Source organism: Mycolicibacterium chlorophenolicum (assembly GCF_001044235.1).
GTDB lineage: Bacteria > Actinomycetota > Actinomycetes > Mycobacteriales > Mycobacteriaceae > Mycobacterium > Mycobacterium chlorophenolicum.
Window position 1 is genome coordinate 1 of sequence record NZ_JYNL01000020.1, and the last position, 227271, is coordinate 227271.

General features: G+C 70.1%; 207 protein-coding genes and 6 pseudogenes (1 of these 213 only partly in view). 73 read left to right on the forward strand and 140 right to left on the reverse strand.

Annotation, left to right across the window (positions count from 1 at the left end):
- Nucleotides 1-2495: 2495 nt before the first annotated feature.
- The 6 genes and pseudogenes from lgt to MCHLDSM_RS08060 all read right to left on the reverse strand — a co-directional run.
- Nucleotides 2496-3350: pseudogene (lgt, locus tag MCHLDSM_RS40345) on the reverse strand (prolipoprotein diacylglyceryl transferase); the annotation flags it as partial.
- A complete protein-coding gene (gene trpA, locus MCHLDSM_RS08040) occupies nucleotides 3347-4135 on the reverse strand; it encodes a tryptophan synthase subunit alpha (RefSeq protein WP_048469618.1) in 789 nt (262 codons plus the stop codon). The pseudogene lgt and the gene trpA, both read right to left, overlap by 4 nt.
- A complete protein-coding gene (gene trpB, locus MCHLDSM_RS08045; protein ID WP_048469619.1) occupies nucleotides 4132-5394 on the reverse strand; it encodes a tryptophan synthase subunit beta in 1263 nt (420 codons plus the stop codon). The genes trpA and trpB overlap by 4 nt, the downstream gene beginning before the upstream one ends.
- Nucleotides 5395-6213, reverse strand: a complete 819-nt coding sequence (gene trpC, locus MCHLDSM_RS08050; RefSeq protein ID WP_048469620.1) for an indole-3-glycerol phosphate synthase TrpC — start codon at nucleotides 6211-6213, stop codon at nucleotides 5395-5397. It abuts the gene before it with no gap.
- 72 nt (nucleotides 6214-6285) lie between these two features.
- On the reverse strand, nucleotides 6286-6864 hold the full coding sequence (locus MCHLDSM_RS08055) for a TIGR02234 family membrane protein (protein WP_048469621.1): 579 nt from the start codon (nucleotides 6862-6864) through the stop codon (nucleotides 6286-6288).
- Entirely contained in the window at nucleotides 6861-8384 is a 1524-nt protein-coding gene (locus tag MCHLDSM_RS08060) for an anthranilate synthase component I (protein WP_048469622.1), read from the reverse strand. Before MCHLDSM_RS08060 ends, MCHLDSM_RS08055 begins: the two co-directional genes overlap by 4 nt.
- Nucleotides 8385-8416: 32 nt before the next feature.
- Between MCHLDSM_RS08060 and MCHLDSM_RS08065 the strand changes: the two genes are divergently transcribed.
- Nucleotides 8417-8881 carry a peroxiredoxin gene (locus MCHLDSM_RS08065; RefSeq protein ID WP_048469623.1) on the forward strand — a complete coding sequence of 155 codons (465 nt, stop codon included), beginning with the start codon at nucleotides 8417-8419 and terminating at the stop codon, nucleotides 8879-8881.
- Here MCHLDSM_RS08065 and hisI read toward each other — a convergent pair.
- From hisI to hisD, 8 genes are read right to left on the reverse strand one after another with little or no spacing between them, the layout of a single operon-like run.
- Complete coding sequence (gene hisI, locus MCHLDSM_RS08070; RefSeq protein ID WP_048469624.1) at nucleotides 8869-9216, reverse strand: phosphoribosyl-AMP cyclohydrolase; 348 nt, start codon at nucleotides 9214-9216, stop codon at nucleotides 8869-8871. The genes MCHLDSM_RS08065 and hisI overlap by 13 nt on opposite strands.
- Nucleotides 9213-9998, reverse strand: a complete 786-nt coding sequence (hisF, locus tag MCHLDSM_RS08075; protein WP_048469625.1) for an imidazole glycerol phosphate synthase subunit HisF — start codon at nucleotides 9996-9998, stop codon at nucleotides 9213-9215. The genes hisI and hisF overlap by 4 nt, the downstream gene beginning before the upstream one ends.
- A complete protein-coding gene (locus tag MCHLDSM_RS08080) occupies nucleotides 9995-10813 on the reverse strand; it encodes an inositol monophosphatase family protein (RefSeq protein WP_048469626.1) in 819 nt (272 codons plus the stop codon). Before MCHLDSM_RS08080 ends, hisF begins: the two co-directional genes overlap by 4 nt.
- A complete protein-coding gene (gene priA / locus MCHLDSM_RS08085) occupies nucleotides 10810-11562 on the reverse strand; it encodes a bifunctional 1-(5-phosphoribosyl)-5-((5-phosphoribosylamino)methylideneamino)imidazole-4-carboxamide isomerase/phosphoribosylanthranilate isomerase PriA (protein ID WP_109788772.1) in 753 nt (250 codons plus the stop codon). Before priA ends, MCHLDSM_RS08080 begins: the two co-directional genes overlap by 4 nt.
- Nucleotides 11559-12179, reverse strand: a complete 621-nt coding sequence (gene hisH / locus MCHLDSM_RS08090; protein ID WP_048469628.1) for an imidazole glycerol phosphate synthase subunit HisH — start codon at nucleotides 12177-12179, stop codon at nucleotides 11559-11561. Before hisH ends, priA begins: the two co-directional genes overlap by 4 nt.
- Nucleotides 12176-12793 carry an imidazoleglycerol-phosphate dehydratase HisB gene (hisB, locus tag MCHLDSM_RS08095; RefSeq protein WP_048469629.1) on the reverse strand — a complete coding sequence of 206 codons (618 nt, stop codon included), beginning with the start codon at nucleotides 12791-12793 and terminating at the stop codon, nucleotides 12176-12178. The genes hisH and hisB overlap by 4 nt, the downstream gene beginning before the upstream one ends.
- Entirely contained in the window at nucleotides 12790-13896 is a 1107-nt protein-coding gene (locus MCHLDSM_RS08100) for a histidinol-phosphate transaminase (protein WP_048469630.1), read from the reverse strand. Before MCHLDSM_RS08100 ends, hisB begins: the two co-directional genes overlap by 4 nt.
- Nucleotides 13893-15248, reverse strand: coding sequence for a histidinol dehydrogenase (hisD, locus tag MCHLDSM_RS08105; protein WP_048469631.1), 1356 nt, complete (start codon nucleotides 15246-15248; stop codon nucleotides 13893-13895). The genes MCHLDSM_RS08100 and hisD overlap by 4 nt, the downstream gene beginning before the upstream one ends.
- 90 nt (nucleotides 15249-15338) lie before the next feature.
- Between hisD and MCHLDSM_RS08110 the strand changes: the two genes are divergently transcribed.
- Both MCHLDSM_RS08110 and MCHLDSM_RS08115 read left to right on the forward strand, forming a co-directional pair.
- Entirely contained in the window at nucleotides 15339-15710 is a 372-nt protein-coding gene (locus MCHLDSM_RS08110; protein WP_048418010.1) for a nitroreductase family deazaflavin-dependent oxidoreductase, read from the forward strand.
- Nucleotides 15707-16345 carry a LysE family transporter gene (locus MCHLDSM_RS08115; protein ID WP_048469632.1) on the forward strand — a complete coding sequence of 213 codons (639 nt, stop codon included), beginning with the start codon at nucleotides 15707-15709 and terminating at the stop codon, nucleotides 16343-16345. Before MCHLDSM_RS08110 ends, MCHLDSM_RS08115 begins: the two co-directional genes overlap by 4 nt.
- A gap of 3 nt (nucleotides 16346-16348) precedes the next feature.
- On the opposite strand, the gene MCHLDSM_RS08120 is transcribed toward MCHLDSM_RS08115, so the two are convergent.
- Genes MCHLDSM_RS08120 through nadA form a run of 4 tightly spaced genes read right to left on the reverse strand, consistent with a single transcriptional unit; the run spans nucleotide 16349 to nucleotide 20267 of the window.
- A complete protein-coding gene (locus MCHLDSM_RS08120) occupies nucleotides 16349-16798 on the reverse strand; it encodes a hypothetical protein (RefSeq protein WP_048469633.1) in 450 nt (149 codons plus the stop codon).
- Between the two features lie 3 nt (nucleotides 16799-16801).
- Nucleotides 16802-17668, reverse strand: a complete 867-nt coding sequence (gene nadC / locus MCHLDSM_RS08125) for a carboxylating nicotinate-nucleotide diphosphorylase (RefSeq protein WP_048470223.1) — start codon at nucleotides 17666-17668, stop codon at nucleotides 16802-16804.
- Nucleotides 17665-19227: an L-aspartate oxidase gene (locus MCHLDSM_RS08130; RefSeq protein ID WP_048469634.1), complete on the reverse strand. Its 1563-nt coding sequence runs from the start codon at nucleotides 19225-19227 to the stop codon at nucleotides 17665-17667. Before MCHLDSM_RS08130 ends, nadC begins: the two co-directional genes overlap by 4 nt.
- Entirely contained in the window at nucleotides 19224-20267 is a 1044-nt protein-coding gene (gene nadA / locus MCHLDSM_RS08135; RefSeq protein WP_048470224.1) for a quinolinate synthase NadA, read from the reverse strand. Before nadA ends, MCHLDSM_RS08130 begins: the two co-directional genes overlap by 4 nt.
- 46 nt (nucleotides 20268-20313) lie before the next feature.
- Here nadA and MCHLDSM_RS08140 point away from each other — a divergent pair, with 46 nt between their 5' ends.
- The gene (locus tag MCHLDSM_RS08140; protein ID WP_048469635.1) at nucleotides 20314-21018 is read left to right on the forward strand and encodes an NUDIX hydrolase; all 705 of its coding nucleotides are present in this window, start codon (nucleotides 20314-20316) and stop codon (nucleotides 21016-21018) included.
- A gap of 42 nt (nucleotides 21019-21060) precedes the next feature.
- The gene (locus MCHLDSM_RS08145; protein WP_048469636.1) at nucleotides 21061-22413 is read left to right on the forward strand and encodes a lipase family protein; all 1353 of its coding nucleotides are present in this window, start codon (nucleotides 21061-21063) and stop codon (nucleotides 22411-22413) included.
- Here the strand turns inward: MCHLDSM_RS08145 and MCHLDSM_RS08150 are convergent.
- From MCHLDSM_RS08150 to bioB, 3 genes are read right to left on the reverse strand one after another with little or no spacing between them, the layout of a single operon-like run.
- Entirely contained in the window at nucleotides 22349-22978 is a 630-nt protein-coding gene (locus MCHLDSM_RS08150) for a DUF2567 domain-containing protein (RefSeq protein WP_048469637.1), read from the reverse strand. The two genes, MCHLDSM_RS08145 and MCHLDSM_RS08150, sit on opposite strands and share 65 nt — an antisense overlap.
- Nucleotides 22975-23202 carry a biotin synthase auxiliary protein BsaP gene (gene bsaP / locus MCHLDSM_RS08155; RefSeq protein ID WP_048469638.1) on the reverse strand — a complete coding sequence of 76 codons (228 nt, stop codon included), beginning with the start codon at nucleotides 23200-23202 and terminating at the stop codon, nucleotides 22975-22977. The genes MCHLDSM_RS08150 and bsaP overlap by 4 nt, the downstream gene beginning before the upstream one ends.
- Nucleotides 23202-24197: a biotin synthase BioB gene (bioB, locus tag MCHLDSM_RS08160; RefSeq protein ID WP_048469639.1), complete on the reverse strand. Its 996-nt coding sequence runs from the start codon at nucleotides 24195-24197 to the stop codon at nucleotides 23202-23204. The genes bsaP and bioB overlap by 1 nt, the downstream gene beginning before the upstream one ends.
- 59 nt (nucleotides 24198-24256) lie before the next feature.
- On the opposite strand from bioB, the gene MCHLDSM_RS08165 reads away from it, so the two are divergent.
- Nucleotides 24257-24835 carry a TetR family transcriptional regulator gene (locus MCHLDSM_RS08165; RefSeq protein WP_048469640.1) on the forward strand — a complete coding sequence of 193 codons (579 nt, stop codon included), beginning with the start codon at nucleotides 24257-24259 and terminating at the stop codon, nucleotides 24833-24835.
- On the opposite strand, the gene MCHLDSM_RS08170 is transcribed toward MCHLDSM_RS08165, so the two are convergent.
- From MCHLDSM_RS08170 to MCHLDSM_RS08190, 5 genes are read right to left on the reverse strand one after another with little or no spacing between them, the layout of a single operon-like run.
- Nucleotides 24832-25608, reverse strand: coding sequence for a hypothetical protein (locus tag MCHLDSM_RS08170; protein ID WP_048469641.1), 777 nt, complete (start codon nucleotides 25606-25608; stop codon nucleotides 24832-24834). The genes MCHLDSM_RS08165 and MCHLDSM_RS08170 overlap by 4 nt on opposite strands.
- A 21-nt stretch (nucleotides 25609-25629) precedes the next feature.
- A complete protein-coding gene (locus MCHLDSM_RS08175; RefSeq protein WP_048469642.1) occupies nucleotides 25630-26154 on the reverse strand; it encodes a 2'-5' RNA ligase family protein in 525 nt (174 codons plus the stop codon).
- Complete coding sequence (gene bioD, locus MCHLDSM_RS08180) at nucleotides 26154-26831, reverse strand: dethiobiotin synthase (protein ID WP_048469643.1); 678 nt, start codon at nucleotides 26829-26831, stop codon at nucleotides 26154-26156. The genes MCHLDSM_RS08175 and bioD overlap by 1 nt, the downstream gene beginning before the upstream one ends.
- Nucleotides 26828-27970 carry an 8-amino-7-oxononanoate synthase gene (locus MCHLDSM_RS08185; RefSeq protein ID WP_048470225.1) on the reverse strand — a complete coding sequence of 381 codons (1143 nt, stop codon included), beginning with the start codon at nucleotides 27968-27970 and terminating at the stop codon, nucleotides 26828-26830. The genes bioD and MCHLDSM_RS08185 overlap by 4 nt, the downstream gene beginning before the upstream one ends.
- 36 nt (nucleotides 27971-28006) lie before the next feature.
- On the reverse strand, nucleotides 28007-29308 hold the full coding sequence (locus tag MCHLDSM_RS08190; protein ID WP_048469644.1) for an adenosylmethionine--8-amino-7-oxononanoate transaminase: 1302 nt from the start codon (nucleotides 29306-29308) through the stop codon (nucleotides 28007-28009).
- A gap of 23 nt (nucleotides 29309-29331) precedes the next feature.
- On the opposite strand from MCHLDSM_RS08190, the gene MCHLDSM_RS08195 reads away from it, so the two are divergent.
- Genes MCHLDSM_RS08195 through MCHLDSM_RS08215 form a run of 5 tightly spaced genes read left to right on the forward strand, consistent with a single transcriptional unit; the run spans nucleotide 29332 to nucleotide 37935 of the window.
- Nucleotides 29332-31512, forward strand: coding sequence for an acetyltransferase SucT (locus MCHLDSM_RS08195; protein ID WP_048469645.1), 2181 nt, complete (start codon nucleotides 29332-29334; stop codon nucleotides 31510-31512).
- Nucleotides 31512-33638, forward strand: a complete 2127-nt coding sequence (glgX, locus tag MCHLDSM_RS08200) for a glycogen debranching protein GlgX (RefSeq protein WP_048470226.1) — start codon at nucleotides 31512-31514, stop codon at nucleotides 33636-33638. The genes MCHLDSM_RS08195 and glgX overlap by 1 nt, the downstream gene beginning before the upstream one ends.
- A complete protein-coding gene (gene treY / locus MCHLDSM_RS08205) occupies nucleotides 33638-35938 on the forward strand; it encodes a malto-oligosyltrehalose synthase (protein ID WP_048469646.1) in 2301 nt (766 codons plus the stop codon). Before glgX ends, treY begins: the two co-directional genes overlap by 1 nt.
- A complete protein-coding gene (gene treZ, locus MCHLDSM_RS08210; RefSeq protein ID WP_048470227.1) occupies nucleotides 35931-37655 on the forward strand; it encodes a malto-oligosyltrehalose trehalohydrolase in 1725 nt (574 codons plus the stop codon). Before treY ends, treZ begins: the two co-directional genes overlap by 8 nt.
- Before the next feature lie 31 nt (nucleotides 37656-37686).
- Nucleotides 37687-37935 (forward strand): hypothetical protein, encoded by a 249-nt coding sequence (locus tag MCHLDSM_RS08215; protein WP_053082941.1) that lies wholly within the window; start codon nucleotides 37687-37689, stop codon nucleotides 37933-37935.
- Nucleotides 37936-37953: 18 nt separating this feature from the next.
- On the opposite strand, the gene ilvA is transcribed toward MCHLDSM_RS08215, so the two are convergent.
- Nucleotides 37954-39243 carry a threonine ammonia-lyase IlvA gene (gene ilvA / locus MCHLDSM_RS08220; protein WP_048470229.1) on the reverse strand — a complete coding sequence of 430 codons (1290 nt, stop codon included), beginning with the start codon at nucleotides 39241-39243 and terminating at the stop codon, nucleotides 37954-37956.
- Nucleotides 39244-39332: 89 nt separating this feature from the next.
- Between ilvA and MCHLDSM_RS08225 the strand changes: the two genes are divergently transcribed.
- A complete protein-coding gene (locus MCHLDSM_RS08225) occupies nucleotides 39333-39563 on the forward strand; it encodes a hypothetical protein (RefSeq protein WP_048469647.1) in 231 nt (76 codons plus the stop codon).
- 11 nt (nucleotides 39564-39574) lie between these two features.
- On the opposite strand, the gene dnaE is transcribed toward MCHLDSM_RS08225, so the two are convergent.
- The 5 genes from dnaE to lspA all read right to left on the reverse strand — a co-directional run bounded on the left by dnaE (nucleotide 39575) and on the right by lspA (nucleotide 46293).
- Nucleotides 39575-43114, reverse strand: a complete 3540-nt coding sequence (gene dnaE, locus MCHLDSM_RS08230; RefSeq protein ID WP_048469648.1) for a DNA polymerase III subunit alpha — start codon at nucleotides 43112-43114, stop codon at nucleotides 39575-39577.
- A gap of 71 nt (nucleotides 43115-43185) precedes the next feature.
- Nucleotides 43186-43845, reverse strand: a complete 660-nt coding sequence (locus MCHLDSM_RS08235) for a TetR/AcrR family transcriptional regulator (RefSeq protein ID WP_048469649.1) — start codon at nucleotides 43843-43845, stop codon at nucleotides 43186-43188.
- A 53-nt stretch (nucleotides 43846-43898) separates the two neighbouring features.
- The gene (rarD, locus tag MCHLDSM_RS08240) at nucleotides 43899-44789 is read right to left on the reverse strand and encodes an EamA family transporter RarD (RefSeq protein WP_048469650.1); all 891 of its coding nucleotides are present in this window, start codon (nucleotides 44787-44789) and stop codon (nucleotides 43899-43901) included.
- Entirely contained in the window at nucleotides 44786-45715 is a 930-nt protein-coding gene (locus MCHLDSM_RS08245; RefSeq protein WP_048469651.1) for an RluA family pseudouridine synthase, read from the reverse strand. Before MCHLDSM_RS08245 ends, rarD begins: the two co-directional genes overlap by 4 nt.
- The gene (gene lspA, locus MCHLDSM_RS08250) at nucleotides 45712-46293 is read right to left on the reverse strand and encodes a signal peptidase II (RefSeq protein ID WP_048418003.1); all 582 of its coding nucleotides are present in this window, start codon (nucleotides 46291-46293) and stop codon (nucleotides 45712-45714) included. The genes MCHLDSM_RS08245 and lspA overlap by 4 nt, the downstream gene beginning before the upstream one ends.
- 41 nt (nucleotides 46294-46334) lie before the next feature.
- On the opposite strand from lspA, the gene MCHLDSM_RS08255 reads away from it, so the two are divergent.
- On the forward strand, nucleotides 46335-47237 hold the full coding sequence (locus MCHLDSM_RS08255; protein WP_048469652.1) for an asparaginase: 903 nt from the start codon (nucleotides 46335-46337) through the stop codon (nucleotides 47235-47237).
- Here MCHLDSM_RS08255 and MCHLDSM_RS08260 read toward each other — a convergent pair.
- Entirely contained in the window at nucleotides 47202-48590 is a 1389-nt protein-coding gene (locus tag MCHLDSM_RS08260; protein ID WP_082168798.1) for a DNA polymerase IV, read from the reverse strand. The two genes, MCHLDSM_RS08255 and MCHLDSM_RS08260, sit on opposite strands and share 36 nt — an antisense overlap.
- A 32-nt stretch (nucleotides 48591-48622) precedes the next feature.
- Here MCHLDSM_RS08260 and MCHLDSM_RS08265 point away from each other — a divergent pair, with 32 nt between their 5' ends.
- Nucleotides 48623-48829: an RNA-binding S4 domain-containing protein gene (locus MCHLDSM_RS08265; RefSeq protein WP_407661851.1), complete on the forward strand. Its 207-nt coding sequence runs from the start codon at nucleotides 48623-48625 to the stop codon at nucleotides 48827-48829.
- Nucleotides 48830-48832: 3 nt separating this feature from the next.
- Here the strand turns inward: MCHLDSM_RS08265 and ileS are convergent, their stop codons facing one another.
- Nucleotides 48833-51949, reverse strand: coding sequence for an isoleucine--tRNA ligase (gene ileS / locus MCHLDSM_RS08270; protein ID WP_048469653.1), 3117 nt, complete (start codon nucleotides 51947-51949; stop codon nucleotides 48833-48835).
- 230 nt (nucleotides 51950-52179) lie between these two features.
- Entirely contained in the window at nucleotides 52180-52788 is a 609-nt protein-coding gene (locus MCHLDSM_RS08275) for a hypothetical protein (RefSeq protein WP_048469654.1), read from the reverse strand.
- A gap of 135 nt (nucleotides 52789-52923) precedes the next feature.
- On the opposite strand from MCHLDSM_RS08275, the gene MCHLDSM_RS08280 reads away from it, so the two are divergent.
- Genes MCHLDSM_RS08280 through MCHLDSM_RS08290 form a run of 3 tightly spaced genes read left to right on the forward strand, consistent with a single transcriptional unit; the run spans nucleotide 52924 to nucleotide 55598 of the window.
- Entirely contained in the window at nucleotides 52924-53286 is a 363-nt protein-coding gene (locus MCHLDSM_RS08280; RefSeq protein WP_048417902.1) for a hypothetical protein, read from the forward strand.
- Nucleotides 53287-53298: 12 nt separating this feature from the next.
- On the forward strand, nucleotides 53299-54033 hold the full coding sequence (locus MCHLDSM_RS08285) for a hypothetical protein (protein ID WP_048469655.1): 735 nt from the start codon (nucleotides 53299-53301) through the stop codon (nucleotides 54031-54033).
- A complete protein-coding gene (locus MCHLDSM_RS08290; protein ID WP_234713930.1) occupies nucleotides 54009-55598 on the forward strand; it encodes a class I adenylate-forming enzyme family protein in 1590 nt (529 codons plus the stop codon). The genes MCHLDSM_RS08285 and MCHLDSM_RS08290 overlap by 25 nt, the downstream gene beginning before the upstream one ends.
- A 192-nt stretch (nucleotides 55599-55790) precedes the next feature.
- Here MCHLDSM_RS08290 and lipL read toward each other — a convergent pair whose 3' ends face one another.
- The 4 genes from lipL to mutA are packed head-to-tail and all read right to left on the reverse strand — an operon-like array spanning nucleotide 55791 to nucleotide 62244.
- Nucleotides 55791-57062, reverse strand: coding sequence for an esterase/beta-lactamase LipL (gene lipL / locus MCHLDSM_RS08295; RefSeq protein WP_048469656.1), 1272 nt, complete (start codon nucleotides 57060-57062; stop codon nucleotides 55791-55793).
- Between the two features lie 54 nt (nucleotides 57063-57116).
- Nucleotides 57117-58109, reverse strand: coding sequence for a methylmalonyl Co-A mutase-associated GTPase MeaB (gene meaB, locus MCHLDSM_RS08300; RefSeq protein ID WP_048469657.1), 993 nt, complete (start codon nucleotides 58107-58109; stop codon nucleotides 57117-57119).
- On the reverse strand, nucleotides 58110-60398 hold the full coding sequence (gene scpA, locus MCHLDSM_RS08305; RefSeq protein WP_048469658.1) for a methylmalonyl-CoA mutase: 2289 nt from the start codon (nucleotides 60396-60398) through the stop codon (nucleotides 58110-58112).
- A 1-nt stretch (nucleotide 60399) separates the two neighbouring features.
- Nucleotides 60400-62244 (reverse strand): methylmalonyl-CoA mutase small subunit, encoded by a 1845-nt coding sequence (mutA, locus tag MCHLDSM_RS08310; protein ID WP_048469659.1) that lies wholly within the window; start codon nucleotides 62242-62244, stop codon nucleotides 60400-60402.
- 68 nt (nucleotides 62245-62312) lie between these two features.
- Here mutA and MCHLDSM_RS08315 point away from each other — a divergent pair, with 68 nt between their 5' ends.
- A complete protein-coding gene (locus tag MCHLDSM_RS08315) occupies nucleotides 62313-63089 on the forward strand; it encodes a TVP38/TMEM64 family protein (protein WP_048470232.1) in 777 nt (258 codons plus the stop codon).
- On the opposite strand, the gene MCHLDSM_RS35930 is transcribed toward MCHLDSM_RS08315, so the two are convergent.
- The 3 genes from MCHLDSM_RS35930 to MCHLDSM_RS08330 are packed head-to-tail and all read right to left on the reverse strand — an operon-like array spanning nucleotide 62971 to nucleotide 65027.
- Complete coding sequence (locus tag MCHLDSM_RS35930) at nucleotides 62971-63306, reverse strand: DoxX family protein (protein ID WP_109788789.1); 336 nt, start codon at nucleotides 63304-63306, stop codon at nucleotides 62971-62973. The genes MCHLDSM_RS08315 and MCHLDSM_RS35930 overlap by 119 nt on opposite strands.
- A gap of 57 nt (nucleotides 63307-63363) precedes the next feature.
- Nucleotides 63364-64578 carry an SPFH domain-containing protein gene (locus MCHLDSM_RS08325; RefSeq protein ID WP_048469661.1) on the reverse strand — a complete coding sequence of 405 codons (1215 nt, stop codon included), beginning with the start codon at nucleotides 64576-64578 and terminating at the stop codon, nucleotides 63364-63366.
- A gap of 14 nt (nucleotides 64579-64592) precedes the next feature.
- A complete protein-coding gene (locus MCHLDSM_RS08330; RefSeq protein ID WP_048469662.1) occupies nucleotides 64593-65027 on the reverse strand; it encodes an NfeD family protein in 435 nt (144 codons plus the stop codon).
- Between the two features lie 59 nt (nucleotides 65028-65086).
- On the opposite strand from MCHLDSM_RS08330, the gene MCHLDSM_RS08335 reads away from it, so the two are divergent.
- Nucleotides 65087-65953: an Rv1486c family protein gene (locus MCHLDSM_RS08335; protein WP_048469663.1), complete on the forward strand. Its 867-nt coding sequence runs from the start codon at nucleotides 65087-65089 to the stop codon at nucleotides 65951-65953.
- Here MCHLDSM_RS08335 and MCHLDSM_RS08340 read toward each other — a convergent pair.
- The 9 genes from MCHLDSM_RS08340 to MCHLDSM_RS08380 all read right to left on the reverse strand — a co-directional run bounded on the left by MCHLDSM_RS08340 (nucleotide 65950) and on the right by MCHLDSM_RS08380 (nucleotide 74700).
- Complete coding sequence (locus MCHLDSM_RS08340) at nucleotides 65950-66915, reverse strand: ferrochelatase (protein ID WP_048470233.1); 966 nt, start codon at nucleotides 66913-66915, stop codon at nucleotides 65950-65952. The genes MCHLDSM_RS08335 and MCHLDSM_RS08340 overlap by 4 nt on opposite strands.
- 62 nt (nucleotides 66916-66977) lie before the next feature.
- The gene (inhA, locus tag MCHLDSM_RS08345) at nucleotides 66978-67784 is read right to left on the reverse strand and encodes an NADH-dependent enoyl-ACP reductase InhA (protein WP_048469664.1); all 807 of its coding nucleotides are present in this window, start codon (nucleotides 67782-67784) and stop codon (nucleotides 66978-66980) included.
- A 24-nt stretch (nucleotides 67785-67808) separates the two neighbouring features.
- On the reverse strand, nucleotides 67809-68537 hold the full coding sequence (fabG1, locus tag MCHLDSM_RS08350; protein WP_048469665.1) for a 3-oxoacyl-ACP reductase FabG1: 729 nt from the start codon (nucleotides 68535-68537) through the stop codon (nucleotides 67809-67811).
- Between the two features lie 48 nt (nucleotides 68538-68585).
- Nucleotides 68586-69593, reverse strand: coding sequence for a VWA domain-containing protein (locus tag MCHLDSM_RS08355; RefSeq protein ID WP_048469666.1), 1008 nt, complete (start codon nucleotides 69591-69593; stop codon nucleotides 68586-68588).
- Nucleotides 69594-69624: 31 nt separating this feature from the next.
- Nucleotides 69625-70533 (reverse strand): DUF58 domain-containing protein, encoded by a 909-nt coding sequence (locus MCHLDSM_RS08360; RefSeq protein WP_048417999.1) that lies wholly within the window; start codon nucleotides 70531-70533, stop codon nucleotides 69625-69627.
- Between the two features lie 49 nt (nucleotides 70534-70582).
- Nucleotides 70583-71740, reverse strand: a complete 1158-nt coding sequence (moxR1, locus tag MCHLDSM_RS08365) for a chaperone MoxR1 (RefSeq protein WP_048469667.1) — start codon at nucleotides 71738-71740, stop codon at nucleotides 70583-70585.
- Between the two features lie 131 nt (nucleotides 71741-71871).
- On the reverse strand, nucleotides 71872-72558 hold the full coding sequence (gene ripB / locus MCHLDSM_RS08370; RefSeq protein ID WP_048470234.1) for an NlpC/P60 family peptidoglycan endopeptidase RipB: 687 nt from the start codon (nucleotides 72556-72558) through the stop codon (nucleotides 71872-71874).
- A complete protein-coding gene (gene ripA / locus MCHLDSM_RS08375) occupies nucleotides 72558-73985 on the reverse strand; it encodes an NlpC/P60 family peptidoglycan endopeptidase RipA (RefSeq protein ID WP_407661858.1) in 1428 nt (475 codons plus the stop codon). Before ripA ends, ripB begins: the two co-directional genes overlap by 1 nt.
- Before the next feature lie 175 nt (nucleotides 73986-74160).
- Nucleotides 74161-74700 (reverse strand): Rv1476 family membrane protein, encoded by a 540-nt coding sequence (locus tag MCHLDSM_RS08380; RefSeq protein WP_048470235.1) that lies wholly within the window; start codon nucleotides 74698-74700, stop codon nucleotides 74161-74163.
- 156 nt (nucleotides 74701-74856) lie between these two features.
- Between MCHLDSM_RS08380 and acnA the strand changes: the two genes are divergently transcribed.
- Both acnA and MCHLDSM_RS08390 read left to right on the forward strand, forming a co-directional pair.
- A complete protein-coding gene (gene acnA / locus MCHLDSM_RS08385; RefSeq protein ID WP_048469669.1) occupies nucleotides 74857-77670 on the forward strand; it encodes an aconitate hydratase AcnA in 2814 nt (937 codons plus the stop codon).
- A 3-nt stretch (nucleotides 77671-77673) separates the two neighbouring features.
- Nucleotides 77674-78237 (forward strand): TetR/AcrR family transcriptional regulator, encoded by a 564-nt coding sequence (locus tag MCHLDSM_RS08390; protein ID WP_048469670.1) that lies wholly within the window; start codon nucleotides 77674-77676, stop codon nucleotides 78235-78237.
- Between the two features lies 1 nt (nucleotide 78238).
- On the opposite strand, the gene MCHLDSM_RS08395 is transcribed toward MCHLDSM_RS08390, so the two are convergent.
- The 6 genes from MCHLDSM_RS08395 to MCHLDSM_RS08420 form a co-directional block, all read right to left on the reverse strand.
- Nucleotides 78239-78427 carry a helix-turn-helix domain-containing protein gene (locus MCHLDSM_RS08395; RefSeq protein WP_048417885.1) on the reverse strand — a complete coding sequence of 63 codons (189 nt, stop codon included), beginning with the start codon at nucleotides 78425-78427 and terminating at the stop codon, nucleotides 78239-78241.
- Nucleotides 78428-78486: 59 nt separating this feature from the next.
- Nucleotides 78487-80115, reverse strand: a complete 1629-nt coding sequence (locus tag MCHLDSM_RS08400) for an ABC-F family ATP-binding cassette domain-containing protein (RefSeq protein ID WP_048417884.1) — start codon at nucleotides 80113-80115, stop codon at nucleotides 78487-78489.
- Nucleotides 80116-80209: 94 nt separating this feature from the next.
- On the reverse strand, nucleotides 80210-81031 hold the full coding sequence (locus MCHLDSM_RS08405; RefSeq protein ID WP_048469671.1) for an enoyl-CoA hydratase: 822 nt from the start codon (nucleotides 81029-81031) through the stop codon (nucleotides 80210-80212).
- Between the two features lie 31 nt (nucleotides 81032-81062).
- Nucleotides 81063-81425, reverse strand: a complete 363-nt coding sequence (gene trxA / locus MCHLDSM_RS08410) for a thioredoxin (RefSeq protein ID WP_048417882.1) — start codon at nucleotides 81423-81425, stop codon at nucleotides 81063-81065.
- A gap of 41 nt (nucleotides 81426-81466) precedes the next feature.
- Complete coding sequence (locus MCHLDSM_RS39165; RefSeq protein WP_234713931.1) at nucleotides 81467-83005, reverse strand: glycoside hydrolase family 16 protein; 1539 nt, start codon at nucleotides 83003-83005, stop codon at nucleotides 81467-81469.
- A gap of 359 nt (nucleotides 83006-83364) precedes the next feature.
- The gene (locus tag MCHLDSM_RS08420; RefSeq protein WP_048469672.1) at nucleotides 83365-84081 is read right to left on the reverse strand and encodes a flavodoxin family protein; all 717 of its coding nucleotides are present in this window, start codon (nucleotides 84079-84081) and stop codon (nucleotides 83365-83367) included.
- Between the two features lie 101 nt (nucleotides 84082-84182).
- On the opposite strand from MCHLDSM_RS08420, the gene MCHLDSM_RS08425 reads away from it, so the two are divergent.
- A complete protein-coding gene (locus MCHLDSM_RS08425) occupies nucleotides 84183-84875 on the forward strand; it encodes a haloacid dehalogenase type II (RefSeq protein WP_048469673.1) in 693 nt (230 codons plus the stop codon).
- On the opposite strand, the gene MCHLDSM_RS08430 is transcribed toward MCHLDSM_RS08425, so the two are convergent.
- Genes MCHLDSM_RS08430 through MCHLDSM_RS08460 form a run of 7 tightly spaced genes read right to left on the reverse strand, consistent with a single transcriptional unit; the run spans nucleotide 84865 to nucleotide 91195 of the window.
- Nucleotides 84865-85212: a metal-sulfur cluster assembly factor gene (locus MCHLDSM_RS08430; RefSeq protein WP_048469674.1), complete on the reverse strand. Its 348-nt coding sequence runs from the start codon at nucleotides 85210-85212 to the stop codon at nucleotides 84865-84867. The two genes, MCHLDSM_RS08425 and MCHLDSM_RS08430, sit on opposite strands and share 11 nt — an antisense overlap.
- Nucleotides 85212-85679, reverse strand: coding sequence for a Fe-S cluster assembly sulfur transfer protein SufU (gene sufU / locus MCHLDSM_RS08435; RefSeq protein ID WP_048469675.1), 468 nt, complete (start codon nucleotides 85677-85679; stop codon nucleotides 85212-85214). The genes MCHLDSM_RS08430 and sufU overlap by 1 nt, the downstream gene beginning before the upstream one ends.
- Entirely contained in the window at nucleotides 85676-86932 is a 1257-nt protein-coding gene (locus MCHLDSM_RS08440) for a cysteine desulfurase (protein WP_048469676.1), read from the reverse strand. The genes sufU and MCHLDSM_RS08440 overlap by 4 nt, the downstream gene beginning before the upstream one ends.
- Nucleotide 86933: 1 nt before the next feature.
- A complete protein-coding gene (gene sufC / locus MCHLDSM_RS08445; protein WP_048469677.1) occupies nucleotides 86934-87704 on the reverse strand; it encodes a Fe-S cluster assembly ATPase SufC in 771 nt (256 codons plus the stop codon).
- 2 nt (nucleotides 87705-87706) lie between these two features.
- Nucleotides 87707-88897, reverse strand: coding sequence for a Fe-S cluster assembly protein SufD (gene sufD / locus MCHLDSM_RS08450; RefSeq protein WP_048469678.1), 1191 nt, complete (start codon nucleotides 88895-88897; stop codon nucleotides 87707-87709).
- Nucleotides 88897-90336: a Fe-S cluster assembly protein SufB gene (gene sufB / locus MCHLDSM_RS08455; RefSeq protein WP_048469679.1), complete on the reverse strand. Its 1440-nt coding sequence runs from the start codon at nucleotides 90334-90336 to the stop codon at nucleotides 88897-88899. The genes sufD and sufB overlap by 1 nt, the downstream gene beginning before the upstream one ends.
- A gap of 58 nt (nucleotides 90337-90394) precedes the next feature.
- Nucleotides 90395-91195 carry a helix-turn-helix transcriptional regulator gene (locus tag MCHLDSM_RS08460; RefSeq protein WP_048470237.1) on the reverse strand — a complete coding sequence of 267 codons (801 nt, stop codon included), beginning with the start codon at nucleotides 91193-91195 and terminating at the stop codon, nucleotides 90395-90397.
- A gap of 51 nt (nucleotides 91196-91246) precedes the next feature.
- On the opposite strand from MCHLDSM_RS08460, the gene mptB reads away from it, so the two are divergent.
- The 5 genes from mptB to MCHLDSM_RS08485 all read left to right on the forward strand — a co-directional run bounded on the left by mptB (nucleotide 91247) and on the right by MCHLDSM_RS08485 (nucleotide 97520).
- Nucleotides 91247-92905: a polyprenol phosphomannose-dependent alpha 1,6 mannosyltransferase MptB gene (mptB, locus tag MCHLDSM_RS08465; protein WP_048469680.1), complete on the forward strand. Its 1659-nt coding sequence runs from the start codon at nucleotides 91247-91249 to the stop codon at nucleotides 92903-92905.
- Nucleotides 92902-93840 carry an ABC transporter ATP-binding protein gene (locus tag MCHLDSM_RS08470; protein WP_197044850.1) on the forward strand — a complete coding sequence of 313 codons (939 nt, stop codon included), beginning with the start codon at nucleotides 92902-92904 and terminating at the stop codon, nucleotides 93838-93840. The genes mptB and MCHLDSM_RS08470 overlap by 4 nt, the downstream gene beginning before the upstream one ends.
- Entirely contained in the window at nucleotides 93837-94616 is a 780-nt protein-coding gene (locus tag MCHLDSM_RS08475) for an ABC transporter permease (protein ID WP_048469682.1), read from the forward strand. The genes MCHLDSM_RS08470 and MCHLDSM_RS08475 overlap by 4 nt, the downstream gene beginning before the upstream one ends.
- A gap of 44 nt (nucleotides 94617-94660) precedes the next feature.
- Entirely contained in the window at nucleotides 94661-95689 is a 1029-nt protein-coding gene (locus MCHLDSM_RS08480) for a COX15/CtaA family protein (RefSeq protein ID WP_048469683.1), read from the forward strand.
- A gap of 856 nt (nucleotides 95690-96545) precedes the next feature.
- Complete coding sequence (locus MCHLDSM_RS08485; RefSeq protein WP_048469684.1) at nucleotides 96546-97520, forward strand: quinone oxidoreductase family protein; 975 nt, start codon at nucleotides 96546-96548, stop codon at nucleotides 97518-97520.
- Here MCHLDSM_RS08485 and MCHLDSM_RS08490 read toward each other — a convergent pair.
- Together MCHLDSM_RS08490 and MCHLDSM_RS08495 are read right to left on the reverse strand one after the other, a co-directional pair.
- Nucleotides 97517-98464, reverse strand: a complete 948-nt coding sequence (locus tag MCHLDSM_RS08490) for a DUF1254 domain-containing protein (protein ID WP_048469685.1) — start codon at nucleotides 98462-98464, stop codon at nucleotides 97517-97519. The genes MCHLDSM_RS08485 and MCHLDSM_RS08490 overlap by 4 nt on opposite strands.
- 3 nt (nucleotides 98465-98467) lie before the next feature.
- On the reverse strand, nucleotides 98468-99412 hold the full coding sequence (locus MCHLDSM_RS08495) for a heme o synthase (protein ID WP_048469686.1): 945 nt from the start codon (nucleotides 99410-99412) through the stop codon (nucleotides 98468-98470).
- 194 nt (nucleotides 99413-99606) lie between these two features.
- Here MCHLDSM_RS08495 and tkt point away from each other — a divergent pair, with 194 nt between their 5' ends.
- The 5 genes from tkt to pgl are packed head-to-tail and all read left to right on the forward strand — an operon-like array spanning nucleotide 99607 to nucleotide 106013.
- Nucleotides 99607-101700, forward strand: coding sequence for a transketolase (tkt, locus tag MCHLDSM_RS08500; protein WP_048470238.1), 2094 nt, complete (start codon nucleotides 99607-99609; stop codon nucleotides 101698-101700).
- 21 nt (nucleotides 101701-101721) lie between these two features.
- Nucleotides 101722-102837: a transaldolase gene (gene tal, locus MCHLDSM_RS08505; RefSeq protein ID WP_048469687.1), complete on the forward strand. Its 1116-nt coding sequence runs from the start codon at nucleotides 101722-101724 to the stop codon at nucleotides 102835-102837.
- A gap of 10 nt (nucleotides 102838-102847) precedes the next feature.
- Nucleotides 102848-104377, forward strand: coding sequence for a glucose-6-phosphate dehydrogenase (gene zwf / locus MCHLDSM_RS08510; RefSeq protein WP_048417866.1), 1530 nt, complete (start codon nucleotides 102848-102850; stop codon nucleotides 104375-104377).
- Nucleotides 104374-105285 carry a glucose-6-phosphate dehydrogenase assembly protein OpcA gene (gene opcA / locus MCHLDSM_RS08515; protein WP_048470239.1) on the forward strand — a complete coding sequence of 304 codons (912 nt, stop codon included), beginning with the start codon at nucleotides 104374-104376 and terminating at the stop codon, nucleotides 105283-105285. Before zwf ends, opcA begins: the two co-directional genes overlap by 4 nt.
- On the forward strand, nucleotides 105282-106013 hold the full coding sequence (gene pgl, locus MCHLDSM_RS08520; protein ID WP_048469688.1) for a 6-phosphogluconolactonase: 732 nt from the start codon (nucleotides 105282-105284) through the stop codon (nucleotides 106011-106013). Before opcA ends, pgl begins: the two co-directional genes overlap by 4 nt.
- 2 nt (nucleotides 106014-106015) lie before the next feature.
- Here the strand turns inward: pgl and MCHLDSM_RS08525 are convergent, their stop codons facing one another.
- Complete coding sequence (locus tag MCHLDSM_RS08525) at nucleotides 106016-106399, reverse strand: DUF6632 domain-containing protein (protein WP_048469689.1); 384 nt, start codon at nucleotides 106397-106399, stop codon at nucleotides 106016-106018.
- A gap of 200 nt (nucleotides 106400-106599) precedes the next feature.
- Here MCHLDSM_RS08525 and MCHLDSM_RS08530 point away from each other — a divergent pair, with 200 nt between their 5' ends.
- Entirely contained in the window at nucleotides 106600-108168 is a 1569-nt protein-coding gene (locus MCHLDSM_RS08530) for a phytoene desaturase family protein (RefSeq protein ID WP_053082942.1), read from the forward strand.
- Here MCHLDSM_RS08530 and MCHLDSM_RS08535 read toward each other — a convergent pair.
- The 3 genes from MCHLDSM_RS08535 to MCHLDSM_RS08545 are packed head-to-tail and all read right to left on the reverse strand — an operon-like array spanning nucleotide 108165 to nucleotide 111008.
- Complete coding sequence (locus MCHLDSM_RS08535) at nucleotides 108165-108785, reverse strand: LutC/YkgG family protein (protein WP_048469690.1); 621 nt, start codon at nucleotides 108783-108785, stop codon at nucleotides 108165-108167. The genes MCHLDSM_RS08530 and MCHLDSM_RS08535 overlap by 4 nt on opposite strands.
- Complete coding sequence (locus MCHLDSM_RS08540; RefSeq protein WP_048469691.1) at nucleotides 108778-110265, reverse strand: LutB/LldF family L-lactate oxidation iron-sulfur protein; 1488 nt, start codon at nucleotides 110263-110265, stop codon at nucleotides 108778-108780. Before MCHLDSM_RS08540 ends, MCHLDSM_RS08535 begins: the two co-directional genes overlap by 8 nt.
- Complete coding sequence (locus tag MCHLDSM_RS08545; protein WP_048469692.1) at nucleotides 110262-111008, reverse strand: (Fe-S)-binding protein; 747 nt, start codon at nucleotides 111006-111008, stop codon at nucleotides 110262-110264. Before MCHLDSM_RS08545 ends, MCHLDSM_RS08540 begins: the two co-directional genes overlap by 4 nt.
- A 55-nt stretch (nucleotides 111009-111063) precedes the next feature.
- On the opposite strand from MCHLDSM_RS08545, the gene MCHLDSM_RS08550 reads away from it, so the two are divergent.
- Both MCHLDSM_RS08550 and MCHLDSM_RS08555 read left to right on the forward strand, forming a co-directional pair.
- Nucleotides 111064-111438, forward strand: coding sequence for an ATPase (locus tag MCHLDSM_RS08550; RefSeq protein ID WP_048469693.1), 375 nt, complete (start codon nucleotides 111064-111066; stop codon nucleotides 111436-111438).
- Nucleotides 111438-112745: a DUF2252 domain-containing protein gene (locus tag MCHLDSM_RS08555; RefSeq protein WP_048469694.1), complete on the forward strand. Its 1308-nt coding sequence runs from the start codon at nucleotides 111438-111440 to the stop codon at nucleotides 112743-112745. Before MCHLDSM_RS08550 ends, MCHLDSM_RS08555 begins: the two co-directional genes overlap by 1 nt.
- Here the strand turns inward: MCHLDSM_RS08555 and ppc are convergent, their stop codons facing one another.
- On the reverse strand, nucleotides 112746-115541 hold the full coding sequence (gene ppc, locus MCHLDSM_RS08560; RefSeq protein WP_109788775.1) for a phosphoenolpyruvate carboxylase: 2796 nt from the start codon (nucleotides 115539-115541) through the stop codon (nucleotides 112746-112748).
- Between the two features lie 59 nt (nucleotides 115542-115600).
- Between ppc and MCHLDSM_RS08565 the strand changes: the two genes are divergently transcribed.
- Complete coding sequence (locus MCHLDSM_RS08565) at nucleotides 115601-116851, forward strand: NAD(P)/FAD-dependent oxidoreductase (RefSeq protein WP_048469696.1); 1251 nt, start codon at nucleotides 115601-115603, stop codon at nucleotides 116849-116851.
- Here MCHLDSM_RS08565 and secG read toward each other — a convergent pair.
- From secG to MCHLDSM_RS08590, 5 genes are all read right to left on the reverse strand, one after another.
- Entirely contained in the window at nucleotides 116848-117081 is a 234-nt protein-coding gene (gene secG / locus MCHLDSM_RS08570) for a preprotein translocase subunit SecG (protein ID WP_048417856.1), read from the reverse strand. The two genes, MCHLDSM_RS08565 and secG, sit on opposite strands and share 4 nt — an antisense overlap.
- Before the next feature lie 19 nt (nucleotides 117082-117100).
- Nucleotides 117101-117886 carry a triose-phosphate isomerase gene (gene tpiA / locus MCHLDSM_RS08575; RefSeq protein WP_048469697.1) on the reverse strand — a complete coding sequence of 262 codons (786 nt, stop codon included), beginning with the start codon at nucleotides 117884-117886 and terminating at the stop codon, nucleotides 117101-117103.
- Between the two features lie 7 nt (nucleotides 117887-117893).
- The gene (locus tag MCHLDSM_RS08580; RefSeq protein ID WP_048469698.1) at nucleotides 117894-119102 is read right to left on the reverse strand and encodes a phosphoglycerate kinase; all 1209 of its coding nucleotides are present in this window, start codon (nucleotides 119100-119102) and stop codon (nucleotides 117894-117896) included.
- A 6-nt stretch (nucleotides 119103-119108) separates the two neighbouring features.
- A complete protein-coding gene (gene gap, locus MCHLDSM_RS08585) occupies nucleotides 119109-120131 on the reverse strand; it encodes a type I glyceraldehyde-3-phosphate dehydrogenase (protein ID WP_048469699.1) in 1023 nt (340 codons plus the stop codon).
- Between the two features lie 86 nt (nucleotides 120132-120217).
- Nucleotides 120218-120931 (reverse strand): ABC transporter substrate-binding protein, encoded by a 714-nt coding sequence (locus tag MCHLDSM_RS08590; RefSeq protein WP_048469700.1) that lies wholly within the window; start codon nucleotides 120929-120931, stop codon nucleotides 120218-120220.
- 31 nt (nucleotides 120932-120962) lie between these two features.
- On the opposite strand from MCHLDSM_RS08590, the gene MCHLDSM_RS08595 reads away from it, so the two are divergent.
- Entirely contained in the window at nucleotides 120963-122231 is a 1269-nt protein-coding gene (locus tag MCHLDSM_RS08595; RefSeq protein WP_234713932.1) for a threonine/serine exporter family protein, read from the forward strand.
- The gene (locus tag MCHLDSM_RS08600; protein ID WP_048469701.1) at nucleotides 122228-122872 is read left to right on the forward strand and encodes a hypothetical protein; all 645 of its coding nucleotides are present in this window, start codon (nucleotides 122228-122230) and stop codon (nucleotides 122870-122872) included. Before MCHLDSM_RS08595 ends, MCHLDSM_RS08600 begins: the two co-directional genes overlap by 4 nt.
- On the opposite strand, the gene whiA is transcribed toward MCHLDSM_RS08600, so the two are convergent.
- The 4 genes from whiA to uvrC are packed head-to-tail and all read right to left on the reverse strand — an operon-like array spanning nucleotide 122869 to nucleotide 127764.
- Complete coding sequence (gene whiA / locus MCHLDSM_RS08605) at nucleotides 122869-123846, reverse strand: DNA-binding protein WhiA (RefSeq protein WP_109788791.1); 978 nt, start codon at nucleotides 123844-123846, stop codon at nucleotides 122869-122871. The two genes, MCHLDSM_RS08600 and whiA, sit on opposite strands and share 4 nt — an antisense overlap.
- A complete protein-coding gene (gene yvcK / locus MCHLDSM_RS08610) occupies nucleotides 123843-124862 on the reverse strand; it encodes a uridine diphosphate-N-acetylglucosamine-binding protein YvcK (protein WP_048469703.1) in 1020 nt (339 codons plus the stop codon). The genes whiA and yvcK overlap by 4 nt, the downstream gene beginning before the upstream one ends.
- Entirely contained in the window at nucleotides 124859-125749 is an 891-nt protein-coding gene (rapZ, locus tag MCHLDSM_RS08615; protein WP_048417849.1) for an RNase adapter RapZ, read from the reverse strand. Before rapZ ends, yvcK begins: the two co-directional genes overlap by 4 nt.
- Nucleotides 125746-127764, reverse strand: coding sequence for an excinuclease ABC subunit UvrC (gene uvrC, locus MCHLDSM_RS08620; RefSeq protein WP_048469704.1), 2019 nt, complete (start codon nucleotides 127762-127764; stop codon nucleotides 125746-125748). Before uvrC ends, rapZ begins: the two co-directional genes overlap by 4 nt.
- A gap of 58 nt (nucleotides 127765-127822) precedes the next feature.
- On the opposite strand from uvrC, the gene MCHLDSM_RS08625 reads away from it, so the two are divergent.
- A complete protein-coding gene (locus MCHLDSM_RS08625; protein WP_407661850.1) occupies nucleotides 127823-129736 on the forward strand; it encodes a gamma-glutamyltransferase family protein in 1914 nt (637 codons plus the stop codon).
- On the opposite strand, the gene MCHLDSM_RS08630 is transcribed toward MCHLDSM_RS08625, so the two are convergent.
- Genes MCHLDSM_RS08630 through MCHLDSM_RS08640 form a run of 3 tightly spaced genes read right to left on the reverse strand, consistent with a single transcriptional unit; the run spans nucleotide 129717 to nucleotide 131928 of the window.
- Entirely contained in the window at nucleotides 129717-130181 is a 465-nt protein-coding gene (locus MCHLDSM_RS08630) for a PH domain-containing protein (protein WP_048469705.1), read from the reverse strand. The genes MCHLDSM_RS08625 and MCHLDSM_RS08630 overlap by 20 nt on opposite strands.
- Nucleotides 130178-130660 carry a 6,7-dimethyl-8-ribityllumazine synthase gene (ribH, locus tag MCHLDSM_RS08635; protein WP_048469706.1) on the reverse strand — a complete coding sequence of 161 codons (483 nt, stop codon included), beginning with the start codon at nucleotides 130658-130660 and terminating at the stop codon, nucleotides 130178-130180. Before ribH ends, MCHLDSM_RS08630 begins: the two co-directional genes overlap by 4 nt.
- Nucleotides 130657-131928 carry a bifunctional 3,4-dihydroxy-2-butanone-4-phosphate synthase/GTP cyclohydrolase II gene (locus MCHLDSM_RS08640; RefSeq protein WP_048417990.1) on the reverse strand — a complete coding sequence of 424 codons (1272 nt, stop codon included), beginning with the start codon at nucleotides 131926-131928 and terminating at the stop codon, nucleotides 130657-130659. The genes ribH and MCHLDSM_RS08640 overlap by 4 nt, the downstream gene beginning before the upstream one ends.
- Nucleotides 131929-132348: 420 nt before the next feature.
- Here MCHLDSM_RS08640 and MCHLDSM_RS08645 point away from each other — a divergent pair, with 420 nt between their 5' ends.
- On the forward strand, nucleotides 132349-132645 hold the full coding sequence (locus MCHLDSM_RS08645; protein WP_048469707.1) for a hypothetical protein: 297 nt from the start codon (nucleotides 132349-132351) through the stop codon (nucleotides 132643-132645).
- A gap of 129 nt (nucleotides 132646-132774) precedes the next feature.
- Here the strand turns inward: MCHLDSM_RS08645 and MCHLDSM_RS08650 are convergent, their stop codons facing one another.
- Nucleotides 132775-133386 (reverse strand): riboflavin synthase, encoded by a 612-nt coding sequence (locus tag MCHLDSM_RS08650; protein WP_174545659.1) that lies wholly within the window; start codon nucleotides 133384-133386, stop codon nucleotides 132775-132777.
- 85 nt (nucleotides 133387-133471) lie between these two features.
- Here MCHLDSM_RS08650 and MCHLDSM_RS08655 point away from each other — a divergent pair, with 85 nt between their 5' ends.
- Nucleotides 133472-134176: an LppX_LprAFG lipoprotein gene (locus MCHLDSM_RS08655; protein ID WP_048417844.1), complete on the forward strand. Its 705-nt coding sequence runs from the start codon at nucleotides 133472-133474 to the stop codon at nucleotides 134174-134176.
- Entirely contained in the window at nucleotides 134176-135744 is a 1569-nt protein-coding gene (locus MCHLDSM_RS08660) for an MFS transporter (protein ID WP_048470244.1), read from the forward strand. The genes MCHLDSM_RS08655 and MCHLDSM_RS08660 overlap by 1 nt, the downstream gene beginning before the upstream one ends.
- On the opposite strand, the gene MCHLDSM_RS38445 is transcribed toward MCHLDSM_RS08660, so the two are convergent.
- The 9 genes and pseudogenes from MCHLDSM_RS38445 to MCHLDSM_RS08700 all read right to left on the reverse strand — a co-directional run bounded on the left by MCHLDSM_RS38445 (nucleotide 135711) and on the right by MCHLDSM_RS08700 (nucleotide 145200).
- Nucleotides 135711-135875, reverse strand: a complete 165-nt coding sequence (locus MCHLDSM_RS38445; RefSeq protein ID WP_168439927.1) for a hypothetical protein — start codon at nucleotides 135873-135875, stop codon at nucleotides 135711-135713. The two genes, MCHLDSM_RS08660 and MCHLDSM_RS38445, sit on opposite strands and share 34 nt — an antisense overlap.
- A gap of 183 nt (nucleotides 135876-136058) precedes the next feature.
- Complete coding sequence (gene ribD / locus MCHLDSM_RS08665) at nucleotides 136059-137060, reverse strand: bifunctional diaminohydroxyphosphoribosylaminopyrimidine deaminase/5-amino-6-(5-phosphoribosylamino)uracil reductase RibD (RefSeq protein WP_060937533.1); 1002 nt, start codon at nucleotides 137058-137060, stop codon at nucleotides 136059-136061.
- On the reverse strand, nucleotides 137057-137749 hold the full coding sequence (gene rpe, locus MCHLDSM_RS08670; protein WP_048469709.1) for a ribulose-phosphate 3-epimerase: 693 nt from the start codon (nucleotides 137747-137749) through the stop codon (nucleotides 137057-137059). The genes ribD and rpe overlap by 4 nt, the downstream gene beginning before the upstream one ends.
- Before the next feature lie 5 nt (nucleotides 137750-137754).
- Nucleotides 137755-139149, reverse strand: coding sequence for an RsmB/NOP family class I SAM-dependent RNA methyltransferase (locus tag MCHLDSM_RS08675; protein ID WP_048469710.1), 1395 nt, complete (start codon nucleotides 139147-139149; stop codon nucleotides 137755-137757).
- Nucleotides 139146-140072 (reverse strand): methionyl-tRNA formyltransferase, encoded by a 927-nt coding sequence (gene fmt / locus MCHLDSM_RS08680; RefSeq protein ID WP_048469711.1) that lies wholly within the window; start codon nucleotides 140070-140072, stop codon nucleotides 139146-139148. The genes MCHLDSM_RS08675 and fmt overlap by 4 nt, the downstream gene beginning before the upstream one ends.
- Nucleotides 140073-140095: 23 nt before the next feature.
- On the reverse strand, nucleotides 140096-140632 hold the full coding sequence (locus tag MCHLDSM_RS08685) for a LemA family protein (protein WP_048417839.1): 537 nt from the start codon (nucleotides 140630-140632) through the stop codon (nucleotides 140096-140098).
- Nucleotides 140626-142457, reverse strand: a pseudogene (locus tag MCHLDSM_RS08690) (DUF2207 domain-containing protein). The gene MCHLDSM_RS08685 and the pseudogene MCHLDSM_RS08690 overlap by 7 nt, the downstream one beginning before the upstream one ends.
- Nucleotides 142458-142462: 5 nt before the next feature.
- Nucleotides 142463-144409, reverse strand: a complete 1947-nt coding sequence (locus MCHLDSM_RS08695) for a primosomal protein N' (protein WP_082168829.1) — start codon at nucleotides 144407-144409, stop codon at nucleotides 142463-142465.
- A 50-nt stretch (nucleotides 144410-144459) separates the two neighbouring features.
- Nucleotides 144460-145200, reverse strand: a complete 741-nt coding sequence (locus MCHLDSM_RS08700) for a lysoplasmalogenase (protein ID WP_048469713.1) — start codon at nucleotides 145198-145200, stop codon at nucleotides 144460-144462.
- Nucleotides 145201-145242: 42 nt separating this feature from the next.
- On the opposite strand from MCHLDSM_RS08700, the gene MCHLDSM_RS08705 reads away from it, so the two are divergent.
- Genes MCHLDSM_RS08705 through MCHLDSM_RS08715 form a run of 3 tightly spaced genes read left to right on the forward strand, consistent with a single transcriptional unit; the run spans nucleotide 145243 to nucleotide 146878 of the window.
- Entirely contained in the window at nucleotides 145243-146160 is a 918-nt protein-coding gene (locus MCHLDSM_RS08705) for an alpha/beta hydrolase (RefSeq protein ID WP_048469714.1), read from the forward strand.
- Nucleotides 146161-146205: 45 nt separating this feature from the next.
- Complete coding sequence (locus tag MCHLDSM_RS37135; protein WP_053082943.1) at nucleotides 146206-146619, forward strand: hypothetical protein; 414 nt, start codon at nucleotides 146206-146208, stop codon at nucleotides 146617-146619.
- 4 nt (nucleotides 146620-146623) lie between these two features.
- Nucleotides 146624-146878: a hypothetical protein gene (locus MCHLDSM_RS08715; protein WP_048469715.1), complete on the forward strand. Its 255-nt coding sequence runs from the start codon at nucleotides 146624-146626 to the stop codon at nucleotides 146876-146878.
- Between the two features lie 68 nt (nucleotides 146879-146946).
- Here the strand turns inward: MCHLDSM_RS08715 and metK are convergent, their stop codons facing one another.
- The 12 genes from metK to pyrR all read right to left on the reverse strand — a co-directional run bounded on the left by metK (nucleotide 146947) and on the right by pyrR (nucleotide 159767).
- Nucleotides 146947-148155: a methionine adenosyltransferase gene (gene metK, locus MCHLDSM_RS08720; protein ID WP_048469716.1), complete on the reverse strand. Its 1209-nt coding sequence runs from the start codon at nucleotides 148153-148155 to the stop codon at nucleotides 146947-146949.
- A gap of 126 nt (nucleotides 148156-148281) precedes the next feature.
- Entirely contained in the window at nucleotides 148282-149526 is a 1245-nt protein-coding gene (gene coaBC, locus MCHLDSM_RS08725) for a bifunctional phosphopantothenoylcysteine decarboxylase/phosphopantothenate--cysteine ligase CoaBC (RefSeq protein WP_048417832.1), read from the reverse strand.
- 17 nt (nucleotides 149527-149543) lie between these two features.
- A complete protein-coding gene (rpoZ, locus tag MCHLDSM_RS08730) occupies nucleotides 149544-149858 on the reverse strand; it encodes a DNA-directed RNA polymerase subunit omega (protein WP_043408498.1) in 315 nt (104 codons plus the stop codon).
- Between the two features lie 33 nt (nucleotides 149859-149891).
- Nucleotides 149892-150458: a guanylate kinase gene (gene gmk / locus MCHLDSM_RS08735; RefSeq protein ID WP_060937532.1), complete on the reverse strand. Its 567-nt coding sequence runs from the start codon at nucleotides 150456-150458 to the stop codon at nucleotides 149892-149894.
- Between the two features lie 54 nt (nucleotides 150459-150512).
- The gene (gene mihF, locus MCHLDSM_RS08740; RefSeq protein WP_003932123.1) at nucleotides 150513-150830 is read right to left on the reverse strand and encodes an integration host factor, actinobacterial type; all 318 of its coding nucleotides are present in this window, start codon (nucleotides 150828-150830) and stop codon (nucleotides 150513-150515) included.
- Between the two features lie 365 nt (nucleotides 150831-151195).
- A complete protein-coding gene (gene pyrF / locus MCHLDSM_RS08745) occupies nucleotides 151196-152011 on the reverse strand; it encodes an orotidine-5'-phosphate decarboxylase (protein ID WP_048470245.1) in 816 nt (271 codons plus the stop codon).
- 2 nt (nucleotides 152012-152013) lie between these two features.
- Nucleotides 152014-155352 carry a carbamoyl-phosphate synthase large subunit gene (carB, locus tag MCHLDSM_RS08750; protein ID WP_048469718.1) on the reverse strand — a complete coding sequence of 1113 codons (3339 nt, stop codon included), beginning with the start codon at nucleotides 155350-155352 and terminating at the stop codon, nucleotides 152014-152016.
- A complete protein-coding gene (gene carA, locus MCHLDSM_RS08755; RefSeq protein ID WP_048469719.1) occupies nucleotides 155353-156477 on the reverse strand; it encodes a glutamine-hydrolyzing carbamoyl-phosphate synthase small subunit in 1125 nt (374 codons plus the stop codon).
- The gene (locus MCHLDSM_RS08760) at nucleotides 156474-156977 is read right to left on the reverse strand and encodes a PH-like domain-containing protein (RefSeq protein WP_048469720.1); all 504 of its coding nucleotides are present in this window, start codon (nucleotides 156975-156977) and stop codon (nucleotides 156474-156476) included. The genes carA and MCHLDSM_RS08760 overlap by 4 nt, the downstream gene beginning before the upstream one ends.
- Nucleotides 156974-158257 carry a dihydroorotase gene (locus MCHLDSM_RS08765; protein WP_048469721.1) on the reverse strand — a complete coding sequence of 428 codons (1284 nt, stop codon included), beginning with the start codon at nucleotides 158255-158257 and terminating at the stop codon, nucleotides 156974-156976. The genes MCHLDSM_RS08760 and MCHLDSM_RS08765 overlap by 4 nt, the downstream gene beginning before the upstream one ends.
- Nucleotides 158254-159201 carry an aspartate carbamoyltransferase catalytic subunit gene (locus tag MCHLDSM_RS08770; RefSeq protein WP_048469722.1) on the reverse strand — a complete coding sequence of 316 codons (948 nt, stop codon included), beginning with the start codon at nucleotides 159199-159201 and terminating at the stop codon, nucleotides 158254-158256. Before MCHLDSM_RS08770 ends, MCHLDSM_RS08765 begins: the two co-directional genes overlap by 4 nt.
- Nucleotides 159198-159767, reverse strand: coding sequence for a bifunctional pyr operon transcriptional regulator/uracil phosphoribosyltransferase PyrR (gene pyrR / locus MCHLDSM_RS08775; RefSeq protein WP_109788776.1), 570 nt, complete (start codon nucleotides 159765-159767; stop codon nucleotides 159198-159200). Before pyrR ends, MCHLDSM_RS08770 begins: the two co-directional genes overlap by 4 nt.
- 143 nt (nucleotides 159768-159910) lie before the next feature.
- Here pyrR and MCHLDSM_RS08780 point away from each other — a divergent pair, with 143 nt between their 5' ends.
- A complete protein-coding gene (locus tag MCHLDSM_RS08780) occupies nucleotides 159911-161116 on the forward strand; it encodes a serine hydrolase domain-containing protein (RefSeq protein WP_048469723.1) in 1206 nt (401 codons plus the stop codon).
- Nucleotides 161117-161309: 193 nt separating this feature from the next.
- Here the strand turns inward: MCHLDSM_RS08780 and MCHLDSM_RS40350 are convergent.
- Nucleotides 161310-161516, reverse strand: a pseudogene (locus MCHLDSM_RS40350) (putative immunity protein); the annotation flags it as partial.
- On the opposite strand from MCHLDSM_RS40350, the pseudogene MCHLDSM_RS39175 reads away from it, so the two are divergent.
- The 3 genes and pseudogenes from MCHLDSM_RS39175 to MCHLDSM_RS08790 form a co-directional block, all read left to right on the forward strand.
- Nucleotides 161515-162094: pseudogene (locus tag MCHLDSM_RS39175) on the forward strand (HNH endonuclease); the annotation flags it as partial. The pseudogenes MCHLDSM_RS40350 and MCHLDSM_RS39175 sit on opposite strands and share 2 nt — an antisense overlap.
- A gap of 1 nt (nucleotide 162095) precedes the next feature.
- Nucleotides 162096-162893 (forward strand): annotated as a pseudogene (locus MCHLDSM_RS39180) (HNH endonuclease); the annotation flags it as partial.
- 44 nt (nucleotides 162894-162937) lie between these two features.
- On the forward strand, nucleotides 162938-164143 hold the full coding sequence (locus tag MCHLDSM_RS08790) for an FAD-dependent monooxygenase (RefSeq protein ID WP_048469724.1): 1206 nt from the start codon (nucleotides 162938-162940) through the stop codon (nucleotides 164141-164143).
- 5 nt (nucleotides 164144-164148) lie between these two features.
- Here the strand turns inward: MCHLDSM_RS08790 and MCHLDSM_RS08795 are convergent, their stop codons facing one another.
- From MCHLDSM_RS08795 to MCHLDSM_RS08815, 5 genes are read right to left on the reverse strand one after another with little or no spacing between them, the layout of a single operon-like run.
- Entirely contained in the window at nucleotides 164149-164979 is an 831-nt protein-coding gene (locus MCHLDSM_RS08795; protein ID WP_234713933.1) for an HpcH/HpaI aldolase/citrate lyase family protein, read from the reverse strand.
- 53 nt (nucleotides 164980-165032) lie between these two features.
- The gene (locus MCHLDSM_RS08800; protein WP_048417817.1) at nucleotides 165033-165578 is read right to left on the reverse strand and encodes a hypothetical protein; all 546 of its coding nucleotides are present in this window, start codon (nucleotides 165576-165578) and stop codon (nucleotides 165033-165035) included.
- Entirely contained in the window at nucleotides 165578-166069 is a 492-nt protein-coding gene (nusB, locus tag MCHLDSM_RS08805; protein WP_048469726.1) for a transcription antitermination factor NusB, read from the reverse strand. Before nusB ends, MCHLDSM_RS08800 begins: the two co-directional genes overlap by 1 nt.
- A gap of 32 nt (nucleotides 166070-166101) precedes the next feature.
- Nucleotides 166102-166665 carry an elongation factor P gene (gene efp / locus MCHLDSM_RS08810; RefSeq protein WP_043408450.1) on the reverse strand — a complete coding sequence of 188 codons (564 nt, stop codon included), beginning with the start codon at nucleotides 166663-166665 and terminating at the stop codon, nucleotides 166102-166104.
- 21 nt (nucleotides 166666-166686) lie between these two features.
- Entirely contained in the window at nucleotides 166687-167772 is a 1086-nt protein-coding gene (locus MCHLDSM_RS08815) for a M24 family metallopeptidase (RefSeq protein WP_048469727.1), read from the reverse strand.
- Nucleotides 167773-167805: 33 nt separating this feature from the next.
- Between MCHLDSM_RS08815 and MCHLDSM_RS08820 the strand changes: the two genes are divergently transcribed.
- On the forward strand, nucleotides 167806-168408 hold the full coding sequence (locus tag MCHLDSM_RS08820) for a B-4DMT family transporter (protein WP_048469728.1): 603 nt from the start codon (nucleotides 167806-167808) through the stop codon (nucleotides 168406-168408).
- On the opposite strand, the gene aroB is transcribed toward MCHLDSM_RS08820, so the two are convergent.
- From aroB to MCHLDSM_RS08870, 10 genes are all read right to left on the reverse strand, one after another.
- The gene (gene aroB / locus MCHLDSM_RS08825) at nucleotides 168405-169490 is read right to left on the reverse strand and encodes a 3-dehydroquinate synthase (RefSeq protein ID WP_048469729.1); all 1086 of its coding nucleotides are present in this window, start codon (nucleotides 169488-169490) and stop codon (nucleotides 168405-168407) included. The genes MCHLDSM_RS08820 and aroB overlap by 4 nt on opposite strands.
- A complete protein-coding gene (locus tag MCHLDSM_RS08830) occupies nucleotides 169487-170146 on the reverse strand; it encodes a shikimate kinase (RefSeq protein ID WP_048469730.1) in 660 nt (219 codons plus the stop codon). Before MCHLDSM_RS08830 ends, aroB begins: the two co-directional genes overlap by 4 nt.
- Complete coding sequence (gene aroC / locus MCHLDSM_RS08835; protein WP_048469731.1) at nucleotides 170146-171360, reverse strand: chorismate synthase; 1215 nt, start codon at nucleotides 171358-171360, stop codon at nucleotides 170146-170148. The genes MCHLDSM_RS08830 and aroC overlap by 1 nt, the downstream gene beginning before the upstream one ends.
- A gap of 50 nt (nucleotides 171361-171410) precedes the next feature.
- The gene (locus MCHLDSM_RS08840) at nucleotides 171411-172151 is read right to left on the reverse strand and encodes an alpha/beta hydrolase (RefSeq protein ID WP_048469732.1); all 741 of its coding nucleotides are present in this window, start codon (nucleotides 172149-172151) and stop codon (nucleotides 171411-171413) included.
- A 38-nt stretch (nucleotides 172152-172189) separates the two neighbouring features.
- Nucleotides 172190-172624 carry a prepilin peptidase gene (locus MCHLDSM_RS08845; RefSeq protein WP_048469733.1) on the reverse strand — a complete coding sequence of 145 codons (435 nt, stop codon included), beginning with the start codon at nucleotides 172622-172624 and terminating at the stop codon, nucleotides 172190-172192.
- A 9-nt stretch (nucleotides 172625-172633) separates the two neighbouring features.
- Entirely contained in the window at nucleotides 172634-173437 is an 804-nt protein-coding gene (locus MCHLDSM_RS08850) for a shikimate dehydrogenase (protein ID WP_048469734.1), read from the reverse strand.
- Entirely contained in the window at nucleotides 173434-174681 is a 1248-nt protein-coding gene (locus tag MCHLDSM_RS08855; protein ID WP_048469735.1) for an endolytic transglycosylase MltG, read from the reverse strand. Before MCHLDSM_RS08855 ends, MCHLDSM_RS08850 begins: the two co-directional genes overlap by 4 nt.
- Nucleotides 174674-175213: a Holliday junction resolvase RuvX gene (ruvX, locus tag MCHLDSM_RS08860; RefSeq protein WP_048469736.1), complete on the reverse strand. Its 540-nt coding sequence runs from the start codon at nucleotides 175211-175213 to the stop codon at nucleotides 174674-174676. The genes MCHLDSM_RS08855 and ruvX overlap by 8 nt, the downstream gene beginning before the upstream one ends.
- 5 nt (nucleotides 175214-175218) lie before the next feature.
- Nucleotides 175219-177915 carry an alanine--tRNA ligase gene (alaS, locus tag MCHLDSM_RS08865; protein WP_048469737.1) on the reverse strand — a complete coding sequence of 899 codons (2697 nt, stop codon included), beginning with the start codon at nucleotides 177913-177915 and terminating at the stop codon, nucleotides 175219-175221.
- Nucleotides 177916-178003: 88 nt separating this feature from the next.
- Complete coding sequence (locus MCHLDSM_RS08870; protein ID WP_048469738.1) at nucleotides 178004-178405, reverse strand: secondary thiamine-phosphate synthase enzyme YjbQ; 402 nt, start codon at nucleotides 178403-178405, stop codon at nucleotides 178004-178006.
- A 97-nt stretch (nucleotides 178406-178502) separates the two neighbouring features.
- On the opposite strand from MCHLDSM_RS08870, the gene MCHLDSM_RS08875 reads away from it, so the two are divergent.
- Entirely contained in the window at nucleotides 178503-178817 is a 315-nt protein-coding gene (locus MCHLDSM_RS08875) for a GlsB/YeaQ/YmgE family stress response membrane protein (protein WP_048469739.1), read from the forward strand.
- A gap of 72 nt (nucleotides 178818-178889) precedes the next feature.
- Here MCHLDSM_RS08875 and MCHLDSM_RS08880 read toward each other — a convergent pair whose 3' ends face one another.
- From MCHLDSM_RS08880 to MCHLDSM_RS08895, 4 genes are all read right to left on the reverse strand, one after another.
- Nucleotides 178890-179363: an SRPBCC family protein gene (locus MCHLDSM_RS08880; protein ID WP_048469740.1), complete on the reverse strand. Its 474-nt coding sequence runs from the start codon at nucleotides 179361-179363 to the stop codon at nucleotides 178890-178892.
- Nucleotides 179360-179683, reverse strand: a complete 324-nt coding sequence (locus tag MCHLDSM_RS08885; RefSeq protein WP_048470247.1) for an ArsR/SmtB family transcription factor — start codon at nucleotides 179681-179683, stop codon at nucleotides 179360-179362. Before MCHLDSM_RS08885 ends, MCHLDSM_RS08880 begins: the two co-directional genes overlap by 4 nt.
- A 242-nt stretch (nucleotides 179684-179925) precedes the next feature.
- A complete protein-coding gene (locus tag MCHLDSM_RS08890) occupies nucleotides 179926-181254 on the reverse strand; it encodes a replication-associated recombination protein A (RefSeq protein WP_048469741.1) in 1329 nt (442 codons plus the stop codon).
- 9 nt (nucleotides 181255-181263) lie between these two features.
- Nucleotides 181264-182097, reverse strand: coding sequence for a DUF3097 domain-containing protein (locus MCHLDSM_RS08895; RefSeq protein WP_048469742.1), 834 nt, complete (start codon nucleotides 182095-182097; stop codon nucleotides 181264-181266).
- Nucleotides 182098-182189: 92 nt separating this feature from the next.
- On the opposite strand from MCHLDSM_RS08895, the gene MCHLDSM_RS08900 reads away from it, so the two are divergent.
- Nucleotides 182190-182993 (forward strand): SDR family NAD(P)-dependent oxidoreductase, encoded by an 804-nt coding sequence (locus MCHLDSM_RS08900; RefSeq protein WP_048469743.1) that lies wholly within the window; start codon nucleotides 182190-182192, stop codon nucleotides 182991-182993.
- On the opposite strand, the gene MCHLDSM_RS08905 is transcribed toward MCHLDSM_RS08900, so the two are convergent.
- Genes MCHLDSM_RS08905 through MCHLDSM_RS08925 form a run of 5 tightly spaced genes read right to left on the reverse strand, consistent with a single transcriptional unit; the run spans nucleotide 182965 to nucleotide 191859 of the window.
- Entirely contained in the window at nucleotides 182965-184050 is a 1086-nt protein-coding gene (locus MCHLDSM_RS08905; protein WP_048469744.1) for a zinc-binding metallopeptidase family protein, read from the reverse strand. The two genes, MCHLDSM_RS08900 and MCHLDSM_RS08905, sit on opposite strands and share 29 nt — an antisense overlap.
- Nucleotides 184043-184939, reverse strand: coding sequence for a transglutaminase family protein (locus MCHLDSM_RS08910; RefSeq protein WP_234713934.1), 897 nt, complete (start codon nucleotides 184937-184939; stop codon nucleotides 184043-184045). Before MCHLDSM_RS08910 ends, MCHLDSM_RS08905 begins: the two co-directional genes overlap by 8 nt.
- Nucleotides 184936-187575 carry a circularly permuted type 2 ATP-grasp protein gene (locus MCHLDSM_RS08915; protein WP_048469746.1) on the reverse strand — a complete coding sequence of 880 codons (2640 nt, stop codon included), beginning with the start codon at nucleotides 187573-187575 and terminating at the stop codon, nucleotides 184936-184938. The genes MCHLDSM_RS08910 and MCHLDSM_RS08915 overlap by 4 nt, the downstream gene beginning before the upstream one ends.
- On the reverse strand, nucleotides 187575-190886 hold the full coding sequence (locus tag MCHLDSM_RS08920; protein ID WP_048469747.1) for a transglutaminase family protein: 3312 nt from the start codon (nucleotides 190884-190886) through the stop codon (nucleotides 187575-187577). Before MCHLDSM_RS08920 ends, MCHLDSM_RS08915 begins: the two co-directional genes overlap by 1 nt.
- Nucleotides 190887-190929: 43 nt before the next feature.
- Nucleotides 190930-191859, reverse strand: a complete 930-nt coding sequence (locus MCHLDSM_RS08925) for a DUF389 domain-containing protein (RefSeq protein WP_048469748.1) — start codon at nucleotides 191857-191859, stop codon at nucleotides 190930-190932.
- A 175-nt stretch (nucleotides 191860-192034) separates the two neighbouring features.
- On the opposite strand from MCHLDSM_RS08925, the gene MCHLDSM_RS08930 reads away from it, so the two are divergent.
- Genes MCHLDSM_RS08930 through MCHLDSM_RS08965 form a run of 8 tightly spaced genes read left to right on the forward strand, consistent with a single transcriptional unit; the run spans nucleotide 192035 to nucleotide 200126 of the window.
- The gene (locus tag MCHLDSM_RS08930; RefSeq protein ID WP_082168830.1) at nucleotides 192035-192835 is read left to right on the forward strand and encodes a DeoR/GlpR family DNA-binding transcription regulator; all 801 of its coding nucleotides are present in this window, start codon (nucleotides 192035-192037) and stop codon (nucleotides 192833-192835) included.
- A complete protein-coding gene (locus MCHLDSM_RS08935) occupies nucleotides 192832-194313 on the forward strand; it encodes an FGGY-family carbohydrate kinase (protein WP_048469749.1) in 1482 nt (493 codons plus the stop codon). The genes MCHLDSM_RS08930 and MCHLDSM_RS08935 overlap by 4 nt, the downstream gene beginning before the upstream one ends.
- Before the next feature lie 16 nt (nucleotides 194314-194329).
- Nucleotides 194330-195655: an ABC transporter substrate-binding protein gene (locus tag MCHLDSM_RS08940; RefSeq protein WP_048469750.1), complete on the forward strand. Its 1326-nt coding sequence runs from the start codon at nucleotides 194330-194332 to the stop codon at nucleotides 195653-195655.
- Between the two features lie 55 nt (nucleotides 195656-195710).
- Nucleotides 195711-196574, forward strand: coding sequence for a carbohydrate ABC transporter permease (locus MCHLDSM_RS08945; RefSeq protein WP_048469751.1), 864 nt, complete (start codon nucleotides 195711-195713; stop codon nucleotides 196572-196574).
- The gene (locus tag MCHLDSM_RS08950; protein WP_048469752.1) at nucleotides 196571-197386 is read left to right on the forward strand and encodes a carbohydrate ABC transporter permease; all 816 of its coding nucleotides are present in this window, start codon (nucleotides 196571-196573) and stop codon (nucleotides 197384-197386) included. Before MCHLDSM_RS08945 ends, MCHLDSM_RS08950 begins: the two co-directional genes overlap by 4 nt.
- Nucleotides 197387-197395: 9 nt before the next feature.
- Nucleotides 197396-198487, forward strand: coding sequence for an ABC transporter ATP-binding protein (locus tag MCHLDSM_RS08955; RefSeq protein ID WP_048469753.1), 1092 nt, complete (start codon nucleotides 197396-197398; stop codon nucleotides 198485-198487).
- Nucleotides 198484-199254, forward strand: a complete 771-nt coding sequence (locus MCHLDSM_RS08960) for an SDR family NAD(P)-dependent oxidoreductase (RefSeq protein WP_048469754.1) — start codon at nucleotides 198484-198486, stop codon at nucleotides 199252-199254. The genes MCHLDSM_RS08955 and MCHLDSM_RS08960 overlap by 4 nt, the downstream gene beginning before the upstream one ends.
- A 50-nt stretch (nucleotides 199255-199304) precedes the next feature.
- The gene (locus MCHLDSM_RS08965) at nucleotides 199305-200126 is read left to right on the forward strand and encodes a BtpA/SgcQ family protein (protein WP_082168801.1); all 822 of its coding nucleotides are present in this window, start codon (nucleotides 199305-199307) and stop codon (nucleotides 200124-200126) included.
- Here MCHLDSM_RS08965 and MCHLDSM_RS08970 read toward each other — a convergent pair.
- Nucleotides 200086-200583, reverse strand: a complete 498-nt coding sequence (locus MCHLDSM_RS08970) for a winged helix-turn-helix transcriptional regulator (protein ID WP_048470250.1) — start codon at nucleotides 200581-200583, stop codon at nucleotides 200086-200088. The two genes, MCHLDSM_RS08965 and MCHLDSM_RS08970, sit on opposite strands and share 41 nt — an antisense overlap.
- A 97-nt stretch (nucleotides 200584-200680) precedes the next feature.
- Here MCHLDSM_RS08970 and MCHLDSM_RS08975 point away from each other — a divergent pair, with 97 nt between their 5' ends.
- Complete coding sequence (locus MCHLDSM_RS08975; protein WP_048469755.1) at nucleotides 200681-201865, forward strand: thiolase family protein; 1185 nt, start codon at nucleotides 200681-200683, stop codon at nucleotides 201863-201865.
- A 1-nt stretch (nucleotide 201866) separates the two neighbouring features.
- On the opposite strand, the gene MCHLDSM_RS08980 is transcribed toward MCHLDSM_RS08975, so the two are convergent.
- A complete protein-coding gene (locus MCHLDSM_RS08980; RefSeq protein ID WP_407661856.1) occupies nucleotides 201867-202262 on the reverse strand; it encodes a nitroreductase family deazaflavin-dependent oxidoreductase in 396 nt (131 codons plus the stop codon).
- Nucleotides 202263-202429: 167 nt separating this feature from the next.
- Here MCHLDSM_RS08980 and MCHLDSM_RS08985 point away from each other — a divergent pair, with 167 nt between their 5' ends.
- On the forward strand, nucleotides 202430-204994 hold the full coding sequence (locus tag MCHLDSM_RS08985) for a flavin-containing monooxygenase (RefSeq protein ID WP_048469757.1): 2565 nt from the start codon (nucleotides 202430-202432) through the stop codon (nucleotides 204992-204994).
- On the opposite strand, the gene MCHLDSM_RS08990 is transcribed toward MCHLDSM_RS08985, so the two are convergent.
- Nucleotides 204991-205440: a nitroreductase family deazaflavin-dependent oxidoreductase gene (locus MCHLDSM_RS08990; RefSeq protein ID WP_048469758.1), complete on the reverse strand. Its 450-nt coding sequence runs from the start codon at nucleotides 205438-205440 to the stop codon at nucleotides 204991-204993. The two genes, MCHLDSM_RS08985 and MCHLDSM_RS08990, sit on opposite strands and share 4 nt — an antisense overlap.
- 92 nt (nucleotides 205441-205532) lie before the next feature.
- On the opposite strand from MCHLDSM_RS08990, the gene MCHLDSM_RS08995 reads away from it, so the two are divergent.
- The 8 genes and pseudogenes from MCHLDSM_RS08995 to MCHLDSM_RS09030 all read left to right on the forward strand — a co-directional run bounded on the left by MCHLDSM_RS08995 (nucleotide 205533) and on the right by MCHLDSM_RS09030 (nucleotide 216812).
- Nucleotides 205533-209816 (forward strand): AAA family ATPase, encoded by a 4284-nt coding sequence (locus MCHLDSM_RS08995; protein ID WP_053082959.1) that lies wholly within the window; start codon nucleotides 205533-205535, stop codon nucleotides 209814-209816.
- Nucleotides 209817-209896: 80 nt separating this feature from the next.
- Nucleotides 209897-210649, forward strand: coding sequence for a hypothetical protein (locus MCHLDSM_RS09000; RefSeq protein ID WP_234713935.1), 753 nt, complete (start codon nucleotides 209897-209899; stop codon nucleotides 210647-210649).
- The gene (locus MCHLDSM_RS09005) at nucleotides 210646-211824 is read left to right on the forward strand and encodes a polyprenyl synthetase family protein (RefSeq protein WP_048469761.1); all 1179 of its coding nucleotides are present in this window, start codon (nucleotides 210646-210648) and stop codon (nucleotides 211822-211824) included. Before MCHLDSM_RS09000 ends, MCHLDSM_RS09005 begins: the two co-directional genes overlap by 4 nt.
- Nucleotides 211821-212276, forward strand: a complete 456-nt coding sequence (locus MCHLDSM_RS09010; protein WP_048469762.1) for a hypothetical protein — start codon at nucleotides 211821-211823, stop codon at nucleotides 212274-212276. The genes MCHLDSM_RS09005 and MCHLDSM_RS09010 overlap by 4 nt, the downstream gene beginning before the upstream one ends.
- Nucleotides 212273-212533, forward strand: a complete 261-nt coding sequence (locus tag MCHLDSM_RS09015) for a hypothetical protein (protein WP_048469763.1) — start codon at nucleotides 212273-212275, stop codon at nucleotides 212531-212533. The genes MCHLDSM_RS09010 and MCHLDSM_RS09015 overlap by 4 nt, the downstream gene beginning before the upstream one ends.
- Nucleotides 212530-213528 (forward strand): hypothetical protein, encoded by a 999-nt coding sequence (locus tag MCHLDSM_RS09020; protein ID WP_048469764.1) that lies wholly within the window; start codon nucleotides 212530-212532, stop codon nucleotides 213526-213528. Before MCHLDSM_RS09015 ends, MCHLDSM_RS09020 begins: the two co-directional genes overlap by 4 nt.
- A complete protein-coding gene (locus tag MCHLDSM_RS09025; protein ID WP_048469765.1) occupies nucleotides 213521-213925 on the forward strand; it encodes a hypothetical protein in 405 nt (134 codons plus the stop codon). Before MCHLDSM_RS09020 ends, MCHLDSM_RS09025 begins: the two co-directional genes overlap by 8 nt.
- Nucleotides 213922-216812 (forward strand): annotated as a pseudogene (locus MCHLDSM_RS09030) (FAD-dependent oxidoreductase). Before MCHLDSM_RS09025 ends, MCHLDSM_RS09030 begins: the two are co-directional and overlap by 4 nt.
- A 3-nt stretch (nucleotides 216813-216815) precedes the next feature.
- Here the strand turns inward: MCHLDSM_RS09030 and aspS are convergent.
- The 6 genes from aspS to MCHLDSM_RS09060 form a co-directional block, all read right to left on the reverse strand.
- Entirely contained in the window at nucleotides 216816-218582 is a 1767-nt protein-coding gene (gene aspS / locus MCHLDSM_RS09035; protein ID WP_048469766.1) for an aspartate--tRNA ligase, read from the reverse strand.
- A 60-nt stretch (nucleotides 218583-218642) separates the two neighbouring features.
- Nucleotides 218643-219017, reverse strand: coding sequence for a cupin domain-containing protein (locus MCHLDSM_RS09040; RefSeq protein WP_048469767.1), 375 nt, complete (start codon nucleotides 219015-219017; stop codon nucleotides 218643-218645).
- Between the two features lie 64 nt (nucleotides 219018-219081).
- Complete coding sequence (locus MCHLDSM_RS09045; protein ID WP_048470251.1) at nucleotides 219082-219789, reverse strand: SDR family NAD(P)-dependent oxidoreductase; 708 nt, start codon at nucleotides 219787-219789, stop codon at nucleotides 219082-219084.
- 29 nt (nucleotides 219790-219818) lie between these two features.
- Nucleotides 219819-220430, reverse strand: coding sequence for a sigma-70 family RNA polymerase sigma factor (locus tag MCHLDSM_RS09050; protein ID WP_048469768.1), 612 nt, complete (start codon nucleotides 220428-220430; stop codon nucleotides 219819-219821).
- Nucleotides 220431-220551: 121 nt separating this feature from the next.
- The gene (locus tag MCHLDSM_RS09055; protein ID WP_048469769.1) at nucleotides 220552-223341 is read right to left on the reverse strand and encodes an ATP-binding protein; all 2790 of its coding nucleotides are present in this window, start codon (nucleotides 223339-223341) and stop codon (nucleotides 220552-220554) included.
- Nucleotides 223342-223404: 63 nt separating this feature from the next.
- Complete coding sequence (locus tag MCHLDSM_RS09060; protein WP_048469770.1) at nucleotides 223405-224160, reverse strand: SDR family oxidoreductase; 756 nt, start codon at nucleotides 224158-224160, stop codon at nucleotides 223405-223407.
- A 108-nt stretch (nucleotides 224161-224268) separates the two neighbouring features.
- Between MCHLDSM_RS09060 and MCHLDSM_RS09065 the strand changes: the two genes are divergently transcribed.
- Entirely contained in the window at nucleotides 224269-224772 is a 504-nt protein-coding gene (locus tag MCHLDSM_RS09065) for an SRPBCC family protein (RefSeq protein ID WP_048469771.1), read from the forward strand.
- A 4-nt stretch (nucleotides 224773-224776) separates the two neighbouring features.
- Here the strand turns inward: MCHLDSM_RS09065 and MCHLDSM_RS09070 are convergent, their stop codons facing one another.
- On the reverse strand, nucleotides 224777-226264 hold the full coding sequence (locus MCHLDSM_RS09070) for a carboxylesterase/lipase family protein (protein WP_048469772.1): 1488 nt from the start codon (nucleotides 226262-226264) through the stop codon (nucleotides 224777-224779).
- A gap of 70 nt (nucleotides 226265-226334) precedes the next feature.
- On the opposite strand from MCHLDSM_RS09070, the gene ypfJ reads away from it, so the two are divergent.
- Complete coding sequence (gene ypfJ / locus MCHLDSM_RS09075; RefSeq protein ID WP_048469773.1) at nucleotides 226335-227225, forward strand: KPN_02809 family neutral zinc metallopeptidase; 891 nt, start codon at nucleotides 226335-226337, stop codon at nucleotides 227223-227225.
- Nucleotides 227218-227271, forward strand: partial view of a DUF885 domain-containing protein gene (locus tag MCHLDSM_RS09080; RefSeq protein WP_048469774.1) — the start only. 1578 nt of this gene lie beyond the right edge of the window; 54 of the gene's 1632 nt are visible here — the first part of the coding sequence; the start codon lies at nucleotides 227218-227220; its stop codon lies off the right edge, out of view. Before ypfJ ends, MCHLDSM_RS09080 begins: the two co-directional genes overlap by 8 nt.

Below are 227271 nucleotides of genomic sequence, written 5' to 3' on the forward strand. Positions count from 1 at the left end.
CCCGCCACCGCCTCCAGACGCGCAGCGATCGCCGCCGACTCCGCCCGCGACGCCGCAGCCATCGCGTCAATCAGCGCCGCAGGATCACGGGAATCGAACATACATTCGATTCTAATTGCGACGGCCGACACCGGCCGGCACCAATTTCCAGCCTGTGGATAACTTTCAGCGGTTCGTGCGCCGACGGATCCACTGCCGGACCCGCTGGCCGACCTCCGTGGGAATGGTTGTCGGAGTGCGGGATTCGCGATAGGCCACGGGCGGTGGCGAGGTCGGCGCGGATGGCTCTGCGTCGGCGGTGAGGGCTTCAGCCGCGTCCGTGCCCTCGACGGCGGCGGTGTCGGAGGCAGATGCCTCGTCATCGGCCGCCGTGGCCTCATCGCTGTCGTCGGCAGCCGGCTCGTCTGACGTCTCCACGGCGTCGGTGCCGCCGCTGGCGACCTCGTGCGCCACGGCAGCATCGTCCACAGGCTCGGCGACGTCGTCACCTTCGGCGGACCCCAGACCCGCCTCGGGCTCGGCAGTCTCGGGCTCGGCCTCATCGGCCAGCGCCTCAGCGGCATCCTCGCCCTCCACGGCGACCGCGTGCGCCACCGCAGCATCGTCANCCCCAGCCCCGCCTCGGGCTCGGCAGTCTCGGGCTCGGCCTCATCGGCCAGCGCCTCAGCGGCATCCTCGCCCTCCACGGCGACCGCGTGCGCCACCGCAGCATCGTCAACAGCCTCGGCGACCTCGCCACCGTCGACCGACCCCAGACCCGCCTCCGGCTCGGCAGTCCCGGGCTCATCGGCCAGGACTTCAGACTCGCTCTCGCCCTCAGCCTCGGGCTCGGCAGTCTCGAGCTCGGCGTCGGGCTGATCAGTCAGCGCCTCAGCGGCGTCCTCGCCCTCCACGGCGACCGCGTGCGCCACCGCAGCATCGTCCACAGCCTCGGCGACCTCGTCACCGTCGACCGACCCCAGACCCGCCTCGGGCTCGGCAGTCTCGGGTTGATCGGTCGGCGCTCCAGACGCGCTCTCGGTCTCCGTCTCGGGCTCGGCAGTCTCGAGCTCGGCGTCGGGCTGATCAGTCAGCGCCTCAGCGGCGTCCTCGCCCTCCACGGCGACCGCGTGCGCCACCGCAGCATCGTCCACAGCCTCGGCGACCTCGTCACCGTCGACCGACCCCAGACCCGCCTCGGGCTCGGCAGTCTCGGGTTGATCGGTCGGCGCTCCAGACGCGCTCTCGGTCTCCGTCTCGGGCTCGGCAGTCTCGAGCTCGGCGTCGGGCTGATCAGTCAGCGCCTCAGCGGCGTCCTCGCCCTCCACGGCGACCGCGTGCGCCACCGCAGCATCGTCAACAGCCTCGGCGACCTCGCCACCGTCGACCGACCCCAGACCCGCCTCCGGCTCGGCAGTCCCGGGCTCATCGGCCAGGACTTCAGACTCGCTCTCGCCCTCAGCCTCGGGCTCGGCAGTCTCGAGCTCGGCGTCGGGCTGATCAGTCAGCGCCTCAGCGGCGTCCTCGCCCTCCACGGCGACCGCGTGCGCCACCGCAGCATCGTCAACAGCCTCAGCGACCTCGTCACCGTCGACCGACCCCAGACCCGCCTCGGACTCGGCAGTCTCGGACTCGGCCTCGGGCTCGGCCTCGGGCTGATCGGCCAGCGCCTCACCGGCAGCCTCACCCTCAGCCACCGGCTGATCATTCAGCGCTTCAGCGGCGTCCTCGCCCTCGACCGCGACCGCGTGCGCCACCGCAGCATCGTCAACAGCCTCAGCGACCTCATCACCGTCGACCGACCCCAAAGCCGCCTCGGGCTCGGCAGTCTCGGGTTGATCGGTCGGCGCGTCTGACTCGCTCTCGGGCTCATCGGTCAACGCCTCCGCGGCATCCTCGCCCTCCACGGCGACCTGGTGCGCCACCGCAGCATCGTCAACAGCCTCGGCGACCTCATCACCGTCGACCGACCCCAGACCCGCGTCCGGCCCGGCAGTCTCGGGCTCAGCAGACTCGACCTCGGACTCGTCGGTCAACGTCTCAGCGACACCCTCACCCTCAACTGCCACCTCGGGAGCCTCGTCCGCCAGATCAACAGCGTCCGCGACCTCGTCTGCTTCCAGTGACTGCGGTTCACCCTCAGGCTCGACGAGCGCCTCGGCCGCTTCCTCACCGTCGACCGCGACCGCGTGCACTTCGGCCGCACCGTCTACCGCTTCAGCGACCTCGTCACCCTCGACGGACCCCAGGCCCGCTTCGGGCTCCACGCTGTCGTCGCGAGGAACGACCAACTCCTCATCGACAGCGACCTCGTCGCCCTCGACGGTTTCCAGGTCCGCTTCCCGCCCGACCAGGACATCGGTCTCGTCGGCGTCGTCCTCGGCCGCCTGCGCCACCGACTTCTCGTCGTCCTCGGCCGCGACGGTCGCCGCGGCGACCACACCTGCCGTCGAGGCGCCGACCGCCAGATCCTTGACCAATTCCTCGGCGCGCGACTCGTCGCCCTCCTGCTTGCCGCGCAGCAGCGCCGGATCCTCGCGGCCCTTCGGCGCGACCATGACGTACACCACCGCGCCGATGAACACGAACGTCGAGGTGAAGGAGTTCACCCGGATGCCCGCCAGGTGCGTCGCCGCGTCGCTGCGCATCAGCTCGATCCAGAACCGACCCACGCAGTACCCGGCCACGTACATTGCGAACAGCCGGCCGTGCCCGATGCGGAACCGGCGATCGATGATCAGCAGCGCCGCGAACACCAGCAGATTCCACAGCAATTCGTACAGGAACGTCGGGTGGACGACCTGGATGAGCTCGCCGGTCGACACCCCGTTCAGCGAGTCCGGCACCCCGGCGGAATTCACCCGCTCGTAGATCTCCAGGCCCCACGGCAGTGTCGTCTCGCGCCCGTACAGCTCCTGGTTGAAGTAGTTGCCGATCCGCCCGATCGCCTGGGCCAGAATGATTCCCGGCGCGATCGCGTCACCGAACGCGGGCAGCGGTATCTCCCGCCGCCGGCAGGCGATCCACGCCCCGATACCGCCCAGCGCCACCGCGCCCCAGATGCCGAGCCCGCCGTCCCAGATCCGCAGCGCGGCCGCGAATCCCGCTCCGTCGGCCCCGAAGTAGGTCCGCCAGTCGGTGATGACGTGGTAGAGCCGGCCACCGATCAGACCGAACGGCACCGCCCACAGCGCGATGTCATAGATGACGCCGGGCTCGCCGCCGCGTGCCACCCAGCGCCGGTCACCCAGGACCAGCGCAGCCACGATGCCGGCGATGATGAACAGCGCATAGGCCCGCAGCGGGAACGGGCCGAGGTGCCACACACCCTGCGAAGGACTCGGGATGTACGCCAAGACCGTCGATGTCACGCAGTGATCCTCTGCCGTACCCCGTCAGCCAGTTCTTCTGTCAATGCCCGCATCGCGGGGACACCGTCGGTCAGCGCCGACACCAGCGCCGACCCGACGATCACCCCGTCGGCGTAGGAGCCGATCTGCGCCGCCTGCTCACGCGACCGCACGCCCAGACCGACACCGACCGGGATGTCGGAGAGTTCCTTGATCCGCTGCACGAGTTCCGGCGCCGCGTTCGAGACCGCGTCGCGAGCACCGGTCACACCCATCGTCGATGCCGCGTACACGAATCCCCGGGACGCATCGACCGTCGCGCTCAGCCGCTCCGGCGTCGAGGACGGCGCGACCACGAAGATCCGGTCCAGGTCGTGCGCCTCCGAGGCGGCCAGCCACTCGTCGGCCTCGTCCGGAATCAGGTCCGGCGTGATCATCCCGAGCCCGCCGGCCGAGGCCAGGTCGCGGGAGAACGCGTCAACACCCTTGCGCAGCACGGGATTCCAATAGGTCATCACCACGGCGTGGCCGCCGGCGTTGCTGATCGCCTCGACAGCCCGGAACGTGTCGTGCACCCGCACCCCGCCCCGCAGCGCGACCTCCGTCGCCGCGGCGATGGTGGGGCCGTCCATGCCCGGGTCCGAGTACGCGATACCGACCTCGATCACGTCGCAGCCCGCCTCGACGAGGGCGACCATCGCGGCGATCGAGGTCTCGACATCCGGGAATCCGGTCGGCAGGTAGCCGATCAGCGCCGCCCGGTCCTCATCGCGGCACGACGCGAAAACGCTTGCCAACCGGCTCATCTGGCGCCGTCCTCGAGCAGCCCGAACCAGCGCGCCGCGGTTTCGACATCCTTGTCGCCGCGACCGGACAAGTTGATCAGGATGATCGCGCCGGGGCCCAGTTCGGCACCCAGCTTCATCGCCCCCGCCACCGCGTGGGCCGACTCGATCGCCGGGATGATGCCCTCGGTGCGGCTGAGCAAGGACAGCGCGTCCATGGCCTCGGTGTCGGTGATCGGCTTGTACTGCGCCCGGCCGATGTCTTTGAGTAGCGCGTGCTCCGGCCCGACGCCCGGATAGTCCAGACCCGCCGAGATCGAATGCGATTCGATGGTCTGGCCGTCCTCGTCCTGCAGCAGGTACGAATACGAGCCCTGGAAGGCGCCCGGCGATCCGCCGGTGAACGTGGCCGCGTGCCGTCCGGTCTCGACGCCGTCACCGGCGGCCTCATAGCCGACCAGGCGCACGTCGGGATCGTCGATGAACGCGTGGAAGATGCCGATCGCGTTCGACCCACCGCCGACGCAGGCGACCACGGCATCGGGCAGCCGGCCGGCCTGGTCGAGCATCTGCGCGCGGGCCTCGAGACCGATGACCCGCTGGAAATCCCGCACCATCATCGGGAACGGGTGCGGTCCTGCCGCGGTGCCGAAGCAGTAGTACGTGCTGTCGGCGTTGGTGACCCAGTCGCGGAACGTCTCGTTGATCGCGTCCTTGAGCGTCTTGGAGCCCGACTCGACCGGCACCACCGACGCGCCGAGCAGGCGCATTCTCGCCACGTTCAGCGCCTGGCGCGCGGTGTCCACCGCGCCCATGTAGATCACGCACTCCAGGCCCAGCAGCGCGCAGGCGGTCGCCGTCGCCACGCCGTGCTGGCCGGCGCCGGTCTCGGCGATGACGCGGGTCTTGCCCATCTGGCGTGCCAGCAGCGCCTGCCCGAGCACGTTGTTGATCTTGTGAGAACCGGTGTGGTTCAGGTCTTCCCGCTTCAGGAAGATCCGCGCGCCACCGGCGTGCTCGCTCATCCGCTCCGCCTCGTACAGCGGGGACGGGCGACCGGTGTAATGCCGCTGCAGCCGGTCCAGCTCGTCGAGGAAGGTCTGGTCGCCGCGCGCCTTCTCGTACGCGGCGGTCACCTCCTCGATGACGGCCATCAGCGCTTCGGGCACATACCGGCCGCCGTAGACGCCGAAATGGCCGCGGGCATCGGGGTCGTGCGACGTGGGTTCGGCCACCGCCGCGCTGGCGCGCGGCAGTTCCGGTCCGAGATGCGCGGTCACTTAGCGCGCAGGTTTCGGGCACGACGGATGCGTGCCGGCGGTGACGAGGTCAGCGACGGCGCTGCGGGGATCCCCACTGGTGACCAGGCCTTCGCCGACGAGCACGGCGTCCGCGCCCGCACCGGCGTAGGCCAGCAGGTCGGCGGTCCCCCGCACACCCGACTCGGCGACCCGGATGACGTTGCTGGGCAGCCCCGGCGCGATGCGGGCGAAGCAGTCCCGGTCGACCTCGAGAGTCTTCAGGTCGCGGGCGTTCACACCGATCAGCTTGGCTCCGGCCTGCAGCGCCCGGTCGGCCTCTTCCTCGGTGTGCACCTCGACCAGGGCGGTCATGCCCAGCGATTCGGTGCGTTCGAGCAGGGACTCCAGAGCAGGCTGTTCGAGGGCCGCGACGATCAGCAGCAGCAGGTCGGCGCCGTGGGCGCGGGCCTCGTGGATCTGGTACGGCCGCACGATGAAGTCCTTGCGCAGCACCGGAATCGACACCGCCGCGCGCACCGCGTCCAGATCGTCGAGCGAGCCGTGGAAGCGGCGCTGCTCGGTCAGCACGCTGATGACCCGCGCGCCGCCGTCCTGGTAGGCGCGGGCCAGCTCGGCGGGGTCGGCGATGGACGCCAGCGCCCCGCGCGACGGGCTCGCGCGCTTCACCTCGGCGATGACCGCGATGCCCGGCGCACGCAGCGCGGCCATCACGTCCAGCGGCGCGGGTGCGCGCTTGGCCTGTTCTTTGACCTCGGCCAGGCTGACGACGGCTTCGCGAGCGGCAACGTCAGCACGGACCCCGTCGAGAATGGAGTCGAGGACGGTTGCCGAACCCATAGCTGTCGTTTCCCTTCCCCTGACGGCCGTTTGATTCTTTACGAAGGGTAGTCGCCACCACACCACAGCCCGTCACCGCCCCTTGTTGTCCGGGGTGGTCGGGTCCTGCCCGGCGTCGAGCGCGTCCCAGATCATCCGCTCCGACATCGCGGCGCCGCGCTCCTCGGCCTCGGTGCGACGCCGGGTGTACCGCGCCGCGTCGGCGCCGCCCCGCGTCGCCGATCTGAGCAGCAGCACCGCGCCGACCAGTGACAGCGCCGCCGCGACCAGCGTCAGCACCGCGCCCGTCGAGTACCGCTCGGTGCCCACCAGGTCGGTGATCGGCACCTCGGCCAGACGCGCCGCCCGGGCCGCGACGTCGGGCACCACCCACAGGCTGATCGCCAGGTAGCCCATCGCCGCGCTCGCCGCCGCCACCAACACCGCCAGGATCCGCAGCACCCAGCCCCGCACCGCCAGGCCCGCCACCGCAGCCGCCAGCACCACCAGCGCCAGCGGGATCAGCGCGGTGGACCAGGTGGCACCGGTGAGCTCGTCGGTCTTGGGATGGGTGAGGCCGTCGAACGAGGTGACCTCCACCCACGTCAGGCGCGACGCGCCCCACAGCCCGGCCGCGGCCACCACCAGCAGGAGCTGCCCGAGGCGGGTCACGGTTCGCTCAACGTCTCGGCCGCCGCTATCGCGCTCAGCACCGCCCGGGCCTTGTTGGCCGCCTCGTTGTACTCGTACGGGCCGTTGGAGTCGGCGACGACGCCGCCGCCCGCCTGCACGTAGGCGGTGCCGCCACGCATCAGCGCGGTGCGGATCGCGATCGCGAAGTCCGCATTGCCGGCGAAGTCCAGGTAGCCCAGCACACCGCCGTACAGGCCGCGACGGGTCTTCTCGACCTCCTCGATCAGTTCCATCGCCCGCACCTTCGGCGCCCCGGACAGCGTGCCGGCCGGGAAGCAGGCCGTCACCGCATCGAGCGCGGTCCTGCCCTCGGCGAGCATGCCCGTCACCGTCGACACCAGGTGCATGACGTGGCTGTAGCGCTCGATGTGGCTGTAGTCCTCGACCTTCACGGTGCCCGGTGTGCACACCCGGCCCAGGTCGTTGCGGCCGAGGTCGACGAGCATCAGGTGCTCGGCCCGTTCCTTCTCGTCGGCGAGCAGTTCCTTCTCGAGCAGGACGTCCTCCTCCTCGGTGTCCCCGCGCCAGCGGGTGCCCGCGATCGGATGCGTGGTGGCCCGCCCGTCCTTGACGGTGACCAGCGCCTCCGGGCTGGACCCGACAATCGAGAAGTCCAGTGCGCCTTCGGTGTTCGGCACATTGAGCAGGTACATGTACGGGCTGGGGTTGGTGACGCGCAGCATCCGGTAGACATCGAGGGGATCGGCGTCGGTGTCCATCTCGAAGCGCTGCGACGGCACCACCTGGAAGGCCTCGCCGGCCTCGATGTCGCCGACGAGCTTGTCGACGATCGCGGTGTACTCCTCGACGGTGCGCTGCGACCGGTGCACCGGCGCCGGCCTGCTGAACGTCGCGACCGTCGAGGCCAGCGGTTCGCCCAGCGCCGCGGTCATCACGTCGAGCCGCGCGACCGCGTCGTCGTACGCCTCGTCGACGCGCTCATCGGTGCCGTTCCAGTTCACCGCGTTGGCGATCAGCGTGATGGTGCCCTCGTGGTGGTCCAGCGCCGCGATGTCGGTGGCGAGCAGCAGCACCATGTCCGGCAGCCCGAGGTCGTCGACCGCGAGCTGGGGCAGCCGCTCGAGCCGGCGCACGAAGTCGTAGGCGAAGTAGCCGACCAGCCCGGACGACAGCGGCGGCAGACCGGGCAACGCCGCGGTCTCCAGCAGCGTGAGTGTGGCGCGCAGCGCCTCGAGCGGATCACCGCCGACGGGGGCGTCCTGCGGGGTGACGCCCAGCCAGGCGGCGTGGCCGTCGCGCACGGTCAGCGCAGACGGGGCGCCGGCGCCGACGAACGACCACCGCGACCAGGACCGCCCGTTCTCCGCGGACTCCAGGAGGAACGTTCCGGGCCGGTTCGCGGCGAGCTTGCGGTACGCCGAGAGTGGCGTCTCGCTGTCGGCGAGCACCTTGCGGGTCACCGGCACCACACGGTGCTCGGCGGCCAGCGCCCGGAAGTCCTCACGCGACGTTAGAGCGAGGCTGGCGGTGGACTGCACACCGGCATTGTCCCAGAAGTACGGTGAGAACCATGAATCGTGGCGACACCGTGGCCGAGTTCGAACTGCCGGACCAGACGGGGACGACGAGGAGCCTGACCGGGCTGCTCGCCGAGGGGCCGATCGTGCTGTTCTTCTACCCGGCGGCGATGACGCCCGGGTGCACGAAGGAGGCGTGCCACTTCCGCGACCTGGCCGCCGAGTTCGCCGCGGTCGGCGCCACCCGGGTGGGCATCAGCGCTGACCCGGTCGACAAACAGGCCAAGTTCGCCGATCAGCAGAAGTTCGACTACCCGCTGCTGTCGGACACCGACGGCGTGGTGGCGACGCAGTTCGGCGTCAAGCGCGGCCTGCTGGGCAAGTTCATGCCCGTGAAGCGCACGACGTTCGTGATCGACACCGACCGCACCGTGCTCGATGTCATCGCCAGCGAGTTCAGCATGGACACCCACGCCGACAAGGCGCTCGAGGCGCTGCGCAAGCGTCAGTCGGCCTGACCCAGCAGCAGGTCGGCGTCGAAGCAGGTGTGGTCGCCGGTGTGGCAGGCGCCGCCGACCTGGTCGACTTCGAGCAGCACGGTGTCACCGTCGCAGTCCAGCCGCACCGAATGCACCCGCTGGGTGTGGCCGGAGGTCGCACCCTTGATCCACTGCTCCCCGCGCGAGCGCGAAAAGTAGGTCGCCTCACGGGTTTCCAGCGTGCGGGCCAAGGCGTCGTCGTCCATCCACGCGACCATCAGCACCTGGCCGGTGCCGCGCTCCTGCACGACGGCGGCCACCAGGCCGTTGGCGTCGCGCTTGAGCCGCGACGCGATCGCCGGGTCGAGAGTCACCTCACCACAATCCCTTCAGCCGCCATTGCGGCCTTCACCTGACCGATGGTCAGCTCCCGGAAGTGGAACACGCTGGCCGCGAGCACCGCATCGGCTCCTGCAACAACCGCGGGCGCGAAATGTTCCACCGCGCCGGCACCGCCGCTCGCGATCACCGGTACCGACACCGCGCGGCGCACCGCACGCAGCATGGCGAGGTCGAACCCTGCCTTGGTGCCGTCGTAGTCCATCGAGTTCAGCAGGATCTCTCCGACGCCGAGTTCGGCGCCGCGGGTGGCCCATTCCACCGCGTCGATGCCGGTCCCCCGCCGACCGCCGTGCGTGGTGACCTCCCAGCCCGACGACGTGGGTTCGGCACCCGCGGGCACGGTGCGCGCGTCGACCGACAGCACGATGCACTGTGATCCGAACTGCCGGGAGAGCTCGGAGAGCAGTTCCGGGCGAGCGATCGCGGCGGTGTTCACCGACACCTTGTCCGCCCCGGCACGCAGCAGCATGTCGACATCGGCCACCGAACGCACCCCACCGCCGACGGTCAACGGGATGAACACCTGTTCGGCGGTGCGCCGCACCACCTCGAGCATCGTCGAGCGGCCCGACGACGACGCCGTCACGTCCAGGAACGTCAACTCGTCGGCGCCCTCGGCGTCGTAGACGGCGGCCAACTCGACGGGATCCCCGGCGTCGCGCAGGTTCTCGAAGTTGACCCCCTTGACGACGCGGCCGGCGTCGACGTCCAGGCAGGGGATCACCCGGGTCGCGACATCACCCCCGGTGCTCACAGGTAGTCCTTCGGATTCCCCGCCGCGGCGACGATCTCGAGCATCTGCTCGTGCACTCCTGGCGCGGCCACCAGCGCCGAGGGCGCCGTCACCGTCCACGGCTCCCCGGCGAGGTCGGTGACGATGCCACCGGCCGCCTGCACCAGCGCGACGCCCGCAGCGTGGTCCCAGATGTGATGGCCGAAACTGATTGCGCCGCCGAGGATTCCAGCAGACACGTAGGCGAGGTCGATGCCGGTGGCCCCGTGCATGCGCATCCGCGAACACTGCCTGCTGAGGTTGGCCAGCACCGTCGCGCGGTACCGGCCGGGGTAACGCCCCCGGGAATCGATGTTGAAGGTGCCGGTGCCGACGATCGCGTCGCCCACGTCACCGCGCTCCAGACGCGCCAGCTCGTCGCCGTTGCAACGCACCGGGCCACCGACGATCGCGGTGTAGCGCTGCGCCATGAACGGCAACCACGTCAGGCCGAGCACCGGCTCGCCGTCGACCAGCAGCCCCAGCAGGATCGCCGCCATCGGCGACCCCGCGGCGTAGTTGAACGTCCCGTCGATCGGGTCGAGGATCCACACCATCTCCGAATCGACCGACTCGCCGCCGAACTCCTCGCCGTGCACACCGATACCGGTCAGCCGTTGCAGCTCGGCGACCACCCGGCGTTCGATCGCGAGGTCGACCTCGGTGGCGAAGTCGTCGCCCTTCTTGGCGACCGCGGAGTCGGCGCGATGCCCGGCGACGAACTGCGTCGAGGCACCGTCGAGGATGCCCGCAGCCGTGTCGAGCAGCTCCGAGAGCTGCCGGTCGTCGAGGGTCACGCGTCGACCGCGGCCAGCGCCTGCGGCAGCGTGAATCGACCGGCGTACAAGGCTTTCCCGACGATCGCACCCTCGACGCCGACGCCGGTCAGGGTCGCGATCGCCCGCAGGTCGTCCAGGCTCGACACCCCGCCGGAGGCGATGACCGGGGCGTCGGTGCGCTCGCACACCGCCGACAGCAGGTCGAGGTTGGGCCCGTTCAGCGTGCCGTCCTTGGTGACGTCGGTGACGACGAAACGCGAGCAGCCTTCCGCGTCGAGGCGGTCGAGCACCGTCCACAGGTCGCCGCCGTCGGTCTCCCAGCCACGGCCGCGCAACCGATGCGCACCATCGGTGATCAACACGTCGAGCCCGACCGCGACCTTGTCACCGTGCTCGGCGACCACGCGGGCGCACCACTGCGGGTTCTCCAGTGCCGCCGTGCCCAGGTTGACCCGGGCGCACCCGGTGGCCAGCGCCGCGGCGAGGGACTCGTCGTCGCGGATACCGCCGGAGAGCTCCACGGCCACATCGAGCGTGCCGACCACCTCGGCGAGCAGTTCCCGGTTGGAGCCGCGACCGAACGCCGCGTCGAGATCCACCAGGTGGATCCACTCGGCGCCGTCGCGCTGCCACGTCATCGCCGCATCCAGGGCCGAGCCGTACTCGGTCTCGCTGCCCGCCTGTCCCTGCACCAGGCGCACGGCGCGCCCCTCGACCACGTCGACGGCGGGCAACAGGACCAGCTTCGGTGCGTTCACGCCGGTCAACTTAGCGCCCCGATCCAGTTGGACAGCAACTCGGCGCCGGCGTCCCCGCTCTTCTCGGGATGGAACTGGGTGGCCGACAGCGGACCGGCCTCGACGGCGGCCAGGAACGGGACGTGGTGGGTCGCCCACGTCAGCACTGCACCGGGGTCGCCCTCCCACTGCTGGGCGGCGTAGGAGTGCACGAAGTAGAACCGGGTGGCCGGATCCATGCCCGCGAACAGCACGCTGTCCGCGGGCGCGTCGACGACGTTCCACCCCATGTGCGGGATCACCGGCGCGTCGAGCCGGACCACCGAGCCCGGCCACTGCCCGCAGCCCGTCGTCTCGACGCCGAACTCCACGCCGCGGGCGAACAGGATCTGCATGCCCACGCACACGCCGAGCACCGGTCGGCCGGCCGCGACACGGTCGGCGATGATCCTGTCGCCCCCGACCTTGCGCAGCCCGGTCATGCACGCCTCGAATGCGCCGACGCCCGGAACCACCAGGCCGTCCGCGGCCATCGCGGCATCCCGGTCGGCGCTCACCTCGACCTCGGCGCCGACGCGCTCGAGCGCCCGCTGGGCCGACCGGAGATTCCCCGAGCCGTAATCCAGCACCACGAGTTTGGCTGTCACAGCGTCCCTTTGGTCGACGGAACCCCGCTGACCCGCTCGTCGTACTCCACGGCCTGGCGCAGAGCACGCGCCACGGCCTTGTACTGCGCCTCGGTGATGTGGTGCGGATCGCGGCCGTACAGCGTTCGCACGTGCAGCGCGATGCGCGCGTTGAACGCCAGGGATTCGAAGACGTGCTTGTTGACCACGGTGTGGTACGGCGCCCGCGATCCCGCGATGGTGAAGCTGACCATGAACTCCGGTTCCCCGGTGTGCACGAAGTACGGCCGACCCGACACGTCGACCGCGGCATGCGCCAGCGACTCGTCCATCGGGATGAACGCGTCGCCGAAGCGGCGGATGCCCGACTTGTCGCCCAGCGCCTGTCCGAGCGCCTGGCCGAGCACGATCGCGGTGTCCTCGATGGTGTGGTGGCCCTCGATCTCGATGTCGCCCAAGGCTTTCACCGTCAGGTCGAAGCGGGCGTGGGTGCCCAGCGAGGTGAGCATGTGGTCGAAGAACGGCACGCCGGTCTCGACACTCACCTGTCCGGTGCCGTCGAGGTCCAACTCGACGACGATGTCGGATTCCTTGGTCTTGCGTTCGACCTTCGCGTACCTGTGGGGACGGGTCACTTCACTCCTTGTCGGGCGCTGGCGTTCAGCAGCGCGTCGTTCTCCTCGGCGAGGCCGATGGTGGTGCGCAGGTAACCGGGGATGCCGACGTCGCGGATCAGCACCCCGTCGTCGAGGTAGCCCCGCCACGTGGCGGCGGCGTCGGCGAAGTCGCCGAACAGCAGGAAGTTCGCGTCGCTGGGGATCACGCGGAAACCCATGCCGGTCAGGGCCGCCGACACCCGCTCGCGTTCGCTGATCAGCGTCGCGACACTGCCGAGGGTGTCGTCGGCGTGGCGCAGGGCGGCCCGCGCGGCGGCCTGGGTGAGCGAGGACAGGTGGTACGGCAGGCGCACCAGAAGCATCGCCTCCACGACGGCCGGCGCGGCGACCAGATAACCCAGCCGGCCCCCGGCGAACGCGAACGCCTTGCTCATCGTGCGCGACACCACCAGGCGGGTCGGGTACTCGTCGATGAGCCCGATCGCGCTGGGCTGCGACGAGAACTCGCCGTAGGCCTCGTCGACGATCATCACGCCCCCGGTCATGGCGTCCAGCAACTGCCGCAGGTCGTCGAGCGAAACACTCTGTCCCGACGGATTGTTGGGGCTGGTGACGAACACGACGTCGGGAGTGTGCTCCTTGATCGCGGTGGCCGCCACGGCCGCGTCGAGGCCGAAATCGTCCGCGCGGTGCGCGGCCAGCCAGGACGTCTGCGTGCCGTCGGCGATGATCGGATGCATCGAGTAGGACGGCACGAACCCGATCGCGCTACGACCCGGGCCACCGAAGGCCTGCAGCAGCTGCTGCAGGATCTCGTTGGAACCGTTTGCGGCCCAGACGTTTTCGACACCCACCTGGACACCGGTCTGCGCGCTCAGGTAACCGGCCAGGTCGGTGCGCAGCGCCACGGCGTCGCGGTCGGGGTAGCGGTGCAGTTCGGCGGCAGCCTCGCGCACCGACGCGGCGACGTCGTCGATCAGCGCCTGCGTCGGCGGGTGCGGGTTCTCGTTGGTGTTGAGCCGCACGGGCACGACGAGCTGCGGGGCGCCGTAGGGGGATTTCCCGCGCAGGTCCTCGCGCAGCGGCAGCGCGTCGAGGGTCACGGTCTCGCCGGGGGTCACCTCTCGAACCTCCGACGCACGGCTTCGCCGTGGCTGGGCAGGTTCTCGGCCTGCGCCAGCGTGATCACGTGACCGGCCACGTCCTTGAGTGCCGCCTCGGTGTAGTCGACGACGTGGATGCCGCGCAGGAACGTCTGCACCGACAGGCCGCTCGAGTGGCGCGCGCAGCCAGCCGTGGGCAGCACATGGTTCGACCCGGCGCAGTAGTCGCCGAGGCTGACGGGCGCCCACGGTCCGACGAAGATCGCGCCGGCGGACCGGACCCGGCCCGCCACGTCGGCGGCGTCGACGGTCTGGATCTCGAGATGTTCGGCGGCATAAGCGTTCACGACGCGCAGGCCGGCGTCGACGTCGTCGACGAGCACGATCGCCGACTGCTCGCCGCTCAGCGCGGCGGTCACCCGCTCGCGGTGCACCGTCGTCTCCAGCTGTACAGCCAGCTCGGCGTCCGTCGCATCGGCCAGCGCGGTGCTGTCGGTGACCAGCACGCTGGCGGCCATCTCGTCGTGCTCGGCCTGGCTGATCAGGTCGGCGGCGACGTGCACCGGGTCGGCGGTGTGGTCGGCCAGGATCGCGATCTCGGTCGGACCGGCCTCGGAGTCGATGCCGACCTCCGAGCGGCAGATCCGCTTGGCCGCGGTGACGTAGATGTTGCCGGGCCCGGTGATCATGTCGACCGGGGCGAGTTCGGCGCCGTCGGTGTCGGTGCCGCCGTAGGCGAGCAGCGCGACCGCCTGGGCGCCGCCGACCGCCCACACCTCGTCGACGCCGAGGAGCGCGGCGGCGGCCAGGATCGTCGGGTGTGGCAGGCCCTCGAAAGGTTCGGGGTTGGAGGCCTGCGGCGGGCTGGCGATCACCAGCGAGTCGACGCCGGCGGTCTGTGCCGGGACGACGTTCATCACCACGCTGGACGGATACACGGCGTTGCCGCCCGGCACGTAGAGGCCCACCCGTTCCACGGGGACCCAGCGTTCGGTGACGGTCGCGCCCGGGCCGAGCGTGGTGGTGGTGTCGGTGCGGCGCTGGTCGGCGTGCACGGCGCGGGCCCGGTCGATGGCGACCTCGAGGGCGGCGCGGACGCCGGGATCGAGCTCGGCCAACGCGGCCGCCAGCCGGTCGGCGGGCACCCGCACCTGGTCGGGCCGCACGCCGTCGAAGGAGGCGCCGTACTCGAGGGCCGCGTCGGCGCCGCGGTCCGCGACCGCCTCGACGATCGGCCGGACCGTGGGCAGCACCGCGTCGACGTCGACGCCGCCACGGGGCAGCGCGGTGCGCAGACGGGCCGTCGACAGCGTCGCACCACGCAGGTCGATGCGCCGCAGGAGCCGTGGCGATACATTCACGCTGACCATTGTCCCAGAGCAGCACAAATCAGTATCGGAGGCGTCGTGTCCGATCGACCGAGCAGAAGCAGCCACCCCAACAACGCGCCCGGCGTGCCGATGATCTTCCCGCCGTGGTTCGAGCGGCTGCAGATCAAGTACATCAACCCTCTGCTGCGTCCGCTGTCGAAGCGGATGCCGGGCCTGGGCGTGATCAAGCACCGCGGCCGCACGTCCGGCAAGGATTACGAGACGATCGTCACGCCCTACCGCAAGGGCTCGGTGCTGGCGATCGGGCTCGCGCACGGCAAGACGAACTGGGTGAAGAACGTGCTCGCCGCCGGTGAGGCCGACATCCGGATCGGGGCCAAGGAACTGCACCTGGTGCGGCCGCGGGTGCTGCCCGCCGGCACCACGGACCCGTCGCTGCCGCGGATGGCGCAGGTGGTGGCGAAGCGCTCCGGGGTGTTCGTCGCCGACATCGCCTCATGAGCACGCAGATGTGGCTGGCGTTCTTCGGCGCGGCCATCCTGATCGCGGTCTCCCCCGGCGCCGGCGCCATCCAGTCGATGGCCACCGGCCTGACGCACGGGGTGCGCCGCGGCTACTGGAGCATCATCGGCCTCGAGATCGGCCTGATGCTGCAGCTGACACTCGTCGCGGTCGGCCTCGGCGCCGCGGTGTCCAATTCGATCCTCGCGTTCACGATCATCAAGTGGGTGGGCGTGGCCTACCTGGCCTACCTGGCGGTCCGGCAGTGGCGCACCGCCGCGGTGGACCTGCGCACCCAGGTCGACCGGGTGGTCGCCGGCGGGCGTGCGTCGCTGGTGGCGCGGGGCTTCCTGGTCAACGCGACCAACCCGAAGGGTCTGCTGTTCTTCCTCGCGGTGATGCCGCAGTTCGTGGTGCCGACGGCGCCGCTGCTGCCGCAGTACGTCGCGATCGGGGTCACGATGGTCGCCGTGGACCTGGTGGTGATGGGTCTCTACACGGGGCTGGCGGTCCGGCTGCTGACCTGGCTTCGGACCCCGCGCCAGCAGACCGTGCTCAACCGCGTGTTCTCCGGGCTGTTCGCCACCGCGGCGGTCGTGCTCTCGCTGCTGCGCCGGGGCCCCGCCACCATCTGAGGGCTAGCGGCAGCGATTGCTCACGGCGGCACTGGCGGCCTCCGCGGCCTCCAGCCGCTTGGCCTGCGCGGGATCGGTGTTGGGCACTCCCGCGGTGGCCGCCGCGCCGATGTCCATCAGCGCATCGGCGAACCTCGTCACCTCGGCGGCCAGATCGCCCGGCGTGGCGGGGTCCAGGCGCGCGAGCAGGTATTGCCCGCCGTCCGACAGCGCCAGCCGGGCGTTGGCGGCGGCCGCGAGCGCCCCGCCGACGTCGCCGGGCGGCGTCACATTGGTGTTCGTCGCGACCCCGGTCCGGACGGTCGCGAAGGCGGTGCAGATCGTGGCCGTCGCCTCAGCGCGCTGGGCGTCGGTGTAGTCGGCGCCGTGGTCGAAGGACCGGACCAGCGCGGCCGCCGAGACTCCCAGCGAGAGCAGTGCCACGGCCAGCGCCGCGGACGGGGGTACGCGCATCGGCTACAGATCCAGCCCCAGGTCGAGCACCCGCACCGAATGGGTGAGCGCGCCGACGGCGAGGTAGTCCACGCCGGTGCCCGCGTACTCGGCGGCGGTCTCCAGCGACAGCCCGCCGGAGGACTCCAGCTTCGTCTCCGGTGATCGGGCGGCGCGCCGCTGGACGGCGATCTGCGTCTGCCACACCGGGAAGTTGTCCAGCAGCACCAGTTCGACCCCTTCGGTCAGCACGTCGTCGAGCTGCTCGAGCGAGTCGACCTCGACCTCGCACGGCAGATCCGGGGCGACCGCCCGCACCTGGCGCAGCGCGGCCACCACCGAGCCGGCGGCGGCGACGTGGTTGTCCTTGATCAGCGCCGCGTCGCCGAGTCCCAGCCGGTGGTTCACACCCCCGCCGACCCGCACGGCGTACTTCTGCAGCGAGCGCAGGCCCGGCAGCGTCTTGCGGGTGTCCCGGATCTGCGCCGACGTCCCGGCCACCGCGTCGACCCAGGCCGCCGTGGCGGTGGCGATACCCGACAGGTGGCAGAGCAGGTTGAGCATGGTCCGCTCGGCGGTCAGCAGGCCACGCGTCGGACCCTCCACGGTCAGCGCCGCACCGCCCGCCTCGAGCCGGGTGCCGTCGGGCACCTGATGCGTCACCCGGTAGCCGTCGGGGCCGAGCACCTCTTCGAACACGATGAGCGCGAGCTCCCCGCCCGCGATCACCCCCGGTTCGCGGGCCACCACCGACGCCGTCGTGGCGGCGTCGGCCGCCACGGTGGCCAGCGTGGTGACGTCGGGCCCGTACCGCAGGTCCTCCTCCAGCGCGCGGCCGATCAGCACACGGGCGTCGGTGAGCTCGTCGGCCGACAACGTCGTGGCCCTCATCGGCACCCCGCTGCCACCGGAGCGCAGACGATGCTGGCCGCCTGCGCCGGGTCGGTGTCGGGGAAGTCGCGCCGGTGGTGGCTGCCGCGGGTCTCGGTGCGGGCCCGCGCGGCGGTGGCGACGGCGCCGGCCACCGTGGTCAGCGCGGCGTCCTCGAAGGTGCTGCGCGAGTTGATGATTCGCGAAGCCGCCGAGTCGAGTCGATCGATCAGCAGACCGAGCCCGGCGTCGTCGCGGACGACGGAGGCGTGCCGGCTCATCGCCTGCTGCAGCTCGGGGCGGGCGAGCACGGGCCGGGGCGACGGTGCCGGCGCGACCAGCCGGGCCGAACCGGCGTCGACGGCGTGCTCCGCAGCTGCGACTCCCGCACGGCCGCCCACCACCAGACCTTCCAGCAGGCTGTTGGAGGCCAACCGGTTTGCGCCGTGCATCCCGGTGCGGGCCACCTCGCCGGCGGCGAACAGACCGGGGATCGCGGTGCGGCCGTGGACATCGGTGACCACGCCCCCACAGCTGTAGTGCGCACCGGGAACGACCGGGATCGGCTGTGTTGTCGGGTCGATGCCTGCCGCCCGGCAGGCAGCCGTCACGGTCGGGAAGCGACGTGCCACCTCGACCACCCCCCGCGCGTCGAGATAGACGCAGGCATCGCCGGATTCGGCCAGCCGCGCCTCGATAGCGGCGGCGACGACGTCGCGCGGGGCCAGATCACCCATCGGATGCACCCCGGAGGTCACCGAGTTGCCCTGTGCGTCGATCAGTCTGGCGCCCTCGCCGCGCAGTGCCTCGGTGACCAGCGGTCGCCGCCCGCCGGCCGGGCCGGTGTAGAGCATGGTCGGGTGGAACTGGACGAACTCGACGTCGGAGACCGGTACACCGGCCCACATCGCCAGCGCCACCCCGTCGCCCGTCGACCCCTCGGGGTTCGTGGTGGCCTGATAGAGGTGCCCCGCCCCGCCGGTCGCCAGGATCACCGAGGGCGCGTACACGGCGCCCGGGCCGTCCTCGCTGAGCACCGAGACGCCGGCCACCGCGCCGTCGTCGATCAGCAGATCGAGCGCGACGTGATTGCGGCGGATGTCCAGGTGGGCGGCGGCGTGGTCGAGGGCGCGCTGCACCTCCGCGCCGGTCGCGTCGCCACCGGAGTGGATGATGCGTCGCCGGGAATGCCCACCCTCGCGGGTCAGCGCCCACTGGCCCGGCGCGGACTCGTCGAAATGGGCTCCGGCGCCCACCAATTCGGCGACGGCCCGGGAGCCGTCGGCGACGATGGACCGCACCGCCGCGGGATCGCACAGCCCGGCGCCCGCGGCGAGCGTGTCGGCCACGTGGGCGTCGATGGAGTCACCGTCGGCGTGCACGCCGGCCAGGACGACGGCGATGCCGCCCTGGGCGTAGAACGTGGCGGTCTCCCCCGCCTTGCTCAGCAGGACGACCGTGCGGCCCCGGCGGTGTGCGGCCAGCGCGGCGGCCAGCCCGGCCACCCCGGTGCCGATCACGACGACGTCGGCGCGGCGGCGCCAGATGCCGGCGCCGCCGCAGCCGGTGGCGGCGGTCATTCCCCGCCGCCGGGCTGCCCGATCTCGATCATCCGGGTCACGCTGCGACGGGCCGCAGCCGCGACATCGCGGTCGACGTCCACCTCGTCGGCGCCCTCGACCAGGCAGCGCAGCAGCGCCGCCGGCGTGATCATCTTCATGTATTTGCAGGAGGCCCGGTCGTTGACGGCCTGGAAATCGATACCCGGTGCGGCACGGCGCAACTGGTGCAGCATGCCGACCTCGGTGGCGACCAGCACCTGCTTCGCGTGCGAGGCCTTGGCGGCGTCGAGCATCCCACCGGTGGACAGGATCTTCACCCGGTCAGACGGGAAGGCGCCCTCGCCGGCGAGGTACAGCGCCGAGGTGGCACATCCGCATTCGGGGTGGACGAACAGCTCCGCATCGGGGTGGCTGCGGGCCTGCGCGGCGAGTTCGTCGCCGTTGATGCCGGCGTGCACGTGGCATTCGCCGGCCCAGACGTGCAGGTTCGTGCGGCCCGTCATGCGGCGCACGTGCGCGCCGAGGAACTGGTCCGGGCAGAACAGCACCTCGCGGTCGGCCGGGATCGACGCGACGACCTCGACGGCGTTCGACGACGTGCAGCAGATGTCGGTCTCGGCCTTCACCGCGGCGGTGGTGTTGACGTAGGACACCACGACGGCGCCGGGATGCTCGGCCTTCCAGGCGCGCAACTCATCGGCGGTGATCGAGTCGGCCAGCGAGCAGCCGGCTCGCTGGTCGGGAATCAGCACGGTCTTGTCCGGCGAGAGGATCTTGGCGGTCTCGGCCATGAAGTGCACGCCGGCGAACACGATGGTGTCCTCGGGCGCCTCGGCGGCGATCCGCGACAGGGCCAGCGAGTCACCGACGTGGTCGGCGACGTCCTGGATGGCCGGCAGCTGATAGTTGTGCGCCAGCAGCGTCGCGCCCCGCAGGTCGAGAAGTCGGCGGACCTCCGCCGCCCAGGCGGCGTCGCCCTCGACGCCGGAGAAGCCCTCGGGGCCGTCGACGATCTTGTCGGCCAGCGCGGCGTCGAAGGATCCCGTGAGTACGGTCATCGCCGTCTCCTTCACTCATCCAGGTTTTCGACTTACAATCGAAAACATGCCATATCGTAGCACTCACCACGAGGTCCTGGCCGCGGTGTTCCAGGTTCGTCCGCAGCAGGGCTCGGCCACCGGCGGGAAACCGGTGCTTCACGTGCTGTTATGGCAGCGGGCCCTGGATCCGGAGCGCGGCAGGTGGTCCCTGCCCGGCGGCCGACTGGGTCATGACGAGACGCTGACGGACTCGGTGCGGCGCCAACTGGCCGAGAAGGTCGACCTGCGTGAACTCGCCCACCTCGAGCAGTTGGCGGTGTTCTCCGACCCCGACCGGGTGCCGGGCGATCGCACGATCGCGTCCACCTTCCTGGGCCTGGTGCCCTCCCCCGCGACGCCCGAACTCCCGTCGGACACGCGCTGGCACCCGGTCAGCGACCTGCCGCCCATGGCGTTCGACCACGGCCCGATGGTCGACCACGCGCACAACCGGCTGGTGGCCAAGTTGTCGTACACCAACATCGGATTTGCCTTGGCACCAAGCGAATTCGCGCTGTCGACGCTGCGGGACATCTACAGCGCGGCACTCGGGCACCCGGTCGACGCGACCAATCTGCAGCGGGTGCTCGAGCGTCGCCATGTCATCACCCGGACGGGCACCACCGCCCGGTCGGGCCGCAGCGGGGGCCGTCCGGCCGCCCTGTACCGCTTCGCCGATCCGCGCTACCGGGTGACCGACGAATTCGCTGCCTTGCGCCCGCCCGGGTGAGTCGGCTGGCTTCTTAACGCCTTCTTAAGTAACAATGCCTGGATGGACTTGGGCAATGTGGCACGGGCGACCGGGGCCGAATGGATCGGCCAACCCCACCACGAGCCGCTCCGGCCCAGGCACCGGCCCATCCTCCCGGCCGAGGATCCCTTCTACCAGCCGCCGGAGGGTTTCGAACACGCCCGCCCCGGCACGGTGCTGCGCTCCCGGGACGTCGAACTGGCGTTTCTCGGGTTCGTCCCGCAGAAATTCACGGCCACGCAGCTGCTCTACCGCACCACCGACTTCAAGGGCGACCCGCAGGCCGGCGTCACCACCGTGGTGATCCCCACCGAGCGCGACCCCGAACGACCGCTACCGATCATGTCCTACCAGTGCGCGATCGACGCCGTCGCGAGCCGCTGCTTCCCGTCGTACGCGCTACGCCGGGGCGCCAAGGCCATCGGCGCCGTCGCGCAGTTCGAGTTCCTGCTGGTCGCCGCCGCGCTGGCGGAGGGCTGGGCGGTCTCGGTGCCCGACCACGAGGGGTCGGCCGGCATGTGGGGCGCGCCCTACGAGCCGGGCTACCACATCCTCGACGGCATCCGCGCGGCCATCAACCACCAGTCGTTCGGCCTGACCTCGGCGTCGCCGATCGGGCTGTGGGGTTACTCGGGCGGCGGACTGGCCTCGGCCTGGGCCGCCGAGGTGCAGAACAGCTACGCGCCCGAGCTGAATGTCGTCGGCGCGGTGCTCGGCTCGCCGGTCGGTGACCTCGGCCACGCGTTCAAACGGCTCAACGGCAGCATCTACGCCGGCCTGCCCGCACTGGTGGTCGCCGCGCTGTGCCACATCTACCCCGAGCTCGACGAGATCATCCAGACCCACGCCACCCCCGAGGGCAAGGCGATGCTGGACCGGATTCAGAAGATGACCACCGCGCACGCGATGGTGTCGATGGCCGGCCGCGACATGGCCAACATGATCGACCGCCCGCTCGAGGAGATCCTGCTGACGCCGGAGGTGCAGAACGTCTTCGCGAGCATCAAGCTCGGCACCGCCGCACCGACCATCCCGCTGCTGATCGTGCAGGCCGTGCACGACCGCATCATCTCCGTCGACGACATCGACGAGCTGACCCACACCTACACCCGGGGCGGAGCGCGGGTCACCTACCACCGCGACCTGCTCAGCGAACACCTGCTGCTGCACCCGATGTCGGCGCCGATGACGTTGCGCTGGCTGCGGGACCGGTTCGCCGGGGCGCCGCTGCGCACCCACGTGAAGCGGACCAAATGGCCCACCCTGCTGAACCCCTCGACCTACCGCGGGATGCTCACCCTGGGCAAGATCACGGTGAAGGTGATGACGGGGCGACGGGTGGAGCGTCAACCTCTGTCACGGTTCGACCGGTAACCGGCGCGGCCGGCTCGACCGGCGGCCAGCCGCCGAGATCGTCCCGCGAGGTGGACACCGCCGCCAACACGTAGACGATGGCCGCCACCGCCGCGGGGAACAGCAGCGTGAGCGCCACCTGCAGCGGTGTGTGACCGAAGAACACCGCCGGCGCCTCGGTCACGTAGTGCACCCGGTTCTGCTCGGAGACCGGAACCGTCGCCACGTCGATGTGGCCGTAGCGCCACCGCACCAGGGCCGCCCCGACGCCCACCGCCGCCGCCGACGCGGCCACCGACCCCAGGCACAGCGCGGCCATCATCACCGGTCCGCGGTGGCGGCGCCACTGCCACACCGCGACCGCGGCCACGACGACGAGCACCGCGAGCAGACCGACGAGAAGTGCTGCCGCGGTGAAGAAGTGGTCGGCCTCGTTGCCCAGATACGCCTTCACCCGCTCGTTGCTGCGGGTCAGCGCCACCACGCCGTGGATCGGCGGGGCCAGCCAGGCCCACACCGCGCCGCACAGCGCGCCGGCAGCGGCCAGCCCGACCACGACCCACAGCACCGCATGCGTCCGGCTCATCGGTACAGCTCCAGATCTTTCGAATCCACCTGCCCGTGCCTCGAGCACTTGGCCCACCACCCGTCGGGACGCACCTGCACGATCATCCGCCGCCCGCATTCGGCACAGAACCGCGGCGGTTCCAATCCCAGCGCGGCGGCGGTCGGCACGCTACTGCCCGCGGGTTCGCCGGTGTAGACGTTGAAGACGCCGGCGCCCACCGGCGCGGGCAGATCGCGCACCATCACAGGCTGGCGTTGAGTGCCTTGATCGGCATCTGCAGGTCCTCGAGCAGCTCGAGATCGGCCTCGGCGGGCCGGCCCAGCGTCGTCAGGTAGTTGCCGACGATGACCGCGTTGATGCCGCCGAGAATGCCCTTCTTGGCGCCGAGGTCGCCGAGCGTGATCTCGCGGCCGCCGGCGAACCGCAGCATCGTGCGGGGCAGCGCCAGCCGGAACGCGGCGACGGACTTGAGCGCCTCGGCCGCGGGCAGCACCTCGAGGTCACCGAACGGGGTGCCGGGGCGCGGGTTGAGGAAGTTCAGCGGCACCTCGTGCGGATCCAGTTCGGCGAGGTTCGCGGCGAATTCGGCGCGCTGCTCCAGCGTCTCGCCCATGCCGAGGATGCCGCCGCAGCACACCTCCATGCCGGCCTCGCGCACCATCCGCAGCGTCTCCCACCGCTCCTCCCAGCTGTGGGTGGTCACCACGTTGGTGAAGAACGACCGCGCGGTCTCCAGGTTGTGGTTGTAGCGGTGCACGCCCATCGCGGAGAGCTGCTCGACCTGCTCCTGGGTGAGCATGCCCAGCGAGCACGCGATCTGGATGTCCACCTCGTTGCGGATCGCCTCGATGCCCGCGGCGACCTGGGCCAGCAGGCGCTCGTCGGGACCTCGCACCGCGGCCACGATGCAGAACTCGGTGGCACCGGTCTTGGCGGTCTGCTTGGCGGCCTCCACCAGACTCGGGACGTCCAGCCACGCGCTGCGCACCGGGGACGCGAAAAGCCCTGACTGCGAACAGAAGTGGCAGTCCTCGGGGCAGCCGCCGGTCTTCAGGCTGATGATGCCCTCGACCTCGACGTCGGGACCGCACCACGCCATCCGGACCTCGTGGGCCAGCGCCAGCAGATCGTCGAGGCGATCGTCCGGCAGCTGCAGCACCTGCAGGGTCTGGTCCTGGTCGAGGCCGACACCCCGCTCGAGCACCTGCTCGCGTGCCACCGCCAGAATGTCGCTCATCAGTTCCGTCTCCCTCGTGCTCTCACGCTCTTGAACGGTGTTCAGGTTAGGGTACTGGCGTGCAGCTCCACAAACGCGACGTGGTCGACGCGGCGACGGCCCTGCTGGACGAATACGGGATCGCCGATCTGTCGATGCGGCGGCTGGCGCGCGAGCTCGAGGTGTCACCGGGCGCGCTGTACTGGCACTTCGCCAACAAGCAGCAACTCCTCGGCGCGGTGGCCGACCGGATCCTGCAGCCGGTCGGCGCGCCCGCCGGTGACTGGCGCACCCGCGTCGCCGGTGTCTGCGGCCAGCTGCGCGACGCGCTGCTCTCGCACACCGACGGCGCCGAGCTGGTGTCGGCGAGCTTCGCGGCCGGGCAGTCCGCCGTGATGACCGACGTGCTCGGCCGGCTCGGCGACGCGGCCGTCGACGCCGGGGTGGCGACCGCCAACGCGGAGCTGACCGCGCGCACCGTCGTGTACTACGTGCTCGGGTTCACCGTCGACGAGCAGTCGCGGCGGCAGTGGGATGCCGCGGGGGCGGAGCTGCCCGAGGGGCCCTCACTGCTGACCGACGATCCGGATGCCCGCTTCGACTTCGGGGTGCAGTTGCTGATCGACGGGATCCTGGCGCGACGGGAACAGCGGGTCTAGAAGCCGCGGTACTGCGGGATGTCGGCCATCCACTGCGGATCACCTCGGTCCACCGAGGCGTTGAGCGCCCACATCCGGACCCCCTGCTCGTGGCCCGACACCAACGCGAAGCCCAGCTGACGGTGCGCCTCGCTCGGACCCGGGCGGATGACCACCTCGACGATCTTGCTCGGACGGCCCTCGGCGGTGACGCCGGCGAATTCGCCCTGGGTGTAGGTCGGGCTCTCGGCGACCACGATGTTGTCGGCCTTGGGGGTCTCGTTGCCGCTGCCGACCAGCGCCTCGACGTCCGGATAGCGCTGCGCGGGATCCATTTTCAGCACCGGAGCGTAGATGCACGACAGCAGGTTCTCGCCCTCGTCGGTGGGCGCGAGCTTCTCGGCGTAGTTCACCACCGCCAGATACGTGTTCACGATCGCCTGCCCCCTGGCGTCCGCGTCACCGAGCCCGGCGAACGGCACCGGCGGCTTCTGGCGCGCGCCGCCGCTGCCGTCCAGGGCCGTGCGCCAGCGGTCCTGCCACGCGGGGAGGTTCGCCGAGATGTACGGCACGCAGCGGTCGATCCGGTCGCCATAGCTCAGCTTCATGAACTCGGAGTGACCCGAGGAGATCGTGGTCGGCGGCGGGCTCGGCTGGTAGAAGAAATTCAGGATGAGCGACGTCCCGCCGACGATCGCGCCGATGATCGCGATCGAGGTGGTCGTCCACCAGTGCACGCGGCCGGGGCTCCAGTCGGAGGTCCGGCCGGGCTCCTCGTCGGATCGCTTGGCCACCGACCAGGAAGGTACCGCAGATCAGCTGATCCAGTGCTCCACTTTGGCGTTGCCGTCCCAGTGCCGAAGCCCGGTGATGAGACCCTCCACATCGCGGCCCAGGTCCGGCACCGCCATCGCGGCCGGTAACCGATCGGGCGCCAGCCGGCGCGCCAGCGTCACGTGTGGCGTCCAGTGGCCCGGATCAGCATGCGGCAGCGGCCCTTTCGGCATGTGCGGCAGGCACACCCGGTGGACGTCCTCATGCAGGGCCAACAGCTCCGACGAGGGCACCACGAGCCGCACGAGCGTGACGGTGCGACTGCCGCCGAAGAGCATCGGAGCGCCGATCACGCACGGCAGCGGCAGGTGCTCGAGCACCGGAAGCAAGGCGATGTCGACGGATGCGTCGAGGTGTTCGGCGACGGTCAGCGTCACGTGCGGCCGGTTGCTCGGCGCGGTGTGGCCGGCCTGGCTCGGCAGCCCGGCGGCGGCCAGCGCGTCCCACAGATTACGCAGCGCGGCCTCGGTGGCGGCGTCGAAGAGCACCTCCACGGAGTGCGCCACTAGCGCAGGCCCGCCAACCAGACCGGGTCGAACGCCGTGGAGCTGATGCGGCCGAAGTCTGCGGGGCCGAGCGTACCCAGCCCCGTGGGCAGCGCCGCACGTACCGGCGCCAGCCGCGCCAGCGCGTCCCGGTTGTCGATCTCGGCGGTGCCCGGCTGCGCCGGCCACGCTCCGATCACCAGGCCGGCACACGAAACATCATGCGCGGCAAGTGCTTCGAGCGTCAGGGCGGTGTGGTTGAGGGTGCCCAACCCGGCCGCGACCACGATCAGCACCGGCGCGGCGAGGTCCGCGGCGAGGTCGCGCAGCGTCACGCCACCCTCCCCCAGTTCGACGAGCAGCCCGCCGGCCCCCTCGACCAGCGTCAGGCGCCCCGGCGCGTCGGCGCGGGCGACCAGGTCGATCAGCTCCGCCCGGGTCGGCAGCGCGGCGCCCGAGCGCTCGGCGGCGGCCAGCGGGGCCAGCGGCTCGGGATAGCGCCAGCCCGGATACAGCGCGTCGACGCCGGCCAGCCGGCCGATCTCGGCGAGATCGTCGTCGCCGTCGACCGTGCCGGTCTGCACGGGCTTGCACACCGCGACGTCGCGCCCGGAGAGTCGGGCCTGACAGGCCAGCGCCGCGGTGGCGACGGTCTTGCCGACCCCCGTTCCCGTTCCGGTGACGACGAGCACACTCATCGGGCCGCCAGCACGTCGGTCAGCACGTCACGCGCCAGCGCCATCTCCTCGTCGGACAGCGACGCCCTGGCCGTCAACCGCAGCCGGGAGGTGCCCGCGGGCACGGTCGGCGGACGGAAACACCCGACCCGTACGCCGCGCTGCGCGCACGCCGCCGCCGCGGCCAGCGCGACCTCCGGCTCGCCCAGGATCACCGACACCACCGCCGACGCCGGCACCTCGGCGACGTCACAGAGCGCGGCCAGTGTCGCGGCGTGGTCGAGGACCCGCTGCGCGCGCCACGGCTCGTCGATCAGTACCTGCAGGGCCGCGCGGGCGGCGCCGACAGCGGCCGGTGCCAGGCCGGTGTCGAAGATGAACGGCCGCGCCGCATCGATCAAGTGGTCGCGCACCGCCGTGGGGCCGAGCACGACACCACCCTGGCTGCCCAGCGCCTTGGACAGCGTCGTCGTCATCACCACGTCGGGGGCGCCCGCCAGCCCGACCTCGTGCAGCAGACCCCTGCCGCCGGTGCCGCGCACCCCCAGGCCGTGGGCCTCGTCGACGATCAGCAGCGCACCCTGGCGACGGCAGGCGTCGTGCAGCGCCCGCAGCGGCGCCAGCGTCCCGTCGGCGGAGAACACCGAGTCGGTGACCACCACGGCGCGCTCTTCCGCGCGCCCAGCCAGCGCGGCCTCCACGGCGGAGGCGTCGGCGTGGGGTGTCACGACGACACGGGCCCGTGACAGCCGGCAGGCGTCGACCAGCGACGCATGGGTCAGCGCATCGGAGACCAGCAGCGATCCGGGACCCGACAGCGCGACGACCGCGCCGAGATTGGCGGTGTACCCCGAGGAGAACACCAGCGCCGACGCCGCCCCGACGAACGCGGCCAGCTCCTGCTCGAAGACCTCGTGGAGTTCGGTGTTGCCGGTGACCAGCCGCGAGCCCGTCGATCCGGCGCCCCAGGTGCGCAGCGCCGCGACGCCGCCGTCGAGCACCCGCGGGTGCTGCGCGAGGCCGAGATAGTCGTTGGAGGCGAGGTCGAGCTCCGCCCCGACGGGCGGGCGGGTGCGCAGTGACCGGCGCAGGCCGGCGGCGCGCCGCTGAACCTCGACGTCGTCGAGCCACGCCAGCGGCGACAGACCGATGCGCGTCACCGGCACTCCTCACTCGAACGGGGACTTGAACACCGTTCAGGTTAGTGCACGCGCGACCTCGGTCATCGCCGAGGTGATCTGGGCGATCTCCCCCGGCGTGCAGATGTAGGGCGGCATCACGTAGATCAGATTGCGGAACGGGCGCAGCCACACCCCGTGCTCGATCGCCGCCGGCGTCGCGATGCGCAGGTCCACGTCGCGGTCGAGTTCGAGCACACCCACCGCGCCGAGGACCCGCACGTCGGCGACGTTGTCCAGTTCCGCCGCGGGTTCCAGACCGGTCCGCAGCCCCTGCTCGATCGCCTCCACCTGGGCGCGCCAGTCGCCGGCGAGCAGCAGCTCCACCGACGCCACACCGACCGCGCACGCCAGCGCGTTGGCCATGAACGTCGGCCCGTGCATCAGCGCACCGGGCGGATGGGAACTGATGGACTCGGCGATGCGCCGGGTGCACAGCGTGGCCGCCAGCGTGAGGTAACCGCCCGTCAGCGCCTTGCCCACGCACATGATGTCCGGGCTCACCCCGGCGTGATCGGCGGCGAACAGCGCACCGGTGCGCCCGAACCCGGTGGCGATCTCGTCGAAGATCAGCAGCACGTCGTGCTGGTCGCAGATCCGACGCAGATCGGTCAGGTAGCGCGGGTCGTGGAACCGCATGCCGCCCGCGCCCTGCACCACGGGTTCCACGATCACCGCGGCCAGTTCGTCGGCGTGCCGGGCCAGCTGCTCTTCGAACGCCTCGCTGTAGCCGGGGTCGTAGGCCGACGGCACCGCGGGCGCGAAGACCTGGTCGGCCAGCAGTGAATGCTCCCCGGTCCACAGCGCGTGCATGCCACCCTGCGGGTCGCACACACTCATCGGGGTGAACGTGTCGCCGTGGTAACCGCCGCGCCACGTCATGAGCCGGCGCTTTCCGGCGTGGCCGCTGCCGCGCCAGTACTGCAGCGCCATCTTGATCGCGACCTCCACCGACACCGACCCGGAGTCGCTGAAGAACACCGTCTCCAGCCCCGGCGGCGTCAGCTCGACCAGCAGCTGCGCCAGCCGCGCCGCGGGCTCGTGGGTCAGCCCGCCGAACATGACGTGGTTCATCGTCGCGAGCTGACGGGTGATCGCCGCGTCCAGCGCGGGATGGCCGTGGCCGTGCACGGCGGTCCACCACGACGCCATCGCGTCGAGAACCTCGACGGTGCGGCCCTCGTGCGCGAGGGTCAGCCAGGCGCCGCGGGCACCCAGGGCGACCACCGGGGCCATCGCGTCGGCCCCCATCGGGCTGTACGGATGCCAGATGTGAGCGGCGTCGATGGCGCTGATCTCGATAGGCGTCAACGCAGGCACCTTCGGTAGATTAGCCGTCGATCATGATGACCCTCGCTCCCGCCCGGCCGGCCACGAAAGCCTCGGGGCCGCCACCGGTGACCTCCCTGGGGACGCGGACCGCCGGGTTCTACCGCCACGATCTCGACGGGCTGCGGGGCATCGCGATCGCGCTGGTGGCGGTGTTCCACGTCTGGTTCGGCCGCGTCTCGGGCGGCGTCGACGTGTTCCTGGTGCTGTCCGGCTTCTTCTTCGGGGGCCGGCTGCTGCGCGGGGTGCTGACCCCGGGTGCGTTCCCGCGGCCGGTGCCCGAGATCACGCGCCTGATCCGGCGGCTGCTGCCCGCGCTGGTCGTCGTGCTGGCCGTGTCCGCGGTGCTGACGATCCTGATCCAACCCGAGACCCGCTGGGAGACCTTCGCCGATCAGAGCCTGGCCAGCCTCGGGTACTACCAGAACTGGGAACTGGCCAACACCGCGTCGAACTACCTGCGCGCCGGGGAGGCCGTCAGCCCGCTGCAGCACATCTGGTCGATGTCGGTGCAGGGGCAGTTCTACATCGCGTTCCTGGCGCTGATCCTGCTGTCGGCGCTGCTGTTCCGGCGGGTGTTCGGCAGGCACATGCGCACCGCATTCGTGGTGCTGCTGACGGCGCTGTCCATCGCGTCGTTCGTCTACGCGATCATCGCCCACGACACCGACCAGGCGACCGCCTACTACAACAGCTTCGCGCGGGCCTGGGAGCTGCTGCTGGGCGCCCTCGTCGGCGCGGTCGTCCCGTCGCTGCGGTGCCCGATGTGGCTGCGCACGCTGGCCGCGCTCGTCGGGCTCGGCGCGATCCTGTCCTGCGGGGCACTCATCGACGGCGTGCGCGAGTTCCCCGGGCCGTGGGCGCTGGTGCCGGTGGGCGCCACGGTGCTGTTCATCCTGTCGGCCGCCAACCGGTACGCCGACCCGCACACCGGCGGCCGCCTGCCCGCCCCGAACCGGCTGCTGGCCACCGCGCCGTTCGTGTCGCTCGGGGCGATGGCGTACTCGCTGTACCTGTGGCACTGGCCGCTGCTGATCTTCTATCTGGCCTACACCGGGCGCTCGGCGGTCAACGCCGTCGAGGGCGCGGCGGTCCTGCTGGTGTCCGGTCTGCTGGCCTGGCTGACCACCCGCTACGTCGAGGAGCCGCTACGCGCGGGCCGCCGGCCGGCGACCCGGCCCGCCGCGAAGGCGCCGTCGGTGCCGCTGCGCACCCGGCTGCGCCGCCCGACGATCGTGCTGGGGTCCACGGTGGCGCTGCTCGGCGTCGCGCTGACGGCCACCTCGTTCACGTGGCGTGAACACGTCACCGTGCTGCGGGCCAACGGCAAGGAACTCGCCGAACTGTCGCCGCGGGACTACCCGGGCGCGCGGGCGCTGGTGAACAACGCCCGGGTGCCCAAGCTGCCGATGCGCCCGACGGCGCTCGAGGCCAAGAACGACATCCCCGAGTCCACCGTCGACGGCTGCATCAGCGACTTCGACAACGTCGGCGTCATCAACTGCACCTACGGCGACAAGGCGGCCACCCGCACCATCGCTCTGGCGGGCGGCTCGCACGCCGAGCACTGGATCACCGCGCTGGACCTGCTCGGACGGATGCACCACTTCAAGGTCGTCACCTATCTGAAGATGGGCTGCCCGCTGACCACGGAGGAAGTCCCGCTGGTGATGGGCAACAACGACCCCTACCCGAAGTGCCATCAGTGGAACCAGCGGGTGATGGCCAAGCTCGTCACCGACAAGCCCGATTTCGTGTTCACGACCTCCACCCGGCCGTGGAACATCAAACCCGGCGACGTGATGCCTTCGAGCTATCTGGGCATCTGGAAAGAACTGTCCGACAACAGGATTCCGATCCTGGCCATGCGCGACACGCCATGGATGGTGCGCGACGGCGAACCGTTCTTCCCGTCGGACTGCCTCGCCGACGGAGGTGACGCCATCTCCTGCGGAATCCCCCGATCCGAAGTACTGTCGGATCACAACCCGACGCTGGACTACGTCGCCCAGTTCCCGCTGCTCAAGCCGCTCGACATGAGCGACGCGGTGTGTCGTCCGGACTACTGCCGAGCCGTGGAGGGGAACGTGTTGATCTATCACGACGCTCACCACATCTCGTCGACCTACATGCGGACCATGACCGGTGAACTGGGCCGCCAACTGGGCGCCGCGACCCGCTGGTGGCCGGTCTGATGACGACGGTCTGGCCGGGCTCGCCGTATCCGCTGGGCGCCACCTACGACGGCTCCGGCACCAATTTCTCGCTGTTCTCCGAGGTCGCCGAGCGGGTCGAGCTGTGCCTGGTCGGCAAGGACGGCCGCGAGGAGCGGGTGAACCTCGACGAGGTCGACAGCTACGTGTGGCACGCCTACCTGCCGACCGTCACCCCCGGCCAGCGCTACGGGTTCCGGGTGTACGGGCCGTGGGATCCGGCCTCGGGGCACCGCTGCGATCCGAGCAAGCTGCTGCTCGACCCGTACGGCAAGGCTTTTCACGGCGATTTCGAGTTCTCCCAGGCGCTGTACTCCTACGACCTGGAGGCCGAGGACCTGGCCGGCGGCGGTGTGCCGCCCCGCATCGACTCGTTGGGCCACACGATGACCAGCGTCGTGATCAACCCGTTCTTCCAATGGGCGTCCGACCGCTCTCCGCGCACCCCCTATCACGAGACCGTCATCTACGAGGCGCACGTCAAGGGCATGACGCAGTCGCATCCGGGCATCCCCGAGGAGCTGCGCGGCACCTACGCCGGCCTCGGCCACCCCGCGATCATCGACCACCTCAGGTCGCTCAACGTGACCGCGATCGAACTGATGCCGGTCCACCAGTTCATGCACGACCACCGGCTGCTCGACCTCGGGCTGCGAAACTACTGGGGCTACAACACGTTCGGCTTCTTCGCCCCGCACTACCAGTACGCTGCCACCCGGTATGCCGGCGGCGCGGTCGCCGAGTTCAAGACGATGGTGCGCGCGTTCCACGAGGCGGGCATCGAGGTGATCCTCGACGTCGTCTACAACCACACCGCCGAGGGCAACCACCTGGGGCCGACCATCAACTTCCGCGGCATCGACAACGCCGCCTACTACCGGCTGCTCGACGGTGACCCGCGGTACTACAAGGACTTCACCGGAACGGGCAACAGCCTCAACGCGCGCCACCCGCACACGCTGCAGCTGATCATGGATTCGCTGCGGTACTGGGTGCTCGAGATGCACGTGGACGGTTTCCGCTTCGACCTGGCGGCCACGCTGGCCCGCGAGTTCTACGACGTGGACCGGCTGTCGGCATTCTTCGACCTGGTGCAGCAGGATCCGGTCGTCAGTCAGGTCAAGCTGATCGCCGAACCGTGGGACGTCGGCGAAGGCGGTTATCAAGTCGGCAATTTCCCAGGTTTGTGGACCGAATGGAATGGGAAGTATCGCGACACTGTGCGTGATTACTGGCGGGGCGAGCCCGCAACCCTAGGTGAGTTCGCGTCCCGGCTGACCGGATCGTCCGACCTCTACGAAGCGACCGGCCGGCGGCCGAGCGCCAGCATCAACTTCGTCACGTGCCACGACGGCTTCACGCTGGCCGATCTCGTGTCCTACAACGAGAAGCACAACGAGGCCAACGGTGAGGACAACCGGGACGGCGAGAGCCACAACCGGTCCTGGAACTGCGGCGTCGAAGGCCCCACCGACGACCCGGAGATTCTCGCGTTGCGCGGCAAGCAGATGCGCAACATCATCGGCACGCTGATGCTCTCCCAGGGCACACCGATGATCGCCCACGGCGACGAGATCGGCCGCACCCAGCGAGGCAACAACAACGTCTACTGCCAGGATTCCGAACTGTCCTGGATGGACTGGTCGCTGTGCGAGACCAACGCCGACCTGCTCGAGTTCACCCGCAAGGTGATCAAGTTCCGCAAGAGCCACCCGGTGTTCCGGCGCAGACGCTTCTTCGAGGGCAAACCGATCCGCACCGGCCATCAGGTCCGCGACATCTCGTGGCTGACCCCGTCGGGCAAGGAGATGGACCTGGCGGACTGGGAGACCGGGCTGGGCCAGTGCGTGGCGGTCTTCCTCAACGGCGACGCGATTGCCGCCCCGAACGAACGGGGGGAACGGGTCGTCGACGACTCCTTCCTGCTGTGCTTCAACGCCCACGGAGAAGACCAGGATTTCGTTGCGCCGCAAGATGATTACGCCAAGGAATGGGTGGCCGACCTGAACACCGCCGATCCCACCGGCGCCGCCGACGTGACGGTGGCGGCCGGCGAGAAGATCACGCTGGCGCCCCGGTCCCTGCTCGTTCTGCGTAAGACCGCCTGATGGCTGTTCTCTCGACCTACCGCCTGCAGATGCGCGGCGCCGCCAGCGGTGAGGCCTTCACGTTCGCCGACGCCGAGAAGCTCGTCGACTACCTCGCCGACCTCGGGGTGTCGCACCTGTACCTGTCCCCCATCCTGACCGCCGCCGAGGGCTCCACGCACGGCTACGACGTCACCGATCCGACCACGATCTCCGCCGAACTCGGTGGACCCGAAGGGTTCTCGAGCCTCGTCGCGACGGCGAAGGCAGCCGGACTCGGCGTGATCGTGGACATCGTGCCCAACCACGTCGGCGTCGACGTCCCCCGGCAGAATGCGTGGTGGTGGGACCTGCTCACCCACGGCCGGGACTCGGCCTACGCCTCGTATTTCGACGTCGACTGGTCGCTGGACCCCGACGGGCGGATCGTGCTGCCCGTGCTGGGCTCCGACGACGACGTCGCCGATCTGGTCGTCGACGGGGACACGTTGCGCCTCGGTGACCTGGCGTATCCGATCAGCCCCGGTACCGCCGACGACGGCGCCTCAGGGTCGCAGGTGCACGACCGGCAGCACTACAAGCTGATCGGTTGGCGCCACGGGATCTGCGGATATCGCCGCTTCTTCTCGATCACCTCACTGGCCGGTCTGCGGCAGGAGGACCGGGCGGTGTTCGACGCCACCCACGTCGAGGTCAAACGCTGGTTCGACGAAGGGCTGGTCGACGGCATCCGGATCGACCACCCGGACGGATTGTCCGACCCCACCGGCTATCTCGGCTGGTTGCGGGAACTGGCCGGCCCGCAGGCGTGGATCGTCATCGAGAAGATCCTCGCCGTCCCCGAACCGCTGGACCCGAGCCTTCCCGTGGCGGGCACCACCGGCTACGACGCACTGCGCGAGGCCGGCGGCGTGTTCGTCGACCCCACCGGTGAGGAGTCGCTGACCGCACTCATCGAGTCGACCGGCGTGGACTACTCCGGGATGGCCGCCGAGGCCCGCCGGCTCAAGGTGCAGGCCGTGACCGTCACGCTCGCCAGTGAGCTGGCCCGGGTGCGCCGCGCGGTGACCGCTGCCACCGGCCGCGATCACGACCTGCTCGGTGAGGCGATCGCCGAGTTGCTCAGCCACATCGGCGTGTACCGCTCGGACTACCTGTCGCTGCCGCTGGTGCTGCCCGAAGCCATCTCCGAGACCGTCGAAGCCCGGCCGGACCTGGCCGAGGCGCTGCAGCTGCTGACCGCCGCCCTGGCCGCGGGCAGTGAGGTCGGGGTGCGGTTGCAGCAGCTGTGCGGCGCCGCGACCGCGAAGTCGATGGAGGACTGCCTGTTCTACCGCGATGCGCGGCTGGTCACGCTCAACGAGGTGGGCGGTGAGCCCGAGTACTTCGGGGTCAGCGCCGCGGAGTTCCACACCCGGGCGCAGGTGCGGGCGGCGCTGTGGCCGACCGCGATGACGACGCTGTCGACCCATGACACCAAACGCGGCGAGGACGTCCGCGCCCGCATCGGGGTGCTCTCGCAGGTGCCCTCGCTGTGGACCGAGATGGTGCAGGGCTGGGAACGCACGACCCCCTCCCCCGATCCGCTCACCGGACTCTTCCTGTTGCAGAACATCTTCGGCGTGTGGCCGGCCGACGGCACGGTCACCGACGAGTTGCGCGAGCGTCTGCACGCCTACACGGAGAAGGCGATCCGCGAGGCCGCGCTGCACACCACGTGGAACGACCCGGACACCGACTTCGAGTCCGCGGTGCACAGCTGGATCGACGCCGTTCTCGACGGACCGGTCGCTGCCGGGCTGACCGAACTGGTGACGCGCCTCGAGGAACATGCGCAGGCCGATGCGCTGGGCCAGAAGCTGATCGCGCTCACCGGTCCCGGCGTGCCGGATGTCTATCAGGGCACCGAGCTCTGGGAGGACAGCCTGGTCGACCCGGACAACCGGCGTGCGGTGGACTACGCGGCCCGACGGACCGCGCTGGCCGAGCTGGCGCACCCGAAGCTGCGCGTCGTGCGGGAGGCACTGCGGTTGCGCCGTGAACGCCCCGAGTCGTTCCTGGCCGGCGGCTACCGCCCGGTGCCTGCCGACGGGACCCACGCCCAGCACGTGCTCGCGTTCGGCCGCGGCGACGACGTCGTGGTGGCGGTGCGCCGGTGGACGGTGCGGCTCACCGAAACCGATTGGGGGAAAACCACTGTGACGCTTCCGCCAGGAACGTGGACCGACCGGCTGTCCGGCCGTACGCACACCGACGCGGTGGCGGCGGCGGATCTGTTCGCCGACCTTCCGGTCGCGCTGCTGGTGCGTGCCGATGCCTGAGCACGAGTTCGCCGTCTGGGCGCCGAAACCCGACGTCGTCCGACTGGACGTCGAGGGCACCCTGCATCCGATGGAGCGCGCGGAGGACGGCTGGTGGCGCGCCGTCGTGGACGCGTCGCCGGATGCGCGCTACGGGTTCGTGCTCGACGACAACCCCAAAGTGCTTCCCGATCCCCGTTCCCCGCGCCAGCCCGAGGGCGTGCACGAACGGTCGCAGCTGTGGCAACCGCCGGCCGATGTGTGGTCGGATGCCGACTGGAAGGGCCGCTCGATCGAGGGTGCGGTGATCTACGAACTGCACATCGGGACCTTCACGCCCGACGGCACGTTCGACTCGGCGATCGACAAGCTGGACTACCTGGTCGATCTCGGCGTGGATTTCGTCGAGGTGATGCCGGTCAACGCGTTCGGCGGCACCCACGGGTGGGGTTATGACGGCGTGCTCTGGTACGCCGTGCACGAACCCTACGGCGGCCCGGACGGGCTGATCCGCTTGATCGACGCGTGCCACCGGCGCGGCCTCGGGGTGCTGATCGACGCCGTCTTCAACCACCTGGGCCCGTCGGGAAACTACCTGCCCGAGTTCGGCCCGTACCTGTCCTCGGGCTCGAACCCGTGGGGCGAGTCGATCAACATCGCCGACGCCGGCGCGGACCAGGTGCGGCGCTACATCCTGGATTGCGCGCTGCGCTGGATGCGCGACTTCCACGCCGACGGTCTGCGCCTGGACGCCGTCCACGCGCTCGTCGACACCACCGCGATCCACATCCTCGAGGAGATGTCGGCTGAAACCGATTCGCTGGCAGGCGAACTCGGCCGTCCGCTGTCGCTGGTCGCGGAGAGCGACCTCAACGATCCGCGCCTGATCACCCCGCGTGATCAGGGTGGGCTCGGGATGACCGCGCAGTGGGACGACGACATCCACCACGCGATCCACACCGCGGTGTCCGGGGAACGTCAGGGCTACTACAGCGATTTCGGCACGCTGGAGGCGTTGGCGCAGACGCTGCGGCACGGCTACTTCCACGCGGGCACGTTCTCGTCGTTCCGGCAGCGCCGGCACGGCCGCCCGCTGGACACCGCGACGATCCCGGCCACCCGTCTGCTCGCCTACACGCTGACCCACGATCAGGTCGGCAACCGGGCCATCGGGGACCGACCGTCGCAGAACCTGACCACCGGTCAGCTGGCCATCAAGGCCGCCCTCGCGCTCGGATCGCCCTACACCGCAATGCTTTTCATGGGCGAAGAGTGGGCGTCGTCGTCGCCGTTCCAGTTCTTCAGCAGTCATCCCGAGCCCGATCTGGCCCGGGCGACCGCCGAGGGCCGCAAGAAGGAGTTCGCCGACCACGGCTGGGATGCCGACGAGATACCCGATCCGCAGGACCCCGCGACATTCGAGCGGTCGAAGCTGAAGTGGGACGAGGTCGACGAGGGTGACCACGGCCGGCTGCGGGCCTTTTACCGCAGCCTGATCGCATTGCGCAACGAGCCTGACCTGGCCGACCCGTGGCTGGACCACCTGCACATCGACTACGACGAGGACGCCCGCTGGTTCCTGATGCGCCGGGGCGCGTTCGCGATCGCGTGCAACCTCGGCGAGAAAGACGTCGACGTGCCGGTGACCGGACAGTCGGTGCTCACGTGGGGCGAGCCCCACATCGGCACGGAAACGACCCGGCTGGGCGGGCATTCTGTCACGGTGCTGAGGACCTGATGCCGGTCATCCACAGGCGGCCGGCCTGTGGATGACCGAATACCCGGCCGTGGAGACCGCCACCGAACCGATCCGCTCGCCGGCCGATCTGCGGCAGCGCTGGCGGGCGTTGATGGGCCCGCTCGGATTCGGCGAGCGCCTGCTGCGCTTCGTGCTCGTCGGCCCGGATCGCTGCTTCCTCAAGGTGCTCAGTGACGTCGAATGCGCCGCAGACTTCGACGTGCCGGTCGAGCCGTTCTTCCGCGCCAACGACGAGGCGGTTGTGGCGGTCGCCGCGTGACGCTGTGGCCGTGCTGCGTCAGGTCAGGTAGCGGTAGGTCGGCGACCCCGGCTCGAGCAGCTCGACGTGGCACTCCGAGGTCTGCATGCGGGCGAGCAGACCGTCGAGGTCGGCGGCCGAGCCCATCTCGATGCCGACCAGTGCCTCACCGGTCTCCCGGTTGTTGCGCTTGACGTACTCGAACAGCGTGATGTCGTCGTTGGGGCCCAGCACCTCGTCGAGGAACCGGCGCAGGGCGCCGGGCTCCTGCGGGAAGTCGACCAGGAAGTAATGCTTCAGGCCGAGGTGCACCAGCGACCGCTCCAGCACCTCGCCGTAGCGGGACACGTCGTTGTTCCCGCCGGAGATCAGGCACACCACCGTCGAGCCGGGCTCGATGTCGGCGTCGAGCAGTGCCGCCACCGACAGCGCGCCGGCGGGCTCGGCGATGATGCCCTCGTTCTGGTAGAGGTCGAGCATCGCGGTGCACACCGCGCCCTCGTCGACCGTGGTGATCGACACCATGTCCCCCGCGGCCGACAGCGCCGCGAACGGCAGCGTGCCGACCCGGGCGACCGCGGCGCCGTCGACGAACTGGTCGACCTCGGTCAGTGTGACGGGCTCCCCCGTCGCCAGCGCGGCCACCAGGGCCGCCGCGCCCGCAGGCTCCACACCGAGCACCGACGTGGTGGCCGTGCGCTCGGCGAGGTACGTCGTCACACCGCTGATGCAGCCGCCGCCACCGACCGGCACGATCACCAGGTCCGGTTCCGCGCCGAGCTGCTCGAGGATCTCGACGGCGATGGTGCCCTGACCGGCCATCGTGCGCAGGTCGTCGTACGGCGGCACCAGCGTGGCCCCGGTGCGCGCGACGTCCTCGCGGGCCGCCTCGGCGGCCAGGTCGTAGGTCTTTCCTCCGACGATGAGCTCGATGAAGTCCCCGCCGTGATAGCGGATCCGATTGCGCTTCTGCTTGGGCGTCTTGGCCGGCACGTAGACCCGGCCGTGCACGCCCATCGAGCGGCACGCCAGCGCGAAGCCCTGCGCGTGGTTGCCCGCCGACGAGCACACCACGCCGGCCGCCTTCTCCTCCGGCGTCAACTGCATGAGCAGGTTGTAGGCGCCGCGCAGCTTGTACGAGCGCACCGCCTGCAGGTCCTCGCGCTTGAGGTAGACCTGCGCGCCGGTCAGCGCCGAGAGCCGGTCGCTGAACTGCAGCGGGGTCTGGGAGACCACGCCCGAAATTCGCCGAGCGGCCTCGTCGATGTCCGCGGCGCGCAGTGGCGCAGCGGGATCGATCCGGGGGCTCTGACTCAGCTCGGTGGACACGCCGACCATGGTGCCACTGGAACCCTCCCCAGCGGAAACGCGGGAGTTTCGGCTAGCCGAAAACTCTTCTGAGGGTTATCGTGGAACACATGACCACCGCGCAGGAATTCGGCGACGCCGTGACCCGTCCCGCCGGGACGGTGTCCATCGCCGGTGTGCCGTGGCCCACCTACAAGGTGGCGGCTCTGCTCATCGGTCTGATCGTCTTCGCCGTGGTCGCCACGACGACGGCATCAGCCGCTCCCGCCGTGCTCTCCGGCGCCGGGGTGGCCGCGATCGTATGGCTCACCGCGGGCCTGCTGGGCGCGCCGAAGGACTGAGCGCCCACCGCTCACCCGCCGAGGCAGCCCGGACCCAACAGCTCCTTCAGGTCACCCATCAGCGCCGACGACGGCGTCACCCGCAGGGACTGATCGAGCTCCAGCGTGGTGATGCGCTCCCCGCTGATCAGCCGCAGATGCACCTGTGCGGTGCCCGGATGCCGCGCCAGCACCTGCTTGAGCGCGCTGACCTTGTCGACGGTGCACTGCCGCGTCGGCAGGCTGACGGCCACGGGCCGGTTGACCTGGGCGCTGGAGAAGTCCGGCACGATCAGCTCGTTCGCGATCAGGGAGATCCGATCGTCACGGATCGCCACCTTCGCCCCGATCAGCACCACCACGTCGTCGGCGATCTCGGCGCCGAACATCGAGTACGTCTGCGGGAAGAACAGCACCTCGATGCCACCGGTGAGGTCCTCGATCTGCGCCGACGCCCAGGGCAGGCCGTTCTTGTTGACACGCCGGTTCACCGACGCGAGGATCCCGCCGACGCGGACCTGGGTGTCGTTGGCGACATCGCCGTCGAGGATCGCCGGGATCTGGGTGTCGACCTGCGCGGCGAGCAGATGCGCGATCCCGTTGAGCGGGTGACCGGACACGTACAGACCCAGCATCTCGCGTTCGAGGGCGAGCTTGTGCTTGTCCTCCCACTCGTCCTCGGGCACCTTGATCGTGAAGACCGCGTCCGTCGACGAACCGTCCTCGGAGCCACCGCCGAACAGGTCGAACTGCCCCATCGCCTCGGCCTTCTTGGTGCCGAGCACCGAGTCGACGGCGTCGGTGTGCACCAGGAACAGGCCCTTGCGCGGGTGGCCGAGCGAGTCGAAGGCGCCCGCCTTGATCAGCGATTCCGTCACCTTCTTGTTGCAGGCCGCGATGTCGATCTTGTTCAGGTAATCGGAGAAGTCGGTGTACTTACCCTTGTCCGCGCGTGTCTTCACCAGTGAGGCAACGACATTGGCGCCCACGTTGCGCACCGCCCCGAGCCCGAAGCGGATGTCGTTGCCGACCGAGGCGAAGTTCTGCACCGACTCGTTGACGTCCGGCGGCAGCACCGTGATGCCGAGGCGGCGGCAGTCGGCCAGGTAGACCGCGGCCTTGTCCTTGTCGTCGCCGACCGAGGTGAGCAGACCGGCCATGTACTCGGCCGGATAGTTCGCCTTCAGGTAGGCCGTCCAGTAGGACACCAGCCCGTAGCCGGCAGCGTGCGACTTGTTGAACGCGTAGCCGGCGAACGGAAGGATGGTGTCCCACAACGCCTTCACCGCGCCCTCGGAGAATCCGTTGGCGGTCATGCCCTCGCGGAAGCCCTTGTACTCGGCCTCGAGCACCTCGAGCTTCTTCTTGCCCATCGCCTTGCGCAGCGCGTCGGCCTTGCCCATCGTGTACGAGGCGACCTTCTGGGCGATGAACATGATCTGCTCTTGGTAGACGATCAGACCGTAGGTCTCCGACAGGATGTCCTTGAGCGGCTCCTCGAGTTCGGGGTGGATCGGTTTGATCGGCTGCCGGCCGTTCTTGCGGTCGGCGTAGTCGTTGTGGGCGTTCATGCCCATCGGGCCGGGCCGGTACAGCGCGAGCACGGCCACGATGTCGTTGAACTCGGTCGGCTGCATGCGGCGCAGCAGGTCGCGCATCGGCCCGCCGTCGAGTTGGAACACGCCCAGGGTGTCACCGCGCCCGAGCAACTCATAGGCCTTCGGGTCGTCGAGGGCCAGCGACTCCAGGTCGACGTCGACCCCGCGGTTGGCTTTGATGTTCTCAATGCAGTCGCCGATGATCGTCAGGTTCCGCAGGCCGAGGAAGTCCATCTTCAGCAGGCCGATGGCCTCGCACGACGGATAGTCCCAGCCGGTGATCACCGCGCCGTCCTGCGGCCGGCGCCACAGCGGGATCGCCTCGATGAGCGGCTCGGAGCTCATGATCACCGCGCACGCGTGCACGCCGGCGTTGCGGACCAGGCCCTCCAGGCCGCGGGCGGTCTCGTAGATCGTTCGCACGTCGGGGTCGGTGTCGATCAGCCCGCGGACCTCGGCGGCTTCCTTGTACCGCTCGTGGCTGGGGTCGGTGATGCCCGACAGCGGGATGTCCTTGGCCATGATCGGCGGCGGCAGCGCCTTGGTGATCCGGTCGGCGATCGCGAAGCCCGGCTGGCCGTAGTTGACGCGCGCCGAATCCTTGAGCGCGGCTTTGGTTTTGATGGTGCCGAAGGTGATGACCTGGGCGACGCGATCGCTGCCCCACTTGTTCGCGGCGTAGCGCAGCATCTCGCCGCGCCGGCGGTCGTCGAAGTCGATGTCGATGTCGGGCGCCGACGGCCGTTCCGGGTTCAGGAACCTCTCGAAGAGCAGACCGTGCGGGATCGGGTCGATGTTGGTGATCCCGAGCGCGTAGGCCACCAGCGAACCGGCGGCCGACCCGCGGCCGGGGCCGACCCGGATGTCGACCGACTTCGCGTAGTTGATCAGGTCGGCGACGATCAGGAAGTAGGACGGGAAGCCCTTGTCGCAGATGACCTTGATCTCGTATTCCGCGCGGTCGATGTAGTCCTGCCCGACCGCGCCGGGAAAGCGGCGCTCCAGCCCGGCCATCACCTCGTGCCGCAGCCACGACGCCTGGTCGTGCCCCTCGGGCACCGGGAAGATCGGCATCCGGTCCCGGACCGCCCACACGTCGGCGTAGGACTGCACCCGCTCGGCGATCAGCAGCGTGGAGTCGCACGCGCCGGGCACCTGGTCGTCCCACAGGGCGCGCATCTCGGCCGCGGACTTCAGGTAGTAGCCGTCACCGTCGAACTTGAAGCGCGTCGGATCCGAGAGCGTCTTGCCGGTCTGCACGCACAGCAGCGCCTCGTGGTTGCGCGAGGCGTCGCGGGTGACGTAGTGGCAGTCGTTGGTGGCCAGCGGCGGGATGCCGAGCTTCTGCCCGATCTCGAGCAGGCCCTCCCGGACCCGGCGTTCGATGTCGAGCCCGTGGTCCATCAGCTCGAGGAAGAAGTTCTCCGGACCGAAGATCTCCCGCCACTTGGCCGCGGCCGCCACGGCCTCGTCGAAGTGTCCGAGCCGCAGCCGGGTCTGCACCTCACCCGACGGGCAGCCGGTGGTGGCGATGATGCCCTCGGCGTGCTCGGCGATGATCTCGGCGTCCATCCGGGACCACTTCCCGAGCTGGCCCTCGAACGAGGCGAGCGACGACAGCTTGAACAGGTTGCGCAGCCCGGTCGCGTTCTCGGCGACCATCGTCATGTGCGTGTACGAGCCGCTGCCCGACACGTCGTCGGACTTCTGGCTGGGATCGCCCCACAGCACCCGTTTGGTCTCGAACCGCGACGCCGGGGCGATGTAGGCCTCGACGCCGATGATCGGCGTGATGCCCGCGTCGGTGGCCGCGTTGTAGAACTCGCTGGCGCCGAACATGTTTCCGTGGTCGGTCATGCCGATCGCGGGCATCTCGAGGCGTTGCGCCTCGGCGAGCATCGGCTTGACCTTCGCGGCACCGTCGAGCATCGAGTACTCGGTGTGGTTGTGGAGATGCACGAATGACCCGCTCATAGGCAGGCCAGTCTATGGCCGACCGCCGACAGCGCTCGGCGTGTCGCGGTGCGTGTCTCGCCGGCGCCGGCTCACGCGTCGACAGGCGCACCGATCGGCAATGTCAGCAATCCGTCATCGAATAGCTGTAACAATTGCCTGGCAACGATCGAAGCGGTGCCGTCCTCGGCGACGAAGCCGGCATGAAAGCCCATGCCCCAGAACAACGACGCCAGCATGTCGGCCACCCCGCGGGGGTCGGCGTCCGGCGCCAGTTCGCCGCTGCGGTGCGCGGCCTCGGCCAGGGCGTCGTAGAAGTCGTGGATCGCGGAGACCACCCGCTGGGCGGCCGCGCTGCGGTGCGGGCCACGGCGTTGCTCCACCCGGGCCGCGACGAGGAAGCGCATGGCAGCGGGGTCCTCGGCGCACATCCGCTGGACAGCGCTGGTGAAGGCGACGAGCTGCCGCCGAGGTTGCGGCTGTTCCTGCGCCTCGGCGATGCACGAGGTGATCTGAGCGTGCAGCTCACCCAGCAGGGTTTCGTAGACCTGCTCCCGGGTGCCGAAGTAATAGTGCAGCGTCGGCCTGCTCACCCCGGCCCGGGTCGCGATCTGCGCGAAGGTGGCGGCGGCGTACCCGCACTCGGCGATGACGTCGCGGGCGGCGCGCAGGATCGTGCGCCGGGTCTGTTCCGAGTCGGCGCCCACCGGGCGGCCGCGCCCTCTGACAACCGGCGACGTCGCATGCTCCACGGGCAAACGCTATGACATTGCTGCCAGCCGGTCAATCAGCAAATCCGCAAAGCTCACACGCGGGAGGGATGCGCGGCACGCCGATCGGCTCGCGCGCCACGCACCGCGTCGACGGTGAACACCAGCAGCGCCACCCAGATGAGCGCGAAGCCAAGCCAGCGTGCGGGCGGCATCGGCTCGTGGCCGACGAGCACTCCCCAGGACAGCTGCATCGCCGGCGTGAGGTAGAACAGCAGTCCCAGCGTCACCATGCGTAACCGCTGGGCGGCCGCGGCGAACAGGAGCAGCGGCAGCGCGGTCAGCACGCCCGCCAACATCATCAGCACCACGTGCCGCATCCCGTGATCGGTGAACGTGGCATGCCCGGAGAGCTGCAGCACCACCACGTAGGCCACCGCGAAGGGCGCCGCCAGACCCGCTTCCACCCCGACGCTGACCCGCGGGTCGGTCGGCACCAGCTTCTTCACCGCGCCGTACAGACCGAACGACAGCGCGAGGCCCAGCCCGATCAGCGGGGGCGACCCGACGTCGACCGTCAGCACCACGACCGCCGCGAGCGCGATCATCAGCGCGCCGACCTGCCAGCGGTTCAGCTTCTCCCGAAAGATGATCAGCCCCAACGCGATCGACACCAACGGGTTGATGAAGTAACCGAGCGCCGCGTCGACCACGTGACCGTTGTTGACCGCGTACACGTAGATCAGCCAGTTGACGGAAATCAGCGCCGCCGCCGCGGTCAACAGCAGCCACACCCGGCCGGTGATCTGCCGGAGGTCACCGAGCCGACGCACCGCGGTGACCACCACCACCATCAGCACGAAGCTCCAGATGATCCGGTGCGCCAGCACCTCGACCGCGCCTGCGGGTTTGAGCAGCGGGAAGAAGGCCGGGAACAGCCCCCACATGGCATAGGCGCCGGCGCCGAAGAGCAGTCCGGACCTCACAGGCGCTGATCGCGCAGCACGTCCAGCGCGTGCTGCAGATCGGCCGGATACGGGCTGGTGATCTCGATCCGGCGGCCGTCGGCGGGATGGGCGAAGGCCAGCGAGCGCGCGTGCAGCCACTGCCGTTCCAGGCCGAGCCGGGCGGCCAGCGTCGGATCGGCGCCGTAGGTCAGGTCACCGCAGCACGGATGGTGCAGCGCGGCGAAGTGCACCCGGATCTGATGGGTGCGGCCGGTCTCGAGGTGGATGTCGAGGAGGCTCGCGGCCTGGTGGGCCTCCACCGTGTCGTAGTGCGTCACGCTGTTGCGTCCGCCCTCGACGACCGCGAACTTCCAGTCGTGTCCGCGGTGCCGGCCGATCGGGGCGTCGATGGTGCCGCTGGACGGATCCGGATGCCCCTGCACCAGGGCGTGGTAGCGCTTGTCCACGGTGCGCTGCTTGAACGCCCGCTTCAGCGCGGTGTAGGCCCGCTCGGACAGCGCCACCACCATGACGCCGGAGGTGCCGACGTCGAGGCGGTGCACGATGCCCTGGCGTTCGTGGATCCCCGACGTGCTGATCCGGAAGCCCGCGGCGGCGAGGCCGCCGAGCACGGTGGGGCCGTGCCAGCCGACGGTGGCGTGCGCGGCGACACCGGGCGGTTTGTCGACCGCGACGATGTCCTCGTCGGAGTAGAGGATGCCCATCCCCTCGATCTCCTCGGGCGTGTTCTCCACGGGCGCGGGCGCTTCGGGCAGCCGCACCTCGAGCCACGCGCCGGCGGTCAGCTTGTCGGATTTGCCGGCCGGGGCGCCGTCCAGGTCGACGCCGCCCTCCTCGGCCAGGGCGGCCGCCGCGGTCCGCGACAGCCCCAGCAGCCGGGCCAGGCCCGCATCGACGCGCATCCCGGCCAGCCCCTCGGGCACGGGCATCGACCGGGTCGTCATCGGGTGTCGCCGCCGTCGGGCCGGCGCCTCCCCGTGGTGTCGAAGTCGTAGCCGAACAGCGACAACACCACCAGCAGGATCGCCCCGCCGACGACCGACGGGTCGGCCACGTTGAACACCGGCCACCACCCGATCGACAGGAAGTCGACGACGTGGCCGCGCAGCGGCCCGGGCGACCGGAAGAATCGGTCGACCAGGTTGCCCATCGCACCGCCCAGGATCATCCCGAGGCCGACCGCCCACCACGGCGAGACCAGCCGCCGGCCCATCCAGATGATGCCGATGACGACGCCGGTGGCGACCAGCGTGAGCACCCACGTGTAGCCGGTGGCCATCGAGAACGCCGCCCCGGAGTTGCGCACCAGCGTCCAGGTCACGGTGTCGCCGATGATCGACACGGGCTGGCCGGGGGTCAGCAGCTTGACCGCGAGCACCTTGGTGACGATGTCGGCCACGAGCACCACACCCGCCACGGTGAGCAGGAGGCGAAGCCGTCGTCGCGGTGATCCGCCGGCTGCCGGTTCCACGGCAGGCTCGCCGGTCGCCGGTTCGGCGGGGCTCGAAGATTCGTCAGTCACGCCGACCATCATCCCAGGCGCGGTGATGCAGAATTCCAGCCATGGGCCGCCTTGTCGTCGTCGCCACCGGCGGCACCATCTCCACCAGTGCCGACGCCGAGGGCGTCAAACGCCCCACCCGGTCGGGCGCCGACCTCACCGAGGGGCTCGACGTCGAGGTGATCGAGGCCATGCGCGCCGACAGCTCGCAGCTGACCCCGGCGGACTGGGACGTCGTCGCCGCCGCGGTGCACCGCGCAGCCGGGACCGGGGACGTCGACGGCGTCGTCGTCACGCACGGCACCGACACCATGGAGGAGACCGCGCTGTGGCTGGAGCTCACCTACGACGGCGCGGTGCCCGTGGTCCTGACCGGCGCGCAGCGCAGCGCCGACGACCCGGACGCCGACGGCCCCGCCAATCTGCGGCAGGCGCTGGCGGTGGCGGCCGACCCGGGCTCGCGCGGCGTCGGGGTGGTGGTCGCGTTCGCCGGGGAGGTGTTCGAGGCGCTGGGGCTGGCGAAGGTCAGCATAACCGGTCGGCAGAGTTTCGCGGGCCGGCCGCTCGGACCGGACCGTCGTCGGCCCTCTCTGGGCCGGCTGCGCGCCGCCGAGGCGCCGCGGGTCGACATCGTCGCGGCCTACCCGGGCGCGGACAGCGTCGCGCTCGACGCCTGTGTGGCCGCCGGCGCGCGCGGCATCGTGATCGAAGGGCTGGGCGCGGGCAACGCGGGCACCGCGCTGATCGACGGCGTCGCGCGGCACTGCGCGGCCGGCGTCGCGGTGGCGGTGTCGACGCGGGTCCCCGGCGGCCGGGTCAGCCCCGGGTACGCGCCGGGCCGCGACCTGATGGCGGCCGGTGCGGTCGTGGTGCCGACGCTGCGACCGCCGCAGGCGCGGGTGCTGCTGATCGCGGCGCTGGCCGCCGGCTCACCGGCCGGGGAGGTCTTCGCCCGCTGGGGCTGACGGCTCCCGGCCCATCGCCTCGACGTAATCCGGCCAGTCCAGGCTGTCCACCGGATTGGCGCGGGTCAGCGCGGGGTCGTCGACGGGGAACGTGCGGGCCGTGCCCGGGCCTGACGCCCGCGTCTCGAACCGGACGGTCATCACCCCGTGGCCGGCGCCCTGCACCCAGCCGTGCCCGTGCGCAGCGTGACGGACGTCGTCGCCGATCCGCCACGCGGGCGCGGCGGCCGCGACATCGGACAGGGTGGCCGGCACGCCCGCATCGGACGTCTCCTCCATCGCCAGCTCCGGATCGGCGAAGAGCGGCTCCTGGCGGACCTCGGTGAGTCCCGAAAAGCCCACGCCGACAAGGCGGACCGGCCCGATCTCGACCGGGTCGAGCAGCAGCCGGCGCGCGGTGCCGATCAGCGTCGCGGCCTCGGTGGTCGCGTAGGGCAGCGTCGCGGATCGGGTCAGGGTGCTCATGTCGGAGCGCTTGAGCTTGACGGTGATGGTGCGTGCGCCGCGGCCGTCCTTCTGCAGCCGCCGGTGCGCATGGTCGCCGATCGGGCCGATCGCCTCGCGCAACTGGGCCAGCGTGATGAGGTCCTCGGCGAACGTCGACTCGGCGCTGATCTGCTTGGCCGGCGCGTTCTCGGCGACCGGTCGGTCGTCGACGCCCCGTGCGAGGCGGTGCAGCGCCGGTCCGACCGTCGCGCCAAGGACGTCGGCCACCTCCCGTTCGGTGAGCGCGGCCAGCGCGCCGATCGTCTCGATGCCCAGCCGGTGCAACCTGTCCTCGGCCACCGGCCCGATGCCCCACAGCCGGCGCACGGGCAGGCCGGCGAGCAGCGTCGACTCCTCGTCGCGGGGCACGACCCGGACACCGTCCGGTTTGGCCAGGCCCGAGGCGATCTTGGCGATCTGCTTGCCCGAGCCCGCCCCCACCGAGGCCACCAGGCCCGTGACGTCGCGCACGTCGGCGCGCAGCCGCTGACAGAACCCCTCCACCTCGGCAGCGCTCGCGCCAGCCAGCTCGGGCGGCTCACCGAACGCCTCGTCGTAGGAAAGCTGTTCCAGCACAGGCACTTTGGACCGCACCGTGTCGAACACCCGACGGCTGGCCAGCCCGTAGACCACGCCGCGCGGAGGCAGCACCACCGCGCCGGCACCCACCTGACGGCGGGCCTGGTGCATCGGCATCGCCGAGCGCGCGCCGAACACCCGCGCCTCGTAGCTGGCCCCGGCCACCACGCCGCGCCCCCCGAGGCCGCCGACGAGCACCGGCCGGCCCCGCAGCGTCGGCCGCGTCAGCTGCTCGACCGACGCGAAGAACGCGTCCATGTCCAGGTGCAGCACCCATCGCGCGCCCACACCGCGACTGTAGGCGGGCTAACGTGGCGGGCGTGCACGACGTACCGATCCGCGACGAGACCATCCGGCTGGGCCAGTTCCTCAAGCTGGCGAACCTCATCGACAGCGGCGCCGACGCCAAGGAGGCGATCGCCGACGGTCAGGTCCTGGTCAACGACGAGGTCGAGACGCGACGCGGCCGCCAGCTGCGCAGCGGCGACGTGGTCACCTTCGGCGGGCAGAACGCGCGCGTCGGCTGACCGTCACACCTTGGCGATGCTGACCCGCACGCCGTCGCCGATCTCGGCACCGTCGGCGGGCTCGCCGAACGCGAAGTCGGTGGCCAGGATCTCACCGGCGATCAACCCCGCGTGCGTGCGCGCCCACGGCTCCTTGTCGGCGGGTACGGCCATGACGACCGCGATCCGGTCGGAGACGTCCAGGCCCGTCGCCTTGCGCAGGTCCTGCAGCTCCCGGATCCGGTCCTTGGCCCAGCCCTCGGCCTCGAGCTCCTCGGTGAGGGTGCCGTCGAGCACCACCAGACCCGCGCCGTCGGGCATCGCCGCGGTCCACTCCGGGTCGGCGGCCACCAGCCGGGAGGTGAACTCCTCGGGCAGCAGCACCGCCGGGCCAGCTGTCAGCGTGCCGTCCGCGTTGAGCACGCCCTCCCCCGCCTTCACCGCCTTGATCGCGGCCTGCACGTCCTTGCCGATGCGGGGCCCGGCGGCGCGGGCGTTGACCGCGAGCTCGAAACGGCCGTGCGCGGCGATGTCGTCGGTGAGTTCGACGGCCTTGACGTTGAGCTCGTCGGCGATCAGGTCGCGGTAGGGCACCAGCCGTTGCGGGTCATCCACCGCCACAGTGAGTTTCAGCAGCGGTAGCCGCACCCGCAGCTTCTTGGCCTTGCGCAGCGACGAGCCCACCGACGTGACCTCACGCACCAGGTCCATGTCGGCGACCAACTGCGGGTCGGCGGGTAGCGAGCCCGCCTCGGGCCAGTCGGTGAGGTGCACCGAGCGCTCGCCGGTCAGGTCCCGCCAGATCCGCTCGGTGGTCAGCGGCAGCAGCGGCGCGGCCAGCCGGCTCGTCACCTCCAGCACGGTGTGCAGCGTGTCGATCGCGTCGCGGTCCTCCTCCCAGAAGCGCGAACGCGACCGTCGCACATACCAGTTCGTCAGCGCTTCGGTGAACTGCCGCAGCTGGTCGCACGCCACCGAGATGTCGCAGACATCCAGGGATTCGGTCAGCTCGTCGCGCAGCGCGGCGAGCTTGGCCAGGATGTAGCGGTCCAGCACGTGGGTGGAGTCGGTGCGCCAGGTGCCCTTCTGGGGAGCGTAGAGCGCCAGGAAGGCGTACGCGTTCCACAGCGGGAGCAGCACCTGCCGGACACCCTCGCGGATGCCCTGCTCGGTGACCACGAGATTGCCGCCGCGCAGAATCGGCGAGGCCATCAGGAACCAGCGCATCGCGTCGGATCCGTCCCGGTCGAACACCTCGGTGACGTCGGGATAGTTACGCAGCGACTTGCTCATCTTCTGGCCGTCGTTGCCCAGCACGATGCCGTGGCTGACGCACGTCCGGAAGGCCGGGCGGTCGAACAGCGCGGTCGCCAGGACGTGCAGCGTGTAGAACCAGCCGCGGGTCTGGCCGATGTACTCGACGATGAAGTCGCCGGGGAAGTGCGACTCGAACCAGTCCTGGTTCTCGAAGGGATAGTGCACCTGCCCGTAGGGCATCGAGCCCGAGTCGAACCACACGTCGAACACGTCCTCGATGCGCCGCATCGTCGAGCGCCCGGTCGGATCGTCGGGATTGGGCCGGGTCAGCTCGTCGATGTAGGGCCGGTGCAGGTTGTCCGGACGCACCCCGAAGTCGCGTTCGAGCTCGTCGAGGCTGCCGTAGACGTCGATGCGCGGATAGGCCGGGTCATCGGACTTCCACACCGGAATCGGGCTGCCCCAGTACCGGTTCCGCGAGATCGACCAGTCGCGGGCGCCGGCCAGCCACTTGCCGAACTGACCGTCCTTGACGTGTTCGGGGTACCAGGTGATCTGCTGGTTCAGCTCGACCATGCGGTCGCGGATCTCGGTGACCTTGATGAACCACGACGACACCGCCCGGTAGATCAAGGGGTTCCGGCAGCGCCAGCAGTGCGGGTAGGAGTGCTCGTAGCTGTCGTGGCGCAGCAGCACCGCACCGTTGAGGGCGGCGCTGCCCGCACCGTTCTTGAGATCACGGATGATCTGCGGGTTCGCGTCGAACACGTGCTGTCCGGCGTAGTCGGGCACGGTCGCGTCGAAGCGGCCCCGGGCGTCGACAGGGGTGACGGCCTCGATCCCGCCGGCCGTGGCGGTCGCCATGTCGTCCTCGCCGTAGGCCGGGGACATGTGCACCAGGCCGGTGCCGTCCTCGGTGCTGACGAAATCGCCCGGCAGCACGCGGAAAGCGTTGGGCGAGTCCATGAAGTACGGGAACGGCGGGGCGTAGGTGACGTCGAGGAGATCTCGGCCGGTGTAGGTGGCCACCACGGTGGGCTCGTCGCCGAGCTCGCGGGCGTAGGCGCCCAGCCGGGCCTCGGCAAGGATGTAGCGCCGGCCGTCATGCTCGACCACCACGTAGCTGACGTCCGGATTCACGGCCACCGCCTGGTTGGACGGCAACGTCCACGGCGTCGTGGTCCAGATCAGCAGATAGGCCCCGACGAGGTCGGCGCGTGGACCGCCGACGATCCGGAACCCGACCGTGAGCGCGGGATCCTGGCGGCTCTGGTAGACGTCGTCGTCCATCCGCAGCTCGTGGCTGGACAGCGGCGTCTCGTCGTTCCAGCAGTACGGCAGCACCCGGTAGCCCTCGTAGGCCAGGCCCTTGTCCCACAGCTGCTTGAACGCCCACAGCACCGACTCCATGAAGCCGATGTCGAGGGTCTTGTAGTCGTTGTCGAAGTCCACCCAGCGGGCCTGGCGGGTGACATAGCTGCGCCACTCGCCGGTGTACTTGAGCACCGACGCGCGGCAGGCGTCGTTGAACTTCTCGATGCCGAGTTCCTCGATCTGCGCCTTGCCGGTGATGGCGAGCTGGCGCTGCACCTCGAGTTCGGCGGGCAGTCCGTGGGTGTCCCAGCCGAACCGCCGGTCGACCTTGAACCCGCGCATGGTGCGGTAGCGCGGCACGATGTCCTTGACGTAGCCGGTGAGCAGGTGGCCGTAGTGGGGCAGGCCGTTGGCGAACGGCGGGCCGTCGTAGAACACGTACTCGGGGGCGCCCTCGCGGTGCGCGATGCTCGCGCGGAACGTGTCGTCGCGGTCCCAGTAGTCGAGGACCTCGAGCTCGAGGCTCGGGAAGTCGGGCGATCCACTCGCCGGCTTGGGGTAGGCGCTCACGGCGTCTGTTCTCCTGTGCCAGGTTCCAGGCACGGGGACGACGCCGCGCTTCGCGCGAACACCGCGGTACCACCCCGCTTGCGTACCTGCGGTACGCCGCTCATTCGCAGGCTGTGACGGGCCCACCCGTTCGGGTCTAGTGAGCACGCGCTGCGTGCCGTTCTTCCGAAGGCTCCCCGGTGATGGCCGGATCGACGCCAGTGGCCCACAGTCTAGCGGGCCGGGAGACGCTACAGCGGAGCGCCGGCGTCCGAGGTGATCTCGATCAGGGCGAGGGGGAACTGCTCGGCCATCTCCTCGACCGAGTAGCCGTCCAGCCGCGCCGCGTCGTAGGCCCACTGCAGGTGCAACAGGCCGTCGATGCGCAGCACCCGCAACTCGAGGGCCGCGGTCGCCGCGGTGTCGTCGTCGGCGACCGGGTCGATCGTCAGCGCGATCTCCGCGGGGGCGCCGTGGTGACCCGACGCCGCGGCGAGCGCGTTGTGGGCACCCTGCAGCATCTCGCTGGGCCCCATGGGCCAGGAGGCCGCGCACAGCAGCGAGACGGGGCGCGCCTGCCGATGCTGCCCCGTGCGGACGTCGACGGTGACCGCGCCCTCGCCGCGGGTCCGCCCGAAGGTGCGGCCCAGCGCCGCCAGCAGGATCTCCTCGGGCTGCACGCCGAGCCACTCGGCGGCGCCGTCGATCTCCTCGGCCAATTCGCTCGGCGGAGCGGTGGCGCATCGGGCCCGCTGCGCCCCCGAACACGGCGCCGCAGCGCGATCGAACACATCCAGCGCTATCGGCGCGGAATTGACGAAAGTGTGCTTGACCTCGTCAGGCAGGTAAGGAGCGACCATGCAGCTAACCGTACAGGGGTTGTCCCAGATTTGGGAGACTGCTCCCAAAACTGTGACGGCCGTGTCAATTAAGAATGTGTTATCTGTTTGCCGGCGGGGGCTGACCAGAACCGGCGCACGGTTTACAGTGGTCAGGTGCCCAGGACGGACGAGAACGGCAGACAGCTCAAAGCCCTGCTCGACTATCTCCTCGACGGGGAGATCGATGCGAAAGACATCTACGACGCCCTCGGCACGTCCAGCAGTACCTATTACCGGCGCATCAAGGAGCCGGACTACCCCAACGCCGAGGAGCTGCGGCGCGTGGCGGACCGGTTCGATCTGAGCTACCCGGATCTGCAGATCCAGTTCGGCCTGATGACCCGGCAGGAAGTCTTCAGTTACGTCGAGTCCGCGCGCGCGGCGGTGGCGACCCGGCAGAAGACGGCGCAGGCGCCGGTCCGACGCATCCCGCGGTTGTCCGAGCTGACGCCGCGGCTGGACGCTCCGCCGCTGTAGATCGGTCCGCTCATGGCCCTGGCAACACTCATCGCCATCACGCTGCTGTGCATCGCGTGGAGCCTCTGGATCCGGCGTGTCACCTGGTCGTGCCGCTGGGAGGTGGCCGCCACCCTCAACATCGCACTGCAGGGCGTCGCGGTCCTGCTGATGTCACCGTGGGCCTCGGAGACCGTCGGCCACTGGCTGTACGGCCTCACCGGCAAGTGGAACCTCGAGGACTACCTCGGCCACGACGCGTACATCGTCGCCGCGTCGGCCATCGTCTACAACACCCTCGGCCGGCTCGAGGCCGATCATGCGATGCATCAACGGTTCAAGCAGTTCGTCGAGCGCCCCGCCACGCTGTGCATTCCGCTGCTGCTGGCCGCGTTCTGGCTCGGCAACGGCGCCACGGTGTACCGCCGGGACTTCTTCGAGGTGCCGACCGACTTCTGGCTGAACATGTACTGGCTGCTGCTGTGCGGCATGCTGATCTACCTGCTCGCCTACGGGTCGCGGGCCCTGCTGATCCTGCGCAGCGATCCCCGGTCACGACGCATCGCGAACACCTACCTGTTGGCCTCGGCGATGGGCGTCATCGCGTGCGTCGTGCGCATCGTCACCGCCTTCATCCCCCCACTGCAGACCGTGGCGGGAAGCATCCTGGTGTGGATCTTCGCCTGTGCCTGCGGCGCCGGGTTCGCGCTGACGTCGGCGCACTCGTGGCGGATCAGGACCAAGTGGTTCACCCGGGCCCGGACCTGACGACCGCGCCGTGGTCGGCCGACGTCGACCAGGGTTCCTACGCCGGACATCCCGGTCTGCTGTACCGGCACGGCCCCGGAACGTTCGCTGAGCTGGTCGCCGGAACGCGCCGCTGGACCGACCGCGACTTCCTGGTGCACGGCGAGCGCCGCATCTCCTACGCGCACTTCCGCGTAGCCCTGCCACGAGCGGTCGAGCAGCTGACCGCCCGCGGCATCGGCGTCGGCGACCGCGTGATGGTGTTCGGCTACAACAGCCCGGAGTGGGTGCTCGCCCTGTGGTCGCTCTGGCTGATCGGCGCCGTCCCCGTCTTGGGCAACCGCTGGTGGTCCCGCGCCGAGGTCGCCCATGCCACCACCCTGTTGGACCTGCGCCACATCCTCACCGACACCGCCGTGGACGCGCCCACCGCCATCAGTGACCTCGCCGAGCTGGCGGACGCGTTCACCGGCGCGGGAGCCGACGGGGAGCTCGCATCGGCCGAACGCGACCTCGACGACGTGGCGCTGGTGCTGTTCACCTCGGGCAGCTCCGGCATGCCCAAGGCCGTGCAGCTGTCCCGCCGCTCGGTGATCGCCAACCAGCAGAACATCTTCGCCCGCAGCGGCCGGCAGCCGCACCGGCTGGCGCCGGACTCCCCCGCGGTGGTCAGCCTGGCCAGCACGCCGATGTTCCACATCGGCGGGTGCTCCTCGCTGCTGACCCATTTCCTGACCGGCGGCCGGATCGTGCTGACGCAGGGGCGGTTCGACGCCGGCGCGGTGATGGCGCTGATCGAGGCCGAACGGGTCGCCGTGTGGGGCGCAGTGCCGACGATGGCCGTGCGCGTGCTCGAACACCCCGACTTCGGCTCCCACGACCTGACCAGCCTGCGGTCCTGGCCGCTGGGCGGCGCTCCGGTCAGCCCCCATCTGCTGCAGCGGATCCGGACCGCGCTGCCGAACCTGGCCACCCGCGGGCTGAGCAACACCTGGGGCATGACCGAGGCCGGCGGGTTCCTGACCGTCGCCGACGGACGCGACCTGCTCGAGCGCCCCGGGACCGTCGGCCGGCCGTATCCGGTGGTCGAGGTCCGGATCGACCGGCCCGACGCCGACGGCGTGGGCGAGGTGCTGGCCCGTTCCCCCACCGTGATGCTCGGCTATGCCGGGCGTGATGACGGCACCGTCGACGGCGAGGGCTGGCTGCACAGCGGCGACCTCGGCCACCTCGACGACGACGGCTACCTCTACATCGACGGCCGCAGCAAGGACATGGTCATCCGGGGCGGTGAGAACATCGCGTGCCCGCAGGTCGAAGCCGCGCTGACGTCTCACCCGGCGGTCGTGGAGGCGGCGGTCTTCGGTGTCCCCCACCCCGACCTCGGCGAGGAACTGGCGGCGGTGGTCGTCTATCGCGAGGGAGCCGAGCCGCCCGCGGTCGACGCGCTACGCGAACACCTGTCCGACACGGTCGCGTCGTTCGCGGTGCCGACCAGCTGGCACCTCACCGACAGCCCGCTGCCGACGCTCGCGGGCGAGAAGGTCGACAAGAAGACACTCGCGGCCGAGTTCGGCAAATCCTGATCCGCGGCAGGACACGGAGGCCGCCCCGGCGGCGGGTCCTATCCACTGAGCGAAATCAGCGATACCATGGCCCCGGCGTGGGACGGGGAATGGTTGCTTCCGCTTCGGCGCCGGGCGACGGAGTGGACCGCAATCGCAGTGTTCAGCAAACAGCACTGACCCGAGTCGCCACTCTTCGAACCGAGGTGGGTGCTACATCGCCTGCGCGGTGACGTCGGCGAACGGCGCACCGAAGTCCGGCACCCGGCGGTAGCCGTTTCTGCGGGCCAGCGCGGCCCCGCGGCGGATCAGCGCCGCGGTGGTGACGAAACCGGCCTGGTCGCTGACCACGAACGGGGTCAACAACCGGTTGTGCACGAAGCCGAACGCCAGTCCCCGGTCCGGATCGGCCCACCCCAGCGACCCGCCGAGACCCACGTGCCCGAAGCCGGGCAGCACGCCCGGCAGTGGCAGCCCGTGGTAACCGAGGTGGAACGACAGCGGCATGATCATGCTGTGGTCCAGGCGCAGGCTCGGCCTGCCGACCAGGGCCGCGGCCGTCCGGCTCGACAGGAACTGGGTGTCCTCGATGCGTCCGCCGTTGGCGATCGCGCCGTACATGCGGGCCAGAGCCCGAGCGGTGGCCACCCCGTTCGCGGCCGGGATCTCACTGTCCAGCATCGGGGTGTCGCCCTGCACGAACGCCTTCACGCCCGGGAAGTACATCGCGCCGAATGCCGCGGAGAACGGCAGCGCGGCCAGATGCGGCGCGACCAGGTTGAACACCGGGTTCTGCAGCCGGGTCTGCGGGCCGATGATGCGGGCCGGCTGCGTCGGCGCCTGCACCGGCGGGCGACCCAGATGCAGGCCGTCGGTGTTCAGCGGCGCAGCGATCTCGCTGCGCATCAGCTCCCGCATCCCGGTTCCGGTCACCGAGCGGGCCAGCCCGGACAGCAGCCAGCCGAACGTGAACGCGTGGTAGGCGGGGCGACCGACCAGCCAGCTCGCGGGTGCCGCGGCGAGCCGCTCCTCCATGCCGAAGTGGTCCATCAGATCGGCGCCGGCGACACCGTTGAGCTGCGACAGCCCGGCGCGGTGCCGCAGCGCGTCGCGGACGGTGATCTTCGCCTTGCCGTTGGCGCCGAACTCGCGCCAGTACTCGGCGACCGGGGCGTCGTAGTCGATCAGGCCGCGGTCGGCCAGCCGGTGGATGACGGTCGCGGCCACTCCCTTGGTGGCCGAGAACACCATCGGCGCGGTGTCGGCGGTCCAGTACCGACGTCCCCGGCGATCCGACCAGCCGGTCCAGACGTCGACGACGGGCTCACCGTCCAGGTACACCGCCAGAGCGCCGCCGCCGAACCGGCGGTGCGGGAACATCTGCTTGAACGCCCGGACCGCCCACGCGAAGGCGGGGTCGGCAGCTCCCTGGACCCCGGGTGGGAGCGCCTCATTGCGCTCCGGATCATTCTTGACGCCCGTCACAATGACGTGAATGTACCCCGCCGCGCGGCAAACAACCGGGGAGTTACCGATTCGTTAATCTAAAGATTTGCCCGGGCGCTCGGCGGCATCCAGGATCTCCTGGGCAGCAAGCGCCGGCGTCAGCTCCCCGTCCCGGACCCGGCGTTCCACCTCGGCGCGAACGGCACGCACGCCGCTGCTGGACAGCACGCGGTCGAGCACCGTGTCGCGGACCATCGACCACATCCATTCCACCTGCTGGGTGCGCCGGCGCGCCTCGAACTCCCCGGCTTCGGAGAGCACCCGGCGATGCTCGAGCACGGCGTTCCACAGCTCCTGCAGTCCGGTGCCCTCCAGCGCGCTCATGGTCAGAACCGGAGGGCGCCAAAGTGTTTCACGCGGATAGAGCAAACGCAGCGCGCCGGCCAGTTCGCGGGCGGCCGCCTTGGCCTCGACGGCGTGCTCGCCGTCGGCCTTGTTCACCACGACGACGTCGGCGAGTTCGAGGACGCCCTTCTTGATGCCCTGCAGCGAGTCGCCGGTGCGGGCGAGGGTCAGGAACACGAAGGTGTCGACCATGTTGGCGACCGTCACCTCGGACTGCCCCACCCCGACCGTCTCGACCAGGATGACGTCGTAGCCGGCCGCCTCGAGCAGCACGATCGTCTCGCGGGTCGCCTTCGCGACGCCCCCGAGGGTGCCCGACGTCGGCGACGGCCGGATGTAGGCGTCGGGGTGCACCGCGAGCCGGGCCATCCGCGTCTTGTCGCCGAGGATCGAGCCGCCGGTCCGGGTGGACGAGGGGTCGACGGCCAGCACCGCGACGCGATGGCCCTGGCCGATCAGCGACATCCCGAGCGCTTCGATGGTGGTGGACTTCCCGACGCCGGGGACGCCGGTGATGCCGACGTGGACCGCCTTGCCCGCGTCGGGCATCAGCTCGAGCAGCAGCTCCTGAGCCTGCTGTCGGTGATCGGCACGCGTCGACTCGACCAGCGTGATCGCCCGCGCCAGCGCGGAGCGGTCACCGCCGCGCAGTGCGGACGCCAGGTCGACCGGTCGGCTCATCTAGTCGAGGTCGTAACCGAGGCGCTCGCCGAGCTTGCGCAGCAGCCCGATCGCGGCGTCGGCGATCACCGTGCCCGGCGGGAAGATCGCCGTCGCACCGGCGGCGTAGAGCTCGTCGAAGTCGCCGGGAGGGATCACCCCGCCGACCACGATCATGATGTCGGGGCGCCCGACCTCGGCCAGCGCGTCGCGCAACGCGGGCACCAGGGTCAGGTGCCCGGCCGCGAGCGAGGACACCCCGACCACGTGGACGTCGTTGTCGGCGGCCTGGCGCGCCACCTCGTCGGGCGTGGAGAACAGTGAGCCGACGTCGACGTCGAACCCGATGTCGGCGAAGGCGGTCGCGATCACCTTCTGTCCGCGATCGTGACCGTCCTGGCCCATCTTCGCGACGAGGATGCGCGGACGGCGGCCGTCCGCCTCGGCGAACTTCTCGACGAGTTCGGTTGCGGTACTGACGTTGCCGGCCATCCCCACCTCGTCTCGGTACACCCCGGCGATGGTCCGGATCTCGGCCTGATGGCGGCCGTAGACCTTCTCCAGCGCGTCGCTGATCTCGCCGACCGTAGCCTTCGCCCTGGCGGCGTCGATGGCCAGTGCCAGCAGGTTGTTGCCCAGGCCGTCCTCGCCGGCGATGCCGGAAGCCGCTGCGGCACGGGACAATTCGGCGAGTGCAGCCTGGGTTGCGGCGTCATCGCGCTCACTGCGCAACCGCTCGAGTTTGGCGATCTGCTCGGCGCGGACCCTGCTGTTCTCGACCTTGAGCACCTCGATCTCGTGGTCCTCGTCGACCTGGTAGCGGTTCACGCCGATCACCGTCTGGGTGCCGGAGTCGATGCGGGCCTGGGTGCGCGCGGCGGCCTCCTCGATGCGTAGCTTGGGGATGCCCTCGCCGATCGCCTGCGCCATGCCGCCGTGCTCGGCGACCTCACGGATGTGCTCGCGCGCCTTCTGCGCCAGCTGATGGGTGAGCCACTCCACGTAGTAGGAGCCGCCCCACGGGTCGATGGGCCGGGTGGTACCCGACTCCTGGGCCAGCAGCAACTGGGTGTTGCGCGCGATGCGCGCGGAGAAGTCGGTGGGCAGCGCCAGCGCCTCGTCGAGCGCGTTGGTGTGCAGCGACTGCGTGTGCCCCTGGGTGGCGGCCATCGCCTCGACGCATGTGCGGGCCACGTTGTTGAACGCGTCCTGCGCGGTCAGCGACCAACCCGAGGTCTGCGAATGGGTGCGCAGCGACAGCGATTTGGCGTTCTTCGCGCCGAACTCGGCGACGAGCTCGCTCCACAGCAGCCGGCCGGCCCGGAGTTTGGCGACCTCCATGAAGAAGTTCATCCCGATGCCCCAGAAGAACGACAGCCGCGGCGCGAACTTGTCGATGTCCAGCCCGGCGTCGAGGCCCGCCTTGAGGTACTCGACCCCGTCGGCCAGCGTGTAGGCCAACTCCAGATCGGCGGTCGCCCCGGCCTCCTGGATGTGGTACCCGGAGATCGAGATGCTGTTGAACTTCGGCATCTTGACGCTGGTGTAGCCGAAGATGTCGGAGATGATCCGCATCGACGGCTTCGGCGGATAGATGTAGGTGTTGCGGACCATGAACTCTTTGAGGATGTCGTTCTGGATGGTCCCGGCCAGCTTCTCCGGCGGCACCCCCTGCTCCTCGGCGGCGACGACGTAGAGCGCCAGGATCGGGAGCACCGCGCCGTTCATCGTCATCGACACCGACACCGAGGACAGGTCGATGCCGTCGAAGAGCTGGCGCATGTCGAGGATCGAGTCGATGGCCACGCCGGCCATGCCGACGTCGCCGGCCACCCGCGGATGATCGGAGTCGTAACCGCGGTGGGTGGCCAGGTCGAACGCGACCGACAGTCCCTTCTGCCCGGCGGCGAGGTTGCGCCGGTAGAACGCATTGGATTCGGCCGCGGTGGAGAAGCCGGCGTACTGCCGGATGGTCCACGGCTGGTTGACGTACATCGTCGGATACGGCCCGCGCACGAACGGCGGAAGCCCCGGCAGGCTGCCGAGCGGATAGCCCGCGGCGGCGATCTCGTCCCGGTCGGCGGCGATGTAGACGGGTTTGACGTCGATTCCCTCGGGGGTGGCCCAGTCCAGCTGATCGGCGCTGTAGCCGTGCGCGGCGGCGGCCGCGGCCACCCGCTCACCGACCTGCTCGCGCGTCGGCGCCGCGGCGGCGCCGCCGTCGTGCAGCGGAACGTCGGCGAAGCTGCCGAGTGACGTGCGGGGTTCGGTCACCGGAGCCGGTCCGCCGGCGACATCGTGCAGAGTCATGTCATGCCCCCAATCGGGTCAGCAGATCCGACAGTACGGACACCGCGTCGATCTTCGCGGTCACGTAGCCGTCGGGCTTCGAATCGGCTTCGGCGACCGCCTTTTCCGGCCCGGCCAGCAGGATGTGTCGCACCCCGGCGGCCCGGGCTGCGGTGACCACGTCGGCCACCTCGTCCCCGTAGCGTGCGTCGGTGCCGCAGATGACCGCGACCTGCGCGCCGCCTGCCGCCGACACCGCGGCGCCGACACCGGCCGCTTCGAGCGGTCCGGGGTTGACGGCCTCGATACCGCCGGAGGCGAGCAGGTTCACCGCGAAGGTCGCGCGGATGTTGTGCTCGGCCAACGGGCCCAGCGGCAACAGCAGGGCGGCGGGGCGGGCTCCGGTCTTGTCCAGGTGAGCATCGGAGCGATTGCGCAGCGCTTCGAAGTCCGCCGCGTAGCGGTGCACGGTCGGCAGCGGATTGCCCTGCGGGAGCGGGACTTCGGCGAGATCAGGGAACTCGTTGACACCGGTGATCGCGGTGCGCCGGTGGGCGATGTCCTCGGCGCGTCGGCCGGCCACCTCGGCGATGCGCTCACGCACGTGCTCACGCGCCGCCTCGAAACCACCGGCGCCCTCGATCTCCTGGAAGTTCGTCCAGGCCGCGTCGGCCAGCCGGGAGGTGAGGTCCTCGACGAACCAGGACCCGCCCGCAGGGTCGAGCACCTGACCCAGATGGGACTCCTCGAGCAACAGCAGCTGAGTGTTGCGGGCGATGCGACGCGCGAAACTGCGTGCAGTGCCGGGGAATCCGCCGTCGATGGCGACGTCGAACGGATGCACGAGCACGGTGTCCGCGCCGCCCACGCCCGCGGCGAAGGCGGCCACCGTGGTGCGCAGCATGTTCACCCACGGATCACGCTGCGCCATCATCGGCAGCGACGTGGCTGCGTGCAGGGTCGCCGCGCCGGCTTCCGGGGCTTCGGCCACCTCCGCCACCCGGGCCCAGAGTCGGCGCGCCGCACGCAGTTTCGCGATCGTCATGAACTGGTCGTCGTCGGCGGCGAACCGGAAGCTGATCTGCCGGAGCGCCGTGGCGGTGGGCAGGCCCGCGTCGAGCAGCGCGCGCAGGTAGGCCACCCCGGCGCCGATCGCGGCGCCGAGCTCCCACGAGGCGTTCGCCCCCAGGTCGTGCAGCGTGGGGCCGTCGACGGTGACGCTCCGGACGTGCCCGTCGAAGCGGGCCGCCTTCTCGGCCACCGCGGTCACGTCGGCGAGCGCGAGCGCCGGCCGACCGGCCAGCGGGGCGGTCAGCGGGTCGCCGCCCAGGTCCACCGACAGGCGGGAGCGCTGGTCGTCGTCGAGGTCCTCGAGCATCGCCAGCAACGCCTCGGCGGCCGCGCGGTACACCGGCCCGTCGCCGGCCACCTCCACCACGATCGGTACCAGGTCGAGGTACACCCCCTCGAGCACACGGTTCAGGTCGTCCGTCGCGATCGCGCCGTCACCGACGCGCAGAGCCAGCGCGCTGACCCCCTCGGTCAGGCTCAGCAGCACCGCCCCGTTGACCTCGGCCACGGCGGCGTCACCGGCGGGGAACGCCTCGGCCACCTTCCAGCCGGACTTGACGTCGCGCAGTGCGTCACCGCCGCGCACGAACGGCCAGCTGCCGGGCAGGGCCTGCTCCGGAAGCTCATCGGCGCCGGTGTACAGCGGCCGGATCGGGAAGCCCTCGTAGGTGTCAGAGTCCAGCAACCGCTCGGGTTCGGCACCCAGCTCGGCCGGCTCGCGCCGACTCGACTTGGCCAGCACTGCTGCCACCGCAGAGCGCCATTGGTCCACATCGGTGGGTGTCTGCACAGCCATCAGGCTAAATGATGTCCGTCACGTCGGTGTCGCGAGGTGACCGGGCCGTGCCCGTACTGTGGGGAGTCGTGAAACCCGTCGTCAGCGCGTTGCGCGCCGTGCCGGCCACGGTGCTCGCGACCCTGCGGACGGTGCCTCCCGCCCGGTTGGCGGCCATGCTGATCACGATTGTGATTCTCGTCGCAGTCGCGCTCCTGGTGCCGTTGCCCACCGCGCTGCAGCTGCGCGACTGGGCGACGTCGGTCGGCCCCTGGTTCCCGCTGGCGTTTCTGGCCGCGCACGTCGTGGTCACCGTGTTCCCTTTCCCCCGAACGGCATTCACGCTGGCGGCGGGCCTGCTGTTCGGCCCCTACATCGGCATCCCGATCGCGGTGGTGGCGAGCACGCTCAGTGCGGTGCTCGCGGTGCTGCTCGTCCGCGCGGCGGGCTGGCAGCTCAGCAGGCTGGTCAGCCATCCGAAGGTCGACGCGCTGGACACCCGGTTGCGTGAGCGCGGCTGGGTCGCCGTGATGGCGATGCGGATGATCCCCGCGGTGCCGTTCTCGGTCCTCAACTACGCCGCGGGCGCGTCGGCGGTTCGGCTGCTGCCCTACACGCTGGCCACGATCGCGGGCCTGCTGCCCGGCACCGCCGCTGTGGTCATCCTCGGTGATGCGCTCACCGGCAACGTCAGCCCGCTGCTGTTCGTGGTCTCGCTGTGCACCGCCGCGCTGGGCGTGGCCGGCCTCATCTACGAGGTGAGGACGCATCGCCGCGCGGCGGCGGTCCCTGCACCGTCATCGCCCCGAACAGCGCCAGCAGCGACGACGCCGCCGCCAACCCAGGACTCCAATCCTTCGCCCTGATGTGCGCCGAGACGGCGAGCGTGAAGTACACCGTCAGCATGAAGGTGGTCAGCCTGGCCAGCCCCGGAAACCGGTACACCGACAGCAGCCCCACCGCCGAGGCCCCTTTCACGACCGGCAGCACCGGGCGGAGTTCTTCGGGGAGGCCGACGTCGTCGAGTGCCTTGCGCACCGGTGCGATGGGGCCGATGCACGCCAGCGCGTCGCCGGCCTGCATCGCGGCGAGCACCGCGTAGGTGCGCCGGGAGCCGAGCAGGCCTGCGGAACTCACCGCCTACTCCGCGGCGCCGTGCCGGGGCGTGGGCGGCTGGGCGTAGTCGGTCGCCGGGGGCTGGGCCTGCTGGGACAGCGGCGGGTACTGCGGCGGTGCGTCCAGCGAGCCGGCCACCGGGGTGCGCGCCTCGGCCACCGCCTGCGCGACGGCCTGCGCGATCTCCGGATCGGTCTGGGTGTTGAACCACTCGGCCACCTCGGCGGAGTCGTCCTCCGGTGCGGGCAGGTCCTCCTCCACCGGGGAGGGGGTGTACCGGAAGACGCCGTCGGAGCCGGGTGCGCCGAGCATCTTGGTGAAGCCCTCCAGCGCGGAGCCGAAATCGCTGGGCACCAGCCACACCTTGTTGGCCTCCCCCTTGGCCATCTGCGGCAGTGTCTGCAGGTACTGGTAGGCCAGCATCTCGGGAGTGGGGCGGCCGCGCTTGATCGCCGCGAACGTCTTCTCGATGGCCTTCGCCTGCCCCTGTGCCTGCAGGTACTGCGCGGCGCGTTCGCCCTGGGCGCGCAGCATCCGGGACTGGCGATCGGCCTCGGCGGCCAGGATCGCCGCCTGCTTGGCGCCCTCGGCGGCGAGGATCTGCGCCTGCTTCTGCCCCTCGGCCTGCTTGATCGACGCCTCCCGGTTGCCTTCCGCGGTGAGGATCATCGCGCGCTTCTCGCGGTCGGCGCGCATCTGCTTCTCCATCGAGTCCTGGATGGACGGCGGCGGATCGATGCTGCGCAGCTCCACCCGCGCCACCCGCAGGCCCCAGCGGCCGGTGGCCTCGTCGAGCACGCCGCGCAGCTGGCCGTTGATCGAGTCCCGCGAGGTCAGGGTCTGCTCGAGCGTCATGCCGCCGACGACGTTGCGCAGCGTCGTGGTGGTCAGCTGCTCGACACCGACGATGTAGTTGCTGATCTGGTAGACGGCGGCTTGCGGGTTGGTGACCTGGAAGTACACCACCGTGTCGATGTTGACCGTCAGGTTGTCCTCGGTGATCACGGGTTGGGGCGGGAACGACACCACCCGCTCGCGCAGATCCACCCGCGCGCGGATCTTGTCCACGAACGGCAGCAGCAGGGTCAGCTGACCCGACACCGTCTTGCTGTAGCGGCCGAGCCGCTCGATCACCGCGGCCTCCGCCTGCGGGATCAGCGCCACCGACTTCGCGACGATGATGATGGCGAACACCACCAGCACTCCGAGCAGGACCAGGCCTGCTACCGCACCTTCCACCGGGGACTCCTCACTCAGGCGATCTTGGACACGACCGCGGTTGCTCCGTCGATGTGCACGACGGTCACGTGGTCGCCGGGTTCGTAGACATCGTTCTCGTTGTAGGGCCGCGCCGTCCAGATCTCGCCGTCGAGCTTGACCTGACCCGCGTGCCGGGCGACCCGGTCCAGCACCAGCGCGCTCTTGCCCTCCAGCGCCCGGACCGGCTCGGGCAGCCCGGTGCCGGCGTTCATCCGGCGCCGCAGCGCCGGGCGCACCCCGACCAACAGCAGTACCGCCACCACCAGGAACACCAGCCCGTCGGCCCACACCGGCCAGTCCAGCAGCGCGCTCGATCCGGCCGCCGCGAGCGCACCACCGCTGAGCATCAGCAGGAACAGGTCGCCGGTCAGCGCCTCGGCCCCGGCCAGCGCCAGCGCTGCGATCAGCCAGATCAGCGGTACGGCCATGGCGCCAGCGTAGCGCGCAGACCCCTTCGCGAGCGGCTAACAACTACACTGCAGCCATCATGTGGTGTCCCAGTGTTTCGCTGTCGGTGTGGGCCAACTCCTGGCTGGCCGGTGCCGCTGCGCCCGACGATGTCCTGGATGCGTTATCCCAATGGACGCCAACGCATTCCGTGACCGCCTACGATTCCGTCGCCGCGGAGCGGACCGGGCTGCCGTGGCCGGATCTGGACAACACCGGGGCGATGTCGCTGCTGCAGACGATGCGCACCGTAGCCCGCGCGGCCCCGGCGCAGCCGGCGATCGCCCTCGCGTTGCCGGTGCCCGGCGATGTCCGGGGCCTCCCGCCGGGGACCCAGTTCGGGCGCGACGCGATCGCGGCGGGTGAGGCGATCATCGTCGGGAGCGCCGGCGCCGCGATCGGCATGGTCCCCGACTTCGAGTACCCGGACGACTACGCGGACTCCCCCGCCGGCGACGACGACGAATTCGAGCCCGAACTGTGTGGGCTGTCCTGGACGGTGTACTCGCTCGACACCCTGCCGGTGACGTCCCCCATCGATCTCGGCGAGGCCGAGTACGCGCTGCGCGACGCGGTCCGCTCGGCGGCCGACGCGCTCGGTGCGCTGCGGGCCGGAACGTCGGGCGCCGATGTCGCGGATCCGCGCAGGCTCGTCGAACAGGTCCTCGAACCGACGCGGGCGCACCGCATTCCCGACCACGCGCCGGTGCGCGCGGTGCGGGTGCTCGAGAACGCCGCGCACGTGGACGCGATCATCACCGTCAGCTCGGGGCTGATCCCGATCGGGTTGCAGAGCTCGTCGGAGGTTCAGCTGGCCAGCGACGCGCTACGCCCGCTGGGCGGCGTGGTCCGGTCGGCGCGACTGGCCGCCGTCGACGCGATTCTGCATTCGGCCTGGAGGAGTTAGGAACTGCTGCACGCGGGCGTGCACAGTGCCCCGTTGACGGTGCACCCGTAGCCCGGCACCGGGTCGGGACCGTCGGCACGGGCCGCGGGCATCCCCCGCTGCAGTTCGTCCATCAGATCCACTGCCAGCCGCGCGAATCCGGGGCTGCTGTTGGGCGTCGACGCGCGCGCCAGGGCGATGCGCGCCTCGGCGGCCTGTTCGGCCAGTTCGGTGTCGAGATCCCACACCACCTCGATGTGGTCGGCGACGAAGCCCACCGGGCAGACGATCACCGCCTTCACCCCGTCGCGCGCCAGCGCGTCGAGGTGATCGCCCACATCGGGCTCCAGCCACGGCACCTGCGGCGGGCCCGACCGGGACTGCCACACCTGGTCGAAGTCCTGGTGGCCCGCGGCGGCCGCGACGAGCCGCGACGTGTAGTCGACCTGGCGTTCGTAGAGGTCCGGGCCGCACCGCGACGCGGCGCGCAGCGGGATCGAGTGCGCGGTGAACACCAGGCGCGCCTGGGCGCGGAGTTCCTCGGGCAGCGTCGCCGCGGCGTCGCGGATCGCCTCGGCGAACATCGAGATCAGCAGTGGGTGGTCGAAGTACTGGCGGAGCTTCGTCAGCTCCGGCGCCTCCGGGCCGACGGCGGCGCGGGCGCGGGCGATGTCCTCCTGGTACTGCGTGCATCCCGAGTAGCCGCCCCACGCGGAGGTGGAGAACACCGCCGCACGACGAACGCCGTTGTCGCGCATGTGCGCAACGGTGTCCTCGACGAACGGTTCCCAGTTGCGGTTGCCGAAGTAGACCGGCACCTCCATGCCGCGCCGGGCCAGCTCGGCCTCGATCTGCACGATCAGGTCGCGATTGATCCCGTTGATCGGTGACACGCCACCGAAATGCAGATAGTGCTCGGCGACGCTGGCCAACCGCTCGCGCGGGATGCCCCTGCCCCGGGTGACGTTCTCCAGGAACGGCATCACCTGCTCGGGTCCCTCGGGTCCGCCGAACGACAGGAGCAGCAGCGCGTCGAAGGGGCTCGTCACAGCAGCTGGGTGCTCGCTCCACCGTCGGCGAAGATCACGGTGCCCGTGGTCGCCGGAAGCCAGTCGGACAGCAGGGCACAGACGGTCCGCGCCACCGGCGTCGGGTCCTTCATGTTCCACCCGAGCGGGGCGCGCTGATCCCAGCCCTCCTCGAGCAGCTGCATCTGCGCGCCGGCCTCCTCGCCGAGCGCACCGCCGACGATCGCGCTCATCGCCAGTGTCCGGATCGGGCCGGCGGCAACGAGATTGGAGCGCACGCCGACCTTGCCGGCCTCGCGCGCGACGAAGCGGTTCACCGACTCCAGCGCGCTCTTGGCGACCGTCATCCAGTTGTAGGCCGGCATGGCCCGGGTCGGGTCGAAGTCCATGCCCACGATGCCGCCGCCGGGGTTCATGATCGGCAGCACGGCCTTGGCCAGCGACGCGTACGAGAAGGCGGAGATGTGGATGCCCTTGGCGACGTCCTCGTAGGGCGCGTCGAAGAACGGGTTGATGCCCATACCGGTCTGCGGCATGAAGCCGATGGAGTGCACCACGCCGTCGAGCTTGTTGCCCTCACCGATCTCGGCGGTGACCCGATCGGCCAGCGAGTCGAGGTGCTCCTGATTCTGCACGTCGAGCTCGATCAGCGGCGCCGGGTTCGGCAGCCGGTCGGCGATGCGACGGATGAGCTTCATCCGGTCGAAGCCGGTCAGCACCAGCTCTGCGCCCGCCTCCTGGGCGACCTTGGCGATGTAGAACGCGATCGAGCTGTCGGTGATGATCCCCGTGACGAGGATCCGTTTCCCCTGAAGAAGCGTCATGTGAAGGTCCTTACCTGTTCTGTCCTAGTGGCCCATGCCCATGCCGCCGTCGACCGGGATCACCGCACCGGAGATGTAGCCGGCGTCCTCGGAAGCCAGGAAGCTGACCACGCCGGCGACCTCGGCGGCGGTGCCGACCCGCTTGGCGGGAATGAACTCCAACGCGCCCTTCTGGATTCGCTCGTCGAGGGCGCGGGTCATGTCGGTGTCGATGTAGCCCGGAGCCACCACGTTCGCGGTGACGCCGGCCTTGGACACCTCGCGGGCGATGGAGCGGGCCATGCCGATCAGCCCGGCCTTGGAGGCGGCGTAGTTGGCCTGATTGCCGATGCCCCAGGTGCCCGAGACCGACCCGATGAAGATCATCCGGCCGAATCGGTTGCGCTGCATGGTGCGGGTGGCCCGTTGGGCCACCCGGAAGGCGCCGGTGAGGTTCGCGTCGATGACCTTCGTGAACTTCTCCTCGGTCATCCGCATCAGGAAGGCGTCGGCCGCCACCCCCGCGTTGGACACCAGCACCTCGACCGCGCCCTGGTGCTCCTCGACCTCCTTGAACGCGCGGTCCACGGAATCACTGTCGGTGACGTCGCACTCGACGCCGAACAGTCCATCGGGAGCGCCCGACCCGCGGTGGGTGACAGCCACCTTGTGGCCGTCGTCGGCGAGGCGCTGCGCGATGGCCAGACCGATACCCCGGTTGCCACCGGTCACCAGCACCGAGCGGGAGACGAATTCCGGTCGGGTCGAAGTCATGCCCGTCAACTTAGCCGGTGCGGTCGGCTTCTCACCAAATCGCCCCACTCAGGTGGGCAGCCTGCGATTGATCAGCAACGCGGCCAGCGCGGCACCGGCCAGCACGAGCGCACCCAGCCGCAGCCAGCCCACGCTCGCGTCGCCCTTGATGGTCTCGTAGCCGATCTGTTCCTGCAGGTTGGTGAACACTTCCTTGAGCTGCTCGAGGCTCGACGCGGTGAACGAGTCACCGCCGGACAGGTCGGCGATCTTCTTGAGCATCTCGTCGTCGACGGGCACCGGCTGACGCTGGTCGTTGATCTCGACGTAACCGTAGGGCGTGCCGAACGACACCGTCGAGATCGGGACGCCCTGGTCCTTGGCGGTCCGCGCCGCGGTATACGCGCCCTTCGGGTTGTCCGGGTTCGACGGAACCGTTTCCTTGCCGTCCGACATCAGCACGACGCGCGCGGGCGGCGGTTCGTCGCCGCCGCCGATGACGGCGCCGACGGTCGCGATCGCCTGCAGCGCCGTGAAGATGCCCTCACCGGTTGCGGTCCGGTCGGCCAGCTGCAGCTTGTCGATAGCGTTCTTGGTCGCCTCACGGTTGGTGGTCGGCGAGACGAGCACCGTGGCGGTGCCGGCGTAAGAGATCAGGCCGAGGTTGATGCCGGGGGTCAACTGGTCGGCGAACTGCTTGGCCGCCTCCTGGGCCGCCGCGAGCCGGTTGGGGGCGACGTCGGTGGCGCGCATGGACTGCGACACGTCGATGACGAGCATCACCACCGCGCGGTTGCGCGGGATCCGGACGTCGTGGGTCGGTCCGGCCATCGCGACCGTGAAGAACGTCAGCGACAGGATCAGCAGGGTCGCGGGCAGATGGCGCAACCGGCTGGGGCGCTTGGGCGCCACACTCTCGAGGAGCTCCATGTTGGCGAAGCGCAGCATCCGCCGCTGCCGGGACAGCTGCACCACGATGTAGAGCCCGATGAGGCCGAGCACCACGAGGAAGAACAGAAAGAACCACGGGTGTTCGAAGCCCGACAGCGACATCGGTCCGAGCAACGGTAAAGTCATGTCCTACTTGTCTTTTCGTCGTTGAGAGCGATCACCGCGCCGCGAGGGCGCCGCGGCGCCGGCTCGCGACGAACCGCACCACGTCGGCGATCCAGTCGCGGTCGGTGCGCAACGTCAGCAGCGGCGCGTCGCACCGGCGCAGCGTGCGCGCCACATCGGCACGGTGGGCGGCGGCGGCCTTCTCGAAATCGGTGCGCAGTTGTTCGTCGATGGTGAACTCGCGGGTCCGCCCGGTCTCGGTGTCCTGCAGCACGACGTCGCCGACCGGAGGCAGCTCGATGTCGCGCGGATCGAGAATCTCGATGCCGAGCACCTCGTGGCGCCCGGCGATGGCCCGCAGCGGCCGCATCCAGTTGATGGGCCCGAGGAAGTCGCTGATGATCACCGCCATGCCGCGCCGGCGCTCCGGCCTGCGCAGCGCGTCGATCGCCGCCGCGAGATCACCGCGCACACCCACGGGCGCGCGCGGAATGGTGGCGATCGCCCGCAGCAGCTCCTGCTCGTGCATGCGCCCCGACAGGGCGGGCACCCGACGCGTGGTCTCGCCGTTGGAGATGATCGCGCCGATCCGATTGCCGCCGCCGCTGTTGAGGAACGCGATCGACGCCGCGGCGGCCACGGCGAGGTCCCGCTTCTCGCACCCGGTGGTGCCGAAGTCGAGGCTGGCCGACACGTCGACCACCAGCCAGGTCTCCAGCTCGCGGTCGGCGATCATCTGCCGGACGTGCGGGTGGGTGGTGCGTGCGGTGACCGACCAGTCCATCCGGCGCACGTCGTCGCCGGGCTGGTAGATCCGCGACTCACCGGGTTCGGATCCCGGCCCCGGCAGCAGACCGAGGTGATCGCCGTGGAGCACCCCGTCGAGCTTGCGCCGGACCGTGAGCTCCAGCTTGCGCAGCGCCGCCGTCAGTGCCGGGTCACGGATCTCGCCACGCTTCATCGACGGCAGGTCGACGGAGCGGGTGGACCGCGGAATCGGAGCCACCTGGTCAGCGGCCGTTCGCCGCGGCCGCAGCGGCCGGGACGACGGGTGGAGCCGAATGACCCTGCTGCGGAATGGCATTCACCTGCGGCAGCGCCACGGTCTGCAGAATGCGGTTGACCACGGTCTCGGCGGAGATTTCGTCGGCCAGCGCGTCGTAGGTGAGCACCAGGCGGTGGCGCAGCACATCGGGGATGACCTCGACGACGTCCTGCGGGATCACGTAATCGCGGCCCCGGACCAGCGCCAGCGCACGGGCGGCGGCGATGATGCCCAGCGAGGCGCGCGGCGAGGCGCCGTAGGCGATCCAGGCCTTCGCGTCGGGCATGCCGAACTTCTCCGGCTCGCGGGTGGCGGTCACGACGCGCACGACGTAGTCGACCAGCGCGTGATGGACGAAGTTGTTGGCCGCGACGTCCTGGAGGCGTTGCAGGTCACCGGTGTTGAGGATCTGCTTGGGCTCCGGCGGCTTGACGCCCATCCGGTAGATGATCTCGCGCTCTTCCTCCGGCGACGGGTAGTCGACGTTGAGCTTGAACAGGAAGCGGTCGCGCTGCGCCTCGGGCAGCTGGTAGACGCCCTCCTGCTCGATGGGGTTCTGCGTGGCCATCACCAGGAACGGGCTCGGCAACGGGAAGGTCTTGCCGCCGATGGAGATCTTGCGCTCGGCCATGACCTCCAGCAGCGCCGACTGCACCTTGGCGGGCGCGCGGTTGATCTCGTCGGCGAGCAGGAAGTTCACCACCACGGGCCCGAGTTCGATGTCGAACTCCTCTTTGCCCTGCCGGTAGATCCGGGTGCCGATGATGTCGGTCGGGACCAGGTCGGGGGTGAACTGGATACGCGCGAAGGTGCCGCCGACGACCTTGGCGAACGTCTCGACCGCCAGCGTCTTGGCCACGCCGGGCACGCCCTCGAGGAGCACATGCCCCTTGGCCAGCAGTCCGACGAGCATCCGCTCGACGAGCTGGTCCTGGCCGACGATGATCCGCTTGACCTCGAAGATCGCCCGTTCCAGCGTGTGCACCTCGTTCTGCAGCCCGCCGTTGTTCTGCGCGGGAGCCGACGGAGCTGGAGCGGCGTGCGCGCCTGCGGAGTAGCCCTGGCCCGGGTTCTGCCCGGGGAATCCTCCAGAGCCCTGCGGCGGCCCACTCGGTGAGGTCATCAACGTTCCTTCCACATGCGCACTACCTGCTGCTCGGTGCGGCGCCGGCCGATGGTGGCCGGACACCCGCCGTCAACTATTCCAGGCGGGTCGGAATCCGTCGACGCCGCCCGAATTAACTCAGCCGCTACTCAGGATTCGATGATGCGCGCCGCGTAGGGCTGCAGGCCCGAGGTCCGCACCGGACTCACGGTCACTTTGCCGGCGCTGCCGGAGGCCTCGAGCATCCTGCCGCCGCCGAGGTACATCGCGACGTGCTGGCTGCCGCCGGGACCCCAGAACAGGAGGTCTCCGCGCTTGGCCTGGGAGATGGGCACCTTGCGACCGGTGTCGTACTGGTCGCCCGAGTACTTCGGGATGAGGACGCCGACGCCCGCGTAGGCGAACTGGGTGAGCCCGGAGCAGTCGAACCCGACGGTGTTGGCGCCGGAGTCGATGCCGCGCGTGGGTCCGGTCGGTTTCCCGCCACCCCACGAGTACGGCACCCCCATCTGGCTGCCGCCCCGGCGGATCGCGTATTCGATGGCCGCCGGGCCGCGGACCACGCCGGGCGCGACGCTGGTCGGGTCGGCCGGCGCCAGCCCGAGGCTCTGCAGGAACTTGTGCCCGAGGTTCATCGTGACCTGGGTGGCCTGCGCGGTGGCGGCCAGCGAGGCATTGGCGATGGCGAGCGGGTCGCCGGGGGCGCCGGCGCTGATGAGCTTGGGCAGCGTGGGATCCCACTGCCCGGCCTCGGGCTGGGCAGCGGCCGGCGAGGCCGCGCCGATCAGCACCGCGACCGCGACGGTGACAGAGACGAGAAGGCGGCGCAGCGCGATCACCACTCGATCATTCGGGTCACGAACGGCGTCATACCGCTGGTCCGCACCGGCGAGATCTTGACCACCGACCCGGTGTAGGGCGCCTCGAGCATCTGCCCGTTGCCGAGGTACATCGCGACGTGCTGGCTGGCGTTGGGTCCGTAGAAGATCATGTCGCCGCGGCGCATCTGCGCCGATGGCACCTTGCGTCCGGCGTTGTACTGCGAGCCCGAGTAGTGGTCGAGCTTGATGCCGACGCCGGCGAACATGTAGAGCATCAGGCCCGAGCAGTCGAAGCCCACCGTGCCCGCTCCGGAGTCGATGCCGCGGCTCGGCCCCGAGGCGTTGCCGCCGCCCCACGAGTACGGCACCCCGAGCTGCGACATGCCGCGCTTGATGACGTATTCGGTGGCCTGCGGTCCGTTCGCCACCGGGATCGCGCCGTTGGTGATGCCGGTCGGCGTCGGCAGCAGGCCGATGCTCTGCAGGAACTTGCGGCCGAGGTTCTGGGTCACCTCCAGCGAGGTGGTGATGATCTTCAGGACCGCGTTGATGATCTGGACCGGGTCGCCGCTGACGAACGCGCTCGGGATCTGGGGCAACGTCATGTCCCAGGCGGTGTCGCGGTTACCGGTCGCCGGGTCGACGTCCCAGTTCGCGTTGGCACCCGACTTGGCCGGTGCCGGCGTGGCACCCGCCCCCGCTCCCGATCCCGTTGGCGCGCGGCCCGAGACGGGCGACGACGGCGCCGAAAGCGCCTGTGCCTGCTGGAGTTTCGTCTGCGCCTGGGCCCGCTCGGCGGTGAGCCGGTCGAGCTCGCTCTGCTGATCCTTGAAGGTCTGCTGGGCGTTGGTGAGCGCGTCGACGGCACTCTGCTGGCTGGTCTCGGCGGCCTTGACCGCGTCGTCGGCCTGCTGCTTGGCCAGCCGCGCGGCGGACTCCTTGTTGACCTGCTCCGTGCGCGCCCGCGACAGGTCGGTGATGACCTTCTGGGAGCTCAGCGAGAGCGCCTGCCCGGTGGCCGCCGTGTCGAGAATGTCGACGGGGTCCTTGGCGGTCAGGTACGAATTCGACGGGCCGTTGACGTACATCGCGGCCGCGAACTTGTCGAAGCGTCCCTGCGCGGCGTCGATCGCGGCGTTGGCCTCTTTGACCCCGACCGCGCTGGCGTCGACCTGCTGCTGCGCCTTGGCCGCGTTCTCGCGTGCGGTGGCCACGTCGAGGATCGCCTTGTTCACGCTCTCCTGCTGCGTCTGGATCGCGGCTCCGAGATCCTGCAGCTTCTGGTTGACGTTGGCGACCTCGGTGACGAGTTGGGCCAGGTCACCGTTGCCGGGTTGCGCTTGGGCGAGGTGCGGCGTCGTCATCACCATGCCGAACGCCAGCGACACCGCGCACAACCGGGTGGCGGGCGCGCCGCCAAGGGGGCGTCTCATTCGACTCAGGTCTCCTCAGGCTTCGCGCAGAAGTCACACAATGCACAACTGCAACTACAGGCACCGATTGCACCGTACGTCACATCTGACGCTAAAGAAACTTTAGTCACAAATTACAACAATGTAATTGCAATGGGCGTTATCAAACGGTGATGTTTGAATTAACGCGTGAGGCGGCTATTCCTCAATCGTTGCTGGTGGAGGCTGCGCTGGAACCGGTCGACCGTTTGCCGTATTTCTGCAGCACACGGGTCGCGGCCGCGGCGATGAGCACCAGGAATACGAGCACAATCGTGAATGCGGTCCACGAAAAGTGCGGGGTGGTCAACTCCCCCAGGAAATTCTTCGACGACTGCACCGGATCGCCTGTTCGGGCGAGGTCCTGGCCCGCCTCGAGCGTCGACCGATCGAGCACCGGGCTGTAGGTCCCGGCGAAGGACGGACTGAGCGCCAGCACCGTGGATCCGGGGTTGGCGTTGCCGACGACCGTCGCGATGTCGCGCAGCGGCGTGTCGATCGGAGGGTTGTTCGCGATGACCACGATCTTGAGGTCGATGCCCTGCTGCTTGGCGTCCTCGACGACCTGCCGCAGCGCCGGCACCTCGGCCTGATCGGCGGGCGGCACGCTGATGCCGTCGTCCTTGACGTCGGCCTGAACCTGATCCATGTCGATCTCCGGCGGGACGTACGCCGGCAGGAACGGAATCACCTGCGGTCCGGTCACACGAGCACGGTACGCGACCTGCGGGGGTGGCATCACGCGCACACACCGACAAGACTGGAGCACACCCTGGGATTCAATACAGGACAAGCGTACTGTTAAGGTGACAAACGCCGCCGACACAGCCCGTCGCGGCGCTGATTCAAGCCGGGAGTTGATGTGAGCAGCAAGAATTCATCCGTGAACTCGTTCGGAGCGAAAGACACGCTCGAGGTCGGAGACCGCAGCTACGAGATCTACCGTCTGGACGCCGTACCCGGCACCGAGAAGCTGCCCTACAGCCTCAAAGTCCTCGCCGAGAACCTGCTGCGCACCGAGGACGGCTCCAACATCACCAAGGACCACATCGACGCCATCGCGAGCTGGGATCCGTCGGCCGACCCCAGCATCGAGATCCAGTTCACCCCGGCGCGGGTGATCATGCAGGACTTCACCGGCGTGCCGTGCATCGTCGACCTGGCCACGATGCGCGAGGCCGTGGGCGATCTGGGCGGCGACCCGCAGAAGGTGAACCCACTGGCTCCGGCGGATCTGGTGATCGACCACTCCGTGATCGCCGACCTGTTCGGCACCGCGAACGCCTTCGAGCGCAACGTCGAGATCGAATACGAGCGCAACGGTGAGCGGTACCAGTTCCTGCGCTGGGGTCAGGGCGCGTTCAACGACTTCAAGGTCGTGCCCCCCGGCACCGGCATCGTGCACCAGGTCAACATCGAGTACCTGGCCAGCGTCGTGATGGACCGCGACGGGGTGGCCTACCCGGACACCTGTGTCGGCACCGACAGCCACACCACGATGGAGAACGGCCTGGGCGTGCTGGGCTGGGGCGTGGGCGGCATCGAGGCCGAGGCCGCGATGCTGGGCCAGCCGGTGTCGATGCTGATCCCCCGCGTGGTCGGCTTCAAGCTGACCGGTGAGCGGCGCGCCGGCGTGACGGCGACCGACGTGGTGCTGACCGTCACCGAGATGCTGCGCAAGCACGGTGTGGTCGGCAAGTTCGTCGAGTTCTACGGCGAGGGCGTGGCCGAGGTGCCGCTGGCCAACCGCGCCACCCTCGGCAACATGAGCCCCGAATTCGGTTCCACCGCAGCGATCTTCCCGATCGACGAGGTGACCATCGACTACCTGCGGATGACCGGCCGCAGTGATCAGCAGCTCGCGCTGGTCGAGGCCTACGCCAAGGCGCAGGGCATGTGGCACGACCCGAGCCGCGAGCCGAAGTTCTCCGAGTACATCGAACTCGACCTGTCCGACGTGGTCCCCTCCATCGCGGGCCCGAAGCGTCCGCAGGACCGCATCGCTCTCGACGACGCGAAGTCGGCGTTCCGCAAGGACATTCACAACTACGTCGGCGGCGAGGAAGAGGAGTCGGTGCGCACCAACGTCGACGAGGCCGTCGACGAGACCTTCCCCGCCAGCGACCCGGTGTCGCTGTCGTTCGCCGATGAGGGCGCGGTGCCGCTGCACTCGGCCGCCAAGGGCGCCGAGGGCCGGCCGACCAAGCCGGTGAAGGTGGAGTCCGCCGAGCGCGGCGACTGCATCCTCGACCACGGCGCGGTCGTCATCGCCGCGATCACCTCGTGCACCAACACCTCCAACCCGGAGGTGATGATCGGTGCCGCGCTGCTCGCCAAGAACGCCGTCGACAAGGGGCTGACCAGCAAGCCGTGGGTCAAGACCACGATGGCGCCCGGATCGCAGGTGGTCACCGACTACTACGAGAAGGCCGGTCTGTGGCCGTATCTGGAGAAGCTGGGCTTCTTCCTGGTCGGTTACGGCTGCACCACGTGCATCGGCAACAGCGGCCCGCTGCCCGACGAGATCAGCAAGGCGATCAACGACAACGACCTGTCGGTGACCGCGGTGCTGTCGGGCAACCGCAACTTCGAGGGCCGCATCAACCCCGACGTGAAGATGAACTACCTGGCGTCCCCGCCGCTGGTGATCGCCTACGCGCTGGCGGGCACCATGGACTTCGACTTCGAGACCGAGCCGCTCGGCCAGGACGAGTCCGGCAACGACGTGTTCCTCAAGGACATCTGGCCCACACAGCAGGACATCAACGACACCATCGCCGGCGCGATCAACACCGAGATGTTCGTCAAGAACTACTCCGATGTGTTCAAGGGCGACGAGCGCTGGCGCAATCTGCCGACGCCCAGCGGTGACACGTTCGAGTGGGACCAGGACTCGACCTACGTGCGCAAGCCTCCGTACTTCGACGGCATGCCCGCCGAGCCGGAGCCGGTGACCGACATCCACGGCGCCAGGGTGCTTGCGCTGCTGGGCGATTCGGTGACCACCGACCACATCTCCCCCGCCGGCAGCATCAAGCCGGGAACGCCGGCCGCGCAGTATCTGGAGTCGCACGGCGTGGAGAAGAAGGACTACAACTCCTACGGCTCCCGGCGTGGCAACCACGAGGTGATGATCCGCGGCACGTTCGCCAACATCCGGCTGCGCAACCAGCTGCTCGACGACGTCTCGGGCGGGTACACCCGCGACTTCACCAACGGTGGCGAGCAGGCGTTCATCTACGACGCTGCGCAGAACTACGCCGCGCAGAACATCCCGCTGGTGGTGCTCGGCGGCAAGGAGTACGGCTCGGGCTCGTCGCGCGACTGGGCAGCCAAGGGCACCAGCCTGCTGGGCGTGCGGGCCGTCATCACCGAGTCGTTCGAACGGATCCACCGCTCGAACCTCATCGGTATGGGCGTGATCCCGCTGCAGTTCCCCGAGGGGGAGTCGGCGGCGTCGCTGAAGCTCGACGGCACCGAGACGTTCGAGATCACCGGGATCGAGGCGCTCAACGACGGGAAGACGCCGAAGACGGTGCATGTGAAGGCCTCGAAGGACGGTGGCGACGCGGTCGAGTTCGACGCGGTCGTGCGCATCGACACCCCCGGTGAGGCGGACTACTACCGCAACGGCGGCATCCTGCAGTACGTGCTGCGCAACATGCTGAAGTCCTGACACGTGCCCCGGGTCACCGACGATCATCTGGCGGCGCGGCGTCGTCAGATCCTCGACGGCGCCCGGCGGTGCTTCGCCGAGTACGGGTACGACCGGGCTACCGTGCGGAGGCTCGAGCAGACGATCGGGCTCTCGCGCGGCGCCATCTTCCACCACTTCCGCGACAAGGACACGCTGTTCTTCGAACTGGCGCGTGAGGACGCGGAGCGGATGGCCGATGTGGCGGCGCGCGAGGGCTTGATCCAGGTGATGCGGGACATGCTGGCCGCGCCCGATCAGTTCGATTGGCTGGCAACGCGGTTGGAGATCGCCCGCAAGCTGCGCAACGACCCGGCGTTCAGCCGGGGCTGGTCGGAACGGTCCGCGGAGCTGTCAGCCGCCACGGCAGAGCGGCTGCGCAGGCAGAAGCAGGCCGGGCGTCTCCGCGACGACGTGCCCGGCGAGGTGCTGCGGACCTACCTGGAACTGGTGCTGGACGGGCTGGTGGCGCGCCTGGCGTCCGGCGACGATCCAGAACGGCTCGGCGCCGTCCTGGATCTGGTCGAGGACTCGGTCCGCCAGCGCTGAGTCAGCGCCTGCCGCGATGGTTGGGCCCGCCCCGGCTGCGCATGGTCGTGCCCGACTCGCGGAGCATGCTGTGCACCGAACCGTAGGAATGGCCGGTCGAGGCCACCAGAGTCCGGATGCTGGCTCCCCCCTCGTAGGCGCTGCGGAGCTCGGTGATGAGCTGATCCCTGTCTTTGCCGTTCTTCTTCATTGACGCCCTCCCGCGCTGTGCAGCAGTCGCATACCCAGCGTCGGAAGCGTTGAACCCGATCAGGCCAGCTCGATCAGTTCCCGATACTCGTCGGACCAGAAGTCCTCGGTGCCGTCGGGCAGCAGGACCACCCGCTGCGGTTCCAGGGCCTCGGCCGCGCCGGGATCGTGGGTCACCAGCACCACGGCGCCGGCGTAGCTGCGCAGCGCGTCGAGCACCTGCTCGCGCGAGGCGGGGTCCAGGTTGTTGGTCGGCTCGTCGAGCAGCAGCACGTTGGCCGTGGACGCGACCAGACCGGCCAGCGCCAGCCGGGTCTTCTCGCCACCGGACAGCGTGCCCGCGGGTTGCTCGAGTTGGGGGCCGCTGAACATGAACGCGCCCAGCAGGCCGCGCAGGTCCTGCTCGCCGGTGTCCGGGGCGGCGTGGCGGATGTTCTCCCACACCGAGGCCATGTTGTCGAGGGTGTCGTGCTCCTGGGCGAAGTAGCCGATCTTGAGCCCGTGCCCGGGTTCCAGACCGCCGGCGTCCGGCTTCTCCACGCCGGCGAGCAGGCGCAGCAGCGTGGTCTTGCCGGCGCCGTTGAGCCCGAGCACGACGACGCGCGACCCGCGGTCGATCGCCAGGTCCAGACCGGTGAAGATCTCCAGCGAGCCGTAGGTCTTGGTCAGACCCTTGGCGATCAGCGGCGTCTTGCCGCACGGGGCCGGCGTCGGGAACTTGATCCGCGCCACCTTGTCGGCCACCCGCTCGTCGTCCAGCTCGGCGATCATCCGCTCGGCGCGACGCAACATGTTCTGCGCGGCAACGGCTTTGGTGGCCTTCGCGCCCATCTTGGCCGCCTGGGCGCGCAGTGCCCCCGCCTTCTTCTCGGCGTTGGCGCGCTCGCGTCGGCGACGCTGCTCGTCGGTGGCGCGGGCGTCGAGATACTTCTGCCAGCCCATGTTGTAGACGTCGACCTCGCCGCGGACCGCGTCGAGAAACCACACCCGGTTCACGACGTCGGCGAGCAGGCTGACGTCGTGGCTGATCACCACGAGGCCACCGGCGTGGTTCTGCAGGAAGGTGCGCAGCCAGCCGATCGAGTCGGCGTCGAGGTGGTTGGTGGGCTCGTCCAGGAGCAGCGTGGTGTCCGACCCCGAGCCGGTGTCCGACGCGGCGAACAGGATCCGCGCGAGCTCGACGCGGCGGCGCTGCCCACCCGAGAGGGTGCGCAGCGGCTGGGTCAGGACGCGGTCGGGCAGGCCGAGGCTGGCGCAGATCCGGCCCGCCTCGCTCTCGGCCGCGTATCCGCCCAGCGCGGCGAAGCGCTCCTCGAGCTGGCCGTACCGGCGCACAGCCTTGTCCCGGGCCGCGTCGTCGGCGACCTCGGCCATCAGCGCCTGCTGCTTCTCCAGATCCGACAGCAGCGTGTCCAGGCCGCGCGCTGACAGCACCCGGTCCCGGGCCAGCTGGTCGAGGTCACCCTCTTTGGGATCCTGCGGCAGGTACCCGATCTCACCGGAGCGGCTGATCGACCCGGCATACGGTTCGCCCTCACCGGCGAGGATGCGCATCGTGGTGGTCTTGCCGGCACCGTTGCGGCCGACCAGGCCGATGCGGTCACCGGGTTGCACGCGCAGCGCCGCGCCCTCGATCGCGAGCAGCGTGCGCGCTCCGGCGCGGACCTCGAGGTCCGTTGCGGTGATCACGCTGAAGCTCCTGAAAAGAACGAGGGCATGGCGAAACCCCATGCCGCGGCTGACCTCAAAGGCTAATGGCAGCAGCGGCCCTGTGGCCAATCGGTTACTTGTCGTCGGTGAAGACCGCGGGGCGGTTCTCCTTGCGTGCCGCGACCGCTTCCTCGAAGTTGCTGGTCAGCAGCCGGACGTAGAGCTGTCCAAGACCTTCGGCCTGCATGTGCGCTTCCAGCGAACCGGCGTCGAGCCCACTCCACAGCGTGCGCTTGGTCAGCTCGGTTCCGGGCCGGGAGAACGCCGCGATCCGCTCGGCGATGTCGTAGCAGGTGTCGAGCAGCTCCCCGGGCGAGACCCGGCGCGACACCAGCCCGATGCGCTCGGCCTCCTCGGCGCTGACGTCGCGGCCGGTCAGCATGATCTCGAAGGCCCGCGAGGATCCGATGGCCCGCGGCAGCAGATAGCTGAGGCCCAGTTCGCTGGCCGTGAGGCCGTTGTTGATACCCGCGGCCCGGAAGTAGGCGTCGGCGGCGGCGACGCGGATGTCGGCCGCCAGTGCCAGGCACAGACCACCGCCGATGGCAGCGCCGTTGACAGCCGCGATGACCGGTTGGTGCATCTTGCGCATGCCCAGGATGACGTCGTCGAGGACTTCCATCGACCGCAGCCCGAACGTGGGCCGGGTCAGGCCGTCGACGTGCGGAACGGATCCGGCGGACTTGTGGTCCGCGCCCGAGGAGAAGCCGCGACCGGCGCCGGTGAGCACCACCGCGCGCACATCGTTGTCGTGGGTGAGCGCGCGGAGCGCGTCGCGCAGCGGCAGCATGACGTCGAAGGCCATGGAGTTCATCCGCTCGGGGCGGTTCAGCGTCACCAGCGCGACGTGCGGCCGGGGCCTGTCGACGAGGACGAACTGTTCGCGCGCGCTCACGCCTGCACGGTATCGGGCGCGCGAGCGGGGGTCAGCCCTGGCTGTCGTCCTGCGCGGCGATCGCCGCGTCGATGTCGAACTCCTTGACCTTCTGCACGAGGTCTTCCAGCGCCGCGGGCGGCAGGGCACCGGCCTGGTTGAACACCAGCTTGCCCTTCTTGAACGCCATCAGCGTGGGGATGGAGCGGATGTCCGCCGCGGCGGCGAGCTGCTGCTCGGCCTCGGTGTCGACCTTCGCATACACGACGTCGGGGTGCTTCTCCGACGACGCCTTGAAGGTCGGGGCGAACGCCCGACACGGCCCGCACCACGACGCCCAGAAATCGACCAGCACGATCTCGTTGTCGTTGATGGTGGTGTTGAACTCTTCGGCGGTGATGTCTTTCGTAGCCACGCAGTCTTCAACGCGGCGCCGGCGACCTGTGTTCCCCCGACTCAGAGCTGGTAGGCGCGCACCCAGTCGACCTTCATCTCGGCGTTCAGGGGCGCCGACGCGCTCGGGTCGCCGGTCCAGGGGTTGCCGACGGCCACGTTGAGGATCAGGTAGTGCTGCCACTGGCCGGAGAACGGTGTCCAGTCACCGCCGAGCGCCTCGTACTGCGCCTTGGTGACGCTGCCCACCTCGACGCCGTCCACCCGCCAGGTGATGCGATCGGCGTACCAGTCCATGCCGTAGACGTGGAAGTCGGCGGACAGGTCGACTCCCAGGTCGGCGTCGACGCCGTTGAGCTTGACATCGACGGTGTTGTTCGCCTTCGACGGGCCGTGGATGTTGCCGGTCCACATGCGGGCGGCCTCGGGCGTGCCGAAACCGGGCACCTCCGCGATGTCGATCTCGCCCTGCCGGGGCCAGTCGAATTCGTGTCCCGGTTCCAGGCCGACCGACCAGAACGCCGGCAGCAGCCCCTGGTCGACCGGCATCTTGATGCGGGCCTCGACGCGGGTGCCGACGCCGATCGATTGCTTGCCGTAGGTGACCACGCGCGCTGAGGTGTAGTTGTACGGCGCGCCGAGCCCGTCCGGGGCGGGCTCGCGGCGCGCGGTGATCACCAGGTTGCCGTCGGCGTCGACGGTCATGTTGTTGCCGTCGGTGTAGTACTGGTTCTCCCCCGCGGACTGACCCCAGCGGCCGGTCTGCATCCCCCAGTACTTGAGAGCCTCCTCCCGGCTGCTGAAGTTCGTCTCCCACAGCAGTCTCGGCTGCGACGGCGTGGTGACGACGACGTCGCGGTAGATCCGTTTCCTCTTGACCAGCCACCGGTCGGCGGTCGCCTGGGAGACCGGGATGTCGAGCCAGGTGGTGCCCATCCGGCTGCTCCGGATACCCATCGAGTACAGCGAGTCGACGATCATCGATCCGACGGTGACCCGGGTGCTGTTGGCGGCCGCGACCAGCACCGGATCGGAGGCGGTCGCGGTCGCGGTGGCGGTGGCGGTGGCGCCCGGGGCGGTGGCCAGGGTGGTGGTCACGGCCTTCGCGGCGGCGGGTGCGGGCTCCGGTTCGGTGCGGCGCGCGCTACGACGGACGACGGGTTCGGACGTGTCGGCGACGGCGGCGCGGACGCGTTCGGCGCGGCGGGTGCGCTCGTGACGGGCGGGCCGGGTGTCCTCGGGCGCCGCGTCGGCCGCGTCGACGTCCTCCGTGCTGTCCCGAGGCGCGGATTCGGCCGCGTCGGTGTTCTCGGAATCCTGCGACTCGGTGTCGCGGCCACGCTCACCGGAGTCGCGGTCATCCTCCTTCGTGGACGTGTCGGGGCGGTCGGCGGCCTCGGTCGTCGACCCGGCCGACGAAGCGGACGAAGCGGAGGTCTGCGAGGTGTCGGCATCCGCATCGGCGGGGCTGGCCGCGGCGCACGCCGCACCTGCCACGCCGCCGGCCATGAGTGCCGCGGCGATGAAGCCGCCGGCGAGAAGATGTTTGCCGCTGACAATCGTCGGGGCGCTTCGCTGGGTGCAGTGCATCACCGAATCCATTTCCCTCAGTGAGACATTTGACGAAAGGCAAAGCAGGAAATCGACACATGTGCCCCCGCGATCAGCGAACACCGCGAATAAACTGCCGTGCAGTTCAACTCGCGTGCCGCCGCGCAGCGGTGCATGCACAGCAAACGGTAACCAAGGACGTGGGTGAGCGCGTCTTTTCGCGTCAATTCATTCGGCAAAAAGGGCAGACGTCATTTACGGCGCAATTGACGGATGTCGCTATTGTCTTTTGCAGCATAGATCGAGGAAATTGCTCGGCACGGCCTATTCCGCGGAAGTCCCAGGTCGCCATCCCGGGATCGCCCAGCCCGTTGATTGCCTGACATCGTCAGGCAAGTCGCCACGACGGATCAGCGATACTCGGGGTTGGCGAAGTCGTACCGGCAGCCTGCGTCCCACCCCGAACGGATGTTGCCGTACGCCGGCACCCCACCCGACGACTTCAGCAGCCGGGCGAGGTGCATCAGGTTCCACGTCATGAATGTGGTGTTGCGGTTGGTGAAGTCGTTCTCCGGCCCGCCGGAGCCGGGGTCGAGGTATGACGGCCCGGGACCGGCCTCGCCGATCCACCCGGCATCGGCCTGCGGGGGGATGGTGTAGCCGATGTGCTGCAGCGTGTACAGCACATTCTGGGCGCAGTGCTTGACGCCGTCCTCGTTGCCGGTGATCAGGCACCCACCGACCCGGCCGTAGTAGAGGTACTGGCCCGCGTCGTTGAGCAGGTGCGAGCCGCCGTAGAGCCGCTCGTGCACCTTCTTCATCACCGAACTGTTGTCGCCCAACCAGATCGGGCCGGCCAGAACCAGGATGTCGGCCGCGAGCACCTTGTCGAAGATCGCCGGCCAGTCGTCGGTGGCCCAGCCGTGCTCACGCATGTCGGGCCACACGCCGGTGGCGATGTCGTGGTCCACGGCACGCACCACGTCGACGGCGACACCGTGCTTCTCCATGATCGCGGTGCTGATGCGCACCAGGCCGTCGGTGTTGCTGATCTCGGGCGACCGCTTGAGGGTGCAGTTGATGAACACCGCACGCAGACTACTGAAGTCGAGATCGGGATCGCTCATCGTGCGCTCCTGTCGCCGTAGGTGCCGTCGAGATGCAGTGCGCTGATCCGCCTCGAGCGTTACACGAAGCCCGGTGCGGAGCTCGGCAGATGATGAATCCCATGCCGAAACCTGCGCTGCTGATCTTCGACGTCAACGAGACCCTGCTCGACATCGAGACGCTGACGCCGGCGTTCGCGGAGATCTTCGGCGACGGGCAGGTGCTGCGCGAGTGGTTCGCGCAGTTGATCACCTACTCGATGACGGCGACCCTGGCCGGCTCCTACGTCGACTTCTTCACCCTCGGCCGCGGCGTCCTCGAGATGGTCGGCACGGTCCACGGCGTGAAGGTCACCGACGACGACTCGCGGCGGGTCGGCGAGGCGCTGCGGTCGATGCCGGCACATCCCGACGTCGCCGCCGGCCTGGCACAGCTGCGTGACCGTGGCCACCGGCTGGTGACCCTGACGAATTCGCCGCCGGTCGACGGTGCGCCCACCCCGCTCGACCGGGCGGGTCTGGGCGGGTACGTCGAGCGGCAGTTCAGTGTCGACGCCTTCGCGACGTTCAAGCCGGCCACCCGGTTGTATGTCGACGTCGCCGCGGCCCTGGGCGTGCCGCCCGGTGACTGCATGATGGTGGCCGCGCACGTATGGGACACGATCGGGGCGCAGAGCGCGGGGATGGAGGGCGCCTTCGTCGCCCGCCGCGGCAACGCCCTGCTCCCGGTGCCCGCGCTTCCGCAGCCGACCGTGGTCGCCGCCGATCTGCTCGAGCTCGCCCGGCTACTCGACGAACGCGAGCTCAGACGGTGAAGCCCAGGGCCCGCAACTGCTCGCGGCCGTCCTCGGTGATCTTGTCCGGACCCCACGGCGGGTTCCACACCCAGTTGATCTTGATGTCGTTGACCAGCCCGGCTCCGACGAGCGCCGTGCGGGACTGATCTTCGATGACGTCGGTCAGCGGGCAGGCCGCCGAGGTCAGCGTCATGTCGATCAGCGCCACGTCGCCCCCGTCACCCTTCTCGACGTTCAGGCCGTAGACCAGCCCGAGGTCGACGACATTGATGCCGAGTTCGGGGTCGACCACGTCACGCATCGCCTCTTCGAGATCGGCCAGGAATTCCTCGTTGGCCACTGCACCGTCACTCATCAGTTCTCCTCCACAGAAGTCTCGTCAGGCCCGTGCGCCTGGGCCAGTGCTGCCTTGAACGCCGTCCACCCCAGCAGCGCGCACTTCACCCGCGCCGGGTACTTGGCGACACCGGCGAACGCGATACCGTCGCCGATCACGTCCTCGTCGCCGTCGATCCTGCCCCGCGACGACACCATCTCGGAGAACGCCGCGACCGTCTTGAGCGCATCCCCGACGGTCTGCCCGATCACCTGGTCGGTCAGCACCGACGTCGACGCCTGGCTGATGGAGCAGCCCTGCCCGTCGTAGGAGATGTCGGTGACGGTCTCCCCGTCCTCGGACAACGCCACCCGCAGGGTGACCTCGTCGCCGCACGTGGGGTTCACGTGGTGCACCTCTGCGGCGAACGGTTCCCGCAGGCCGCGGTGGTGCGGGTGCTTGTAGTGGTCCAGGATCACTTCCTGGTAGATCTGCTCGAGCCTCACCCGAAGAACTCCACCGCCCGCCGGACCCCGGCGACCAGCCGGTCCACCTCGTCGGCGGTGTTGTACACCGCGAACGACGCCCGCGCGGTCGCCGCGATGCCGAACCGGCGGTGCAGCGGCCATGCGCAGTGGTGCCCGACGCGCACCGCGACCCCGTCGTCGTCGAGCACCTGCCCGACGTCGTGGGCGTGCACGCCGTCGACCACGAACGACACCGGCGACCCGCGGTCGGTCATCGACGCCGGGCCGATGATCCGGACGCCCTCGATCTCCGAGAGCCCGGCCAGCGCGGCGGCGACGAGCTCACGTTCGTGCTGCTCGACCGCGGGCATCCCGAGCGCGTCGAGGTAACGGGCGGCGGCAGCCAACCCGACCACCTGCGACGTCATCGGCGTGCCCGCCTCGAAACGCTGCGGGGCCGGCGCGAACGTCGTGGCCTCCATGGTCACGGTCTCGATCATCGAGCCGCCGGTCAGGAACGGCGGCATCGCCTCGAGCAGCGCCCGCTTGCCGTACAGCACGCCGATACCGGTGGGCCCCAGCATCTTGTGGCCGGAGAACGCCGCGAAGTCGACGTCGAGGGCGTGGACGTCGACGGGCTGATGCGGGACGGACTGGCAGGCGTCGAGCAGCACCAGCGCTCCGACCGAGCGGGCCCGCGCCACCAGTTCGGCGACCGGCGCCACCGCGCCGGTGACGTTCGAATGATGGCTGAAGGCAACGATTTTCACGCGCTCGTCGAGCTCGAGCGAGTCGAGGTCGATGCGGCCCGCTTCAGGCCCCTCGGAAATGACGCCGTACCAGCGCAGCGTCGCACCCGTGCGCTGAGCGAGTTCCTGCCAGGGCACCAGGTTCGCGTGGTGCTCGATCTCGGTGGTGACGATGACGTCCCCGGGACCGACCGCGCGGTCGAACCGCTTGTCCGCCAACGCATAGGCGACCAGGTTGATGGCTTCGGTGGCGTTCTTGGTGAACACCAGTTCGTCGGCGTCGGCGCCGATGAACGCCGCGATGTCCTCACGGCCCTGCTCGTAGGCGTCGGTCGCCTCCTCCATCAACTGGTGCGCGCCGCGGTGCACCGCGCCGTTGGAGGTGAGCAGGAACTCCCGCTCGGCGTCGAGCACGGCCAGCGGCTTCTGCGACGTCGCCCCGGAGTCGAGGTAGGCGAGTTGTTGTCCGCCGCGCATCACCCGCTGCAGGATCGGGAAATCCGCCCTGATCGCGCTGAGGTCCAGCGTCCGCGCGACCGTCATGTCAGGCTCCGGCGGCGGCGGCCTGAGCGAAGCGCTCGTAGCCGTTCTCCTCGAGTTCGTCGGCCAGTTCCGGGCCACCGGACTCGATGATGCGGCCGCCCACGAACACGTGCACGAACTGGGGCCGGATGTAGCGCAGGATCCGGGTGTAGTGCGTGATCAGCAGCACGCCGGCGTCCTCGGCCTCGGCGTACCGGTTCACACCCTCGCTGACCACGCGCAGCGCGTCGACGTCCAGACCGGAATCGGTCTCGTCGAGGATCGCGATCTTCGGCTTGAGCAGCCCGAGCTGCAGGATCTCGTGGCGCTTCTTCTCACCGCCCGAGAAGCCCTCGTTGACGCTGCGTTCCCCGAAGGCCGGGTCGATGCCGAGGTCGGTCATCGCGCCCTTGACCTCCTTGACCCAGTGCCGCAGTTTCGGGGCCTCGCCGCGCACGGCGGTGGCGGCGGTGCGCAGGAAGTTCGACATCGAGACGCCGGGCACCTCGACGGGGTACTGCATGGCCAGGAATAGACCGGCGCGGGCCCGCTCGTCGACACTCATCTCGAGCACGTCCTCGCCGTCGAGCGTGATCGATCCGGAGGTGACGGTGTACTTCGGGTGGCCGGCGATGGCGTACGACAGCGTCGACTTGCCCGAGCCGTTGGGCCCCATCACCGCATGCGTCTCCCCCGAGTTCACGGTCAGGTTGACGCCCTTGAGGATCGGGATCTCCTCGCCCTCGGGGGTGATCACCGAGACGTGCAGGTCTTTGATGTCCAGAGTGGTCATGTTCAGTTACTTCTCGCTTCGGTGATGGCCAGTTCTCGTTCGATGGCTTCGGTCAGACGGTCGCGGACGGTCGGCACGGCGATCTTGGCGATGATCTCGTTGAAGAAGCCGCGGACCACCAGGCGCCGGGCCTGGTCCTCCGGGATGCCGCGCGCACGCAGATAGAACAGTTGCTCGTCGTCGAAACGACCGGTGGCGCTGGCGTGTCCGGCGCCGACGATCTCGCCCGTCTCGATCTCGAGGTTGGGCACGGAGTCGGCCCGGGCCCCGTCGGTCAGCACCAGATTGCGGTTGACCTCGAAGGTGTCGGTGCCGGCGGCCTCGGCCCGGATCAGCACGTCGCCCACCCAGACGGTGTGGGTGTCGGGTTTACGCGACTCCGGATCGCCTTGCAGCGCACCCTTGTACATGACGTTGGAGCGGCAGTTCGGCTGAGCGTGGTCGACCAGCAGCCGGGATTCGAGATGCTGGCCGTCGTCGGCGAAGTACAGCCCCAGCAGTTCGGCATCGCCGCCGGGCGCGGTGTAGCGGACGCGGCCGGTCATCCGGACGACGTCACCGCCGAGGGTGACCGCGGCGTGGCGCAGCACGGCGTCGCGGCCCAGCGCCGCGTGGTGGGTGCTGACGTGCACGACGTCGTCGGCCCAGTCGGCGATCCACACGACGCGCAGCGTCGCCGCGTCGCCGACGACGAATTCGACATTGTCGGCGTAGGTTCCGCTCCCGCGCTGGTCGATGACGACGACGGCCTCGGCCAGCTCGCCGACCCGGATCTGCAGGTGCCCGTATGCCGTCTCCCCCTCGCCGGGGCCGGTGATCGTGACCTCGATCGGGTCGCGCACCACGGCGTTCTTCGGGACGTCGATCAGCGTCGCGGAGGTGAACGACGAATAGGCCTGCGCGGCAACCCGATCGGCCGGCGCACCGGCCTCGCCGAGGCGGGCGTCATCGCGCGCAACGGTCTCCACGCGGACGTCGTCGGGCGCGGCGACCTCGATGGTCGCGGTGCCGGTCGCGACCGCCGAGCCGTCGTGCAGGCCGCGCAGCCGCTTGAGCGGCGTGAACCGCCAGATCTCGTCGCGACCGCCGGGCACCTCGAACGCATTCACGTCGAACGAGGTGAAGATCTCACCCTTGTTGGCCCCGGACAGTGCCGAACCCTCCACTGCCTCGGTCAGATTCGTGCCCGCCACTAGCCGACCGCGCCTTCCATCTGCAGCTCGATCAGCCGGTTGAGCTCCAGCGCGTACTCCATCGGCAGCTCCTTGGCGATCGGCTCGACGAAGCCGCGCACGACCATCGCCATCGCCTCGTCCTCCGTCAGCCCGCGGCTCATCAGATAGAACATCTGATCCTCGCTGACCTTGGACACGGTGGCTTCGTGGCCCATCGTGACGTCGTCCTCGCGGATGTCGACGTAGGGGTAGGTGTCGCTGCGGCTGATCGTGTCGACCAGCAGCGCATCGCATTTGACGCTCGAGCGTGACCCGTGCGCACCCTTGTTGACCTGGACCAGGCCGCGGTAGGACGCCCGGCCACCGCCGCGCGCCACCGACTTGGACACGATGTTGCTCGACGTGTTCGGCGCCAGGTGCAGCATCTTGGCGCCGGTGTCCTGGTGCTGGCCCTCGCCGGCGAACGCCACCGACAGCACCTCGCCCTTCGCGCGCTCACCGGTCATCCACACCGCCGGGTACTTCATCGTGACCTTGGAGCCGATGTTGCCGTCGACCCATTCCATGGTCGCGCCGGCCTCGGCGCGGGCCCGCTTGGTCACCAGGTTGTAGACGTTGTTCGACCAGTTCTGGATCGTGGTGTAACGGCAGCGACCGCCGGGCTTGACGATGATCTCGACGACCGCGCTGTGCAGCGAGTCGCTCTTGTAGATCGGCGCGGTGCAGCCCTCGACGTAGTGCACGTAGGCGTCCTCGTCGACGATGATCAGCGTGCGCTCGAACTGGCCCATGTTCTCGGTGTTGATCCGGAAGTAGGCCTGCAGCGGGATGTCGACGTGCACACCCTTCGGCACGTAGATGAACGAGCCGCCCGACCACACCGCGGTGTTCAGCGCCGAGAACTTGTTGTCGCCGGCCGGGATCACCGTGCCGAAGTACTCCCGGAACAGCTCCGGGTGCTCGCGCAGACCCGAGTCGGTGTCCAGGAAGATGACGCCCTGCGCCTCCAGATCCTCGCGGATCGAGTGGTAGACGACCTCGGACTCGTACTGCGCGGCCACACCGGAGACCAGGCGCTGCTTCTCCGCCTCGGGGATGCCGAGCCTGTCGTAGGTGTTCTTGATGTCGGCGGGCAGGTCGTCCCATGTGGCGGCCTGCTTCTCGCTGGACCGCACGAAGTACTTGATGTTGTCGAAGTGGATGCCGTCGAGGTTGGAACCCCAGTTGGGCATCGGCTTCTTGTCGAAGGTGCGCAGCGCCTTGAGGCGGATGTCGAGCATCCACTCGGGCTCGCTCTTCTTCGCCGAGATGTCCCGGACGACCGCCTCGGACAGGCCGCGCTGCGCGCTGGCCCCCGCGACGTCGGAGTCGGCCCAGCCGTAGCCGTACTTGCCCAGGGAGGCGATGGCCTCCTCCTGGGTCAACGCCTCGGGCTTGACCTCCGGTGTGAGTGTCATTGCGACACACTCCTTTTGTTCGTGTCGGGGCTTCGGCGCGGGCCGTGCGCCGAGGCTGTCATGCGGTCGGGTTCAGCGGGACGTGGGTGGTGCAGGCGCAGTCGCCGTTGACGATGGTCGCCAGTCTCTGCACATGGGTACCCAGTACCTCGGCCATCGCCTGCTGTTCGGCTTCACAGAGTTCGGGGAACTCCTCGGCGACGTGCGAGACCGGGCAGTGGTGCTGACAGATCTGCACCCCGCGCACCGGTCCGCGCACCTGGGTGGTCGTCGTGGCGTATCCGGCGCGGCTGAACGCGTCGGCGACCCGGTCGGCCGCGGCTTCGACGTCGTCGGGGCCCGCGCTGGCTGCGACCGGTTCGACACCGGCCAGGATCGTGTCGATGCGCCGGCGGGCGAAGGTGTGCACCGCGTCGTCACCGCCGATCTCGCGCAGCGCCCGCATGGCCGCCGAGGCCAGGTCGTCGTAGGTGTGCTCGAGTTTGGCGCGGCCGGCCGCGGTGAGCTGGTAGCGCTTGGCGGGCCTGCCGCGGCCCTCCTGCTGCCACGCCGCGGCCGACTTCGCCTGGGCGTCACCGGCCTCGATCAATGCGTCGAGGTGCCGGCGTACGCCGGCGGCCGAGAGCCCGAGGCGCTCGCCGATGCTGCCCGCCGTCGTCGGGCCCGACTCCAGCAGCAACTTGACGATCGCCGTCCTGGTGTCACCGTCGGCGGCATGCGGCGGCACCGTAGAGGGCGCCCCAGAAGGCGCCGTCGACGGCACAGTCGTGCCCTCCGGACGGATTTTCACAACACCAGTGTGACGCAATTCAGGGGACGGGTCCACCAAGGCCACCCTTATCGGCACCGTCGGGATCATCACACCGCGATGGCGGAAGGAGCGGGAATATCCGCCCGCTACGCTGCCTGAGTGGCAGCCCGCCGACATTCGCTCAGCACGTCGATCGCCGGCCTGCACGGCGATGAGCGGACCGTCGGCAGCCCCCTCGACGACGCCGAAGTCGTGGCGCTGCACCGCACCCGCCTGTTCGGGGCGACGGGCACGGTGCTGATGGCGATCGGCGCCCTGGGCGCCGGCGCACGACCCGTGGTCCAGGATCCCACGTTCGGGGTCCGGCTGCTCAACCTGCCGTCCCGCATCCAGACGGTCTCACTCACCATGACGACCACCGGCGCGGTGATGATGACGCTGGCCTGGCTGATGCTCGGCCGCTTCGCGCTGGGCAAGCGGCGGATGACGCGCAGCCAGGTCGACCGCACGCTGCTGCTGTGGGCGCTGCCGCTGCTGATCGCGCCGCCGATGTACAGCAAGGACGTCTACTCCTACCTCGCGCAGAGCGAGATCTCGCTGCAGGGCAGCGACCCCTACCGGGTGGGACCGGCACCCGGCCTGGGCCTCGACCATGTGTTCACGCTGTCGGTGCCGAGCCTGTGGCGGGAGACCCCCGCGCCGTACGGACCGCTGTTCCTGTGGATCGGGCGCGGCATCTCGGCGATCACCGGGGAGAACATCGTCGAGGCGGTGCTCTTCCACCGGCTCATGGTGCTGCTGGGGGTCGGCCTGATCGTCTGGGCCACGCCCCGGCTGGCACGCCGCTGCGGTGTCGCCGAGGTCAGTGCGCTGTGGCTGGGCGCGACCAACCCGCTGCTGTTCATGCACCTGGTGGCCGGCATCCACAACGAGGCGCTGATGCTCGGGCTGATGCTCGCCGGAACCGAGTTCGCGCTGCGCGGCATCGCGGCGATCTCGAGTTCGGCGGTGGCCGCGCGCGGCCGCTGGTACGCCCCCGGCATGCTGCTGGCCGGCACGGTGCTGATCACGATGTCCTCGCAGGTGAAGCTGCCGGGCCTGCTGGCGCTGGGGTTCGTCGCGATGGCGCTGGCGAACCGCTGGGGCGGCACCGTGAAGGCGTTCTTCCTCGCCGGCGGCGCGCTGGGCGCCGTGTCGCTGGCGGTGATGGCGCTGATCGGCTGGGCCAGCGGCCTCGGGTTCGGCTGGCTGTTCACGCTGGGCACCGCGAACGTCGTGCGCAGCTGGATGTCGCCGCCGACGCTGCTGGCGCTGGGCACCGGGCAGGTCGGCATCCTGCTCGGCCTCGGCGACCACACCACCGCCGTCCTGGCGCTGACCCGTGCCATCGGTGTGAGCCTGATCGCGATCATCGTCACCTGGCTGCTGTTCGCGGTGCTGCGCGGCCGGCTGCACCCGGTCGGCGGCCTGGGCGTCGCGCTCGGGGTGACCGTGCTGCTGTTCCCCGTCGTCCAGCCCTGGTACCTGCTGTGGGCGATCATCCCGCTCGCCGCGTGGGCCACCCGGCCGGGATTCCGCGCCGCGGTCATCGCGGTCACGCTGATCGTCGGGATCTTCGGCCCCACCGCCAACGGCGACCGGTTCGCCCTGTTCCAGATCGTGCTGGCGACGCTGGCCAGCACCGTGATCGTGCTGGCCCTGATCGCGATGACCTACCGGTGGCTGCCGTGGCGGGCGGTGCCGAAGGCGGCGTCGGGCCGGGTGGACGAGCCGGTCGCGCCGCCTGCGAAGTCCGACGCCTACGCTGAATCTCCGTGACCCCCCACCCCGCTTCGTCGATCCCCGTGCGGCTGCGTGGTGTGCGCAAGCAGTACGGCTCGACGGTGGCGGTGTCCGACCTCGACCTCGACGTCGGTCCCGCCGAAGTCTTCGCCCTGCTCGGCCCGAACGGGGCCGGGAAGACCACCACGGTCGAGATGTGCGAAGGGTTCCTGCGGCCCGACGGCGGCACGATCGAGATCCTGGGGCTGGATCCGGTGTCCGACAACGCCGCGGTGCGTGCGCGCACCGGCGTGATGCTGCAGGGCGGCGGTGCCTATCCGGCCGCCCGCGCGGGCGAGATGCTCGACCTCGTCGCCTCCTACGCGGCCAACCCGCTGGATCCGAAGTGGCTGCTCGACACGCTCGGCCTGACCGACTCGGCGCGCACCACCTACCGTCGGCTCTCCGGCGGCCAGCAGCAGCGGCTCGCGCTCGCGTGCGCCGTCGTCGGACGGCCCGAACTGGTGTTCCTCGACGAACCGACGGCCGGGATGGACGCGCACGCCCGCCTGGTGGTGTGGGAGCTGATCGACGCGCTGCGCCGCGACGGCGTCACCGTCGTGCTGACCACCCACCAGCTCACCGAGGCCGAGGAACTGGCCGACCGCATCCTGATCATCGACCGCGGCGCGGCCGTCGCGAGCGGCACCCCGACGGAGTTGATGCGCAACGGCGCCGAGAACCAGCTGCGGTTCCGTGCGCCCCGCATGCTCGACCTGTCGCTGCTGATCGCCGCGCTCCCGGAGAGTTACCGGGCCACCGAGACGTCTCCGGGCGAGTACCTCGTCGAGGGCCGCATCGACCCGCAGGTCCTGGCGACCGTCACCGCGTGGTGCGCCCGGCTCGATGTGCTGGCCACCGACATGCGGGTCGAGCAGCGCAGCCTCGAGGACGTCTTCCTCGAACTGACGGGGCGGGAGTTGCGCAAATGACCCAGCCGAATCGCTTCGCGCCGGGCACGTTCCGTCCCGATCCGCGCCCGGCCGCGGTGCCGCGGATGCTGACCGCGCAGTACGGGCTGGAGCTGCGGCTGCTGCTGCGCAACGGCGAGCAGCTGCTGCTGACGATGTTCATCCCCATCACGCTGCTGATCGGGCTGACGCTGCTGCCGCTGGGCTCGTTCGGCCCCGACCGCGCAGCGACGTTCGCACCCGCGATCATGGCGCTGGCCGTCATCTCCACCGCCTTCACCGGCCAGGCGATCGCCGTCGCGTTCGACCGCCGCTACGGCGCGCTCAAGCGACTCGGCGCCACGGCACTGCCCGTGTGGGGCATCATCGCCGGCAAGTCGCTGGCCGTCGTGACCGTGGTGTTCCTGCAGTCCATCCTGCTCGGCGTGATCGGCGTCGCGCTGGGCTGGCGGCCCGCGGTGGCCGGGCTGGCGCTGGGCGCCGTGATCATCGCAGTGGGCACGGCGGTGTTCGCCGCGCTGGGTCTGCTGCTGGGCGGCACGCTCAAAGCCGAGATCGTGCTCGCGGTCGCCAACCTGATGTGGTTCGTGTTCGCCGGGCTGGGCGCGCTGACCGTGGAGGGCCCCGTCGTCCCGCGCGCCGTCCGGTGGGTGGCGCGGCTGACTCCGTCGGGTGCGCTGACCGAGGCGCTGACCCGGGCGATGACGCTGTCGGTGGACTGGTTCGGCCTCGCGGTGCTGGCGGTCTGGGGGGCGGTCGCCGCCCTGTGCGCGCTGCGCTGGTTCCGCTTCACCTGAGCCCCTACTACGAGCGGTAGTTCGCCGGGCTCTACCATCGACACGTGCCCGTCGGACGAATTTTCCTGCGGCTCGTCGACCTGCTCCCCGAACCCAGCCTGCGGGTGCAGCGCATCGTCGCCGCGGCCGTGATCCTGACCCAGGGCGGCATCGCCGTCACCGGGGCCATCGTCCGCGTCACCGCCTCCGGGCTGGGCTGCCCGACCTGGCCGCAGTGCTTCCCCGGAAGTTTCACGCCGGTGCCGCACGCCGAGGTGCCCGTCATCCACCAGGCCGTCGAGTTCGGCAACCGGTTGATCACGTTCCTCGTCGTGCTGACCGCGGCCGCCGCCGTGCTCGCGGTCACCCGGGCCCGCCGCCGCCGCGAGGTGCTGATCTACGCGTGGCTGATGCCGGCGTCGACGGTGCTGCAGGCCGTCATCGGGGGCATCACCGTGCTCACCGGGCTGCTGTGGTGGACCGTGGCCGTGCACCTGCTCGTGTCGATGGCGATGGTGTGGCTGGCGGTGCTGCTCTACGTCAAGATCGGGCAACCGGACGACGGGGTACCTGTGCGACGGGCGCCGAAACCGTTGCGCCAGTTGACCGCGCTGTGCGGCGTCACACTGTCGGCCGTCCTGGTCACCGGAACGATGGTCACCGGCGCGGGCCCGCACGCCGGCGACAAGAGCGTCGAGCGGCCGGTGCCGCGCCTGCAGGTCGAGATCACCACGCTCGTGCACCTGCACTCGTCGCTGCTGGTGGCGTATCTGGCGCTGCTGATCGGGCTGGCGTTCGGTCTGGTCGCGGCCCGCACGTCGCGGCCGGTGCTGCGGCGGCTCGGCGTCCTGGTGGCGCTGGTCGTCGCGCAGGGCCTGCTCGGTGCGGTGCAGTTCAACGCCGGGGTGCCCGCCGTCCTGGTGGCCTTCCACGTCGCGGGGGCGGCGGCCTGTACCGCGGCGACGGCCGCGCTATGGGCGTCGATGCGCGAACGGGCCCAGCCCGAACTCCTCGAGCGCCGACTCGACACCGAGGGCGAAGAGGCGCTGCTGCCGGGCCCGGGCGGTGCGGTCGAGCTGCCGCCAACCCAGTGACGGCTCGACCAGTTCGAGCTCGAGCACGGCCGGGGCCGCGGCGTCGCCGAGCACGTCCACGCGTGCGTACAGCAGATCGCTGACCCGGATGCCCAGATGCCCGGCCGCAGCGGCCAGCGCCGCGTGCCCGAGGTCCCACAGCTCGAAATCCGGATCGGCGGGTCGGAGCCGTTCCTCGGCGTAGGTGCCCGACTCGTCGAACACCGGCGCCTGCCCCGGCGCGGGCAGCATCGGCCCCTTGGTGAACGCGTGCGACTGCTCCCCGCGGAGGAACACGAGCGCGGTCTCGCCGTCGGCCACCCGCGGATCGAACGGCTGCACCAGCGCGGTCTGACCCTCGCTCTGCAGCGCGGCGGCGTGCGCGCGTGCCGCGTCGGCGTCCCGAAAGCGCAACGCGCCCACCGATCCCGCGCCGACAGCCGGCTTCACCACCACCTCCCCGTCCGGGATGTGCGCCCGCTCGCCCGGAGCGAAGAACCCGCTCGGCACCGTCGGCACGCCGGCGGCGGCCAGGTCGGCCAGGTAGTGCTTGTCGGTGTTCCACGCCACGACCGCCGGCGGGTTGAGCAGGTGCGGCACCCGCCGCGTCCAGGCGAGGAACTCCTCGAGCCGCTCGGTGTAGTCCCACGTCGCCCGCAGGATCACCAGGTCGGCACGCAGCGTCGCGGGGTCGTCCCAGGACAGCCAGCGCGGATGCAGACCTCGTGCGCGCAGCGCCTCCACCAACCCCGCGTCATCGCCGTCGCCCTCGGGCAGCGCCGGGCAGCCGGCCAGCACGATGCGGGGGTGGAAGACGTCCGGACGCGCGAGCTTCATGGCCGGACCGATGCTACCGAGGAAGGCATGATGGGTACCTATGTACGCCATCGAAGTCGCCGAGACCGGCGGGCCAGAAGTCCTGTCCTACGTCGAGAAGCCGCAGCCCGCTCCCGGACCGGGCGAGGTGCTGATCAAGGCCGAGGCGATCGGCGTCAACTTCATCGACACGTACTTCCGCTCGGGCCTGTATCCGCGTGAGCTGCCGTTCGTCGTCGGCACCGAGGTCTGCGGCACCATCGAGGCGGTCGGCGACGAGGTGGCGGCGCTGAACGTCGGCGACCGCGTCGTCACCGCCCAGGCCCAGGGGGCCTACGCCGAGTACTGCGTGGCGCCCGCGGATTTCGTCGCCTACGTCCCCGAGGGGGTGGCGCCCGAGGTCGCCGCCTCGGCGCTGCTGAAGGGGATGACGGCGCACTACCTGATCAAGTCGACGTACCCGATCCAGCAGGGCGACACCGTGCTGGTGCACGCCGGCGCCGGGGGCGTCGGGCTGATCCTGACGCAGTGGGCGACCAGCCTGGCGACGTCGGTGATCACGACGGTCTCCACCCCGGACAAGGCCGAATTGTCGCGGCAGGCCGGCGCGGTCGAGGTGCTCGACTACCCGGACGATCCGCAGGCCTTCGGCGCCCGCATCCGCGAGCTGACCGACGGCAACGGCGTAGCGGCCGTGTACGACGGTGTCGGCGCGTCGACGTTCGAGGCGAGTCTGGCCAGCCTCGCGGTGCGCGGCACCCTGGCGTTGTTCGGCGCGGCCAGCGGGCCGGTGCCGCCGTTCGATCCGCAGCGGCTCAACGCCGCGGGCTCGGTGTTCCTGACCCGGCCGAACCTTGCGCATCACACCCGCACGCCCGACGAATTCTCTTGGCGCGCAGGCGAGTTGTTGACCGCGATCGCCGACGGCACGCTGACGGTGACGGTGAGCAACCGGTACGACCTGCGCGACGCCGAGCAGGCGCACCGCGACCTGCAGGGCCGCAAGACGGTCGGTTCGGTGGTGCTCGTCCCCTAGACCGGTTCGGCTGCCGGGAACGTCCACGTCCCGTCCAACACCTCGGGGCGCGGACGGTACAGGCGCACCAGATAATTCCAGCCGGCAGTGACGGGCAGACAGTTGGTGGCGACGCCGTCGCAGCCGCCGAACTGCACCGTCACCGTGCCATCGGGGTCTGGGACGGCCGTGATGTTGTTGACCGAGTACGCGTTCGCGGGATTCGCGGTGAAGTAGCCCTCGGCGTTGTACACGGTGATCGACCAGAAGCCGTCGACGGGTACATCACCGACCGTCAGCCGGTGCACCGTCGTCCCGTCGTTGGCCGCCGGGTTCACGGTGAGATACAGCGCGTCGCGTTCGGGGTTGCCGCCCCAGGCCGCCGCCGCGCCGATCAGCCGTCGGACCGGGTCGACGTCGCCCTCCCGGCCGAACATGCCTTTCGAGTCGGGCAGCGTCGAGAACAGCGTCAGGAGCGCGTCGCGGACCTGCTTCTGGCTGTCGGGATCCCACTCGGGGACCTCGAAGCGGCCCGGGGCGATCTGGTCGACCGTGAGGGCGTCCTGCAGCGCGTGCACAGCGTCGAGATCTTCGGGGTCACTGGGATCGACGAGGATGCGGACGGCGAGCATCACGTAGCGGGTGCCGATCTCCTGCCTGTCGACGGTGTGCCGGCCCGCGGTGTAGACCACCTCGGGGACGTACTGGTCCTCGGTGATCACCTGCATGGCCATGAACCGGCCACCGGCGTCGGGAAGGGTGACTGTCACCGGCCCGGCGTCGAGGTCGAACACCGCGGCGGAGTACAGCGTGTCGCGGTTCTGCCGCACCACGAGCTGATCGTCCAGTGGCCCGAAGTCGCGGAAGTGGACGAACTGCCCCAGTCCGGCGGCGCCGACGATGTTGCCGAAGTAGACGTCGCTCTCCGCACGGATGAAGTTGTCCGGCGAAACGTGGACGGACACGGTCTAGAGGTGCAGCAGCGTCGGCAGGTTCAGCGCCGAGTCGACGGCCAGCGCGCAGAACACGACGGCCAGGTAGTTGTTCGACTGCAGGAACAGTCGCAGCGGCTTGACCGGCTCGCCGCGCCGCACGCCGGCGTACAGCTGGTGGGCCATCACCAGGAACCAGGTGCCCGCCAGGATCGCCACCGACGCGTACAGCCATCCGGTGGCCAGGGCCAGCGCCAGCGTCGCGATGACGGTCAGCCAGGTGTAGATCAGGATCTGCTTGGTGACCTGCTGCTCGGTGGCCACCGCAGGCAGCATCGGCACACCGGCCGCCTTGTAGTCCTCCTTGTAGCGCATCGCCAGCGCCCAGGTGTGCGGCGGAGTCCAGAAGAAGATGATCAGGAACATCACCAGGGCCGGCCACTGGATCGTGCCGGTCACCGCCGACCAGCCGATCATCACCGGCATGCAGCCGGCGGCCCCGCCCCACACGACGTTCTGCGAGGTCCGGCGCTTCAGCAGGAGCGTGTACACCAGCACGTAGAACGCGATCGTGGCGCCGGCCAGGTGCGCCGACAGCATGTTGGTGGTCCACCACAGCCAGAAGAACGATCCGACCGACAGTGCCAGCCCGAACACCAGCGCATGGCTGCGCGGCACGGTCGCCCGCGCCAACGCCCGGCCCTCGGTGCGCTTCATCACCTTGTCGATGTCGGCATCAGCGACGCAGTTGAGGGTGTTCGCGCCAGCGGCGGCCAGCAGGCCGCCGAACATCGTGTTCAGGATCAGCAGCGGATCCACGCTGCCGCGGTGGGCCAGCAGCATCGCGGGAATCGTGGTGACGAGCAGCAGCTCGATCACGCGCGGCTTGGTCAGCCCCAGGTAGCCCAGCAGCGTGGTGCGGAGGCCGTGAGCCTTCGCGTCGGCCGAATCCCCGACGAGGTGGCCTTCGCGGATCCTCACGCAACCAACTCCTTCTCGCCGGAGCCCGTCCAGCACGGCATCTACTACAGGCGATGGTAGACCGCCGGTGTCCGTCACCGAAATCGCAGGGTCGAATCCGCTGCCGGTGGGATGACCCCTGCGTCCCCAGTGCGTTGCGCACTAGGGTGGTTCCTGCGGACCGACACGCCCCACCAAGTCAAGGAGTGCGCCTCGTGACCACGCTCGAAGAGATCTCTTCGCTGACCCGACCCAACCATCCCGACGACTGGACCGACCTCGATTCGCGGGCGGTGGACACCGTCCGCGTGCTCGCCGCCGACGCCGTCCAGAAGGTCGGCAACGGGCATCCGGGGACGGCGATGAGCCTGGCGCCCCTGGCGTACACGCTGTTCCAGCGCCAGATGCGCCACGACCCCAGCGACGTGCACTGGCTCGGCCGCGACCGGTTCGTGCTGTCCTGCGGGCATTCCAGCCTCACGCTGTACATCCAGCTCTATCTCGGCGGGTTCGGGCTCGAACTGTCCGACATCGAGTCGCTGCGGACCTACAAGTCCAAGACCCCCGGTCACCCCGAGTTCCGCCACACCAAGGGTGTGGAGATCACGACGGGCCCGCTCGGTCAGGGGCTGGCGTCGGCGGTGGGGATGGCGATGGCGTCGCGCTACGAACGCGGCCTGTTCGACCCGGACGCACCGGCCGGTGAGAGCCCGTTCGACCACTTCATCTACGTCATCGCCTCCGACGGCGACATCGAGGAGGGCGTCACCAGCGAGGCATCCTCGCTGGCGGGCACGCAGCAGCTCGGCAATCTGATCGTGTTCTACGACAAGAACCAGATCTCCATCGAGCACGACACCAACATCGCGCTGAGCGAGGACGTCGTCGCGCGGTACCGGGCCTACGGCTGGCACGTGCAGGAGGTCGAGGGCGGCGAGAACGTCGTCGGTATTGAGCAGGCCATCGCCGAAGCCAAGAAGGTGACCGACAAGCCGTCGTTCATCGCCGTGCGCACGATCATCGGCTACCCGGCCCCCAACAAGATGAACACCGGCGGCGTGCACGGCTCGGCGCTGGGCGATGACGAGGTCGCCGCGACCAAGAAGATCCTCGGCTTCGACCCGGACAAGACCTTCGAGGTCAGCGAGGACGTCATCACCCACACCCGCGGCCTGGTCGGGCGCGGCAAGGAGGCCCACGACGCCTGGCAGCAGGACTTCGACGCCTGGGCGAAGCGCGAGCCCGAGCGCAAGAAGCTGCTCGACCGGCTCACCGCCGAGGAGCTGCCGGAGGGCTGGGACGCCGACATCACGCACTGGGAGCCCGGTTCCAAGGCCGTCGCCACCCGCGCCGCGTTCGGTCAGGTGCTCAACGACGTCGCCCCCAAGCTTCCGGAGCTGTGGGGCGGCTCGGCCGACCTGGCGGGCAGCAACAACACCACGATCAAGGGCGTGAAGTCGTTCGGCCCGCCGTCGATCTCGACATCGGACTTCGAGGCCGACTGGTACGGCCGGGTGCTGCACTTCGGTATCCGCGAGCACGCGATGGGCGCGATCCTGTCGGGCATCGTGCTGCACGGCCCCACCCGCGCGTTCGGCGGCACCTTCCTGCAGTTCTCGGACTACATGCGTCCGTCGGTGCGACTGGCCTCGCTGATGGACATCGACACCATCTACATCTGGACGCACGATTCGATCGGCCTCGGCGAGGACGGCCCCACCCACCAGCCGATCGAACATCTCGCGGCGTTGCGCGCCATCCCGAACCTGTCGGTGGTGCGCCCGGGCGACCCGAACGAGACCGCCTACGCGTGGCGCAGCATCGTGGCCCGCGGCAACGGCAGCGGCCCGGTCGGTTTCATCCTGACCCGTCAGGGCATCCCGGTGCTGGAGGGCACCAGCGCCGAAGGTGTCGAGAAGGGCGGTTACGTGCTCGGCGGCGGCTCCCCCGCCGACGATGCCGACGTCATCCTGATCGCGACGGGCTCCGAACTGCAGATCGCGGTCGAGGCGCAGAAGATGTTGCGCGAGAAGGACATCTCGGCCTACGTCGTGTCGATGCCGTGCCTCGAGTGGTTCGAGTCGCAGCCCAAGGAGTACCGCGACAGCGTGCTGCCACCGCGGGTGTCGGCACGCGTGGCCATCGAGGCGGCGGTCGCGCAGAGCTGGTACAAGATCGTCGGCGACACCGGCGAGATCATCTCCATCGAGCACTACGGCGAGTCGGCCGACGACAAGACCCTGTTCCGCGAATTCGGGTTCACTCCAGAAGCAGTGGTGGCCGCAGCGGAACGCAGCATTGCGAACTAGCCAGCGATAAGAGGAATTGACATGACCCAGAACCAGAACTTGGCGACGCTGTCCGCCGCAGGCGTCTCGGTGTGGCTCGACGACCTGTCCCGGGAGCGGCTGCAGACCGGCAACCTGCAGGAGCTGATCGACACGAAGTCCGTGGTCGGCGTGACCACGAACCCGTCGATCTTCCAGGCGGCACTGTCCAAGGGCGACGCCTACGACAGCCAGATCAAAGGGCTCGCCGAGCGGGGCGCCGACGTCGACGCCACCATCCGCACGGTCACCACCGACGACGTCCGCAACGCATGTGACGTCTTCGCCAAGGTCTACGAGCAGTCCGGCGGAGTCGACGGCCGGGTGTCCATCGAGGTGGACCCGCGGCTGGCGCACGACACCGACAAGACGATCCTGCAGGCGATCGAGCTGTGGAAGATCGTCGACCGGCCCAACCTGCTGATCAAGATCCCCGCCACCGAAGCCGGCCTGCCGGCGATCACTGCGGTGATCGCCGAGGGCATCTCGGTCAACGTGACGCTGATCTTCTCGGTGGAGCGCCACCGCGCGGTGATGGACGCCTACCTGGCGGGCCTGGAGAAGGCCAAGGAGGCCGGCCACGACCTGTCCCGGATCCATTCCGTCGCATCGTTTTTCGTGTCTCGCGTGGACACCGAGATCGACAAGCGGCTCGAGGACATCGGCACCGACGAGGCGCTCGCGCTGCGCGGCAAGGCCGGAGTGGCCAACGCCCGGCTGGCCTACGCCGCCTACGAGGAGGTCTTCCTCGGTGGTGACCGGTTCTCGGCGCTGAGCTCTTCCGGTGCGCGCGTGCAGCGGCCGCTGTGGGCGTCGACCGGCGTGAAGAACCCCGACTACTCCGACACGCTGTACGTCACCGAGCTGGTCGCCCCGAACACGGTGAACACCATGCCGGAGAAGACGATCGTTGCGGTGGCCGACCACGGCGTGGTCACCGGGGACACCGTCACCGGCCGGGGCGCCGAATCCCAGGAGGTCTTCGACTCGCTCTCGGCGGTCGGCATCGACCTGACCGACGTGTTCCTGGTCCTCGAGAACGAGGGTGTGGAGAAGTTCGAGAAGTCGTGGCACGAGCTGCTCGAAGCCACCCAGGGCCAGCTCGACGACAAGAAGTGACCTCATACCGATGAGCGAAGCTTGGCAGAACCCGTTGCGGGACAAGCGCGACAAGCGCATGCCCCGCATCGCGGGCCCGTGCAGCGTGGTGATCTTCGGCGTCACCGGTGACCTCGCCCGCAAGAAGCTGATGCCGGCGATCTACGACCTGGCCAACCGCGGGCTGCTGCCGCCGTCGTTCGCTCTGGTGGGGTTCGCCCGAAGGGACTGGGCCGACCAGGATTTCAGTCAGGTCGTCCTCGATGCGGTCAAGCAACACGCCCGCACCCCGTTCCGCCAGGAGGTCTGGGACCGGTTGGCCGAGGGGATCCGCTTCGTCCAGGGCACCTTCGACGACGCGAAGGCGTTCGAGGATCTGGCGGAGACGCTCGCCAAGCTCGACGCCGAACGCGGGACCGGTGGTAATCACGCGTTCTACCTGTCGATTCCGCCCAAGGCGTTCCCGCAGGTGCTCGAACAGCTGTCGAGGACGGGTCTGGCGAAGAAGTCCGAGGGCGGCTGGAGCCGCGTGGTCATCGAGAAGCCGTTCGGTCACGATCTCGAGAGCGCCGAGGAACTCAACGCGATCGTGAACAACGTCTTCCCGGAATCGTCGGTGTTCCGCATCGACCATTACCTGGGCAAGGAGACCGTCCAGAACATCCTGGCGCTGCGTTTTGCCAACGAGCTCTTCGAGCCGGTGTGGAACGCGCACTACGTGGACAGCGTGCAGATCACCATGGCCGAGGACATCGGGCTGGGCGGCCGTGGCGGGTACTACGACGGGGTCGGCGCCGCGCGTGACGTGATCCAGAACCACCTGCTGCAATTGTTGGCGCTCACCGCCATGGAGGAGCCGGTCAGCTTCTCCCCCGACGAACTGCAGGCCGAGAAGATCAAGGTGCTCTCGGCGAGCAGGCTCGCTGAGCCACTGGACGAAACCACCTCGCGCGGCCAGTACACCGCGGGCTGGCAGGGCGGCGAGCGGGTGGTCGGGCTGCTGGAGGAGGAGGGATTCTCCAAGGACTCGACCACCGAGACCTTCGCGGCGATCACCGTGGACGTCGACACCCGGCGCTGGGCGGGCGTTCCGTTCTACCTGCGCACCGGAAAACGGCTGGGCCGCAGGGTCACCGAGATCGCGCTCATCTTCAAGCGAGCGCCGCACCTGCCCTTCGACGCCACCATGACCGAGGAGCTCGGACAGAACGCCCTGGTGATCCGGGTCCAGCCGGACGAGGGCATCACGCTGCGCTTCGGGTCCAAGGTTCCCGGCAACCTGATGGAAGTCCGCGATGTCAGCATGGACTTCTCGTACGGCTCGGCGTTCGCCGAAGAGTCACCCGAGGCCTACGAACGGTTGATCCTCGACGTGCTGCTCGGTGAGCCATCGCTGTTCCCGGTCAATCAGGAGGTCGAATTGGCTTGGCGCATCCTGGATCCCGCCTTGGAGTACTGGGCATCGCATGGAAAACCCGACCCGTACGAAGCGGGCGGCTGGGGGCCTGACTCGGCGTTCGAGATGTTGCGTCGCTCCGGTCGCGAATGGAGGCGGCCATGATCCTCGACCTGCCGGACACCACGACCGACGTCATCAACAAGAAGATCATCGCGCTCCGCGAAGAGGGCGGGGCGATCACGCTCGGCCGGGTGCTGACACTCGTCATCGCCCCGACCACCGAAGCGCTGCTCGAGGAGTCGATCGAGGCGGCCAACGCGGCCAGCCGCGAGCATCCGTGCCGTGTCGTGGTGGTCGCACCGGGTGACCGGCTGGCCGACAAGGCCCGGCTCGACGCGCAGGTGCGGGTGGGCCGCGACGCCGGCGCCAACGAGGTCGTCTGCCTGCGGCTCTCCGGCCCTCTGGCCGCTCATGCCAGCAGCGTCGTCATGCCGTTCCTCCTGCCGGACACACCTGTCGTCACGTGGTGGCCGGATGTGGCGCCCGACGTCCCCGCCGAGGACCCCCTCGGCAAGCTGGCTCTGCGCCGTATCACCGATGCCACCAACGCCCCCGATCCGCTGGCATCGATCAAGGGCCGCCTGAAGGGCTACACCCCCGGTGACACCGACCTGGCGTGGAGCCGGATCACCTACTGGCGGGCGCTGCTGACGTCGGCGGTCGACCTTCCGCCGCACGAGCCGATCACGTCGGCGACGGTGTCCGGCCTGGCGACAGAACCGGCGCTCGACCTGCTCGCGGGCTGGTTGGCTCACCGCATCGACGGTCCGGTTCGCCGTGCCGTCGGTGAACTCAAGGTGGAACTGGTTCGCGACAGCGACACGATCACACTGAGCCGGCCCCAGGACGGCGTCACCGCGAAGCTCACCCGCACAGCTCGACCCGAGTCGCTGGTTCCGTTGGCGCGCAGGGAAACTCGCGAGTGCCTGGCCGAAGACATGCGGCGCCTAGACGCCGACGAGATCTACCACGAGGCCCTGCAGGGCATCGAGAAAGTGCAGTACGTGTGAGCACAGTCGTGGAGCGCTACCCCGACAAGGACACATTGGTGAGGGCCGCCAGGGACCGTCTGGTTGACGCGATCACCGCGGCCGTTGCGGCACGGGGGCAGGCCAGCGTGGTGTTGACCGGCGGTGGCACCGGCATCGGGATGCTCGAGCGGGTCAAGGAGCGCAGCGACGAGATCGACTGGCCGAAGGTCCACGTGTACTGGGGCGATGAGCGGTTCGTGCCCGCAGACGACGACGAACGCAACGACAAACAGGCACGCGAGGCGCTGCTGAGCCACATCGACATCCCCGAGGTCAACGTCCACGCGATCGCGGCCAGTGACGGCGAGTTCGGCGACGACCTGGAGGCCGCGGCCGCCGGCTACGAGCAGTTGCTCGACGAGACGTTCGCCGAGGCTGCAACCGAATTCGACGTGCATCTGCTGGGCATGGGGCCCGAGGGGCACGTCAACTCGCTGTTCCCGGACACTGCTGCCGTGCAGGAGACCGAGCGGCTGGTCGTCGGGGTGACCGACTCCCCCAAGCCGCCGCCGCGACGGATCACGTTGACACTGCCCGCCGTTGCGCGTTCCCGCGAGGTGTGGCTGGTGGTGTCGGGCGAGGGCAAGGCCGATGCGGTGGCGGCTGCGCTCGGCGGCGCCGCCCCTGTCGACATCCCCGCGGCGGGCGCGGTCGGACGCGAGGCCACGGTGTGGCTGCTCGACGAGGCTGCCGCGTCCCAGCTGTAGCTCTATGTGCGCGTAACGGCGGGTGTGCGCATCAGGATCGCGAGCACGAGGGCGACGAGGAACAATGCTGCTACATCGCCCCAGAGGTGCCCCCGATAGTGGCCGCCGAACGACTGCGCCGCCATGATCGCCCCGTGCACAACGCTCGATACGACGGTGAACCAGATGAGACTGACGTTGGCTTCCGGACGCCGCGCCGCCCGACAGAGGAAGACCCCGAGAACGGCGTAGATGCCGACGATCATGATGAAGTAGTCGGACTGATACGGCGCGCCCTGGTGCCACGACCAACCCGACGGCCACACCACAGCCAGCGGATAGACCAAGAGCATCAGTACGCCGATGACAACGAGCGCGATCTTGAGAATTCGGTGACGGGATGGCATGACATCCTTCCGACGAGAGATGGCTTCACGGTAACGCCGCCACGCCACGCCACGCAGCGGCAGCGCGCATCTGTTCCGTCCCACCCCGGAACACCGGGAATCGGTCCAGGACCAAATACCCTTCCCCCGCCCCCGGTGACGGCAAGAGACTTTCCACAGGTGTGGGCAGAGAATGACCGCACGGCGACAGGGGATCCGGCATGGACGCAGAAGCGATCGTCATCGGGGCCGGGACCGGCGGACTGACTGCCGCCGCATATCTCGCTGCGCTGGGCCGTCGGGTCGTTGTCGTCGATCGGCAGCCGATGCCGGGCGGCAACACCGCCTCGTTCACCCATGACGGCTATGAGTTCGACATCGGGCTGCACTATCTCGGCGGATGGGCAGGTTCGCACCCGGGGTTACGCGCCGTACTGGAGCCGCTGGGAATCGATCTGCACTACCGCGAACTCGATCCCGACGGATTCGACGAGCTTCTCTTCGACGACATGGCTTTCCGGGTACCGCGGGGTGTCGAGGAATTCCGCGCCCGCCTCCACGAGCAGTTCCCCGAGGAACGCGAGCGCATCGATCGGCATCTGCGGAGAATCGCGACCATAACCCAGGAGCTGGAAGCCACCGCCCCAGTTCGGCTGGAGCCGCGGTCGCTGTTGTCGACCCTGTGGCGCACCAAAGTCACCACGGTGACCGCCGCGACGACCTTGGGCCGGTGGTTCGACCATCTGGGCTGTTCGCCGCGGCTGCGTACGGTGTTGAACTGGTGCCACGGGATCAACGGTGTCGCGCCGTCGAAGATCTCGCTCGGCATGCACGCGGTGGGCGTCATGCACTACCTGGCCGGCGCCTGGTACCCGGAAGGGGGCGGGAGATCGGTTGTCGACGCGCTGACAGCGGTCATTCTGGACCACGGTGGCGAACTCGTGCTCGACAGTGAAGTCGAGCGGATCCACGTCGATGACAAGGGTGTGTGCGGCGTACGGGTCACCGACAGGGGCGGCGCGTCACAGGAGTTGAGCACTCGGACCGTCATCTCGGCCGCTGACATCAAACACATGTATGGCCAACTGCTCGCCGACGTCGACGTGCAGGCACGCTTGCGGCACCGCGTGCACGGCTTCGAGATGGCGGCGCCGCTGTTCGTCGACTACCTGGTACTCGACCGGGATCTGCGCGCCGAGCAGGTGCCGGCCCACAACTGGTGTGTCTTCGCCGACGACGACATCGACGGACTCTACGCGGCCTGCGCGCGCGGGGAGTTCCGGGTCAGCGGTGTGTTCGTCACGGCGGCGAGTCTCAAGGATCCGCACAATCCGCGGCTGTGTCGACCTGGGCAGACGAATCTCCAAATGATGGCCATTGCTCCGGCACGCCCGGACTTCTGGGGCACCGGCGCCGCCTATGCCCGTCGCAAGGCAGAGTTCCGTGATGCGATGCTTGCCCTCACCGAGCGGGCGATCCCCGGTGTGCGGGATTCCATCGTCTATGAAGAGGCCGCCAGTCCGCTGACCTGGGAACGTTATCTGCGCAACAGCAGCGGCACCTCCTACGGCATCGCGAGCACGCCGGATCAGTGGTTGATGCGGCGACCCGGCGCCTGCACGAACATTCCCGGACTGTTCTTGGCCGGGGCGAGCACTCGTACCGGCCACGGCATCACGGGCGTCGCCCTGGGGGGAATGGAAGCTGCGGCGCTGGCGGCCGGCGCACCCCGCTGGCCGCTACCGCGCCCGCGGCGCACCATCGGCACCGCGGCACGAGTCGCCACCTAGCCGACGACGATCACGTGCAGCGTGCGCGGACCGTGCACGCCTTCCACCCGGTCCAATTCGATGTCGCTGGTCGCGCTGGGTCCGCTGATCCACGTCAACGGACGGGTGTGCACACCCGAATCGATCAGCCGCGCAACCGCTTTCGGCACGTCGTCGACGATCTGGTCGACCAGGACCACGCACACGTGGAGGTCGGGCACGAGGCTCAGCGCTCGCCGGCCTTGGCCCGCGCCGTGGTCCAGCACCAGCGTGCCGGTGTTGGCGATCGCCACGGTCGCGGTGGTGACCACGGCGTCGACGTCGTCGAGTTCCACCGCCGTCAGGCCGGTATCGGACACCCACGGCGCGGCATCCGGCCACGCCGCCTGCACCGCCGGGTCGCCGACCACGGCGCGCGTCCCGGCCAGGGCCGCCGCGATCGTCGCTCCGACGTCGGCGGCGTCGACGCGGTCGACCCGCGCGCGGTAGTCGGCCACCCGCTCGAGGAACCGCTCCACCGGGTCGAGATCGCCGGTACCGACGTCGTCGCCGTAGCGCCACGGCACCTCGACCGGCGCGGGCCGATCGGCCAGTGCTGCGCGGATCCGGCCGAGGATCGCCTCGCGTGCCTCACTCATGGCCGCCTCCCGTGCGCTGCCACCAGGCCCGGAACGACTCCGTCGGCGGCACCGGCGCATCGCGGGCTCCGGACCATGCGCTGGCCGGCCAGGGCAGCGACCGCAGCCGCTCCTTGCCGCCGAACAGCTTGCTGCGCAGGGCTTTACCGCCGACGGCGGCGGTCTTCTCGAGCGCCTCGAGGCGTCGATGGTCAGCCATCAGCCAGCTCGCCGCCGTCATCGCCGCCTGCTCGCCCGTCGGCACCCCGCCGCGGTGCTCGTCGACCACCCGGGTGCGCAGGTGCACGAGCATCGACGGGATGTCGATGCGCACCGGACACACGTCGAAGCAGGCGCCGCACAGGCTCGACGCGTACGGCAGCGACTTGTCGATGTCGCTGGCGGTGCCCCGCAACTGCGGCGTGAGCACGGCGCCGATCGGGCCGGGATACACCGAGCCGTAGGAGTGCCCGCCGGTGCGTTCGTAGACCGGGCACACGTTCAGGCACGCCGAGCAGCGGATGCAGCGCAGTGCATCGCGGCCGTCGACGTCGGCGAGCACGCCGGTGCGGCCGTTGTCGAGAAGCACGATGTGCACGTTGCGCGGGCCGTCTCCGTCGGCGGGTCCCGTCCAGACCGACGTGTACGGGTTCTCCCGCTCCCCTGTGCTGCTGCGCGGCAGCACCTGGAGCAGCACCTCGAGGTCGCGCCACGACGGCAGCACCTTCTCGATGCCGACCACCGAGATCAGGGTCTCGGGCAGGGTCAGGCACATCCGGCCGTTGCCCTCGGACTCGACCACCACCAGGCTTCCGGTGTCGGCGATCGCGAAGTTGGCTCCCGAGACGGCGACCCGGGCGCGCAGGAACTTCTCCCGCAGGTGCAGCCGCGCGGCTTCGGCGAGGCGGCGCGGCTCGTCGGTGAGATCGTCGGGTGCGGGCCGGCCCACCCGGCCCATCTCGCGCAGGAAGATCTCCCGCACCTCGGCGCGGTTGCGGTGGATCGCCGGGACGAGGATGTGGCTGGGCCAGTCGCCGCCGAGCTGCACGATGAGCTCGGCCAGATCGGTCTCCCAGGCGTCGATCCCGGCCTCGGCGAGGGCCTCGTTGAGCTCGATCTCCTGGGTGGCCATCGATTTGACCTTGACGACCTCGGTGGCGTCCTGGGCGCGCACCAGATCGACGACGATCCGGTTCGCTTCGGCCGCGTCGCGCGCCCAGTGCACGGTCGCCCCCGCCGCGGTGGCGTTCGCTTCGAACGCCACCAGGTGCTCGTCGAGCCGGTGCAGCGCCGCGTCTTTGATGGCCGCCGCCGCCAGTCTCAGCTGCTCCCAGTCGGGCAGCTCCTCGACGACGCGGGCGCGTTTGGCGCGGATGGTGCCGGTGGCGTGGGAGAGGTTGCGGCGCAGCACCGAATCGCCCAGCGCCGCTTTGGCGGCGGTCGGGAAGGACGGCAGCCCCAGGAACGCTCCGGTGACGCCGACGTGCGGATGCCCGGTCATGCGGGCGCGTCCTCGCTGCTGGCCAGAACCTCGGCGAGGTGCATGACCCGCATGCCGGCGCGCTGCCGTGAGAGCAGTCCGCCGATGTGGGCCAGGCAGGAATTGTCCCCGGCGACAAGGACTTCGGCACCGGTGTCGCGAACCGCCCGGGCCTTGTCGAAACCCATCGCCACGGAGGTGTCCGCGTTCTTGATCGCGAACGTGCCGCCGAAACCGCAGCACTGGTCGGCCTGCGGCAGCTCGACGAGGTCGATGCCGCGCACCGCCTCCAGCAGTCGCCGCGGCCGGTCGCCGACCCGGAGCATCCTCAGCGAGTGGCACGTCGGGTGGTAGGTGACCCGGTGCGGGAAGTACGCGCCGACGTCGGTGACCCCCAGGACGTCGACCAGGAATTCGGAGAGTTCGTACACCCGGGGCGCGATCGCGTCCACGCGTGCCGCCAGGTCGGCGTCGCCCGACCGTGCGGCGACGTCGCGGTGCTGGTGGCGCACCGACCCCACGCAGGAGCCCGACGGCGCGACGACGGCGTCGTACCCGGCGAAGGCCGCGGTGAACGCCCGGACGGCGGGCACGGCCTCGTCCGCGTAGCCGGTGTTGGTGAACATCTGCCCGCAGCACGTCTGCCCGCGCGGGAATTCGACCTCACAGCCCAGGCGGCGCAGCAGCCGCACAACTGCTTTCGGCGTCTCGGGCCACATCAGGTCGTTGTAGCAGGTGGCGAACAACGCCACCCGGACGTTCATGCGAGCATCTCCAACACCGTATCCGACGCCCGAGGGGCACGTCATACTTGCCGACATGGCAGACCGAAGCGGGAGACCCGTACGGACCGGACCCGAGCGGATCCGCAAGCTCGCACAGGCGGCGCTCAACGCCGACGTCACCGTCGAGCAGGTCGACACGATCCTGGAGGGTCTGAGCGAGACCCTCGAGGACCTCAACAACTCGACCGGCAACCTGGACGCCACCCTGGCCCGGTTCAACGACACCATCAGCCGCATCGACGAACTGGCCCCGCGCCTCATCGCGGTGGTCGAGCGGCTGGAGGGCATCGTCACGCGCGTCGAGCGGATCGTCGATCTCGGCGAGTCGGTGATCTCCCCGCTGACCGCCACCGATCACGCGATCCGCGGTGTGCTCGACCGGCTGCGGCGCGGCGCCGGGCTGAGCTGATGCCCGACGAGAGGGAATCGCAGATCGTCGACACCCTGGTCGGCGCCTTCGACGATCTGATGCGCGCGGACCCCGACGCGTTCCGCGCGAAGTTCCGCAAGATGGCGGCGGATCCCTTCGCGTTCTTCCGCGGCAGCGCGTGCGTGTTCTACGCCGACGTCTCGGCGCGCGAGGATCGGTGGGCCGACGAGCGCACCGGCCGGGTGTGGATCCAGGGCGACCTGCACGCGGAGAACTTCGGCACCTACATGGACGGCGCCGGGGTGCTGATCTTCGACGTCAACGACTTCGACGAGGCGTTCGTCGGACACTTCACGTGGGATCTGCAGCGCTTCGCCGCCAGCATCGCGCTGATGTGCTGGCAGAAAGCGCTGTCCGACGAGCAGATCTCCTCGCTCATCGCGGCGTTCGTCCGGGCATACGTCGCGCAGGTGCGGTGGTTCACCGACACCGATGACGACGCCTCCTTCTCGTTGAATCTGGACACCGCGCGGGGTGCGGTGCTTTCGGCGCTGCAGTCCGCCCGGCTCTCCACCCGCGCCGAGATGCTCGACCGGATCACCGTCGTCGACGAGTGCGACCGCCGTCTGCGGGAGCGCGCAGGGGCGCGGCGGCTCGAGGGCGACGAACGCGACACGGTCCTCGAGGCGTTCCACCGCTACCTGGACACGATTCCGGAGACGCAGCGTTTCCGCGGCATCGCCTACGACGTCAAGGACGTCACCGCCAACACCGGGTTCGGCATCGGCAGCGCCGGTCTGCCCGCCTACACGCTTCTCATCGAGGGCTTCAATCAGGCACTGGACAACGACGTGGTGCTGTCGATGAAGCAGGGCAACGTCGCCGCACCGAGCCGGGTGGTCGACGACCCGGAGGTGCACGGCTACTTCCTGCATCACGGACACCGCACCGCGGTGTCGCAGCGTGCCCTTCAGGCGCACGCCGACCCGCTGCTGGGCTACACCGACATCGACGGCGTCGGGTTCGTGGTCAGCGAGATCTCGCCGTACGAAGCCGATCTGGACTGGTCGGAGCTGACTGAACCCGACGAACTGGCCGAGGTCGTCGGTCAACTCGGCCAGGCGGTGGCCAAGGTGCACTGCGTCAGCGACTCCGACAGCGAGCAGTCGCTGGTCGGCTTCCAGACCGAGGAGGCGATCGTCGCCGCGATCGGCGACGACGAGGACGACTTCGTCGCCGACATCGTCGCGTTCGGGCTGGAGTACGCCGCCGTCGCCCGCGAGGACCACCGCCATTTCGTGGAGGCGTTCCGCGAGGGTCGCATCCCGGGCGTCACCGCCACCTGACTAGCCGCTGTTGCGCAGCGCGGTCGCCAGCCCGCTCATCGTCAGCAGGATGCCACGCTGCACCAGTTCGTCCTCGTCGCCGGACCGGTAGCGGCGCAACAGCTCCACCTGCAGGTGGTTCAGCGGCTCGAGGTACGGGAACCGGTTGAACACCGAGCGCGCCAGCGCCGGGTTGTCGGCGAGCAGGTCGTCATGTCCGGTGATCAGCTTGTGCATCCGGATGGTGCGTTCGTGTTCGTCGGCGATCTTGTCGAAGACCCGGTGGCGCAGCTCCTCGTCGGGCACCAGTTCGGCGTAACGCGCGGCCAGCCCGAGGTCGGACTTCGCGAGCACCTGGGCCATGTTCGACAGCACCGTCGCGAAGAACGGCCAGCGCCGGTAGAGGTCCTGCAGGATCTCCAGACGTCCGTCGTCCTCGGCGATGTAGTCCTCGAAGGCGGTTCCGGTGCCGTACCAGCCGGGCAGCATCACCCGCGACTGGCTCCAGGCCAGCACCCACGGGATGGCCCGCAGGTCGGAGATCGAGGTGGTGGGCTTGCGCGACGTCGGCCTGCTGCCGATGTTGAGCGCACCGATCTCGCTGACCGGTGTCGACGCCTTGAAGTAGTCGACGAAACCCGGTGTGTCGTGCACCAGGTCGGCGTACGCGCGCTGGGCGCGCGCGGCGAGGTCGTCGAGCACCGCGTACGCCGGCTCGGCGGCCTCGCCGAGCCCCTCGACGTCGAGCAGGGTCGCTTCCAGCGTCGCGGCCAGCAGCGTCTCCAGGTTCCGGTGTGCGATGCGGGGTTCGGCGTACTTGGCCGCGATCACCTCCCCCTGTTCGGTGATCCGCAGCGATCCGTTCACCGCGCCCGGCGGCTGAGCCAGGATCGCGTCGTAGCTCGGCCCGCCGCCGCGACCGACCGTCCCACCGCGACCGTGGAAGAGCCGCAACCGGATTCCCGTCTTGCGGGCCGAGTCGACGAGATCCAGCTCGGCGCGGTACAGCGCCCAGTTGGCCGCGAGATAGCCGCCGTCCTTGTTGGAGTCCGAGTAGCCGAGCATCACCTCCTGGCTGTCACCGCGCGCCGCGACGACCGCCCGATAGAGCGGAAGATCCAGTGCCGCTTCGAGAATCGAAGATCCGCGTTGCAGGTCGTCGATGGTCTCGAACAGCGGCACGATGCCGACCGGCGCGTAGGGCTGCTCGCCGGAGGCGTCCAGCAGGCCTGCCTCCTTGAGCAGGATCGCGGCCTCGAGCATGTCGGAGACGGACTGGCACATCGAGATGATGTAGTTGGGAACCGCCTGCGGCCCGAACACGTCCACGGCGCGAGCCGCGGAAACGACGATGTCGAGTTCCTTGCGCGCCAGCTCCGAGAGTTCGGCACCGGGCCCGGTCAGCGGTCGGCGGGTGGCCAGCTCATCGGCGAGCAGCTCGACGCGCTCCGGTTCGCTCAGCGACGCATAGTCGGGGTGCACCCCGGCCCACGCCAACAGCTCGGCGATCACCTCCTCGTGCACATCGGAGTTCTGCCGCATGTCCAGACCGGACAGATGAAAACCGAAGACCCGCACCGCTTCCCGCAACCGGGCCAACCGGTCGTCGGCGAGCACCGAGCTGCCGTGAGCGCGCAGCGACGCATCGACGACGTCCAGGTCGGCCGACAGTTCGGCGGGCGCGGCGTAGGGCGCCATGCCGAGGTCGAGTTCGTGTTCGGGCTGCCGGTCCAGGATCTGCTGCGCGGTGGCCGTCAACCGTGCGTGCACGACGCGCAGCGCCCGCCGGTACGGTTCGTCGGCGCGGGCGGGTTCGTGGCAGGAGTCGGCCAGCGCGGCCAGCTCGTCGCTGATGTGCACCAGCCGCACCGACATCGACAGCTCCTCCTCCAGCGCGGTGAGCTCGGTGAAGTAGTGCGCGAACGCGGTGTAGGCGGCACTGCCGGTGGCCAGCCGCACTACCTCCGCGGTGACGTTCGGATTGCCGTCGCGGTCGCCGCCGATCCACGATCCCGGCCGCAGGATCGGCTCGGTCAGGAGATCCGCGCCGGGCCAGCGGGCCTGCAGCGCGGCGCGCACCTCGGCATTCACCCGCGGGATGACCTCGAGGAACGCCGCCGGGTAGTACCGCAACCCGGTCTCGATCTCGTCTTGGATCTTCAAGCGCGACAACCGGATCAGCGCGGTCTGCCACAGCGTGAGGATGTGGCGGCGCAGTTCGCGTTCGACGTCGCGGCCGTCCTCGGTGCGGTGGTGGCCGTGCAGCCGCAGCCGCATGAGCTCGGTGATGCGGTGCTGGGTGTCGAACACCGTGCGTCGCCGCGTCTCGGTGGGATGGGCGGTGATGACGGGCGCGACGAGGGCGCCGACGAGCGCATCGGCGACGCGGTCGGCGTCGAGGTCCGCGTCCTCGAGTTTGAGGTAGGTCGCGGCCAGGCTGCTGTTCTGCGGCGGCTCACCCGCGGCCTCGTGCACCGCCCGGCGCCGCTCGCGGTGGATGTCCTCGGCGACATTGGCGAGCAGCGCGAAGTGGGTGAAGGCCCGGATCACCGGGATCGCCTGGTGGACATCGACGCCGTCGAACAGCCTCGCCAGCTCGGTGCGGTCGATCTCCGACCGCCGCACCCGGAACGATTCGACGCGGGCCCGCTCGACCAGGTCGAACGTCGCATCCCCGTTCTGCTCGCGCACGGTGTCGCCGAGGATGGCGCCGAGCAGGCGGATGTCCTCGCGCATCGGTTCGGTCGCTTCGCGGCCCACCTGGGTGCGCTGCACGGCTCCGATCGGTTCGAGCGCGCTGTCGGCTGTCTGCGGCATGGTGCCCAGTATCGGTGCAGCCAGATTCCGCCGCATGGCGAGCGCGGTAGCGTGGCCGGATGGATGTGGACGCCGAGGTCGTCGTCGTCGGTGCCGGGCTGGCGGGCTTGCGCTGCGCGGCGGTATTGGCGGCCGCGGGCCGCGAGGTGCGGGTGTGGGAGGCCGCCGACGAGGTGGGCGGCCGGATCCGGACCGATGTCGTCGACGGCTTCCGGTGCGACCGCGGATTCCAGGTGCTCAACCCCGCCTATCCGGAACTCGATTCCTGCATCGACGTTGCCGCGCTGCGGCTGCAGCCGTTCGGGCCGGGGGTCGGGGTGCGCCGCGAGCGCGGGTCGGTGGTGCTGGCGCATCCGCTGCGCGCGCCGTCGCGCCTGCCCGGCATGCTGGCCCGGCGCGGGGTGCGGCCCGGTGACGCGGTGGCGCTGGCGCGGTGGGCCTACCCGGCGCTGCGCCCCGGCCACTTGAAGCACTCGCCCGGCGAGGACACCACGCTGGTGGCTGCGCTCGACCGGTGCGGGCTGTCCGGCGAGCTGCGCCGCGTGATCGACCGGTTCCTGTCCGGTGTGGTGCTCGACGACACCGGGGCGACGTCCAACGCGTTCGCGCTGCTGCTGGTGCGGATGTTCGCCCTCGGGGTGCCCGCATTGCCCGAGGACGGGATGGCCGCCCTGCCCCGGCAGCTGGCGGCGTCCCTGGGTGACCGGGTGACGCTGAACCGTCGGGTGGCCGACGTCACCGCATCAGACGGCGGATGGCGGGTCAGCGCCGACGACGGGGCCACGGTGCAGGCCCGCGAGGTGGTCATCGCCACCGACGCGACCGCCGCGGCGCAGTGGATCGGCGGCGCGGCCGTACCGACCCGGGGCGTCGTCACGGACTGGTGGGCCACCGATCACGCGTGGACAGGACCGCCGATGCTGTTCGTGGACGGCCGCTCCGGCGCGCGGGGACCCGTCGTCAATGCTGCGGTGATCAGCGCCGCCGCACCGACGTACGCGCCGCCGGGACGCCATCTGGTCGCCGCGTCGGCGCTGCTGGGCCGCGGTGATCCGGAGCCGGCGGAACTCCAGCTGCGGGCGCACGCCGCGGAGATCCTCGACGTCGACGCCTCGGACTGGCAGCCGGTGATCCGGCATGTGATTCCCGACGCGCTGCCCGTGCAGCCGCCCCCGCTGACGGTGCGCCGACCGGTTCGGGATGCGTCGGGACTGTGGGTGTGCGGCGACCACCGCGACACCGCGTCGATCCAGGGGGCGCTGGTCAGCGGCCGCCGCGCCGCGGCCGCGGTGCTGAAAGCGTTGAGCTAGCTGTACTTGATCTGCAGCGCCATCCCGATGATGGCGACCACCCAGATGCCCGTGACGAACAGCGTCAACCGGTCCAGGTTCTTCTCGACCACGGTGGAGCCGGACAGGCTGGACTGGACGCCGCCGCCGAACAGGCTGGACAGACCGCCACCCTTGGCGCGGTGCAGCAGAACCAAGAGCACGACCAGCACGCTGGTCACGACCAGGATGATCTGCAGGGCCAATTCCATGGCCGTCACGATATCAGGGTCAGGGCAGCGGGCCGCCCGCGGCGATCGCCGACAGGGTGGCGAACTGCTCCGCGTCCAGTGAGGCGCCGCCCACCAGCGCGCCGTCCACGTCGGGCTGGCCGACGATCTCGCCGACGTTCTTGGCGTTGACCGAACCGCCGTAGAGCACCCGCACGCCTGCGGCCAGTTCGGGCGAGGACAGGTTGCCCAACTCGTCACGGATGGCCTTGCACACCTCTTGCGCGTCGGCGGCGCTGGCCACCCGGCCCGTGCCGATCGCCCAGACCGGTTCGTAGGCGATGACCGCCCGGCCGATCTGCTCGGCCGACAACCCGGACAGCGACCCGCGCAGCGAGTTCACGTTGAACTCGACGTGATCGCCCGCCTCGCGCACCTCGAGCTGCTCGCCGATGCAGATGATCGGGATCAGACCGTGCTTGAACGCCGCCTGCGCCTTCGCCGCGACGAGCGCGTCGTCCTCGTGGTGGTAGGTCCGCCGCTCGGAGTGCCCGACGACGACGAACGTGGCGCCCAGCTTGGCCAGGAAGGCGCCGCTGATCTCGCCGGTGTAGGCGCCGGAGTCGTGCTGGGACAGGTCCTGCGCGCCGTAGGTGAGCCGCAACTTGTCGCCGTCGACGAGGGTCTGCACACTGCGCAGATCGGTGAACGGCGGGATCACCGTCACGTCGACCTTGTCGAAGTACTTGTCCGGCAACGAGAATGCGATCTTCTGCACCAGCGCGATCGCCTCGAAGTGGTTCAGGTTCATCTTCCAGTTGCCGGCGATCAGCGGCTTACGGGACACAGTTCTCCTAGCTCAGTACTTCGATACCGGGCAATTCCTTGCCCTCAAGGTATTCCAGCGACGCGCCGCCACCGGTGGAAATGTGCGAGAAACCGTCCTCGGGCAGGCCGAGTTGGCGCACCGCGGCCGCCGAGTCACCGCCGCCGACGACGCTGAACGCGCCCTTGCCGGTTGCGGAGATGATGGCCTCGGCCACTCCCTTGGTGCCCGCGGAGAACGCCGGGAACTCGAACACGCCCATCGGGCCGTTCCAGAAGATCGTCTTCGCGTTGGACAGCAGCGCGGTGAACCGCTTGACCGACTCGGGACCGATGTCCAGGCCCATCGTGCCGTCGGGGATCTTGTCCGCCGCGACCGTCTCGGCCGGCGAATCGGCGGCGAACTTCTCAGCCGCCACGATGTCCACCGGCAGGTGCAGCACGTCACCGTAGTCGTCGAGCAGCTTCCGGCAGGTCTCGATCATGCTCTCTTCGAGAAGCGAGTTCCCCACCGAAACACCCTGTGCGGCAAGGAAAGTGAAGCACATACCGCCACCGATGATCAGGCTGTCGGCCTTGGTGGCCAAGTTCTCGATCACAGCGAGCTTGTCCGAGACCTTCGAACCGCCGAGCACCACGGCGTACGGCCGTTCGGTCGATTCGGTGAGCTGGGCCAGAACTTTGACCTCGGTGTCGACGAGCTTTCCCGCGTAGTGCGGCAGCAGCGTCGCGACGTCGTAGACCGACGCCTGCTTGCGGTGCACCACCCCGAAGCCGTCGGACACGAACGCGCCGTCCTCGCCCACCAGTTCCACGAGCGCCTTCGCGAGCGCCAGGCGCTCGGCGTCGTCCTTACTGGTCTCGCGAGGATCGAAGCGGATGTTCTCCAGCAGAAGTATGTCGCCGTCGGTCAGTCCCTCGGCGCGGGCCAGCGCGTCGGTTCCCACCACGTCACCGGCCAACTGCACGTGCCTGCCCAGCTTCTCGGCCAGTGCCGAGGCCACCGGCCCGAGCGAGAACTTCGGTTCGGGCTCGCCCTTGGGCCGGCCCAGGTGGGCGGTGACCACGACCTTGGCGCCGGCGTCGCTCAGCGCCTTCAGCGTGGGCACCGAGGCGATGATGCGGCCCGGATCGGTGATCCTGCCGTCATCGAGCGGCACGTTCAGATCCGAGCGCACCAGCACGCCCCGCCCCGAAACCCCTTCGGCGAGAAGGTCGTCGAGTGACTTGATACCCATCGCCGGTTACAGCGACTTGCCGACCAGGCCGACGAGGTCGACGAGGCGGTTCGAGTAACCCCACTCGTTGTCGTACCAGGAAACGACCTTGGCCTGGTTGTCGATGACCTTGGTCAGGCCCGAGTCGAAGATCGAGCTGTGCGGATCGGTGACGATGTCGCTGGACACGATCGGGGCGTCGTAGTACTTGAGGATGCCCTTGAGCGGCCCCTCGGCGGCGGCCTTCATCGCGGCGTTGATCTCGTCGGCCGACGCCGACTTCGCCAGCTCGGCGGTCAGGTCGGTGCACGAGCCCGTGGGGATCGGCACCCGCAGCGCGTAGCCGTCGAGCTTGCCCTTCAGCTCGGGCAGCACCAGGCCGATGGCCTTGGCGGCGCCGGTCGAGGTGGGCACGATGTTCAGCGCGGCGGCGCGGGCGCGACGCAGATCCTTGTGCGGGCCGTCCTGCAGGTTCTGGTCCTGGGTGTAGGCGTGCACGGTGGTCATCAGGCCCTTGACGATGCCGAACTCGTCGTTGAGCACCTTGGCCAGCGGCCCGAGGCAGTTCGTGGTGCACGACGCGTTGGAGATGATGTTCTGGCTGCCGTCGTACTTGTCGTCGTTGACGCCGAGCACGATGGTGATGTCCTCATCGCTGGCCGGCGCGGAGATGATGACCTTCTTGGCGCCCGCGTCGAGGTGGCCCTGGGCCTTGTCGCGCTTGGTGAAGATGCCGGTCGACTCGACGACGACGTCCACGCCGAGGTCACCCCAGGGAAGCGCCGAGGGGCCCTCCTTGACCTCGAGCGCCTTGATCTTGGTGTCGCCGACGACGATCGTGTCCTCGCCTTCGAGGCTGACCTCGTAGGGCAGCCGGCCGAGGATGGAGTCGAACTTCAGCAGGTGGGCCAGCGACGCGTTGTCGGTGAGGTCGTTGACGGCGATGATCTCGATGTCGGTGTTCTTGCCTTCGGCCTTCCGCGCGTCCAGAGCGCGGAAGAAGTTGCGCCCGATACGGCCGAAACCGTTCACGCCTACCCGGATCGTCACGTCAGTCTCCTACTCGGTCGTTGAACTGCTCGGCCGCCAGCCTAGTGCGTGTGGCTTCCCCTGCGCGCAGTTGCCCCGTCCCTGTTTCAGAGCGATGCGACACTCTGGTCGACGTAGGGATTGCCGAGCCATCGGCGGCGCAGTTTCTGCAGGGTGCCGTCCTCCTCGAGCTCGGCCTGCGCGACCTGGAGCCGGGCCAGCAGCGCCGTGTCGGCGGGGGCCACCGCGATCGCGATGTCCTCGACCGAGAGCCCACGCTGGACCACCTCGACGCCGGGAACGGCCCGCACCAGCTGGGCCAGCACCGGGGCCAGCTTCATCACCGCGTCGCAGCCGCCCGCCGCCAGGTCAGCGATCGCGGTGCTGATCGCGCCGTAGTCGTAGCGCCGGACCCGGGCTGCCTTCCCGTCGGCGACCAACTGCTCGGCGATGGCCTCGCTGGTGTTGCCGCGCTGCACGCCGATGGTCAGGCCGGTGAGGTCGTCGACCGAATGCACGTGGGGCAGCCGGTCGGTGTCGACCGCCAGGCCCTGCCCGGAGATGACGTAGGGCGGCAAGAACGCCGCCTTGGCCGCACGCTGCGGGGTGACCGTCGTTCCGGCGATGACGCAGTCGTACTCGCCTGCGCCGAGCCGGTCGAAGATGCCGTCGAAGTCGGCCCCGTCGTATCCGACGAACGTCACCTCGTCGCCGAGCCTGGCGGCCAGCGCCCGCATCACCTCGATGTCCAGCCCGGTGTCGCCGGGCATGGCGTTGAACGGCGGATCCGGGGCGGCGACGCCGACGGTCAATGCGGCCATGTCGCCACCGTAAGGGTTTACTGTGCCGCCCGTGGACGACCTCTCGATTGACCCGCCGGGCGCACCCGTCGCCCCGACGACGTTCCTGGCACGCCTGGGCGCGGCGATGATCGCCGCGGGGTACCCGATCGGAACGGTGCGACAGACGTTGGCCACCTGCTCCGAGCGGTACGGCGTGACCGGCGAAATGCTGGTGCTGCCCAACCACATCCAGTTGACCGGCGGCGAGCGGGCCGACGGCGCCACGATGGCGATGAAGAGCGCCGAAGTCGATCTGCGGTGCGACCAGACGTTCCCGCTGGCCGCCCTGGTCGGGCGCGCCCGTCGCGGGCAGATCAGCCCGCAGGACGGCCTGGCCGAACTCGACCGGATCGACGCGATGCGGCCCCGCTTCCCGGCCTGGGCGTTCGTCGTCGGGTACACGCTGCAGAGCGCGGCGTTCGCGCTCATCCTGCAGCCCAACCCGGTCGCGCTCGGGGCGGCGACCGTCTTCGGGTTCGGCGTGGGCCTGGCCGCGCTGCTGGCCCGCCGCAACGAGCCGCTGACGCAGCTGCTGCCCGTGGTGGCCGCGTTCACCGTGGCGCTGTGCTCCTTCACCGCCGGCCGGCTGCTGCATCTCGGCGAGGGCAGCCTGCGCGCACTGGCACCGGCGCTGGTGATGTTCCTGCCCGGCACGGCGATCACGCTGGCCGTCATCGAACTCAGCACCCGCGACATGATCTCGGGCTCGGCGCGGCTCATCGCCGGCGCAATGCGCCTGGCGCAGTTGGCTTTCGGCATCCTGATCGCCGCCCAGGTGGTGGGGTTGACCACCAGCGAGCTCAGCGTCGCCGTGGTGGACCGCTTCGGACCGTGGGCGCCCTGGGTCGGATGCGCGCTCTACGCGGTCGGCCTGTTCCTCTACCACGGCCCGCCCACCCGGTTCATGGGGTGGATGCTGATGATCCTGTTCGTGTCCTATGCCGGTCAGCTGGCGGGTAACGCCGCGCTGGGCAGCTACGCCAGCGGCTTCGGCGGCGGCCTGGCTCTCGCGCTGTGTGCCCTGTTCGTCGCCGGTCGGCCGAACACCCCGTCCGCGGCGACGCTGCTGCTGCCCGGGTTCTGGCTGCTGGTGCCGGGGTCGCTGGGCTTCATCGGCGTCACCGAGCTCATCGGCGACAACAGCTCGGGTGCCGTCGCGGTCACGCTCATCTCCATGATCTCGATCGCCCTGGGCATCCAGGCCGGCCTGCTGCTGTGGGGCGCATGCCGCCAAGTGGGCGCCACGGTCGGAGGCCGGGCGCGATACTCCAGGGCATGACCGATTGGGTGATCCCGGCGATCACCGCCTCAGCCAGCCTGCTCGGCACCATGGTCGGCGGGATCGCGACGTACTGGACGTCGAAGAAGAACTACGAGCGCCAGACCGTGGCCGAGGAGGAGCGCCAGAAGTTCGACCTGCTGCGCGACGCGACGGTCAGGTTCGTCTCGGCGATGACCGAGATCTCGGTGGCCAGCGCCGGTCTCAAGGAGATCTCCGCGCAGTGGGCCGAGGTGACGCAGCGGCTGGCCCACACCGAGGACCACGAGCAGTTCCTGACGATGGCCCGCGAGATCGACCCGACGATCCCGACGAACCTCGACCGGCTCGCGGTCCTGTTCCGCGTGGTGCGGGCCACCGGTGCGCTCGAAGACGACATCAAGCGCGCCATCACGCTGCTCACCGAGCTGCGCCTGGTCGCGCCCAGCGACATCGCCGACAGCGCGCAGCGGGTCATCTACACCGCGTTCGCGCAGGAGATCACCAGCGCGCTCTCCCCGGACCGGCGCAACGCCGCGGTCGACGCGTTCAACGGCGCGATCAACGATTTCGTCAACCGAGTGCGCCACTACATGCACGTCGAGGACCACGAATTCGACGCCATCGACAAGAAGGCGCTCGAGCACCTGCTCGAGTTCTAGGCGTCCTCGAGCAGATCGGGCGTCACCGCGGACTCCGTGTCCGGGATGCCGTCCTGTTTGGCCTTGCGATCGGCCATCGACAGCAGCCGCCGGATCCGGCCTGCCACAGCGTCTTTGGTCATCGGCGGATCAGCGAGCCGGCCGAGTTCCTCCAGCGAGGCCTGCCGGTGCGCCACCCGCAGGCTGCCCGCGGCGGCCAGATGGTCGGGCACCGTGTCGCCGAGGATCTCCAGCGCGCGCTCGACCCGCGCGGCGGCGGCCACCGCGGCGCGGGCGGACCGGCGCAGGTTCGCGTCGTCGAAGTTGGCCAGCCGGTTGGCCGTCGCGCGGACCTCGCGGCGCATCCGCCGCTCCTCCCACGTCAGCCGGGTGTCCTGGGCGCCCATCCGGGTCAGCAGCGCGCCGATCGCCTCCCCGTCGCGCACCACCACCCGGTCGCTGCCCCGCACCTCGCGCGCCTTGGCGCTGACGCCCAGCCGGCGCGCGGCGCCGACGAGGGCCAACGCCGCCTCGGGACCGGGGCAGCTGACCTCCAGCGCCGAGGACCGGCCCGGTTCGGTCAGCGAGCCGTGGGCCAGAAACGCTCCCCGCCAGGCAGCTTCGGCGTCGGCGACGCTGCCGCCGACCACCTGGGCGGGCAGTCCGCGCACCGGGCGGCCGCGCAGATCCAGCAGACCGGTCTGGCGCGCCAGCGCCTCCCCGTCCTTGGCGACCCGCACCACGTAGCGGGTGTTCTTGCGGATCCCACTGGCCGAGAGCACGTGCACGACGGCGGTGTAGCCGTAAAGGTCGTAGATGTCCTTGCGCAGCCGGCGCGCGATGATGCCCAGATCGACCTCGGCCTCGACCACCACCCGGCCGGACACGATGTGCAGCCCGCCGGCGAACCGCAGCAGCGAGGCCACCTCGGCGCGGCGAGCACTCACCGAATTCACCACGAGCCGGCTGAGCTCATCCTTGACCTCGGCTGTCATCGCCACGGGTCGTCACCTCTCGGTCCGTTCACTGTCGGTGTGGGCACCGTCTGCGGTCTGCCCGTGGGTGTCGCGCCCCGTTGCAGAACACCCTCCAATGCCGCCGCCAACCTCGCCGGGTCATGTAAAGGTGTACCAGGTCGGCACACGTCGGCGAACTCGACGCGGGCATCGAGGATCGTCGCGGTGCGCCGCAACTGTTCCCGCTCCCGCTCGCTGGGCACCCGCGACGAGTCGACGATGATGTCGCCCACGGTGAAGTTCGGCGCGTGCTGGGCCAGCACGTGGATGTGCCGCTCGACGGAGAAGCCGGCCGTCTCCCCCGGCTCGGCCACCAGGTTCAGCACCAGGGCGCGCCGCGCGGTGGTGGCCCGCAGCGCGGCCACCAACTGCGGCACCAGCACATGCGGGATCACGCTGGTGAACCAGGAGCCCGGCCCCAGGACCACCAGGTCGGCGTTCATGATCGCGTCCACCGCCTGATGGGTGGCGGGCGGATCACCGGGCAGCAGGCGCACCCGGCGCACCTTGCCCACGGTCGTGGCGATCGCGACCTGGCCTCGGATCGCCCGGCTGACCCGCGGATCGGACTCCAGCCCGACGACGTCGGCCTCGATGCTCAGGCCCATCGGGCACATCGGCAGCACCCGGCCCTTGACCCCGAGAATGCGGCCCAGCTCATCGAGCGCGGCGACGGGGTCGGCGAGCACCTCGTTGAGCCCGGCGAGCATCAGGTTGCCGATGGGGTGCCCGGCGAGTGCACCGCTGCCGCCGAAGCGGTGCTGGATGATGGTGGCCCACAGTCGGCCGTGCGGACTGTCGGAAGCCAACGCCGCCAACGCCATTCGCAGATCACCCGGGGGCACGACGTCGAGCTCGCTGCGCAGCCGGCCCGAGGATCCGCCGTCGTCGGCGACCGTGACGACGGCGGTGACGTGCGAGGTGATCCGGCGCGCCGCCGACAGGGTGGCATAGAGTCCGTGCCCTCCGCCGAGGGCGACGATGCGCGGGCTCATTCGCGACCCAGATCCCGGTGCAGCACCCGCACCGTCAGCGCTGCGTCCTGCAGCCGTTCCGCGAGCGCCTCCGCCATCGCCACGCTGCGGTGCTTGCCGCCGGTGCAGCCGATGGCCACGGTCATGTAGCGCTTCCCCTCCCGCCGATAGCCGTCGATCACGACGTCCAACAGCTGATGGTAGGAGTCGAGGAACTCCACGGCGCCGGGTTGGCCGAGGACGTAGTCGCGCACATCGGGATGCTGGCCGGTGTGCCGGCGCAGATTGTCCACCCAGTGCGGGTTGGGCAGGAAGCGCACATCCATCACGGTGTCGGCGTCCATCGGCAGCCCGTACTTGTAGCCGAACGACTCGACCGTGACGTTGGTGTTGGCCACCGTCTCGGCCGCGAAGGCCCGTTCGATGCTCTCCCGCAGGCCGTGCACCGACAGCGACGAGGTGTCGATGACCAGGTCGGCGCCGGCGCGCACCGGCGCCAGCAGGGCGCGCTCGGCCGCGATCCCCTCGGCGAGGGTGTGGTTGCCCTGCAGCGGGTGACTGCGCCGGTTCTGCTCGTAGCGGCGCACCAGGATGTCGTCGGACGCCTCGAGGAACACCACCCGCGGGGCGATGCTGCGCGCCGCCAGCTCGCTGCGCACCCCGTCCAGATCGCCGGTGAACCCGCGCGACCGCACGTCCATCACGACGGCCAGCTGGGTGATCCGGGAGCCCGCGGCCAGGCCGAGGTCGACCATCCGCGCGATCAGCTCCGGCGGCAGGTTGTCCGCCACATACCAGCCCAGATCCTCCAGGACCTTGGCCGCCGTCCCGCGGCCCGCACCCGAGAGCCCCGTCACCAGGACCACGTCGATTCCGCCGGATTCGGTGTGCATGCCCGCTTCTGTCATCCCGTCACTGTGCTTCGATCATCGTGGATAACCGCCACCGGCGCGTCCTGTTCCGGCGGCGAATCCGGCCCGTCAGGCGTTTCCACCCCCAGCGCCTCGAGCACGGCCCGGGCCGTGGCCACCCCGATGCCGGGCACCGTGGTGATCTCCTCGACCGTGGCCTGCCGCAGCCGCGCCACCGAACCGAAGTGCGTGACCAGCGCCTTGCGCCGGTGCTCCCCGAGCCCGCGCACCGAGTCCAGCGCCGAGGCCGTCATCCGCTTGGAGCGCTTGCTGCGGTGGTAGCTGATCGCGAACCGGTGCGCCTCGTCGCGCACCCGCTGCAGCAGATACAGCCCTTCGCTGTTGCGCGGGAAGATGACCGGATCCGGCTCCGACGGCACCCACACCTCTTCCAGCCGCTTCGCCAGCCCGATCACCGCGACGTCGGTGATGCCGAGGTCGTCGAGCACCGCGGCCGCGGCGTTGACCTGCGGGGCGCCCCCGTCGACGACGAACAGATTCGGTGGGTAGGCGAACCTGCGCGACCTGCCTTCGGCGATCAGGTCCCCGGGCTGCTGGGTGTCGCGCAGATGGCGGTGGAACCGCCGCCGCGTGACCTCCGCGATCGAGGCGACGTCGTCGGAGCGCCCGTCCCCCGCAGCCTCCCGGATCGCGTAGTGCCGATAGTCGGATTTCTTGGCCAGGCCGTCCTCGAAGACCACCAGCGAGGCCACCACGTCGGTGCCCTGCACATGGCTGATGTCGACGCACTCGATGCGCAGCGGCGCGTCCTCGAGGCCCAGCGCGTCCTGAATGCTCTGCAGCGCAGCGCTTCTCGCGGTGAAGTCGCCGGCCCGCTTGAGCTTGTGCTGGTTCAGCGCCTGCTCGGCGTTGCGCTGAACCGTCTCCGCGAGCGCCCGCTTGTCGCCGCGCTGCGCGACGCGTATCGACACCCGCGACCCTCGCAGCTGCGACAACCACGTCTCCAGTTCCGCCGACGTCTCGGGCAGCACCGGCACGAGCACCTGCTTGGGCACCGGGTTGGTGGTCTCGTCGCCGCCCTCGTCGGCGGCGCCGTCGAGCGCGACCTGATCACCGTAGAACTGCGTGAGGAACTGCTCCACCAGATAGGACAGCGTCGATTCGCCCGGCTCGCCGGACTTCTCGATGATCCAGCCGCGCTGACCCCGGACCCGTCCGCCGCGCACGTGAAACACCTGCACCGCCGCTTCGAGTTCGTCGTCGGCGAAGGCCACCACGTCGGCGTCGGTGCCGTCGCCGAACACCACGGCCTGCTTCTCCATCGCGCGGCGCATCGCGCCGATGTTGTCCCGCAGGCGGGCGGCCCGCTCGAAGTCCAGCTCCTCGGCCGCGGCGTTCATCTGCTGTTCCATCTCGCGGATCAGCTTGTCGGTCTTGCCGGCGAGGAAGTCGCAGAAATCCGTCACGATCTGGCGGTGCTGCTCGGCGCTCACCCGCCCGACACACGGGGCCGAGCACTTGTCGATGTAGCCCAGCAGGCAGGGCCGGTCAATCTGGCTGTGCCGCTTGAACACTCCGGCCGAGCAGGTGCGGGCGGGAAACACCCGGGTGAGCAGGTCAAGGGTTTCGCGGATGGCCCAGGCATGCGAGTACGGCCCGAAGTACCGCACACCCTTGCGGCGCGGACCCCGGTACACCTTCAGCCGCGGATACTCCTCGTTCAGCGTCACCGCGAGCACCGGATAGGACTTGTCGTCCCGGTAGCGGATGTTGAACCGGGGATCGAACTCCTTGATCCAGTTGTATTCGAGCTGCAGCGCCTCGACCTCGGTGGTGACCACCGTCCACTCGACGCTGGCGGCCGTCATCACCATCTGGCGGGTGCGCGGCGCGAGCCCCGACAGATCGGCGAAATAGGAGTTGAGCCGGCTGCGCAGGCTCTTGGCCTTGCCGACGTAGATCACCCGCCGGTGCGGGTCGCGGAAACGGTAGACACCCGGTTCGACGGGGATCGACCCGGGAGCGGGTCGGTACGTCGCTGGATCGGGCACGGACCCAGGTTACTGCGACCCCCCGACCGGGTAGAGCGACGAGGTGGCGGTGCGGACCGTGACCTCGACCCGGGTGCTGGCGCTGCTGCTCGCTGCCGTGCTGGTCTGCGCCGGTTGCAGCGGTCCGCCATCCCCGCCGGCGCCGGCGGGCCCGTGCGCCATCGTGACCAACGGCACCCCGCAGGCCAAGCAGGCTGGCGGCGACGACGAATCCGCGCCCGAGACCGCGACCGGATACCGCACCGGGATGACGCCGGTCCGCACGGGTCACTACGCCGTAGCGACCGCCAACCCGCTGGCCACGCAGGCCGCCTGCGAGGTGCTGCGCGACGGCGGCACCGCCGCCGACGCTCTCGTGGCGGCGCAGGCCGTGCTCGGCCTCGTCGAACCCCAGTCCTCCGGGATCGGCGGTGGCGGCTTCCTGCTGTACTACGACGCCACCGCCAAGTCGGTGCAGGCGTTCGACGGGCGGGAGATCGCCCCGGCGGCGGCGACCGAGAACTATCTGCGCAGGGTGTCCGACACCGACCGGACCGCACCGAAACCCGACGCACGCGGGTCAGGACGATCCATCGGGGTGCCGGGCATCGTGCGGATGCTGGCCGACGTACACACCGCGCACGGCCGCACCGCGTGGCGGGACCTGTTCACCCCCGCGGTCCGGCTCGCCGACGACGGCTTCGACATCAGTCCCCGGCTGGCGGCCGCCATCGCCGACGCGGCACCGCGGTTGCGACTCGACGAGCAGGCCGGCGCGTACTTCCTCAACCCGGACGGCTCCCCGCGGTCGGCGGACACCCGGCTGACGAATCCCGCGTACGCAAAGACGTTGGGCGCCATCGCGACCGACCCGGCGGCGCTCTACACCGGGCCGATCGCCGCCGACATCGTCGCCGCCGCGACCGACCCGTCGGGTGGCCGTACGCCCAGCCTGATGACCGTCGAGGATCTGGCCGGCTACACGGCCAAGACACGCGAGGCGCTGTGCGTGCCCTACCGCGGTAAGCAGATCTGCGGGATGCCGCCGCCCTCGTCGGGCGGCATCGCGGTCGCCGAGACACTCGGCGTGCTGGAGCACTTCGCCATGGCCGACCACCGGCCCACCGACCTCGACCGCGACGGCGGCAGGCCCACCGTGCAGGGGGTGCACCTGATCGCCGAGGCGGAGCGGCTCGCCTACGCCGACCGGGACCGCTACGTCGCCGACACCGACTTCGTCGCGCTGCCCGGCGGCTCCCCCGACGCCCTGCTCGGCGCCGACTATCTCGCCGGGCGGGCGGCGCTGATCTCCCCCGACCGCACGATGGGCACGGCGAAGCCCGGCGAGTTCGGCCCGCCGACCGCGCCGGTGGCGCCGGTGCCCGAACACGGCACCAGCCAGATCAGCATCGTCGACGCGCAGGGCAACGCCGCGTCGCTCACCACCACCGTCGAGTCGGCGTTCGGCTCGTTCCACATGGTCGACGGGTTCCTGTTGAACAATCAGCTCACCGACTTCTCGGCCGAGCCCGCCGGCCCGGACGGCGCGCCAATCGCGAACCGGGTCGCGCCGGGCAAGCGGCCGCGCAGCACCATGGCGCCCACACTGATCTTCGACGCCGGCCCAGCGGGATCGCTCGGCCCGCTCTACGCCGTCACCGGATCGCCGGGCGGTTCCACGATCGTCCAGTTCGTCGTCAAAACCGTGGTGGGACTGCTGGACTGGGGGCTGGACCCGCAGCAGGCCGTCTCGATGGTGGACTTCGGCGCCGCCAACTCGCCGACGACGAACGTGGGCGGGGAGCATCCGGTGATCGACATCTCCGATGACGGCCGGCACGACCCGCTGGTGACGGGATTACGCGAACTCGGCCATCAGGTCGACATCGCCGACCAGTCCAGCGGGCTGTCGGCGATCGTGCGCGCCGATCCCGGCTGGGTGGGCGGTGCCGACCCACGCCGGGAGGGCGTGGTCATGGGTGACGGCCGTTGATGCCGGTGTTCTGATACTTCTGCATCGCGGCGCGGACGCGGTCCATCGCGTCGACCGCGCGGCCCTTGTCCACGGCCTGGATCGCCATCACCGGCACGTACTCGTCGTCGGGAAGGTCCAGCCGGGCCCACCGCGCCCCCGGGTGGAACGACAGTCCCCGGACGATGTCCCACGCGAAGACGCGGTAGCCGAACAGGTTTCGCACCGCGACGCCTGCGGCGCCCACCCGCACGCGCGGCCGCGCGAACAGGCACACGAATCCGCCGATCACCACCCCGAGCAGCGCGATCGCCACCTGGTCGGCGGTGCGGAAGATCACGCCGGTGGTGCCGACCTTGAGCAGTACGCCAACGGTGACGTGCGCGGCGACGATCAACGCGGCCGCCCCGTAGGCGAATCGCGGGGTGAGGTACGGCTTGACCTCGACGTCCCAGCCCTCGGTCATGAGCCGGCGGCGAGGCGGCGCAGCGTCAGCGCCGTCGAGAGGGCGGCCGCGGCGGCCTGGGCGCCCTTGTCCTCGGCCGACGCCGGCAGCCCGGCCCGGTCGAGCGCCTGATGCTCGGTGTTGACGGTGAGCACGCCGTTGGCCACCGGTGTCGACGCGTCCAGCGACACCCGCGTCAGCCCCTGGGTGACCGCGTCGCAGACATAGTCGAAATGCGGTGTCTCACCGCGGATCACGACGCCGAGCGCGATGACGGCGTCGTGTGTCTGCGCCAAAGCCTGTGCGACGACCGGGATCTCGATGGCACCGAGAACGCGCACCACGGTCGGGTCGGTGATCCCGGCGTCCGCGGCGGTCCGGCGCGCGCCGTCGAGCAGGGCGTCGCAGACGGTCTCGTGCCACGTGCTCGCGACGATGGCGAGGCTGATGCCGGTGGCGTCGAGATCGGGAAGCTCGGGCACGCCTGCCGCAGGACTCATACCGCGCCGCCGAACTCGCCGGGCAGCGCCTCGTCGAAGTCCTCCAGACCGGTCAGGTCGTGACCCATACGGTCCCGCTTGGTCATCAGATAGCGGATGTTCTCGGCGTTGGCGCGCACCGGCAGCGGCACGCGTTCGATGATGTGCAGCCCGTAGCCGTCCAGGCCGACGCGTTTGGCCGGGTTGTTGGTCAGCAGGCGCATCGAGCGGACGCCGAGGTCGACGAGGATCTGGGCGCCGGTGCCGTAGTCGCGGGCGTCGGCGGGCAGGCCGAGCTTGAGATTGGCGTCGACGGTGTCGTCGCCGGCGTCCTGCAGCTGATAGGCCTGCAGCTTGTGCATCAGGCCGATGCCGCGGCCCTCGTGGCCGCGCATGTAGAGCACCACGCCACGACCCTCGCGGGCCACCATGGCCAGCGCGGCGTCCAACTGGGGGCCGCAGTCGCAGCGGCGGGAGCCGAACACGTCCCCGGTCAGGCACTCCGAGTGCACCCGGACCAGCACGTCGTGGCCGTCCCCGTGCGGGCCGGCGATGTCGCCCTTGACCAGGGCGACGTGCTCGACGTCTTCGTAGATGCTGGTGTAGCCGACTGCGCGGAACTCGCCGTGCCGGGTGGGGATGCGGGCCTCGGCGACGCGTTCGATGTGCTTCTCGTGCTTGCGCCGCCACTCGATGAGATCGGCGATGGAGATCAGCGCCAGGTCGTGCTCGTCGGCGAAGATCCGCAGCTCGTCGGTCTGCGCCATCGCGCCTTCGTCTTTCTGGCTGACGATCTCGCAGATCGCGCCGGCGGGCTGCAGACCCGCCAGCCGGGCCAGGTCCACGGCCGCTTCGGTGTGGCCGGGACGGCGCAGCACACCGCCGTCCTTGGCGCGCAGCGGAACCACGTGCCCGGGCTTGGTGAAATCGTCGGCGACGGCGGTCGGGTCGGCCAGCAGTCGCATCGTGGTCGCCCGATCGGATGCCGAAATCCCGGTTCCGACACCGTGTTTCGCATCGACGGTGACGGTGTAGGCGGTGCCGTGCTTGTCCTGGTTGACCGCGTACATCGGCAGCAGGCCCAGCCGGTCGCAGATCTCGCCGTCCAGCGGCACGCACAGGTAACCGGAGGTGTAGCGCACCATGAACGCCACCAGTTCGGGGGTGGCCTTCTCAGCGGCGAAGATGAGGTCGCCTTCGTTCTCGCGGTCTTCGTCGTCGATGACGACGACGGCCTTGCCCGCGGCGATGTCGGCCACCGCACGCTCGACCGGATCCAGCCTCGTCATTCTCACCACCTTGCCGGTTCCCGCGACGAGAACCACCTGTTTCTCCCGTTCAGTATGAACCACGGGGGCGGGCGGGTTATTGCCCGCCTGACGTGGCCGGACGCCGGTGATGCCGGTCACAGCGGCGCGGCGGCGCCTCAGCCCGGCTTGTCGTACGACAGCAGCCTCTCGACGTACTTGGCGATTAGAGACGAGCGATCGGTACGCCCGTCTTCCTGCAATGCAGGTGGACGCGGTCCAAGAAGACCCAGATATGTTCGACCTGACAGGTCAAACTCGGGAAAGGTAGAGAGGAGTATCGCTGTCGGCGAGTGCCGGAACCGCCTACGGTCCGCCGCTGTGACCCTTCCTGCGAGCCTCTCGCTGGTCCCAGAGCAGGTTACCCGTTGAAGCCCGCCTGAGCGTTCTACAGTGACCCCCATGGGGAAACGGGGGGACTCCTTCGCGAGCTGGTTCGTCGCGCTGCCGAAGGGTCGGAAGTTTGTCATGTCGCTCGTTCTGGCCTCGGTCACGATCCTGACGCCTGCGCTGCTGCTGACGCCGGCGCATCACTGGGACAGGATCTCCCCGAACCAGTTCGAGTTCACCTGCGCGGACCAGGATGGGGACCGGCAGGTCAGCGTCGAGCTGCCCACCGACCCCGACCGGATCAACGAGATGAACCAGAACCCTGAAGAGTTTGTCGCCCTCTTCAGGAAAGCCTGCCCGACCTACTGACAGCAGAAAGCCCGTGCCCGGTTGATCCCGGAGGCAGGGGCGCAGCAAGGTTCACAGCAGCGGCGGTAGGCATACCAAATGTGTTAGACCCGTAACGCTGCGCTCAACTCGAACCGTCCGACAACGGCCCTAGTCGCTGGTGGGAGCATCCTTCTGCGACAGCAGCCGCTCGACGTACTTGGCGATGACGTCGACCTCGAGGTTGACCGGGGAGCCGGGCTCAGCCCCGCCCAGCGTCGTCAGGTCCAGTGTGGTGGGGATCAGCGACACCTCGAACCAGTCCGGGCCCAGACCCGACACGGTCAGCGAGATTCCGTCGACGGTGATCGACCCTTTCTCCACCACGTAGCGGGACAGCGCCGGCGGCAGCGCGATCCGCACCACCGTCCAGTGCTCGGACGGCGTGCGGGACACGACGTGGCCGGTGCCGTCGACATGGCCCTGCACGATGTGGCCGCCCAACCGGCTGTTCACCGCCGCGGCACGTTCGAGGTTGACCCGGGTGCCGACGTCGGCGCCGCGCAGGCTGGACCGCTTCAGCGTCTCGTCCATCACATCGGCGGAGAACGAGCCGTCGGCGAGCACGTCGACGACGGTCAGACAGACGCCGTTGACCGCGATCGAATCTCCGTGCCCGGCATCCGATGTCACGATCGGGCCACGGATGACGAAACGCGCGGCGTCGCCGAGGTCCTCCTTGCCGACGATTTCGCCCAGTTCTTCGACGATTCCGGTGAACACGATGCCCAGCCTAGGCCCCCGCACCCCGGCCGATCCCGCGCAGCGGAGAACACGTCGCCGTCGCCGCACCCTCTACGATGCAGGCATGCAGACCCGCCTCTTGGCGCTCGTCGCCGCCCTCTTCGCCGTCGTCGCGCTCGTCGCAGGATGTTCCGGCTCGTCGTCGGAGGACTCCGGCAAGGACCTGCCCGACGCCACCACCCTGCTCAGGGAATCCGCCGAGACCACCAAGGCGCAGACCAGCGCCCATCTGCAGCTCGCGGTGCAGGGCCAGATCGCCGAGTTGCCGGTCGAGTCCCTCGAGGGCGACCTCACGCAGAAGCCGGCGGTCGCCGCGAAGGGCACCGCCGACATCGTCTTTCTCGGCCAGAAGCTGCAGGGCGTCGAGTTCGTCGTGTCCGACGGCGACCTGTACGCCGCGATCACCGCAGGTGGCAGCCTGTCGAACTTCGGTCCCGCCGCCGACATCTACGACGTCGCGGCGATCCTGAGCCCCGACAACGGCCTGGCCAACGTGCTCGCCAACTTCAACGACGCCAAGTCCGAGGGCCGCGAGACCATCGAGGGTGTCAAGACCGTCCGGATCACCGGCAACGTGCGCGCCGACGCGGTCAACAAGATCGCCCCGCAGATCGCCGCCACCGGGCCCGTTCCGGGCACCGCGTGGGTCACCGAGGACGGCAACCACGAGCTGATGCAGGCCCGGCTGGAACCCACCCCCGGCAACAGCGTCACGATGACGCTGTCGAAGTGGGGCGAGCCGGTGACGGTCGCCAAGCCGGCGGTGTGATGCACAGCGCTCCTCCGGCGACGGCCGCAGCAGGGACGACGAACCGCCGCATCGCGATCAGCGCGGGCAGCCTCGCGGTGGTGCTCGGCGCGCTCGACACCTACGTCGTGGTCACGATCATGACCGACATCATGAGCGACGTCGGGATCGGCGTGAACCAGATCCAGCGGGTGACGCCGATCATCACCGGCTACCTGCTGGGCTACATCGCCGCGATGCCGCTGCTGGGCCGCGCGTCGGACCGGTTCGGCCGCAAGATGCTGATCCAGATCAGCCTGGCCGGTTTCGCGCTCGGCTCGGTGATCACCGCGATGTCGACCGACCTGACCGTGCTGGTGATCGGGCGGGTGGTGCAGGGCACCGCCAGCGGCGCGCTGCTGCCCGTCACCCTGGCGCTGGCCGCCGATCTGTGGGCCGCGCGCAACCGCGCCGCCGTGCTCGGCGGCGTCGGCGCCGCCCAGGAGCTGGGCAGTGTGCTGGGCCCGCTGTACGGCATCACGCTGGTGTGGGCGTTCGGGCACTGGCAGTCGGCGTTCTGGGTCAACGTCCCGCTCGCGGCCATCGCGATGGTGATGATCCACTTCAGCCTGCCGTCGCGGTCCGTCGGCGAGGACCCCCAGAAGGTCGACGTGGTCGGCGGGCTGCTGCTGGCCGTCGCGCTGGGCCTGGCCGTGGTCGGCTTGTACAACCCCCGGCCCGACGGCAAGCAGGTGCTGCCCAGCTGGGGCGCGCCGGTGCTGATCGCCGCCGCCGTCGCCGCGGTCGCGTTCTTCGTGTGGGAGAAGTTCGCCAAGACCCGGCTGCTGGACCCGGCCGGCGTGCATTTCCGGCCGTTCCTGGCGGCGCTGGGCGCATCGCTGACGGCCGGCGCGGCGCTGATGGTCACGCTGGTCAACGTCGAACTCTTCGGGCAGGGCGTGCTCGGCCAGGACCAGAACCAGGCCGCCTTCCTGCTGCTGCGCTTCCTGGTCGCGCTACCCATCGGCGCGCTGGTCGGCGGCTGGGTGGCCACCCGCCTCGGCGACCGGATCGTCGCGTTCACCGGCCTGCTGATCGCCGCGGGCGGCTACCTGCTGATCTCGAAGTGGCCGGTGGACCTGCTTGCCGCACGCCACGACCTGGGCTTCATCAGCCTGCCGGTGCTCGACACCGACCTCGCGATCGCCGGGTTCGGCCTCGGCCTCGTCATCGGGCCGCTGACGTCGGCGACGCTGCGGGTGGTGCCCGCGGCCCAGCACGGCATCGCGTCGGCGGCCGTGGTGGTCGCCCGGATGATCGGCATGCTGATCGGGATCGCGGCGCTGTCAGCCTGGGGGCTGTACCGGTTCAACCAGCACCTGGCCAGCCTGCCGGCCAGCACCGGCGGCAACAGCCTGGCCGAGCGCCTGGCCGCGGAGGCGCACCGGGTGCGCGAGGCGTACGTGCTGCAGTACGCCGAGATCTTCTCGATCACGGCGATCGTCTGTGTGGTGGGTGCCCTACTGGGCCTGTTGATCAGCGCCAAGCACGAACACGCCGACGAGCCCGAGGCGCTTCAGCAGCGCTCGAGTCCGCGGCCCATCAGCTGAGGCTGGTCGGCGTCGGCGTCATCGAAGGTGTCGTCGTCGGAGGTCAGTCCCCGCCAGGCATCGCGGATCACCGCCTTGATGGCATCGGGGGTGACCGGGCTGATGCTGAGCCAGTCCTGCAGTGCAGTCATGCTCTCGTCCTTTGTTCGTGCTCACCTTGCGCAACTCTTCGGTGAAAGCGCGATATTCCCCACCGAGTCTACGGAGCAGTCCCGGCCGTGGGGCCGCTCCCGGGCCCGGCCGGGGGTGTGAGAACGACCACGGAAACCGTTGATGGACAGCGGGTAACGATCAGATAACGATGCCGCGTGCGATCACGCCGGGATCATGCTGAGCAGCACGTCCGGTCCGAGGGGGATCGTCCGGTCGAAACGCCACCGCTGAGCCTGGGCAATGCTGAGCACCCCGACGTCATCGACGGCACTGATCGGCCCGCCCAGCAGGATCGGAGCGACGTAGGCCAGGATGCGGTCGATCACCCCGGCCCGCAAGAAGGCCCCGGCCAGTGTCGGGCCACCCTCCACGAGCACGTCGGTGCGGTCCGACAGCGCCTGGATCACCTCGCGGGGATCGCGGGTGCGGATCACCATGGTGCGCGAGTCGTCATTGAGAACCGTTGCGTCAGGGGAGATCTCACGCATACCGACGACGACGCGCAGAGGCTGCTGGGCGGCGAGCGTGCCGTCGGGACGCCGCGCGGTCAGCGCCGGATCGTCGACGAACACGGTGCCGGTACCGACGACGATCGCGTCGGCCGCGGCACGCCTGCGGTGTACGTCGGCACGGGCGGCTTCACTGGTGATCCACTGGCTCGAGCCGTCTGCGGCCGCACTGCGGCCATCCACGCTGGTGGCGAATTTCCATGTCACATGCGGCATTCCGGTGCGCTGCTTGTGCAGCCACTCGCGCAGCGGCCCGCCCGCGACCGCATCGGCGCACACCCCCGGCGTCACGTGGACACCCGACGCCGCCAGCCGCGCCGCCCCGCCGGCGGCCACCGGGTTCGGATCGGCCACGGCGAACGCGACATTCGCGACGCCCGCGGCCAGCAGCGCGTCCACGCAGGGCGGCGTGCGGCCGACATGGTTGCACGGTTCGAGCGTCACCACGGCTGTACCGCCGGCCGCCCGCTCCCCCGCCCGGCGCAGCGCCAGCACCTCCGCGTGCGGGCCGCCGGGCGGCTCCGTCGCCCCGACACCGGCGATCTCACCGTGCGCGTCCAGAATGACCGCCCCCACCGGCGGATTGGGATACGTTGTGCCTTTTACTTTTTCGGCCTGCTCGAGGGCCGCGGCCATTGCCGCGTCGAGGTTCACCGCGCGAGATGCTTGGACGCCGCCGCGGCCTGATTGCGCAGCGACTGCACCGCCAGCGCGGGATCGTCGGCGCTGTAGACCGCCGAGCCCGCGACGAAGCAGTCGACGCCCGCTTCGGCGGCGGCTTCGATCGTGTCGGTGTTGATGCCGCCGTCGATCTCGATGAGGATGGTCAGCTCGCCGGCGTCGACGAGGCGCCGCACGATGCCGACTTTGGGCAGCACCTCGGCGATGAACTTCTGCCCGCCGAACCCGGGTTCGACCGACATCACCAGCAGTGTGTCGAAGTCGCGCAGGATCTCCAGATACGGGTCCACCGGCGTGCCCGGTTTGATGGCCAGACCCGCCTTCGCGCCCGCGGCACGGATGTCGCGGGCCACCGCGATCGGGTCGTCGGTGGCCTCGGCGTGGAACGTGACGTTGTGGGCGCCGGCCTCGGCGTAGGGCGGTGCCCACCGGGCCGGGTCGTCGATCATCAGGTGACAGTCCATGGGGATGTCGGTGACTTTGAGCAGCGACTCGACGACGGGCAGGCCCAGTGTGAGGTTGGGCACGAAGTGGTTGTCCATCACGTCGACGTGCAGCCAGTCGGCACCCTCGACCGCGGCGGCCTCGTCTGCGAGCCGGGCGAAGTCGGCGGCCAGGATGGACGGGGCGATCAGCGGGGTGCGGGCGTGCTGTCCGGACATGGGGATCAGCCTATCGGGGGGCCGGTCACCCGAAGGGCGGCGGCGAACATCGCGTCGGTGCCGTGCCGGTGGGGCCAGAGTTGCACCGACAGGCTCTCCCCCGTGTCGTCGGCCGGTTCGAACAGCGCTCGGGTGTCCAGCGCGGTGACCGGGTGGCGACGCAGCGCATCGGCCACCACGCCGGTGGTCTCGGCCAGGTGCGGTGAGCACGTCGCGTACAGCACGACGCCGCCGGGCCGGGTCAACCGGATCGCCGAGGCCAGCAGTTCCCGCTGCAGCTTGGCCAGCGGCGCCACATCACCGGGCTGGCGCCGCCAGCGCGCCTCGGGCCGTCGGCGCAGCGCGCCGAGCCCGGTGCACGGAGCGTCGACGAGGACACGGTCGAAACCCGGCGTCAGGCCGGTGTCGCGCCCGTCGACCCGGACCACGTCGACGGGGAGCCCCCGGGTGTTCTGTTCCACCAGCTCGGCTCGCCGCGGCGCGGGCTCGACGGCGGTGACGCGCGCACCGGCGGGCTGCCCCAGCGCGGCCAACAGGGCGGTCTTACCGCCCGGTCCGGCGCACAGGTCCAGCCACCGTCCGCCGTCGGCGCCGTCGAGTTCGGCCAGCGTCATCGCCCGCGCGACCAGCTGGCTGCCCTCGTCCTGCACCAGCGCCCGACCGTCCCTGACCGGGGCCAGCGCGCCGGGATCGCCCTCGCTCAGGTGGACGGCGTACGGCGAGTACCGGCCGACGGTGCCGCCCACCTGGTCCGCCAGCTCGGTCGCGGTGAGCGCACCCGGCCGCGCCACCAGGTGCACCTCGGGGCGGGCGTCGTCACTGGCCAGCAGTGCCGCCAGCTCGTGGGCCCGGGCGCCCAGCGCATCGGTGAACGCCTGGGCGACCCACCGCGGGTGCGCGTGCACGAACGCCAGATGACCGACGGGGTCCGTGGCGGCGGGCGGGGCCAGCTCCGCGACCCACGACGCCTCGTCACGGCGGGCGATGGTGCGCAGCACACCGTTGACGAAACCCGCACGCGCCGTGTCGAATTCGATACCGGCCTGCTCCACCGTGGTGGACACCGCGGCGTGGTCGTCGACGCGGGTGCGCAGGATCTGGTAGGCGCCGAGGCGCAGCAGATCCAGCAGCACCGGGTCGATCCGGTCGACGGGCCGGCCCGCAGCCGCGGCGATGATCGCGTCGAGCAGGCCGCGGGCCCGGCAGGTGCCGTAGGTCAGCTCGGTCGCGAACGCCGCGTCGCGGCCGGTGATCCCCCGGTCGCGCAGCATCGCAGGCAGTGCCAGGTTGGCGTAGGAGTCCTTCTCGGAGACCGCGCGCAGCACGTCGAAGGCGGCCCGCCGGGCCGGGTCGAGCGGGGTGCGCCGCTGCGGGCGGCGCTTGCCGGGAGGTCGCGTCATGTGGCCGAACCGATCTCGTCGAGCCGTGCGCCGCGGGCCCAGTCCGCGGCATTCATCGCTTTCTTGCCCGGGGGCTGCACGGTCTGCAGTTGCACCGCGCCCGAGCCGGTGCCGACCCGGACATGCTTCTTGTCCACCTTGAGCTCTCCGGGTCCGAGGTCCGGCTCGTCGACCACCGTCACGGGACCGACCTTGACGCGGTCCTCGCCGATCATGGTCCAGGCGCCCGGGTTCGGTGTGACGGCGCGGATCCTCCGGTCGATCACGTGCGCGGGCAGATCCCACCGGATGCGGGCGTCGTCGACGGTGATCTTCGGCGCGACGCTGACCCCGTCTGCCGGCTGGGGCACCGCGGTCAGGGTGCCGTCGGCGATGCCGTCCATCGTGGCCTCCAGCAGCGTCGCACCGGCCACCGACAGCCGGTCGAGCAGGTCGCCTGCGGTGTCGGCGGGCCGGATCGTCTCGGTGACGACGCCGTAGACCGGCCCGGAGTCGAGGCTGCGCTCGATCTGGAACGTGGTGGCGCCGGTGACCGCGTCGCCCGCGGCGATCGCGGCCTGCACGGGAGCCGCGCCGCGCCAGGCGGGCAGGATCGAGAAGTGCAGGTTCACCCACCCGTGGGTGGGCACCGCCAGCAGGTCGTCGCCGAGCAGCGCCCCGTAGGCGACCACCGCGCAGCACTCCGGCGCCAACGCGGCCAGCTCGGCGACGAACTCCGCGGAGTTGGGTCGCTCCGGGCGCAGCACAGGGATCCCGTGCTCGAGCGCGAGCTGCGCCACCGGCGACGGCGCCGGGCGGCCACGGCGGCCCGCCGCGGCGTCAGGGCGGGTGAGCACCGCGACGACGTCGTGGCGGGGCGAGGCGAGGAGCCCACGCAGGGACGGGATGGCCGGTTCCGGAGTACCGGCGAACACGAGACGCACCGGGCCAGTCTAGGAAGCAGGCCCTAGCGCGGCGTCTGGTAGTACTCCTTCTCGCCGACTTTGGTCAGCGGCGCGACGAACATCCACGGAATCGTGGTGAGCAGCCGGTTGAGGGTGGCCACCGAATCGTTGTAGTACTGCCGGGCGAACGCGAGCTTGTCCTCGGTGTCGGCGAGGTTGCGTTGCAAATCCAGGAAGTTGGCCGACGAATTCAGCTGCGGATAGCTCTGTCCCAGCGCCAGCAGCGGCGCCAGCGCCGAGTCGAGTTGCTTCTCCGCCGCGCCGCGCTGTGCCACCGAACCACCCGAGGTCGCCGACGTCAGCGCCGCCCGGGCGTCGGTGACGCGGTCGAGGATGGCCTTCTCGTGGGTGGCGAAGGTCTGCACCGTCTGGACGAGGGCGGGGATCAACGAAGCGCGCCGCGTCAGTTCGACGTCGATCCCCGACAGAGCCTCGGCGACACGGACATCGGCGGACCGGATCTTGTTGTAGCCGGCCACATATCCGATGAGCACCAGCACGACCAGCACCAGCACCACGGCGAGCAGAAAAGTCACCATGATCCACCTCCTCCTCCTCCTCCTCCGCCGCCACCGCCGCCGCCTCCGCCACTGAAGCCACCGCCGCCGCCGCTCGATGACGACGACGACTGGGAGGCGGTGTAGGCGCCGATCGACGAGGACAGCGCCGTCTCGAAACTGTCGAAGCTCGTCCCGCCGGCGCCGCCCGCCACCCCCCAGGACGAGGACGGGCTCGATGTTGTATACCAATCCGGTTGCGGTGCAGCGGTATTCGTGTATGCCTCATATTTCTTCGCCCACGCGGCCGCCACTCCGGCGGCGACGGCGAACGGGACATAGGCGATGTAGAGGTCTTTGCGTGCCGAGAAGTCGAAGCGGGTCTCCGCGGAATCGGTGGCCAGCATGCGGTGGAAACCGCCTGCGCGCGACCACAGTTCACGCCCGGCCGGGGTGCGCCGGGTGCCCACCCCGTCACGCCAGGAGCCGGCCGAGAACAGGAAGAACACCGCGAACGGCAGCGCCCACATCGTGGTCGGGAAGCCCCAGCGGAAGAATCCGCAGATCATCAGCACGAACGCGACGGCGTTGGCGGCGCGCAGCCACAGCTCCTTCTTGCGGGCCACCATCAACCCCGAGTCGATCGCCCATGCCTTGACCGCCTCGGCCATATCGGTCTTGGCCTTGTTGAGTTTCTCCCCCGACTTGGCCGTCTTCTTGGCGGCGAATTCGCTGCCGGCGTTGAGCAGTTTCAGCCGGGACGCGACGGCCAGGCTGACCTTGTCGACGCCGGACCACTGCCCGGCCCCCGCGACGCTGCGGATGTTCCACTCTTTGTCGTTGACCTGGTGCAGCGTGATGAGATCCCGCTCGGCGAGGTAGAACAGCGTCGCGGTCAGGCCGTTCTTCGGGACCGCCTCGGTGCGGATGTACTCCAGCTGCACCGGCCCGAGGCCCGGCGGGGGCGCGTACTGCAGCGGAAAGCCGGGCGGACGCTCCAGCACACTGCGGAACCACAGCACCGCCGCGGCGCCGAAGGCGATCGTCAGACCCAGCACCCACAGCACGGCGGTCACCGACTGCCCGAGGACCCGATCCCAGGTGTAGGGCCACGGCAGGCTCAGCCGCGCCGGGGTGGGCACGTCGACCCCGGCGCGCAGGGTCATCGGGGTGCGCGGCGCCAGCGACGACGCCGTGGCCACCACGGTGTTGCCGCGCGCGCGCAGTTCGTCGCACGCCCGCCCGACGCCGAAGCCGACGGAACACTGCACGGTGCCGACGTCGCCGGGCAGGGTCACGGTGATGTCGGCCCGGTCGATGCGGTTGTTCCAGGAGGGCGCGATGACGTTCCAGAAGAAGACAGAGGGGCTCGGGGCCGGGGCGCCGACGGTCTGCGCGAACTTCCGGTCAGCGCCGGTGCCGCCGGGGTCGAGTACCCCCGGAATGCGGTAGCGGAGTTCGAACACGTGGGTGCCGTCGCCCAGCGTGCGGTCGGGATCACCGATCTTGGCCACGCGGAAGCGCTTTCCGTCCTCCCACAGCATCTGGTAGGGCACCGACTGCCCGTCGAGCAGGATCGACGTCACCTCGGGCTTCTGCCGGACGTGAGAGTCGTTCTGGTTGGCCACATCCCAGTAGCGGAAGATGCCGTGACGGTCAGTGCTGTAGAACTCCGTCGTGATCGTCTCGACCGCGGTCATGTCGCCCGCGCTGTCGACCGCGGCGTTCAGGGTGAAGTCGCTGATCACCACCGGGTCTTCGGCGGGCGTGCCGGCCGAGCCGCCACCGGCGAACACACCGGCCACAGCAGTCCGAATGCGATGAGCAGCAGCGGGATCGCCGCTTTGACCACACGCCCCACCGACATGCGCCTCACCCTATGTGCAACGGGTCGATCTGGATGCGAACCGGCTCATGATCATGGCGGGCGCTCTGCACCGCACTGGCCTTGCGCAGCGCCGCCGACAGGGCCAGGCCGTCGTGGCGCGGCACCCGGGCGAGCATCCGGATGACCGGGTGCTCGTCGGCCACCCCGGCCGGCCGCCGGACCCCGACCGGCAGGTCGACGGGCCCCAGCAGGTCGGCCCCGTCGGGCAGCACCACCCCGCCCAGGAGCGCGTTGACCGCGTCGGACGTGCCGTCGACCGCGGCCATGTGCACCGCGGGGGGCAGCCCCACCTCGGTGCGCGCGTCGAGTTCGGCGTCGGCGTGACCGACCGGATCCCACCGGATCAGCGCCTGCACCGTCGGGATCGCCGACTCCGCGACCACCGCGACGACGCCACCGTCGGCACGGCTGCGTACCAGGGCCGCGGCTGCCATCCAGCGCCGCAGCGTGTCCTCGGCGGCGCGCAGGTCCTGGCGACCGAGCAGCGCCCAGCTGTCGAGCAGCAGCGCGGCGCCGTATCCGCCGTCGGCGGCCGGTTCGACACCGGGGGTGGCGACCACCACCGCGGGACGCGCAGGCACCGACTCGACGACGGCGTCGCCGCCGGAGGTCACCACCGCGACGCCCGGGAACGCGCGGCCCAGTTCTTCGGCGGTGCGGCGGGCGCCGACCACGACCGCGCGCACCGCGTCGGCGCCGCACCTGACGCAGCGCAGTGACAGCTCCTCGCGCCCGCACCACCGGCACACCGCGCCGGCGGCGTCGCGGCCGGGCAGCGACAGCGGCCCGGTGCAGTGCCGGCAGCGGGCGATGGTGCGGCACCGGGCGCACGCCAGCGCGGGCACGTAGCCGCGCCGCGGAACCTGCACCAGCACCGGGGCGCCGGAGGTCAGCGCCCGGCGGGCCGCATCCAGCGCCATCGACGGCAGCCGCGCCGTCCGCGCCGCCGCGTCGCGTTCCTGCGCGTACGCGCTGTCCTCGAGCGCGAGCACCCGCGGGGCGCAGGCCCGCACGGCCTGCCGCGACGCGGTCAGGTCGTGCGCCCACCCGCTGCGCACCAGCGCCTGGGACTCCGCGGTGCGGGCGTAGCCGCCGATCACCGCGGCGCACCGCAGCTGGTGCGCGCGCAACATCGCCACCTCGCGCGCATGCGGATACGGCGCGCGGGGCTCGGACAGCGAATCGTCGCCGTCGTCCCACAGCAGCACCAGCCCGAGATCGGCCACCGGTGCGAACACCGCGCTGCGCGTGCCGATGACCAGTCGCGCGTCGCCACGCAGCACGGCCAGCCACCGCCGGTAGCGCTCCGAGGGACCCAGCCCCGCCGACAGCGCGACCACCCGCTGCGGATCCGCCCGTTCCATGCACGCGGCGTGCAACCGGTCGACGTCACGTTGGTCGGGCACCACGGCGAGCACCGACCGGCCCGCGTTCACCGTCACCGCGGCCACCTCGGCCAGCCGGTCGGGCCACGACTCCCCCGGCAGCGCCTGCCACACCGCCCGGGCCGCCCGCCCGTCCTGCAACGCGGCGACGAACTGCGCGCCGCCGCTGTACGCCGACCAGCCCGCGGTGTCGACCGTCGCCGGCACGAACGCCTCGAGCGCGGCGGCGGGCCGCTTCTCGACGGTGGCGTGCCGCGGCGGGACGGCCAGCCGCAGCACGTCGGCACGGGTGCCCGCATACCGGGCCGCGACGGCGTCGACGAGGCGGCGCACGTCATGGGTGAGCACCGGCTCGGCGGACACCACCTTCTCCAGCCAGCCGAGCTTGCCGACATGGTCGGTGTCCGAGCGCCGCTCGAGCACGAATGCGTCGACCAGTCGGCCGTGGAAGCGGACCTTGACGCGCACCCCGGGCTGGGCGTCGTCGGACTGTTCGGCGGCGACGAGGTAATCGAAGTCACGGTCCAGGTGCGGCACCGTCAGCATCGGCAGCACCCGCGCGATCGGCTCGTGCTCGGCGGCCTGCCGGGCGCCGGTCACCCCTCGGGTCCAGCCGCGGGGACGGCCGGCCGGCCGAAGAGCAGCCCCGCGGTGATCAGTAGCAGCGACGCGGCGTAGCACCACCAGATCGGCACGGCCAGCGCCTCACTGCGCAGCACGAACTTGCTGATGCCGATCATGGCGTCGGACACCGCGAAGCACACCGCGCCCAGCGCCGTCCACGGCGTCGGCAGGTCGGCCAGTAGCGCGGTGCACACCATCGCGCCCAGCACACCGATGTACACCGTCACCGGGACGGCCATCTCCTCGGCGATCAGCCGCGGCCAGAACCACACCAGCAGCGCCGCGCAGGCCAGCACGACCACACCGGCCGCCACTGACCGCCCAGGAGTGACCACGGCCAGCGGCAGCAGCGCGGCCAGGAAGCACAGGTGCGCGATCAGGAACGCGGCCAGGCCCAGCACGAACGACGGCTCCCACCACGGCATCGCGAGCAGGAAGTCGCCCGCGGCCGAAAACAGCAGCGCGCCGACCAGCCAGCGCCGCTCCCGCAGCACCGGGTGGGTGGCCGCTGCCGCGGCGAGCAACACCGCGGCCAGCGCCTTGACCGCGGGCTGCGCCGCGAACCGGCCGGTCAGCTCGGCGCCCGCAGGAACCTGCGTCGCGGTGACGATCAGGAACACGCCGTACCCCGCCGCCACCACGGCCGCGGCCGCCCACAACGTGCGGGCGCGCGGCGCCGCGCGGCGACCGGTCACGGGCAGGGGCGTGGTCATGGGCAGAACCTACTAAAACGGGCGGACGCTACCGTGTGGGCCATGGCCGATCTCGATCCCGTACTGGCGAAGGTGCTCGCCGCTGTCCCGTTCACCCTCACCGCCGACGGCGGGCCCGCCGTGGCCCGGCAGCGCTTCGCCGAACTCCCCCGGATCCCCGTCCACCCCGAGGTCAGCACGGAGGACCACAGCGTCGACGGTCCCGCCGGCCCCGTCCCCGTGCGCGTCTACCGTCCGCCGACCGAGGCGTCGGTGCTGCCGGTGGTGATCTTCATCCACGGCGGCGCCTGGTCGGTCGGCGATCTGGACACCTACGACGCGGCGGCGCGTATCCATGCGGTCGGCGCCGACGCCGTGGTCGTCTCGGTCGACTACCGGCTGGCCCCCGAACATCCCTACCCCGCGGCGGTCGAGGACAGCTGGGCGGCGACGCAGTGGGTGGCCGCAAACGCCGGCCGCTTCGGCGGCGACCCGGAGCGCGTCGCGGTCGCCGGCGACTCCGCGGGCGGCAATCTGGCCGCCGTGATGGCGCAGCTGGCTCGCGACGCCGGCCTGCCGCTGCGCTTCCAGCTGCTGTGGTACCCGTCGACGACGTTCGACACGTCGCTGCCGTCGTTCACCGAGAACGCCGAGGCGCCGATCCTCGGTCTGGACGCGTGCAAGGCCTTCACCCGCTGGTATGTGGCGGACACCGACCTGTCGCAGCCGCCCGCCACACTGGTCCCCGCCGTCGGCGAGCTCGGCGGGCTGCCCGCCGCGTACATCGCCGTCGCCGGGCACGACCCGCTGCGCGACGACGGCATGCGGTACGCGGAACTGCTCACGGAGGCCGGCGTCGACACCGAACTGCACCACGCCGAGACGCTGGTGCACGGCTTCTTGGCCTACCACGGGGTGGTGCCCGCGGCGACGGAGGCGACCGAGCGCGCGCTCACGGCGCTGGGGACTGCACTGCAGTAGTCGTTTTTGGGATCGGTAGCCCGGGCGCGGGGCTAGCGTCCGTTCATGATCAACATTCACACGCTGCGACGCATCGGCGCCGCGGCACTGCTGACCGGGGCCGGCGCGGCGGCCGCACTGGGCTTCGGCTCGGGCGCCGCCGCCGCACTGCCCCGCGTACCGCTGCCGGCCTCGTGGCCGGGATGCCCCGAGGACAGCCCCGAGGGTCCGTGCCGCTGGTGCCCGGGTGACCCGCCGGTGCAGACCGGCAACCTCCGGGTGAACCCGGTGGTCTGGGACAACAACGTCTGCCACACCTACTGGTACGTGTACCACGGTCAGGGCAACGTGGCGGCGAACATCTTCGAGGGCGAGGCGCCGCCGGCGCCGCCACCCCCGCCGCCGAACCTCACCCCGCCGCTGCCGCCGGGATGGTGCTGGTCGCTGTTCCTGCCGACCACCAGCTGCCCGAACGGCTGAGGCCGTGACGCGCATCCTGATCGTCGGAGCGCTCGCCCTGGCCGGTGCGCTCGGCGCACCGGTCGCCGCGGCGCAGGGCCCGAGCTACCAGGGCGGCAACTGCCCGCCGGGGCTGACGTGCACCCACTGGTGCCCCGGCGACCCCGCGATCCCGGGCGGTCAGGTCCTGAGCTGGGACGGGAACGTCTGCCACGACTGGTACTGGAACTCCTACGGCATCGTCGACGTCAACGCCGGCGTGCTGTACCCGTGGAGGTGATCGTCGTCAGACGGCTCTCGTTGCGTCTGACTCCTCAACGCGGCTCGTACCTCGCCGCTTGATCGTCGTCAGACGGCGTTCTTGAGGTCGTCGATCTTGTTCAGCTGCTCCCACGGCAGCTCGATGTCGGTCCGGCCGAAGTGCCCGTACGCCGCGGTGGGCGCGTAGATCGGGCGCAGCAGGTCCAGATCGCGGACGATGGCGCCCGGTCGCAGGTCGAACACCTCGCCGATGGCCTTCTCGATCTTCACCGGGTCGACGGTCTCGGAGCCGAACGTCTCCACGAACAGGCCCACCGGGGCCGCCTTGCCGATCGCGTAGGCGACCTGGACCTCGACCCGCTCGGCGAGCCCGGCGGCGACGACGTTCTTGGCGACCCAGCGCATCGCGTACGCGGCCGAGCGGTCCACCTTCGACGGATCCTTGCCCGAGAAGGCGCCGCCACCGTGGCGGGCCCAGCCGCCGTAGGTGTCGACGATGATCTTGCGGCCGGTCAGGCCGGCGTCGCCCATCGGGCCGCCGAGCACGAACTTGCCGGTCGGGTTCACCAGCAGGCGCGGCGACGTCGTGTCGAGGGTCTCGTGGCCGAGCTCGGCCAGCACCGCGTCGATGACGTGCTGCTTGATCTCGGGCGCCAGCTGGCTCTCGAGGTCGATGCCGTCGGCGTGCTGGGTGGAGAGCACCACGGTGTCCAGCCGGACCGGGGTGGTGCCGTCGTACTGCACGGTGACCTGCGTCTTGCCGTCCGGGCGCAGGTAGTCCAGCGTGCCGTTCTTGCGGACCTCGGTCAGCTTGCGCGAGAGCCGGTGGGCCAGCGCGATCGGCAGCGGCATCAGCTCGGGGGTGTCGGCGATGGCGTAGCCGAACATCAGGCCCTGATCACCGGCGCCCTGGGCGTCCAGCGGGTCGGCCGCGCCCTCGACGCGCGTCTCGTGGGCGGTGTCGACGCCCTGCGCGATGTCCGGCGACTGGGCGCCGATACCGATGTTCACGCCGCAGGTGAGGCCGTCGAAGCCCTTGTCCGAGTGGTCGTAACCGATGTCGAGGATGCGGGCGCGCACGGTGTTGGTGATGTCGGCGAACGCCTCCTTGGCCGCCGTGGTCACCTCGCCGACGACGTGCACCTGGCCGGTCGTCACCAGCGTCTCGACCGCCACCCGGGACTTCGGATCGCCGGCGAGCAGTGCGTCGAGCACCGAGTCGCTGATGGCGTCACAGATCTTGTCCGGGTGCCCCTCGGTCACCGACTCACTGGTAAACAGCCGAGCATCACTCACGTCCGATCCCTTTCCATTTCACTCATGTCTGCGACGGCACGCAGTGCCGGGCGCCTCTAGCACCCAAGCGTGTCCCCCTGCGGCGCGCAACCTTTACGCGCAGCCGATGTCTTGTTCGCTGGCCGCTCACCCGGTGTGCAGGAAGCCGGCGATCGCGTCCACAATACGGCTCGCCATCACGGTCTTCGAACCGTGCTCCAGTGCGGACTCGTTGCCGTCGGACGACAGCAGCCAGCCGTCGTTGTGATCGACCTCGAAGGCCCGGTTCTCGCCGACCGCGTTGACGACGAGCAGATCGCACCCTTTGCGGCGGAGTTTCGCCCGGGCGTGGAACAGCACGTCGCCGTTGGCGTCCCCGGTTTCGGCGGCGAACCCGACGATGGCCCGCATGTTGGGGAGCTGTCCGTCGGCGCGGGCACGGACCGCCCCGGCGAGCACGTCGTCGTTGCGGACGAGTTCGATCGTCGGCTCGCCCTCTCCGGCCGGGCCCTTCTTGATCTTGTTGACCGCGGGGTTGGCGGGCCGGAAGTCGGCGACCGCGGCGGCCATCACGAGCACGTTCGCGTCCGGCGCGTGCTTGGACACCGCGTCACGCAGCTGTGCGGCCGACCCGACGTGCTCGACGTGGACGCCGGCGGGGTCGACGAGCCCGGCGGTGTTGCCCGCGATCAGCGTCACGTCGGCGCCGCGCTGGGCCATGACACGGGCCATCGCGTACCCCTGCTTGCCGGAGCTGCGGTTGCCGATGAACCGGACGGGGTCGATGGGTTCGCGGGTACCGCCCGCGGTCACCAGCACCTTGACCCCGGCCAGGTCGTAGGGCAGCGCGTCGCCGCGGGCGAGCAGCAGCTGGGCCAGCGTGCTGATCTCCTCGGCTTCGGGGAGTCGCCCCGGTCCGGTGTCGGCGCCGGTCAGCCGGCCCGACGCGGGTTCCATCACGACGGCGCCGCGGCGCCGCAGCGTGGCGACGTTCTCGACGGTCGCCGGGTGGAACCACATCTCGGTGTGCATGGCGGGCGCGTACAGCACCGGACACCTCGCGGTCAGCAGCGTCGCGGTGAGCAGGTCGTCGGCCCGGCCGATGGTCGCGCGGGCCAGCAGGTCGGCGGTGGCGGGTGCGACGACGACGAGATCGGCGGACTGACCGATCCGCACGTGCGGAACCTCGTGGACGTCGTCGAAGACGCCGGTGTGCACGGGGTTACCGGAGAGCGCCTCGAATGTGGCGGCGCCGACGAACTTCAGCGCCGAGTCGGTGGGGACCACCCGCACGGAGTGGCCGGCCTCGGTGAGCTGACGGACCACGGTCGCCGCCTTGTAGGCGGCGATCCCGCCGGCGACGCCGACGATGATCCGTTTGCGCTCGGCCATCCCCCGGGGCCGCGTCTCTACTCGCCCTCGGTGTGCTCGAGCAGATCCTCGTGGATCTCGCGCATCGCGATCGACAGCGGCTTCTCCTGCAGACCGGGCTCGACCAGCGGACCGACGTACTCGAGGATCCCGTCACCGAGCTGGTTGTAGTAATCATTGATCTGACGTGCGCGTTTGGCGGCGTAGATCACCAGCGCGTACTTGCTCGACGCGCGGTCCAGCAACTCGTCGATGGGCGGGTTGGTGATGCCCAACGGCGTGTCGTAGGCGCTGGCGGCGGACGGATCGAGGTCCACGGCGGCCAGCCGCGTGTCGGCGTGCGGGGTGCTCACGTAAAAGATCTCCTGGCGATTCGGATCGAGAATTCAAGACTGGTCGCGCCGCACCGGTGTGCGGGCCACCAGCAAGGATACCAACGCAGCGCAGGCCGATTCCAATTCGCTGTTGACGACGACCTCGTCGAAGTCGCCCTGCGCGGCCAATTCGGTGCGTGCGGTCGCCAATCGGCGGGCCATCACCTCAGGCGTCTCGGTGCCCCGGCCGGTGAGCCGGCGTTCGAGAGTCTGCCAATCGGGCGGGGCCAGGAAGACCGTGACGGCCTCCGGCATCGCCTTCTTGACCGCTCGTGCCCCGGCCAGATCGACCTCGATGAGGACCGGCCGGCCGGCGGCGGTGGCCGCGCGGACGGGGGCTGAGGGCGTCCCCGAGCGGTGCAAACCGCCGTGGATCTCCGCCCATTCCAGCAGCTCGCCGGCATCGATGAGGTGCTGGAATTCGGTGGGCGTGACGAACGTGTAGTCCACGCCGTCGCGCTCGCCGGGGCGCGGCGCCCGCGTCGTCACCGAGACGCTGAAGTACAGGTCAGCGACGCGGTCCCGCAGGCAGCGGACGACCGTGGACTTGCCGACGGCAGACGGGCCGGACAGCACCATGACCGGAGCCTGTGGGTGCGTGTCCGGCCCTCCGCCTTCGCTCACTGACCCCTCTTACGAGAAGTCGAACTTTTCCAGCAGGGCCTTGCGCTGACGATCACCCAGGCCACGCAGCCTGCGGGTCGGGGCGATCTCGAGCTCGGTCATGATCTCCTGCGCCTTGACCTTGCCGACCTTGGGCAGCGCCTCCAGCAGAGCGGAGACCTTCATCTTGCCCAAGACCTCGTCGGTCTCGGCGTCCTTGAGAACCTGCTTGAGGTTGGTGCCGCCGCGCTTGAGCCGATCCTTGAGCTCGGCTCGGGCTCGACGTGCGGCAGCAGCCTTCTCCAACGCTGCCGCGCGCTGTTCGTCGGTCAACTGGGGAAGGGCCACGGGTTCCTCCGTCTCGTCACCATCTGTTTTTCTCTCGGCCGGTCGTGGTGGATCGCGAACCGGCCAGCGTGGACGACCGTACCCACGCAGGCTGACGAAAGCTAACCCCACCCCCGGGTTCTGCGATCAAAAGCCCAGCGTGTAGGGCGCAAAGGGGCCAGCGCGGGGATCGGCGCGTCGCCGGGAGCCGGGATTGCCGAAATCGCCTGATCGGACGGAAATGCCTGCATATCGGCGGTTTTGCGGTCACCGACCCGCAACCACTGCCGCCCCGACGGGCACCGGTGTGCGTCACACCCGCCCCAGGCGGGTGAGCCGAGAAATTTTCCCAGGTCAGTCGCCGTCGGGCGTGTCGCACAGATCGTTCAACCCTGCAGGTGCGCGACCGCGTCGCGCATCGACTCGGCGGCGCCGCGCAGCGCCGCGACGTCCGGTCCGGCCCGCAGCACCTCGCGGGACACGGCGGGCAACAGCTGGCCCGGCCGGGCCCCGCCCAGCCCCGCCAGCGCGTCGGGACGGCCGCCCTGGGCGCCGACGCCCGGCACCAGCACGGGACCGCCGAGACCGCTCACGTCGGGCGGGTCGGTCAGCGTGGCGCCGACGACCACCCCAACCGACCCGGCCTGTGCGCCCGCGTTGGCCGCGGCGGCGGCGTCGACGATCGACTGGGCGACGGTGCGCCCGCCGGCGTCGGCGCGCTGCACGGAGGCGCCCTCGGGGTTGGAGGTGGCCGCGAGCACGAAGACGCCGCGGTCATGCGCGAGCGCGGTGTCCAGCAGCGGCTGAAGCGAGCCGAACCCCAGATAGGGCGAGGCCGTCACCGCGTCGGCGGCCAGCGGCGAGTCGCCGGCCCACGCCGCGGCGTAGGCCGCCATCGTCGAGCCGATGTCGCCGCGTTTGGCGTCGGCGAGCACCAGCACCCCCTCGGCGCGCAGCGCCGCGATCGTGTGCTCGAGAACCGCGAAGCCCGCCGAGCCGTACGCCTCGAAGAACGCCACCTGCGGTTTGACCACGGCGACGCCGGCGAACGCAGTCACGCAGATGTCGCTGAAGCGGGCCAACCCGTCGGCGTCGGTGCCCAGCCCCCAGGCACGCAGCAACTCGGGGTGCGGGTCGATGCCCAGGCACAGCGGGCCGCGCTGCGCCATCGCGCCGGACAGGCGGTCACCGAACCCGCCCACGCTCACGACCCCAGCGCGCTGTGCAGGTCCTGCAGCGACATCACGCCGATGTCGCCGCGAATGCTCGCCTCGATGCCCTGCACCGCGGCCGAGGCGCCCTGCACGGTCGTCACGCACGGGATGTTCATCGCGACCGCGGCCGACCGGATCTCGTAGCCGTCGATGCGCGGGCCGGAGTTGCCGTACGGGGTGTTGATCACCATCTGCACCTCCCCCGCCTTGATCGCGTCGACCGCCGACAACGCGGGCCGGTCCGGGCTCGGCTCTTCGAAGTGCTTGCGCACCTCGTCGCACGGAATCCCGTTGCGCCGCAACATCTCCGCAGTGCCCTCGGTGGCCAGGATGTGGAAGCCGAGGTCGGCGAGACGCTTCACCGGGAACACCAGCGAGCGCTTGTCGCGGTTGGCGACCGACACGAACACGGTGCCCCGGGCGGGCAGCGAGCCGTAGGCGGCGGTCTGGCTCTTGGCGAACGCGCTGCCGAAGTCGTGGGCGATGCCCATCACCTCGCCGGTGGACTTCATCTCGGGTCCGAGCAGCGAGTCGATCTGGCTGCCGTCGTGCTTGCGGAACCGGTGGAACGGCAGCACGGCTTCTTTCACGGCCACCGGTGCGTTGCGCGGCACGGTGGCCCCGTCGCCCTCGGCCACCAGCAGGCCTTCCTCGCGCAGCCCGGCGATCGTGGCGCCGAGCATGATCCGCGCGCAGGCCTTGGCCAGCGGCACCGCCGTCGCCTTGGAGACGAACGGCACCGTCCGGCTGGCGCGCGGGTTGGCTTCCAGCACGTAGAGCACGTCGTCCTTGAGGGCGTACTGAACGTTGAGCAGGCCGACCACCCCGACGCCGAACGCGATCGCCTCGGTGGCGCGCCGGACCGCTTCGATGTCGCTGCGGCCCAGCGTGACCGGCGGGAGCGCGCACGCGGAGTCGCCGGAGTGGATCCCGGCCTCCTCGATGTGCTCCATGATGCCGCCGATGTAGACCTCGGCGCCGTCGCACAGGGCGTCGACGTCGATCTCGATCGCGTCCTCGAGGAAGCGGTCGACGAGGACGGGATGCTCGGGCGAGAGTTGGGTGGCCCGGGTGATGTAGCCCTCGAGTGTCTCGTCGTCGTAGACGATCTCCATGCCTCGCCCGCCCAGCACGTAGGACGGCCGCACCAGCACCGGGTAACCGATGTCGGCGGCGATGCGCCGGGCCTGATCGAAGCTGGTCGCCATTCCGAACCGCGGCGCGGGCAGGCCGGCCCTGCGCAGCACCTCACCGAACTCACCGCGGTCCTCGGCCAGGTCGATGGCCTCGGGCAGCGTGCCGACGATCGGCACCCCGGCTTTCTCCAGCCGTGCGGCCAGCCCGAGCGGCGTCTGACCGCCGAGCTGGACGATGACGCCGACCACCCCGGGCCCGCCGCGGCCTGAGTACTGCTCGGCGAAGTAGATCTCGAGCACGTCCTCGAACGTCAGCGGCTCGAAGTAGAGCCGATCTGCGGTGTCGTAGTCCGTCGAGACGGTCTCGGGGTTGCAGTTGATCATCACCGTCTCGAACCCGGCCTGGCTCAACGTGGTCGCGGCGTGCACGCAGCTGTAGTCGAACTCGATGCCCTGCCCGATGCGGTTGGGCCCCGATCCGAGGATCAGCACCTTCGGCTTCTCGGCCTGCGGGGCCACCTCGCTCTCGGCGGCGGGGTCGAGCTCGTAGCTGCTGTAGTGGTACGGCGTCTTGGCTTCGAATTCCGCGGCGCAGGTGTCGACGGTCTTGAACACCGGATGGATGCCGAGCCGCTGCCGCAGCGACCGCACGCCCATCTCGCCGGCCAGTTCCGGTCGCAGCGCGGCGATCTGGCGGTCGGAGAGCCCGTTGTGCTTGCTGCGCCGCAGCAGTTCCTCGCCGAGCACCGGCGCGTCGATCAACTCGGCGCGCAGGTCGACGAGACCGCTGATCTGGTCGACGAACCAGGGGTCCACCCCGGACGCCTCGGCGACCTGTTCGACGCTGGCGCCCAGGCGCAGCGCGTACTCGATGTCGTAGAGCCGGCCGTCGGTCGGGGTGCGCAGCCGCTCGAGCACCTCGTCGACGTCGCCCTCGATGTCGTCGCCGGTCCAGAACCCGGTGCGGCTGGTCTCCAGCGAGCGCATCACCTTGCCGAGCGCCTCGACGAAGTTGCGGCCCAGCGACATCGCCTCGCCCACCGACTTCATCGTCGTGGTCAGCGTGGCGTCGGCGCCGGGGAACTTCTCGAACGCGAACCGCGGCGCCTTGACCACGACGTAGTCCAGCGTCGGCTCGAAGCAGGCCGGCGTCTCCTTGGTGATGTCGTTGACGATCTCGTCGAGCGTGTAGCCGATGGCCAGCTTGGCGGCGATCTTCGCGATCGGGAAGCCGGTCGCCTTGGACGCCAGGGCGCTGGACCGGGACACCCGGGGGTTCATCTCGATGACGATGAGCCGGCCGTCTTTGGGGTTGACGGCGAACTGGATGTTGCAGCCGCCGGTGTCGACGCCGACCTCGCGCAGGATCTCGATGCCCAGGGTGCGCATCGTCTGGTATTCGCGGTCGGTGAGCGTCATCGCCGGGGCGACGGTCACCGAGTCACCGGTGTGCACGCCCATCGGGTCGAAGTTCTCGATCGAGCACACCACCACGACGTTGTCGTGGCCGTCGCGCATCAGCTCGAGCTCGTATTCCTTCCATCCGTAGATGGACTCCTCGATCAGCACGTTCGCCGACGGTGACGCGGCAAGCCCGTCACCGGCCATCCGTTCGACGTCCTCGGCGGAGTGCGCCATGCCCGAACCGAGGCCGCCCATCGTGAAGCTGGGCCGCACCACGACCGGCAGTCCCAGGTCGGCGACGGTCTCGCGGACTTCGTCCATCGTGAAACACACGCGGCTGCGCGCGGATTCGCCACCGACCTTGCTGACGATGTCCTTGAACTTCTGCCGGTCCTCGCCGCGCTGGATCGCCTCGAAGTCGGCGCCGATCAGTTCGACGCCGTAGCGATCGAGTGCGCCGTTCTCGTACAGCTTGACCGCGGTGTTCAGCGCGGTCTGCCCGCCCAGGGTGGCCAGCAGCGCGTCGATCTTGTGGCCGCGCTCGGCCTGCTGGGCGATCACCGTCTCCACGAACTCGGCGGTGATCGGTTCGACGTAGGTGTGGTCGGCGAACTCGGGGTCGGTCATGATCGTCGCCGGATTGGAGTTGATCAGCGTGACCTCGAGGCCCTCGGCCCGCAGCACCCGGCAGGCCTGCGTGCCGGAGTAGTCGAACTCCGCGGCCTGGCCGATCAGGATCGGTCCCGAGCCGATCACCAGGATGTGGTTGAGGTCTGTGCGGCGTGGCATCTACTTCTCTCCCGCCATCAGGTCGATGAATTGGTCGAACAGGTAGTTCGCGTCGCGGGGGCCCGCAGCGGCTTCGGGGTGGTACTGCACCGAGTACGCCCGCTTGTTCGCCAGCGCGATCCCTTCGACCACACCGTCGTTGGCGCAGGTGTGGGTCACCACCGCCCGGCCGAACGGGGTGTCGAACTCTTCGCCGGCCTCCCCCTCGAGCGCGAACCCGTGGTTCTGCGCGGTGATCGCCACCCGTCCGGTGGCGTGGTCCATCACGGGGATGTTGATGCCGCGGTGGCCGAAGGTCATCTTGTAGGTCGACCGGCCCAGCGCCCGGCCCAGGATCTGGTTGCCGAAGCAGATGCCGAACAGCGGTACACCGGCGTCGATCACCTGGCGGGTCACCTCGACGACGTGGTCGGCGGTGGCCGGATCCCCCGGGCCGTTGGACAGGAACACCCCGTCGGGACGCAGGTCGGCGATCTCGGCGAAGCCCGCCGACGAGGGCAGCACGTGGGTGCGGATGCCGCGCTCGGAGAAGTTGCGCGGGGTGTTGGTCTTGATACCGAGATCCAGTGCGACGACGGTGAAGCGCTGCTGCCCTTGCGGTTCCACCACATAGCGGTCGTCGGTGCTGACCTCGCCGGCCAGATCGGCGCCGAGCATCGCGGCCTGCCCGCGGACCCGGGCGAGCAGTTGCTCGGTGTCGGCCAGCGCCGCGCCGCTGAACACGCCTGCCTTCATCGACCCGCGGCTGCGCAGGTGCCGGACGACGGCGCGGGTGTCGATCCCGGCGATCCCGACGACACCCTGGCGCGTCAACTCGTCGTCGAGGGTTCCGGTGGCCCGCCAGTTCGACGCGCGCGGCGACGGATCGCGCACCGCGTAGCCGGCGACCCAGATCTTGTCGCCCCGACTCTCGCTGTCCTCGCGGTTCCAGCCGGTGTTGCCGATCTGCGGCGCGGTGGCCACCACGATCTGCCGGTGGTAGCTCGGATCGGTCAGGGTCTCCTGGTAGCCCGACATGCCCGTCGAGAACACGGCCTCGCCGAGCGTCTCGCCGACCGCGCCGAACGGTGTGCCGGTGAAGACCCGGCCGTCCTCGAGCACGAGCACGGCTCTGTCCTCTGTCATGCAACCTCCTCCGGAAGCCATCTCGAATACTCGCGCCGGTCGTCGGCGCGGAAGCCGGTGTCGATCTCCACTCCCGTGGGCAGTCGCCAGCGGATGGCGAGAATGCCCTCGTGGGTCAGCGCCTTGCCCGCGAGGCTCTTCTCGGCGCGGATCGCGGTGATCGCGTCCTCGGGAATCCAGATCGGTCCGGCGCCGGTGCGCTGCACCATGATTCCCTCGGGGTAGCGGGTGAGCACCGCTTTGGCTCGGAAGCCCAGGTCGCTCGCGGCGACGCGGTCGTTCCAGTTCGGGACGAGCGTGCTGCCGATGTAGAGCCCCTTGGTGGGGGCGACGGTCGCCGAGCCCACCGTGTCGGGCAGCGACGGCAACGTGCCGATGAGTTCCGCCTGGCGCTCGGCGCGGCGCCGCCAGCCGCGCAGCATCGCCCCGATCAGGATCGCGATGATCAGCGCCAGCACTGCGGCCATGATCAGCGAGGCGACCAGTGTTCCGGTGTTCATGCGCCGGCCTTCCCGTCGCGGGCCGTGATCGTGCCGCGCAGCAGCGTCGCCGTCACCACGGCGGGAAACTCCATGTCCTCGTACGGGGTGTTGCCGGAGCGGCTGGCGAGCTGTGAACCACGGACCGTCCAGACGGCGTCCGGGTCCACGACCGTCAGGTTCGCCGGCTCCCCGACCTCCAGCGGCCTGCCCTGATCCGGCAGGCCGACGATGCGCGCCGGCGCCTCGCTCATCACCCGGGCGACGTCACGCCAGGTCAGCAGGCCGGGCCGGACCATCGTCTGGACGACCACGGACAGTGCCGTCTGCAGGCCGAGCATGCCGGGCCGCGCGTTGGCGAACTCGCACATCTTCTCGTGCTCGGCGTGGGGCGCGTGATCGGTTGCGACACAGTCGATCACGCCGTCAGCGAGCGCCTGGCGCAGCGCGACGGCGTCGGACGCTTCACGCAGCGGCGGGTTGACCCGGTTGCGCCCGTCGTAGGACTCCAGCCGGGAGTCGTCGAGCAGCAGGTGGTGCGGGGTGACCTCGGCGGTGATCGAGACGCCCTGCTCCTTGGCCCACCGGATGAGCTCGACGGTGCCGGCGGTCGAGGCGTGGCAGATGTGCACGCGTGCACCGGCGTCGCGGGCCAGCAGCGCGTCGCGGGCGACGATGGATTCCTCGGCGGCGCGAGGCCAGCCGGCGAGTCCCAGCCGGGCGGCGTGGGGGCCCTCGTGAGCGACGGCGCCGACGGTCAGCCGCGGCTCCTCGGCGTGCTGGGCGATCAGGACGCCCAGGCCGGAGGCGTACTCGAGGGCGCGGCGCATCACCAGCGGATCGTCGACGCACACCCCGTCGTCGGAGAACATCCGTACCTGCCCGATGCCCGCGGCCATCAGGCCCATCTCGGTGAGCTGCTTGCCCTGCAGCCCGACGGTGACGGCGCCGACCGGGTGAACGTCGACCAGCCCGACCTGCCGGCCGCGCTGCCACACGTGGTCGGTGACCACGACGCTGTCGGCGACCGGATCGGTGTTCGCCATCGCGAAGACCGCGGTGTAGCCGCCCAGAGCGGCTGCGGCAGAGCCGGTTTCGATGTCCTCCGCGTATTCGCGTCCCGGCTCACGCAGGTGGGTGTGCAGGTCGACGAAGCCGGGCAGCAGGATCTGACCGGCGGCGTCGATGGCCTCGTCCCCGGTCAGTCCCGAGCCGATCTCCAGGATCTGCCCGTCTCCGACCAGCACGTCGACGGGTTCGCCCTCGCCGTAGAGCCGGACGCCGGTGAGTACGATGGTCATGCGCTGATCGCCTCCATTTCGGCGCCGACGAGCAGGTGGAACAGCACGGCCATCCGGACGTGCACGCCGTTGGAAACCTGTTGCAGCACTGCCGATTGCGGGGAGTCAGCCACCGAGTACGCGATCTCCATGCCGCGCAGCATCGGGCCCGGGTGCAGCACGACGGCGTGGTCGGCCAGCTGCGCCTGCCGCTTCTCCGACAGTCCGTAGCGCACCGAGTATTCGCGCGAGGACGGGAAGAAACCACCGTTCATCCGCTCGGCCTGCACGCGCAGCATCAGCACGGCGTCGGCGAGCGGCAGTTCGGCGTCGAGTTCGTGCGACACGCTGACCGGCCATCCGCTGACGCCGACGGGCAGCAGGGTGGGCGGGGCGACCAGCACCACCTCGGCGCCGAGCGTGTGCAGCAGCGCCACGTTGGACCGGGCGACCCGGCTGTGCAGAACGTCGCCGACGATCACCACCCGCCTGCCCTCGATCCCGCCGAGGCGCTGCCGGATGGTCAGCGCGTCGAGCAGCGCCTGGGTCGGGTGCTCGTGGGTGCCGTCGCCGGCGTTGATGACCGACGGGCCGCCGTCCTCGTCGACCGTCCAGGCGGCGAGCTGCTGGGCCGCGCCGGAGGCGGGATGGCGGATGATCAGCGCGTCGGCGCCGGCGGCGCGCAGTGTCAGCGCGGTGTCGCGCAACGATTCGCCTTTGGACACAGACGATCCCGACGCGCTGACGTTGATGACGTCGGCGCTCATCCACTTGCCGGCCACCTCGAACGACACCCGGGTGCGGGTGGAGTTCTCGTAGAACATCGTGATGATGGTGCGGCCGCGCAGCGTCGGCAGCTTCTTGACCTCCCGGCCGAGCAGCGCCTCGCGGAACCGGTCGGCGTCGTCGAGGATCGCGGTGGCGTCGTCGCGGCTCAGGTCGGCCGCGGTCAGCAGATGTTTCACCTCGTCGGCCCTCCGTACGGCGCGATGGAAATCCCATCGGCTCCATCATTTTCGGTGAGCCGGACCTTGACGTTCTCGCTGCGCGAGGTCGGCACGTTCTTGCCGACGTAGTCGGCCCGGATCGGTAGCTCGCGGTGGCCGCGGTCCACCAGCACCGCCAGCTGCACCGCGCGGGGCCGGCCCAGGTCACGCAACGCGTCGAGCGCGGAGCGGACCGACCGGCCGGTGTAGAGCACGTCGTCGACGAGGATCACCAGCGCGCCGTCGATGCCGCCGGGCGGGATCGACGTCGGGGCCAGCGCCCGGGGCGGCTTGGACATCAGGTCGTCGCGGTACAGCGTGGTGTCCAGCGCGCCGTGGGCGACCTCGGTCTGACTGAATTCGGCGATGTTGCGCGCCAGGCGGGTGGCCAAGGTCACGCCTCGGGTGGGGATGCCCAGCAGGATGACTCGCGGTGCGTCGGGGGCGTCGAGCGCGGTCTTCTCGATGATCTGATGGGCGATGCGGGCGATCGTTCGACTCACGTCCGCCGCGGACATCAATTCCCGGTCACTGGTGGCAGCCACAGGTAACCCGGACCTCCTTCTCCGCCTCACGGGACGGTCGTTAAAGGACGGTCAAACCGCGGCAAGGCTACCACTGCGGGCCGGGTGCGGCGACATCGCGGTCCGGTTTCTCCGGCCGGTGTGGCCCGACCTACTCTGGCGCGATGAACCTCGACCGCAACAAGGCCTCGATCGTCGAGGCGATCGACGCCGGACTGCTGGCCGGTGCCGTGACGCTGGTGTGGCGCGCGGGGGAAGTGCTGCAGGTCAACGAACTCGGCTACCGCGACGCCGACGTGAAGCTGCCCATGCAGCGCGACACCCTCTTCCGGATCGCCTCGATGACCAAGCCGGTGACGGTGGCCGCGGCGATGTCGCTGATCGAGGAGGGCAGGCTCGCGCTGTCCGACCGGGTGTCGACCTGGCTGCCCGAACTGGCCGACATGCGGGTGCTCGCCGAGCCGCGCGGCCCGCTCGACCGCACGGTGCCGGCGCAGCGGCCGATCACCATCGAGGACCTGATGACCCACCGCAGCGGGTTGGCTTACATGTTCTCGGTGCTGGGGCCGCTGGCCGACGCCTACCGCAAGCTGCCCACCCGGCAGGACCAGGATCGCTGGCTGGCCGAGCTCGCCGCGCTCCCCCTCGTGCACCAACCCGGCGAGCGGCTGACCTACAGCCATGCCACCGACGTGCTGGGGATCGCGCTGTCGCGCATCGAGGGCAAGCCGCTCAGCGAGGTGCTGACCGAGCGGATCCTCGGCCCACTGGGCATGTCGGACACCGGTTTTCACGTCGGGAGCACCGGCAGGCGGCGTGCGGCGACGATGTACCAGCTGGACAAGGACAACACGCTGCGCCACGACGTGATGGGGCCTGCGCCGATCGTCGACCCGCCGTTCTGCACCGGTGGCGCCGGGCTGTGGTCGACGGCGGACGACTATCTGACGTTCGCCCGGATGCTGCTGGCGGGCGGGACGGTTGACGGGGTGCGTGTGCTCTCCGAGGAGTCGGTGCGGTTGATGCGCACCGACCGGCTCACCGAGGAGCAGAAGCGGCACGACTTCCTCGGCGCCCCGTTCTGGATCGGCCGCGGCTTCGGGCTGAACCTGTCGGTGGTGACCGATCTGTCGAAGTCGCGCCAGCTGTTCGGGCCCGGTGGCCCCGGCACGTTCTCCTGGCCCGGCGCGTACGGCACGTGGTGGCAGGCCGATCCGTCGGCCGACGTCATCCTGATCTACCTCATCCAGAACCTGCCGAACCTGTCGGTCGACGCCGCGGCCGCCGTCGCGGGCAACACCTCGCTGGCCAAGCTGCAGAGCGCGCAGCCGAAGTTCGTCCGGCGGACCTACGAGGCGCTCGAGCTCTGAGCGCGCAGGGCCGCGTCCTGCGCGGTTCCGATCGCCGCGGAGGCGTCTCCCGTCGTGATCTCGTGTATCCGAGCGGCATTGGCGGCGCGCGCAGGATGTGGCCGACCTGATGGGCCTTAGCGATCGGGTGCAAATACGCGGCGGCGGCAGCATCGCCTGCCGCCAGCGCGGCCAGTCGCGCCAACTCCCCCGACGCGTCCCGCGCTGCCCGGTGCGCGTCCAGTGTGGTCACGCGCTGCTGCCGCCTACGGGGCTCGCCGTCGACGAACAGCCACGCGGCGGCGACCGCAGCACGAGGCCGGGAATCACCCGGGGATGCGCGTCCCCGAACACCGGGAGGAGGCCGTCGGCCGCCTCGGCGACTCGATTTGTCGGAGTCACTGAGTAGAGTCGGTGCCATGTTCGAACAGGTGTTCGATATCGATGCGGCGGCCTCCGAGGCCGAGCTGCGCGACCTCGTGACGCGCTGCGAGCGGCTGAAGGCTGCCGCGGCGGCCGCGCAAGCCCGCGCGACCGCGGCGTGGGCCGCGAAGCGCCGCGCCGCCGAGGAGGAGGCCGGAGTGCCCGCCCGCAAGCGGGGGCGGGGGTTGGCCTCGGAGATCGCGCTGGCCCGCCTCGACGCCCCGGTCACCGGCAACACCCACCTCGGGATGGCCAATGCGCTGGTGCACGAGATGCCGCACACCCTGGCGGCGTTGGAGGCGGGGGTGCTCACCGAGTACCGGGCCACCCTGATCGTCAAACAGTCCGCCTGCCTCACCCTGGAAGACCGCCGGGCGCTGGATGCCGAACTGTGCGCCGATCAGCAGGCGCTGAACGGGTTGGGCAACAAGCGCATCGAAGCCGCGGCCGCAGCGATCACCGCCCGCCTGGACGCAGCCGCCGTCGTCGAGCGCAAGAACCGCGCCGCGCAGAGTGCGGGGGTGTGGACCCGCTGCGCCCCCAACGGCATGGTGTACCTGACCGCGCTGATGCCGCNGCCGCCGTCGTCGAGCGCAAGAACCGCGCCGCGCAGAGTGCGGGGGTGTGGACCCGCTGCGCCCCCAACGGCATGGTGTACCTGACCGCGCTGATGCCGCTGTCCCAGGGCATCGGGGTGTACGCCGCGTTGAAGCGGGAGGCCGACACCACCGCCGATGGACGCCCCCGCGGGCAGGTCATGACCGACACCCTCTACGAGCGGGTCACCGCCCGCCCCGCCGACACCCCATCGCCGGTCGCGCTGAACCTCGTGCTGGCCGACACCACCCTGTTCGGGGAGGACGACGCCCCCGGCTGGGTCGACGGGTACGGCCCGGTCCCGGCCGTCGTGGTGCGCGACCTCGTCTCCGATGCCGTCGCCGATGAGGACGCCAAGGCCACACTGCGGCGGCTGTACCGGCACCCCTCCAGCGGGCAACTCATGCAGATGGAGAGCAAGGCGCGGCTGTTCCCGAAAGGGTTGGCCGCGTTCATCGGGCTGCGTGACCAGACCTGCCGCACCCCCTACTGCAACGCCCCGATCCGCCACCACGACCACGCCACCCCCGCCCGAGATGGCGGAAAGACCAGCGGGCTCAACGGTCTCGGCGGCTGTGAAGCCTGCAACTACGCCAAAGAAGCCCCCGGCTGGCAGGTCGTCACCACCGACACCGGCGGTAGGCACACCGCCACCTACCGAACCCCCACCGGCGCGACCTACCACTCCACCGCACCACCACTACCCGGACCCACCCGACGACACAGCGCGATCGAGGCCAGGCTCAGCATCATGCTCGCCCACCACCGGGCGGCTTGACGCGGTCTCACCCGAAGACGGCTGCCGCGCCGTACATTACGGACATGCAGACTCCCACCGTGCTGATCAACGGTGCCGGCATCGCGGGGCCGGCGCTGGCATTCTGGCTGAGCCGCAAGGGTTACCGCGTGATCGTGCTCGAGATCGCGCCGGGCATCCGGCCGGGCGGGCAGACGGTTGATCTGCGGGGCTCCGGTGGTGACGTCGTCGAACGGATGGGCCTTCTCGACCAGATGAAGGCCCGGGCCCTCGAGCAGAAGGGCGCGGCGTGGGTCCGGTCCGACGGCAGTCGGCGCGCCCAGATGCCGGTGACCGCATTCCACGGCAACGGGCTGGTGTCCAAGCTGGAGATCCTGCGCGGTGATCTGGCCACCGTGTTGTACGAGGCCACCCGAGGGGACGTCGACTACCGGTTCGGCGCGACCATCGCAGCGCTCGAGCAGACGACCGACTGCGTGGTCGTGACGCTCGCCGACGGCAACCGCCTGCCCGTCGACCTGGTCGTGGGCGCCGACGGACCGCACTCAGCGGTACGCCGAATCGCCTTCGGCCCTGAGGAGCGGTTCGTCCGGCCGATCGGCGGCTACAACGCGTGGTTCTCCGCGCCCGACACCGTCGGCCTCGACGGCTGGTTTCTGCTGTATCAGGCACCCGGCGGCCTGAACGCGTCGATGCGTCCCTCGCACGACCCATCGATCGCCAAGGCGGGCTTGGCCTTTCAGTCCAAGCCGCTGGACTACGACCGCCACGACACCGATGCGCAGCGGCAGCTCCTCGTCGAACGGTTCGCCGGTGCGGGCTGGCACTGCGACGCGCTACTCGCCGCGGCCGCCGACGCCGACGACTTCTACTTCGACGCCTTCGCCCAGGTGCACATGCCGACCTGGGCGTCGGGACGCGTCACCCTGGTCGGCGACGCCGGCTACTGCGCGTCACCGCTTTCCGGCATGGGCACCAGCCTGGCGCTGGTCGGCGCCTACGTGCTGGCCGGTGAACTCGGCGCGGCCGACCGGTTCGACGCCGCCCACCTCGCCGCGGCGCTCGCCCGCTACGAGGCGGTGATGCGGCCCTACGTCGACCGGTGCCAGGACCTGCCCAGCGGCATCGACCGCTATGCACCGATGCGGGAGTCCGACATCGCGATCACCGCGGCGGTGATGAAGTGGATGCAGCGCTGGCCGTTCCGCCCGATCGTCGAGAAGATGTGGTTCCAGACGGCCGCGTCGATGACGCTGCCCGATTACCTCTGACCGCGTCAGACCAGACCGAACGTCGCCGCCCGATCGAGGACCGCTTCCGCACGCGCCCGGGTGGGACCCGCACTGCCATCATAGGAATCCGTCGGCGCATCCAGGCGTGCGAGCGTCAGTCGCGCCTCCTCGATCTCGCCGGGTGACGGACTCAGCAGCGTGTTGACCGTCTCCGCGTGGCCGTCGTCCAGGCACAGCCGGCCGGTCATCCCGGCGGCCTTGGCGACCTCGGTGTCCCGCGCCAGGTGGCGGGCCTGATCGCGCAACGTGGGGCCGTCGATCGGTGCGGGCAGCCCCGCGGCCCTACTGGCGATCACCAGGCGGGCACGCGGATAGGCCAACACCGCCGGGTCCGCGCACATCCCGGTATCGCGTCGAAAATCGCCGATTCCGAACGCAATTCGGGCGCACGAGCGCGCGATCTCCAGCGCCGACTCGATGCCCAGGGCCGATTCGACCAGCGCGACCACGGGCATGCCGGGCGGCAACTGCTCCGCGGTCGAGACGACGTCGCGCGCCGATTCGGACTTGGCGAGCATCACCCCCGACAGGCCGGGCGTCGCCGCCACAGCGGTGAGGTCGGCCCGCCAGTCCGGTGTCCCCGCGCTGCTGATCCGCACCCACGCGCGTCCGCCCTGCTGCAGGAAGTCGGCCACGGCGTGGCGGCCGGCCGGCTTCTCCGCGTCCGGCAGACCGTCTTCGACGTCGAGCACGAGCACGTCCGCTGCATGCGAGTCTGCCGCGTCGAAACCCGGCCGTCCCGGGCGCAGCAGCCATGTGCGGGCCACCGACCAGTGTGGCCGGCGGGTGCATTCGACCGGAGAGAAGACCGTCACCTCACCCATGCTCGCGGCGGCCGGTGATCGACGCCATATTGCGCACATTTTGTTCACAGTGCGCGCGAGAGCACCCGGCCGAACTGCAGCAGTCGCTGCATCTGCGCCAATCCGCCGTTGTCGACGGACTTCACGAACCGGAACGACTCGCAGTAGACGTCGGTCTCGGTCGCGGACTTCTGCCGGGACCGCACGATCAGCTGCGTGTAGAGGCGCAACGTCACCTCCGCCAACCGGCGGGTGCCGTCGCTGAGCACGTCGTACTCGGTGGACAGCACCTGATCGGTGATGGTGGACAACAGGATCGAGCGCACCGAGGCCAGCAGGACACGCCGCGGCTCCCCGCCGTCCACGTCGCCGGACACGTCGTCGTCGGCGCGCCACATGATCAGCCGCTGGCCGTCGGTGACCATCACCTCCTGCCAGAGCGCTTCGCCCCACGGTTCCTCGGTGAAACCACGGGACATCACGAAAGACCGGATCGCGGCCGGGTCGACGACCGAACGGAGCTGGTCCAACGCCAGATCGGGATCACGCAGATAGACCCGCGCCGCCTCGCTGACACTCGAGTACGGAGCCCAGTCCTGCGGCGCGCCCATCAGCCGGGGCTGCTGTCCCCACCGGTGCGCACCGCCGCCGCGGCCGCGCGGATCTGCGGCGTCACCAGCATGACCTGGCCGAGCACTCCGTTGACGAAACCGGGTGAGTCGTCGGTGGACAGCTGCTTGGCCAACTCGACCGCCTCGTCGACGGCCACCGGTTCCGGGACGTCCTCGGCGTGCAGAAGCTCCCACACCGCGACCCGCAGGATCGCGCGGTCCACGGCCGGCAGGCGGTCGAGCGTCCAGCCCTGCAGGTGCGACGAGATCAGATCGTCGACGTGGGCCTGGTGCTCGGTGACGCCGCGCGCGACCGACACCGTGTACGGATTCAGGGGTGCGACATCGTGGTCGGACTGCTTCTCCGCCAACGTGTTTCGCCCCTCGGCGACCTCGGCGGGGGTCAGTCCGCGGGCCTCTGCCTCGAACAGCAGATCCACCGCGCGCTTACGGGCCTGGTGCCGGCCCCGGTCCCCTCTCCGGTCAGCCATCCCGTCGCTCCGCTGCGCTCCGCTCGCCCCGGTCAGCCATTGACCCTTCCCAGGTAGCTGCCGTCACGCGAGTCGACCTTGAGCTTGTCGCCGGTGTTGATGAACAGCGGCACCTGGATCTCGGCACCGGTCTCCAGCGTCGCGGGCTTGGTGCCGGCGCTGGAGCGGTCCCCCTGCAGGCCCGGCTCGGTATGGCTGACCAGCAGTTCGACCGTCACCGGCAATTCCAGGTACAGCGCCGTGCCGTCGTGGAACGCGATCTGCACCGGCATGCCCTCGAGCAGGAAGCCGGCCAGCCGCCCGACCAGCGCCTCGGGCAGCGGGTGCTGCTCGTAGTCCTCGGAGTCCATGAACACGAAGTCCGAGCCGTCGCGGTACAGGTAGGTGGCATCGCGCCGGTCGACGGTCGCGGTCTCGACCTTCACCCCGGCGTTGTAGGTCTTGTCGACGACCTTGCCGGACACCACGTTCTTGAGCTTGGTCCGCACGAAGGCCGGGCCCTTGCCGGGCTTGACGTGCTGGAACTCGACGATCTGCCACAGCTGGCCGTCGATCTGCAGGACGAGCCCATTCTTGAAGTCGGCGGTCGATGCCACGGTGGGTTGTACTCCTAGCTTCTAGAGGATCACCAGGTCCTTGCCGAACCTGGTCAGTAGTTCGGGGCCGTCCGGGGTGACCGCCAGCGTGTCCTCGATGCGGACGCCGCCGCGGTCGGGCAGGTAGACACCGGGCTCGACGGTCACAGCGGAGCCAGCAAGCAGTGTACCGGCGGCAGTGGCATTGATTCCGGGCGCTTCGTGGATCTGCAGGCCCACGCCGTGGCCGAGGCCGTGGCCGAAGTTCTCGGCGTAGCCGGCGTCGGCGATGACCTGCCGGGACGCCGCGTCGACGTCCTTGCACGGCACCCCGGGCGCCAGGGCGTCGCGGCCGGCCTGCTGCGCCGCCGCGACCAGTGAGTAGATGTCACGCTGCCACTGCGCCACCGGCGCCAGCGCGAACGTGCGCGTCATGTCGGAGTGGTAGCCGCCGACCAGCGCACCGAAGTCGATCTTGACGAAGTCGCCGGCGGCGAGGACGGCGTCGGTCGGCCGGTGGTGCGGTATCGCCGAATTCGCCCCGGTCGCCACGATCGTCTCGAACGACGCCCCATCCGCGCCGTGCGCGAGCATCAGCGCCTCGAGGTCGTTGCGCACCTCTTTCTCTGTGCGCCCGGCCCGCAGGCCGCCGTGCTCCACCAGATCCTGCAGCGCGGCGTCGGCCGTGTGGCAGGCGAGCCGCAGCAGCGCGAGTTCGCCGTCGTCCTTGACTTCGCGCAGCGCCTCGACCGCGCCGGGCGCGCGGGTGAACTCGACCTGCTCCCCCGCCGCCCGGGCCAGCGCGGTGAACGCGTCGACGGTCACCACATGACTCTCGAACCCGAGCTTGCGCACCCCCGCGGCGGCGGCCCTGGCCGCCAGGTGCGGCCCGCACGCCCGTTCGATCACGACCTCGGCGTCGGGCGCCTGCGCGGCCGCCTGGGTGCGGTAGCGCCCGTCGGTGGCGAGCACCGGCGTGTCGTCGTCGGCGAGGATCAGCAGCGCCGCGTTGGACCCGGTGAATCCGGACAGGTAGCGAACGTTGACCAGGTCTGTTACCAGCATGGCGTCCAGCTGGGCGTCGGCCAGACGCAGCCGCAACCGCTGGCGGCGGGCAGAAACTGTCACGACGGCTGACGCTACTCGCTAAGGTGAGGCCCCATGAGCAAGTGGCTGCTGCGCGGACTGGTGTTCGCCGCCCTGATGGTGATCGTCCGGCTGTTCCAGGGGGCGTTGATCAACGCCTTCGAGACCAAGGCGGGACTGATCAGCATCACTTTGGTCGCGCTGTACGCCGTCGTCGTCCTGATCTGGGGTTATGCGGACGGCCGCAGCGACGCCCGCGCCAACCCGGACCCCGACCGCCGGTCGGATCTCGCGATGACCTGGCTGCTGGCCGGACTGTTCGCCGGGGTGGTGAGCGGGCTGGTGGCCTGGCTCATCGGGCTGTTCTACAAGAACCTCTACGTCGAGGGCCTGATCAACGAGGTCACCACGTTCGCGGCGTTCACCGCGCTGCTGGTGTTCCTGTTCGCGATCATCGGCGTAGGCCTCGGCCGGTGGCTGGTCGACCGCAAGACGCCTCAGCAGCCGCGGCGCCGGGAAGGCGACGACGATCGCGCCGACACCGACGTGTTCGCCGCGGTGCGCGACGACCGCGACGGCCGGGACGGTGTGCAGGACTACGACAATGCCGCCACCGAACAGCACACCTCACCGGTCGCGGTCGCCGAGCACGATGACGACACCAGGCGGAACAGCTAGGGGCTGTCCCGGGCGACCTCGGCGTAGGCCGCCGCCAGCAGCGACGGGTCGGGTCCCTCGAGGCGGCCGGGTTTGGCCAGGCCGTCCAGGACGACGAAGCGCAGCACGCCGGCGCGGGTCTTCTTGTCGCCGAGCATCGAGTCCATCAGCTGCGGCAGCGCGTCGGCGTCGTAGGTGACGGGCAGCCCCAGCGAGGTCAGGACCTCGCGGTGCCGCGCGGCGGTCGCATCGTCGAGACGTCCTGCGAGCCGGCCCAATTCGGCGGCGAACACCAGCCCCACGGACACCGCCGCGCCGTGGCGCCACTTGTAGCGCTCCCGCCGCTCGATGGCATGGGCCAGCGTGTGGCCGTAGTTGAGGATCTCGCGCAGCGCGGATTCCTTCTCGTCGGCGGCCACCACCTCGGCCTTGACCGCGACGGCCCGCCGGATCAGTTCCGGCAGTACGTCGCCGGTGGGGTCGAGCGCGGCCTGCGGATCCGCCTCGATCATGTCGAGGATCACCGGGTCGGCGATGAAACCGGCCTTCACGACCTCGGCCATGCCGGCGATGATCTCGTTGCGCGGCAACGTCTCCAGCGTCGCGAGGTCGATGAGCACCGCGGCCGGCTGATGGAAGGCGCCGACGAGGTTCTTGCCGGCGTCGGTGTTGATGCCGGTCTTGCCCCCCACGGCGGCGTCGACCATGCCGAGCAGCGTGGTGGGCACGTGCACGATGTCCACGCCACGCAGCCAGGTCGCCGCCGCGAACCCGGCCACGTCGGTGGCCGCCCCGCCGCCGAGGCTCACGATCGCATCCTTGCGCCCGACGCCGATGCGGCCCAGCACCTCCCAGATGAACCCGACGACGGGCAGGTCCTTGCCGGCCTCGGCATCGGGGATCTCCACGCGGTGGGCGTCGATTCCCTTGTCGGACAAATGAACCCGGATCGCCTCAGCGGTCTGGGTGAGGGTCGGTTGGTGCAGGATCGCGACCTTGTGCCGCCCGTCGAGCACACGGCCGAGGTCGCCGAGCAGGCCGGTACCGATGATGACCGGGTACGGCGGATCGGTGCGCACCTCTACGGTCACCGGTTCCGTCACTGTCCGTCCTTCCGTCGACACGGGGATCCTTTCCTGGCCGCCACCGCGGCGGGGCTCGGCGGCGCCTCCGTCGACGGCGCGGCCGTCAGCGACAGCGGTGCCCGCCGCCACGAGGGCCGCCTGCGGCGCCGGTCGGATTTCGCCCCCTCGGGGTTGTCGAGGCGCGCCACGATGTGGCGCACCACCGCGCCGGGGTTGCGGTGGTTGGTGTTGACCCGCATGGTCGACACCTGCCGGTACAGCGGAACGCGTTGCGCGATCAGCTCTTTGAACCTCTCCCCGCGATCGGGTCCGGCCAGCAGCGGGCGCACCGTCGAACCGCCGGTGCGGCGCACGCCCTCAGCTGCGCTGATCTCCAGATAGATCACGGTGTGACCGGCCAGCGCATCGCGCACCGCGGGGGTGGTCACGGCGCCGCCACCGAGTGAGAGCACTCCGTCGTGGGTGGCGAGTGCGTCGCACACCACCTCGGCCTCGATGCGCCGGAACTCGGCCTCGCCGTCGTTGGCGAAGATGTCGGCGATGGTGCGGCCGGTCTTCTTCTCCAGCGCCGCGTCGGTGTCGAGCATCTCCAGCCCCAGCGCTTTGGCCAGCCGCCGCCCGATCGTCGACTTGCCCGAACCGGGCAGCCCGATCAGCACCGCCTTGGGGGCCATCAGCCCGACGCCCTGACCCCGTCGGCGGCCGGCTCGCGCTGGGCGACGGCGCGCAGGTAGGCGTCGATGTTGGTCCGTGTCTCGGTCAGGGAGTCCCCGCCGAACTTCTCCAGCGCGGCGCGGGCGAGCACCAGCGCGACCATCGTCTCGACGACGACGCCGGCAGCGGGGACCGCGCAGACATCGGAGCGCTGGTGGATCGCGACCGCTTCCTCACCGGTCGCCATGTCGATGGTGGCCAGGGCGCGCGGCACCGTGGAGATCGGCTTCATCGCCGCGCGGACCCGCACCGGCAGTCCGTTGGTCATGCCGCCCTCCAGCCCGCCGGCGCGATTGGTCGAGCGGATCACCCCGTCGGGGCCGGGATAGATCTCGTCGTGGGCGACGCTGCCGCGGCGGCGTGCCGTCTCGAAGCCGTCGCCGATCTCCACACCCTTGATCGCCTGAATGCCCATCACCGCGGCGGCCAGCTGGCTGTCCAGCCGGTTCTCCCCGCTGGTGAACGAGCCCAGCCCGACGGGCAGGCCGTGCGCCACCACCTCGACGACGCCGCCGAGGGTGTCGCCGTCGCGTTTGGCCGCCTCGATCTCGGCGATCATCAGCGCCTCACTGGCCGGGTCGAACGCGCGCACCGGGCTGGCGTCGATCGCGGCGAGATCACCGGGAAGGGGCGGCGGTCCGTCGTAGGGGGTCGACGCACCGATGGAGACGACGTGCGAGACGACCTCGACCCCGAGGGCCTGCCGCAGGAAAGCCCGCGCGACGGTGCCCGCGGCCACCCGCGCGGCGGTCTCGCGGGCGCTGGCGCGCTCGAGCACCGGCCGGGCGTCGTCGAACCCGTACTTCAACATGCCGGCGTAGTCGGCGTGGCCGGGTCGCGGCCTGGTCAGCGGCGCGTTGCGGGCGGCGCTGTCGGCCAGCGCGGCCGGGTCGACGGGGTCGGGAGCCATCACGGTCTCCCACTTCGGCCACTCGGTGTTGCCGATCTCGATGGCGATGGGACCGCCCAGCGTCACGCCGTGCCGCAACCCGGCGAGCATCGTCACCTGGTCCTGCTCGAACTTCATCCGGGCGCCGCGGCCGTATCCGAGGCGCCGGCGCGCCAGCTGGTCGGCGATGTCGGACGACGTCACCTCGACGCCGGCGACCATGCCCTCGACCATCGCCACCAGCGCCCGGCCGTGGGATTCCCCTGCTGTCGTCCATCGCAACACGTGTCCCAGTTTCGCATGACGCGCGCCGAGGCCGAAAAACGGCGATCGTCTCAGCGCAGCGCCGGCACCGCGCGCAGCCAGGCCAGCACCGGCGGGGCCACCTGCGGGAGCGCCGACTCGGCGACGATCCAGTGCGGCAGCCCGGGGTGGATCTGGTGTTGCGCACCGTAGCGCGCCGCGATGCGACGCGACATCCACGGTGCGACACTGCGGTCCCGGCCGGCGCTGACACACAGCACCGGGCAGGTGACGGCCGCGGCCGGCACCCGCACGATGGGCGCACCGACCATCATCTGCCGGAACACCCGGCCGGAGTCGCGGACGAACTCCGGGATCAGCCGATCCTGTTCGGCGGCGCACAACCCTCGAAGCGGCAGTGCGCGCATGACGTCCGCAGAGGGCAGGAACGGACGGCCCGCGGCCACGGCCGGCATCGACGGCACGAAACGCGGCAGCGCCCGCAGTTGCGGCCACAGCACGCCGGGCGGCACCGAGGCCAGCAGCACCGCAGCCAGGGGCTGCCGCGCCGCGGCCACCTTCTGGGCGAGCAGTCCACCCAAGCTGTGGCCGACGACGACCGCCGGTTCGCCGATCGCGTCGTAGGCGGCCAGCGCGGCGTCGACCATCTCGGCGATGCCGGTGCGCGTCAGGGTGGCGTCGTCGGACGGGTCGCGGCCCGGCAGCGCCGGGACGTGGCAGACGAATCCGGCGTCGTCGAGGACCTTCGTCCACGGCTGCATCAGGGACGGCCGACTGAACAGACCGTGCAGAACGAGGACCGGTGAGGACATCACGGTCCGAGTATCGCGACGGAACGGGTCGGGGGCGATTACCCCGGAGGTAGGGCCGCCGCGACGGCGACGGCGGCCGCCAGACACATCGACGGACCGTGCGGCACCGCCGCCCGCGACCCGCGCGCGAGACGGGCCGCGCCCCACAGCCCGGTCAGCAGCGAGGCGCCGATCGCGCACAGCGCCCACGCCTGCACACCGAACGCACCGGTCAACGCGCCGATGCCGATCGCCAGTTTGACGTCGCCGGCGCCCAGCGCCGTCGGCGAGCGCAGGTGCACGATCGCGTAGATGCCGGTCAGTGCGAGCGCGCCGAGCGTCGCCGGCACGCCACGTCCGGCCACCGCCGCGACCGTGAGGATCACCACCGCACCCGGCACGGTGAGCCGGTTCGGCAGCCTGCGCCGGCGAAAGTCGTACGCGCTCAACGCGATCAGCCACACCGCCACGGCGACGGCAGCCGTCTCCCCCACCGTCTGAGGCTAAGGCACGTCGAGCGCCGCCCTCATCGCCTCTTTCGGCGCGGGCATGCCGGTGAACAACTCCACCTGGCTGAACGCCTGGTTCAGCAGCATCTGCAGCCCGCTGATCACCCGCCCGCCCCGGGCGCCGACCGCCGCGGCCAGCGGGGTGGGCCACGGATCGTAGATCGCGTCGAGCAGCGCCGGCGTGGCGGCCAGCGCGGCGGCGTAGGGAGCCACGGCGTCGGCGGGAACGGTGTTGACCACGATGTCCACGCCGGCGGCGGTGTCGGCCAGCGAGTCGGCGCGGATGTCGCAGAAGTCGGTGGCCAGCCCGCAGCGCCGCGCGAGATCGAGCACGCCGGCGGCCCTGCCGGGGTCGCGGGCGGTGACGGTGACGTGCCGGGTGCCGCGGGCGGTGAGTCCGGCGACGACAGCGGGCGCGGTTCCGCCCGACCCGACGACCATCGCGCGATCGGTCCGGACGTCGGCGAGCGCGCCCACCACCCCGTCGACGTCGGTGTTGTCGGCGAGCCAGCCCGCCGCCGAACGCACCAGCGTGTTGGCCGATCCGACCAGCCGGGCCCGTTCGGTGGCCTCGTCGGCGAACCACAGCGCGGCGAACTTGCCCGGCATCGTCACCGATACCCCGACCCACTCGGGCCCGAAACCGGCCACCACGGCGGGCAACTGCTCAGCGGTGCATTCGATCCGGTCGTAGGTCCAGCCCTCGAGGCCGAGCGCCCGGTACGCCGCCAGGTGCAGCTGCGGGGACCGGGAGTGTGCGATCGGCGAGCCCAGAACCCCGGCCCGTCGAGCCCTCATCGGGCTGAGTCGAGGACACCGTTGCGTCGCGCCAACTCGATGTTGGCCAGGTGCTGCTCGTACTCGCGGGTGAACAACGTCGTGCCCTGCATGTCGATCGTCACGAAGTACAGCCAGTCGCCGGGCTCGGGCTGTTCGGCCGCGGCCAGGGCCGGCTGGCCGGGCGAGCAGATCGGGGTCGCCGGCAGGCCCGGCCGCACGTAAGTGTTCCAGGGGGTGGCCTGCGCGCGGTCGCCGTCGGTGGTGGCGACCTCGATGCGGTCCAGTGCGTAGTTCACCGTGGAGTCGAACTCCAGCGTGCGATTCTCGGCCAGCCGGTTGTAGATGACCCGCGCCACCTTGGAGAAGTCCTGCGGTTTGGCTTCGCGCTGCACCAGGGAGGCCACCGTCAGGATCTGGTAGGGCGACATGTTCAGCGAGGCGGCGGTGGTCAGCAGGCCGCCGCGCTCGTATTGCCCCGCACTGCTGGAGATCAGCGTCGACAGGATGTCCTGCGGCGTGCCCGACGGATCGATGTTCCAGGTGCCGGGCGCGATCAGCCCTTCGAGGCGGCGGTGGTCGGCGCCCAGTGCGGTCACCGGCCCGGTCGCCCACTGCGGCACCCCGAGCGCCGCGGGCGCGGCGGCGCCGGCGGCGGCGCGCAGATCCTGCGCCGGCACGCAGCGGCGGTCGCCGTCGAGGTCCACGCAGGTGGCCTTCGAGATCAGCGAGAAGATGCCGTCGGTGACGGCGTTGGTCTTGACGTCGGAGACGTCGTCGAGCTGGCGGCCCTCCGGGATGACCAGTTTGCCCACCCGGTTGCCCGGATCGGCCAGCCGCGCCACCGCGTCGGCGGCCGGGATCTCGGTGCGCACCTTGTAGAAGCCGGGCTGGATCGACGAGATCGCCGTGTTGCCGTCGGCGGCGTCGACGAACGCCTTGATGGTGGCGACGACCTTGCCCTCCTGCAGCGTCTTACCGATCGCCGTGGTCGAGTCGCCGTCGTGGATCTGGATGACGACGTCGTTGACGCCCTCGCCGGTGTAGTCGTTGCCGCTGCCCCCGAACAGCGAGTGCCACATCCGCGAGCCGAGGAACACCGCACCGATGACGACGACCACGAGCATCGCGACCGCCGCGATGGCGGCGGTGCGGCGACGGCGCCGGTGCCGGGCCTCCCGGGCCCGCTGCTGACGGGTCATCCGCCGCCGGGGCGGACCCACCGCCAGGGGTTCGGCACGATCGTTGTGCCAGTCGTCAGCCATCCCCGACCTCTCCGTGTGGGGACAGCGCCGCCCGTCGCTGGTCCAGCCAGTTCTGCAGAATCCCCACCGCTGCAGCTTGATCGATCACCGAACGTTGTCCGCGGCCCCGCACGCCCGCCTCGCGCAGCGCTCGCTGCGCGGTCACCGTCGTGAACCGCTCGTCGACGAGCCGGACCGGCACCGGCGTGACCCGGTCGGCCAGCAGGTCGGCGACCTCGATCGCGTCGCGCGCCGAGGAGCCGGCCCGATCCGCCAGCGTCCGCGGCAGCCCGACGACGACCTCGACCACCTGATACTCGTCGACCAGCGCTGCCAGGCGCCGGACGTGCTTGTCTGCGCGCCGGTCGCGCGTCACGGTCTCCACCGGGGTCGCGAGCACGGCGTCGGGATCGCTGACCGCCACCCCGATGCGCACGGTGCCGACGTCGACACCCAGTCGGCGGCCACGGCCCGGATCAGGCGCCGACGCGGGGTCACCGGGGCGATCCGGTGCGCGGCCGGCATCGTCGGCGTCGGTTACGGCGTCGGGCACTCTGGTCAGCTCCGGCCGATCTCCGCGCGCACCGCTGCCAGCGCCGCGTCGATGTTCGCCGCGCCCTGCCCCGATCCCTGCGCCAGGTCCGCCTTGCCGCCACCGCGACCGTTCACGGCGGCGCCCACCACCTTCACCAGGTCGTTGGCGCGCACCCCGAGGTCCTGGGCGGCCGGGTTGACGGCCACCACGTAGGGCACCGTGTCGTCGTCGCCCTCGGCGATCAGCGCGACGACGGCGGGCTCGCTGCCGAGCTTGCCGCGGATGTCGCCGACGAGCGACCGCAGGTCGCCCGCCGAGATCCCGCCGGCCATCCGCTGCGCCACGAGCCGGACCTTACCGACCTGTTCGGCTCCGGCCGCGGCATTGACCGCGGCGGCGCGCGCGCCGGCCAGCCGCAGCCGGTCGAGTTCCTTCTCGGCGGCACGGAGCCGCTCCACCAGCGTCGCGACGCGGGCGGGCACCTCCTCGGAGGGCACCTTCAACGACGACGCGAGACCCGCCATCAGGGCGCGCTCCTTGGCGAGGTGGCGGAACGAGTCCAGCCCGACGTACGCCTCCACGCGGCGCACACCGGAACCCACCGACGACTCGCCGAGGATGGTGACCGGACCGATCTGCGCGGAGCGGCCGACGTGCGTGCCGCCGCACAGCTCGAGGGAGAACGGACCGCCGATCTCGACGACGCGGACTTCGTCGGGGTATGACTCGCCGAACATGGCCATGGCGCCCATCGCCTTGGCCTTCTCCAGATTCTCGTGGAAGGTGTGCACCTCGAAGTCGGCTTGCACCGCCTCGTTGGTGACCTCCTCGACCTGCTCTCGCTGCTCATCGCTCAGCGCGCCCTGGAAGTTGAAGTCGAACCGCAGATAGCCGGGGCGGTTCAGAGATCCGGCCTGAACGGCGTTGGGGCCCAACACCTGTCGCAGTGCAGCGTGCACCATGTGCGTGCCGGAGTGGCCCTGTGTCGCGCCGTGGCGCCACCGCGGGTCGACGGCCGCGACGACGGTGTCGCCCTCGACGAACTCGCCGGACTCCACGTTGATCCGATGCGCCCACAATGTTTTCGCGATCTTCTGCACATCGGTGACCGCAGCCTTGGCCGTCTCCGACGAGCCGGTGCCCCGGATGTCGCCCTCGTCGGCGATCTGCCCGCCCGACTCGGCGTAGAACGGGCTGCGGTCCAGGATCAGCTCGACGCGCTCCTGCGTGCCGTCGCGGCCGGTGTGCGACACCACCGGCACCCGCTTACCGTCCACGAAGATGCCGAGAATGGTCGCCTCGGTGGTCAACTCGTCGAAACCGGTGAACTCGGTGGGGCCGGCGTCGACGAGCTCGCGGTAGGCGCTCAGGTCGGTGTGGGCCTGTTTGCGCGCCGCCGCGTCGGCCTTGGCCCGCTGCCGCTGCTCGGCCATCAGGGTCCGGAAGCCCTCCTCGTCGACACCCAGGTCGGCCTCGGCGGCCATCTCCAGGGTCAGCTCGAGCGGGAAGCCGTAGGTGTCGTGCAGCGTGAACGCATCCGAGCCCGACAGCCGGGACGCGCCGGACGCCTTGGTCGCCCGGGCGGCGTCGTCGAACAGCCGCGAACCCGAGGCCAGCGTGCGGTTGAACGCGGCCTCCTCGGCGATCGCGATGCGCGCGATCCGGTCGTAGTCGGAGACCAGCTCGGGATACGACGGCCCCATCGCGTCGCGCACGGTGGCCATCAGGTCGGCCATGAACGGATCGTCGATGCCGAGCAGCTTGGCCGCGCGGATGATGCGGCGCAGCAGCCGGCGCAGCACATAGCCGCGGCCCTCGTTGCCGGGGCTGACGCCGTCGCCGATGATGATCGCCGCGGTGCGGCTGTGGTCGGCGATGATGCGGTAGCGGACGTCGTCTGCGTGGTTGCCCTGCCCGTATCCGCGCGGTGCCCGCGCGGCCATCAGGTCGATGGCGGGGCGCAGCAGGTCGGTCTCGTAGACGTTGTCGACGCCCTGCAGCAGGCAGGCCACCCGCTCGATGCCCATGCCGGTGTCGATGTTCTTGCGCGGCAGCGGTCCGAGGATCTCGAAGTCCTCCTTCGAGGTGCCCTCGCCGCGCTCGTTCTGCATGAACACGAGGTTCCAGATCTCGATGTAGCGGTCCTCGTTGGCTTCCGGGCCGCCCTCGATGCCGTACTCGGGCCCGCGGTCGTAGTAGATCTCCGAGGACGGTCCGCACGGGCCCGGGATGCCCATCGACCAGTAGTTGTCCGCCATCCCGCGGCGCTGGATGCGCTCGAGCGGCAGTCCGGCCACCTCCTGCCAGTAGCCGATGGCCTCGTCGTCGTCGAGATAGACGGTCGCCCAGAGCCTTTCGGGGTCGAATCCGTATCCGCCCCGGTCGGTCGGGTTGGTCAGCAGCGACCAGGCGAACTCGATGGCGCCCTTCTTGAAGTAGTCGCCGAAGCTGAAGTTGCCGGCCATCTGGAAGAAGGTGTTGTGCCGGGTGGTGATGCCGACCTCGTCGATGTCCGGGGTGCGGATGCACTTCTGGATGCTCACCGCCCGGTTCCACGGCGCGCTCCTGGCCCCGAGGAAGTAGGGGACGAACTGCACCATGCCGGCGTTGACGAACAGCAGGTTCGGGTCGTCGAGAATCACCGAGGCGCTGGGCACCTCGGTGTGTCCCGCGTTCACGAAATGATCAAGGAACCGCTTCCTGATCTCGTGTGTCTGCACGTCGTGGCTGTCCTTCGGGTCTGGTCAGCGGGGCCGATCGGCCGCCACCTGCGAATACTCGACCGCACCACAGTACCGGGCGTGGCTTTCAGCCCGACACGAAGCTCAATCGGACGTTGCGCCGCGTGTTGTCCCTGTTCAGGTCCACCAGCACGATGCTCTGCCAGGTGCCCAGCAGCGGTTCGCCGGCCCCGACCGGCACGGTGACCGACGGTGCGACCAGACCCGGCAACACATGGTCGGCGCCGTGCCCGGGAGATCCGTGCGCGTGCCGGTAGCGGTCGTCGCGGGGCAGCAACCGCTCCAGGGTGTCGACCAGGTCGTGGTCGGATCCCGCGCCGGTTTCGATGATCGCCACCCCCGCGGTGGCATGCGGGACGAACACGTTGCACAGACCGTCTCCCCGCGACGCGCAGAACTGGCGAACGTCGCCGGTCAGGTCGACGATCCGCCGCCGGGCGGTGTCCACGTCGAGCACTTCGGTGTCCATGGCGACGAGCCTACGGACGCCCGCACTGATTGACGCGAGCGTTTATTGCCCAGCGGGCTCGGGTATGCCGCCGGCAGCCGCAAACTTTGGAGGAAAAATGACCATCACCGGCGTCATCACCGCAATTCTCATCGGCATCGTCGTCGGCGTTCTCGGCCGGCTCGTCCTGCCCGGTAAGCAGCCCATCGGGATGCTGCTCACCATTCTCGTCGGCATCGTGTCCGCCTTCATCGGCACCGCGATCGCCCGCGCGGTCGGTATTCCGACCGCCACCAACGGGATCGACTGGATGGAACTACTCGTCCAGGTCGTCGTGGCCGCGCTCGGCGTGGCTCTGGTGGCATCGCTCATGGGTCGGCGGCGTGGCCGCACCGGCCTGATGGGCGGCCGCCGTTCCGGAATTCTGCGCTGACGCGCCGAATCCGTCCGTGGCGATCCCGGCTGGGCCCCCGACCAGTCGGGATCGCCCCCGTCTGCACTCTTCTCAGCCGGCGGCCAGCAGCGCGTCGAGCTTCTCGTAACCCTCCGTCATTCCCCCCTCCATCCCCGAGGACAGCAGCGCGTCCCGGGCGTCGGTGTTCGGACAGATCGAGCGGCCCCGCAGCCGGGAGCGGCCGTCGCCGAGGTCTTCGAACCACAGGTACTCCAGGTTGACCATGTCCGGGGCGCCCTCGAATTCGAAGGTCTGCAGGATGAATTCGTTGTCGCGCACGGTGTGGAACGTGCCGTTGAACGCGAAGGCGCCGTGCTCGGTGCGGTGGACGTAGCGGTACCCGCCGTGATCGCGGAAGTCCCACTCGGTCACGTCCATCTCCAGGCCGTGCGGCCCCAGCCATCGCGCCAACAGGTCCGGATCGGCATGCGCACGGAACAACGCGGCGACGGGGGCGTCGAAAACGCGCGTGAATTCCATGGCCAGGGTGTCGACGGGAGCGGTCAGCTCCAGGGCATTGGTCATCGGGTCGGTCCTTTCTTCTCGGCCGCCAGTAGGGCGTCCAGCCGGCGGTAGTTGCGTTCGGCGTCCAGCCGGTACCGGTCGATCCAGGCCGTCACCGCCTCCAGCGCGGCGGCGTCCAGGTGCACCGGACGACGCTGCGCCTCGCGGGTCCGGGTCACCAGACCCGCTTGTTCGAGCACCTGAATGTGTTTGGACACCGCTTGTTTCGTGATCGCGAACGGCTCGGCCAGCTCGTTGACCGTGGCCGGACCGCGGGACAGCCGCGCCACCATCGCGCGCCGGACGGGATCCGCGAGCGCCATGAAGGCACGGTCGAGCATCGCCTCGTCCGCCTCACTCGCCAATGATCAACCTTTCCTTTGATCAATCTATTGGTTGATTAGTAGGGTAGGACGGGGCACGGTCTGTGTCAAGGTTGGACCAGTGCCCGCGCCCCGCCCGGTCGGCACCCTGACCCCGACGCATGGTCAACACCCGTCGCACCAATTCACGTTCTGCAGAGGGTTACTCGATCTTTCACTGCAGAAGGTCGATACCTGTGGCTCCCGTGACCAGAGCGAGCTCAGCGGCGGCGCCGGATGATGGCGCGCAGCTTGTCCACCCGGGTGGCGATCTCGCGCTCGGCGCCGTGGGTGGTCGGCCGGTAGTAGTCGACGCCGACGATCTCGTCGGGCGGATACTGTTGGGCCACAACGCCGTCCGGATCGTCGTGGGCGTACTTGTAGCCGACGGCGTTGCCCAGCTTCTGTGCGCCGGAGTAGTGCCCGTCGCGCAGGTGGGCCGGCACCAGCCCCGCCTTACCGGCCCGGATGTCGGCCATCGCCGCGCCGAGCGCGGTGGTGACGGCGTTCGACTTCGGCGCGGTGGCCAGGTGCACGGTGGCGTGCGCCAGCGTCAGCTGCGCCTCGGGCATGCCGATCAACTGCACCGTCTGGGCCGCGGCGACCGCCGTCGGCAGTGCGGTCGGGTCGGCCATCCCGATGTCCTCGCTGGCGAGGATCACCAACCGCCGCGCCACGAACCGCGGGTCCTCCCCCGCGACGAGCATCCGCGCCAGATAGTGCAGGGCGGCATCGACGTCGGAGCCGCGCACCGACTTGATGAAAGCGCTGACCACGTCGTAGTGCTGGTCCCCGTCGCGGTCGTAACGCACCGCCGCCTTGTCCAGCGACTGCTCGATGACATCGACGGTCACCTGCCCGGATTCGGCGGCGACCTCCAGCGCCGTCAGAGCCCGCCGGGCATCGCCGGCCGACAGCTGCACCAGCAGGTCGAGCGCCTCGTCGGTGATCGGCACCGTGCCGCCCAGGCCCCGTTCGTCGTCGAGGGCACGCCGGAGCACCGTGGCGATGTCGGCCGGGGTCAGCGGCTGCAGCTGCAGGATCAGCGAGCGGCTCAGCAGCGGGGCGACGACGGAGAACGACGGGTTCTCGGTGGTGGCCGCGACCAGCAGCACCACCCGGTTCTCCACCGCCGCGAGCAGTGCGTCCTGCTGGGTCTTGGAGAACCGGTGCACCTCGTCGATGAACAGCACCGTCTGCTCGCCGCGGCGCAGCAGCGCGACGCGGGCCTCCTCGATGACCGCGCGCACCTCCTTCACCCCCGCCGACAACGCCGAGAGCGCCTCGAACCGGCGGCCGGTGGCGTGGGAGATCAGCGAGGCCAGGGTGGTCTTCCCGGTGCCGGGCGGGCCGTAGAGGATGACCGATGCGGCGCCGGAGCCCTCCACGAGGCGCCGCAGCGGCGAGTTCCCGGCGAGCAGGTGCTGCTGGCCGACGACCTCGTCGAGCGAGGCGGGCCGCATCCGCACGGCCAGCGGCACCGACGTCCCCACCGGAGCCGCGGCGGATCCGGCCGTCTCACCGGGTACGTCGAACAGGCTGTCGGACACGCTCCCTGCTTACACGGAGGCGGTGACGAAGTCGATCAGCTCCTCCACCCGGCCGATGAGGTCGGGTTCGAGGTCCGTCCAGTCCCGCACCCGGCCACGGATCTTCTGCCAGGCCGCGGCGATGTCGGCCTGATCGCGATGCCGCCACCCCAGCGCCTCGCACACGCCGTGCTTCCAGTCCTGCCCCTTGGGCACCACCGGCCAGGCGTCGATCCCGAGGCGGGCCGGCTTGACGGCCTCCCAGATGTCGATGAACGGGTGGCCCACCACCAGCGTGTGCTCGCCGCCCGGTCCCCGGCGCACCTTCTCGGCGATGCGGGCCTCCTTCGACCCGGCCACCAGGTGGTCGACGAGCACGCCGAGGCGCCGGCCGGGCCCGGGCCGGAAGTCGGCGACGATCGCGGCGAGGTCGTCGACACCGCCCAGGTACTCGACGACGACCCCCTCGAGGCGCAGGTCCTCGCCCCACACCTGTTCGACGAGCTCGGCGTCGTGGCGGCCCTCGACGTAGATGCGGCTGGCGAGCGCCACTCTGGCGCGCGCGCCGGCGACCGCGACGGAGCCGGACGCGGTCCGGGCCGGCGCCGCGGGAGCCGCTTTCTTCGGGGCGGTCAGGATGACGGGCTTGCCGTCGATCAGGTAGCCGGGCCCGACCGGAAACGGTTTGGTACGGCCGTGCCGGTCCTCGAGCTGCATGCGGCCGTATTCGACGCGTACCACCGCGCCGACGAAGCCGGTCTGCGCGTCCTCGACGACCATGCCGATCTCGATCGGCTGTTCGGTGGAGCAGGGCTTGCGGTGCGGGTCACTGGACAGGATGTCGGCGCCATAGCGATCAGCCACGCGGTGATCGTAGGGATGCGCGGCGGCGCGACGGCTGACCGCGCGGGCGCGTGTTGCGTCGGCGCCGGCACACGGGGTGCGACGATCGAACGGTGAGAGACCTGAGCCACTACGGACCGCGCGCCGTGATCGCCGGCGGCTCGGAGGGCGTCGGGGCCGAGTTCGCGGCGCTGCTGGCCGCGGCGGGGATCGACCTCGTGTTGGTGGCCCGGCGTCCGGAGCCCTTGGCGGCCACCGCCGCCCGCTGCCGCGCATTCGGAGTCGACGTGCGCACGGTGACAGCCGACCTGGCCGCCGGCCCGGACGAGGTGGTCGCGGCGACGGCGGGCCTCGAGATCGGCCTGCTGATCTACAACGCGGGCGCCAACACCTGCAGCGAGGAATTCCTCGACGGTGACCTCGACGCCTTCGCTCGCGTGGTCGACCTCAACGTCAACACGATGATGGCCCTGGTCCAGCACTACGCCCGGCCGATGCGGGACCGCCGCCGCGGCGGCATCCTGCTGGTGGGCTCGATGGCCGGTTACCTCGGTTCGACCCGGCACACGGTGTACGGCGGGGTCAAGGCCTTCGGCCGGATCTTCGCCGAGGGACTGTGGCTGGAACTGCGCGACCACGGCGTCGACGTCTGCGAGCTCGTGCTCGGCGTGACGCGCACGCCGGCCATGGAGCGGGTCGGGCTGAACTTCGACGTGCCCGGCCTGCGGGTGGCCGACCCGGCCGACGTGGCGGCCGAGGGACTCGATCGGTTGCCGCACGGGCCGGTCCACGTGGCCGGCGGCAACGAGGCCGACGTGGCCCGCCGCAACGGTCCCGACCGCGCCGCGGTGGTGCTCGGCGCGCACCGGTTCATGCAGCAGCTGATGGCTAATCCATCTGCTGGGACTGCTCACTGACCGGGGCACCCACCTCGGCGAGTTTCGCCGGGTTCGAGGTGACCTCGTCGATGACCGTGTGGATGAAGCGCATCTTCTCCAGCACCGCGGGCGGGAGGACGAACGGGTAGAGGTCTTCTTTGCCCATCGACCGGTTGACCATGTTCAGCGACCACGCCAGGGGCAGCCACATCTCGATCATCGTGTCGAAGCTGCTGGGCCCCAACACCCTTCGCTCGAGGGTGGCGGAGGCCGGCGCCATGCCGAACGCGGCGGCCGTGTCGAGGGTGTCGCGGATGTGCAGGTAGTGCGCGAACGTCTCGGCCCAGTCCTCTGCGGGGTGCATGGTCGCATACGACGACACGTAGTCGTTCTCCCAGCCCGCCGGGGCGCCCTGGCTGTAGTGGCGATCCAGCGCGGCCTGGTAGTCGGCCTCGGGATCGCCGAACAGTTCGTGGTAGCGCTGCAGATAGTCCGGCGAGGTGCCGATCAGTCGGTACTGGTAGTAGTGACCGATCTCATGGCGGAAGTGCCCCAGCAGCGTCCGGTACGGCTCGTCCATCGAGATCCGCAGCTGCTCGCGGTGCACGTCGTCGCCCTCGGCGAGATCCAGGGTGATCACGCCGTTCTCGTGGCCGGTGAACACCTTCTCGAACTGGCTGGACAGCAGGTCGAACGCCAGCCCGAAGTCGGGGTCCTCGTCACGGCCGACGATGGGCAGCTTCAGTTCGTGCAGTTCGGCGATCAGCCGGCGTTTGGCCTTCTCCGCCGCGGCGAACGCGGTCAGCGCGATGGTGTCGGCGTCGTTGGGCCGGGTCCGGGTGAGCGCGCACGACACGCACAGCTTCGCCACCGGCCCCTTCTCCACCAGCCAGTTGCATTCGGCCAGATGCAGATTGGCGCACAACTGGTACCGGCTCTCGTCGACTGCGCCCGCGTGCTCACTGTGCTCAGGTGGGGCGATCACCAGCAGGGCCATGTCGTCGAGCGAAAAACCCAGGGAGCTGCCGCAATTGAGGCACACCGAGTTCTCGAAGGCCAGTCGCTGACCGCAGTTGGGGCATGTGAAGTCACGCATGCAGGACTCCTCCTTCGTAGGGCGCAACGTCGACGGAGACGTCGATCACGCTGCTGTCCGAGTCTGTGTAGATGATGCCGCGCAGCGGCGGGACGTCGGCGTAGTCACGGCCGAATCCCACTGTCACGTAGCGCTCGTCGACCATCTGGTCATTGGTGGGATCCAGGCCCAGCCACACGTCCTTCGGCGTCCACACCGACGCCCAGGCATGCGTCGCGTCGATGCCCACCATGCGTTCCCTTCCCGGAGGCGGATCTGTGGCCAGATAGCCCGACACGTAACTCGCTGCCAGACCGTTGGCGCGCAGGCAGGCGATCGCGAGCCTCGCGAAGTCCTGACATACCCCTTCCCGGGCCGCCAAAACCTCACCCACCTGGGTGGACACCGTGGTCGACCCGGACCGGTAGGTGAAATCGCGGTGAATGCGTGCGTTCAGGTCGCGCAGCACCTCGATCAGCGGCCGACCGGGGGTGAACGTCGGTGCGGCATAGTCGCGCACCGCATCGGTGATCTCGGGGGGTGCGAGGTCGAGGGTGAACTCGCTCGCCAGGGCGCCGTCGGGGCCCACGGGACGGGCGATCTCCCACGGCGCCTTGGCCGAGGCGACCTGGTAGTGGTCGGGTGGCGGCGGGTCCACCTCGACGATCGAGCGGCTGGTGACGCTCAGGCTGCGGTGCGGCCTGGTGACGTGAAAATAGGAGCTCAGATTGCCGTAGCCGTCGCGGCTGGTGGAGCTGTCGGCGGCCTCCGGGTCGAGCACCAGCTCGTGGAACAGGCAGCGCTGCCGCGCCGAGTCACGCGGGGTGAGGAACCCGCGGCCGTAGGAACTGGTGACGACGTCGGAGTAGCGGTACACGGTGCGGTGGGTGATCTCGTAGCGCCGACTCACGGCAGTTTCCGTCGTTCGTCGGGTCCCCACAGCGGCTGCATGTCCCCCGGCAGCGACAGATGCGTCGCGGTGATGACGGTGGAGAGCTCGCGAAGGTCGCGGTGGATGGCGGCGAGCAGGCCGTCGAGTTCGGCGCGCCGGCCCTCGGCCGTGCACTCGCCGAGTTCGTCGGGCTCCATGCGACGTAACCGCATCGCGATCTCGTCGACCATCCGCTCCGGCCGCGAGGATCCCGACGAGCCGGGCAGCGACTTCAGATGCGTGCGCAGCCGCTCCAACTGATAGACCAGCGATCGCGGGTTCTCGGCGTCGAAGAGCACGAGTTCGGCCACCCCGGCGACACTGACGGTGCCGGGGTTGCGCCTGCGGTAGATCACCAGCGACTCGCAGACCACCAGCGTCGACTCGGTGATGGTCTGCTCTGCCTCGGGTCCTCGCGCGGTGGTCAGCGTCGCTCTCAGCAGTGCCGTCAGCGCGAGTGCCCGCTCGATGCGCTTGCCGATGTCGAGCATCGTCCAGCCGACGTCGTGCACCATCGACTCGGCGAGGACACCGGACAGCGCGAGCATGCCCGCCAGCGTCAGCGTGTTCGTCGAGGAGAGGAAGGCCTCCCCCTCGGCCTGGGAATCGGGCGGGCTGTCACCGGCGTGCAGCAGGGTCCGTTCGAGGGTGGACAACACCATCCAGGTGTCGTTGGACATCTGGTCGCGGACGGCCCGCGCCGACAGCCCGAGCCGCTCCACCGACTGGGCCAGCGATCCCGGGCGGAGCCGGTCGGCGGTCAGCGACCACAGCGTCGTCGGGGCGGTGGCGACCATCTCGTGGTGGTCACCGGCTCCGGTGTCGGTGCCGGTGATGGTCCCCAGCGCGGCCAGCAGCACCGGCACGCATTCGCTGCCGTCCATCGCCTGCCGGCGCCGGAACTCGTGATAGCGCTCCCGGGTGACCGTGAGCAGCCGGGCGGTGTGTTCGGCGCGTTCGGCGTAGCGGCCGATCCAGAACAGGTCGGACAGCACACGCGGAGAACTGATCTCGTGGGTCGGGCTGGCGGTGATCGGCGTGGGCAGCAGCTCGTCGTCGGACGGCGCCGTCACGGTGGTCTTCTCTGCCGTGACCCGCGCCGGCGTGCGCACCCAGATGTCTTTGGCGGCAACGCTGTTCAGCGTGTACGCGTCGGTTCCGGGTGCCAGCAGATACCCCAGGCCGCCGATCATCGGCGCGTACCCGCTGCGCTGGGACACCGTGAACAGGCGCATGCCCACGCTCGACGAGGACAGCCCGGCGGGCAGGTAGTCGGCGGGCGCCGAGGAGAACTGCGGCAGCTCCTGGCCCACCCACTGCCACGGGGTGGCGGCGATCCGCGCGGCCAGTGCCTCGCGCCGCGCCGCCGACAGCTCGGGTCCGACGATCGGTTCCCCGCCGGTGGCGGACCGGATGAGAAGCGACGACAGGTGGGTCAGCAGATGGGAGCGCTCGACGTCGATGCCGCCCCAGTACAGCGGTGCCGTGGGCAGCAGAGGCGTCTCGCCGAGCAGCTTCTCGGCCATCTCGGGCAGGAAGCGCAGCACGCCCGGGCTCTCCAGCACGCCGCTGCCCAGAGTGTTCACCACCGTCACCGCACCGCGCCGCAGCGCCTCCACCAGACCGACGACGCCCAGCCGGGAGTCCGCGCGCAGATCCAGCGGGTCGGCGTAGGCCGCGTCGACCCGGCGCAGCACCACGTCGACGCGTTTGAGCGTGCCCATCGAGCGCATCCACACCTTGCCGTCGCGCACCACGAGATCGGCGCTCTCGACCAACGGCAAACCGAGCACGCTGGCCAGATACGCCTGATCGAAGGCGGTCTCCGAGTGGATGCCCGGGCTGAGCACCACCACCACCGGCTCCTCGGCGGATTCCGGTGCCGCGTCGACGAGCGCCAGCCGCAGCGCCTGGGCCCACGGCGACGCGGGCCGGGGCCCGACCTGCTCGTAGAGGTCGGGGATGGCGTGGGCGATGACGCGGCGGTCGGCGAGCGCGTACCCGGCTCCCGATGGAGCCTGGGTCCAGTCGGCGTTGACGACGAAGTCGCCCGACGCCCCGCGGCTGATGTCGCAGCCGTGCAGGAACAGTTGGTGCCGGCCCGGCACCTCGATGCCGCGGGCCGCCCGCACGTACCCGGGATGGGCGAACAGCAGCTGCGGTGGCAGTGCTCCGCTGGTGATGCAGTGCTGCTCGCCGTACAGGTCGGTCAGCACCGCGTCGAGCAGCCGCGAGCGTTGCACCAGACCGGATTCCAGCCGGTCCCAGTCCGATGCCGAGACGATCAGGGGCAGCGCGTCCAGCTGCCACGGCCCGGGCACGGCCGAGCCGTCCTCGAGCTGGATGTAGGTGATGCCGTCGTTGTCGACGAGGTTGCGCACCACGGCGCGCAGCCGGTCCAGACCGCCGCGTCCGCGCTCGGCGACGCACTCGGCGAGTTCCTGCCATGCCGGCCGCACAGCGCCTGCGGCGTCGACGAATTCGTCGTATCCGGTCGCGGGGGCGCCCCCTGCGGTCCGTACCTCGAACAGCGCCTGCTGGGCCCGCATGGTCTCGTAGGGCACCAGCGGGTTGTCGAGGTTGTCCTGGCTGGTGAAGCCGGTGGGTAATGCCATTACGACAGCACGGTACGCACTCGCCGCAGATCGAGGATTCCCGGCGCGCCCACATCGGTGGATTGCCGGGCCTGCTTCTCCCTCAGCCCGGCCAGATCGACCGTGCCGGGTGTGAATCCGGTGGCCTCGAACCGCCGCCCGCGCCGGGACTCGGCCTCGACCGCGTTCACCGGAGGCGTGTCGTAGGAGCGCCCGCCCGGATGGGACACGTGGTAGGTGCAGCCGCCTCGGGACACCCCCGCCGCTGTGTCGATCAATTCGATGCGCAGCGGGCCGTCCACGGTGATCGTGGGGTGCAGTGCGCTGGGCGGTTGCCAGGCCCGGTACCGCACGCCGCCCACCTGGACGTCGGGGTTGTCGGTGGCCAGCAGCGGGACGGGGTGCCCGTTGACGGTCACCAGGTAGCGCTGCCGGTCGGCCCCGATGAGCCGCACCTGCAGGCGTTCCACCGACGAGTCGACGTACCGCGCGGTGCCCGCCACCGATGACTCCTCGCCCAGCACGTTCCAGGGCTCGATCGCGCCGCGCAACTCGATCTCGACGCCGCCGAACACCGCGGTGCCGATCCGGGGGAAGCGGAACTCGGTGAAGGGGTCCAGCCAGCTGGTGTCGAACTCGATGCCGTGCGCCCGCAGGTCGGCGGCGACGTCGGCGATGTCCTGAATGATGAAGTGCGGCAACAGGTACCGGCCGTGCAGGTTCGCGCCGTGGCGGATCAGCGGGGCGCGCAGCGGCTCCTCCCAGAACCACGCCACCAGCGAACGCACCAGCAGCGACTGCACCATCGCCATCTGGTGGTGGGGAGGCATCTCGAAACCGCGCAACTCGAGCAGTCCCAGCCGCCCGCGCGCACTGTCCGGGCTGTAGAGCTTGTCGATGCAGAACTCCGCGCGGTGGGTGTTCCCGGTGATGTCGGTGAGCAGGTGGCGCAGCGCGCGGTCGGCCAGCCACGCCTTCGGCCCGCCGGCCTGCGCGGACAGCCGGGCGATCTCGGCGAAGGCGATCTCCAGCTCGTACAGCGATTCGGGACGGCCCTCGTCGACCCGCGGCGCCTGGGAGGTGGTGCCGATGAACCGCCCGGCGAACAGGTAGGACAGCGCCGGGTGACGCTGCCAGTAGGTCAGCAGCGACACCAGCAGGTCCGGCCTGCGCAGCAGCGGCGAGTCGGCCGGGGTGACTCCGCCCAGGGTGATGTGGTTTCCCCCGCCCGTCCCGCCATGGGTGCCGTCGACGTCGAAGGACTCGGTGGACAGCCGCGCCAGCCGCGCCTCGGCGTACAGGGTCTGCAGCTGGTCGCGCTGCTCGGCGAAACTGGCCGACGGCGCGACGTTCACCTCGATGACGCCCGGGTCGGGCGTGATGCTCATGGACTGCAGCCGCGGGTCGGACGGCGGTCCGTAGCCCTCGATCACCACGGCGCAGCCGATCGCGGCGGCGGCGGTCTCGATCCGGTGGACGAGATCGACGAAGTGCTCCAACTCCTCGGTGGGCGGCAGGAACACGTACAGCAGGCCGTCGCGGAGCTCGCCGACCAGGGCCGTGATCGGCACCGAGTCGGCGTCGGTGACCTCCGCGGGCTCGTCGGCATCGGGTTCGAGCGGTGGTCGGTCGTGGGTGGGATCGGCGTCGAACGACGGCGGGGGCGGTGTCCAGCTGATCGCATCGAGCGGCAGCCGCAGCCCGGCGGGAGAATCGCCGTCCAGCAACACGATTCGGCCGCGGCGCAGCGTCCAGTCCGCGCTCGCCCACCCGGCGTCGTCGTCGCGACGGTGCAGTGGCAGCGCGAAGGCGGCAGGATCGGTGACCGCGGTGTCGAGCCGCTCGAGCAGCGTCGCGCGCGCGTCCGCGCTGTCGTCCGCAAGGTCGTCGGACTCGGCGACGGGTTGCCCCGCGGGCCGGCGCACCGCGGCGGCCAGCTTGCTGAGCGGGTCCTCGTAGGCCGGCCGGACCTGGGTGTGCGGCAGCCCCAGCCCGTCGGCGATCGCGGTGAGCAGTTGCGCAGGGGCGTCGGGGGCGATCGCGGGCGTTCCCGGGTGTTCGGGCCACGGGTCGGCCAGCAGTGCCGGGTCGTTCCACAGCGGCTGTCCGTCGGTGCGCCACATCAACGCGATCTGCCAGCGCGGCAACGGCTCTCCGGGATACCACTTGCCCTGGCCGCGTTGCACCAGCCCGTGCGGCGCCCACACCTGCTTCAGCCGCGCCGCGAGCGCCGAGGCCCGCTGCCGTTTGTGCGGGCCGTCCGCGTCGGTCAGCCACTCGGGATCGACCTGATTGTCGATGGAGACGAAGGTCGGTTCGCCACCGACGGTGAGCCGGACGTCGCCGGCGGTCAGCCGCTCGTCGACGCGGCGGCCGAGGGCGTCGATGGCCGCCCAGGTCGCGTCGGTGTAGGGCAGCGTGACGCGCGGGTCCTCGTGGACCCTGGTGACGACGTTGCTGAATTCCAGCGTCGTCTCGCAGGGTTCGGTCGCGCCGGTGATCGGGGCCGCCGACTCGGGATGCGGCGTCGCCGACAGCGGGATGTGCCCCTCCCCGGCGAACAGACCCGAGGTCGGGTCCAGCCCGATCCAGCCGGCGCCGGGAATGTAGACCTCGGTCCAGGCGTGCAGATCGGTGAAATCGGCGGCGGGCCCGGACGGCCCGTCGAGCGCCTCGACGTCGGAGGTGAGCTGCACCAGGTAGCCGGACACGAACCGCGCCGCCAGACCCATCTGACGCAGGATCGACACCAGCAGCCATGCCGAGTCCCGGCAGGAGCCGATGCCGGTGCGCAGCGTGGTGTCGGGGGTCTGCACGCCCGGTTCGAGCCGGACGCTGTAACCGACATCGGCGTTGACCGCGCGGTTGAGCGCCACCAGGAAGTCGATCGTGCGGGTCCCCGTCGCCACCGAGAAGTTCTTCACCCAGGCTTCGGTGAGGTCACCGGGTCCGGCACCGTCGTCCTCGTCGACCGGACGCAGGTACGGCTTGAGGTCCTCGGCCAGCGCGCGGGGGTAGGTGAAACCGACGTGCTCGGCGTAGTCCTCGATGAAGAAGTCGAACGGGTTGATCACCTTGAGGTCGGCGATGAGCCCGACGGTGATCGTCAGGCTGCGGGTGCGGGTGGGGAACACCAGCCGGGCCAGGAAGTTGCCGAACGCGTCCTGCTGCCAGTTCACGAAGTGGTCGTCGGGCTCCACCTTCAGCGAGTAGGCCTCGATCGGTGTGCGCGAGTGGGGAGCCGGCCGCAGGCGCACGACATGCGGGAACACCTCGACGAGGCGGTCGAACGCATAGCTGGTGCGGTGCTCCAGGGCCACCTTGATACCCATAGCGCTAGATCCCACCACAACGGATGCCGCGGTGCAGATCGCGTCAGGTCTGAGCTCTCCGGGGGATCAGGTTGCCGCGGGGGCGCAGCACCAGCACGAGGACGCCTGCGACGACGATGCCGACGAGGTTCACCGCGAGCTGCGTGGCGGAACGGGCCGCCACGCCCCAGTCGCCGAGCACGCCCGCGACCGCGGCGAAGCCGGCCGCGGGCACGGTGGTGACCGAGATGAACACCCCCACCAGCGCCGCCGATTTCGCCGATACCAGCGACAGCATGCCCGCGGCGCCGGCCAGCAGCGCCACCACGAACGAGACCGGCCCGACCTGGAAGATGAAGTCGACGTCGTCGACGTTGCGGACCGTGTCCAGGTCCACCCAGCCGACGGCGTGCGCGGCCAGCGTCAGCACGGCGGTGACACCCATCGCGAGGGGGAACCCGGCCAGCAGCGCGATCGCGGCCCGGCGCGCGAGTTCCCCCCGCCGCTGCACGATCGCGACCGACACCGCGGCCAGCGGGCCGAACTCGGGACCGAGCACCATGGCACCCACGACGGTGACCATCGAGTCGGTGACAGCGCCGATCGCGGCCAGCAGACACGCCAGGGTGAGGAACATCAGGAAGGTCACCGACAGCGTCGACTCCTCCCGGGTGCGGGCGATCAGCTCGTCCCACACCACGGCGTCGGCCGGATCGCCCTCGGCGTCGTCCTCGGCCGCGTGCGCCCGGGTGGACAACACGGTGTCCAGCACGGTCAGCAGGATCGCGCCGCGGTGCTGTGCGTCGATCTCCTTGAGCGCCTTGATGACGTCGTTGGCGCACTCGCGGGCGATGATCGCCGAGATCTCGTCGCCGGGAGGATCCACGGCGGCTCCGGGGTGAACCAGGATGTGGGCCACCCCGACCTGGCGCCGCAACAGATCGAGAACGTCGTCTCGCATGTCCCCCGGCACGATGACGCGCAACTCCAGCACCGGCGCCAGTTAACCGTCTCCGGAACCCAATGAGAACAATCGGCCACGAAATGTGGGCACTCCACACGAACCTGTTATAGATTCACACCACTGCGCGGAGTTGAGCGCTCGAAGTCGCACGATCAGGAGCCATGTCTGTGAATTTTCAACAGCAGGAGTGTCCGCTGTCGTGGATGTGAGAACCCGTCGCGACCGCATCGAACACCGGGCCCGGGCCGCCCGCGAGATCAACTACGCGCAGCTGGCCGCTGAGTTCGACGTGTCCGAGATGACGATCCGGCGCGATGTCGAGGCCCTCGAGGCGCTCGGTGTCGTCCGCCGCGTCGTCGGCGGTGCGATCGCCGTGCAGGGCAAGGACACCGAGCCCGCCTTCGCCACCCGGATGGCCGACGCCGCCCAGGAGAAGATCCACATCGCCGAGGTGGTCGCGGACCTGATCGGGGTGAACGAGACACTGATCCTCGACTCGGGCAGCACCGCTCTGGCCGTGGCGAACTCGCTCAAGGGCCGTGGACTCGGCCTGACCGTGGTGACCCCGAGCGTGCTCGCCGCGCTGGCACTGGTCGACGAACCCGACACCACCGTCGTGCTCACCGGCGGGCAGCTGCGCTCCGGCGAGCTGAGCCTGATCGGACCGGGCGCCGAGGACACGCTGGCCAACTACAACTGCGACACCTACGTCATGGGGGTGGCGGGCATCGACGGGGACCGCGGCATCTCCGATTACCACCAGGCCGAGAGCCGGGTGAAGCGCGCCGCGAGCCGCCGAGCCGACCGGGTGATCGTCGCCGCCGACAAGTCCAAGCTCGGCCGCGTGACCTTCGTCAGCATCGCCGCACTGGCCGAGGTCCAGGTCATCGTCAGCGACGGCGCACCCGACCATCCCACGCTGGCAGCCGCGCGCAACGCCGGCGTCGAGGTCATTTGCGTTGCCGCACAGAGTGATGCACCGGCGACGGTGGCGGGCACCCGATGACCCGGTACACCGTCGGCATCGACATCGGCACCACGGGCACCAAGACCGTGTTGATGGACGTGGACGCCGGAATCGTCGCGACCGCGACGCGTGAGACGGCGCTGCACTCCCCCGCCCCCGGCTTCGCCGAGGCCGACACCGACCAGTGGTACCGCAACGTGATCGAGTCGATCCGGGAAGTGCTCGCCGTCGGCGGTGCATCGCCCCAGCAGGTGGGTGCGGTGGCGACCTCGGGCATGGTGCCGGCCGTCATCCCCGTCGACGGCACGGGACGACCGCTGCGGCGCGCCATCCTCCAGAACGACGCCCGCGCCCATCGCGAGGTCACCGAGCTCGCCGCGGCGCTGACCGACACCGACCTGGTGCGCCTGACCGGTTCGGCCCTGACCCAGCAGTCCGTGGCGCCCACGACCGTGTGGCTGCGCGACAACGAACCCGACGTCTACGCCGGCACGGCACACTGGCTGGGTTCCTACGACTGGGTGCTGTGTGCGCTGGGCGCGCCGGTGCACGTCGAACAGAACTGGGCGCTGGAGTCGGGACTGTTCGGCATCGGCGGCGAGACGGCCGACGCCGTCCTGCGCGCCGCTGCGCTCGACCCCGCGACGCTGCCGCCGGTCCGCCGTCCGGGAACTCAGGTCGGCGAGCTGAGCCGGGCCGCCGCCGAGGCCACCGGCCTGTCCGCGGGCACCGCGCTGGTGGTCGGCGGCGCCGACCACGTGCTCTCGGCGTTCGCCGCGGGGGTCAACGGCCCCGGCGACGCGCTGGTCAAACTCGGTGGGGCAGGCGACATCCTGGTCGCCAGCGACGCCCCGGTCGTCGACGCACGGCTCTACCTCGACGCGCATCCGGTGCCCGGCCACTGGCTGCCCAACGGCTGCATGGCCACCAGCGGGAGCCTGATCCGCTGGTTCCAGACGCTCGTCGGCGGCGCGGCGCTGACCGACCTCGACGAGGAGGCGGCGGCCCGGCCGCCCGCCGAGATCCTGTGCCTGCCTTACTTTCTCGGTGAGAAGAGCCCGCTGCACGATCCCGACCTGCGTGGCGTGTTCGCCGGCATGCATCTCGGCCACACCCGGGCCGACATGTACCGCGCGGTGCTCGAGGCCATCGCGTTCGGATTCCGTCACCACGTCGACGTTTTCGCCGACATCGGTATCCCACTGCACCGGGTGATGATCACCAACGGAGGCTCGACGTCGACGCTGTGGAAGCAGATCCACGCCGACGTGCTGGGGATGGAGATGAACCCCGTCCGCGGACACCCGGGAGCCTCGCTCGGTGCCGCCGTCATCGCCGCGGTCGGTGTCGGCGCCCTCGACGACTTCTCGGACGCGGCGCGCTTCATCACCCTCGACGAGCCCTACGCCCCCGATTCCGCCCGGCGCGCGGCCTACGACACCGCGTACGCCACGTGGCGTGACCTCGGCACCGCGATGACCCCGATCTCCCACGCTATCGCCCGCAACACCCGATGAAAGGAACAGTGCAGCAATGAGATTCAGTCAAATTCCCACCCCCCGGCGGGGTGGCGGGATCGCCTACTCCGCCGTCCTGGCATTGCTGGCCGTCATCGCGATGGTGCTGTCGGGCTGCGCCGGTAGCGGTGGTCCCGAGCAGACACAGGCCACCGGCACCGGCGAGGTCGCCAAGGACACCTCGGGCACCGTGCGCATCCTGATGGAGAACGTGCCCGACACCGACATCGTCAAGTCGATGGTGGCCGATTTCAACAAGAGCTACCCCGACGTCAAGGTCGACATCGAATCGCTGACCTACGACCAGATGCGGGACAAGCTGGTGTCCTCGTTCCAGTCGTCGTCACCGAATTACGACCTGATCGTGGTGGACAACCCGTGGATGGTCGACTTCGCCAATGCGAAGTTCCTGCAGCCGCTCGACGCGCGCATCGACAGCACCCCGGACTACGACGCCGCCGACTTCTTCAAGCCCCTGACCGACATCACCACCGTCGACGGGGTGCGCTACGGCGTGCCGTTCTACAACTACGCACTCGGATACCTCTACAACACCGACGATCTGGCCGCCGCCAACCAGAAGGTGCCCACCACGCTCGACGAACTGGTCGCCACCAGCAAGGCACTCAAGACCCCCGAGCGCGCCGGTATCGCGATGCAGCCCCAGCGCGGCTACAAGATCTTCGAGGAGTGGGGCAACTGGCTCTTCGCCGCGGGCGGGTCGATCTACGACGCCGACGGCAAGGTCACGCTGAACACCCCGGAGGCCAAGCGGGCGCTGGAGGCCTACATCGACACCTACAAGACCGCGGCACCGGCCAACAGCCTGAACTGGAGCATGGACGAGGCGCAGCGTTCCGTCTCGGCCAACCAGTCGGCGTCGATGATCAATTACAACTGGCAGCTGCCCGCCCTCAACGAGCCCGGCTCGGGTCCGGCCGCCGGCAAGATCAAGCTCGCCCCGATCCCCGGCGGCAAGCAGGTGCTGGGGTCGTGGAGCTGGGCGATCCCCGCCAACTCCGCGAGCTCCGACGCCGCCTGGGCGTTCGCCTCGTGGATCACCGCCAAGCCCAACGACGTCGCGCGCGTCGAGAAGGGCGGCGCCGCGATCCGCAAGAGCACCCTGGCCGATCCGGCTGTGCTGCAGGGCAAGTTCGGCGAGGAGTACTACAAGACGGTCGAGCAACTGCTGGCCAACTCGGCGCCGCTGAGCCAGGGTCCCAGCGGCGAGGAGATGATCCAGGCCGTCGGCACCGAACTCAACGAAGCGGTGGCCGGCACCAAGAGCGTCGACGACGCGCTCGCCGCCGCGCAGGAACAGGCCGAGAAGATCCAGGGCTAGCCGCCCACCCCGAGAACCGGAAGCCGACCACCCCCCGAAAGGAGCGCAGACCGCCGTGAAATTCCACCATGGCATGGTCGCCCCCCTCGTCGCCCTTTTCGTCGGGGTGGTCGGTTTCCCTCTCGCGTACGCCGCCTACCTGAGCATCACCGACTACAAGCTCACCGACCGCGGGTCGCCGTCGATCGTCGGCGCCGACAACTACGCCGCGACGTTCGGCGACGCCGCGTTCTGGCACGCGTTCGGCACCACCGCGGTGTTCGTCGCCGTGGCGGTCGGCTTCGAGCTGATCATCGGATTGGCGATCGCGCTGGCGCTGCAGAAGCAGCGCTGGGCCCGCGATGTGACGCGGTCGATGCTGCTGGCGCCGATGTTCATCACCCCGATCGCCGTCGGACTGACCTTCCGGTTCCTGCTCAACGATCAGCTCGGCGCGATTCCGGAGATGCTGCGCGCCATCGGCATCGACTACGACTTCTTCGGCCCCGGGCGGGCGCTGTTCACGATCGCGTTCATCGATGTGTGGCAGTGGACCCCGTTCATGGTGCTGCTGCTGCTCGCCGGCCTGGAATCGATTCCGCGCGAACCGCTCGACGCCGCACGCGTGGACGGCGCGGGCGGACTCTACGTACTGCGCCGGGTCACGCTGCCGCTGCTGGCGCCGGTGCTGGTGGTCGCGATACTGCTGCGCTGCCTGGACGCGATGAAGGTGTTCGAGTACGTCTTCGCGACCACGCGCGGCGGGCCGGGCACCGAAACCGAGACACTGCAGTACTTCATCTACCAGACGGGGATCCAGTTCTTCCGCCTCGGCTCCGCGTCGTCGATGGCGTTCGTGGTGCTCGTCGTCGTGCTGACGGTCATCGTGTTCGCCTTCCGCCGGATGGAAAAGGCTCGCGAGAATGGACAGGCGCGATGACCCGTTCCCGGATGGTCACCGCGTTGCGGGTGGCGCTGCTTTGGGCGGCGGGCATCACCGTCGCCTTCCCCCTGGCGTGGATCGCGCTGGCGAGCGTGAAAAACCCTCAGCAGCTCAATGATCCGTTTCTGCTGCACTTCACGCCGACGCTGGCGAGCTGGCGCAACGTGCTGGACTCGGGGATCCTCGGTGCCGCCGGCCGCAGCGCCCTGGTCGCCCTGGTCACCGTCGGCATCAGTGTCGTCGTCGGCAGCATGGGCGCCTATGCGATCGCCCGGTTCCGGGCCGGCGGGACGCTGACCCGGTTCGGGATGCTCGCCGCGCAGGTGCTGCCGCCGGCGGTACTGGTGTTCCCGTTCCTGACGATGGCCTACGCGCTGCGGCTGACCGACACGCTGGTGCCGGTCATCTTCGCGCACCTGAGTTTCGTTCTGCCCGTGGTCACCTGGTTCCTGATCGGGTTCTTCGAGGCGGTGCCGCGCTCGCTCGAGGAGCAGGCCCAGGTCGACGGGTTCACCCGGTTCGCCGCGTTCCGGCTGGTGGTACTGCCCCAGGTGCTGCCCGGGATCGGCGCCTCGGCGATCTTCGGGTTCACGCTGTCGTGGAACGACCTGTTCTACGGGCTGATCCTGGCGCCGGGCAAAGCGGCGATCCTGCCGGTGGCGATCGCCGGTTTCAACACGTTCCGCGGGGTGCAGATCGGCTCGATGAGCGCGGCGATCCTCATCGCGGTCATCCCCGTCGTCGTCGCGAGTTTCTTCATCCAACGCAGGCTGGTGCAGGGCATCAGCGGCGGCGCGGTGAAGTTCTAGGAAGGGCTCATGGCTGAAGTTCGATACCGAGGCGTCACCAAGGCGTACGGAAACACCGCTGTGGTCAGCGATCTCGACCTCGATCTGCCCGACGGGTCGTTCACCGTGCTCGTCGGCCCCTCCGGGTGCGGGAAGTCCACCTCGCTGCGGATGCTGGCCGGGCTGGAGACCGTCACGTCGGGCACGATCACCATCGGCGACCGCGACGTCACCGCGCTGCAGCCGCGAGACCGCGACATCGCGATGGTCTTCCAGAACTACGCGCTCTACCCGCACCTGACCGTCGCCGAGAACATCGCCTTCCCGCTGCGCGCCACGCGCACCCCGCGGCGCGAGGCTCTGGCCCGCGCGTCGGAGGTCGCCGAATCGCTCGGCCTGGCGAAGCTCCTGAGCCGCAAGCCCAAAGACCTCAGCGGGGGCCAGCAGCAGCGCGTCGCGATCGGCCGGGCCATCATCCGGCAGCCGTCGGTGTTCCTGTTCGACGAACCGCTGTCCAATCTCGACGCGAAGCTGCGCGTGGAGACCCGCACCGAGCTGCTGCAGATCCAGCGCCGGCTCGGTATCACGTCGGTCTACGTCACCCACGACCAGGAAGAGGCGATGACGCTGTCGGACCGCATGGTCGTCATGCGCGACGGCCGGATCGCCCAACAGGGTCCGCCCCAGGAGGTCTACGCCCGGCCCGCCGACACGTTCGTCGCCTCGTTCGTCGGCAGCCCGAAGATGAACCTGCTCGACGGCGAGCACACGGATGCCGGATTCACCCTGTCCAACGGCGTCGCCCTCGCCGTCGACCGACCGGTCGCCCGCGGACCGGTGCGGCTCGGTGTGCGGCCCGACGATCTGCTCCCCACCGTCGCGGGCGACGACGCCGCCGCCCGTGTCGTCCTGATCGAGAACCTCGGCCCGCGCGCCATCGTCACGATCGACGCCCGCGGCATCGAACTGACCAGCGTGGTGGACACCCCGCGCCTGGCCGGCATCACAGAGGGCACCCCCGTCGACCTCGCCGTGCGCCCCGGCGCCGGCCACCCGTTCGACCCCACCACCGGCAAGCGACTCGCCGAGGCGAGCACAGAGAGGAACGAGAGCACACGATGAGCAGAACAGCGGTGGTGACCGGCGCAGGGTCGGGCATCGGACGCGCCATCGCCCACGCACTGGCACAACGGGATTGGCGCGTGGTCGTCACCGACCTCGACGGCGACGCCGCAGAAAGCGTCGCGACGGCCCTGCCCCATCAGGACGCCGGTCACGAGTCCGCGGCCCTGGACGTGACGTCCGCCGACGCGGCGTCGGCCGTCGCCGCCGACGTCGCCTCCCGGCTGGGACTGCACGCCTGGGTCAGCAACGCGGGCATCTCGTTCATGCACCGCTTCCTCGACGCACCCGTCGAGCGCTACGAGCAGACGATGGCGGTCAACCTCAAGGGCGTGTTCGTGTGCGGGCAGGCCGCCGCGCGGGAGATGGTCCGCACCGGCGTGGCCGGTGCGATCGTCAACACCGCCTCGATGGCGGGCAAGCAGGGCCGGGTCCCGTTCCTGTCCGATTACGTCGCCTCCAAGTTCGGTGTCGTGGGCCTCACCCAGGCGATGGCCTACGAGCTCGGCGAGCACGGCATCACCGTGAACTGCGTCTGCCCCGGATTCGTCGAAACACCCATGCAGTCACGGGAATTGGAGTGGGAGGCCGAGCTGCGCGGCACCACCGCGGATGGAGTCCGGGACATGATGATCGCCGACACTCCGCTGGGCCGGCTCGAGCAGCCCGAGGACGTGGCGCGCGCGGTGGCCTTCCTGGTCTCCGAGGACGCCCGCTTCATCACCGGGGAGGCGCTCGCCGTCAACGGTGGTGCCTACATGGACTGAGCACGGTCCACAGACCCGACGTCACCCGTTTTGAGAGAAAGGCACCTTCAGTGACCACCACCTGGCTCGATGAGGTCTTCCGCGTCGCCAAACCCGTCATCGCGATGCTGCACCTGTCCGCGCTGCCCGGCGACCCCGGCTACGACTCCGCAGGCGGCATCGCCGCCGTGGTGGAGCGGGCCCGGGCCGAACTCGATGCGCTGCAGAGCGGCGGCGTCGACGGCATCATGATCAGCAACGAGTTCAGCCTGCCCTACCTCACCAAGACCGAACCGATCACGGCGATCACGATGGCCCGCATCATCGGCGAACTGCTGCCAGAGATCTCGGTGCCGTACGGCGTGAACGTGTTGTGGGACGGGCGCGCGTCCATCGATCTGGCGGTCGCCACCGGTGCGTCGTTCGTCCGCGAGATCTTCACCGGCGTGTACGCCAGCGACTTCGGGCTGTGGGACACCAATGTCGGCGAGGTGGCCCGGCACCGCGCCCGGGTCGGCGGCGCCGGGGTGAAGCTGCTGTTCAACATCGTGCCGGAATCGGCGCAGTATCTGGCCGATCGGGATCTGGCGGCCATCACGCGCACCACCGTGTTCGCGACGCTGCCCGACGCGATCTGCGTCTCGGGCGCCACCGCCGGCTCCCCCACCGACACCGAGGCGCTGAAGGTGGTCAAGGAGGCCGCGGGCGATGTGCCGGTGTTCGTCAACACCGGGGTGCGGGCCGAGAACGTCGCGGCCCAGCTGTCCGTCGCCGACGGCGCCGTGGTCGGCACCTACTTCAAGGCCGACGGTGTCTTCGGCAATGCCGCCGAGAAGTCACGGGTCGAGGAACTCATGAGCGCTGCGAAGGAGTTCCGCGCTCAGCTCTCCTGACCAGCCGCACGCCGAGCTCGTCGGCGGGCACCCGGTGCCCCTCGGCGCACACCACCTCGACGCCGGCCTGCGCGCCGCACCCCAGATGGGTCAGCCGAAGTGGCGTGTCGCCGAGGTGTTTCCGGCCCCACTCGAACATCGCCCACACCACGGGCATGAAGTCGGTGCCGGCCTCGGTCAGCACGTATTCGTCCCGGACGCGCTGTCCGGGCTCACGGTAGGGCTGCTTGGCCAGCAGCCCCGCCTCGACGAGCTCGGACAGGCGCGCCGACGTGGCGGCCTTGGTGATTCCGACGCGGCGCGCGAAGTCGTCGAATCGGGTGGTTCCGTAGTAGGCCTCCCGCATGATCAGCATCGCCGATTTGGTGCCCACCAGCCCCATCGTCTTCTCGATCGCGCAATGGCCGACCGCCGACCACGAGTCGCGGTCGGTCAGCGGCCCCTGCAGCACTGTCATGTAGATCACTCCCCTGCTGGGTTGTTGTCAGTGAACTCAGGTGTTACATCTGAGTATAGAACGCAGTACTCAGCGACGAGTCTCAGGAGGATCCCTCATGGCCGGATATTCAGACCGCGACGCCGTCATCGTCGGCGCGGTACGCACCCCCGTCGGCAAGGGCAAGGCCAGCGGCGCGCTGCACGAGGTGCTGCCCGCCGATCTGCTCGCCCACAGCCTCCGTGAACTCCTCACCCGCACCGGGGTCGACCCCGTCGAGGTCGAGGACGTCATCGCAGGCGCCGTCACCCAGGTGGGCGACCAGGCGGTCAACATCGCCCGAAATGCATTGCTGGGAGCGGGTTTTCCCGAGAGTGTGCCGGGAACCACCGTGGACCGGCAGTGTGGCAGCAGCCAGCAGGCGATCAGCTTCGCCGCGCAGGGTGTGCTCGCGGGGGCGTATGACGTCGTCATCGCCGCCGGCGTGGAGTCGATGAGCCGGGTGCCGATGGGATCATCGGTGCTTCCCGGCAGTAACCCGTTCGGAACCGGCATGGCGCAACGCTATCCCGAAGGGCTGGTGGCCCAGGGCATCAGCGCCGAGTTGATCGCCGCCCGGTGGAACCTGTCGCGCACCGAACTCGACGAGTTCTCCGCCGAGAGCCACCAGAAGGCCGCCCGGGCGACCAAGGACGGCCTCTTCGACGCCGAACTGGCCCCCATCGCCGGACTGGCGACCGACGAGATCATCCGCCCCGACACCACGATCGAGACGCTGGCCGGGCTGCGGCCGGCGTTCTACAACGAGGCAATCGGCGCCCGGTTCCCGCAGATCGGCTGGGAGATCACGCCGGGCAACAGCTCGCCGCTGTCCGACGGCAGCGCCGCGGTGATGATCACCAGCGGAGCGGCCGCGCGCCGGCTCGGGCTGACGCCGCTGGCCCGCATCCACACCACGGTGGCCGTCGGCTCCGACCCGCTGTACATGCTGACCGGCGTCATCCCGGCGACCGAGAAGGTGTTGTCCCGGGCCGGGCTCGACCTGTCGGACATCGACCTGTTCGAGGTCAACGAGGCGTTCGCGCCCGTCGTGCTGGCATGGGCGCGCGACACCGGCGCCGATCTGTCCCGCACCAACGTCAACGGCGGCGCCATCGCGATCGGCCACCCGCTGGGTGCGAGCGGCGCCCGCATCATGACCACGCTGGTCAACGCCCTGCAGCAGCGCGACGGCCGCTATGCGCTGCAGACCATGTGCGAGGGCGGCGGCATGGCCAACGCCACCATCATCGAGCGTCTCTAGATCACACGCGGACGAGCTCGAAGAGCGGGATCACCCGCTCGGTCTTGGCCTGGTACTCGCCGAACTGCGGGGCCTTCTCGACCACCCGCGGATACAGCGCGTCCCGCTCGTCGCGCGGCAGCTCTCGGGCTTCGGCGTCGTAGGACTCGGTGCCGATCTCGACCCGGACCCTCGGCTGGGCGCGCATGTTGTGCACCCACGCCGGGGCCTTCGGGGCGCCGCCGAACGAACCGGCGATCAGGATCCGGCCGTTGATGTCGAAGTACACCAGCGGCGAGATCCGCGGCTGCCCGGACTTCGCACCCACGGTGGTCAACAGCACCAGGTCCGAGCCGGCGAACATGCCGCCGACCACACCGCCGTTGGCGCGGAACTCCTCGACCACCTTCCTGTTCATCTCGTCGAGGGCGTTCGGGTCGGCCACCAGGTCGTCTGAGTTGAATTCTTCGCTCATGACCGGTCACGACCGCCTCCGGCGAGGATCTATTCCCCGACGGGTTCTCACGGCGAGAGAAAACGCGCGAAACGCTTCCGTGCACGATCTCCGCGGCGGACGATGCAGGGATGACCGGGAGCGACCGTCCCGTCGTCGACGTCGTGGTGGTGGGCGCCGGGCTCGCCGGGCTGTACGCCGTCCACCGGTTCCGGCGTGCCGGTCTGACCATGCGGGTGTTCGAGGCCGGTGACGACATCGGCGGCACCTGGCACTGGAACCGCTATCCGGGAGCCCGCGTCGACATCCCGAGCGTCGACTACATGTACAGCTTCGACCCGGACTGGCAGCGGACGTGGCAGTGGTCGGAGAAGTACGCCACCCAGCCGGAGATCCTGCGCTATCTGCACCACGTCGCCGACACGTTCGACCTGCGTCGCGACATCACGTTCAACACCCGCATCGACGCGGCGCGCTGGGACGCCGAGGGCGCGGTGTGGCAGGTCGAGGCCGGCTCCGAGACGACGACATGCCGCCACGTGGTGATGGCGACGGGGTGCCTGTCCATCCCGAAGGACCCGGACATCGCCGGCATCGGACGATTCGCGGGCGCAACGTATTTCACCAGTCACTGGCCCCGTGAGCCGGTCGACTTCACCGGTCTGCGCGTCGCCGTCATCGGCACCGGATCCTCAGGCATCCAATGCATTCCGCACATCGCGAAGCAGGCCCGCGAACTGATCGTCTTCCAGCGCACCCCCAACTTCTCTCTGCCGGCCCACAACGGTCCCCTGGCGCCCGGCAAACTGGAACAGCTCACCGACGAGTCGGGCTACCGCGCGGCTGCCCGCCTCTCGTTCGGTGGCGTCCCGATCGAGCGCACGATGACGCCCACCTTCGCCGCGACAGAGGAGGAACGGCAGCAACGCTACGAACGTGCCTGGCAGATCGGCGAACTGCTCGAACTGCTCAACGTCTACTCGGACGTGATGTCCGATCCCGCCGCGAATCACCAACTGGCCGAGTTCTTCCGCGCCAAGATCACGGCCGCGGTCGACGACCCGGCGGTCGCCGAGACACTCTGCCCCAGCGGCTATCCGATCGGAGCCAAGCGCGTCTGCCTCGACACCGACTACTTCACCACCTTCAACCGGGACAACGTTCGCCTCGTGGATCTCCGGCGCGATCCGCTCCGGTCGATCACCGAGACGGGGATCGACACGCAGCACGAATCCTTCCCTGTCGACGCCATCGTCTTCGCCACCGGCTTCGACGCGGTCACCGGAGCCGTCCTGTCGGTCGACTTCGTCGGCCGTGAGGATCGGACGCTCGCGCAGGTCTGGGCGGACGGCCCGCAGACCTATCTCGGCCTGACCGTCCGAGGATTTCCGAACCTGTTCCTGATCACCGGCCCCGGCAGCCCGTCGGTGCTGTCGAACATGGCCGTCTCGATCGAGCAGCATGTCGACCTCACGGCCGAGATCATCACCCACGTGCGCGACCACGGATTGCACACCGTCGAGCCGACCGAGACCGCCGTTTCGGGCTGGATGCAGCACGTCGACGACTGCGCGTCCATCACCCTGTTCCCGCAGGCGAATTCGTGGTACCGCGGCGCGAACATCCCGGGCAAGCCGCGGGTGTTCATGCCCTACACCGCCGGCGTCGACTTCTACCAAGCAGCCTGCGAGGACATGATCGCTCGCGACCATCTCGGCTTCCGGTTCACCGGGCCGTCCGGCGAGGCGTGTCACGATGGCGTGGTGCGCCGGTTGCAGCCCGACGTGCAGATGGTCCTCGAGCAGACCGCGCTGATGGATCTGCCGCCGTTGGAGTCGATGCCGCCCCAGGACGCACGGGCCACGTTCAGCGCGATCATCGCGATGTATCCGCCGGGGCCGGCGGTAGCGGAGGTCGTCGACGGCCGATTCCCGGGACCCGCCGGCGACCTGGCGTACCGCCTGTACCGGCCGGAGACTCCCGGCCCCCACCCGGTCGTTCTGTACTTCCACGGTGGCGGTTGGGTGCTCGGGGATTCGACGTCCGACGACGCGCTGTGCCGGGACCTCTGCGGCCGCACCGGTGCGATCGTGGTGTCGGCCGACTACCGGCACGCGCCCGAGAACCGGTTCCCGGCCGCGGTCGACGACGCTGTCGCCGCTGCGCTCTGGGTGGCCGAGAACGCCACCGCCCTGGGTGGGGATCCCAACCGGCTCGTCGTGAGCGGGTGGAGTGCGGGCGCCGGCCTCGCGGCCGTGGTGTGCCTCGCCGCCCGGACAGCTGGCGTCCCCGCCATCGCCGGGCAGGCGCTTCTCGCGCCGGTCACCGACACCGACACCGCGCGCACGTCCTACGCCGAGAACGGGTCGGGATACGACCTGGACGCCTCGCTGATGCAGTGGTTCTTCGACCAGTACTGCGATGCGCCTGACCGGCGCGACCCGCGCATCGCACCGCTGCAGGCGAACGACCTGCGCGGCCTCCCACCCGCCGTCGTCGTCACCAACGAGTTCGACGTCCTGCGCGACGGCGGCGAGGCCTACGCGTCGGCACTGCGCGCAGCCGGCGTACCCGTCGAACACATCCGGGCCCGCGGCCACACCCACTGCTCGCTGACCATGGTCGGACTCGTCGTTTCCGGCGCCCCGGTGCGCGAGCAGTTCGCCGCGGCAGTGCGCCGGTTCTTCTGCGGCTAGGCCTTGGTGAGCTCGAACAGCGGGATGGCCCGCGTCGTGTTCGCCTGGTACTCGGCGAACACCGGCGCGACTTCCACGATTTTCGGGTAGGTGGCGGCGCGCTCGTCCTCGGACAGTTCCCGGGCCGTCACCTCGTAATCCTCGGTACCCACCTCGATCCGAGCCCGCGGGTTGGCCCTCAGGTTGTGCACCCAGGCGGGGTGTTTGGGCGCGCCCGCGTAGGAGCCGACGATGAGCATCTTGTCGTCGACGGTCAGGTACGCCAGCGGGGACAGCCGCGGCTGCCCTGATTTGGCGCCCACGGTGTGCAGCAACAGCAAGGTGGCGCCCTCGAAGGGACCGCCCACGACCCCGTCGTTGGCGCGGAACTCGTCAACGATGGCGCGGTTGAAGTCGTCGAGGGCGGCGGTGTCGGAGTAGAGCTTCTTCTTGTCGATCTCGGTCATGGCCGAACGATATCCGGCTGCGGGTCGACCGCATCGTCAATATCATCAAGACATTCGCTCGTAGAGGGGGGCGCGATGCAGTGACCGTTCCGTTGCTGGATATCGACGGGCTCGTGGTCGGCAGGCATCGCGAGCTTGCTGAATTGCGCGCCGCGGTCGAGGCCGCCGAACGGGCCGGCGGTTCCTGCATGCTGCTCGGCGGTGTCCCCGGGGTCGGTAAGTCGACCCTGATCCAGAAGTTCGGCGCAGAAATAGGCTCCCGCAACTGTGTCTTCGCCTACGGCCGGTGCCGCGAGGGCGCGCCGGCGCCCTACACCGCGATCGGCGAGGCGCTGCGGACCGTGGTCGCGGCGATGGACACCACCGGACCGGCCGAGCGGGATCGCTGGCGTACCACACTGACCAACGCGTCGTCCTCGTTGCCCGGCGTGCTGGCCGAACTGGTGCCCGAGCTGACGGATCTCCTCGGCTCGACCGCTCCGGTGCCCGATGTGGCCGCCGCCGACGCGCGGCATCGACTGCACCGCGCCGTCATCCAGTTGGTGTCTGCCACCGCGCAGTACCGCACCGTCGTGCTGGCCGTCGACGATCTGCAATGGGCCGACCGGGATTCGCTGCTGTTGCTGTCCGAGATGCTGGCGGTGGCACCGCGCAACGTGCTCGTCGTCGGCACCTACCGAAGCGGCGAATTTGACGCCGCCGCAGCCGGATTCGCAGCGTCCGACACACTCGAGCTGCTCCCCATGCCGAGAGCCGACATAGAAGCCCTGCTCGCGGGCGTGGCAGGAGCGGGCGACGAATTGAAGACGGTAGCCGTGGAATTCGAACGCCGCACCGGCGGGAATCCCCTGCAGATCCGCCAGCTCCTGCACCGCGCCCAACGCGACGGCGCGCTGATCCCGCTGAACGAAACGCACAGTGCAGGTTGGGACCTGCGGGTGCTCGCGTCCATCGAGGTGTCGGCGACGGAGGCCGAGTTCCTCACCAACCATCTCGGGCTGCTCCGGCCGATCGACGGGACGATGCTCGGCGCCCTGGCCTGTATCGGAGGTGAGTTCGACCTCGCCGACGCGGCCGCCGCGGCCGGTCAACCCATCGAAGTCGTGACACGGGCGCTGTGGTCGGGCATGGAGCTGCACCTGGTCGAGGTACTCGACCAGGACGGCCGACGGATCGCCAACACGATACGTCGGGATGCCCGTTACCGTTTCAGCCACGACCGGGTTGCCGAGACCGCCCGCCTCGAGCTGACCGAAGCCGATCGCCACGCGGCACACCTACGCCTCGGTCGTCACCTGGTGACGCTGGGAGAGGGCCGGTTGTTCGAGGCCGCCCACCACGTGGGTATCGGCGGGCGGTGCCTGGACGAGAACGACCGCGAACGGATCCGGTTCGCCGAGGTGCTCTGGCAGGCGGCGGCCCGCGCGCGCGCCCAGGCGTCTTTCCCGCTGGCACTGACCTACTGCCGCGACGGGCTGGACCTGCTCGGCGCCGATCGCTGGAGAGTCGATCGGGAACGAACCCGTGAGCTGTACCTCGGGGCCGCCGACGCCGCCCTGCTCGTGGGCGACGTCCCGCTGCTGCACCGGCTGCTCGACGAGGCGGCGCCACATCTCGACGAGCCGGCGGACCAGCTGCGGCTGGCCTATCTCGGGGTTAAAGGACTGTTCGCGGCCGACCGTCCGCAGGAGGCGATGGACGCCGGCTTGCAGGCACTCGCCGACCACGGCGAGCCGGTACCCACCGATGCCGGCAAGCCGCGGATGGCGAACGCCGTACTCCGCATGCGCTGGGCGATGAGCCGGTGGACCACCGCAAAACTCCTCGCCCTGCCCGCCTGCGACGACCCCTTGGTCGTGGAGAAGCAACGCCTGGCCGTCGCGCTGTCCCACGAGTCCTACAACGTGCGACCGAACCTCTTCCCGCTCCTGGTGCGCAAGCAACTCGAGCTCATGCTGGCCCACGGCCACACCCGGTCCTCGCCCCGGGTGCTGACCAATTACGGTCTACTGCTGGTGATCCTGGGTGACCTCATCGGTGCGCAACGGTTCGGCGAAGCGGGGATGGAGCTCGCCCAGCGGCCGGGATACCAGGACACCCTGCCCGAAACCACCTTCTACTTCCACAATTTCATCCGACACTGGCGCCACCCCGTGCGCAGCGGCCTCGCTGAATTACGCGGTGCCGTGATCACCGCGTTGGACCAGGGCGATCGGGAAAGTGCAGGCTTCCTCGCCGCGACGCTGCTGTCCCAGACGTTCTGGGTGGGTACGCCGCTCGCGGACATCGACATGCTCGCCCGGTCCCTCATCCCCGACGTGCGATCCCTGCCCGTTCCCAACCGAATGTGTCAGGCCATGCAGCAGATGGCCCTCAACCTGATGGGCCGCTGCGACGACGTGTACCTGCTGGCCGGAGAGAGCGGGTACGACGAGCGAGAGGTGCTGCCGGCGGCCGGGCGCGAGGGTGAGGAGGTGATCCTCAGCCAGGCCGCGATCATGAAGCAGGGCCTGCACTTCTGGTCGGGTGATCTTGGCGGTGCGCACGCGGCGACAGACGAGGCCATGAGCCACGACTTCGGCATGGTCGGCACGGCCATCGCCCCGCTGGTGCACATGATCGGCGCGCTGAGCATGATGGCCCAGGCGCCCCGCGACCGGGCGACCGCCCACTTCGTGCGCAAGACCCTCGAGATGCACCGCAAGGCCGCCGAGGGTTCACCCGAGAACTACGCGGCCGCGCTCGCTCTGATCGAGGGCGCCTGGGCACGAGTCCGCGGCAAGCACGACACGGCGGAACGCCACCTGCATCGGGCCATCCAGCTTGCCGAGGACAACCACCTGCCGATGATGAGTGCCCGCGCACACGAGGAGGCGGCGGCCGTCTACGCCGAAACGGGCCGAACTGCTTTCCGCAACCACATGCTGCACTCCGCCTATCAGACCTGGCTGAGGCTCGGGGTGACGGTGCGCACCGACTGGCTGGCGCGACAGCATCCCTGGCTTCTCGGTCGAGAGCTGGTGCATTCGGGTGCGGCCGGCGTCGACCCGGTCGTCGCCCATCAACTCCTGCAGGCGCTGTCGGCAGCTCGGACCGAGGACGACCTCAACCGAATCGTGCTGCAGTCGGTCGTGGACACGACAGGCGCGCGCCGGGCGCTGCTGCTGACCGGCCCTCCCGAGAATCTCGGGATCCGCGCTGCTCATCACGACGGCGAGCTGGGTACGCCCGGCGGTGCGGCGACCGACACGTCGTACGACCCGGACGTCGTCGCGCACGCGGCGCGCAGCGGCAGTCCGCAGACGTCGGACGAGGACGGCCGCAGCCTGGCGGTGCCGATCCAGCTGCAGGACAGGCTGATCGGTGTCATCTACGCCCATGGCGACGACTCCGCGGAACCCTTCAGCCGGGATCAACTCGAGGGGCTGACCTTCCTGTGCGCCCAGGCCGCCGCACCGCTGTGGAACTTCGCGCTGGAAGCAGAGTTGAAGGCCGCCGACGAGTACCGGCAGTCCCTGATCGACGCCCAGTCCCGATTCATCCCGAACGAGGTCCTGCGCATCCTCGACATCGACGACCTTCGCCGGGTCCGCGCGGGCCACCGCGTCGAACGCGAGATGACCGTGCTCATCAGCGACATCCGCGGCTACACGACCATGCTCGAGGACATGGACATCACCGAGGCGGGCAACCTGGCGATGGGCTTCCTGCGCGCGGTCGAACTGCCCATCGTCAGTTGCAACGGGCTGGTGCAGGACGTCCGCGGCGACGAGATCCTCGCTATCTTCGAGTCGTCGGCCGACGGGGTGAGGGCCGGCCTGGCCATGCTGCGCTCGCTGCGCGACCACAACGAAGAACGGCGGGCTCTGGGATCTCAGGAGCTGCGCGTGGGCATCGGGATCAACACCGGCACCGTGGGCGTCGGACTGGTCGGCGGCGTCAACCGAATGGTGCTGACCGTGATCGGCGACGCCGTGAACCTGGCCGCGCGCATCGAGAGCGTCACCAAGCGCTACGGATCGACGTTGCTGATCTCGGACGCGACCCGCGCCGGGCTGGGCGAAGCAGAGCACTTCGACATCCGCCGAATGGAGCGGGTGATGGTGGTCAACCGGCGCGCGCCGGTGACGATCTACGAAGTGTATGACGGTGATCCGGACGACTTACGGGCCGCCAAGCGTGCCTCGCAACCGTGCTTCGACGAGGCCTTCGCACTGTTCGATGCGGGCGACGTGGACGGGGCCCGCCCGGCGTTCCAGCGCTGTCAGGAGTTGCTGCCCGACGACCCCGTCGCGCCGCTGCATCTGGCGCACTGCGACGCGATCACCCGCGGCGAGATGGCCCCCGGACAGGACGTGGTGCTGCAGCAGAAGTGAGCACTACCCAGGGCTGATCTTGAGTGTCATGATGACACCCGAGGGGGTCCGAAATGTATTTGACTGCGCAACATTTGGCCTTGGCCAATCAGGCTGTCCTCGAGACGTTCGAGAACTGCAGCGTCGCATGGCAGGCCATCCCGCACTGGGACACCGGCGATCCCGCGCAGACGCAGGTGCCTGCCGATGACGTGAAGGCGGCGGCGTCAGTACTGTCCATCGACTCCGCATCCGAGCCATTCGACGTCACGCTCGCCCTTCTCGACGCTCCCAGCCCCGACGCACTCCTCAACGTTGTGGTCAAGAAAACCGTCGCACTGGCCAAGAAGGTCGATGAGGCGGTGATCCCCTACCTCCGCGTGGCCGCGACCGTCCAGCAGCAGCTCGACACCACCGACGAGCACACCATCCAGAACTCGCTGATCGACGCCAGGGTCAAGGTCGAGAATGCGGGCTATCGAGCGCCATCCTGCCTGATCACCGATACCGCCGGCCTGAAGGTGTTGAGCCTTCTGGTGAACGGCAATCCGATGCTGGAGACCTTCCTGACCGCGGGGCACGTGAACTCGCTGCACCGCATCGAGAAGATCGACAAACAGCCACCCGACAACCCGGTCACCAAAGGACTGCTGATCGGGCGCGGGCGACTCATCCCGCACGCGGGCGCAGCGGACGCGTCGCCGGGTGAGGAACCGGCCGACATCGCGGTCAGCGTCCCGCCCAGTGTCGAAGTCGTCGGCGAGAACGGTGCCAACCTGATAGCCATGGCCATCCGCATCAGGTACGCGCTGCGGGTCAAGGACAGCGACGGAATCGTCGCCTTCAAACCATGAGCTCCGCAGTGCGCGGATCAAGCAGTCCGACAACGGATCTCCTCGACGACTATCTCGCCCTGTGCAAGGAGGCTTGCGACGGCGAGATCGACCGGCTGTACGGGGACGGCGATCAGACGGGCGGGCTCCGCGACCTGATCCTCGACTATCCGCGCCGCGGCGGAAAGGCCCTGCGTCCCGCGCTCGGTATCGCCATGTGTCTCGGACTTGGCGGACATCTCGATGCCATCCTCCCCACCGCCGCGACGCTGGAGCTCTACCACAACGCCTTCCTCATCCACGACGACATCGAGGACGAATCCTGGTGGCGCCGAGGCAAACCGACGCTGCACATCGACCACGGCATCCCGGTGGCGGTCAACGTCGGCGACGCGATGCTGTCGTTGTCGCTGCAGCCGCTGCTCGACAATGTCGAGCGTATCGGTCTGGGCCCCGCCCTGCGCATCCTGCGCGCGGTATCGCACATGACCCGCAGGACCGTCGAGGGTCAGGCGATCGAACTCGACTGGGTCCGGTCGAACACGTGGACGCTGACCGATGCGGACTACCTGACGATGGTGGAGCTCAAGACCAGCTGGTACTCCTTCATCACCCCTCTGCAGGTCGGCGCCATCGCCGCCGGCGAGGGTCCCGACCGGAGGGCACCGCTGGAAACCTTCGGGCGCCACCTCGGTGCCGCGTTCCAGATCACCGACGACCTGTTGAATCTGCGCGCCGACCCCGACGAGTACGGCAAGGAGATCGGCGGCGACCTGTGGGAGGGCAAGCGAACCCTGATGCTGCTGCACGTCATGCGCTGCGCCGAACCGGCCGAGCGGGAACGTGCGGCGTACATTTTGGCCAAGCGCCGCCCTACCACCAATGGTGAAGCCGGCCTGGTCGAGCTGCTCGACACGTTGACCCGGCGCGGGGAATTGTCGGCCAGTGGCCGCGCGTCGGTCCACAGTTTCCTGATGTCACAGCATGTCTCGGATCCCAAGACGATGGACGACATCCGGTGGCTCTACCAGCTCATGTGCGACGTCGGGTCGATCGCGCACGCCAGGAAGGTGGCAGGCCACCACGCCCGCGAAGCGGCGGCCATCCTGGCCGCCGATCTCGACTGGCTGCCCCCCAGCCACCACCGCGACGCGCTCGCGGGGCTGGTCGACTACGTACACGGGCGAACGAGATGAGATCCGAAGAGCTGATCGCCGCTCTCTCCGAACTGGAGCGCATCCGCGCCGCGATCCTCGATCTGGTCGAGCAGCAGGCTCCGCGACTGCTCCCGGAACCTCCCCATGATGCCGGTGCCGACCGGACAACGTACGACGTGCTTCTCGGCCTCCGCCGCGCGGTGCTCGGCAACCCTGCCGCAGCCCGCGGGCTGCACGACGTGCTCGTGGCGCAGGGGCGTCGCTACGCCGAAACCCCCGACGGCGCACGGTTGCGCGACGCCCTCGCCTCGTCGCAGGCCGTCGAGAATCTTCGGCTGGTCTGGGAGACGGTCAGCCTGAACGTCTTGGACGGCCCCGCCGCACCGGGACGCGCCCCCGATGCCTGGGCAGCGCTGTTCGCCGACACCGTGGTCGCGCAGGGCCTCGACGACGCCGTCCTGTCCCGATTCCGACCGGAGGGCTTCGCATGACGCTGCTCGATCCCCGTTGCTCACTCGCCGAGCACAGCTCACTCATCGGCTATCTCATGGGTGTCGCGGCGGTGGCGCAGGCAATCGACGAGATGGCGCTCGACACCAGCCGTGGAAGTGACTGTACAGCAGACGATTTCGTGTACGTGCTGGTAGGCGTGGCGAGTCTGGGCAGAGCGATCGAGAACCTCGCGGGTTCCGTCGTGGTCGCGGCGCCACATCCTTCGCCGAGCCCACCGCAAAGGTGGTTGCGGTGACCGCCGTCCTCGCGCAGAGCGACTTCCTCCGCGCGCCGCTGCTCGCCGGGGCGGATGCCGACGACTTCAAAGAGTGGCATCACTTCGTCATCCACGCACCCGACACCCATGTCCTCATCAACTTCAGTCTCACCGGCCCTCAGTCGGCCCGGGTCATCGTCATCGTGCACGACACTCGGTGGACCGGTGTCGTCGAACGATTCGACCCGCGTCTGGTCGAGGTGTCCGTTGATCTCGGTGAACTGAGCATCGGCGCCAACACCATGCGGGTCACACCGGACGGTTACCGCGTGCAGATCGACCTTCCCGCTCACGACATCTGCGGCGTAATGGACTTCACGCCGGTGAGCCGGCCGTTCGTGGTGAACAATCAGCCCGTCGGCGAAGGACGGATGAGCTGGCTTTTCGTCCCGCGACTTCGTGCCGCCGGTTGGCTGCGCATCGACGGCCGGGACATGGCGTTCGACGACGATCTCGCCTACCACGACCACAACTGGGGGCGTTTCCGGTGGGGCGGCGACTTCGGCTGGACCTGGGGCACCATCGTGCCGAAGGAGCGTTCCAACCCGTGGTCGATGGTGTTCCTGCAGATGACCGATCGCCGGCGGCTTCGCTTCACGTCGCAGGCGGTCTATGTCTGGCACCGCGATGAACCTGCCGCGATGCTGCTGCGCTCTGCGGTCGACACCCACGTGCACGGCAGGCTTTCCCGTGCAGCGGACTGCACGCTTCCGGCTCCGATGGGCCTGATCGTCGACGGCACGGTACCCGGTGTGCCCGAACGCCTGGAGATCTGCGCGCACCGACTCGGCGACGCAGTGCACGCCGAGTTCAGACCCACCTCCTATGCCCGGCTCGCTCATCCGAGCGAGATCCACCTCGACCGCTGCACCGTGCTCTGCGAGGCGGGCGGCAGCGCTCACGTCACCGGAACCGTCCGAGGCGAGCGGATGGACTTCGACGGTGCGGCTGTATTCGAGTTTCTGCATGGCTGAGCGCATTTCGTCTCTATTGCGGCGGTCGGTCGACCACCTCGCAGACGAGGTGCCCGACAGCTACCGGCTGACGCTGGACACCCTCGGGTCACTCGTGGTCGTTCTCGACGTGGACGGTGAACGGTTCTCGCTGCGCGGCGGGGATCGACTGGTGGTCGCCGACGGCGAACCGGTGTCCGCTGACGTACGGGTCACCACCAGCCGCGCCACGATCATCGACGTGCTCGACGCTGCCGTCGCACTGCCGGAGGCGATCGACGCGGGCTCGGTGAGCGTCGTGGGACCGGTGGACGACGTTGTGCGCATGAACGACACGTTGCACGCATATGTGCACGCCGCCGTGCGGGCACCGACGCAGGCCGAGCTGCTCGACGCCCTGCGGGCGGCACCGCCGTGACCGACTGCATCGCGACGCCCGCATCCTGTGACCCGCGACCCACAGTCGCGGTCTTGGGAGCCGGCATCGCCGGCATGACCGCGGCACACGAGCTCGCCGAGCGGGGCTTCGACGTGACCGTGTACGAGTACCGCGAGGACGAACGCAACGGGCTCGGCACCGCGCCGGCGGGCAGCTACCCGCCCGTCAAGCTCGGCGGCCTCGCCGCGTCGCAGTACTCGACGGTGGGCACTCGCGACGGCAGTCCTGCCGAACTGCGGCCGTTTCCCGGCCGGCGCGGCACACCGACCGCGCCGCGGTGCGCAGTGGCCGGTGAGCACGGCTTCCGTTTCTTTCCCGCCTACTACCTGCACATCTGGGATCTCCTGCAACGAATCCCCGTCTACCAGTGCACCGACGCCGGGAACTGGCAGCCCACATCGCGCACCGTGATGGACAACGTGCGTCGGGTGATCACCCAGGGGACCACCGTGCCCGGTCAGCCATCGCTCGTCTTCCCCCGGGAACGGCCGCGCAGTCTCGCCGAGTTCCTCAGCGTCCTCGGGCAGCTCAGGCAGCTCGGCCTGCCGGCCGAGGACATTGCGTACTTCCAGAGCAGGTTGCTGCGGTTCCTCGTCACCAGCCCGCTGCGCCGCGCCCGCGAAGTGGAGTACCAGTCGTCATACGACTTCTTCGTCGGCAGGGGCCGGGCCGGCGTAGCGCAGTACACCTACTCGCCGAGCTTCGACCGGCTCCTGCGCGACATGCCGAGGGTCCTCGTGGCTTTCGACCCCAACTGGGGAGACGCCCGCACCAACATCGTCAGTTATCTGCAGCTGTTCTTGAACATGGATCGTCATGACGACAAGGCCGACGGCGTACTGAACGGCCCGACCACCGAGGCCTGGCTCGACCACTGGTATCGGCACCTGGTCGCCCTCGGTGTGCGATTCGTCCGCGCCGGCGCGGAAAGTCTGGAGCCGCCGGTCGCCGCCCCCGGCCGGCCCGCTCACCTACGGCCGCGGGTGCGGGTCAGGCTGACCGACGGCACACTGTTGGCGCCGGACTACACGGTGGTCGCCATGGATGCGCCTGCCGCGGAGTGGATCACGACAGCTCTCCGGGACACAGGTACCGGCGGTACCGTCGCCGGACTCGACGGCTTCACCACCTCGGCGCCCCCACCGCACGAGCCGCTGCAGCCACAACAGACGCGCCCGGAAGCTCGACGCAACCCGTATCTCGTCGATGACGTCGGCCGGGTGCCGTGGGATCGATTCCAGACCATGACCGGAATTCAGTTCTACTTCGACACCGAATTCCAATTGCTGCGCGGGCACATGTATTACGCGGGCGCCGAATGGGGGCTGTCGTCGATCAACCAGCACGGCCTCTGGGAGAAGCGGCCACAGTTGGCACGGGACGGTCACATCTCCGTCCTTTCGGTCGACATCGCCGACTTCAACTCCCCCTCAACGCATCTGGTCGATGAATTGGGTCGGGGAAAGACTGCTCGTGACTGCACGGCCGACGAAATGGCTGCCGAGGTCTGGCGTCAGATCGTCACTGCGTTGACCAACGACGCCGACAACGTTGCCGAAGCACTGCTGCCGTGGCCGGTCTGGTATGCACTGGACCGCGGGCTGCGGATGGAGAGCGGCTCCGGCCAGGGTGGAGGCCGCGTGGTGCGTAATGAAACCCCCTATCTGGTGCCGATTGTCGGGGATTGGGAGAACCGGCCCGGCGGCGACCCGTGGAACCCGCACGGAACGTCGTTGACCTACGTGCTGAGCCACGGAGGATGGCTGGCCGATCTCGAGGACCGTGGCGTGTGGCAGGCACGCCACGGCGGCTACCAGGTGCACCACAACTCAGTGGTGTTCGCGGGCACCTGGAACCGCACCTTCACGCGACTGACGTCGATGGAAGCTGCCTGCGAATCAGCGCGCCACGCGGTGAACGCGATCCTCGACCACTACGTGTGGGTCGGATCCGATGGTTCTGATGAGCGTGAGCACACGACTCTTCCCTGGCGTTTCCCGTATGGCTTTCTCGACCAGGGGCTGTCGAGCCCCGTACGAATGCCGACTCCTGCCGGCGACTACTGCTACATCTTCGATGTCGAGAACCGCGAACCCGCCGACGCCCGATCGCTGCGCATCCTGGACTCGAAGTACTGCCAGCAGTCGCTGCCTCATCCGCTGGACACCCTCATCCCACCCCTTGGAGGTCAACCGTGACTATGCCGAACGACAACAGCCAGCAACTGCAGGCTTATCTGCAGGCGTGGCGGCAGTTGCTTGAATCGCTGGCGGCCCTGGCCGCCGCGGCGCCGCTCCCGGGGATCCCTCCGGGGCTGACGCCCACGCCGCCGGCACCGCCGACACCACCCGCGGCCGATCCCACGCAGCACCTCTTCGGCTATGTGCAGGCGTGGCGCCAGTACCTCGAGCAGGCCGCCGGCACGGTCGGTCGCGCACCGGGCACGCGCCCCGCGGCGTACGCCGAGGACGGCTCTGCCCAGACCGTTCCGCCGCCGCAGCCCGGGGATCCCGTTCCGCCCACGCAGCCCGTCGGAAGCCGCGGGTGGCGGAGCCGAAGCGATACTGGGACAGCGGGATGGCCTCCCAAGGGCAAGGAGTACCGCCTGGCTGACAACGACTGGGGCGGTCAACTCCCCGGCGACGCGGCCCGCCGCGCGAAATCGGACCGTCGCGCCGTCGCGCCCGGCATCGAGGACGCCAGCGTCGAAGTGCCGGCGAGCCGGTATCGGCAGGCCGCTGTCATCGCCCGCGGCGATCGAACCCCGGCACCACCACGGCTCGAGGACGCGGGACTGATCGTTCCGTTGCCGACCCTGGCCGCGCAGTTCAAAGGCCTCGAGGAGCGGGCGCAGCGCTTCGAGTGAGCGCTACTTCGGCTCCGGCTTGGCGTCGATGCCCGACTCCTTGCGCTGCTGCGCGGTGATCGGCGCCGGCGCGTCGGTCAGCGGGTCGACACCGCCACCGGACTTCGGGAACGCGATCACCTCGCGGATCGAGTCCACACCGGCCAGCAGCGCGGTGATCCGGTCCCAGCCGAACGCGATGCCGCCGTGCGGCGGCGCCCCGAACGTGAACGCGTCCAGCAGGAATCCGAACTTGTCGGTCGCTTCGTCGTGGTCGATACCCATCATCGCGAACACCCGCTCCTGGACGTCGCGACGGTGGATACGGATGGAGCCGCCACCGATCTCGTTGCCGTTGCAGACGATGTCGTAGGCGTCGGCCAGCGCGGTCCCCGGATCGGTGTCGAACGTCGCCTCGGACTCGGGCTTGGGCGCGGTGAACGCGTGGTGCACCGCGGTCCACGCTCCGGACCCGACGGCGACATCGCCGGATGCGGTGGCCTCGTCGGCCGGTTCGAACAGCGGCCAGTCCACCACCCAGGTGAACGCCCACGCGGTCGGGTCGATCATGTCGAGCCGCTTGGCGATCTCGATGCGGGTGGCGCCCAGCAGCGCGCGGGCGCCCTTCGGGGTGCCGGCGGCGAAGAACACACAGTCACCCGGGTTGGCTCCGACATGGGCGGCCAGTCCGGCACGTTCGGCGTCGGAGAGGTTCTTTGCCACCGGGCCCGCCAGTTCGCCGTCGTCGCCCACGAGCACATACGCCAGGCCCTTGTGGCCGCGCTGCTTGGCGAACTCCTGCCACCCGTCGAGCGTGCGCCTCGGCTGCGACGCACCGCCCGGCATCACGACCGCGCCGACGTACGGCGCCTGGAACACCCGGAACGGGGTGTCGGCGAAGTAGTCGGTGCACTCCACGAGCTCCACCCCGAACCGCAGGTCCGGTTTGTCGGTGCCGAACCGCCGCATCGCCTCGGCGTAACTGATCCGTGGCAGCGGGGTCGGCAGGTCGTAGCCGATGAGCGCCCACAGCGCCCGCAGCACCTCCTCGGACACCGCGATGACGTCGTCGGCGTCGACGAAGCTCATCTCCATGTCGAGTTGGGTGAACTCGGGCTGGCGGTCGGCGCGGAAGTCCTCGTCTCGGTAGCAGCGTGCGATCTGGTAGTAGCGCTCCATGCCCGCGACCATCAGCAGCTGCTTGAACAGCTGAGGGCTCTGCGGCAGCGCGTAGAACGTGCCGGGCTGCAGCCGTGCGGGCACCAGGAAGTCGCGCGCACCCTCGGGGGTGGAGCGGGTCAGGGTGGGGGTCTCGACCTCGACGAAGTCATGGGCGGCCAGGACACTGCGCGCCGCGGCATTCACGTTGGAGCGCAACCGGATCGCGTTGCCGGGACCTTCGCGGCGCAGATCGAGGTAGCGGTACTTCAGCCGCGCTTCCTCGCCGGCGGTCTCGTCGAGCTGGAACGGCAGGGGCGCACTCTCCCCCAGCACCGACAGCGTCGTCGCGTTGACCTCGACCTCTCCGGTGGCGATCTCGGCGTTGGCGTTGCCCTCGGGCCGGACCTCGACCACACCGGTGACGGCGACGCAGAACTCCGAGCGCAGCCGGTGCGCCTGCGCAAGCACCTGTTCGTCGCGGAACACCACCTGACTCACACCCGAGGCGTCACGCAGGTCGATGAAGATGACGCCGCCGTGGTCGCGACGGCGCGCCACCCAGCCGGCCAGCGTCACCGTCTGGCCGGCGTCGGCGGCTCGCAACGATCCGGCGGTGCGGGTGCGCAGCACGAAGTACTCCTCTGGACGGGGATGATCAGCAGATCAGTCTAGAGGTGCGGCAACGCCGGGCTACGCGCCCCGCACCCGCAGGTGCCTGCGCGCGAGCAGTTCGTCGTCGTCGACGAGCACCAGCATCGGCTCACCGGGGACGCAGAGCATGGTGACGGTGAAGCGACAGCGCAGGTCGTCCCGATTGTTGGCGTCCGAGTAGTGGATCACGTCTCCCCCGGGCTCCCAGAACGCCTCACCCTCCCGGACCACCCGGGGCGGCTGACCTTCGAGTTCGAACAGCATCTCGCCCTCCAGCACCAACCCGAACGCCGGACCGCTCGGATGCCGGTGCGGTGGGGCGCCGGCGCTGCCCGGCGGGTAGTCGATGACGACGGTCATCGCGTGCGCGCCGGCGGGGATGAACGGTGGCGTCACCTCCTGCACCACCGTCATCGCGTCCTCCCACGAAGAGTCGTATGCCTTGATCAAGGGGGTTCCTTCCGTGCTCGACAGAGCGTCAGACGGCGCTGCCGCCGCCGTCGGCGTGCAGGACCGACCCGGTGACGAAGGAGGCGCGTGGGGAGGCCAGGAACAGCACGGCCTGCGCGATCTCCTCGGGGGTGGCCGTGCGGCCGAGCGGGAGCGCCCGCCCGAGCTCCTCGTTGGTCTCGCCCCACTCCGCCTCGACCCCCGCGGTGCGGGTGGGCCCCGGGGCGACGCTGTTGACGCGGACGCCGTCCGGTCCGAACTCGGCGGCCCAGGTGCGGGTCAGTGATTCCACCGCAGCCTTGGAGGCGCTGTAGGCGCCCGCGCCCGGCACACCCTTGGTCGCGACCATCGTGGTGACGTTGACGATGCTGCCTCGGCCGCGCGCAACCATGCCCGGCACCACGCCGGCGGCCAGGAAGTAGGCGCCCCGCACGTTGGTGGCGAAGGTCGCGTCGAAGGCGTCGACCCGTTGGTCGACGGTCAGGGCGGACGGGAAGCTCGCGGCGTTGTTGACCAGTACGTCGACCGCCCCGCACTGCCGCACCACGTCGCGCACCGATCCGATGTCGGCCATGTCCGCCTGCAGGAAGCGCACCGAGCCGCCGAGCCGGGCGGCCGCGGCCGCACCGCGGGCCGCGTCCCGCCCGGTGATGGTGACCGCGGCACCCTCGCGGACGAACAGCCGCGCGCAGGCCTCGCCGATGCCGGCGGTGCCGCCGGTGACGAGGACGTCCATGTTCGCCAATTCGCCTGTCGGCGAGGCGATCACGCGATCACCGCCGCGTTGACGGGCGCCAGGGCGCCGTGGTTGCGGTGGGCCAGCGCCAGCCGCAGACGACGGCGGGCGCGCGACACCCGGGACATCACGGTGCCGATCGGGATCTCGAGGATCGCGGCGGTCTCGGCGTAGGTGTGGCCCTCGACATCAGCGTAGAACAGCACCTCGGCGAAACCCTCGGGCAGCGCTGCCATCGCGGCTTTGATGTCCCCGTCGGCCAGGGTGTCGAGGAGGTCGTCCTCCGCCGAACGCACCCCGCCGGGCAGCCGGGAGGCGCCAGCCGCCAGGTCGCGCTCGGTGATGTCCTCGGCGGGGACCTCGGCCACCCGGGACTGCTTGGCGCGGTGGCCGCTGACCCACCGGTTGTAGAGGATGCGGAACAGCCACGCCTTGAGGTTGGTGCCCTCGGAGAACGTGTGGAAGCCGATGTAGGCCCGCATCAGGGTGTCCTGCAACAGATCCTCGGCGTCGGCGTCGCTGCGGGTCAGTCGGCGGGCGCCGCGGGCGAGCACGTCGAGCAGCGGTTCCACCTCCGTGGCGAACCTCGCCTGGCGGTCGCGGTCGGGCAGAACCGCGCGGGGAAGGTAGGTGACGGTCATGGTCGCTCTCCTCGCTGTGCTGATGAGTCCCGTCGTGGGCCGGTTGCTCTCCACACTCGCGGTTCCGCCGACGATGCGAGCCCTTGTAAACCCGTAGTCCGCACCCCGTGGGCCCGGGGCACTAGTGGGCGAAGGACGTGGTGCGCAGCTGCCGGCGCGAGGAGATGCCCAGCTTGGCGAACACCTTGCGCAGGTGCCATTCCACGGTGTGGGCACTGATGAACAGCGCGGCGCCGATCTCGGAGTTGGTCATGCCCTCGGCGACCAGCCCGGCGATCTGCGCCTCCTGGGCGGTCAGCTCATCACCGGCCCGGGCTGCCGGGGTGCGCACCTTCTCCCCGGTGGCCACCAGTTCACGGCGGGTGCGCTCGGCGAACCCGCGCGCACCCATCCCGGTGAACAGGTCGTGGGCAGCGGTCAGCTCCCGGCGCGCGTCGGTACGTCGGTTCGCCCGGCGCAACCACTCGCCGTACTGCAGCCGCGCCCGCGCCAGGTGCACGACGATGCCCGTCCTGCCCAGCCGTTCGACGGCCTCACCGAACAACGCGTCGGCGGCCCCGGCCTCGGCGATCATCGCCCGGGCGGCCGCGAGAACGCCCAGACCCCAATCGCTTTCGCTGGCGCCCGCGCTGATCTCCAGCCAGGCGACCGCGTCGCGCGCAACCTCGGGCGCCCCCGTCCGCGTGGCGGCCTCGACCAGCTCGAGGGTGCATAGTCTGTGCAAGCCCAGATCCTCGTACGCGCAGCCGTCGCGCGCCGCGGTGAACGCCTCCTGGTACCGCCCCTGCCCGTTGTGGAGCACCGCGGCGGCATATCCGAGCAGGCTCTGCAGGCGGCCCTCTCCGCGGAGCACGGCGTCGGCGCGCAGCCCGTCGATCAGGGCTTGCGTTTCGGCGACGTCGCCGCGCCAGGCGGCCAGCTGCACCTCGTGATAGCGCACCGGCGCCGCGGCGGCCGTCGCCGCGGCGATGGAGGCCGCCTCGGCGAGAAGCTGCTCGGCGGAGGCGAACTCACCCCCCATCACGTGCACCCCAGCGCGGTAGGCCAGGGCCCGCGGGAGCCCGGACAACGCACCGCTGCTGCGGGCGTGCCGCACCGCGGCGGTGGAGAGGTGCCGCGCCGCATCCCGATCCCACCGTTCATGCGCCGCGGACTCCTGCAGGATCAGAAAGCCCGGCACCCGCAGCCACCGGCCGACCGCGACCTCGTCGGAGTCGGCTTGGGCACGCATCGCGGCCAGCGCGCGACCCAGCGTGTCGGTGCCTGCGCCGACGCCACCGGTGATGCGCTCGGCCACCCCCTGCAGGAGCAGGTCGACCGGCCGCAGCCGGCCGGTCACCTGGGACATCGCCGCCAGTGCCGCCTCGGCGGCCCCGGGGAGTGACGCAGGGTCCGCGGCGCGCCCGGCGTACACCAGCGCCGCGATCGCCTCCAGGTAGCTCTCCCGCGACGAGTGGTCGTCGAGCCGCTGCAGGGTGCGGGCCGCCTCGAGCAGCGGCGGCGCCGTGTCGGCGACCGCCGGCGCCCCGCTCTCCCGCGACCGGCTGCGAACGAACTGCAACTGCGCGCGCAGCCGCGCCACCAGAGCCTGCTGCAGCGGTGACAGCTGACCGAGTTCGGCGACGGTCAGCATGTTGTGGGCCGCCGCGTCGTCGGCGGCGTCGCTCTTGGCCTGTGCGGCCGCCAGCGCCCGCCCGCCCCGCAGCGCCGGATCCGCGGTCAGCGTGGCGGCCCGTTCGAGAAACGTCGCCGCGGCCGCGACGCCGCCGCGGCTCTGGGCCCGCGCGGCGGAGCGTTCCAGTTCAGCGGCGATGTCGTCGTCGGGTCCCGCCGCCGCCAGGGCGGCATGCCAGGCCCGGCGATCGGGATCGGTCTGCGGATCGGTGGCCTCGGCGAGCACCCGGTGCACCTCGCGACGGTCGAGCAGATCAGCGGCGCGGTAGGCCGCCGAACGGATCAGCGGGTGGTGGAACCGCATTCGCGGACCGAATTCGATCAGCCAGTCGGCCTCAGCGGCCGCCAACTCGGCGATCGGGATGTTCATCCTCCCCGCCGCACGCAAGAACACCGCCGCGTCGCCCACCGGCTCGGCCGCGGCGAGCAGCAGCAGCCACTGCGTCGACTCGGGCAGCAAGTGGATTCGTCGCACATAGGTCTGCTCGACCGCCGCCGGCGACGAGCGTTTGCCGGCGATCCAGAAACCGCCGGACAGTTCCGCGGCAGACACGCTGCGCGGCACTTCCAGAATGGCCAGTGGAAGCCCGCGGGTCTCGGCGATCACGCGGTCCCGCACGCGGGGATCGAGGCGGGCGAGCATCACCGAGTCCAGCAGTGCCCGGGCGTCGTGGTCGGACAGGCCGTTGACCGCCAACTCGGGGAGGCCGGCCAGCAGTTCGGGATGGTCACGCACCGCGAACAGCAGCGCCACCGGCTCGGCGAGGAGTCGCCGCGCCACGAACGCCAGCGTCTGCAGTGACACCTGATCGAGCCACTGCGCGTCGTCGACGACGGCCACCAGCGGCTGGCGCTCCGCGGCGGCGGCCAGCAGGCTCAGGACGGCCAGCCCGACCAGGAACCGGTCCGGGGTCTCCCCCATGCCGCGGCCGAACGCCACGTCGAGCGCCTGGCGCTGCGGCTCGGGCAGCGCGTCGAGGTGTTCGAGCAGCGGCGCGCAGAGCTGCTGCAGCCCGGCGTAGGCGAGCTCCATGTCGGATTCGACACCGGAAACCCCGATCCTGCGGAACTTCTCGGTGCGGGCGGCGACGTAGTCGAGCAGCGCGGTCTTGCCCGCGCCGGCCTCGCCCCGCAACACCAGCACCTGACACGCCCCGGGTCTGACACCGGCGATCAGCTCGTCGAGTTGTGCGCATTCGGCCGCCCGCCCGCGAAGGGACGGTTCCGAACTCGACATGGGGCACCACCGGGTGTGTCTTCGATGCTGGCGTTGGGCGAGTCTATCGAGCGGGTGACCCCGTCACCGCGTGGTGGCCGACCGGAGCAGCCAGTCCTCGAACCGCGTGGTGGACAGCCGCGCTGCCGGACCGGGCACCAGGGTCCGCTCACCGAGGTCGACCCCCCAGTACTGCGCGTCGGGGTCGGCGATCACCGGGCGCGTGTCCCCCCGCGCGGTGAGCGCGGTGCGGATCAGATCGGGCAGCAGCACCGCGTGCGGGCCGCCGATCTCGACGATCCCGTTGACCGGCGCGTCGAGCGCGGCGCGCGCGACGCCCTCGGCGACGTCGGCGGCGGCCATCGGCTGGAAGTAGGCGGGCGGCATCCGCACGCTGCCGTCCACGGTCGCCGAGTCGGCGAGGGTGTCGACGAACTCGAAGAACTGCGTGGCATGCACGATCGTGTAGGGCACCGGCCCCTCGGCGATGAGCTTCTCCTGGGCCAGCTTCGCCGCGAAATACCCGCTCTGCAAGGCCAATTCCGCCGTGCCGACCACCGACAGCGCGACGTGGTGACCGACCTCCGCGTCGGCTTCGGCGCGCAGCAGGTTCGTCTCCGCGGCGCGGAAGAACTCCAGTGCGGCATCGTCGAGGGTCGGCGAATTGGATACGTCGACCACCACGTCGGCGCCCGAGACGGCCTGCGCGACGCCTTCCCCGGTGTAGGTGTTGACGCCGGTCGACGGCGCCGCGGCGACGGTGTCATGTCCGCGTTCGGTCAGAACGCGGACCACGGTGGTGCCGATCAGGCCGGTGCCGCCGATCACGACGATCTTCATGGTGAGCCTCTCGAGGTTTCCTGGGGACTGCGTGGATGCCCACCAGAACGGATGGCCGCGCCGGCATTCATCCCCCCGCCGCAGACCAACCACCATGACCTAATGTGTATGGTCATGCACGAATGTGAGCGCGTCGGTCTGGACTTCGTCGATTCCGCTCCATACCGCTTCGTCAGCACCGTGGACCTTGCGATCACCCCCGAGCAGTTGTTCGAGGTGCTGGCCGACGAGACCTCATGGCCGCGCTGGGCCAGCGTCATCACCAAGGTCACGTGGACCAGCCCGCTGCCGCGCGGCGTCGGCACCACCCGCACCGTCGACATGCGCGGCGGCATCACCGGCGCGGAGGAGTTCCTCGCGTGGGAACCGTTCGAGCGCATGGCTTTTCGATTCAACACCGCCACCACGGGCAGCATCGCCGCGTTCGCCGAGGACTACCGCGTCGTGCCCACCCCGACCGGCTGCCACCTGACGTGGATCATGGCGATGAAACCCGCCGGCCTCGCCGGCCGGCTCGGACTGTTCGCGGGGCGGCCGGTGATGGGCCGGCTCTTCCAGCGGTTCCTGCACAACCTGCGCCGCTACACCGACGAGAGGTTCGCGGCGCGCTAGTCCGTCAGGACAGGGCGGCCCAGGCCGATCGCCGCACCCGGTCGGGATCTTCCTCCACCACGTCGCGGCTGGACGCGATCAGCCGGGTGCGCCGGTGCTCGATGTCGTAGAGCGGCCAGTTCGCCTCGTCGTGCACCCGGTCGCTGCACGCGAAGTCCAGCCACGCCCGCTGCATCCGCGCGCCCACCGCGGGCTGGAAGCGCCGGCCCAGCGGATGCAGCTTGCGCCCGATGAACGACGCGTAACTGTGCTGCACGTGCACGATCTCGCTGCCGTGGGTGGCGCCGAGACCGAGCAGGCGCAGGCTCACCCCGGCATGGTCGAACCGGTACACCCGGGTCGGCGCGCGACCGCTGTAGGCGTCGGCGAACGCCCACGTGGGCGCGCCGAACATGACATCGGATCCGATGGTGATCAACGCGCTGCGCCGGGGGTAGGCCGGATAGGCCGCCAGCACGGCGTCTTTGGCGTCCGGAGCGACCCGGTCGAAGTAGGTGTCGACGGTCGCGCGGGTGGTGGGCAGCATGGGCGGCCGGGTCCAGGCGAACATCGACGCCTCGTGGCTGTTGGTGCCGATGATCAGCGGCAGACGCGCCAGCTCACCGGCGCGGGCCGCGTCGACGGGGTGGCGGGGCAACAGCTCGGTGCCGTGGGTCAGCCCGTAGGCCAGGGTGGGCGTCTCGGCCGCGCTCGCCAGCTGCACCTGGCCGGCGGCGCGCCGCAACTGCCGCTGCGGGAGGTCTTTCACCTCGGCGGGCCCGACACCCAGCCGATCGAGGAAATCCCGGGCCCGGGCGGCGCGCAGCTCCCGGTCGGCGATCAGGGGCAGCGCGGGACTCTGGGCGATCGCGCGGTGGAACAACCCGCCCGCCTGCGGGCACGCCAGCAGCGCCAGCACCGACGTCGCTCCCGCCGACTCACCGAAGATCGTGACGCGGTCGGGGTCCCCGCCGAATGACGCGATGTGGTCGCGCACCCACCGCAGGGCGGCCAGCTGATCACGCAACGCCAGATTGTCGTCGAATCCGTCGCCGAGGTCGCCGAGCTCGAACCCGCCGAACACCCCGATCCGGTAGGTGACGTTGACGACCACCACGTTGCCGTTGGCCGCCAGCCGTGAACCGTTGTAGAGCTGGAACTGCCCGGCTCCGTAGACGAAAGCGCCGCCGGGAATCCACACCATCACCGGCAGCGACGCCGTCGTGTCGGGTGACCACACCGTCAACGTCAGGCACGCCTCGTCGCGGGCCTTCGGGTCGTCACGGCCCCCGCCCACGAAGGACTTGGTCTGCGGCGGCAGCGGCCCGTGCTCGCGGGCCTCGCGGACGCCGGCCCAGGGTGTCAGGGCGGCCGGGGCCAGGAACCGGCGGGGCCCCACCGGCTGTTCGGCGTACGGCACCCCGCGCCACACCCCGACGCCGTCCTCGGTGTCGCCGCGGAGGTCCCCCAACGCGGTGCGGACGAGGGTGGATTGTCCGGCGACGACTGCCACGGAAGAAATCGTAGTGTGCGATTCTTGACGGGCCCGACAGGCGGGCTCGGCGGCGAAGCGAGGTAGTGCCATGACCTTCAACGAGGGCATGCAGATCGATACCAGCACCACGTCGACGAGCGGAGGTGGCCGCGGCCCCGGGCGCGGCATCGCCGTCGGCGGCGGTCTGGGCGGCCTGATCATCGTGGTGGTGGCTCTGTTCCTCGGCGTGGACCCGAGCTCGGTGGTGCCCAACCAGCAGCAGATGGACACCCAGGGCGTGGACGCGCCCGACTTCGACCTCAGTCAGTGCAAGACCGGCGCCGACGCCAACTCCATCGTGCAGTGCCGCGTGGTCGCCACCGGTAACTCCGTCGACGGGGTGTGGGAGCAGTTGATGCCCAGCTACACCCGGCCCAGCGTGCGGCTGTTCACCGGCCAGGTCAGCACCGGGTGCGGACCGGCCACCAGTGACGTCGGCCCGTTCTACTGCCCCGTCGACCGGACGGCGTACTTCGACACCGACTTCTTCGACGTCCTGGTGACGCAGTTCGGCTCCAGCGGAGGACCGCTGGCGCAGGAGTACGTGGTGGCCCACGAATTCGGGCACCACGTGCAGAACCTGCAGGGGGTGCTCGGCCGGGCCCAGCAGGATCCCGAGGGTGCCACCGGCGCCGGGGTGCGCACCGAACTGCAGGCCGACTGCTACGCCGGGGTGTGGGCGCACTACGCGGCGATCACCAAGCAGGAGAGCACCGGCGTGCCGTTCCTGGAACCGTTGAGCGACAAGGACATCGCCGACGCCCTGTCGGCCGCGTCGTCGGTGGGCGATGACCGTATCCAGCAGTCGGCGACCGGTCGGGTCAACCCCGAGTCGTGGACGCACGGGTCCTCCGAGCAGCGCCAGAAGTGGTTCACCATCGGCTACCAGACCGGTGACCCCGCCAAGTGCGACACGTTCGCCGCCCGCGACCTTGGCTAGGGCCGCCACCGCCGTCGACGCCGTCGCCGAGCGCTACCTCGATACG

What these genes read in the sequence shown, in the direction of transcription:
- trpA (WP_048469618.1), bottom strand. Translation starts at nt 4,135, where the DNA reads ATGAGCCGGTTGGCAAGCGTTTTCGCGTCGTGCCGCGATGAGGACCGG.
- trpC (WP_048469620.1), bottom strand. Translation starts at nt 6,213, where the DNA reads ATGGGTTCGGCAACCGTCCTCGACTCCATTCTCGACGGGGTCCGTGCT.
- MCHLDSM_RS08065 (WP_048469623.1), top strand. Translation starts at nt 8,417, where the DNA reads ATGAATCGTGGCGACACCGTGGCCGAGTTCGAACTGCCGGACCAGACG.
- hisD (WP_048469631.1), bottom strand. Translation starts at nt 15,248, where the DNA reads ATGGTCAGCGTGAATGTATCGCCACGGCTCCTGCGGCGCATCGACCTG.
- MCHLDSM_RS08110 (WP_048418010.1), top strand. Translation starts at nt 15,339, where the DNA reads ATGATCTTCCCGCCGTGGTTCGAGCGGCTGCAGATCAAGTACATCAAC.
- MCHLDSM_RS08115 (WP_048469632.1), top strand. Translation starts at nt 15,707, where the DNA reads ATGAGCACGCAGATGTGGCTGGCGTTCTTCGGCGCGGCCATCCTGATC.
- MCHLDSM_RS08120 (WP_048469633.1), bottom strand. Translation starts at nt 16,798, where the DNA reads ATGCGCGTACCCCCGTCCGCGGCGCTGGCCGTGGCACTGCTCTCGCTG.
- nadC (WP_048470223.1), bottom strand. Translation starts at nt 17,668, where the DNA reads ATGAGGGCCACGACGTTGTCGGCCGACGAGCTCACCGACGCCCGTGTG.
- MCHLDSM_RS08130 (WP_048469634.1), bottom strand. Translation starts at nt 19,227, where the DNA reads ATGACCGCCGCCACCGGCTGCGGCGGCGCCGGCATCTGGCGCCGCCGC.
- nadA (WP_048470224.1), bottom strand. Translation starts at nt 20,267, where the DNA reads ATGACCGTACTCACGGGATCCTTCGACGCCGCGCTGGCCGACAAGATC.
- MCHLDSM_RS08140 (WP_048469635.1), top strand. Translation starts at nt 20,314, where the DNA reads ATGCCATATCGTAGCACTCACCACGAGGTCCTGGCCGCGGTGTTCCAG.
- MCHLDSM_RS08145 (WP_048469636.1), top strand. Translation starts at nt 21,061, where the DNA reads ATGGACTTGGGCAATGTGGCACGGGCGACCGGGGCCGAATGGATCGGC.
- MCHLDSM_RS08150 (WP_048469637.1), bottom strand. Translation starts at nt 22,978, where the DNA reads ATGAGCCGGACGCATGCGGTGCTGTGGGTCGTGGTCGGGCTGGCCGCT.
- bsaP (WP_048469638.1), bottom strand. Translation starts at nt 23,202, where the DNA reads ATGGTGCGCGATCTGCCCGCGCCGGTGGGCGCCGGCGTCTTCAACGTC.
- bioB (WP_048469639.1), bottom strand. Translation starts at nt 24,197, where the DNA reads ATGAGCGACATTCTGGCGGTGGCACGCGAGCAGGTGCTCGAGCGGGGT.
- bioD (WP_048469643.1), bottom strand. Translation starts at nt 26,831, where the DNA reads ATGAGTGTGCTCGTCGTCACCGGAACGGGAACGGGGGTCGGCAAGACC.
- MCHLDSM_RS08195 (WP_048469645.1), top strand. Translation starts at nt 29,332, where the DNA reads ATGATGACCCTCGCTCCCGCCCGGCCGGCCACGAAAGCCTCGGGGCCG.
- glgX (WP_048470226.1), top strand. Translation starts at nt 31,512, where the DNA reads ATGACGACGGTCTGGCCGGGCTCGCCGTATCCGCTGGGCGCCACCTAC.
- treY (WP_048469646.1), top strand. Translation starts at nt 33,638, where the DNA reads ATGGCTGTTCTCTCGACCTACCGCCTGCAGATGCGCGGCGCCGCCAGC.
- treZ (WP_048470227.1), top strand. Translation starts at nt 35,931, where the DNA reads ATGCCTGAGCACGAGTTCGCCGTCTGGGCGCCGAAACCCGACGTCGTC.
- MCHLDSM_RS08215 (WP_053082941.1), top strand. Translation starts at nt 37,687, where the DNA reads ATGACCGAATACCCGGCCGTGGAGACCGCCACCGAACCGATCCGCTCG.
- MCHLDSM_RS08225 (WP_048469647.1), top strand. Translation starts at nt 39,333, where the DNA reads ATGACCACCGCGCAGGAATTCGGCGACGCCGTGACCCGTCCCGCCGGG.
- dnaE (WP_048469648.1), bottom strand. Translation starts at nt 43,114, where the DNA reads ATGAGCGGGTCATTCGTGCATCTCCACAACCACACCGAGTACTCGATG.
- MCHLDSM_RS08245 (WP_048469651.1), bottom strand. Translation starts at nt 45,715, where the DNA reads ATGACGACCCGGTCGATGCCCGTGCCCGAGGGGCTGGCCGGGATGCGC.
- MCHLDSM_RS08255 (WP_048469652.1), top strand. Translation starts at nt 46,335, where the DNA reads ATGGGCCGCCTTGTCGTCGTCGCCACCGGCGGCACCATCTCCACCAGT.
- MCHLDSM_RS08275 (WP_048469654.1), bottom strand. Translation starts at nt 52,788, where the DNA reads ATGGTCGCTCCTTACCTGCCTGACGAGGTCAAGCACACTTTCGTCAAT.
- MCHLDSM_RS08285 (WP_048469655.1), top strand. Translation starts at nt 53,299, where the DNA reads ATGGCCCTGGCAACACTCATCGCCATCACGCTGCTGTGCATCGCGTGG.
- meaB (WP_048469657.1), bottom strand. Translation starts at nt 58,109, where the DNA reads ATGAGCCGACCGGTCGACCTGGCGTCCGCACTGCGCGGCGGTGACCGC.
- scpA (WP_048469658.1), bottom strand. Translation starts at nt 60,398, where the DNA reads ATGACTCTGCACGATGTCGCCGGCGGACCGGCTCCGGTGACCGAACCC.
- mutA (WP_048469659.1), bottom strand. Translation starts at nt 62,244, where the DNA reads ATGGCTGTGCAGACACCCACCGATGTGGACCAATGGCGCTCTGCGGTG.
- MCHLDSM_RS35930 (WP_109788789.1), bottom strand. Translation starts at nt 63,306, where the DNA reads ATGCAGGCCGGCGACGCGCTGGCGTGCATCGGCCCCATCGCACCGGTG.
- MCHLDSM_RS08330 (WP_048469662.1), bottom strand. Translation starts at nt 65,027, where the DNA reads ATGGCCGTACCGCTGATCTGGCTGATCGCAGCGCTGGCGCTGGCCGGG.
- MCHLDSM_RS08335 (WP_048469663.1), top strand. Translation starts at nt 65,087, where the DNA reads ATGTGGTGTCCCAGTGTTTCGCTGTCGGTGTGGGCCAACTCCTGGCTG.
- MCHLDSM_RS08340 (WP_048470233.1), bottom strand. Translation starts at nt 66,915, where the DNA reads ATGCCGTTCCTGGAGAACGTCACCCGGGGCAGGGGCATCCCGCGCGAG.
- inhA (WP_048469664.1), bottom strand. Translation starts at nt 67,784, where the DNA reads ATGACGCTTCTTCAGGGGAAACGGATCCTCGTCACGGGGATCATCACC.
- fabG1 (WP_048469665.1), bottom strand. Translation starts at nt 68,537, where the DNA reads ATGACTTCGACCCGACCGGAATTCGTCTCCCGCTCGGTGCTGGTGACC.
- MCHLDSM_RS08355 (WP_048469666.1), bottom strand. Translation starts at nt 69,593, where the DNA reads ATGACTTTACCGTTGCTCGGACCGATGTCGCTGTCGGGCTTCGAACAC.
- MCHLDSM_RS08360 (WP_048417999.1), bottom strand. Translation starts at nt 70,533, where the DNA reads ATGAAGCGTGGCGAGATCCGTGACCCGGCACTGACGGCGGCGCTGCGC.
- moxR1 (WP_048469667.1), bottom strand. Translation starts at nt 71,740, where the DNA reads ATGACCTCACCGAGTGGGCCGCCGCAGGGCTCTGGAGGATTCCCCGGG.
- MCHLDSM_RS08395 (WP_048417885.1), bottom strand. Translation starts at nt 78,427, where the DNA reads ATGAAGAAGAACGGCAAAGACAGGGATCAGCTCATCACCGAGCTCCGC.
- MCHLDSM_RS39165 (WP_234713931.1), bottom strand. Translation starts at nt 83,005, where the DNA reads ATGGATTCGGTGATGCACTGCACCCAGCGAAGCGCCCCGACGATTGTC.
- MCHLDSM_RS08420 (WP_048469672.1), bottom strand. Translation starts at nt 84,081, where the DNA reads ATGAGCGATCCCGATCTCGACTTCAGTAGTCTGCGTGCGGTGTTCATC.
- MCHLDSM_RS08425 (WP_048469673.1), top strand. Translation starts at nt 84,183, where the DNA reads ATGCCGAAACCTGCGCTGCTGATCTTCGACGTCAACGAGACCCTGCTC.
- MCHLDSM_RS08430 (WP_048469674.1), bottom strand. Translation starts at nt 85,212, where the DNA reads ATGAGTGACGGTGCAGTGGCCAACGAGGAATTCCTGGCCGATCTCGAA.
- MCHLDSM_RS08440 (WP_048469676.1), bottom strand. Translation starts at nt 86,932, where the DNA reads ATGACGGTCGCGCGGACGCTGGACCTCAGCGCGATCAGGGCGGATTTC.
- sufC (WP_048469677.1), bottom strand. Translation starts at nt 87,704, where the DNA reads ATGACCACTCTGGACATCAAAGACCTGCACGTCTCGGTGATCACCCCC.
- sufB (WP_048469679.1), bottom strand. Translation starts at nt 90,336, where the DNA reads ATGACACTCACACCGGAGGTCAAGCCCGAGGCGTTGACCCAGGAGGAG.
- MCHLDSM_RS08460 (WP_048470237.1), bottom strand. Translation starts at nt 91,195, where the DNA reads ATGATCCCGACGGTGCCGATAAGGGTGGCCTTGGTGGACCCGTCCCCT.
- MCHLDSM_RS08475 (WP_048469682.1), top strand. Translation starts at nt 93,837, where the DNA reads ATGACCCAGCCGAATCGCTTCGCGCCGGGCACGTTCCGTCCCGATCCG.
- MCHLDSM_RS08485 (WP_048469684.1), top strand. Translation starts at nt 96,546, where the DNA reads ATGTACGCCATCGAAGTCGCCGAGACCGGCGGGCCAGAAGTCCTGTCC.
- tal (WP_048469687.1), top strand. Translation starts at nt 101,722, where the DNA reads ATGACCCAGAACCAGAACTTGGCGACGCTGTCCGCCGCAGGCGTCTCG.
- zwf (WP_048417866.1), top strand. Translation starts at nt 102,848, where the DNA reads ATGAGCGAAGCTTGGCAGAACCCGTTGCGGGACAAGCGCGACAAGCGC.
- opcA (WP_048470239.1), top strand. Translation starts at nt 104,374, where the DNA reads ATGATCCTCGACCTGCCGGACACCACGACCGACGTCATCAACAAGAAG.
- MCHLDSM_RS08525 (WP_048469689.1), bottom strand. Translation starts at nt 106,399, where the DNA reads ATGCCATCCCGTCACCGAATTCTCAAGATCGCGCTCGTTGTCATCGGC.
- MCHLDSM_RS08530 (WP_053082942.1), top strand. Translation starts at nt 106,600, where the DNA reads ATGGACGCAGAAGCGATCGTCATCGGGGCCGGGACCGGCGGACTGACT.
- MCHLDSM_RS08535 (WP_048469690.1), bottom strand. Translation starts at nt 108,785, where the DNA reads ATGAGTGAGGCACGCGAGGCGATCCTCGGCCGGATCCGCGCAGCACTG.
- MCHLDSM_RS08540 (WP_048469691.1), bottom strand. Translation starts at nt 110,265, where the DNA reads ATGACCGGGCATCCGCACGTCGGCGTCACCGGAGCGTTCCTGGGGCTG.
- MCHLDSM_RS08545 (WP_048469692.1), bottom strand. Translation starts at nt 111,008, where the DNA reads ATGAACGTCCGGGTGGCGTTGTTCGCCACCTGCTACAACGACCTGATG.
- MCHLDSM_RS08550 (WP_048469693.1), top strand. Translation starts at nt 111,064, where the DNA reads ATGGCAGACCGAAGCGGGAGACCCGTACGGACCGGACCCGAGCGGATC.
- MCHLDSM_RS08555 (WP_048469694.1), top strand. Translation starts at nt 111,438, where the DNA reads ATGCCCGACGAGAGGGAATCGCAGATCGTCGACACCCTGGTCGGCGCC.
- ppc (WP_109788775.1), bottom strand. Translation starts at nt 115,541, where the DNA reads ATGCCGCAGACAGCCGACAGCGCGCTCGAACCGATCGGAGCCGTGCAG.
- MCHLDSM_RS08565 (WP_048469696.1), top strand. Translation starts at nt 115,601, where the DNA reads ATGGATGTGGACGCCGAGGTCGTCGTCGTCGGTGCCGGGCTGGCGGGC.
- secG (WP_048417856.1), bottom strand. Translation starts at nt 117,081, where the DNA reads ATGGAATTGGCCCTGCAGATCATCCTGGTCGTGACCAGCGTGCTGGTC.
- MCHLDSM_RS08580 (WP_048469698.1), bottom strand. Translation starts at nt 119,102, where the DNA reads ATGGGTATCAAGTCACTCGACGACCTTCTCGCCGAAGGGGTTTCGGGG.
- MCHLDSM_RS08590 (WP_048469700.1), bottom strand. Translation starts at nt 120,931, where the DNA reads ATGGCCGCATTGACCGTCGGCGTCGCCGCCCCGGATCCGCCGTTCAAC.
- MCHLDSM_RS08600 (WP_048469701.1), top strand. Translation starts at nt 122,228, where the DNA reads ATGACCGATTGGGTGATCCCGGCGATCACCGCCTCAGCCAGCCTGCTC.
- whiA (WP_109788791.1), bottom strand. Translation starts at nt 123,846, where the DNA reads ATGACAGCCGAGGTCAAGGATGAGCTCAGCCGGCTCGTGGTGAATTCG.
- yvcK (WP_048469703.1), bottom strand. Translation starts at nt 124,862, where the DNA reads ATGAGCCCGCGCATCGTCGCCCTCGGCGGAGGGCACGGACTCTATGCC.
- rapZ (WP_048417849.1), bottom strand. Translation starts at nt 125,749, where the DNA reads ATGACAGAAGCGGGCATGCACACCGAATCCGGCGGAATCGACGTGGTC.
- MCHLDSM_RS08630 (WP_048469705.1), bottom strand. Translation starts at nt 130,181, where the DNA reads ATGACCGAGGGCTGGGACGTCGAGGTCAAGCCGTACCTCACCCCGCGA.
- ribH (WP_048469706.1), bottom strand. Translation starts at nt 130,660, where the DNA reads ATGAGTCCTGCGGCAGGCGTGCCCGAGCTTCCCGATCTCGACGCCACC.
- MCHLDSM_RS08640 (WP_048417990.1), bottom strand. Translation starts at nt 131,928, where the DNA reads ATGACGAGGCTGGATCCGGTCGAGCGTGCGGTGGCCGACATCGCCGCG.
- MCHLDSM_RS08645 (WP_048469707.1), top strand. Translation starts at nt 132,349, where the DNA reads ATGGGGAAACGGGGGGACTCCTTCGCGAGCTGGTTCGTCGCGCTGCCG.
- MCHLDSM_RS08655 (WP_048417844.1), top strand. Translation starts at nt 133,472, where the DNA reads ATGCAGACCCGCCTCTTGGCGCTCGTCGCCGCCCTCTTCGCCGTCGTC.
- MCHLDSM_RS08660 (WP_048470244.1), top strand. Translation starts at nt 134,176, where the DNA reads ATGCACAGCGCTCCTCCGGCGACGGCCGCAGCAGGGACGACGAACCGC.
- MCHLDSM_RS38445 (WP_168439927.1), bottom strand. Translation starts at nt 135,875, where the DNA reads ATGACTGCACTGCAGGACTGGCTCAGCATCAGCCCGGTCACCCCCGAT.
- rpe (WP_048469709.1), bottom strand. Translation starts at nt 137,749, where the DNA reads ATGTCCGGACAGCACGCCCGCACCCCGCTGATCGCCCCGTCCATCCTG.
- MCHLDSM_RS08675 (WP_048469710.1), bottom strand. Translation starts at nt 139,149, where the DNA reads ATGACGCGACCTCCCGGCAAGCGCCGCCCGCAGCGGCGCACCCCGCTC.
- MCHLDSM_RS08685 (WP_048417839.1), bottom strand. Translation starts at nt 140,632, where the DNA reads ATGGTGACTTTTCTGCTCGCCGTGGTGCTGGTGCTGGTCGTGCTGGTG.
- MCHLDSM_RS08695 (WP_082168829.1), bottom strand. Translation starts at nt 144,409, where the DNA reads ATGCTGACGGTGCCGCACCTGGACCGTGACTTCGATTACCTCGTCGCC.
- MCHLDSM_RS08700 (WP_048469713.1), bottom strand. Translation starts at nt 145,200, where the DNA reads ATGACCACGCCCCTGCCCGTGACCGGTCGCCGCGCGGCGCCGCGCGCC.
- MCHLDSM_RS08705 (WP_048469714.1), top strand. Translation starts at nt 145,243, where the DNA reads ATGGCCGATCTCGATCCCGTACTGGCGAAGGTGCTCGCCGCTGTCCCG.
- MCHLDSM_RS37135 (WP_053082943.1), top strand. Translation starts at nt 146,206, where the DNA reads ATGATCAACATTCACACGCTGCGACGCATCGGCGCCGCGGCACTGCTG.
- coaBC (WP_048417832.1), bottom strand. Translation starts at nt 149,526, where the DNA reads ATGGCCGAGCGCAAACGGATCATCGTCGGCGTCGCCGGCGGGATCGCC.
- gmk (WP_060937532.1), bottom strand. Translation starts at nt 150,458, where the DNA reads ATGGTGCTGTCCGGCCCGTCTGCCGTCGGCAAGTCCACGGTCGTCCGC.
- carB (WP_048469718.1), bottom strand. Translation starts at nt 155,352, where the DNA reads ATGCCACGCCGCACAGACCTCAACCACATCCTGGTGATCGGCTCGGGA.
- carA (WP_048469719.1), bottom strand. Translation starts at nt 156,477, where the DNA reads ATGACAGAGGACAGAGCCGTGCTCGTGCTCGAGGACGGCCGGGTCTTC.
- MCHLDSM_RS08760 (WP_048469720.1), bottom strand. Translation starts at nt 156,977, where the DNA reads ATGAACACCGGAACACTGGTCGCCTCGCTGATCATGGCCGCAGTGCTG.
- MCHLDSM_RS08765 (WP_048469721.1), bottom strand. Translation starts at nt 158,257, where the DNA reads ATGACCATCGTACTCACCGGCGTCCGGCTCTACGGCGAGGGCGAACCC.
- MCHLDSM_RS08780 (WP_048469723.1), top strand. Translation starts at nt 159,911, where the DNA reads ATGAACCTCGACCGCAACAAGGCCTCGATCGTCGAGGCGATCGACGCC.
- MCHLDSM_RS08790 (WP_048469724.1), top strand. Translation starts at nt 162,938, where the DNA reads ATGCAGACTCCCACCGTGCTGATCAACGGTGCCGGCATCGCGGGGCCG.
- MCHLDSM_RS08800 (WP_048417817.1), bottom strand. Translation starts at nt 165,578, where the DNA reads ATGGGCGCGCCGCAGGACTGGGCTCCGTACTCGAGTGTCAGCGAGGCG.
- nusB (WP_048469726.1), bottom strand. Translation starts at nt 166,069, where the DNA reads ATGGCTGACCGGAGAGGGGACCGGGGCCGGCACCAGGCCCGTAAGCGC.
- MCHLDSM_RS08820 (WP_048469728.1), top strand. Translation starts at nt 167,806, where the DNA reads ATGAGCAAGTGGCTGCTGCGCGGACTGGTGTTCGCCGCCCTGATGGTG.
- MCHLDSM_RS08830 (WP_048469730.1), bottom strand. Translation starts at nt 170,146, where the DNA reads ATGGCCCCCAAGGCGGTGCTGATCGGGCTGCCCGGTTCGGGCAAGTCG.
- MCHLDSM_RS08840 (WP_048469732.1), bottom strand. Translation starts at nt 172,151, where the DNA reads ATGTCCTCACCGGTCCTCGTTCTGCACGGTCTGTTCAGTCGGCCGTCC.
- MCHLDSM_RS08850 (WP_048469734.1), bottom strand. Translation starts at nt 173,437, where the DNA reads ATGAGGGCTCGACGGGCCGGGGTTCTGGGCTCGCCGATCGCACACTCC.
- MCHLDSM_RS08855 (WP_048469735.1), bottom strand. Translation starts at nt 174,681, where the DNA reads ATGGCTGACGACTGGCACAACGATCGTGCCGAACCCCTGGCGGTGGGT.
- MCHLDSM_RS08870 (WP_048469738.1), bottom strand. Translation starts at nt 178,405, where the DNA reads ATGGACACCGAAGTGCTCGACGTGGACACCGCCCGGCGGCGGATCGTC.
- MCHLDSM_RS08875 (WP_048469739.1), top strand. Translation starts at nt 178,503, where the DNA reads ATGACCATCACCGGCGTCATCACCGCAATTCTCATCGGCATCGTCGTC.
- MCHLDSM_RS08880 (WP_048469740.1), bottom strand. Translation starts at nt 179,363, where the DNA reads ATGACCAATGCCCTGGAGCTGACCGCTCCCGTCGACACCCTGGCCATG.
- MCHLDSM_RS08885 (WP_048470247.1), bottom strand. Translation starts at nt 179,683, where the DNA reads ATGCTCGACCGTGCCTTCATGGCGCTCGCGGATCCCGTCCGGCGCGCG.
- MCHLDSM_RS08905 (WP_048469744.1), bottom strand. Translation starts at nt 184,050, where the DNA reads ATGCGTGACTTCACATGCCCCAACTGCGGTCAGCGACTGGCCTTCGAG.
- MCHLDSM_RS08915 (WP_048469746.1), bottom strand. Translation starts at nt 187,575, where the DNA reads ATGGCATTACCCACCGGCTTCACCAGCCAGGACAACCTCGACAACCCG.
- MCHLDSM_RS08920 (WP_048469747.1), bottom strand. Translation starts at nt 190,886, where the DNA reads ATGGGTATCAAGGTGGCCCTGGAGCACCGCACCAGCTATGCGTTCGAC.
- MCHLDSM_RS08935 (WP_048469749.1), top strand. Translation starts at nt 192,832, where the DNA reads ATGACCCGGTACACCGTCGGCATCGACATCGGCACCACGGGCACCAAG.
- MCHLDSM_RS08940 (WP_048469750.1), top strand. Translation starts at nt 194,330, where the DNA reads ATGAGATTCAGTCAAATTCCCACCCCCCGGCGGGGTGGCGGGATCGCC.
- MCHLDSM_RS08950 (WP_048469752.1), top strand. Translation starts at nt 196,571, where the DNA reads ATGACCCGTTCCCGGATGGTCACCGCGTTGCGGGTGGCGCTGCTTTGG.
- MCHLDSM_RS08955 (WP_048469753.1), top strand. Translation starts at nt 197,396, where the DNA reads ATGGCTGAAGTTCGATACCGAGGCGTCACCAAGGCGTACGGAAACACC.
- MCHLDSM_RS08960 (WP_048469754.1), top strand. Translation starts at nt 198,484, where the DNA reads ATGAGCAGAACAGCGGTGGTGACCGGCGCAGGGTCGGGCATCGGACGC.
- MCHLDSM_RS08970 (WP_048470250.1), bottom strand. Translation starts at nt 200,583, where the DNA reads ATGACAGTGCTGCAGGGGCCGCTGACCGACCGCGACTCGTGGTCGGCG.
- MCHLDSM_RS08975 (WP_048469755.1), top strand. Translation starts at nt 200,681, where the DNA reads ATGGCCGGATATTCAGACCGCGACGCCGTCATCGTCGGCGCGGTACGC.
- MCHLDSM_RS08980 (WP_407661856.1), bottom strand. Translation starts at nt 202,262, where the DNA reads ATGAACAGGAAGGTGGTCGAGGAGTTCCGCGCCAACGGCGGTGTGGTC.
- MCHLDSM_RS08985 (WP_048469757.1), top strand. Translation starts at nt 202,430, where the DNA reads ATGACCGGGAGCGACCGTCCCGTCGTCGACGTCGTGGTGGTGGGCGCC.
- MCHLDSM_RS08990 (WP_048469758.1), bottom strand. Translation starts at nt 205,440, where the DNA reads ATGACCGAGATCGACAAGAAGAAGCTCTACTCCGACACCGCCGCCCTC.
- MCHLDSM_RS09005 (WP_048469761.1), top strand. Translation starts at nt 210,646, where the DNA reads ATGAGCTCCGCAGTGCGCGGATCAAGCAGTCCGACAACGGATCTCCTC.
- MCHLDSM_RS09010 (WP_048469762.1), top strand. Translation starts at nt 211,821, where the DNA reads ATGAGATCCGAAGAGCTGATCGCCGCTCTCTCCGAACTGGAGCGCATC.
- MCHLDSM_RS09015 (WP_048469763.1), top strand. Translation starts at nt 212,273, where the DNA reads ATGACGCTGCTCGATCCCCGTTGCTCACTCGCCGAGCACAGCTCACTC.
- MCHLDSM_RS09025 (WP_048469765.1), top strand. Translation starts at nt 213,521, where the DNA reads ATGGCTGAGCGCATTTCGTCTCTATTGCGGCGGTCGGTCGACCACCTC.
- MCHLDSM_RS09040 (WP_048469767.1), bottom strand. Translation starts at nt 219,017, where the DNA reads ATGACGGTGGTGCAGGAGGTGACGCCACCGTTCATCCCCGCCGGCGCG.
- MCHLDSM_RS09045 (WP_048470251.1), bottom strand. Translation starts at nt 219,789, where the DNA reads ATGGACGTCCTCGTCACCGGCGGCACCGCCGGCATCGGCGAGGCCTGC.
- MCHLDSM_RS09050 (WP_048469768.1), bottom strand. Translation starts at nt 220,430, where the DNA reads ATGACCGTCACCTACCTTCCCCGCGCGGTTCTGCCCGACCGCGACCGC.
- MCHLDSM_RS09055 (WP_048469769.1), bottom strand. Translation starts at nt 223,341, where the DNA reads ATGTCGAGTTCGGAACCGTCCCTTCGCGGGCGGGCGGCCGAATGCGCA.
- MCHLDSM_RS09060 (WP_048469770.1), bottom strand. Translation starts at nt 224,160, where the DNA reads ATGAAGATCGTCGTGATCGGCGGCACCGGCCTGATCGGCACCACCGTG.
- MCHLDSM_RS09065 (WP_048469771.1), top strand. Translation starts at nt 224,269, where the DNA reads ATGGTCATGCACGAATGTGAGCGCGTCGGTCTGGACTTCGTCGATTCC.
- ypfJ (WP_048469773.1), top strand. Translation starts at nt 226,335, where the DNA reads ATGACCTTCAACGAGGGCATGCAGATCGATACCAGCACCACGTCGACG.